At 64.5% G+C, this 222515-nt stretch carries 218 protein-coding genes, 3 tRNA genes and 3 pseudogenes (2 of these 224 running past the window's edge); 119 read left to right on the top strand and 105 right to left on the bottom strand.

What is annotated here, in order from left to right; genetic code table 11:
- The 5 genes from PU724_RS14585 to PU724_RS14565 form a co-directional block, all read left to right on the top strand.
- Positions 1-965: the 3' portion of an MFS transporter gene (locus tag PU724_RS14585; RefSeq protein WP_354421373.1), read on the top strand. 256 nt of this gene lie to the left of the window's left edge; only the last 965 of its 1221 coding nucleotides appear in the window; its start codon lies beyond the left edge, outside the window; the stop codon is at positions 963-965.
- A gap of 156 nt (positions 966-1121) precedes the next feature.
- A complete protein-coding gene (gene osmF, locus PU724_RS14580) occupies positions 1122-2033 on the top strand; it encodes a glycine betaine ABC transporter substrate-binding protein OsmF (RefSeq protein WP_354421375.1) in 912 nt (303 codons plus the stop codon).
- A gap of 250 nt (positions 2034-2283) precedes the next feature.
- Positions 2284-3450: an ABC transporter permease gene (locus tag PU724_RS14575; protein WP_320321327.1), complete on the top strand. Its 1167-nt coding sequence runs from the start codon at positions 2284-2286 to the stop codon at positions 3448-3450.
- Positions 3447-4385 carry an ABC transporter ATP-binding protein gene (locus PU724_RS14570; RefSeq protein ID WP_127284704.1) on the top strand — a complete coding sequence of 313 codons (939 nt, stop codon included), beginning with the start codon at positions 3447-3449 and terminating at the stop codon, positions 4383-4385. The genes PU724_RS14575 and PU724_RS14570 overlap by 4 nt, the downstream gene beginning before the upstream one ends.
- A complete protein-coding gene (locus tag PU724_RS14565; RefSeq protein ID WP_128274341.1) occupies positions 4382-5131 on the top strand; it encodes an ABC transporter permease in 750 nt (249 codons plus the stop codon). Before PU724_RS14570 ends, PU724_RS14565 begins: the two co-directional genes overlap by 4 nt.
- Before the next feature lie 90 nt (positions 5132-5221).
- Here the strand turns inward: PU724_RS14565 and PU724_RS14560 are convergent, their stop codons facing one another.
- Positions 5222-5452: a hypothetical protein gene (locus tag PU724_RS14560; protein ID WP_127393491.1), complete on the bottom strand. Its 231-nt coding sequence runs from the start codon at positions 5450-5452 to the stop codon at positions 5222-5224.
- Here PU724_RS14560 and PU724_RS14555 point away from each other — a divergent pair.
- Positions 5442-7583 carry a sodium-translocating pyrophosphatase gene (locus PU724_RS14555; RefSeq protein ID WP_127284707.1) on the top strand — a complete coding sequence of 714 codons (2142 nt, stop codon included), beginning with the start codon at positions 5442-5444 and terminating at the stop codon, positions 7581-7583. The two genes, PU724_RS14560 and PU724_RS14555, sit on opposite strands and share 11 nt — an antisense overlap.
- 59 nt (positions 7584-7642) lie before the next feature.
- Here PU724_RS14555 and PU724_RS14550 read toward each other — a convergent pair whose 3' ends face one another.
- From PU724_RS14550 to PU724_RS14540, 3 genes are all read right to left on the bottom strand, one after another.
- Positions 7643-11011, bottom strand: a complete 3369-nt coding sequence (locus tag PU724_RS14550; RefSeq protein WP_354421378.1) for a DUF4132 domain-containing protein — start codon at positions 11009-11011, stop codon at positions 7643-7645.
- 4 nt (positions 11012-11015) lie between these two features.
- Positions 11016-11387 carry a hypothetical protein gene (locus PU724_RS14545; protein WP_127311827.1) on the bottom strand — a complete coding sequence of 124 codons (372 nt, stop codon included), beginning with the start codon at positions 11385-11387 and terminating at the stop codon, positions 11016-11018.
- Between the two features lie 293 nt (positions 11388-11680).
- Positions 11681-12199 carry an outer membrane protein assembly factor BamE gene (locus PU724_RS14540; RefSeq protein WP_127284710.1) on the bottom strand — a complete coding sequence of 173 codons (519 nt, stop codon included), beginning with the start codon at positions 12197-12199 and terminating at the stop codon, positions 11681-11683.
- A 114-nt stretch (positions 12200-12313) separates the two neighbouring features.
- Here PU724_RS14540 and PU724_RS14535 point away from each other — a divergent pair, with 114 nt between their 5' ends.
- From PU724_RS14535 to PU724_RS14505, 7 genes are all read left to right on the top strand, one after another.
- Positions 12314-12850: a ubiquinol-cytochrome C chaperone family protein gene (locus PU724_RS14535; protein WP_127311828.1), complete on the top strand. Its 537-nt coding sequence runs from the start codon at positions 12314-12316 to the stop codon at positions 12848-12850.
- Positions 12851-12860: 10 nt separating this feature from the next.
- Positions 12861-13409, top strand: coding sequence for a YceD family protein (locus tag PU724_RS14530; RefSeq protein WP_354421381.1), 549 nt, complete (start codon positions 12861-12863; stop codon positions 13407-13409).
- 128 nt (positions 13410-13537) lie between these two features.
- Positions 13538-14608: a phosphate acyltransferase PlsX gene (gene plsX, locus PU724_RS14525; RefSeq protein WP_127284713.1), complete on the top strand. Its 1071-nt coding sequence runs from the start codon at positions 13538-13540 to the stop codon at positions 14606-14608.
- A gap of 9 nt (positions 14609-14617) precedes the next feature.
- Positions 14618-15589 (top strand): beta-ketoacyl-ACP synthase III, encoded by a 972-nt coding sequence (locus PU724_RS14520; protein ID WP_354421383.1) that lies wholly within the window; start codon positions 14618-14620, stop codon positions 15587-15589.
- A gap of 102 nt (positions 15590-15691) precedes the next feature.
- Positions 15692-16015, top strand: coding sequence for an integration host factor subunit alpha (locus PU724_RS14515; RefSeq protein WP_006201891.1), 324 nt, complete (start codon positions 15692-15694; stop codon positions 16013-16015).
- Positions 16016-16146: 131 nt separating this feature from the next.
- A complete protein-coding gene (locus PU724_RS14510) occupies positions 16147-16689 on the top strand; it encodes a MerR family transcriptional regulator (protein WP_126054931.1) in 543 nt (180 codons plus the stop codon).
- A gap of 86 nt (positions 16690-16775) precedes the next feature.
- On the top strand, positions 16776-17072 hold the full coding sequence (locus PU724_RS14505) for a hypothetical protein (protein WP_354421385.1): 297 nt from the start codon (positions 16776-16778) through the stop codon (positions 17070-17072).
- A 71-nt stretch (positions 17073-17143) separates the two neighbouring features.
- Here the strand turns inward: PU724_RS14505 and PU724_RS14500 are convergent, their stop codons facing one another.
- The 4 genes from PU724_RS14500 to PU724_RS14485 form a co-directional block, all read right to left on the bottom strand.
- On the bottom strand, positions 17144-17419 hold the full coding sequence (locus PU724_RS14500; protein WP_127282154.1) for a hypothetical protein: 276 nt from the start codon (positions 17417-17419) through the stop codon (positions 17144-17146).
- A 173-nt stretch (positions 17420-17592) separates the two neighbouring features.
- A complete protein-coding gene (locus PU724_RS14495; protein ID WP_426213264.1) occupies positions 17593-18285 on the bottom strand; it encodes an ATP-grasp fold amidoligase family protein in 693 nt (230 codons plus the stop codon).
- The gene (locus tag PU724_RS14490; protein WP_354421389.1) at positions 18282-18596 is read right to left on the bottom strand and encodes a hypothetical protein; all 315 of its coding nucleotides are present in this window, start codon (positions 18594-18596) and stop codon (positions 18282-18284) included. The genes PU724_RS14495 and PU724_RS14490 overlap by 4 nt, the downstream gene beginning before the upstream one ends.
- A 154-nt stretch (positions 18597-18750) precedes the next feature.
- Positions 18751-18954, bottom strand: coding sequence for a hypothetical protein (locus PU724_RS14485; RefSeq protein ID WP_127282152.1), 204 nt, complete (start codon positions 18952-18954; stop codon positions 18751-18753).
- Between the two features lie 367 nt (positions 18955-19321).
- Between PU724_RS14485 and PU724_RS14480 the strand changes: the two genes are divergently transcribed.
- Both PU724_RS14480 and PU724_RS14475 read left to right on the top strand, forming a co-directional pair.
- Positions 19322-19585 (top strand): helix-turn-helix domain-containing protein, encoded by a 264-nt coding sequence (locus PU724_RS14480; protein WP_354421391.1) that lies wholly within the window; start codon positions 19322-19324, stop codon positions 19583-19585.
- Between the two features lie 218 nt (positions 19586-19803).
- Positions 19804-20205, top strand: a complete 402-nt coding sequence (locus PU724_RS14475) for a hypothetical protein (RefSeq protein WP_292349707.1) — start codon at positions 19804-19806, stop codon at positions 20203-20205.
- 90 nt (positions 20206-20295) lie between these two features.
- Here the strand turns inward: PU724_RS14475 and PU724_RS14470 are convergent.
- Positions 20296-20372, bottom strand: a tRNA-Pro gene (locus PU724_RS14470).
- Positions 20373-20591: 219 nt separating this feature from the next.
- Between PU724_RS14470 and PU724_RS14465 the strand changes: the two genes are divergently transcribed.
- The gene (locus tag PU724_RS14465; RefSeq protein WP_354421393.1) at positions 20592-23924 is read left to right on the top strand and encodes an AAA family ATPase; all 3333 of its coding nucleotides are present in this window, start codon (positions 20592-20594) and stop codon (positions 23922-23924) included.
- Between the two features lie 107 nt (positions 23925-24031).
- On the opposite strand, the gene PU724_RS14460 is transcribed toward PU724_RS14465, so the two are convergent.
- The 4 genes from PU724_RS14460 to PU724_RS14445 all read right to left on the bottom strand — a co-directional run bounded on the left by PU724_RS14460 (position 24032) and on the right by PU724_RS14445 (position 28662).
- A complete protein-coding gene (locus tag PU724_RS14460; protein WP_354421394.1) occupies positions 24032-25276 on the bottom strand; it encodes an O-antigen ligase family protein in 1245 nt (414 codons plus the stop codon).
- Complete coding sequence (locus tag PU724_RS14455; RefSeq protein ID WP_354421395.1) at positions 25273-26808, bottom strand: undecaprenyl-phosphate glucose phosphotransferase; 1536 nt, start codon at positions 26806-26808, stop codon at positions 25273-25275. Before PU724_RS14455 ends, PU724_RS14460 begins: the two co-directional genes overlap by 4 nt.
- Before the next feature lie 151 nt (positions 26809-26959).
- The gene (locus PU724_RS14450) at positions 26960-28090 is read right to left on the bottom strand and encodes a glycosyltransferase family 4 protein (protein WP_354421397.1); all 1131 of its coding nucleotides are present in this window, start codon (positions 28088-28090) and stop codon (positions 26960-26962) included.
- Between the two features lie 8 nt (positions 28091-28098).
- Positions 28099-28662 (bottom strand): polysaccharide biosynthesis/export family protein, encoded by a 564-nt coding sequence (locus PU724_RS14445; RefSeq protein ID WP_127282146.1) that lies wholly within the window; start codon positions 28660-28662, stop codon positions 28099-28101.
- A 262-nt stretch (positions 28663-28924) separates the two neighbouring features.
- Here PU724_RS14445 and PU724_RS14440 point away from each other — a divergent pair, with 262 nt between their 5' ends.
- The gene (locus PU724_RS14440; RefSeq protein WP_354421399.1) at positions 28925-31099 is read left to right on the top strand and encodes a GumC family protein; all 2175 of its coding nucleotides are present in this window, start codon (positions 28925-28927) and stop codon (positions 31097-31099) included.
- A 63-nt stretch (positions 31100-31162) separates the two neighbouring features.
- On the opposite strand, the gene PU724_RS14435 is transcribed toward PU724_RS14440, so the two are convergent.
- Positions 31163-32389 (bottom strand): GNAT family N-acetyltransferase, encoded by a 1227-nt coding sequence (locus PU724_RS14435; protein ID WP_354421401.1) that lies wholly within the window; start codon positions 32387-32389, stop codon positions 31163-31165.
- A gap of 91 nt (positions 32390-32480) precedes the next feature.
- Between PU724_RS14435 and PU724_RS14430 the strand changes: the two genes are divergently transcribed.
- A complete protein-coding gene (locus PU724_RS14430; RefSeq protein WP_354421402.1) occupies positions 32481-33539 on the top strand; it encodes a polysaccharide deacetylase family protein in 1059 nt (352 codons plus the stop codon).
- Positions 33540-33704: 165 nt separating this feature from the next.
- On the opposite strand, the gene PU724_RS14425 is transcribed toward PU724_RS14430, so the two are convergent.
- From PU724_RS14425 to PU724_RS14395, 7 genes are all read right to left on the bottom strand, one after another.
- A complete protein-coding gene (locus PU724_RS14425; RefSeq protein ID WP_354421404.1) occupies positions 33705-34103 on the bottom strand; it encodes a DUF1801 domain-containing protein in 399 nt (132 codons plus the stop codon).
- Positions 34104-34156: 53 nt separating this feature from the next.
- Positions 34157-34603 carry a DUF1801 domain-containing protein gene (locus PU724_RS14420; protein WP_354421406.1) on the bottom strand — a complete coding sequence of 149 codons (447 nt, stop codon included), beginning with the start codon at positions 34601-34603 and terminating at the stop codon, positions 34157-34159.
- A gap of 6 nt (positions 34604-34609) precedes the next feature.
- Positions 34610-34831, bottom strand: a complete 222-nt coding sequence (locus PU724_RS14415) for a hypothetical protein (RefSeq protein ID WP_127392204.1) — start codon at positions 34829-34831, stop codon at positions 34610-34612.
- Positions 34832-34868: 37 nt separating this feature from the next.
- On the bottom strand, positions 34869-35261 hold the full coding sequence (locus PU724_RS14410) for a VOC family protein (protein WP_354421408.1): 393 nt from the start codon (positions 35259-35261) through the stop codon (positions 34869-34871).
- A 75-nt stretch (positions 35262-35336) separates the two neighbouring features.
- Complete coding sequence (locus tag PU724_RS14405) at positions 35337-35747, bottom strand: SRPBCC family protein (RefSeq protein WP_127392206.1); 411 nt, start codon at positions 35745-35747, stop codon at positions 35337-35339.
- The gene (locus tag PU724_RS14400; protein WP_127392207.1) at positions 35744-36067 is read right to left on the bottom strand and encodes an ArsR/SmtB family transcription factor; all 324 of its coding nucleotides are present in this window, start codon (positions 36065-36067) and stop codon (positions 35744-35746) included. The genes PU724_RS14405 and PU724_RS14400 overlap by 4 nt, the downstream gene beginning before the upstream one ends.
- 253 nt (positions 36068-36320) lie before the next feature.
- Positions 36321-36536, bottom strand: a complete 216-nt coding sequence (locus PU724_RS14395) for a DUF2842 domain-containing protein (protein WP_126054916.1) — start codon at positions 36534-36536, stop codon at positions 36321-36323.
- Positions 36537-36688: 152 nt separating this feature from the next.
- On the opposite strand from PU724_RS14395, the gene PU724_RS14390 reads away from it, so the two are divergent.
- Positions 36689-37861, top strand: coding sequence for a COX15/CtaA family protein (locus tag PU724_RS14390; RefSeq protein WP_354421411.1), 1173 nt, complete (start codon positions 36689-36691; stop codon positions 37859-37861).
- 80 nt (positions 37862-37941) lie between these two features.
- On the opposite strand, the gene argC is transcribed toward PU724_RS14390, so the two are convergent.
- Together argC and speB are read right to left on the bottom strand one after the other, a co-directional pair.
- Positions 37942-38874 carry an N-acetyl-gamma-glutamyl-phosphate reductase gene (argC, locus tag PU724_RS14385; protein ID WP_127311756.1) on the bottom strand — a complete coding sequence of 311 codons (933 nt, stop codon included), beginning with the start codon at positions 38872-38874 and terminating at the stop codon, positions 37942-37944.
- Positions 38875-38903: 29 nt separating this feature from the next.
- On the bottom strand, positions 38904-39905 hold the full coding sequence (gene speB, locus PU724_RS14380; RefSeq protein ID WP_127282135.1) for an agmatinase: 1002 nt from the start codon (positions 39903-39905) through the stop codon (positions 38904-38906).
- 124 nt (positions 39906-40029) lie between these two features.
- Here speB and PU724_RS14375 point away from each other — a divergent pair, with 124 nt between their 5' ends.
- Both PU724_RS14375 and PU724_RS14370 read left to right on the top strand, forming a co-directional pair.
- Positions 40030-41247, top strand: coding sequence for an acyltransferase family protein (locus tag PU724_RS14375; protein WP_354421414.1), 1218 nt, complete (start codon positions 40030-40032; stop codon positions 41245-41247).
- Between the two features lie 94 nt (positions 41248-41341).
- Entirely contained in the window at positions 41342-42400 is a 1059-nt protein-coding gene (locus PU724_RS14370) for a glycerophosphodiester phosphodiesterase family protein (protein WP_354421416.1), read from the top strand.
- 51 nt (positions 42401-42451) lie between these two features.
- On the opposite strand, the gene PU724_RS14365 is transcribed toward PU724_RS14370, so the two are convergent.
- Positions 42452-43321, bottom strand: coding sequence for an aldo/keto reductase family oxidoreductase (locus PU724_RS14365; RefSeq protein WP_354421418.1), 870 nt, complete (start codon positions 43319-43321; stop codon positions 42452-42454).
- A 94-nt stretch (positions 43322-43415) separates the two neighbouring features.
- Here PU724_RS14365 and PU724_RS14360 point away from each other — a divergent pair, with 94 nt between their 5' ends.
- Positions 43416-44327 carry a LysR family transcriptional regulator gene (locus PU724_RS14360; RefSeq protein WP_127422268.1) on the top strand — a complete coding sequence of 304 codons (912 nt, stop codon included), beginning with the start codon at positions 43416-43418 and terminating at the stop codon, positions 44325-44327.
- Between the two features lie 62 nt (positions 44328-44389).
- Here PU724_RS14360 and rpsI read toward each other — a convergent pair whose 3' ends face one another.
- The 3 genes from rpsI to PU724_RS14345 all read right to left on the bottom strand — a co-directional run bounded on the left by rpsI (position 44390) and on the right by PU724_RS14345 (position 46022).
- Complete coding sequence (gene rpsI / locus PU724_RS14355; protein WP_126054908.1) at positions 44390-44866, bottom strand: 30S ribosomal protein S9; 477 nt, start codon at positions 44864-44866, stop codon at positions 44390-44392.
- The gene (gene rplM / locus PU724_RS14350; RefSeq protein ID WP_126054907.1) at positions 44866-45330 is read right to left on the bottom strand and encodes a 50S ribosomal protein L13; all 465 of its coding nucleotides are present in this window, start codon (positions 45328-45330) and stop codon (positions 44866-44868) included. The genes rpsI and rplM overlap by 1 nt, the downstream gene beginning before the upstream one ends.
- 227 nt (positions 45331-45557) lie before the next feature.
- Complete coding sequence (locus PU724_RS14345; RefSeq protein ID WP_127282130.1) at positions 45558-46022, bottom strand: PaaI family thioesterase; 465 nt, start codon at positions 46020-46022, stop codon at positions 45558-45560.
- A gap of 185 nt (positions 46023-46207) precedes the next feature.
- On the opposite strand from PU724_RS14345, the gene PU724_RS14340 reads away from it, so the two are divergent.
- From PU724_RS14340 to PU724_RS14315, 6 genes are all read left to right on the top strand, one after another.
- Complete coding sequence (locus tag PU724_RS14340; protein ID WP_354421421.1) at positions 46208-47029, top strand: enoyl-CoA hydratase; 822 nt, start codon at positions 46208-46210, stop codon at positions 47027-47029.
- Between the two features lie 25 nt (positions 47030-47054).
- The gene (locus tag PU724_RS14335) at positions 47055-47477 is read left to right on the top strand and encodes a VOC family protein (RefSeq protein ID WP_354421423.1); all 423 of its coding nucleotides are present in this window, start codon (positions 47055-47057) and stop codon (positions 47475-47477) included.
- A gap of 8 nt (positions 47478-47485) precedes the next feature.
- A complete protein-coding gene (locus PU724_RS14330; protein WP_354421425.1) occupies positions 47486-48262 on the top strand; it encodes an AAA family ATPase in 777 nt (258 codons plus the stop codon).
- Positions 48259-48780 (top strand): CoA-binding protein, encoded by a 522-nt coding sequence (locus tag PU724_RS14325; RefSeq protein ID WP_127282126.1) that lies wholly within the window; start codon positions 48259-48261, stop codon positions 48778-48780. The genes PU724_RS14330 and PU724_RS14325 overlap by 4 nt, the downstream gene beginning before the upstream one ends.
- 159 nt (positions 48781-48939) lie before the next feature.
- Positions 48940-50220, top strand: a complete 1281-nt coding sequence (locus PU724_RS14320; RefSeq protein ID WP_354421427.1) for an O-acetylhomoserine aminocarboxypropyltransferase — start codon at positions 48940-48942, stop codon at positions 50218-50220.
- Positions 50220-50570 (top strand): cupin domain-containing protein, encoded by a 351-nt coding sequence (locus tag PU724_RS14315; RefSeq protein ID WP_354421429.1) that lies wholly within the window; start codon positions 50220-50222, stop codon positions 50568-50570. Before PU724_RS14320 ends, PU724_RS14315 begins: the two co-directional genes overlap by 1 nt.
- A gap of 16 nt (positions 50571-50586) precedes the next feature.
- On the opposite strand, the gene PU724_RS14310 is transcribed toward PU724_RS14315, so the two are convergent.
- Positions 50587-51294, bottom strand: coding sequence for a transporter substrate-binding domain-containing protein (locus PU724_RS14310; RefSeq protein ID WP_354421430.1), 708 nt, complete (start codon positions 51292-51294; stop codon positions 50587-50589).
- Between the two features lie 25 nt (positions 51295-51319).
- The gene (locus PU724_RS14305; RefSeq protein ID WP_354421432.1) at positions 51320-52573 is read right to left on the bottom strand and encodes a cytochrome P450; all 1254 of its coding nucleotides are present in this window, start codon (positions 52571-52573) and stop codon (positions 51320-51322) included.
- Positions 52574-52676: 103 nt separating this feature from the next.
- Between PU724_RS14305 and PU724_RS14300 the strand changes: the two genes are divergently transcribed.
- Positions 52677-53780: an NAD(P)/FAD-dependent oxidoreductase gene (locus PU724_RS14300; protein ID WP_292168123.1), complete on the top strand. Its 1104-nt coding sequence runs from the start codon at positions 52677-52679 to the stop codon at positions 53778-53780.
- Here the strand turns inward: PU724_RS14300 and PU724_RS14295 are convergent.
- Positions 53777-54370 (bottom strand): hypothetical protein, encoded by a 594-nt coding sequence (locus PU724_RS14295; protein ID WP_292168124.1) that lies wholly within the window; start codon positions 54368-54370, stop codon positions 53777-53779. The two genes, PU724_RS14300 and PU724_RS14295, sit on opposite strands and share 4 nt — an antisense overlap.
- Before the next feature lie 333 nt (positions 54371-54703).
- Between PU724_RS14295 and PU724_RS14290 the strand changes: the two genes are divergently transcribed.
- The 4 genes from PU724_RS14290 to PU724_RS14275 all read left to right on the top strand — a co-directional run bounded on the left by PU724_RS14290 (position 54704) and on the right by PU724_RS14275 (position 60057).
- A complete protein-coding gene (locus tag PU724_RS14290; protein ID WP_354421434.1) occupies positions 54704-55333 on the top strand; it encodes an ATP-dependent Clp protease proteolytic subunit in 630 nt (209 codons plus the stop codon).
- 293 nt (positions 55334-55626) lie between these two features.
- Positions 55627-56901: an ATP-dependent Clp protease ATP-binding subunit ClpX gene (gene clpX, locus PU724_RS14285; RefSeq protein ID WP_127282118.1), complete on the top strand. Its 1275-nt coding sequence runs from the start codon at positions 55627-55629 to the stop codon at positions 56899-56901.
- Positions 56902-57176: 275 nt separating this feature from the next.
- Positions 57177-59588 (top strand): endopeptidase La, encoded by a 2412-nt coding sequence (lon, locus tag PU724_RS14280; protein WP_127282117.1) that lies wholly within the window; start codon positions 57177-57179, stop codon positions 59586-59588.
- Between the two features lie 196 nt (positions 59589-59784).
- Positions 59785-60057, top strand: a complete 273-nt coding sequence (locus tag PU724_RS14275; protein WP_006201846.1) for an HU family DNA-binding protein — start codon at positions 59785-59787, stop codon at positions 60055-60057.
- Positions 60058-60129: 72 nt separating this feature from the next.
- On the opposite strand, the gene PU724_RS14270 is transcribed toward PU724_RS14275, so the two are convergent.
- A complete protein-coding gene (locus tag PU724_RS14270) occupies positions 60130-61152 on the bottom strand; it encodes an aldo/keto reductase (protein WP_127282116.1) in 1023 nt (340 codons plus the stop codon).
- Between the two features lie 188 nt (positions 61153-61340).
- Between PU724_RS14270 and hxlB the strand changes: the two genes are divergently transcribed.
- The 3 genes from hxlB to PU724_RS14255 all read left to right on the top strand — a co-directional run bounded on the left by hxlB (position 61341) and on the right by PU724_RS14255 (position 63252).
- Complete coding sequence (hxlB, locus tag PU724_RS14265; protein ID WP_127311285.1) at positions 61341-61907, top strand: 6-phospho-3-hexuloisomerase; 567 nt, start codon at positions 61341-61343, stop codon at positions 61905-61907.
- A 5-nt stretch (positions 61908-61912) separates the two neighbouring features.
- Positions 61913-62656, top strand: coding sequence for a creatininase family protein (locus tag PU724_RS14260; RefSeq protein ID WP_127311284.1), 744 nt, complete (start codon positions 61913-61915; stop codon positions 62654-62656).
- A gap of 104 nt (positions 62657-62760) precedes the next feature.
- Complete coding sequence (locus PU724_RS14255) at positions 62761-63252, top strand: hypothetical protein (RefSeq protein WP_127282114.1); 492 nt, start codon at positions 62761-62763, stop codon at positions 63250-63252.
- Positions 63253-63256: 4 nt separating this feature from the next.
- On the opposite strand, the gene PU724_RS14250 is transcribed toward PU724_RS14255, so the two are convergent.
- The 3 genes from PU724_RS14250 to PU724_RS14240 all read right to left on the bottom strand — a co-directional run bounded on the left by PU724_RS14250 (position 63257) and on the right by PU724_RS14240 (position 67073).
- Positions 63257-64174, bottom strand: coding sequence for a carbohydrate ABC transporter permease (locus tag PU724_RS14250; protein WP_126054889.1), 918 nt, complete (start codon positions 64172-64174; stop codon positions 63257-63259).
- A gap of 12 nt (positions 64175-64186) precedes the next feature.
- Positions 64187-65308: a carbohydrate ABC transporter permease gene (locus PU724_RS14245; RefSeq protein WP_127282113.1), complete on the bottom strand. Its 1122-nt coding sequence runs from the start codon at positions 65306-65308 to the stop codon at positions 64187-64189.
- 100 nt (positions 65309-65408) lie between these two features.
- The gene (locus tag PU724_RS14240) at positions 65409-67073 is read right to left on the bottom strand and encodes a type 2 periplasmic-binding domain-containing protein (protein WP_127282112.1); all 1665 of its coding nucleotides are present in this window, start codon (positions 67071-67073) and stop codon (positions 65409-65411) included.
- A gap of 277 nt (positions 67074-67350) precedes the next feature.
- Between PU724_RS14240 and PU724_RS14235 the strand changes: the two genes are divergently transcribed.
- The 3 genes from PU724_RS14235 to rbsK are packed head-to-tail and all read left to right on the top strand — an operon-like array spanning position 67351 to position 69825.
- The gene (locus tag PU724_RS14235) at positions 67351-68409 is read left to right on the top strand and encodes an ABC transporter ATP-binding protein (RefSeq protein WP_320255725.1); all 1059 of its coding nucleotides are present in this window, start codon (positions 67351-67353) and stop codon (positions 68407-68409) included.
- A gap of 29 nt (positions 68410-68438) precedes the next feature.
- Complete coding sequence (locus PU724_RS14230) at positions 68439-68891, top strand: RbsD/FucU family protein (RefSeq protein ID WP_126054886.1); 453 nt, start codon at positions 68439-68441, stop codon at positions 68889-68891.
- A gap of 4 nt (positions 68892-68895) precedes the next feature.
- Positions 68896-69825 carry a ribokinase gene (gene rbsK / locus PU724_RS14225; protein ID WP_354421440.1) on the top strand — a complete coding sequence of 310 codons (930 nt, stop codon included), beginning with the start codon at positions 68896-68898 and terminating at the stop codon, positions 69823-69825.
- Positions 69826-69848: 23 nt separating this feature from the next.
- Here rbsK and PU724_RS14220 read toward each other — a convergent pair whose 3' ends face one another.
- Positions 69849-70220, bottom strand: a complete 372-nt coding sequence (locus PU724_RS14220; protein WP_354421442.1) for a hypothetical protein — start codon at positions 70218-70220, stop codon at positions 69849-69851.
- A gap of 278 nt (positions 70221-70498) precedes the next feature.
- Between PU724_RS14220 and PU724_RS14215 the strand changes: the two genes are divergently transcribed.
- Positions 70499-70726 carry a hypothetical protein gene (locus PU724_RS14215; RefSeq protein WP_128276138.1) on the top strand — a complete coding sequence of 76 codons (228 nt, stop codon included), beginning with the start codon at positions 70499-70501 and terminating at the stop codon, positions 70724-70726.
- A gap of 95 nt (positions 70727-70821) precedes the next feature.
- Here the strand turns inward: PU724_RS14215 and PU724_RS14210 are convergent.
- Positions 70822-70898: transfer RNA gene (locus PU724_RS14210), tRNA-Asp, on the bottom strand.
- Between the two features lie 219 nt (positions 70899-71117).
- On the opposite strand from PU724_RS14210, the gene PU724_RS14205 reads away from it, so the two are divergent.
- Positions 71118-71193, top strand: a tRNA-Val gene (locus tag PU724_RS14205).
- 59 nt (positions 71194-71252) lie between these two features.
- On the opposite strand, the gene PU724_RS14200 is transcribed toward PU724_RS14205, so the two are convergent.
- From PU724_RS14200 to PU724_RS14150, 11 genes are all read right to left on the bottom strand, one after another.
- Positions 71253-72023, bottom strand: a complete 771-nt coding sequence (locus PU724_RS14200; RefSeq protein WP_354421444.1) for an SDR family oxidoreductase — start codon at positions 72021-72023, stop codon at positions 71253-71255.
- The gene (locus PU724_RS14195) at positions 72020-73015 is read right to left on the bottom strand and encodes an ABC transporter permease (protein ID WP_126054882.1); all 996 of its coding nucleotides are present in this window, start codon (positions 73013-73015) and stop codon (positions 72020-72022) included. Before PU724_RS14195 ends, PU724_RS14200 begins: the two co-directional genes overlap by 4 nt.
- A 113-nt stretch (positions 73016-73128) precedes the next feature.
- Positions 73129-74169, bottom strand: coding sequence for a sugar ABC transporter substrate-binding protein (locus PU724_RS14190; RefSeq protein ID WP_127286880.1), 1041 nt, complete (start codon positions 74167-74169; stop codon positions 73129-73131).
- Between the two features lie 39 nt (positions 74170-74208).
- The gene (locus PU724_RS14185; RefSeq protein WP_292170790.1) at positions 74209-74973 is read right to left on the bottom strand and encodes an ATP-binding cassette domain-containing protein; all 765 of its coding nucleotides are present in this window, start codon (positions 74971-74973) and stop codon (positions 74209-74211) included.
- Positions 74970-76133 (bottom strand): ROK family transcriptional regulator, encoded by a 1164-nt coding sequence (locus PU724_RS14180; RefSeq protein ID WP_128346713.1) that lies wholly within the window; start codon positions 76131-76133, stop codon positions 74970-74972. The genes PU724_RS14185 and PU724_RS14180 overlap by 4 nt, the downstream gene beginning before the upstream one ends.
- 153 nt (positions 76134-76286) lie before the next feature.
- Positions 76287-77042 (bottom strand): ABC transporter permease, encoded by a 756-nt coding sequence (locus PU724_RS14175; RefSeq protein ID WP_354421448.1) that lies wholly within the window; start codon positions 77040-77042, stop codon positions 76287-76289.
- Positions 77039-77812: an ABC transporter ATP-binding protein gene (locus PU724_RS14170; protein ID WP_354421450.1), complete on the bottom strand. Its 774-nt coding sequence runs from the start codon at positions 77810-77812 to the stop codon at positions 77039-77041. The genes PU724_RS14175 and PU724_RS14170 overlap by 4 nt, the downstream gene beginning before the upstream one ends.
- Positions 77812-78840, bottom strand: coding sequence for an ABC transporter substrate-binding protein (locus PU724_RS14165; RefSeq protein ID WP_354421881.1), 1029 nt, complete (start codon positions 78838-78840; stop codon positions 77812-77814). Before PU724_RS14165 ends, PU724_RS14170 begins: the two co-directional genes overlap by 1 nt.
- An 81-nt stretch (positions 78841-78921) precedes the next feature.
- Positions 78922-79359: a VOC family protein gene (locus PU724_RS14160; RefSeq protein ID WP_320255713.1), complete on the bottom strand. Its 438-nt coding sequence runs from the start codon at positions 79357-79359 to the stop codon at positions 78922-78924.
- 1 nt (position 79360) lies between these two features.
- Positions 79361-80104 carry a FadR/GntR family transcriptional regulator gene (locus tag PU724_RS14155; RefSeq protein ID WP_320255715.1) on the bottom strand — a complete coding sequence of 248 codons (744 nt, stop codon included), beginning with the start codon at positions 80102-80104 and terminating at the stop codon, positions 79361-79363.
- Entirely contained in the window at positions 80101-81537 is a 1437-nt protein-coding gene (locus PU724_RS14150; protein ID WP_354421451.1) for an FAD-binding oxidoreductase, read from the bottom strand. The genes PU724_RS14155 and PU724_RS14150 overlap by 4 nt, the downstream gene beginning before the upstream one ends.
- A 209-nt stretch (positions 81538-81746) precedes the next feature.
- On the opposite strand from PU724_RS14150, the gene PU724_RS14145 reads away from it, so the two are divergent.
- From PU724_RS14145 to PU724_RS14135, 3 genes are read left to right on the top strand one after another with little or no spacing between them, the layout of a single operon-like run.
- Positions 81747-82925, top strand: a complete 1179-nt coding sequence (locus PU724_RS14145; protein WP_426213260.1) for a M24 family metallopeptidase — start codon at positions 81747-81749, stop codon at positions 82923-82925.
- On the top strand, positions 82912-84141 hold the full coding sequence (locus tag PU724_RS14140; RefSeq protein WP_354421453.1) for a M20 metallopeptidase family protein: 1230 nt from the start codon (positions 82912-82914) through the stop codon (positions 84139-84141). The genes PU724_RS14145 and PU724_RS14140 overlap by 14 nt, the downstream gene beginning before the upstream one ends.
- A 26-nt stretch (positions 84142-84167) precedes the next feature.
- Positions 84168-84707 (top strand): SMI1/KNR4 family protein, encoded by a 540-nt coding sequence (locus PU724_RS14135; RefSeq protein ID WP_426213259.1) that lies wholly within the window; start codon positions 84168-84170, stop codon positions 84705-84707.
- Between the two features lie 94 nt (positions 84708-84801).
- Here the strand turns inward: PU724_RS14135 and PU724_RS14130 are convergent, their stop codons facing one another.
- Both PU724_RS14130 and PU724_RS14125 read right to left on the bottom strand, forming a co-directional pair.
- A complete protein-coding gene (locus PU724_RS14130) occupies positions 84802-86079 on the bottom strand; it encodes a M23 family metallopeptidase (protein ID WP_354421457.1) in 1278 nt (425 codons plus the stop codon).
- Between the two features lie 141 nt (positions 86080-86220).
- On the bottom strand, positions 86221-86688 hold the full coding sequence (locus PU724_RS14125) for a peroxiredoxin (protein WP_354421458.1): 468 nt from the start codon (positions 86686-86688) through the stop codon (positions 86221-86223).
- 96 nt (positions 86689-86784) lie between these two features.
- Here PU724_RS14125 and PU724_RS14120 point away from each other — a divergent pair, with 96 nt between their 5' ends.
- The gene (locus PU724_RS14120; RefSeq protein WP_354421460.1) at positions 86785-90159 is read left to right on the top strand and encodes a YhdP family protein; all 3375 of its coding nucleotides are present in this window, start codon (positions 86785-86787) and stop codon (positions 90157-90159) included.
- A gap of 9 nt (positions 90160-90168) precedes the next feature.
- On the opposite strand, the gene tyrS is transcribed toward PU724_RS14120, so the two are convergent.
- Entirely contained in the window at positions 90169-91422 is a 1254-nt protein-coding gene (gene tyrS, locus PU724_RS14115; protein WP_127311176.1) for a tyrosine--tRNA ligase, read from the bottom strand.
- Positions 91423-91979: 557 nt separating this feature from the next.
- Between tyrS and PU724_RS14110 the strand changes: the two genes are divergently transcribed.
- Both PU724_RS14110 and PU724_RS14105 read left to right on the top strand, forming a co-directional pair.
- A complete protein-coding gene (locus PU724_RS14110; RefSeq protein ID WP_292171874.1) occupies positions 91980-93623 on the top strand; it encodes an ArnT family glycosyltransferase in 1644 nt (547 codons plus the stop codon).
- A gap of 46 nt (positions 93624-93669) precedes the next feature.
- Positions 93670-94524 carry a phosphatase PAP2 family protein gene (locus PU724_RS14105; protein WP_354421462.1) on the top strand — a complete coding sequence of 285 codons (855 nt, stop codon included), beginning with the start codon at positions 93670-93672 and terminating at the stop codon, positions 94522-94524.
- Positions 94525-94530: 6 nt separating this feature from the next.
- On the opposite strand, the gene PU724_RS14100 is transcribed toward PU724_RS14105, so the two are convergent.
- Positions 94531-95205, bottom strand: a complete 675-nt coding sequence (locus tag PU724_RS14100) for an alpha/beta hydrolase (protein WP_126054872.1) — start codon at positions 95203-95205, stop codon at positions 94531-94533.
- A gap of 255 nt (positions 95206-95460) precedes the next feature.
- On the opposite strand from PU724_RS14100, the gene PU724_RS14095 reads away from it, so the two are divergent.
- From PU724_RS14095 to sufA, 8 genes are all read left to right on the top strand, one after another.
- On the top strand, positions 95461-96621 hold the full coding sequence (locus PU724_RS14095) for a cysteine desulfurase family protein (RefSeq protein ID WP_354421464.1): 1161 nt from the start codon (positions 95461-95463) through the stop codon (positions 96619-96621).
- Between the two features lie 188 nt (positions 96622-96809).
- Complete coding sequence (gene sufB / locus PU724_RS14090; RefSeq protein ID WP_127311204.1) at positions 96810-98327, top strand: Fe-S cluster assembly protein SufB; 1518 nt, start codon at positions 96810-96812, stop codon at positions 98325-98327.
- A complete protein-coding gene (locus PU724_RS14085) occupies positions 98324-98521 on the top strand; it encodes a hypothetical protein (protein ID WP_128275602.1) in 198 nt (65 codons plus the stop codon). The genes sufB and PU724_RS14085 overlap by 4 nt, the downstream gene beginning before the upstream one ends.
- 33 nt (positions 98522-98554) lie before the next feature.
- Positions 98555-99310, top strand: a complete 756-nt coding sequence (sufC, locus tag PU724_RS14080; protein ID WP_320320825.1) for a Fe-S cluster assembly ATPase SufC — start codon at positions 98555-98557, stop codon at positions 99308-99310.
- 25 nt (positions 99311-99335) lie between these two features.
- Positions 99336-100604 (top strand): Fe-S cluster assembly protein SufD, encoded by a 1269-nt coding sequence (gene sufD, locus PU724_RS14075; protein ID WP_354421467.1) that lies wholly within the window; start codon positions 99336-99338, stop codon positions 100602-100604.
- Positions 100605-100700: 96 nt separating this feature from the next.
- Positions 100701-101942, top strand: coding sequence for a cysteine desulfurase (locus PU724_RS14070; RefSeq protein WP_292104781.1), 1242 nt, complete (start codon positions 100701-100703; stop codon positions 101940-101942).
- A 5-nt stretch (positions 101943-101947) separates the two neighbouring features.
- Positions 101948-102340 carry an SUF system Fe-S cluster assembly protein gene (locus PU724_RS14065; RefSeq protein WP_292104783.1) on the top strand — a complete coding sequence of 131 codons (393 nt, stop codon included), beginning with the start codon at positions 101948-101950 and terminating at the stop codon, positions 102338-102340.
- Between the two features lie 165 nt (positions 102341-102505).
- A complete protein-coding gene (sufA, locus tag PU724_RS14060; protein WP_127282351.1) occupies positions 102506-102886 on the top strand; it encodes a Fe-S cluster assembly scaffold SufA in 381 nt (126 codons plus the stop codon).
- Between the two features lie 14 nt (positions 102887-102900).
- Here the strand turns inward: sufA and PU724_RS14055 are convergent, their stop codons facing one another.
- Both PU724_RS14055 and PU724_RS14050 read right to left on the bottom strand, forming a co-directional pair.
- Positions 102901-103359, bottom strand: a complete 459-nt coding sequence (locus PU724_RS14055) for a RidA family protein (protein WP_354421469.1) — start codon at positions 103357-103359, stop codon at positions 102901-102903.
- Positions 103360-103392: 33 nt separating this feature from the next.
- The gene (locus PU724_RS14050) at positions 103393-103890 is read right to left on the bottom strand and encodes a GFA family protein (protein WP_127282349.1); all 498 of its coding nucleotides are present in this window, start codon (positions 103888-103890) and stop codon (positions 103393-103395) included.
- A gap of 88 nt (positions 103891-103978) precedes the next feature.
- Between PU724_RS14050 and PU724_RS14045 the strand changes: the two genes are divergently transcribed.
- Positions 103979-104302, top strand: a complete 324-nt coding sequence (locus tag PU724_RS14045) for a TfoX/Sxy family protein (RefSeq protein WP_127282348.1) — start codon at positions 103979-103981, stop codon at positions 104300-104302.
- Between the two features lie 3 nt (positions 104303-104305).
- On the opposite strand, the gene PU724_RS14040 is transcribed toward PU724_RS14045, so the two are convergent.
- Genes PU724_RS14040 through PU724_RS14030 form a run of 3 tightly spaced genes read right to left on the bottom strand, consistent with a single transcriptional unit; the run spans position 104306 to position 106467 of the window.
- A complete protein-coding gene (locus PU724_RS14040) occupies positions 104306-105223 on the bottom strand; it encodes a pseudouridine-5'-phosphate glycosidase (protein ID WP_127282347.1) in 918 nt (305 codons plus the stop codon).
- A gap of 40 nt (positions 105224-105263) precedes the next feature.
- A complete protein-coding gene (locus PU724_RS14035) occupies positions 105264-106208 on the bottom strand; it encodes a carbohydrate kinase family protein (RefSeq protein WP_354421885.1) in 945 nt (314 codons plus the stop codon).
- Between the two features lie 40 nt (positions 106209-106248).
- On the bottom strand, positions 106249-106467 hold the full coding sequence (locus PU724_RS14030) for a hypothetical protein (protein WP_426213258.1): 219 nt from the start codon (positions 106465-106467) through the stop codon (positions 106249-106251).
- Between the two features lie 23 nt (positions 106468-106490).
- Between PU724_RS14030 and recA the strand changes: the two genes are divergently transcribed.
- The 3 genes from recA to PU724_RS14015 all read left to right on the top strand — a co-directional run bounded on the left by recA (position 106491) and on the right by PU724_RS14015 (position 111341).
- Positions 106491-107591 carry a recombinase RecA gene (gene recA / locus PU724_RS14025; RefSeq protein ID WP_126054856.1) on the top strand — a complete coding sequence of 367 codons (1101 nt, stop codon included), beginning with the start codon at positions 106491-106493 and terminating at the stop codon, positions 107589-107591.
- A 238-nt stretch (positions 107592-107829) separates the two neighbouring features.
- Positions 107830-110496, top strand: coding sequence for an alanine--tRNA ligase (gene alaS, locus PU724_RS14020; protein ID WP_354421472.1), 2667 nt, complete (start codon positions 107830-107832; stop codon positions 110494-110496).
- Positions 110497-110546: 50 nt separating this feature from the next.
- Positions 110547-111341: a PhzF family phenazine biosynthesis protein gene (locus tag PU724_RS14015; protein ID WP_354421474.1), complete on the top strand. Its 795-nt coding sequence runs from the start codon at positions 110547-110549 to the stop codon at positions 111339-111341.
- 64 nt (positions 111342-111405) lie between these two features.
- Here PU724_RS14015 and PU724_RS14010 read toward each other — a convergent pair whose 3' ends face one another.
- The 3 genes from PU724_RS14010 to PU724_RS14000 all read right to left on the bottom strand — a co-directional run bounded on the left by PU724_RS14010 (position 111406) and on the right by PU724_RS14000 (position 114113).
- On the bottom strand, positions 111406-112191 hold the full coding sequence (locus tag PU724_RS14010; protein WP_354421476.1) for a hypothetical protein: 786 nt from the start codon (positions 112189-112191) through the stop codon (positions 111406-111408).
- Complete coding sequence (locus PU724_RS14005; protein WP_292349802.1) at positions 112191-112817, bottom strand: glutathione S-transferase family protein; 627 nt, start codon at positions 112815-112817, stop codon at positions 112191-112193. The genes PU724_RS14010 and PU724_RS14005 overlap by 1 nt, the downstream gene beginning before the upstream one ends.
- A gap of 84 nt (positions 112818-112901) precedes the next feature.
- Entirely contained in the window at positions 112902-114113 is a 1212-nt protein-coding gene (locus PU724_RS14000) for an NADP-dependent isocitrate dehydrogenase (protein ID WP_127282343.1), read from the bottom strand.
- A 207-nt stretch (positions 114114-114320) separates the two neighbouring features.
- Here PU724_RS14000 and PU724_RS13995 point away from each other — a divergent pair, with 207 nt between their 5' ends.
- The 7 genes from PU724_RS13995 (at position 114321) to PU724_RS13965 (ending at position 119552) form a co-directional block, all read left to right on the top strand.
- Positions 114321-115238 carry an RNA methyltransferase gene (locus tag PU724_RS13995; protein WP_354421478.1) on the top strand — a complete coding sequence of 306 codons (918 nt, stop codon included), beginning with the start codon at positions 114321-114323 and terminating at the stop codon, positions 115236-115238.
- The gene (gene murI, locus PU724_RS13990) at positions 115231-116016 is read left to right on the top strand and encodes a glutamate racemase (protein ID WP_292169421.1); all 786 of its coding nucleotides are present in this window, start codon (positions 115231-115233) and stop codon (positions 116014-116016) included. The genes PU724_RS13995 and murI overlap by 8 nt, the downstream gene beginning before the upstream one ends.
- Positions 116017-116076: 60 nt before the next feature.
- Positions 116077-116265, top strand: coding sequence for a DUF3008 family protein (locus PU724_RS13985; RefSeq protein WP_126054849.1), 189 nt, complete (start codon positions 116077-116079; stop codon positions 116263-116265).
- A gap of 338 nt (positions 116266-116603) precedes the next feature.
- On the top strand, positions 116604-117221 hold the full coding sequence (gene rpsD / locus PU724_RS13980; RefSeq protein ID WP_126054848.1) for a 30S ribosomal protein S4: 618 nt from the start codon (positions 116604-116606) through the stop codon (positions 117219-117221).
- A 149-nt stretch (positions 117222-117370) separates the two neighbouring features.
- Positions 117371-118234, top strand: coding sequence for a tRNA 2-thiocytidine(32) synthetase TtcA (ttcA, locus tag PU724_RS13975; protein WP_426213255.1), 864 nt, complete (start codon positions 117371-117373; stop codon positions 118232-118234).
- 10 nt (positions 118235-118244) lie between these two features.
- Entirely contained in the window at positions 118245-119072 is an 828-nt protein-coding gene (locus PU724_RS13970) for an inositol monophosphatase family protein (RefSeq protein ID WP_354421481.1), read from the top strand.
- Between the two features lie 69 nt (positions 119073-119141).
- Positions 119142-119552, top strand: coding sequence for an energy transducer TonB (locus tag PU724_RS13965; RefSeq protein WP_127282338.1), 411 nt, complete (start codon positions 119142-119144; stop codon positions 119550-119552).
- 40 nt (positions 119553-119592) lie between these two features.
- On the opposite strand, the gene PU724_RS13960 is transcribed toward PU724_RS13965, so the two are convergent.
- Together PU724_RS13960 and grxD are read right to left on the bottom strand one after the other, a co-directional pair.
- A complete protein-coding gene (locus tag PU724_RS13960; RefSeq protein WP_127282337.1) occupies positions 119593-120837 on the bottom strand; it encodes a multidrug effflux MFS transporter in 1245 nt (414 codons plus the stop codon).
- 145 nt (positions 120838-120982) lie between these two features.
- Positions 120983-121318, bottom strand: a complete 336-nt coding sequence (gene grxD / locus PU724_RS13955) for a Grx4 family monothiol glutaredoxin (RefSeq protein ID WP_127282336.1) — start codon at positions 121316-121318, stop codon at positions 120983-120985.
- Between the two features lie 164 nt (positions 121319-121482).
- Between grxD and PU724_RS13950 the strand changes: the two genes are divergently transcribed.
- The 3 genes and pseudogenes from PU724_RS13950 (at position 121483) to PU724_RS13940 (ending at position 124724) form a co-directional block, all read left to right on the top strand.
- Positions 121483-122283: a phosphodiester glycosidase family protein gene (locus PU724_RS13950; protein WP_128275021.1), complete on the top strand. Its 801-nt coding sequence runs from the start codon at positions 121483-121485 to the stop codon at positions 122281-122283.
- Between the two features lie 113 nt (positions 122284-122396).
- Positions 122397-123528, top strand: a pseudogene (locus PU724_RS13945) (multicopper oxidase domain-containing protein).
- Positions 123525-124724 carry a ZIP family metal transporter gene (locus PU724_RS13940; protein ID WP_354421484.1) on the top strand — a complete coding sequence of 400 codons (1200 nt, stop codon included), beginning with the start codon at positions 123525-123527 and terminating at the stop codon, positions 124722-124724. The pseudogene PU724_RS13945 and the gene PU724_RS13940 overlap by 4 nt, the downstream one beginning before the upstream one ends.
- A gap of 6 nt (positions 124725-124730) precedes the next feature.
- Here the strand turns inward: PU724_RS13940 and PU724_RS13935 are convergent, their stop codons facing one another.
- From PU724_RS13935 to PU724_RS13925, 3 genes are all read right to left on the bottom strand, one after another.
- Positions 124731-124964 carry a BolA/IbaG family iron-sulfur metabolism protein gene (locus PU724_RS13935; RefSeq protein WP_023674714.1) on the bottom strand — a complete coding sequence of 78 codons (234 nt, stop codon included), beginning with the start codon at positions 124962-124964 and terminating at the stop codon, positions 124731-124733.
- Between the two features lie 98 nt (positions 124965-125062).
- Positions 125063-127303, bottom strand: a complete 2241-nt coding sequence (gene purL / locus PU724_RS13930) for a phosphoribosylformylglycinamidine synthase subunit PurL (protein WP_292169431.1) — start codon at positions 127301-127303, stop codon at positions 125063-125065.
- Between the two features lie 141 nt (positions 127304-127444).
- Positions 127445-128854: an aminotransferase-like domain-containing protein gene (locus PU724_RS13925; protein WP_354421489.1), complete on the bottom strand. Its 1410-nt coding sequence runs from the start codon at positions 128852-128854 to the stop codon at positions 127445-127447.
- Positions 128855-128945: 91 nt separating this feature from the next.
- On the opposite strand from PU724_RS13925, the gene PU724_RS13920 reads away from it, so the two are divergent.
- Positions 128946-129194: a DUF1127 domain-containing protein gene (locus PU724_RS13920; protein ID WP_126054839.1), complete on the top strand. Its 249-nt coding sequence runs from the start codon at positions 128946-128948 to the stop codon at positions 129192-129194.
- Positions 129195-129230: 36 nt separating this feature from the next.
- Here the strand turns inward: PU724_RS13920 and PU724_RS13915 are convergent.
- From PU724_RS13915 to purC, 5 genes and pseudogenes are all read right to left on the bottom strand, one after another.
- Positions 129231-129860 (bottom strand): annotated as a pseudogene (locus tag PU724_RS13915) (Pr6Pr family membrane protein).
- A 4-nt stretch (positions 129861-129864) separates the two neighbouring features.
- On the bottom strand, positions 129865-130275 hold the full coding sequence (locus PU724_RS13910; RefSeq protein ID WP_127282329.1) for a hypothetical protein: 411 nt from the start codon (positions 130273-130275) through the stop codon (positions 129865-129867).
- A gap of 45 nt (positions 130276-130320) precedes the next feature.
- The gene (gene purQ / locus PU724_RS13905) at positions 130321-130989 is read right to left on the bottom strand and encodes a phosphoribosylformylglycinamidine synthase subunit PurQ (RefSeq protein WP_127392923.1); all 669 of its coding nucleotides are present in this window, start codon (positions 130987-130989) and stop codon (positions 130321-130323) included.
- Positions 130990-130991: 2 nt separating this feature from the next.
- Positions 130992-131234 (bottom strand): phosphoribosylformylglycinamidine synthase subunit PurS, encoded by a 243-nt coding sequence (gene purS, locus PU724_RS13900; protein WP_354421491.1) that lies wholly within the window; start codon positions 131232-131234, stop codon positions 130992-130994.
- Between the two features lie 34 nt (positions 131235-131268).
- Positions 131269-132063, bottom strand: a complete 795-nt coding sequence (gene purC / locus PU724_RS13895; RefSeq protein WP_127311088.1) for a phosphoribosylaminoimidazolesuccinocarboxamide synthase — start codon at positions 132061-132063, stop codon at positions 131269-131271.
- 277 nt (positions 132064-132340) lie between these two features.
- Between purC and PU724_RS13890 the strand changes: the two genes are divergently transcribed.
- A complete protein-coding gene (locus tag PU724_RS13890; protein WP_127282326.1) occupies positions 132341-132661 on the top strand; it encodes a DUF1476 domain-containing protein in 321 nt (106 codons plus the stop codon).
- A gap of 162 nt (positions 132662-132823) precedes the next feature.
- Positions 132824-133597, top strand: a complete 774-nt coding sequence (locus PU724_RS13885) for an HpcH/HpaI aldolase family protein (protein WP_127282325.1) — start codon at positions 132824-132826, stop codon at positions 133595-133597.
- Between the two features lie 21 nt (positions 133598-133618).
- Here the strand turns inward: PU724_RS13885 and PU724_RS13880 are convergent, their stop codons facing one another.
- The gene (locus PU724_RS13880; protein WP_320320922.1) at positions 133619-134176 is read right to left on the bottom strand and encodes an RBBP9/YdeN family alpha/beta hydrolase; all 558 of its coding nucleotides are present in this window, start codon (positions 134174-134176) and stop codon (positions 133619-133621) included.
- 240 nt (positions 134177-134416) lie between these two features.
- Between PU724_RS13880 and PU724_RS13875 the strand changes: the two genes are divergently transcribed.
- Entirely contained in the window at positions 134417-135229 is an 813-nt protein-coding gene (locus PU724_RS13875) for a VOC family protein (RefSeq protein WP_354421494.1), read from the top strand.
- 203 nt (positions 135230-135432) lie between these two features.
- Here PU724_RS13875 and purB read toward each other — a convergent pair whose 3' ends face one another.
- Genes purB through PU724_RS13860 form a run of 3 tightly spaced genes read right to left on the bottom strand, consistent with a single transcriptional unit; the run spans position 135433 to position 138045 of the window.
- Positions 135433-136740: an adenylosuccinate lyase gene (purB, locus tag PU724_RS13870; RefSeq protein ID WP_292103286.1), complete on the bottom strand. Its 1308-nt coding sequence runs from the start codon at positions 136738-136740 to the stop codon at positions 135433-135435.
- Positions 136741-136798: 58 nt separating this feature from the next.
- The gene (locus PU724_RS13865) at positions 136799-137323 is read right to left on the bottom strand and encodes a hypothetical protein (protein ID WP_354421496.1); all 525 of its coding nucleotides are present in this window, start codon (positions 137321-137323) and stop codon (positions 136799-136801) included.
- The gene (locus PU724_RS13860; RefSeq protein WP_292169453.1) at positions 137320-138045 is read right to left on the bottom strand and encodes a DUF2259 domain-containing protein; all 726 of its coding nucleotides are present in this window, start codon (positions 138043-138045) and stop codon (positions 137320-137322) included. Before PU724_RS13860 ends, PU724_RS13865 begins: the two co-directional genes overlap by 4 nt.
- Positions 138046-138177: 132 nt before the next feature.
- Between PU724_RS13860 and PU724_RS13855 the strand changes: the two genes are divergently transcribed.
- Positions 138178-138432, top strand: coding sequence for a DUF2171 domain-containing protein (locus tag PU724_RS13855; RefSeq protein ID WP_354421498.1), 255 nt, complete (start codon positions 138178-138180; stop codon positions 138430-138432).
- A gap of 9 nt (positions 138433-138441) precedes the next feature.
- Here PU724_RS13855 and PU724_RS13850 read toward each other — a convergent pair whose 3' ends face one another.
- Entirely contained in the window at positions 138442-139461 is a 1020-nt protein-coding gene (locus tag PU724_RS13850; protein WP_292103294.1) for a P1 family peptidase, read from the bottom strand.
- Entirely contained in the window at positions 139461-140534 is a 1074-nt protein-coding gene (locus tag PU724_RS13845; protein WP_354421499.1) for a branched-chain amino acid ABC transporter substrate-binding protein, read from the bottom strand. Before PU724_RS13845 ends, PU724_RS13850 begins: the two co-directional genes overlap by 1 nt.
- A gap of 174 nt (positions 140535-140708) precedes the next feature.
- Here PU724_RS13845 and PU724_RS13840 point away from each other — a divergent pair, with 174 nt between their 5' ends.
- The 8 genes from PU724_RS13840 (at position 140709) to PU724_RS13805 (ending at position 147529) form a co-directional block, all read left to right on the top strand.
- Positions 140709-141203, top strand: a complete 495-nt coding sequence (locus PU724_RS13840; protein WP_127286659.1) for a flavin reductase — start codon at positions 140709-140711, stop codon at positions 141201-141203.
- 31 nt (positions 141204-141234) lie between these two features.
- Positions 141235-142164 (top strand): AAA family ATPase, encoded by a 930-nt coding sequence (locus tag PU724_RS13835; RefSeq protein WP_354421501.1) that lies wholly within the window; start codon positions 141235-141237, stop codon positions 142162-142164.
- A 4-nt stretch (positions 142165-142168) separates the two neighbouring features.
- Complete coding sequence (locus PU724_RS13830) at positions 142169-143419, top strand: vWA domain-containing protein (RefSeq protein WP_354421503.1); 1251 nt, start codon at positions 142169-142171, stop codon at positions 143417-143419.
- Between the two features lie 68 nt (positions 143420-143487).
- Positions 143488-143883 (top strand): RidA family protein, encoded by a 396-nt coding sequence (locus tag PU724_RS13825; RefSeq protein ID WP_127286656.1) that lies wholly within the window; start codon positions 143488-143490, stop codon positions 143881-143883.
- A 54-nt stretch (positions 143884-143937) separates the two neighbouring features.
- Complete coding sequence (locus tag PU724_RS13820; protein ID WP_040593291.1) at positions 143938-144276, top strand: XdhC family protein; 339 nt, start codon at positions 143938-143940, stop codon at positions 144274-144276.
- Positions 144277-144282: 6 nt separating this feature from the next.
- Positions 144283-144987: an XdhC family protein gene (locus PU724_RS13815; RefSeq protein WP_354421506.1), complete on the top strand. Its 705-nt coding sequence runs from the start codon at positions 144283-144285 to the stop codon at positions 144985-144987.
- Positions 144984-146600 (top strand): NTP transferase domain-containing protein, encoded by a 1617-nt coding sequence (locus PU724_RS13810; RefSeq protein WP_354421507.1) that lies wholly within the window; start codon positions 144984-144986, stop codon positions 146598-146600. The genes PU724_RS13815 and PU724_RS13810 overlap by 4 nt, the downstream gene beginning before the upstream one ends.
- A gap of 32 nt (positions 146601-146632) precedes the next feature.
- Positions 146633-147529 carry an alpha/beta fold hydrolase gene (locus PU724_RS13805; RefSeq protein ID WP_354421508.1) on the top strand — a complete coding sequence of 299 codons (897 nt, stop codon included), beginning with the start codon at positions 146633-146635 and terminating at the stop codon, positions 147527-147529.
- An 18-nt stretch (positions 147530-147547) separates the two neighbouring features.
- On the opposite strand, the gene PU724_RS13800 is transcribed toward PU724_RS13805, so the two are convergent.
- A complete protein-coding gene (locus tag PU724_RS13800) occupies positions 147548-148585 on the bottom strand; it encodes a DUF1176 domain-containing protein (RefSeq protein ID WP_354421510.1) in 1038 nt (345 codons plus the stop codon).
- A gap of 116 nt (positions 148586-148701) precedes the next feature.
- On the opposite strand from PU724_RS13800, the gene PU724_RS13795 reads away from it, so the two are divergent.
- Positions 148702-149205, top strand: a complete 504-nt coding sequence (locus PU724_RS13795) for a DUF1993 domain-containing protein (RefSeq protein WP_354421512.1) — start codon at positions 148702-148704, stop codon at positions 149203-149205.
- Between the two features lie 49 nt (positions 149206-149254).
- Here PU724_RS13795 and PU724_RS13790 read toward each other — a convergent pair whose 3' ends face one another.
- Positions 149255-149419: a hypothetical protein gene (locus PU724_RS13790; protein ID WP_126054817.1), complete on the bottom strand. Its 165-nt coding sequence runs from the start codon at positions 149417-149419 to the stop codon at positions 149255-149257.
- A 382-nt stretch (positions 149420-149801) separates the two neighbouring features.
- Between PU724_RS13790 and PU724_RS13785 the strand changes: the two genes are divergently transcribed.
- The 3 genes from PU724_RS13785 to PU724_RS13775 all read left to right on the top strand — a co-directional run bounded on the left by PU724_RS13785 (position 149802) and on the right by PU724_RS13775 (position 152762).
- Complete coding sequence (locus tag PU724_RS13785) at positions 149802-150269, top strand: hypothetical protein (protein WP_354421514.1); 468 nt, start codon at positions 149802-149804, stop codon at positions 150267-150269.
- A 120-nt stretch (positions 150270-150389) separates the two neighbouring features.
- On the top strand, positions 150390-151457 hold the full coding sequence (locus PU724_RS13780) for an aldo/keto reductase (RefSeq protein WP_354421516.1): 1068 nt from the start codon (positions 150390-150392) through the stop codon (positions 151455-151457).
- Between the two features lie 39 nt (positions 151458-151496).
- A complete protein-coding gene (locus PU724_RS13775; RefSeq protein WP_354421518.1) occupies positions 151497-152762 on the top strand; it encodes a cysteine desulfurase-like protein in 1266 nt (421 codons plus the stop codon).
- Positions 152763-152774: 12 nt separating this feature from the next.
- Here PU724_RS13775 and PU724_RS13770 read toward each other — a convergent pair whose 3' ends face one another.
- The 5 genes from PU724_RS13770 to PU724_RS13750 form a co-directional block, all read right to left on the bottom strand.
- A complete protein-coding gene (locus tag PU724_RS13770) occupies positions 152775-153851 on the bottom strand; it encodes a histone deacetylase family protein (protein WP_320255567.1) in 1077 nt (358 codons plus the stop codon).
- Positions 153848-154276, bottom strand: a complete 429-nt coding sequence (locus PU724_RS13765) for a GNAT family N-acetyltransferase (RefSeq protein ID WP_292103379.1) — start codon at positions 154274-154276, stop codon at positions 153848-153850. Before PU724_RS13765 ends, PU724_RS13770 begins: the two co-directional genes overlap by 4 nt.
- A 274-nt stretch (positions 154277-154550) precedes the next feature.
- Positions 154551-155480, bottom strand: coding sequence for a 3,5-dioxohexanoate:acetyl-CoA acetone transferase (kce, locus tag PU724_RS13760; protein ID WP_320255568.1), 930 nt, complete (start codon positions 155478-155480; stop codon positions 154551-154553).
- Between the two features lie 14 nt (positions 155481-155494).
- Positions 155495-156877 carry an aminotransferase family protein gene (locus PU724_RS13755; protein WP_354421522.1) on the bottom strand — a complete coding sequence of 461 codons (1383 nt, stop codon included), beginning with the start codon at positions 156875-156877 and terminating at the stop codon, positions 155495-155497.
- A gap of 1 nt (position 156878) precedes the next feature.
- Positions 156879-158519, bottom strand: a complete 1641-nt coding sequence (locus PU724_RS13750) for a N,N-dimethylformamidase beta subunit family domain-containing protein (protein WP_354421524.1) — start codon at positions 158517-158519, stop codon at positions 156879-156881.
- Positions 158520-158668: 149 nt separating this feature from the next.
- Between PU724_RS13750 and PU724_RS13745 the strand changes: the two genes are divergently transcribed.
- The 4 genes from PU724_RS13745 to PU724_RS13730 all read left to right on the top strand — a co-directional run bounded on the left by PU724_RS13745 (position 158669) and on the right by PU724_RS13730 (position 160876).
- Positions 158669-158917 carry a ParB N-terminal domain-containing protein gene (locus PU724_RS13745; protein ID WP_126054808.1) on the top strand — a complete coding sequence of 83 codons (249 nt, stop codon included), beginning with the start codon at positions 158669-158671 and terminating at the stop codon, positions 158915-158917.
- A gap of 90 nt (positions 158918-159007) precedes the next feature.
- A complete protein-coding gene (locus PU724_RS13740; protein ID WP_354421526.1) occupies positions 159008-159961 on the top strand; it encodes an alpha/beta fold hydrolase in 954 nt (317 codons plus the stop codon).
- Positions 159962-160139: 178 nt separating this feature from the next.
- Complete coding sequence (locus tag PU724_RS13735) at positions 160140-160535, top strand: GFA family protein (RefSeq protein ID WP_127287010.1); 396 nt, start codon at positions 160140-160142, stop codon at positions 160533-160535.
- Between the two features lie 128 nt (positions 160536-160663).
- Entirely contained in the window at positions 160664-160876 is a 213-nt protein-coding gene (locus tag PU724_RS13730) for a hypothetical protein (protein ID WP_127287011.1), read from the top strand.
- A gap of 27 nt (positions 160877-160903) precedes the next feature.
- On the opposite strand, the gene PU724_RS13725 is transcribed toward PU724_RS13730, so the two are convergent.
- The gene (locus PU724_RS13725) at positions 160904-161815 is read right to left on the bottom strand and encodes a hypothetical protein (protein WP_354421529.1); all 912 of its coding nucleotides are present in this window, start codon (positions 161813-161815) and stop codon (positions 160904-160906) included.
- Between the two features lie 245 nt (positions 161816-162060).
- Here PU724_RS13725 and PU724_RS13720 point away from each other — a divergent pair, with 245 nt between their 5' ends.
- Together PU724_RS13720 and PU724_RS13715 are read left to right on the top strand one after the other, a co-directional pair.
- Complete coding sequence (locus PU724_RS13720; protein WP_354421531.1) at positions 162061-163155, top strand: glycoside hydrolase family 25 protein; 1095 nt, start codon at positions 162061-162063, stop codon at positions 163153-163155.
- A gap of 192 nt (positions 163156-163347) precedes the next feature.
- On the top strand, positions 163348-163890 hold the full coding sequence (locus tag PU724_RS13715; protein ID WP_354421533.1) for a DUF2314 domain-containing protein: 543 nt from the start codon (positions 163348-163350) through the stop codon (positions 163888-163890).
- Positions 163891-163957: 67 nt separating this feature from the next.
- Here the strand turns inward: PU724_RS13715 and PU724_RS13710 are convergent, their stop codons facing one another.
- Entirely contained in the window at positions 163958-164872 is a 915-nt protein-coding gene (locus PU724_RS13710) for a LysR family transcriptional regulator (RefSeq protein WP_128276372.1), read from the bottom strand.
- A gap of 105 nt (positions 164873-164977) precedes the next feature.
- Between PU724_RS13710 and PU724_RS13705 the strand changes: the two genes are divergently transcribed.
- Positions 164978-165145, top strand: a complete 168-nt coding sequence (locus tag PU724_RS13705) for a hypothetical protein (RefSeq protein WP_189340348.1) — start codon at positions 164978-164980, stop codon at positions 165143-165145.
- Between the two features lie 39 nt (positions 165146-165184).
- A complete protein-coding gene (locus PU724_RS13700; RefSeq protein WP_354421535.1) occupies positions 165185-165793 on the top strand; it encodes a class I SAM-dependent DNA methyltransferase in 609 nt (202 codons plus the stop codon).
- A gap of 408 nt (positions 165794-166201) precedes the next feature.
- Here the strand turns inward: PU724_RS13700 and PU724_RS13695 are convergent.
- The 3 genes and pseudogenes from PU724_RS13695 to PU724_RS13685 all read right to left on the bottom strand — a co-directional run.
- Positions 166202-166351: pseudogene (locus tag PU724_RS13695) on the bottom strand (VOC family protein); the annotation flags it as partial.
- An 83-nt stretch (positions 166352-166434) separates the two neighbouring features.
- Entirely contained in the window at positions 166435-167469 is a 1035-nt protein-coding gene (locus PU724_RS13690) for a serine/threonine protein kinase (protein ID WP_354421537.1), read from the bottom strand.
- Between the two features lie 455 nt (positions 167470-167924).
- Positions 167925-171698 (bottom strand): vitamin B12-dependent ribonucleotide reductase, encoded by a 3774-nt coding sequence (locus PU724_RS13685; RefSeq protein WP_354421538.1) that lies wholly within the window; start codon positions 171696-171698, stop codon positions 167925-167927.
- A gap of 722 nt (positions 171699-172420) precedes the next feature.
- On the opposite strand from PU724_RS13685, the gene PU724_RS13680 reads away from it, so the two are divergent.
- Complete coding sequence (locus tag PU724_RS13680) at positions 172421-173794, top strand: glutamate--tRNA ligase (protein ID WP_354421540.1); 1374 nt, start codon at positions 172421-172423, stop codon at positions 173792-173794.
- On the opposite strand, the gene PU724_RS13675 is transcribed toward PU724_RS13680, so the two are convergent.
- The 3 genes from PU724_RS13675 to PU724_RS13665 all read right to left on the bottom strand — a co-directional run bounded on the left by PU724_RS13675 (position 173712) and on the right by PU724_RS13665 (position 178333).
- Complete coding sequence (locus tag PU724_RS13675; RefSeq protein ID WP_354421542.1) at positions 173712-174935, bottom strand: DUF2865 domain-containing protein; 1224 nt, start codon at positions 174933-174935, stop codon at positions 173712-173714. The genes PU724_RS13680 and PU724_RS13675 overlap by 83 nt on opposite strands.
- A 122-nt stretch (positions 174936-175057) precedes the next feature.
- A complete protein-coding gene (locus PU724_RS13670; protein ID WP_127285455.1) occupies positions 175058-177382 on the bottom strand; it encodes an NADP-dependent malic enzyme in 2325 nt (774 codons plus the stop codon).
- A gap of 171 nt (positions 177383-177553) precedes the next feature.
- On the bottom strand, positions 177554-178333 hold the full coding sequence (locus tag PU724_RS13665; protein ID WP_354421544.1) for an SDR family oxidoreductase: 780 nt from the start codon (positions 178331-178333) through the stop codon (positions 177554-177556).
- A gap of 153 nt (positions 178334-178486) precedes the next feature.
- Between PU724_RS13665 and PU724_RS13660 the strand changes: the two genes are divergently transcribed.
- A complete protein-coding gene (locus tag PU724_RS13660) occupies positions 178487-179275 on the top strand; it encodes a UDP-2,3-diacylglucosamine diphosphatase (RefSeq protein WP_189556631.1) in 789 nt (262 codons plus the stop codon).
- A 126-nt stretch (positions 179276-179401) separates the two neighbouring features.
- Positions 179402-180616, top strand: coding sequence for an MFS transporter (locus tag PU724_RS13655; protein WP_354421546.1), 1215 nt, complete (start codon positions 179402-179404; stop codon positions 180614-180616).
- On the opposite strand, the gene dgcA is transcribed toward PU724_RS13655, so the two are convergent.
- Entirely contained in the window at positions 180587-181570 is a 984-nt protein-coding gene (gene dgcA / locus PU724_RS13650) for an N-acetyl-D-Glu racemase DgcA (RefSeq protein ID WP_354421548.1), read from the bottom strand. The genes PU724_RS13655 and dgcA overlap by 30 nt on opposite strands.
- A gap of 76 nt (positions 181571-181646) precedes the next feature.
- Between dgcA and PU724_RS13645 the strand changes: the two genes are divergently transcribed.
- From PU724_RS13645 to PU724_RS13630, 4 genes are all read left to right on the top strand, one after another.
- Positions 181647-182834 (top strand): ABC transporter permease, encoded by a 1188-nt coding sequence (locus PU724_RS13645; RefSeq protein ID WP_127286685.1) that lies wholly within the window; start codon positions 181647-181649, stop codon positions 182832-182834.
- A 1-nt stretch (position 182835) separates the two neighbouring features.
- Positions 182836-183654 (top strand): ABC transporter ATP-binding protein, encoded by an 819-nt coding sequence (locus tag PU724_RS13640; RefSeq protein WP_127286684.1) that lies wholly within the window; start codon positions 182836-182838, stop codon positions 183652-183654.
- 14 nt (positions 183655-183668) lie between these two features.
- Positions 183669-185042: an MlaD family protein gene (locus tag PU724_RS13635; RefSeq protein WP_354421550.1), complete on the top strand. Its 1374-nt coding sequence runs from the start codon at positions 183669-183671 to the stop codon at positions 185040-185042.
- A 79-nt stretch (positions 185043-185121) separates the two neighbouring features.
- Positions 185122-185730 (top strand): ABC-type transport auxiliary lipoprotein family protein, encoded by a 609-nt coding sequence (locus tag PU724_RS13630; protein ID WP_407046038.1) that lies wholly within the window; start codon positions 185122-185124, stop codon positions 185728-185730.
- A 294-nt stretch (positions 185731-186024) separates the two neighbouring features.
- Here the strand turns inward: PU724_RS13630 and PU724_RS13625 are convergent, their stop codons facing one another.
- Complete coding sequence (locus PU724_RS13625; protein ID WP_354421554.1) at positions 186025-192078, bottom strand: apolipoprotein A-IV repeat region-like domain-containing protein; 6054 nt, start codon at positions 192076-192078, stop codon at positions 186025-186027.
- A gap of 289 nt (positions 192079-192367) precedes the next feature.
- Here PU724_RS13625 and PU724_RS13620 point away from each other — a divergent pair, with 289 nt between their 5' ends.
- The 3 genes from PU724_RS13620 to PU724_RS13610 all read left to right on the top strand — a co-directional run bounded on the left by PU724_RS13620 (position 192368) and on the right by PU724_RS13610 (position 194270).
- The gene (locus PU724_RS13620; RefSeq protein WP_127287063.1) at positions 192368-192736 is read left to right on the top strand and encodes an Hpt domain-containing protein; all 369 of its coding nucleotides are present in this window, start codon (positions 192368-192370) and stop codon (positions 192734-192736) included.
- 94 nt (positions 192737-192830) lie between these two features.
- Positions 192831-193151, top strand: a complete 321-nt coding sequence (locus tag PU724_RS13615) for a 2Fe-2S iron-sulfur cluster-binding protein (RefSeq protein ID WP_127287062.1) — start codon at positions 192831-192833, stop codon at positions 193149-193151.
- Between the two features lie 90 nt (positions 193152-193241).
- Positions 193242-194270 carry an NAD(P)/FAD-dependent oxidoreductase gene (locus PU724_RS13610; RefSeq protein ID WP_320255584.1) on the top strand — a complete coding sequence of 343 codons (1029 nt, stop codon included), beginning with the start codon at positions 193242-193244 and terminating at the stop codon, positions 194268-194270.
- 8 nt (positions 194271-194278) lie between these two features.
- On the opposite strand, the gene PU724_RS13605 is transcribed toward PU724_RS13610, so the two are convergent.
- Together PU724_RS13605 and PU724_RS13600 are read right to left on the bottom strand one after the other, a co-directional pair.
- Positions 194279-195760, bottom strand: coding sequence for an MDR family MFS transporter (locus PU724_RS13605; RefSeq protein ID WP_292172346.1), 1482 nt, complete (start codon positions 195758-195760; stop codon positions 194279-194281).
- Between the two features lie 233 nt (positions 195761-195993).
- Positions 195994-196614, bottom strand: coding sequence for a DUF922 domain-containing Zn-dependent protease (locus PU724_RS13600; RefSeq protein WP_127392998.1), 621 nt, complete (start codon positions 196612-196614; stop codon positions 195994-195996).
- 85 nt (positions 196615-196699) lie between these two features.
- Here PU724_RS13600 and folP point away from each other — a divergent pair, with 85 nt between their 5' ends.
- The 3 genes from folP to folK are packed head-to-tail and all read left to right on the top strand — an operon-like array spanning position 196700 to position 198410.
- Positions 196700-197551, top strand: coding sequence for a dihydropteroate synthase (folP, locus tag PU724_RS13595; RefSeq protein ID WP_354421556.1), 852 nt, complete (start codon positions 196700-196702; stop codon positions 197549-197551).
- A gap of 3 nt (positions 197552-197554) precedes the next feature.
- Positions 197555-197914: a dihydroneopterin aldolase gene (gene folB / locus PU724_RS13590; RefSeq protein ID WP_127286302.1), complete on the top strand. Its 360-nt coding sequence runs from the start codon at positions 197555-197557 to the stop codon at positions 197912-197914.
- Complete coding sequence (gene folK, locus PU724_RS13585) at positions 197898-198410, top strand: 2-amino-4-hydroxy-6-hydroxymethyldihydropteridine diphosphokinase (protein ID WP_127393000.1); 513 nt, start codon at positions 197898-197900, stop codon at positions 198408-198410. The genes folB and folK overlap by 17 nt, the downstream gene beginning before the upstream one ends.
- 34 nt (positions 198411-198444) lie before the next feature.
- Here the strand turns inward: folK and PU724_RS13580 are convergent, their stop codons facing one another.
- Entirely contained in the window at positions 198445-198993 is a 549-nt protein-coding gene (locus PU724_RS13580; protein ID WP_354421559.1) for a DUF924 family protein, read from the bottom strand.
- 3 nt (positions 198994-198996) lie between these two features.
- Positions 198997-200835 carry a monovalent cation:proton antiporter-2 (CPA2) family protein gene (locus tag PU724_RS13575; protein WP_354421561.1) on the bottom strand — a complete coding sequence of 613 codons (1839 nt, stop codon included), beginning with the start codon at positions 200833-200835 and terminating at the stop codon, positions 198997-198999.
- Positions 200836-200995: 160 nt separating this feature from the next.
- Between PU724_RS13575 and PU724_RS13570 the strand changes: the two genes are divergently transcribed.
- The 3 genes from PU724_RS13570 (at position 200996) to PU724_RS13560 (ending at position 203698) form a co-directional block, all read left to right on the top strand.
- Positions 200996-201985, top strand: coding sequence for an AraC family transcriptional regulator (locus PU724_RS13570; RefSeq protein WP_354421563.1), 990 nt, complete (start codon positions 200996-200998; stop codon positions 201983-201985).
- Between the two features lie 60 nt (positions 201986-202045).
- Positions 202046-203254, top strand: coding sequence for an MFS transporter (locus PU724_RS13565; protein ID WP_354421565.1), 1209 nt, complete (start codon positions 202046-202048; stop codon positions 203252-203254).
- A gap of 177 nt (positions 203255-203431) precedes the next feature.
- Positions 203432-203698, top strand: a complete 267-nt coding sequence (locus PU724_RS13560) for a hypothetical protein (protein WP_126054776.1) — start codon at positions 203432-203434, stop codon at positions 203696-203698.
- A gap of 65 nt (positions 203699-203763) precedes the next feature.
- Here PU724_RS13560 and PU724_RS13555 read toward each other — a convergent pair whose 3' ends face one another.
- From PU724_RS13555 to PU724_RS13540, 4 genes are all read right to left on the bottom strand, one after another.
- Positions 203764-204315, bottom strand: a complete 552-nt coding sequence (locus PU724_RS13555; RefSeq protein WP_127309905.1) for a hypothetical protein — start codon at positions 204313-204315, stop codon at positions 203764-203766.
- A gap of 89 nt (positions 204316-204404) precedes the next feature.
- Positions 204405-205490, bottom strand: a complete 1086-nt coding sequence (locus PU724_RS13550) for a YcjF family protein (RefSeq protein WP_127309904.1) — start codon at positions 205488-205490, stop codon at positions 204405-204407.
- A complete protein-coding gene (locus tag PU724_RS13545; RefSeq protein WP_127309903.1) occupies positions 205487-206959 on the bottom strand; it encodes a YcjX family GTP-binding protein in 1473 nt (490 codons plus the stop codon). Before PU724_RS13545 ends, PU724_RS13550 begins: the two co-directional genes overlap by 4 nt.
- A 79-nt stretch (positions 206960-207038) precedes the next feature.
- Positions 207039-207542: a SixA phosphatase family protein gene (locus PU724_RS13540; RefSeq protein ID WP_135908372.1), complete on the bottom strand. Its 504-nt coding sequence runs from the start codon at positions 207540-207542 to the stop codon at positions 207039-207041.
- A 246-nt stretch (positions 207543-207788) separates the two neighbouring features.
- Between PU724_RS13540 and dksA the strand changes: the two genes are divergently transcribed.
- Complete coding sequence (gene dksA / locus PU724_RS13535; protein WP_126054771.1) at positions 207789-208205, top strand: RNA polymerase-binding protein DksA; 417 nt, start codon at positions 207789-207791, stop codon at positions 208203-208205.
- Positions 208206-208426: 221 nt separating this feature from the next.
- Here the strand turns inward: dksA and PU724_RS13530 are convergent, their stop codons facing one another.
- Positions 208427-209149 (bottom strand): single stranded DNA-binding domain-containing protein, encoded by a 723-nt coding sequence (locus PU724_RS13530; RefSeq protein WP_189524279.1) that lies wholly within the window; start codon positions 209147-209149, stop codon positions 208427-208429.
- Positions 209150-209367: 218 nt separating this feature from the next.
- On the opposite strand from PU724_RS13530, the gene cckA reads away from it, so the two are divergent.
- Positions 209368-211941, top strand: coding sequence for a cell cycle histidine kinase CckA (gene cckA / locus PU724_RS13525; RefSeq protein ID WP_127310834.1), 2574 nt, complete (start codon positions 209368-209370; stop codon positions 211939-211941).
- Between the two features lie 210 nt (positions 211942-212151).
- On the top strand, positions 212152-212859 hold the full coding sequence (locus PU724_RS13520) for a purine-nucleoside phosphorylase (protein WP_127284533.1): 708 nt from the start codon (positions 212152-212154) through the stop codon (positions 212857-212859).
- A gap of 60 nt (positions 212860-212919) precedes the next feature.
- On the opposite strand, the gene PU724_RS13515 is transcribed toward PU724_RS13520, so the two are convergent.
- A complete protein-coding gene (locus tag PU724_RS13515) occupies positions 212920-213315 on the bottom strand; it encodes a hypothetical protein (RefSeq protein ID WP_354421570.1) in 396 nt (131 codons plus the stop codon).
- Positions 213316-213607: 292 nt separating this feature from the next.
- Here PU724_RS13515 and urtA point away from each other — a divergent pair, with 292 nt between their 5' ends.
- The 6 genes from urtA (at position 213608) to PU724_RS13485 (ending at position 220035) form a co-directional block, all read left to right on the top strand.
- Entirely contained in the window at positions 213608-214915 is a 1308-nt protein-coding gene (urtA, locus tag PU724_RS13510) for an urea ABC transporter substrate-binding protein (RefSeq protein WP_127284535.1), read from the top strand.
- A 166-nt stretch (positions 214916-215081) separates the two neighbouring features.
- Complete coding sequence (gene urtB / locus PU724_RS13505; RefSeq protein WP_354421572.1) at positions 215082-216698, top strand: urea ABC transporter permease subunit UrtB; 1617 nt, start codon at positions 215082-215084, stop codon at positions 216696-216698.
- Positions 216695-217918: an urea ABC transporter permease subunit UrtC gene (gene urtC / locus PU724_RS13500; RefSeq protein ID WP_354421574.1), complete on the top strand. Its 1224-nt coding sequence runs from the start codon at positions 216695-216697 to the stop codon at positions 217916-217918. Before urtB ends, urtC begins: the two co-directional genes overlap by 4 nt.
- A 6-nt stretch (positions 217919-217924) precedes the next feature.
- Complete coding sequence (urtD, locus tag PU724_RS13495) at positions 217925-218671, top strand: urea ABC transporter ATP-binding protein UrtD (RefSeq protein ID WP_127310829.1); 747 nt, start codon at positions 217925-217927, stop codon at positions 218669-218671.
- 70 nt (positions 218672-218741) lie between these two features.
- Positions 218742-219437, top strand: a complete 696-nt coding sequence (gene urtE, locus PU724_RS13490) for an urea ABC transporter ATP-binding subunit UrtE (RefSeq protein WP_128275646.1) — start codon at positions 218742-218744, stop codon at positions 219435-219437.
- A gap of 424 nt (positions 219438-219861) precedes the next feature.
- A complete protein-coding gene (locus PU724_RS13485) occupies positions 219862-220035 on the top strand; it encodes a hypothetical protein (protein WP_127284540.1) in 174 nt (57 codons plus the stop codon).
- 19 nt (positions 220036-220054) lie between these two features.
- Here PU724_RS13485 and PU724_RS13480 read toward each other — a convergent pair whose 3' ends face one another.
- The 3 genes from PU724_RS13480 to PU724_RS13470 all read right to left on the bottom strand — a co-directional run.
- Complete coding sequence (locus PU724_RS13480) at positions 220055-221206, bottom strand: GGDEF domain-containing protein (protein ID WP_354421577.1); 1152 nt, start codon at positions 221204-221206, stop codon at positions 220055-220057.
- 113 nt (positions 221207-221319) lie between these two features.
- Entirely contained in the window at positions 221320-222126 is an 807-nt protein-coding gene (locus PU724_RS13475) for a DUF72 domain-containing protein (RefSeq protein ID WP_354421579.1), read from the bottom strand.
- A 28-nt stretch (positions 222127-222154) separates the two neighbouring features.
- On the bottom strand, positions 222155-222515 hold the 3' portion of the coding sequence (locus PU724_RS13470; RefSeq protein ID WP_127284543.1) for a GNAT family N-acetyltransferase. It continues 104 nt past the right edge of the window; the window shows 361 of its 465 coding nt (coding positions 105-465); its start codon lies off the right edge, out of view; its stop codon occupies positions 222155-222157.

The raw sequence follows: 222515 nt of genomic DNA, 5'->3' as shown, positions 1-222515 counted from the left end.
TGACCGGCACCATCGTCACCGCGCTCGGCGGGCTTGTCGCGACGCTGGCTCTGTTCAACCCGAGCTTCTGGCTGTTCGCCTTCGGCCTGCTGGTGATCGGAGTGGGCGGCGCTTTCGTCCAGCAGTTCCGTTTCGCCGCCGCCGACAACGCGCCGCCCGAATTCAAGGCGCGCGCCATCTCCTTCGTGCTGGCGGGCGGCATCGTCACCGCCATTCTCGGGCCGCAGATCGTCATCTTCACCCGCGAATCCTTTGCACCGGTGATGTTCGCCGGCTCGTTCGCCTCCATCCTGGTGCTGTCGGCCGTCGGCGCCGTCATCCTGTCGTTTCTGCGCATCGCGCCCAAGGCGGTCGGCGGCGCCGCGGTCGAGGAGAGCGACGCCAGGCCGCTATCCGAGATCGTCACCCAGCCGCGTTTCGTCGCGGCGCTGTTCTGCGTCGTCGGCAGCTATGCGCTGATGAGCTTCGTCATGACCGGCGCGCCGCTCGCCATGGTCGGCTGCGGCCTGTCGACGGATGATGCCACGCTTGGCATTTCCTGGCATGTGATGGCGATGTTCGGGCCAAGCTTCTTCACCGGCTCGCTGATCCACCGCTTCGGCGCCGAGCGCATCGTCGCCGCCGGTCTCGTGCTGCTGATCGGCTGCGCCGCGGTCGCTTTGTCAGGCCTGGCGCTGTGGCAGTTCTGGACGGCGCTGATCCTGCTCGGGCTCGGCTGGAATTTCGGCTTCATCGGCGCAACCTCGATGGTCGCCGCCAGCTACCGCCCGTCGGAAAAGAGCAAGGTGCAGGGCTTCCATGATTTCGTCCTGTTCGGCTCCGTCGCCTTCGCCTCGCTGATGTCCGGCGCGGTCTACAACGCCTGGGGCTGGGCGATGCTCAACTGGCTGGTGTTCCCGGTCTGCGCGCTCTGCTTCGTTGCGCTCGGAGCGTTGAAGGTGACGAGCTTGCGCGTAGCCAACTGACATCACCCTGTCCTGGACCGGCGCTGCCACGTTGGGTCAGCCCGTATAAAATTATTGCGTGTATCCACCTTGTTATGAAACCGTGTGCCCCGACGGGGCGTTGAAGCCATGCTCATATGCGGCAACCGAATCCGGTTCACAGCAAGGGATTTCACCATGTTTTCAATCAAGCTTCTGGCTGGCGCCGCGCTTGCGCTCGGCATCACCGCTGCCTCGGCAAACGCTCAGGTCGTCGTGTCGTCGAAGATCGACACCGAGGGTGGCGTGCTGGGCAACATCATCCAGCTCGTGCTGAACGCCAACAACATCAAGACCACCGACCGTATCCAGCTCGGCGGCACGCCGGTGGTGCGCAAGGCGATCACCGCCGGCGAGATCGACATCTATCCGGAATATACCGGCAATGCCGCTTTCTTCTTCGAGAAGGCCGACGATCCGGTCTGGAAGGATGCCGCCAAGGCCTATGAGGCGGCCAAGAAGCTCGACTACGACGCCAACAAGATCGTCTGGCTGTCGCCGTCGTCGGCCAACAACACCTGGGCGATCGCGCTGCGCAAGGAGGTCGCCGACGAGAACAAGCTGGCGACGCTCACCGACTTCGGCAAGTACGTGGCTGGCGGCGGCAAGGTTGTGCTTGCGGCCTCGGCCGAATTCGTCAATTCGGCGGCCGCATTGCCGGCCTTCCAGACCACCTACGGCTTTGCGCTGAAGCCCGACCAGTTGATCACGCTCTCCGGCGGCGACACCGCGGCGACCATCGCGGCTGCCGCGAACCAGACCAACGGCGCCAATGCCGCCATGGTCTACGGCACCGACGGCGGCATCGCGCCTTCCGGCCTCGTCGTCCTCGACGACGACAAGGGTGTGCAGCCGGTCTACCAGCCGGCGCCGATCATCCGCGAGGCGGTGCTGAAGGAGCATCCCGAGATCGAGACGCTGCTGAAGCCGGTGTTCGCCAAGCTCGACCTCGTCACGCTGCAGGAACTCAACGGCCGCGTGCAGGTCGGCGGCGAGCCGGTCAAGGGCGTCGCCGAGGACTTTCTGAAGAAGAACGGGTTTTTGAAGTAGTCGCGATCGCGTCGAAGAAACGTACGCCGGTGCGAGGCGCCCCCCTCTGTCCTGCCGGACATCTCCCCCACAAGGGGGGAGATTGGCAGCTTCATCGCCGTCGCTCTTCTTGCCACGCTGGGGATTGGCGAAAGCCCGCGCGACATCTGATCTCCCCCCAAGTGCGGGAGATGTCCGGTAGGACAGAGGGGGGCGCGAAGGAACGAGGCTTTCCTATTTCTGCCTCTCCGAATTGCTGCGCGAGCAGCCGATGACCCTCCGTTTCGACAAGCTCGGCGTGGTCATCGCCGCGATCGCGGCCTATGCGGCGTTGCTTGCCCCCTTCGCCACCTTCCGTGCCAACCGCATCGTGCCCGGCCAGGCGCGCTCCATTCTGGAAGCGCTGCCGTTTGCCACCGGGCCGCTGCTGCTGGCGATCGTCATCGCCGGCGCGCTGATCGCGCTGCTGAAGACGCCGTTGCTGCTCCGGCTTGCCGCCGGCGTCGTGGCGCTTGCAGCGCTTGCCATCCTCATCGGCACGGCCGGCAGTTTCCTCACCCCGGCAGGCAACACCTTTGCCCGCGTCTCGCCGGCCTCCGGCTTCTGGCTGCTGATCTTTGCCTTCACGCTGCTGCTCGCCGATGTACTGACCAGGCTCGATCTGTCGCCCTGGGCGCGCGTCGCTGTGCTCATCGCCGCCGCGCTGGCGATCGGCCTGCTTCTGGTGTCGAGGCAATGGGATAGCCTGTCGATCCTGAAGGAATACGCCAACCGCGCCGACAGTTTCTGGGCCGAAGGCGCCAAGCACATCACGCTGGCGCTGGGCTCGCTGGCGGCGGCGGTGGTGGTCGGCCTGCCGCTCGGCATCCTGTGCCACCGCGTCGAGAGGCTGCGGGCCGGCGTGCTCAACGTGCTCAACATCATCCAGACCATTCCCTCGATCGCGCTGTTCGGGCTGCTGATCGCGCCGCTCGGCTGGGTCGCGACCCATGTGCCCGGCGCCGGCGCTTTGGGCATCCGCGGCATCGGCACCGCGCCAGCCTTCGTCGCGCTGTTCCTCTATTCGCTGCTGCCGGTGGTGGCCAACACCGTGGTCGGCCTCGCCGGCGTGCCGCGCGCCGCCAACGACGCCGCCCGCGGCATGGGCATGACCGACCGTCAGCGGCTGTTCGACGTCGAATTCCCGCTCGCCTTCCCGGTGATCCTGACCGGCATCCGCATCGTTCTGGTGCAGAACATCGGCCTTGCCACCATCGCCGCGCTGATCGGCGGCGGCGGCTTTGGCGTGTTCGTCTTCCAGGGCGTCGGACAGACCGCGATGGATCTGGTGCTGCTCGGCGCGGTGCCGACCGTGGCGCTGGCCTTCGCCGCCGCCATCATCCTCGACGCCATCATCGAAATGACCTCCATCAGACGACATGAGGCAAGCCCGGCATGATCGAGATCGAAGGCATCACCAAGCGCTATGGCGAAACCACAGTGGTCGACGATGTGTCGATGGCGATCGAGCCGCGCACTGTTTGCGTCATCGTCGGCACGTCCGGCTCCGGCAAGACGACATTGCTCAGGATGATCAACCGGCTGGTCGAGCCGACCGCGGGCGTCATCAAGCTCGACGGCGCCGACAACCGCTCGCTGCCGGGTTACGAGCTGCGCCGCAGCATCGGCTACGCCATCCAGGGCCATGGCCTGTTTCCGCATCGCACGGTGGCGCAAAACATCGCCACCGTGCCGCTGCTGCTCGGCTGGGACAGGGACCGCATCAAGCGCCGTGTCGACGAGCTGATGACGCTCTACCAGCTCGATCCGCAGGCCTATGGGCCGCGTTACCCGCACGAGCTCTCCGGCGGCCAGCAGCAGCGCGTCGGCGTTGCCCGCGCGCTGGCCGCCGAGCCGAACGTGCTTTTGATGGACGAGCCGTTCGGCGCGCTTGACCCGATCATCCGCAACAAGGCGCAAGAGGACCTGCTGGCGATCCAGAAGCGCTTCGGCACCACCATCATCCTCGTCACCCACGACATGGAGGAAGCCGTGCATCTGGGCGACAAGATCGCCGTCATGGATGCCGGCAAGCTGGTGCAGTACGCAAAACCCGCCGAGATCCTGGCGAAGCCGGCCAGCGCCTTCGTCGAGACGCTTGTCGGCGCCAGCGAGAAACCGTTCCGGCTGCTGTCGCTTGGCCGCGTCGGCGATGCCGTCGAGAAGGGGACCGCCGAGGGCGAAGCGATCCCGGCCGAGGCCAGCCAGCGCGATGCGCTGGCCGAGCTGCTTTGGTCGGGTCGCCCGGCGCTGCCGGTGAAGGATGGCGACGGCAAGCCGCTTGGCCGGGTCACCGTCGATGGGCTGGTCAGGCGCGCCGCGAGGCCGGCATGAAAGCCTGGCTGCCATCGCTGCTCCGGCTTCTCCTGGTGGTGCTGCTTGTCGCCTTCGTCACCAACCCAGGCTTGTTCGAGCCGCTGTTGAAGCCGCTGACCGAGAACGGCGCGCCGGCGATCTACAACCAGGGCAGCTTGCTGACGCTGACGCTGCTGCATCTGAGGACCGTGCTGATCGCCACGGTCGCCGCAACCATCGTTGCGGTCGCGCTTGCCATTCTGGTCACAAGGCCGGCTGGAGCGGAGTTCCTGCCGCTGTCGCGCAGCCTGGTCAACATCGGCCAGACCTTTCCGCCTGTCGCCGTGCTGGCACTTGCCGTGCCGGCCGTCGGCTTCGGCGAGAAGCCGACGCTGATTGCGCTCTTCCTCTATGGCCTGCTGCCGATCTTCGAGAACGCGCTGACGGCTCTCACCACCCTGCCGGGCAATGTCATGGAAGCGGCGCGCGGCGCCGGCATGACCGCCTGGCAGAGGCTGGTCAAGGTCGAGCTGCCGCTCAGCGCGCCGGTCATCCTCGGCGGCATCCGGCTTTCGGTGGTCATCAGCCTCGCCACCGCCACCATCGGTTCAACGGTTGCGGCCAAGACGCTTGGCGAGGTGATCATCGCCGGCCTGCTGTCGAACAATCTCGCCTTCGTGCTGCAGGGCGGCCTGATCGTCGCTGCACTTGCCGTGCTGATCTATGACGGCCTGTCGGCCATCGAGCGCTACACGGCGCGTCGGATGGGGCAGGGGGCGGTTTAGCGACAAATGTCGGGACGATCGGGCGGGACCGAGACTGAAGGGCCTGTCGAGAGGCGACGCCGGATCCGTGCGGCGACTGATTACCCAACGTCATTTCAATCGATCTAAAAGGACGGTCACGCCGGCAGGTTTGCGATCACCTTCGCCTTTTGGGCGAAAGCCGGGCAAAAACCGAACAATATCTTGACGTTCCCAGCCCTGTTTCGCATACAGCCCAGCCAAGGGGTGGATTCCGCCTGGCGGCGTGCATCCCCGTTCCAACGGCCCAGGGAGGGGTTCTTTTGGGCCATCAATCGAGGAAAATTCGGCAATGACCATCATTTACGCCGTCATCGCCTGCGGCCTGCTTTCAGTCCTTTACGCTATTTGGGCGACCCGTTCGGTCCTTGCGTCCGATCAGGGCAATCAGCGCATGCAGGAAATCTCCGCAGCCATCCGCGAGGGCGCCCAGGCCTACCTGGCGCGCCAGTACACCACCATCGCCGTCGTCGGCATCGTCGTGCTCCTGCTTGCCTGGTGGCTGCTGTCGATCACCTCGGCCATCGGCTTCCTGATCGGCGCCGTGCTCTCGGGCGCCGCCGGCTTCATCGGCATGCACGTTTCCGTGCGCGCCAATGTGCGCACCGCGCAGGCCGCCTCCAACAGCCTTGCCGCCGGCCTCGACATCGCCTTCAAGTCGGGCGCCATCACCGGCATGCTGGTGGCGGGTCTGGCACTGCTCGGCGTCTCGATCTACTACTTCATCCTGACCGGTCCGATGGGCCTCCAGCCGAATGACCGCATCGTCATCGACGCGCTGGTCTCGCTCGGCTTCGGCGCCTCGCTGATCTCGATCTTCGCCCGTCTCGGCGGCGGCATCTTCACCAAGGGCGCCGACGTCGGCGGCGATCTCGTCGGCAAGGTCGAAGCCGGCATTCCCGAGGACGATCCGCGCAACCCCGCCACCATCGCCGACAATGTCGGCGACAATGTCGGCGACTGCGCCGGCATGGCGGCTGACCTGTTCGAGACCTACGCCGTCACCGTCGTCGCCACCATGGTTCTCGCTGCTATCTTCTTCGGCGGCACTGCCATTTTGGCCGACACCATGCTCTATCCGCTGGCCATCTGCGGCGCCTGCATCCTGACCTCGATCGTCGGCACCTTCTTCGTCAAGCTCGGCTCCAACGGTTCGATCATGGGCGCGCTTTACAAGGGCCTGATCGTCACCGGCCTGCTGTCGATCGTCGGCCTTGGCGCCGCCACGTCGCTCACCATCGGCTGGGGTGATATCGGCACCGTCGCCGGCATCGCCATCACCGGCAAGAACCTGTTCATCTGCGGCCTGATCGGCTTGGCTGTGACCGGCCTGATCGTGGTGATCACCGAATACTACACCGGCACCAACAAGCGCCCTGTCAACTCCATTGCCCAGGCGTCGGTGACCGGCCACGGCACCAACGTCATCCAGGGCCTTGCTGTCTCGCTGGAATCGACGGCGCTGCCGGCGATCGTCATCGTCGGCGGCATCATCGCCACCTACCAGCTCGGCGGCCTGTTCGGCACGGCGATCGCGGTCACCACCATGCTCGGCCTTGCCGGCATGATCGTCGCGCTCGACGCCTTCGGCCCGGTCACCGACAATGCCGGCGGCATCGCCGAAATGGCCGGCCTGCCCAAGGAAGTGCGCCACTCGACCGACGCGCTCGACGCGGTCGGCAACACCACCAAGGCGGTGACCAAGGGCTATGCCATCGGTTCGGCCGGTCTCGGCGCGCTGGTGCTGTTCGCCGCCTATTCGAACGACCTGAAGTTCTTTGCCGCCAATGGCGACAAATTCCCCTACTTCCAGGGCATGGGCGACGTCTCCTTCGACCTCTCCAACCCCTACGTCGTCGCCGGCCTGATCTTCGGCGGCCTGATCCCGTATCTGTTCGGCGGCATCGCCATGACCGCCGTCGGCCGCGCGGCGGGCTCGATCGTCGAGGAAGTGCGCAAGCAGTTCCGCGAGGACAAGGGCATCATGGCCGGCACCTCGAAGCCCAACTACGCCCGCGCCGTCGACCTTCTGACCAGGGCGGCGATCCGCGAGATGATCATCCCGTCGCTGCTGCCGGTGCTGGCGCCGCTGGTGGTCTATTTCGGCGTGCTTCTGATCTCGGGCTCGAAGGCCTCGGCCTTTGCGGCACTTGGCGCCTCGCTGCTCGGCGTCATCGTCAACGGCCTGTTCGTCGCAATCTCGATGACCTCGGGCGGCGGCGCCTGGGACAACGCGAAGAAATCGTTCGAGGACGGCTTCACCGACAAGGACGGCGTCAAGCACCTGAAGGGCTCGGAGGCACACAAGGCCTCGGTCACCGGCGATACGGTCGGCGATCCCTATAAGGACACCGCCGGCCCGGCCGTCAATCCGGCGATCAAGATCACCAACATCGTCGCCCTGCTGCTCTTGGCCGTGCTCGCGCACGGCTGAGGCTCGAGGCCGCAAGTCAGAAAAACCCGCGGGAGCGATCCCGCGGGTTTCTTTTGTCGTCACCCGATCTGCGTGAGGATCGAGCCGTCGGTTATCTTGTCGTCATTTGCGAGCATCATTGCCTTGGACAGGATGATCGACAGGATGTCGTCGCCCTCGAACGGCACGTAGGCTGGCCTTGGCCCGGTCGCCTCGTTTGACGGCACGATGCAGAGATAGCGGTCGTTGGGCGCCATTCTGATGTGCCCGGACGCGAAGTTGATCTTGTAGGTCTTGCGCTTGCCGTCGACGATCAGGAACTCGTCCGTAACCGTGCACTGGTTGGCAATGGCGAGGCCGGGCAGGATGGTGGCGATGAAATCGCGGCGACCCTTTGCCAGGCCGCTGGCCTGTCCCGCCGAATAGCGCTCGCGGTAATCGAGGAATTCAGGCCGCTCCGACAGCGGGTGGCCGGCATTGCCGCCGCGATCCTGCCAGTGGCGGTCGTTGCCGATCGAGGTGCGGCCTATCACGCTGTCGATGTCGTACATCGCCTCGCAGAACGCGCGGGGAGGGACTGCATCGATGGACAGGGGCACCTCGTTCGGCAGCCCGGTCTTGGGATCGAGCGCGAAGAAGGCGACCCGGTCCGTGGCGATGAAGGCGTAGAGGGCGGCGCCGCGCTCGGCCGCCTCGATGTCCTGCACGCGCGTGCCGATGCCGGCGACCCAGAACTCGGCGGCGACGCCGTGATGCGGCAGGATGAGCCGAACGCGTTCATGCTCGGCATTGTTGCCGTGCATGCTGCGGTTGTACGCCGTCCAGCCGCGCTTCTTCAGAATGGCCATGACTGGAGCCTGCTCCAGTATGTGCGCGGCGAAGCGGTTCGAATAGCTCTGCGTGGCAAGTTCGGCGTCGGTGACGACATAGACCGGCCGCCAGGCCTGGATGAAGGGCTGCAGGATCGTCTGCCTGGCAAGGCTCTCGCGCCAGGCGGAGACGGTCGTGGCCGGGCTGTCCAGCGGATGCCAAAGGTGGACCGTCCAGTCCGGTCCTGGAACCGGGCAGCGAACGCCGGCGTGATCGACAAGCTCGCCTTCGCGCGGCATGGCGACGAACTCCTCGCCCTTGGGACCCACAAAACGCCAGATCAGGCGCTCGGAAAGCGTGCGCAGCAGGCCATTGCCGATCAGCCGATCCTGCCAGCCGTGGTAATTCCAGTGGCGGCCGTCGCGCCAGGCGCTCTCGATGCGGCGCCGCGCTTCCGGCAGGATCAGCGCGATGTCCTTCGCCGCATTTTCCAACTCGCCCGCCATTTCGCTACCGCCGGGTGCCGCCTTGAAATCCTTGGCGATGCCGCGGCTCGCCTTGCCCTTGGCGTCGATGCTGCGCAACTCGGCCTTGGCCGACGAGACAACACGCAACTCGACGCGAACGCCGCCCAGTTCCTCGACACGAAGCCCGCCATCGCCGATGCCGTACTCGGCCATGGCGATTTCCTGCATGTCGTCGCCCGACAGGCCGAGCTTGCTGCCCGCCGCTTCCAGCGCCTTGTCGATCGACTTGATCACCACTTTGTCGTCGATCCTGCGGCGAAGGCGGCCGAGCACATAGGCGGCGTCCGCGGTGCCCAACTGGCCGAGCGACCAGACGCAGGCCGCCCCTGTCTTTTGCGAACGCACGGTGCGTCCGTAATGCCCTGTCTTGATTAGCGTCGCGCCTGCCAGCGATTCCAGCAGCGGCAGCGCCTTGTCGGCCGGCAGGCGGGACAAGGCCAGGGCAATGCCGCGTGCGACCGCGACATTGTCGGGCGACAGTTCGCCGTGCAGTCGGCCGAGATCAAATTGCCAGGGTACATAGTCCCCGGCCGCACGCTGGAACAGCAGGCCCGGTATCGCGCAGATCGCCTTCAGCGCGGACTGCCGCACCGCCGCCGCATAACCCGCCGACTCCCGTTCCGGCAGCGGTGTCGGAAACACCGATGCATTCTGCGGGCTGAACACCAGGCTGTAGGCTTCCAGGCCGATATAGACGTCGCGGTCGATCTCCGGCAGCGCCGGTTCGCAGAGCGGTTTGAGCCACTGCCTGAAACCGTCGGCCACCGTATCGTGCCCAAGGGCTGCGATCTTGCGTTCGCAATCCTTCAGCCAGGTCGTTCCGGGCGCGCCATCGCCGGCGGCAACCAGATGGTTGAGCAGGCTTCCGTCAGGATCCCCGCGTCCGAATTCGAACGCCTCGACCTGCGTGCCGGCCCTCGTGAAGTCCTGCGGCCAACCCCGATCGAAGGTCGGCCCCACGGCGCGCAGCATCGCCATTTGCGCGGCGGTCGCGAGCTGTCGCCATTCGGGTTTTTCCTGGCTCAGCATGCGGCTGAGATGGTTGTTGTAGTCCTTGTGAAAACCTTCCTCGCCCTTGGTGTCGCGAGCCCACCAGCCGAACCTGAAGGCGGCACTGCCATCGCCGGAGCCAAAACGGGCGGCGAACGCCTGTCGGTCGCTCAGCCAGTTGTGCACCGTCCTGTCGCCGGCGTAGGCGCGGATGTCCTCGAACAGCGGTGCCAGTTCCGTCAGCACGTCGTCCCAAAATTCCGCCTTGTCGGACGGCGGCGGCGTGTAGCGCAGGTGCGGAAGTTTTCCCGGCGGATTGGCCCGCATGCGCGCAAAGAAACTGTCCTGCTGGCCGGCCCCGGCAAGCGCCTTCAGCGAGACGATCAGCGGCGGATCGGTCTTTTCCGGACCAGTGCGGTTTTTGTAGTACTGCGTATCGCAAACCAGCGCGATGAGCCTGGCGGCGTTGGCCCGGTCCTCGGGGCCAGGAACCAGTCCGTGTTTCACCGCGCGCTCGATCTCGCGAATGATGCCGAGCTTGGGCAACCCGCTCGACCAGCCGATCGTGCCCTTGAGGTGGAGGCCGGCCTGGTCGTTGGCGAGCAGCCTGAGCACGGTGGCGGTTCTCGGCCCGTTCGCCTGGAAGCCGCTGCGCAGAAGATCGCGGCTCAAGGTTTCGCAAAAGCGCGCGAATCTGGGCGGGATGCTGCCCTCGCGGCTGCGCACATAGATGGCTACCGCCGGGCCCCAGCCGAACCGCGCTCGCAGCATGTCGATAGTGTCGAACAACTCGCCGCGCTGTTCCGCCGACAAAGCGCGCAGGCGGCTGGTGATATCCTTGCGGGCTTCCTCCGAGTTCGCGGTGTCGTAGGCGCGGACGAGGGAGATGAGCTCCGCTGTCATCGGACGCGAGACGCCGGCGGATGAGGCCAGCTCGATATCCCGCGCCAGCGCCTCCGCCTGGCTCCGCTCCCTGTCGGCATGGGCGCGATGGAGGCGCTCGACCATCCTGTTTATGTCGGCGACCGGCGCCGGCTCAGTCGGACGCGCGGCGCCGCCTACGGCCTTGCCGAACGCCGCGGCCGCTGCCCTGAGACCCGAAAACAACCGTCCATTGCTCATCCGCTCAGCCTCCCTTGAGCCGCAAAAGCTTGATGAAGACGACGTCCGTGCGCGCTGAAATGACGGCCACGTCGTCCAGCGCCATCATTTGCTTGCCACCGACGACCACCATGAAGGCGTTGCGCGAAAAGGCCTCGATCGCTGCCGCCACAGCCTGGTCCGGGTTGGTCTTCTTGAGCGGTCCGGTGTTTGGCGCATAGAGCAGGGTCTCGATCGCCGCGTCGTTGCGCGAGGCGTGCAACCTGTCATGCTCCAGCAGCACGCGTTCGGTGATGATCTGCCGGAGCGTGCACGGGACGCCGTCCTTCCAGTCCAGGACGAAGCTCTGGACCGGCTTGCGGGCGCCGATCTGGTCGTACATGACGATGCGGCTCATCTGACCCTCCGATCCGGCTGATCTTGCGGATCAAAAATTATAGGCAGATGAAACCCAAGCGCCATTGCGTTTTGTGGTGGATAAACGGCTAACGCAGAAGTTGCGCCCGCCACATGATCAATAAAGGATCATCGGGACACTGGACGGCTTCGGTTTTGCTCTTCGAGCGAAGGTGGCCTCACTGAGCCGCAACGGCCGGTCAGTACCAAGCAAAGACCCGCCGGAGCGATCCGGCGGGTCCCTGGCTGCCTGATTCTGTGTTGCCCGCGTGCGAAAAGCGAGCCGGCCGTCGGTTACATGCCGTTGCCGCCGCCGGGCAGGCCGGGCGCCAGCTTGCTGGCGCCGTTGATGATCTGGCTGAGGAAGTTCTGGTCCTTGCCGCCGGTCGGCGTGGTGCGCGAGATGAAGTCGAAGACTTTGCCGTCCTTCAGCCCATAGTTGGCGATCTGGGTGACGCGGCCGTCGGCGCCGAAATAGACCGCAAGCACTTTCTGGTCGACCAGATGCGGCTTGTCGAAGGCGACATAGCGCTTGCGCGTCTGCGAGATGTAGTAGAAGGCCTCGTTGTCGAAGGTCGCCGTCGTCGACGGAGTGCCAAGCGCCAGCAGCACCTGTTCGCGGCTCGACCCCACCGGCACCGAGTCGATGGCCTGCTGGTCGATGACGTAGCCCTGGGTCAGCGTCTCGCCGGGGCTGAGATCGCCGATCATCTTGGACGAATTGCAGGCTGAAAGGGCGGCCGCCGCCACCAGCAGCGATGCCATGCCGGCCGGCCTGGCCAGGAAATGCAACTTGAAATTCAGCGCGCGCAACAACAACTCCATTAGCCGACCGCAACTTGCGCTGGGCGGCAAAACCGGTAAACCAGCTTGCCTGCCGATGCAACAAGGCCAATTCAACAAACGGTCCCCGGGAGACCACCCTCAATGTTCCAGCGCTTTTTTGGCCGCGAACGCCATGCCAACCGCGCTATCACCGAGGCGCTTTACGCACAAATCGTGGCGGCGGCGCGGCAAGCCGTTTTTTATTCCGACTGGAATGTGCCGGACACGCCGCTTGGTCGTTTCGAGATGCTGTCGCTGCACATGTTCCTGTTCCAGCACCGGCTGCGCGGCGAGAGCGGCGCCGCGACCGAGGTCGCCCAGGTGCTCATCGACGAGTTCTTCCTGGATGTCGAACATTCGCTGCGGGAGCTGGGCATCAGCGATGTCGGCGTGCCGAAGCGCATGAAGAAGCTGGCCAAGATGTTCTATGGCCGCACGGCCGCTTACGACGATGCGCTCGAGCGCGACGACAGGGAAGCGCTCGCCGCCGCGCTTACCCGCAATGTCGTGCCCGACGCGGGTGAGTGGCCGCAGGCGCCGCTGCTGGCCGCCTATGTCGCGGATGCCGCCCGGCATCTTGCGGCCCAGCCGGCCGAATCGATCGCATCCGGCACGCTGACGTTTCCGGCGGCCGGCTGAGGAGGCGAAGATGAAACATATCGACCCGCAAAGCCCAGTTTCCTTCGTCGCCAATGTCGCCCGCCTGCCGCAAAAAGGCCTGCCGGTGACGATCGAGGCCGACGAAGGGCAGCGCGCGGCGCTCGCCGTCGAGCACGAGCTGCTCTCGGTCGAACGCTATCGCGCCGAGCTTCTGGTGGCGCCGTGGAAGCGCAATGGCGTCAAGGTCAGCGGCCGCGTCGAGGCCGACATCACCCAGGCCTGCATCGTCACCCTGGATCCCGTGGAGGCGCATATAGACGAGCCGGTCGAGGCGCTGTTCCTGCCAGAGCAGTCGAAGCTTGGACGGCAGGGTTTCGAAGGCGGCGGCGAGATCGTGCTGGATGCCGACGGACCCGACAGCCCGGAGACCTTTTCCGGCGACACGATCGATGTCGGCGCGCTCGCCGAGCAGTTCTTCGGGCTGGCGATCGATCCCTATCCGCGCAAGGCCGGCGTGTCGCTGGAGGTCACCGGCGACGGCGAGGCCGAGGAAAGCGAATTCCAGCAAAAGCTGCGTTCGCTGCTTGGAAAATCCTGAAAGCGGACCTGATATTAGAAAAGCCGGTTGTGCGGCAGCCCAAAAACGCTATTTTCGCCGAACCTTCGCGAGCCCCCGAACCTGACCAGCTCAAGCCGCCGGCAGGCAAACCGTGAGATGAATACCGCGTGATCAGGATTTCCATCGATGCCATGGGCGGCGATCACGGACCAGGCGTGGTCATTCCGGCGCTCATGACGGTCGCCATCCGTCGTCCCGACATCCGCTTCATCATTTATGGCCGCGAGGATGCGGTGCGCCCCGAGCTGGCCAAATTCCCTAAGCTCGCCGAGGTGAGCGAGTTCGTGCATTGCGAGATCGCGGTCCGCATGGACGACAAGCCGAGCCAGGCGCTGCGCCATGGCCGCTGGAAATCGTCGATGTGGAAGGCGGTCGAGGCGGTGAAGTCCGGCACCGCCCAGGCCTGCATCTCGGCCGGCAACACCGGCGCGCTGATGGCGATGTCGAAATTCTGCCTGCGCACCATGGCGACCATCGACCGTCCGGCGATCGCGGCGATCTGGCCGACGACGCGCGGCGAAAGCGTGGTGCTGGATGTCGGCGCCACCATTGGTGCGGATGCGCACCAGCTCATCGATTTCGCCATTCTGGGCACCGGCATGGCGCGCTCGATCTTCGGCATCGACCGTCCAAGCGTCGGTCTGCTCAATGTCGGCGTCGAGGAGATCAAGGGCCAGGAAGAGGTCAAGGAGGCCGGGCGCATGCTGCGCGAGGCCAACATGGCATCGATGAACTATCGCGGCTTCGTCGAAGGCGACGATATCGGCAAGGGCACGGTCGACGTCGTCGTCACCGAAGGCTTCGCCGGCAACATCGCGCTCAAGACCGCGGAAGGGACCGCCAGGCAGATCGGCGGCTATCTGCGCGCCGCCATGAGCCGTACGCTGATGGCCAGGATCGGCTATGTCTTCGCCAAGGGCGCCTTCGACCGGCTGCGCGAGAAGATGGATGTCGGCCGCTCCAATGGCGGTGTCTTCCTCGGCCTCAACGGCATTGTCGTGAAGAGCCATGGCGGCGCCGATTCGGACGGCTTCGCGGCGGCAATCGAGCTTGGCTACGACATGGTGCGCAACAATCTACTTGACCGCATCGAGGCCGATCTCGATCTGTTCCATGCGCGCAATCCGCATGCCCAGGCAAACAGGAAATCCGACGTCGTCGTCGACGCAAAGGAATAGGAAAGAGCTTTGATCAGATCAGTCGTGCGCGGCTCCGGCGCCGCGCTGCCCCGCCGCATCATGAAGAATGCCGATTTCGAAGGCATGGTCGAGACCTCCGACGAGTGGATCGTCCAGCGCACCGGCATCCGCCAGCGCCATGTCGCGGCCGATGACGAGACCACCGCCTCGCTCGGCGAGGCGGCCGCGCGCGCGGCGCTCGACAGCGCGGGCCTGACGCCCGCCGACATCGACCTGATCGTGCTGGCGACCTCGACGCCCAACAACACCTTTCCGGCGACCGCGGTCGAGATCCAGAACCGGCTCGGCATGCATCACGGCTTTGCCTTCGACATGCAGGCGGTCTGCTCAGGCTTCGTCTATGCGGTGGCGACCGCCGACCTCTACATTCGCGGCGGCCTGGCCAAGCGGGTGCTCGTCATCGGCTCCGAGACCTTCTCGCGCATCCTCGACTGGAACGACCGCTCGACCTGCGTCCTGTTCGGCGACGGCGCCGGCGCGCTGGTGCTGGAAGCCGGCGAGGGGACCGACACCATCGCCGACCGCGGCGTGCTGGCGGCGAGCTTGCGCTCCGACGGCGTCCACAAGGAGAAGCTGTTCGTCGATGGCGGGCCTTCGACCACCGGCACCGTCGGCCATCTCAGGATGGAAGGCCGCGAGGTGTTCAAGCATGCGGTCGGCATGATCACCGACGTCATCGAGGCGACGTTCTCGCAGGCCGGCATCACCGCCGACGATCTCGACTGGTTCGTGCCGCATCAGGCCAATAAACGGATTATTGACGCTTCCGCCAAGAAGCTCGGGATCGCCGAGCAAAAAGTGGTGGTTACGGTCGATTTGCACGGTAACACGTCGGCTGCGTCCGTGCCGCTGGCGCTGTCAGTGGCCGTCGCCGACGGCCGCATCAAGAAGGGTGATCTGGTGCTGCTCGAGGCGATGGGCGGGGGCTTCACCTGGGGCGCGGTTTTGGTCCGCTGGTAAGTGCCGAACGGAAGGGTTCGGTCCTTGACCTTGACGGATCAATTACTTAGGCTCTGCCGTTGCTTGTACCGATTTATGTTTTTGAGCTGATGGGACGGTCGCATGGGGGGAAAGACACTTACGCGCGCCGACCTTGCCGAAGCCGTTTACCGCAAGGTTGGCTTGTCGAGAACTGAATCGGCCGAGCTCGTTGAAGCGGTGCTGGATGAGATTTGCGAAGCCATCGTGCGCGGCGAGACGGTCAAGCTCTCATCCTTCGCGACTTTCCATGTCCGCTCGAAGAACGAGCGCATCGGCCGCAATCCCAAGACCGGCGAGGAAGTGCCGATCCTGCCGCGACGGGTGATGACCTTCAAGTCGTCGAACGTGCTGAAGAGCCGCATCTTGCGCTCGCACCAGAACAGCAAGGCCAAGGGCGGCAAGTAGCCGCCGCAAATGCCCGGTTGATAATGTCCGCGCGTTTTGACGTCGGGCTTGAATATTGTTCCATAAACCGCTGAAATAAGGCCCGATTCGGCAGCAATTGGCCCGATCGCCGTCCAGCGGAGGATTCACCCATGGACAAGAGCCCCGATGCTTTCCGCACCATCAGCGAGGTCGCGGAGGATCTCGATCTGCCGCAGCACGTGCTGCGCTTCTGGGAAACCCGTTTCAACCAGATCAAGCCGATGAAGCGAGGTGGCGGCCGCCGCTATTACAGGCCGCAGGACGTCGAACTGATCAAGGGCATTCGCCATATGCTCTACGACCAGGGCTACACCATCAAGGGCGTGCAAAAGTTGTTGCGCGAGAACGGCAACCATTTCCTGGTTGCCATCGGCAATGGCGACATGGCGGCCGTCGAGGCGATCGCGCAGCGCCGGCAGGCAGAACAGGTGCCGCTGACGCCGGCTGCCCAGCCGCGCGGCGCCGACGACGAGATGCTGGTCGGCCAGCCCAGGGTGAAACCCAGCCGACGCTTCTTCGGCCTCGGCAAGAGCGACGATGAGGGACCAGTCCAGCCGGACTCCTCGAAACTGTCGCGCGACAACCGCGCCCTGTTGCAGGAAGCGCTGTTCGATCTGCTGGAGTGCAAGCGCCTGCTCGACCAGGTGCGTTAGGCGCCGCTCGCTGACAGTCGGTTGACCGGAACTGCTTGTGCGCCCATGCGTTACGCCTCCTTCTGCACAAGGAAGGAAAACGCATCATGGCAACGCTTTCGACCGTCTCCGATCTCGAAAAGCAGGTCGCAACCCTCTCCAGGGAACTGGCTGCTTTGAGGAAGGCCATCTCGAGGCAAGGTGGCGGCTACTATGAGGACGGTCGCGACGCCGCTTCGGATTACTATTCCCAGCTGGCCGGGCGCCTCGCCGAGGCGCTGCCGGCGATCGGCGGCAGGGGCAAAGCGATCGAAAGGACGGCACGCGAACATCCGGCGACAGCTGCCGCCGTCGGGCTGCTCGTGCTTGGACTTGTTGCCAGCCTGTTCCTCGCGCGGCGTTAGCGCGTCCCCGAAAGGTGAAAGGAAATGGCGGCCGTCGCGCGGACGGCCGCCATTTCCTTGATTGCAGGCGATCAGTTGGCGAGCTTGAGCCGCTTCGTCGGGTCGACCTTCATGACCTGGCTGCACTTGCCATAGACGGTGCCGTTCTTGTCGGTGGCGTCGGTATAGGTGCCCTTGCAGTCGATCTCCAGCACCAGACAGGAGCCCGCGCCCTTGCACACCGCGCCGCCGTCGCCGGTGGGGTGCGTGCCGGCGAAGGCCGAGCTCGGGACGGAAACCGAACCGAGGGCCGAGACAGCGATGGCCGCGGCGAGCGAGATGCGCTTGAAGTTGGTGAAGTTGGTCATTTGAGCATGTCCTTCTCTTTGATCGAGGATCGCCGTTGCGGCGTCCTTCTGGTTGGGGACCGCCTTCGTGGCGTCCATGCAGGCTTGGTGCGGCCCGGAGGGGAAAGGTTCACGCGTCGGTTCAAAATTTTTGCCAAGGCAGAGGCCAGGAGCGCGAGCTTGGTGCCGCTTGGTCAGGCCTGGCGAGGGCTCGTCGCCGGCCGACAATTGCGTGCGTCGGCCCGAGACCGGGCCTTGAGCGCGCGGGCATAGAGACCTGCAATGCCGCGATGCCGTCTGCGCAGATAGTCCGATCGGTCGAGCCGCCAGTTTCGCTCGATCGTCGCCATGATTTCCGGATTGGTCCACGTGCCGTAGCCGGCGGCGGAGTAGACGGTGAGCTCACCGGCATAGAGACACTGGCCGGTGACAAGGAAGTCGATCCTTGATGGGTCGAGATCGCCGGCGATGCGCGGCGCGATCGCCGCCGCCCGGCGCACATAGTCGACAAGACGGTCGCTGACCGGCAGCGCCTGGTCCTCGCGCGGATAGTCGGGGTCGCGCCCGGGCAGCGGCTTGCCATCGCAGTCGAACAGGTGCGAGAGGCGGGCCCGCTTGTCTTCCACCCAGACATGGCAGACGGTGCCGGCGCAGACATGGACTTTGATGTCGGTGGCGATCGCTCCGCCGCTTAGCTCGAGCCGCTCCTCGATAAAGACCGTCGGCACGATCGGCCAATACGCCCATTCGCCGTTTCGGCGCCCATAGCGTTTCTTGAGCCAGCGCCTTGCCGTGGCGATGACGGCGGCACGGTTCGGCCGGCCGCCGGAAACGAAGACGTTCATCGCGCAGCCATGGTTTGCCTTGACCACCGCATTGCCTGTCAACAGCCCGGGTGGATGTCGGCGGGGTCGCGCCCGGACCAGAGCGTTTTGGCTTGAGCCAATTCAGGGCAGATGCCGCGGACATAATCCTTCGCCGCGAGCTTATCCGTCAGCGTCACGAACAGCGGATTGCGATCGACGGTTTTCCGCCAGAGCATCAGCTCGTGATAGGTGCCGGGCGCGGCGGGATTGGGCAGATAGCCGAGCTTCGTGGCGAAGCGGACGATCAGGGCAGGATGGCGAAGCGTGAGCAGCAGCCGCGCGACAGCCAGGACCAGGCGGTGCATTACCGGCAACCTGGCATTGGCCAACATCAGGCACCCCTCGGGATGCAACCAGGTCTGAGCGCAGCGGCGCGAACTGCCTGTGCCGCGAACGCTGATGGCACGATGCCATCAGAGCAGGGCAGGAAGGCCGGTTACGGGCAACAACCAAAAACCGGCCTTCCTGTCGGATAAGCCGGTTTGCTTAGGCCTTCTTCGCCACCAGCTTCTTGTGGTGGTGATGATGGTGATGATGATGGTGATGCTTGCGATGGTGCTTGCGGTGATGATGGTGACGGTGATGCTTGTGATGCATCGGAGCAGCATCGGCGCTGGTCGCGCCGAGGATCGGCATCGAGACAGCCAGGGCCACAGCCAGCCCGAGAGCGGAGAGGAGGGACTTCTTCATGACATCGTTTCCTTTTGCGCGGGCCGTTTCTGGAGACATCGGACCATATCGATGGCTCGAGCGCCGCGATTGGGGACTATCCTCCTGGATTCTTTCGGCAATTTTTCCCGAGTGTAGAATTTTGTTTCTGGATTGTGTCTGAGGTCTTCCCCGCCCCGGTTCGGCCGGGCGCTGCTCCGGTGTGCCGAGGTGAAAGGCGGCGGCGCGCATTTGGCTGGTTCGATTCCGCGAGATCATTCCGGCGCAGTTTCACGATGGCGTGACGCCCGTTTTGACGCTTGGCAAATCGCCCGCGAGCGGTCATTGTCTCGCTCGTCTCAGGCAACCCCATGATTTGATCAGACGGTTTCAACCCAAGGAGTTGCCAATGCCCGCCACTGCCAGACGCGAAGTTCTGTCCGATTTGATTGCAGCACCCGGCTACAGCGCCCTCAAGGCCGCCCGTGAAACCAGGGGATACAGCCTCGAAGAGCTGTCCCTGACATGCGGCCTGTCCACCCACGAGATTGCCGATATTGAAAGCGGCAGGGATGCCGACCCCTCGAAGCTCCGGCGAATCGCCGTCGCGCTGCAGATGCCGGAAGGCGCTTTCATCGACATGCCAGCGTCTGAAAATCGGCCCATGCAATAGTCGATCTGGGTCGACCCAACGAGCCCGCCACGGTTTGCCCTGGCGGGCTTTTTAGTTCCGTGCAGGGTTCACCCATATCGCTCACGCCGAGCGGACTCGATTCGCTGGCGACTGAGGCGGCAAAGAATTCGGTGCATAACCCTGGCAAGGCCTATTATTAGTCCTTGCTGATGGATCTGTCCCGAAGCTAGCGTGTTGCGGGGCTTTCAGAAGGCGATATGCTAGAGCGGATCGTAACTGCCACCACAACCAGTTCGCGCCAATTCAACTTTCTTGTTCCTGACGACGTCATCGACGCCGTCCAGCGATGCATCGACTGCGCTGCTCCCGGACGCATCATTTCGACCTATTCGGTGGTTCAGGCGGTGCGGGACAAGGCCCCGGATTGCGAGCTATCCGATGAGCAGATTGAGCGCTACGCCGTTCTGTGCGCTGTGGACCAGGCGCTGGCGGTGCATTTCGACAGGCGAGGAAGCGCGCGGGATCCTTGTTCTCCGCTGAGCAGGACTCACTGGCGACTCGTGCCGAAGTGGAAGATCAAGGCGCGGCCGCGCCTGGCGCATGTCTTGTTCCACCGGCTTCCGCCCAGGCCCGACCAACGTCGGTCGGCAGCGCCCTGATCGCGACCGGGCGATTCCAGCGGCTTTCGCTCTGAATAGCGAAAAGGCGCCACAGGGCGCCTTCGACAAACCAGGGCTTTCAAGGAAAAATGGTCGGAGTGGCCGGATTCGAACCGACGACCCCTTGACCCCCAGTCAAGTGCGCTACCGGGCTGCGCTACACTCCGGACCGCGCAAAGCCCTATATTCTCAAGGGGTCTGGCGCAAGTGCCTTGTCCGAACAAAATCGAGGGAACTAGAACAAACAAGGTCCCGGTGTGCCTGTGGTGACCAAAAAGCACACCGAAAAGCACACCGGATGTTCTCTGTGTGTTCTCATGCATCTCTTCATTCCCCGGCATCTGAGTTAACATTGCTGAGGGACCCCATTCGTTGGGAGAGCTGGTGTGGACGTTGCCGTCTGGTTGCGAGGCCTCGGGCTCCAGCAATACGAGCAGGCATTTCGCGATAACGCCATCGACGCGGAAGTTCTGCCGGAGCTGACCGATGCCGACCTCGAGAAGCTCGGTATGCTGCTTGGTCATCGCAAGCGATTTCGTAAGGCGGTGGTGGGGCTGGGGATGGCATCAAGCCGTCCCGCCCCGAGCACCGATGACATCGTGGCTCAAAACCGCCAGGACCTAGGCGCGGAGCGTCGACAGGTGACCGTCATGTTCGTGGATCTCGTTGGATCGACGGCGCTCGCGTCGAGTCTGGATCCGGAGGACCTGCGCGAGATCATCGGAGCGTATCACCGCTGTGTCGCCAATACGGTCGCTCACTTTGGCGGCTTTGTCGCCAAGTATATGGGCGACGGGGTCTTGGTTTATTTCGGCTACCCGCAAGCGCACGAGAACGACGCGGAACAGTCTGTGCGCGCTGGTCTTGCTCTCGTCGATGCTGTTAGGCGACTCCAAGAGCCCGAGCCATTGCGGGTTCGTATCGGCGTCGGCACCGGGCAGGTCGTCGTTGGCGATCTGATCTCCGCCGGCGAAGGGCAGGAGCGCGGCGTGGTGGGCGAGACGCCGAACCTCGCTGCCCGCCTGCAGGCTCTTGCCGAACCCGACACGGTCGTGATCGGGCCGCAATCGCGGCAGCTGGTTGGCGATCTTTTCGAATATCACGATCTTGGCTCCGTCGAGGTGAAAGGCTTTCCGGAGCCGATCCACGCCTATCAAGTGACTCGTGAGAGCGCTGTCGAAAGCCGCTTCGAGGCGCTGCACGGGGCAACCCCCACGCCGCTGGTCGGACGTCAGGAGGAGGTCGACCTGCTGGAGCGCCACTGGCATCGCACCAAAAGTGGCGAAGGTCGCGTGGTGCTGCTCTCAGGTGAGCCGGGCATAGGAAAATCGCGCCTCACTGTCACCTTGCAGGAGCGGATCCAGAATGAGCCGCACACCTACTTGCGCTATTTCTGCTCAGCGCATCACCAAGACAGCGCGCTCCATCCGATCATTGCGCAACTCGGACGCGCAGCTGGGTTCGAGCGCGACGACATGTCTGAGGGGAAGCTGGATAAGCTTGCGGCCCTGCTTGCCCCGGCCTCGTCGGAGGACGTGGCGCTGCTGGCCGAGCTGCTGTCGTTGCCGACCGAAGATCGCTTTCCGCCTGTCCAACTGACACCCCAACGTAAGAAGGAAAGAACCTTCGAGGCGCTGCTTCGGCACCTCCAAGGCTTGGCGCGACAAGGTCCGCTGCTGATGCTCTTCGAGGATGTCCACTGGATCGACCCTAGCTCGCGCGAGCTGCTCGACTTGGTCATCGAGCGAGTGCCGCGCTTGCCAGTGCTGCTTCTCCTCACGTTTCGCCCCGAGTTTCAACCACCGTGGACCGGGCAGGCGCACGTCACGGTTCTTGTCCTCAATCGACTCGACCGTCGTGAAGGTGCTGCGCTGGTCCAGCGGGTCGTAGGCACCGGAGAGCTGCCGAGCGACCTTGTCGCAGAGATCATCGAGCGCACGGATGGGGTGCCGCTGTTCGTCGAGGAGCTGACCAAGGCAGTATTGGAGGGCGGGAACGCCAGGACAGTGCTCTCAAGAGCTGGTGCGACGGTGTTGAACGTTCCCGCCACGCTGCATGCCTCGTTGATGGCGCGGCTCGATCGCCTCGGCTCAGCCGTTAAGGAGGTCGCACAAATTGGCGCGGTTCTCGGTCGGGAGTTCTCCTACGAATTGCTGGCAGCGGTAGCACAGCGAAATGCCGCTGAGCTAAATGGCGCACTGGATCAACTCGTCGGCGCCGGTCTGGTATTCTGCCGCGGGACTCGTCCACTGGCCACTTACCTCTTCAAGCATGCGCTCGTTCAGGACGCAGCGTATGGCACGCTGCTGCGCGCCAAGCGCCAGGAACTACATAAGCGGGTCGCAGATGTGTTGGAGGAACAGTGGATCGAAATCACCGAAGCGCAACCCGAGCTCCTTGCGCACCACCTTCAGGAAGCGGGGGATTGGCCGAGCTCGGTCGATCACTGGCAAAAGGCGGGAGAGGCCGCTCTGGCCAGAGCGGCTACCCGGGAAGCCGTGTCGCACTTTGCCAGTGCTATTGATTGCAGCAGGAGACTTGGCGACGTCTCCGGCGGCGCCGAACGGGTGACGCGTCTCCACCTTGCGATGGCCAATGCCTTGATGCAGGCAGAAGGGTATCGTTCTGAGCGCCTTGGGAAGACGCTTGAAGACGCACGTCTTGCAGCCGCGAAGACTGCATCGGTCGAATTGCAATGTGACGTTGCGCTTTCACTCGCTCCATTTTTTTATGCCACTGGGCGCAATCGCGATTACCTGACCCTGGCCGAAGAGCAGCTCGCAAACTGTGCCGATCTCCTTCCAACGGCCCATCTGAGTGGTCTTTGGGCAACAAAGGGGATCGCTCATTCCAACCGGGGAGAAGAGCCGCTGGCAGCAGAGGCCTTGCGCAAGGCCTTAGATCTGATTGATCGCGTTGACCCAAGTCATCGTATTTCGTTCGCCGGTGCGGATCAACGTGTCTCTGCCCAAGCATATTTCAGCGAATCGCTGATCATGTTGGGTTTCTTTGATGCTGCAGTCGAAGAGAAAGAGCGCCTGATGCGCAATTTTGACCAGCTCGACAAGCCTTTCGACCTCGCGTGGCATCTTCTCGTGCAGTGCCAATTGTGCGCGCTACTTGGTCAATACGAGGAACTCCTTGAGAACGCTACGAAGATCGTCGAGATTTGCGAACTGCATGGCTACACGGCGCGTCGAGGCAGCGGCATTAGGTGGCGTGGTCATGCCCGCTCGCATTTAGGCGAACTGGATGCCGGCATCGATGACGTCCGGGAGAGTTTGGTTCTTTGGCGTGGGCACGGCGTCGTATTTCATACCCCTGAGAAAGCATGCGAACTTTGTGATCTTCTCCTGAGGGCCAGTCGCATCGAAGACGCATCGCAAATGCTTGATGATGTCGATACCCTCGTTTTCGACACGGACGAGACAAGCTACCTGGCAGAATGCCTCCGGCTTCGTGGCCAAATCGCCGCGAGCAAAGGTGACCTAGCTGGTGCCGCGCGCCTATTCGAAACAGCGATTGCTACTTCAAAGCGGCAGAAAGCGCGACTTTTTGAACTCCGCGCCATAACGCAACTTGCACCAATTCTCGCGCGACAAGGTCGTGTCCATGAGGCAGAAGTGCGGCTTCGATCTAAAATTGACGCGCTTGAATCCAGATATCCGGTCGTCGACCTCATCGAAGCGAAAAGGGCGCTGGACACGCTACGTCAATGAGCTCTCGTTCAGCCTTGGTTGAAAACTGCTTGGCCCATTGCGCGCACACGTCCGTCCGGGCTGGAGTGTGACGGATGGGTGAGATGACGTTCGCGCTTGTCTCCGGCCTAAGTCTTCTGATGCCGGTATTCGAGCGCGATCGCGCCCCAGATCAGGCCGAGCAGCAGGTAGACATGGCGCCAGTGGTCGATGTCGATGAAGGTGCCGAGCCCGATATTGCCGATGAAGGCGACATAGGCGCACAAGAGATAGGGCTGCCAGGGACGGTCGCGCAGAAGGATGCGGAAGCCGGCCACGATCGTCCACACTGTCAGCGTCAGGAAACAGATGAAGCCAAGCCAGCCGTAGTCCATCAGCATCTTCAGCCAGATGTCGTGCGTGTCCTCGCCAAAGATGGTGCCGAACACCAGCGGGCCGATGCCGAACGGATGCTCCATCGCCATCTGGAAGCCGATCGTGTAGCGGGCGAATCGGCCAAGGCGGGCGGTGTCGTAGCTTTGCTCGAGATGGGCGCGGCTGGAGAACATCTCGGCCACGCCCGGCAGTTGCAGGATGACGACCATGGCGATGACTAGCAGCGCCATGGCGGCGACCGTCATGATGACCACGCGCAGCCGGAACTTGCCGCTCTTGCTCTGCAGGAAGAGTGCGCCGGTCAGCAGCACGGCCGAAACCGCGAACATGCCCCAGGCGCCGCGCGAGAAGGAAAAGAAGATGCCGGCGGTGATGACCAGGAGCGGCGCGGCGATCAGCGGCATGCGCGCGACGGGACCGGTCAGGAGCAGATAAAGCAGGTAGACGCCGGGCAGCACCAGGAACGGCCCGAACACGTTCGGGTCCTGGAAGGCGCCGGCGGCGCGGTCGTATTTGGTGAAGACCTCCGCTCCCGGGAAGGCGTGGAAATAGCCGGCAATGCCGAGCAGCGCGGTCAGCACCGCCGACACCACATAGGCGGTGAAGATCAGCCGGTAGAGACGAGGCTGCACCGACGTCACCGCGGCAAAGAAAATCGCGGTGAAGGCGAGGAACATCGACACGGCAAGATAGAGCGGCGTGTTGGCGAGGTTCGCCATCTGCGTCATCGAGATCATGCCGCCGATGTTCATCACGATCAGCAGCACCAGAAGCGGCACCGCCGCCCGCGAGATACGCAGGCCGAACAGCGCCCACACCGCGATCAGGCAGACCATGAAGAGGTCGTAAGGCGCCGGCTCGTCGATGACGAAGCCGGAAAGCAGGACGCCGAAGAACACCGCGGCCGATGCAATCAGCGCCGCCAGCTTGGCGTTGACCGCCTGGGGCGGCAACTTGTTGACCGCGGCCGCCGGCAGCTCATGGGCCACCGCGCTCAATAGGCGTTTTCCGTGTTGAGCAGCCGCACCGGGGTCATGAACAGTATCCTGAGATCGAACAGCAGCGACCAGTTCTCGATGTAATAGAGGTCGTATTCGGTGCGCATGCGGATCTTCTCATTGGTGTCCATCTCGCCGCGCCAACCATTGATCTGCGCCCAGCCGGTGACGCCGGGCTTGACCTTGTGGCGGGCGAAATAGCCGTCGACCACCTCGTTGTAGAGAAGGTTGTGCGACTGGGCGGCAATCGCATGCGGACGCGGACCGATCAGCGACAGCGAGCCGAACAGCGAATTGAAGAACTGCGGCAGCTCGTCGATCGAGGTCTTGCGGATGAAGCGGCCGACGCGGGTGACGCGCGGATCATTCTTGGTCACCGTCTGCTTGGCGGTCGGGTCCGAGCGGTCGGTGTACATCGAGCGGAACTTGTAGACCTCGATGACCTCGTTGTTGAAGCCGTGCCGCTTCTGCTTGAACAGCACCGGCCCCTTGCTGTCGAGCTTGATGGCGATCGCCGTCGCCAGCATGACCGGCGAGAAGACGATGATGCCGATGATCGAGAACAGGATGTCGAAGGCGCGCTTGGCGACCGAATCCCAGTCGTTGATCGGCTTGTCGAATATGTCGAGCATCGGCACCGAGCCGATGTAGGAATAGGCGCGCGGGCGGAATTGCAGCGCGTTCGAATGCGCCGACAGCCGGATGTCGACTGGCAGCACCCACAGCTTCTTCAGCAGCTGCAGCACGCGCGATTCGGCGGTCAGCGGCAGCGACACGATCAGCATGTCGATGCGGGCGATGCGGGCGAAGTCGATCAGCTCGGAAATGTTGCCGAGCTTGGGATAGCCGGCGACGATCGGCGGCGAGCGCTTGTCGCCGCGATCGTCGAAGATGCCGCAGATGCGGATGTCGTTGTAGGGCTGCCTCTCGACCGAGCGGATCAGCATCTCGGCCGACTTACCGCCACCGACGATGACGGCGCGCCGCTCCATGCGCCCGTCGCGGGCCCAGCGCCGGATCAGGTTGGACATCACCAGCCTGAGGCCGAAGATAAGCACGAAGCCGACGACGAACCAGGTGCCGAACAGGAGGCGCGAGTAATCCTCCGAAATCTTCATGATGAAGGCCGTCAGCGCCATCAGCGCGTAAGTGCCGGCCCAGACCAGGAGCACGCGGCCAAAATTGGCGATCGGTCGCATCAGGGCCGAGACCTGGTAGCTGTCGGTGACGTCGAGCAGCACCACCGCCAGAAACGAGGCCGCGGCGATCGTCAGCGGGTACTGCCAGGCGAGATATTTGAAGAAGCCGACATAGTAGACATAGACACAGAGACCCGACAGGAACAGCAGCGCGAACTCGACCATGCGCAGCACGCCGCTGACCATGATCGGCGACATCGTATCGCGCCGGTATTGCGAGGCGACCTGGCGCGCCACATCGTTGAGGCTGCTCGATGCTTCGCTCGGGGCAGGGCCGTCGAATTTGCGTACCGCGTCCATGGAAAAGCGGTGTGCGGGGTCGATCTCGTTCATTGGATTGTCCGCGGGCTTCGCTCAGCTGAATAGCAAAAGAGAGCTAAGAAACCCTTGAGACAACCGATGGCTTTGAAGCGGTTGCCACCCAGCGTTGAGGAAAAGGGCGCTGGTCGGCGTGAAAAATACCTGAGACCAGGCCGACCACGCTCTAGCGCCGAAGCGCGGCAAAATAGGCCTTCTCGATCTCCGCCGCCATGACGTCGGCGCCGAAGCGTGCCTTGAGGTCGGGCGCCCCGGGCATCAGGCGCTGGTAGGCGCCGAGATCGGCTAGCGCGTCGCTCAGCCTGTCGCCGAGCTGGTTCGGGTCGGGCCGGATCAAGGCGCGGGAGGTTTCGCCGAAAATTTCCGGAATGCCGCCGACAGCGGTGGCAATCATCGGCTTGCCGGCGGCCAGCGTCTCCAGCACGATATAGGGCATGGCCTCGGCGCGCGATGGCACGACGATCAGCTCCGCCAACGTGAAGGCGTCCCTGGCCGGCATCGGCGGCAGGAAGCGGACATGGCCGTCGAGGCCGAGCCGTTTCACCTGTTCGTGGTATCGCGGCAGGTCGTCGCCATCGCCGACCATCACGGCGCTCAAGCGTCGGCCAAGCCTGTTGCCGGCCAGCGCCAGCGCATCGATGAAGATGTCGGGACCCTTGAGGTCGCGCATCATGCCGATATAGAGCAGGTCGGCCGCGTCGGGCACGCTCCCCACCGGTTCGAACTCGACCGCGCGCAGGCCATTGTAGACCAGCGTGTTGGGGATGGGTGGTTCGCCCACCTTCCTGCGCCAGGTGCGGCGCTCGTAGTCGGAGACGAACAGCAGGCAGTCGGTGAAGCGCGCCATGAAGCGCTCCAGCGCGAAGAACAGCTTTCCGGTGGCCGTGGTTTCGTCATAGTGGAGGGAGCCGCCATGCGGCGAATAAAGGCGGGCTACGCGAGACCTGGATACCCGCAACAATGAGCCGAACAGCCGGGCATAGGCGCCACCCTTGGCGCCGTGCCCGTGCAGCACGTCCGGCCGCAATTCCTTGATGATTCGGTAGGTGCGCCAGGCCGAGGCGAGGTCGCCCGGCCCGACATGGCGCTGCATCGGCGTGCGATGGATGCCGAGCGCCAGGCTGTCCGTCATGCTCTCGAACAGCCGTTCCTCGAATTCGCCGCCGGTGGTCGAATCGCAGACAATGCCGACTGAGTGACCCGAAGCGATCTGCGCCTCGGTCAGGTCGCGCACATGCCGGAATATCCCGCCGACGGGTGAGCGAAAGCAATGGACGATCCGCAATTGGTTCGCCACGTTGGTTGTCAAAACAGCCGTTCGCGGACGTAGACTGTATCGCCGGGCAGCAGCGGATCGGATGTGACCACCCGTCCGGTCATTACCTTGCCGTTGATGTCGCGGGTGATGTCGACGCTTTCCTGGTTGGCGCGCGGCGAGAAGCCGCCGGCGATCGCGATCGCCTTTTGCACCGTCAGGCCCGGCACATAGGAATACTGGCCGGCAGCGCCCACTTCACCCATGACGAAGATCGGCCGGTAGCGGTCGATCTCGACCGAGACATCGGGATCGCGCAGATAGCCTTGCCGCAATTTGTCGGCGATTTCCTTCTCGAGCTGCTGGGCGGTGTGGCCGCGCGCCGGCACGGCGCCGACCAGCGGCAAGGACATGTAGCCGGACTGGTCGACACTGTAGGTGTTGGTCAGGCCGTCCTGCTCGAAGACCGTGACGCGGACGCGGTCGCCGGCGCCGAGTCGGTAGGGCTGGTCGAGCACCTCATGAAAGGCCGCCGGCGTCGGCCGGTAGCTTGAGCAGCCGGCGAGCATCGACACGGCAAGCAGAGCACGAAAGAGGGAGGCAGTGCTTTTCATGGCCGGTCACGAACCTTCATCGCTGGCCGCCATATGTTGCGGCAAACCCCAGGGAACGGAATCCGTTATCGTCCTGTTAGGGTTAATGGCCGGTAAAGGTTTGCCGTCCGCGGCGGCGGCAGTCGTCAAAAAGCGTAGCTATTCTACTGTCTTTGCTGAATGTTCTTCAGTCGTCTCTAATAGGGGTTCGTACTGATCTTAACGGCTGAGTTACCATAGTTGTTTACGGTCCATCCTAGACTCAAAGTTCGGAGCAGGATGCATGTCCGTTCAGTCCGCGGCCGCAGACGTCGATGTCGATCTCAGGCAGCTCTTCGCCAGTCTGGCGAGGAACTGGCTGCGCATCCTGGTCGTTGCGCTCGCCGTCACCGGTCTGGCCTTCGCTTTCGCCTGGCTCGCCACGCCGCACTATAAGGCTGAGACGAAGCTGCTGATCGAAACCCGCGAATCGGTCTTCACCCGGCCTGACGGCACCAGCAACGACAGCGAGAAGCCTATACTTGATGAGCAGGGCGTCGCCAGCCAGGTCGAGGTCATCGCCTCGACGGACATCCTCAAGCAGGTGGCCGCCAAGCTCAACCTGTCGCGGCTGCCCGAATTCGACGAGGCGGCCAAGATGTCGGCGCTCAGCCGGCTGTTGGTCATCGTCGGGCTGAAAAGCGACCCCAACGAAATCCCGCCGGAAGAGCGCGTGCTGAAGAAGATGCGCGAGAAGCTCAACGTCTACAGCGTTGAAAAATCTCGCGTTATCGTCATCGAGTTTTCTTCTGAGGATCCCCGGCTCGCCGCCGATATTCCGAACGCCATCGCCGACACCTACATTTCCGTCCAGGGCAACGCCAAGCTGGAATCGAACGCCGCCGCCACCGACTGGCTGGCGCCTGAGATCGCCGACCTGTCGAAGCGGGTCAAGGATGCCGAGGCCAAGGTCGCCGACTTCCGCGCCCAGTCGGATCTGCTGATGGGCGGCAACAATGCGGTGCTGGCCACCCAGCAGCTTTCCGAACTGTCCACCGAACTGTCGCGAGTGCGCGCCAATCGCGCCGCCGCCGAGGCGACCGCCGACAGCGTGCGCAAGGCGCTGCAAAGCGGCGGTTCGCTGGACGCGGTGCCGGAAGTGCTGAATTCCGACCTGATCCAGCGCCTGCGCGAGCGGCAGGTCGAGCTCCGGGCCAACATCGCCGACCTCTCCACCACCTTGCTCGACAATCATCCCCGCATCCGCGCCCTGAAATCACAGCTTGCCGATCTCGACGGCCAGATTCGCAACGAGGCGCAGAAGATCATGAAGGGCCTGGCGACTCAGGCGCAGACGGCCCAGGCGCGCGAGAACCAGCTCCTCGGCGACGTCAACACGCTGAAGGCCGCATCGGCGCGCGCCGGCGAGCAGCAGGTCGAGCTCGACGCGCTGCAGCGCGACGCCAACGCCCAGCGCCAGCTGCTCGAATCCTACATGACCCGCTATCGCGAGGCGTCTTCGCGCAGCGACCGCAACTATCTGCCGGTCGATGCGCGCATCTTTTCGCGCGCCGTGACGCCGTCGGAGCCTTACTTTCCGAAGATCGTGCCGATCGTCGGCGCCGCCTTCGTCGCCTCGCTGCTTCTGATGGCGATCGCGACGCTTCTTGGGGAATTGTTCTCGGGCCGCGCCATGCGCCCGGCCGCCGGCGCCCGCTTCGGGCGAATCGAGCAGGTCGAGATGCCGGTTGCCCGCGCCGAGCCGGCACTTGTCGATGCCGGGCTGGCCAGGGATCGCCTGGCTGATCGAGAGATTGAGCCGGAGGCCGCCACCGCAGCGGACGCACTGGACGAAAGCGCCGCGCCGAAACCCTCGGCGTTGGGCGAGATCGACATCGAGAAGGCGGCGGAGAAGCTGATCGCCTCGGGTGCCGCGCGCGCCATATTCGTCTCCCCGGAAGGCGATGAGGCTGCCGCTTCGGCCGTGCTGGTGGCGCGCGAGGTCTCGGACGCCGGCCTGCGTGTGCTGCTGCTCGACCTCACCGCTTCGGGCGCCGCCTCGCGGCCGATGCTGGACAGCGCGCTTTTCCCGGGGATCACCGATCTACTTGCCTCCGAGGCGCAGTTCAGCGACGTCATCCACGCCGATCTCTACTCGGACTGCCACGTGATCCCGGTCGGCACCGCCGATCCTGCCCGCGCCATGCGCGCCGCCGACCGGCTGCCGATCATCATGCAGTCGCTGACCACCGCCTACGATCTCGTCGTGGTCGAATGCGGCCCGGCCGACGCGCAAGGCATCAGCCGGCTGGCGGGCGAGGCGACAGAGGTCTTCCTCTCTATGCTGGAGGCGGACGACGAGGTGACACAGGCCGCGGTCAAGCTGATCGAGAACGGCTATCCCGAGCTTACCCTGGTGACGCCGCTCGGCCACGAGTCGCCGGGAACGCCGGTCCCGGGACGGCGCACGGCGGCATAAGACAGGGATCTGCTCCGGCCGCCCGCCGGCGCAGAGCTCCACGATCCCACCGATTCTATATGGCTAGCTGTCGTCCTCGCTCGCAGGGGCCGCCTGTCCAGCGGCCTTGCGGCGCAGCATCTTGGTCAGCTTCCAGATGAGCGGGCTGTTCTTGATGAAGGCCTTTGTCCGCGCGCCCTGCCGCATCGCCAGCGCCAGCGCGCGGCCTTTCAGCGTCAACGGCGCCATCACCTCGAAATGCTGCGTCTCGACATCGCACCAGAGCCGCTTATAGGGCTCGTCGCCGACCGAGAAGTCATAGACGCCGAAGCCCGTTTCGCAGGCTTCCTGGATGTTGTCGAAGAACAGGAAGTCGCCGGGGCTGGTGAAGGCGAGATCGTCCTCGGCGATCGCCCCGAACTCGCAGATCAGGCGCTTGCCCGACAGGCTCGATCCGGTGACGGCGCGCAACTTGCCGGCGACCTCAAGCCCGTGCAGCACGAAGGATGGTTTTGTTTCCGTCAGCGCTTCGCTGAACAAGGCGCGAAAGAAGGCGCGAACTTCCGGCTCGCCGAAGACATTGGCGATGCCCATCTTGCGGAAGCGGACCTCCTTCATTTCGAGGAAGACATCGAGCAGCCTGTCCACATCCTCGCGGGTGCGCGCCTCGATGCGGCGGAAGGCACCGACTGCCTCGAATTTGCGCGTCTGCGAACGGTGCTTCTTGCGCTTGCGCTTGCCGCTGGCGCGCGCCAGCAACGCGTCGAAGCCGCCGCCGAGATCGACGCCGAGCGATAGATTCGGGCTCGGAAAGTGGGGCAGGGCGGCGAGCGGATTGGCGGCGCCGTCAAGGTCGGGCAGCAGCCGCTCCAGCGAGATCAGGTCGATGTCGGGCCGTGCCCTGGCGATGCCCGCCAGCATCGAACGGATCGCCGCGGCGTTGGCCCTTGGCAGCCAGCCCGGTGCGACAGCGGCGAAATTGCCGTTGGCATGGCGGCCGCCCATGAAGCGGGCGACGCGGAATGGTCCACGACGAACGACTTCAAGGGCCAGCGCAAGCACCGGCTCGTCTTCCATATGGAGTGCCGCGACGACAATGTCGGGATGAACCGCTCGCGCCCAGTTGCGGATCCAGCCGTCACTTTGCGCTGGCGCAAACAGCGCAGAACCGCAGAATCCCGCATAAGTTGCAAGCGCCGCGGCGTCGCCGACTGTAACCGACAGGCCGGCCTGACCGACCGGCGAGGTGCGTGGCGACGTCTCGCTCGCGGCCAGCCGATTGCCGTCAAATGACGCGCTAGCGTCAACCATACCTCAATCCTTAAGGCGTATTGGTCCCAGTCAGGGGGTACGCGTGGGCGCGTTCCGTGCATGGATGAGCCTAGGCGCAAAAGGTGAAGGAATGATCGACGGGGGCGAGGCAATCCGGAAACTGGCGCTGAACCTCGCCCGCTACACCGGCCTTGCGCCACTGGCGAAGCCGTTTGTCGGCGGCATCGGCGCCATTCTGATGCTGCACCGGGTCACCGCGACGCCGGAGAAGCCGAACGGCGTCAACCGTCACCTGAACATTGCGCCCGGCTTCCTCGATGCCCTCATCGCCGACATGAAGGCCGAAGGCTACGCCTTCGTCTCGCTGGACGAGGCGATCGAACGCATCGCGCGCGGCGGCAAGGGCGGCCAGTTCGCCACCATCACCGCCGACGACGCCTATCGCGACAACATGACCGAAGCGTTGCCGGTGCTGGAAAAGCACGGCGCGCCTATCACCATCTATGTCGCGCCCGGCCTGATCGACGGTGCCGCCGACCTCTGGTGGGACGTGATCGAGGATATCGTCAACGCGCGCGACCGGCTGACGCTGCCTACCCTAGACGGCGCGGTGACGATCGATTGCTCGACCCGCGGGAGGAAACTCCAGGCCAACGCTCGGCTGCATGGCTGGCTGACGGTGGAGGTGCGCGAGGAAGACCAGCGAGCGACGCTGCGCGAATTTGCGCGCGTGAACGGCATCGATCTGGCGACAAAGCGCCCGAGCACGCTGATGAGCTGGGACGAGATCCGGGCCATGTCCGGGCACGGGCTGGTGACGATCGGCGCTCACACCGTCAACCATCTCAACCTGAAACGGCTTTCGGAGGCCGACGCGCGGCATGAGATCGGCGATGTCCGGCGCATATTGCTGGAGAAGCTCGGTCAGGAGCCGCGCCATCTTGCCTATCCCTATGGCTATGTCAGCGCCGTCGGCTGCCGCGAAGTGGGCTTTGCCCGCGATGCCGGCTATGTCTCGGCGGTGACGACGCGCCACGGCGTGCTGCGCGCCGAGCATGCCGGCTTCCTGCATGCCTTGCCGCGCATCTCGGTCAACGGCCGCTACCAGAGCGTCGCCCATATCCGCACGATGCTGTCGGGTGTGACGACGCCGCTCGCCAATGCCGGCAAAATGGTGGTGACGATCTAGGTCTGTTGATATTCAGGTGAGGCCAGCGCATGCCCGCGCTTTCCTGCGCTTCCGGTGCTCACGTACTTTAAGTACGCTCCGCTCCGGTTCTCGGAAATCACTGTTTTCGACTCGGCCTGACCTGAATCTCAACAGACCTTGGCCGCCGCCGGTCGATCCCGCGGATTATTTCCTGGCCTTGGACTTGTTCAGGCTCACAGCCGCGCGAACCAGCGCCTTCAGAGCCTCCGCGTTTATCGCATCGCCCTCGTGGAAATCGATGGCGCGCCTGGTGTTGCCCTCCAGGCTGGAGTTGAAGAGACCGGAGGGATCCTCCAGGGAAGCCCCCTTGGCGAAGGTCAGCTTGACCACGGCCTTGTAGGTCTCGCCCGTGCAGATCATGCCGGCGTCCTCCCAAACGGGAACGCCTCTCCATTTCCACTCCTCGACGACGTCGGGATCGGCCTCCTTGATCAGGCCGCGGAGCTGGCTGAGCATCCAGCCCCTCCAGTCGCCCAACTCCTCGATCCTGACGTCTATCAGCTGCGAAGGAGACTTGCTTTCCGGCGATGCGCTATTGTTCATGGTTGGCTGTCACTCCCTTCGTGTTGTTGTTGCGCCACGTACCCATCGTCCGGTCACATCCGTTCGCCGGGCAATCGGCTGGCCTGCTTCACCCATTCGGCGAACTGGGCTTCATCGACCTGATCGTCCTCGCGAATGTCAAGGTAGCGCGTTTCCTTGGTCCTGGACTCGCCTGGAGGCAGCGGGTTGAGCGACGTGCCGCGGAAGAAGGCGACCTTGACGTATTTCGCGAAGCAATGAACGCCGAGGAACCAACCTTGGCCCTCGACCCCGTAAAGCGGCGAGTTCCATTTGACCGCCTTCTCGACGCCGGGGACGGCGCGCGCGATGAGCGCATCGAGACGGCGGCCGACATCGCGCTTCCACCCCGGCATGGCGGCAATATAGGCCTGCACCGGGGCGTCGCCATAGCCCTTGGCGATCTGCGGGTTGCCGCCTGAAAGCAGGACCGGCTCTGTGCCGGCCCGCTTGGCGTTCGATTGTCCACGCGTCTTCGCCATCCGTCCCTATCCGCCCACGCGCTGCTCGCTACGCGACTTGCCGGTGTAGGGCAGCACGAACATATAGAGGCCGGAAAACAGCAGCAGGAAGAGCGGCAAGAGCGGCGAGTATACCACCCAGGCGGGCGGCTCCCCCAATGCCATGGCGACGAAGTTGGCGATGACGGTCACCGTAAAGACGATCGACAGCCAACGGTGAATTTGCCGAATCCACTGGCTAAAGTTCAATACGACCTCCTCTGAGAAATGAGCGGAAAAGCCCGCGCTACCAGCGCGCCAGCTGGGTGATCTGGACCAGGTTGCCGCAGCTGTCGTTCACTTGCGCAATGGTCGAGCCGGTGACCGTGGTCGGCGCCATGGCGAAGGCGGCGCCTCGTGCCTTGAGGCGCTCGTGGTCGCCCTCGATGTCGTCGGTGAAGAACATGACGGCGGGCTGGCCCTGCTTGAACATGGCCTGCTGGTAGGACTTGGCCGCGGGATTGTCGTTCAGCGCCAGCTGCAGCTCGGTGCCCTCCGGCTCGTCGGACGAGGCGACGGTCAGCCAGCGAAACGGCCCGTTGCTGAAATCGGCCTTCTTGGTGAAGCCGAGAACGTCGGTGTAGAAGGCGAGGGCCTTTTCCTGGTCATCCACATACACTTTGGTCAGCTTGATCTTCATTCTGTTTCCTCCATTGGCATCGTGCGCGGCATAGCGCGTGGTGAACGTGGGCTTGACTTGAACTGCCGGTAGACTTCAGTCCATCCGCGCCAGCACCTGCTCCAGGGCTGCAAGGTACCTCGGCCAGCCGACGGTGGCGCCCCGGTAGTAGGGTTGCTGATCCGGCCGGAAGCCCGTCTGCTCCATGCGCAAATGGGTTCCCGTGCTCGTGGGGGTGAGCGTCCAGGTGACCACGCTCTCGAGATCCTTGGTGTCCCAGCTGTAGGACAGCGTCTTGTTGGGCTCGACTGTCTGGACCTGGCAGTCGACGCCGCCCCAGTCCGCGCTGACGCTGAAACGATGGTCCACGACCGGCTTGAAGTTGTTCTTCATCAGCCACTCCTCGATCAGATGCGGTTGCGTCAGCGCGCGCCAGATTTTTTCCGGCGGATAAGGTATCTCCCGCTCGACGACGACGGAGCGGGTTTCGGTTGCAGTATTGATCATTGGTCCATTCTTTTGAGCAGGTCCTCGAGGTCGTCGAACCGGCTCTCCCAGAAGCCGGCCATCTGGCGTGTCCAATCCATCAGGGGAGCAAGCGCGCCGAGCTGCGCGCTATAGTGGGTCTGCCGTCCCTCATGGCGGTCGCGCACCAGCCCTGCCTGCCTCAGGACGCCGAGATGCTTCGACACGGCTGGCTGCGAAACCCCGGACTGGGCAGTAAGGGCGCCCACGGTCTGCTCTCCCTTTTGGCACAGTCGTTCGAAGATGGCGCGCCGGGTCGGATCGGCAAGTGTCCTGAATAGTGCGTCGTGGGCATTCGTCATGGGATCGATAACCCGGTGGCTATTGATTGACGTATAACCATTGAGATATGTGTGCGTCAAGCGGGAAGGTGGAGCGGCGCGATGATCCTGGTCCTGGGAGTCGCAAGGAACGCTGGACTTCATGCGCCAGTGCCGGCGCCGCGGTCAACTTCATGTCGCCGTCGCGGATGGCCGGCCCGGAGCATCAACACTTGTGGAAAGTAGCGATATGTGTTCGGCGCGCGCCCGTTTGCGCCTTCGCAGGCGGCGGGCTTCAGCCCTTGGGCCGCGGCTCGATGATCAGCCACTTGATGATGCCCATCGCCGGCAGCACCCACAGCAGGCCGCTCAACAGGAAGAACAGCAGATGCACCAGCGGGCTCGATTCCGACAGTTGGGCAACCGCCACGATCGACGCCACCAGCGCGTAGATGACGACCAGCGCAACCAGCAGTACGGTTCCGATCAGCTTTTTGAGGCGAATGGGCATGTCGCGATCTCTTTGACGGCTATCGCTTAGGCCGATCGCAAGCTGCACGCAACCTGTCATTGGCGGCGCGACGGCGTGCCGCGCTGCCCGGCCTTGCCACCGGGGCTGCCTTGGTCCACCAATCCCGCGACCTCAATTGCCGGAACACAACCATGGCCGCCATCACTGCTGCCGCACCCTATGCCGCCCGCGATCGCGACCTGCGCAACCGGGCGCAGGTGCGCGGCTGGCTATATTTCGTGCTTCTCGTGCTGTTCGCCCTGGTGCTGGTCGGCGGCGCCACCAGGCTTACCGAATCCGGCTTGTCGATCACCGAATGGCAGCCGATCCACGGTGTCATCCCGCCGCTCAACGACGCCGAGTGGCAGGAGGAGTTCCAGCGCTACCAGCAGATCCCGCAATATGCCGAGCTCAACAAGGGCATGAGCATCGCGGCGTTCAAGTCGATCTTCTGGTGGGAGTGGGTGCACCGCATCCTGGCGCGCAGCGTCGGCGTGGTCTTTGCCCTGCCGCTGCTGTTCTTCTGGGCGACGCGGCGTATCGAGCGCGGTCTGGGGCTGAAGCTCGTCGGCATCCTGCTGCTCGGCGGCCTGCAGGGCGCCATCGGCTGGTGGATGGTCGCGTCCGGCCTGGTCGACCGCGTCTCGGTCAGCCAATACCGGTTAGCCACGCATCTCACGCTGGCGGCGCTGATCTTCACCGCGACTATGGTAGTGGCGCGGGGGCTGGCGCCGCATTCCGAGCCCGCCGCCGATCGCTCGACGCAGCGGCTTGCCGGCGTCATCGTGCTGCTGGCGCTGGTGCAGATCTATCTCGGCGGGCTGGTCGCCGGGCTCGATGCTGGTCTGAGCTACAACACCTGGCCGCTGATGGACGGCAGGGTGACCCCCGGCGATCTGCTCCTGCTCGAGCCCGCCTGGCGCAACTTCTTCGAGAACCCGAAGACGGTGCAGTTCGTCCACCGCATCGGCGCCTACACGGTCTTCGCGGTAGCGCTCTGGCACATGATCGCGACGCGCCGGCGCCTGCCGGGCACCACCCATGCGCGCCGCGCCACGCTGCTGTTTCTGATTGTCCTGGTGCAGGCCTCGATCGGCATCGGCACGCTGTTGATGCAGGTGCCGCTGCACATGGCGCTGACCCATCAGGGTTTCGCGCTGATCCTGCTCGGATTTGCCGCCGCGCACTGGCGCGGCACCAAGGGCGCCTATCCGCTACCGACGAGACCGCCGATGAAGCGCAGGTACGTGCTCCTTGTCGGTGTTGGCGTCTCGTTGGTTGCGGCTGGGATACGTCTATCCCTACCGCCGGTGTGGTTTCCGTAAGGGATGCGGCTGGAGAAGGTTTCGGCAATGAGTTCGGGCGCGCTGACTTTCCAGCGCTTCGGAAATTCCGGCATGTTCGCTTACGGGGTGAGGCCGAGCATCAGGTCCATGTTCTGCACGGCGGCGCCCGACGCGCCCTTGCCGAGATTGTCGTAGACGGCGAGAAGGAGCGCCTGCGCCCGCTCGTCATTGGCAAAGACGTAGACCTTCATCTTGTTGGTGCCGTTGTAGATTTCCGGATCGACGTCGGGGATACGCTCCAGATGCGTGTAGGGCGCGACCTCGACCACGCCGCCCTCGATCGAGGCGAAATGATCGGCCAGCGCTGCATGCATTTCGGCGCCAGTCGGCACGCGCTCGAGGCCGCCGAGTTGCAGTGGCACCACGGTGATCATGCCTTGCGCGAAATTGCCGACCGCCGGTTGCATGATCGGGTCATGCGAGAGCTTCGCATAGGTCCTGAGCTCAGGCACGTGCTTGTGCTGCAGGGTGAGCCCGTAGGGCAGGAATTCGGGCGCGTCCTCGCCCTTGCCGACATAGTCCTCGATCATCGGCCGGCCACCACCGGAATAGCCGGAAATGCCGTTGACGGTGATCGGGAAGTCGGCGGGCAACAGTCCGGCTGACACAAGCGGCCTGAGCGTCGCAATCGGACCTTGCGGCCAGCAGCCGGGGTTGGCGACGCGCTTCGCCGCGGCGATCCTCTTTGCCTGGTCCTTGTCCATTTCGGCGAAACCATATTCCCAGCCGGCGGCAACGCGATGCGCGGTCGACGCGTCGATCACCCGGGTGGTGTCGTTCTCGATCAGCGAGACGCTTTCCTTGGCGGCGGCGTCCGGCAGGCAGAGGATCGCGACATCGGCGGCATTGAGGAACTCTGCTCGCGCCGCAGTTTCCTTGCGGCGCTCGGTGGGGATCGAGATGATCTCCAGGTCGCCCCGCTCGGCCAGCAGCGCCCTGATCTGCAGGCCGGTGGTGCCGTGTTCGCCGTCGATGAAGATTTTCGGTTTCATTGCCTTGAAAAGTCCCTGCGATTTCAGCGCTATATGCCCTGAGCGTGATTGACTGCAACAGTATTGCCGTTGTTTAGGTCCTCGAGCCGGGCTTTCCGCTCGGCGACCAGGCCCAGATAGTGCATCGCCACCATGGAGCCCGCGATCGCCGTTATATCGGCATGATCGTAAGCGGGCGCAACCTCGACCACGTCGGCGCCGACAATGTCGATCTGGCCGAGTTGGCGCAGCGTCGACAGGATCTTCGCCGAGGACGGCCCGCCGGCGACCGGCGTGCCCGTGCCCGGTGCGAAGGCCGGGTCCAGGCAGTCGATGTCGAAGGTGAGATAGGTCTTCCTGCCGCCGGTACGGTCGACGATAGCATAAGCGATGTCGGACGCCCGCATCTCCTCGACCTCGTGACCGTAGAGGATCTTGATGCCGAACGTATCGGGGGCGTGCGTGCGGATGCCGATCTGGATCGAGCGATCGGGATCGATGATACCTTCTTTCACCGCGCGTCCGACGAAAGAGCCGTGGTCGATGCGTTTGCCGTCGTCCGGCCAGGTGTCCTGATGGGCGTCGAACTGCACCATCGCCAGCGGTCCGTGGATGGCGGCATGCGCCTTGAGCAGCGGCCAGGTGACGAAATGGTCGCCGCCGAGCGACAACAGGAAGGCGCCTGATTTCAGGATCTTGGCCGCCTCGCGCTCGATCGTGCCGGGTGTCTTCTGATGGTTGCCGCTGTCGAGCAGGCAGTCGCCGTAGTCGACAACAGCGAGGTGCTCGAACAGGTCGCGCGAGAACGGGTACTGCGGGTCGTTGTCGAGGATCGCCGAGGCGCGGCGGATCGCCTGCGGCCCGAAGCGTGCGCCCGGCCGGTTGGTAACGGCGGCATCGAAGGGAATGCCCCACACCACGGCGTCCGCGCCCCTCACGTCCTTCGTGTATCTGCGCCGCATGAACGACAGCGCGCCGGCATAGGTCGGCTCGAAGGACGCGCCCGTCTTGGAGCGGGCGGTGAAGGCATGGTCGATGTTCTGGTTCGCCATTACGGGTCCTCGGTTTTCAGCGGGTTGCCACAACTACAGAACCGGCACGCAACATGCCAGTCACAGAGTGGGGAAACGGGAATGGCGCTCGGCGAGTGCCACGACAACACAGGATTGTATCATCATGACGCAGACCGCCTTTCTCAACCCCGCTCATATGCCGGCGGCGACCCGGACCGGCACCGTGGCGGGCGAGCGTTTCCTGGTGCTCGATTCCTGGCGCGGCATCTGCGCGTTGCTGGTGGCGCTGTTCCATTTCCCGACCAACTCGACGATCTCGCAAAGCGCCTTTGTCGGCGGCTCCTACCTGTTCGTCGATTTCTTCTTCGTGTTGTCCGGCTTCGTCATCGCCAGCTCCTACGGCAACCGGCTCAGCGAGCCGGTCGAGCTTGCCCGTTTCGCACCTGTCCGCTTCGGCCGCATCTACCCGCTGCATCTCGTGATGCTCGCCGCCTTCGCCGCCTTCGAGGAATTGCGGCTCATGCTGCCGCAATTGCACGGCACGGGTGCCGAGCCCTTCACCGGCGGCTTCGACCTGAACAGCCTCGTCGCCAATCTCTTCCTGCTGCAAGGCATGGGCGTCGAGGATCATCTGAGCTGGAACGCGCCGAGCTGGAGCATCTCGGCCGAATTCTTCGCCTATCTGCTGTTTGCCGCCGTTGTCTTCACGGCAGGCCGGCGCAGCTGGATCTGGCTTGCGGCCGCTGCCGTCACCGCGCCGCTTTTCCTGCTTGCCTTCTCTCGCACGCATATGGACGTGTCCTTCGACTTCGGCTTCATCCGCTGCCTCTACGGCTTCTCGCTCGGCGCGCTGCTGGCATGGTTTCAGCACGATTCGATTGCAGAGGCGCGACAGGCGCTTGCCGGTGACGGCAGGGCGCGGCTCGCCTGGACGGCGGCCGAGATGGTGATGATCGCGGTGATCGGTGTTTTCGTAGCGCTGGCCGGAGACAACGATGCCGGCATCGCCGCTCCCCTGGTGTTTGCGCTGGCGCTCTACCTCTTTGCGCATGAGGGCGGCTGGATTAGCGCCTTCCTGCGCACCCGGCCGATGCTGATGCTGGGCGCGCTCTCCTATTCCATCTACATGGTCCACATCTTCGTGCAGGCGCGCATGATCAATGTCGGCGGGCTGGTGGAGCGCAAGTTCGGGCTTCACCTGCTCGGCGACATCGTGCTGCGCGGCGACCATGCGACCGGCTTCGGCGCCGATCTGCCATGGCTCGGCTTTGCCGCTATTCTCACCATGCTCGTCGCCACCATCGCTGTCTCCTGGTTCACCTGGCGCTTCGTCGAAATGCCGGCCCTGGCCTGGTTCCGGCGGCTCGCCAAGCGGATCTGAGAAGCCAATCCGTTCAAGCCCATAGCCGGCTTCGTTCACCGCCCTGTCATGCGCATCGCTTAACCGGACTGCGATCCGAACGGAGCGATTCTTGATGCGGGCAATCTTGCGAAGCCTTCTGCTTTCCGCGGCGCTTGCGGCCTCGATCGGCCATGCCTTGGCCGGCGAAACGCGCGCCAGGCAGATCCTCGACCGCTTCGAGCATGCCAACCAGTGGCGCGACCATGTCATGGTGGCGGCACACCGCGCCGGCGGCATGCAGGCCGGCAAGACGCTTTACCCCGAGAATTCGCTCGCCGCGGTCGAGGCCTCGATCGCGCTCGGCGCCGAGATCGTCGAGGTCGACATCAGGCGCTCCAAGGACGGCGAGTTCGTCGTCATGCATGACAGCTGGCTCGACCGCACCACCAACTGCAAGGGCGAGGTGGTCGACCATACTGTCGCCGAACTGAAGAGATGCAGGCTTGTCCTGGAAGGCACCGGCGCCATCACCAGCGAGCCGGTCTCGACGCTGCGCGAAATGCTGATGGCGACCAGGGACCGGATCCTGATCAACCTCGACAACAAGCTCGACGTTCATGCTCTGCCCGGCATGATCGCGGTTGCCCGCGATCTCGGCATGGCCGATCAGGTCATCGTCAAGGAGAACCTCTGGAACCAGCAGCGGATCGACACCGTCAAGGCGGCGATCGACGCTATCGGCGGCGGCTTCCAGTTCATGCCGATCATCGCCGACGATGCCGTGCGCGACGCCGCCTTCGCCGAGAAGGTTGGCCGCGTCTTTTCCCCGGGTGCGATCGAGCTGATCAACTGGCGGGCCGGCGCCGAGACGTTGACGGAGACGGGCGGACCGCTGTTCACCAACCGCATGCGGGCGTCTGCCGTGCGCGGCGGCTGGCACCTCTGGGCCGACACCTACGCCATCGTCAACAAGCCGGGCGGCTACCTGTCGGGCGGCCGCGGCGACGAGCTGGCGGTCGCCGCAAGCCTTCCCGCCGAGACCTGGGGCTTCTGGGCCGAACGCGGCGCCACCATCATCCAGACCGACGAGCCGAAGGCGGCGATCGGCTGGCTCGCCGCCAATGGTTTTCGCGTGCCTTATGCAGATGAGGCGCGGCCGGCCGAGCCGGCGCATACGGCGAGCATCAACTAGGCGTCGGCGCCGACGCAGCTGATATCCCCCACGAGGGAGGAGACTAGCCAATCACGCGGCTTTCGCCACGCCATCCAACTCGTCCAGCACCGCTGCCGAAAGCTCCAGCTCCGCCGCCGCAAGATTCTCCCGCAGATGCTCGACCGACGACGTGCCGGGGATCAGCAGAATGTTCGGCGAGCGTCGCAGCAGCCAGGCGAGCGCCACCTGCATCGGCGTCGCGCCGAGCCGTTCCGCCACCCTCGACAAAGTCGAAGACTGCAGCGGGCTGAAGCCGCCGAGCGGGAAGAATGGCACATAGGCGGTGCCTTCCCGCGCCAGTTGGTCGATCAGCGCGTCGTCGTCGCGGTGCGCCAGATTGTACTGGTTCTGCACGCAGACGATCTTGCAGATCCGGCGGCCCTCTTCGATCTGCGCGGGAGTGACGTTGCTCAGGCCGATATGGCGCACCAGTCCCTTGCGCTGCAACTCGGCAAGCGCTGTCAGCTGCGCTTCGATCGAGCCCTCAGTCGGCCCCATCCCGAACATTATGCGCAGATTGACGACGTCCAGCACCTCAAGTCCGAGATTCCTGAGGTTGTCATGCACGGCCTGCTCAAGTTCGGTAGGCGAATTGGCCGGCAGCCAGGACGCATCGCTGCCGCGCCGCGCGCCGATCTTGGTGACGAGGACGAGGTCCTTGGGGTAAGGCGACAGCGCCTCGCGAATAATCTGGTTGGTGACGTGCGGGCCGTAATAGTCGCATGTGTCGATATGGTCCACGCCCGATGACACCGCCTCGCGCAGCACCGCCAGTGCGGCATCGCGATCCCTGGGCGGACCAAACACATGCGGGCCGGCAAGCTGCATGGCGCCGTAGCCAAGGCGTTTCACGGTGTGGCTGCCGAGGGTGAATGTGCCGGACTTTTGGATGCTGGACATGCTGTGTCTCCTTGCTGTCGACGAGGCAGATAGGCGCTGTCGGCTGTTTCGATAATCGCTTATAATCTGGACAGGTTGTACGGGATGACGAACAATGGCGGCGGATCTCAACGATCTCCAGGCGTTTATGGCGGTGGCGCGCGCCGGTGGTTTTCGCGAAGGAGCCCGCGCAACGGCGGGCAGCGCCTCCGCGCTCAGCGAAGCCATCCGCCGTCTGGAAACCCAGCTCGGTGTGAGGCTCTTCAACCGCACCACGCGCAGCGTCGCTTTGACCGAGGCTGGTGCCAGCCTGCTGGCGCGGCTCGGCCCCGCATTGGGCGAGGTAGAAGCTGCGCTCGATGTGGTGAACGGCTTTCGCGACCGGCCCGCAGGAACGTTGCGTCTCAACGTGCCGATAAGCGCCTCGCGGCTGGTGCTGCCCAAAATCGTTCCGGGATTTCTCGCGGCCTATCCCGCCATTCGCCTGGAGGTGATCGCCGAGGAGAACTTCATCGATCTGCTGGTGGCCGGCTGCGACGCCGGAATCCGCTATGACGAGCGGCTGGAGCAGGACATGATCGCGGTGCCGATCGGACCCCGAGCGCAGCGCTTCACGACCTCCGCTGCGCCGTCCTACCTTGACCGGCACGGCCGGCCGCAGCACCCGCGCGACCTGCTTGGCCATGCCTGTGTGCGCGGCCGCTTCCCGAGCGGGGTCATGACGCCCTGGGAGTTCGAGCGGGACGGCGAGGTGGTGCGGGTCGATCCCACGGGGCCATTGGTCGTCAGCATCGGTGGAGGCGTCGATCTCGCTGTCGATGCGGCGATCGCTGGTGTCGGCATTCTCTGGCTGTTTGAGGACTGGGTGCGCCCGCATTTCGAGAGCGGCGCGCTGGAACCTGTGCTGGAGCCGTGGTGGCAGAGCTTCCCGGGACCGTTCCTCTATTATCCCGGCCGACGGCTGGTGCCCGCGCCGCTGCGCGCATTCATCGACTACATAAAGACGCCGGCCGGCCGCGGTCCCTGAGCATCCCAAAAACAAAAAGGCCGCCCGGAGGCGGCCTTTCGATTGTCCAAATTTCGTAGCGCTTAGCGCTTCGAGAACTGGAAGGAGCGGCGGGCCTTCGCCTTGCCGTACTTCTTGCGCTCGACGACGCGGCTGTCGCGGGTCAGGAAGCCGCCCTTCTTGAGCACGGCGCGCAGCGCCGGCTCGTAGTAGGTCAGCGCCTTGGAGATGCCGTGACGAACGGCGCCGGCCTGGCCGGACAGGCCGCCGCCGATGACGGTGGCGACGATGTCGTACTGGCCGGCCCGGTTGGCGGCGATGATCGGCTGGTTGAGGATCATCTGCAGCACCGGACGCGCGAAGTAGCTCGCGAATTCCTTGTCGTTGACGACGATCTTGCCGGAGCCCGGCTTCACCCAGACGCGCGCGATGGCGTTCTTGCGCTTGCCGGTGGCATAGGCGCGGCCCGACTTGTCGAGCTTCTGGACGTGGACGGGAGCGGCCGGCTGCGCGACGGCAGCGGCAGTCCCGAGTTCTGCGAGCGAGGAAAGCTCAGCCATTACGAAGCCCTCTTGTTCTTGGAGTTCAGCTTGGCCACGTCGAGCGTGACGGGCTGCTGGGCGACATGCGGATGTTCAGCGCCTGCATAGACGCGGAGATTCTTCATCTGGCGACGGCCAAGCGGGCCGCGCGGGATCATGCGCTCGACGGCCTTCTCGACGACGCGCTCGGGGAAACGGCCCTCGAGCAACTGGCGCGCGGTGCGCTCCTTGATGCCGCCAGGATGGCCGGTGTGCCAGTAGTAGACCTTGTCGGTGTACTTCTTGCCGGTGAACACCACCTTGTCGGCATTGATGACGATGACGTTGTCGCCGTCGTCGACATGCGGGGTGAAGGTGGGCTTATGCTTGCCGCGCAGATGGTTGGCGATGACAGTGGCGAGGCGGCCGACGACGAGACCTTCGGCGTCGATCAACACCCACTTCTTCACCACATCCGCAGGCTTCTGCGAAAAGGTAGCCATGGTTCTTGCTCTCGGTTGGACCTTCCCTACCCGCGAAGGACAGGGAAAGGCGTTTCTTGTTGCTTGAATTGGCTGGGGCGTCTGCCCGTCGCCAATAACAAAACGGCGGCCGTTGCGGGCCGCTGCTTCGCGAGGGCTTATAGGCGAGGGCGGTCAGCGCGTCAAGGCGACCGAAATCTCTCTTTGCGTGGAAAATATAGCAAAAACAATGAATTGAGTAAAAGGTATTATTTTACCACATCATTCGGGCGTTTCGGCGGGATCGAATAGGTGCCCGTGGCATGCGCTACCGTGTGTCCGTCCGGCCCGGCGACGATGTCGATGTCGAACACCATCAGGCTTTTTCCCAGCTTCAGGATGCGGCAATGGCCGTCGATCGGACCGGCCTCGGCCTTGCGCACGAAGTTGATGTTGAGGTTGGTGGTGACCGACAGCGCATCCGGCCCGGCATGCGAGAGCACGCAGACATAGCCGCCGATGTCGGCCAGCGTGAACAGGGACGGACCGGATACCGTGCCGCCCGGGCGCAGGTGCCGCTCGTCGGCATTGAGCCGCACGATGCAGCCGCCGGGAAACACCTCCAGCGCCTGATAGAAGGAAAACTGGTCGTTGAGCTGCGGATAGACGCTTTCCATCAACCGATTGACGTCAGCCGCGGTCAACACCGGCTTCAGATTGCTTTGAGCGGGCATCGGCGATTTCCTATGTGCGGGACGGGCAGGGCACCCAAGGCGAGGGCGCCTGGACCAAATGTTGCGGCCGAGAAAACACGGCTAGCGGCTTTTCTTCAATCGGCAGCGTGCTAGTTCTTTTGTTCCATGGTCTGTGAAGTGCGCCACAGCAGGCCGAGAAGGATTGGGCGGAGAGGTTTGAAAACATGGCTGAAGTCGTCGCCATCAAGCCGGCAATCGCCGAGGGGCCTGTTGTCGCCAGCCTGGACAAAGGCACTCTTCGCCTGACGCTCGCCAGCCCGCCGGCCAATGCCTTGTCGCTGGCGGTGATGGCGGCGCTGATGGCCGAACTCGATCGCGCGAAATCCGACAAATCCGTGCGCGTCATCATTCTCGCGGCGTCCGGTAAGGTGTTCTGCGCCGGCCACGATCTCAAGGAACTGAGCGCCCATCGCAGCGATGCCGATCGCGGCCGGGCCTTCTTCGAGAAGACCTTTGCCGCTTGCGCCGAGTTGATGCAGGCGATCGTGCGCCACCCCAGGCCGGTCATCGCCGAGGTCGACGGCCTCGCCACCGCCGCCGGGCTGCAATTGGTCGCGAGCTGCGATCTTGCGATTGCCTCGCACGAGGCGACCTTCTGCACACCGGGCGTCAACATCGGCCTGTTCTGCTCGACGCCGATGGTGGCGCTGTCGCGCAATGTCTCGCGCAAGCAGGCCATGGAAATGCTGCTGACTGGCGAGACGATCGACGCGGCCACCGCCAGGGAATTCGGCCTCATCAACCGCATCGTGCCGCGCGAATACCTGAATCAGGTTGTCAGCAAATACGCGCAAACCATTGCTTCGAAATCATCTTTGGTGGTCAAGACCGGCAAGGAGGCGTTCTACGCTCAGGCCGAGATGGGACTGGCCGACGCCTATGTGTACACCGGCCGGGTGATGGTCGAGAACATGTTGGCGCGCGACGCGGAGGAAGGCATCGGCGCTTTCGTCGGCAAGCGCAAGCCGGAATGGAAGGACGAGTAGGGCGCCCGGAAAGAGGAAGGTCCGAATGGAACCGCGTATCTCCATCATCACCGTCGCCACCGACGATCTCGATCGCGCGACGCGCTTCTACGAGGGCATGGGACTGACCCGCCATCCGGGGATCACCGAGGGCGTCGCCTTCTTCCAGATGGGTGGAGCCATTCTCGGCCTGTTCCCGCGCGAAAGCGCCGAGGAGGATTCCGGCGTCAGCTTTGCAAAGGCGCCGTCGGCCGTCTATCTCGCCTACAACACCCGCTCCGACGCCGAAGTCGACGAAGTCCTCGCCATGGCCGAGAAGGCCGGCGGCAAGATCGTCAAGCCGGCCGGCCGCGCCTTCTGGGGCGGCTGGTACGGTTATTTCGCGGATGCCGACGGCCATGTCTGGGAAGTCGCGCACAATCCGGCCTTTCCGATCGCGGAAGACGGCTCGATCTCGCTGCCGGGCTGACGCTGCCCGTGGCGCTTCGCAAGCAACTGACGCGGCTGAAGTCGCCCTACCTCAAGCGCATCCTGCTCGAGCCGGCGCGCGTCGAGGACTGGGAACAATATCCCTGGAACCTGCCGATCTTCGCCAGCCGCGCGTTCGTGTTCGAATTCACCACGCCGATCACTATCATCGTCGGAGAGAACGGCACCGGCAAATCAACGCTGCTCGAAGCCATTGGCGCCCTGGCCGGCTATGACGAGGCCGGCGGCGGCAAGGGTTACAGGCCGGTCGATCATTCGGCTGCCATCGACAAGAGCGGGACCGCACTGGCCAATGCCTTGCGCGGCCACTGGCTGCCGAAGGTCACGGCCGGCTGGTTTTTCCGGGCCGAATCCTTCTACTCCGTCGCTCGTTACCTCGATCAGGCGGCGCTGGACGCTGGCGGTGCGCCGCCCGATTTCCTCTCGTGGTCGCACGGCGAAGGTTTCATCCGCTTCTTCGAGGAGCGCTGTCGTCGGCAAGGCATCTACATCCTGGACGAGCCGGAAAGCGCGCTGTCGCCGACACGCCAGATCGAACTGCTCAAGCTGCTGAGGCGAATGGACCTGTCCGGCACCGCGCAGGTGATCATGGCGACGCACTCGCCGCTGCTGATGGCCTGTCCCGGCGCGCGCCTGTTCCGCATCAGCCGCTTCGGGCTCGACCTGGTCGATTTTCGCGACACCGACCACTTTCGCATGATGCGCGATTTCTGCGGCGATCCGGATGGTTTTCTCGCCGAAGCGCTGTATGAGGACGAGGCATGAACCACGACAGCTACGACAACACCTATATCGCCGGCATCCTCAATTCGGTGAAGACCGTCGCCATGGTCGGCGCGTCGCCCAACGACGTTCGGCCGAGCTTTTTCGTGCTGAAGTACCTGCTGGCCAAGGGGTTCTCGGTGTTTCCGATCAATCCTGGTCATGCCGGCAAGGAGATTCTCGGCCGTACCGTCTACGCAAGCCTCGCCGACGTGCCGCAGCCAGTCGACATGGTCGACATCTTTCGTGGCTCAGTCGCGGTGCCGGGTATCCTCGATCAGATTCTGCGGCTCGATCCCTTGCCGAAGGTCGTCTGGATGCAGCTTGGCGTGCGCAATGACGAGGCGGCCGCCCGCGCCGAGGCTGCCGGCATGAAGGTGGTGATGAACCGCTGCCCGAAGATCGAATACGGCAAGCTGTCGGGCGAGATCGGCTGGACCGGCGTCAATTCCGGCGTGCTGTCGTCGAAGAAGCCGCTGATGCGGCAGGGCTTCCAGAGCTTCGGCGTAAGGCAAAAATAGCCCGGCTGCCGCGGCGCAAAATTATTCCGGGAAGAGTAGGATTTTTTCGGGCGTTCGCCGCAGATCGCCGCCGAAAGGTATATTCTTCTTTGCATTCATGGCCGGCCTTCGCCAAGAATGCCCCGCGATTTCCTGCGCAGGTTCCTGAGGGAGTTTTCGATGACGCGTACGCCCGGTTTCAACACGCTTGCCATTCACGCCGGCGCCAAGCCCGATCCGGCGACGGGCGCCCGGGCGACCCCGATCTACCAGACCACCTCCTATGTTTTCGATGACGCCGACCATGCCGCCTCACTGTTCGGCCTGAAGGCCTTCGGCAACATCTACACCCGCATCATGAACCCCACCCAGGCGGTGCTCGAGGAGCGCGTCGCGGCGCTCGAGGGCGGCACCGCGGCGCTGGCGGTCGCGTCCGGCCACGCCGCGCAGATACTGGTGTTCCACAATCTGATGCAGCCGGGCGACAATTTCGTCGCCGCGACAAGGCTTTACGGCGGCTCGATCAACCAGTTCGGCCACGCCTTCAAGAATTATGGCTGGGAGGTTCGCTGGGCCGACACCAACGATATCTCAACCTTCGAAAACCAGATCGACGACAGGACCAAGGCGATCTTCATCGAGAGCCTTGCCAATCCGGGCGGCATCTTCGTCGACATCGAGAAGATCGGCGACATCGCCCGCAAGCACGGCCTGCCGCTGATCGTCGACAACACGCTGGCCTCGCCCTATCTGGTGCGGCCGATCGAGCACGGCGCCGACATCGTCGTCCATTCGCTGACCAAGTTCATTGGCGGCCACGGCAATTCGATCGGCGGCGCCATAGTCGACGGCGGCACCTTCGACTGGTCGAAGTCGGGCAAATACCCGATGCTGTCGGAACCGCGCCCCGAATATGGCGGCATTGTGCTTCACGAGACCTTCGGCAATTTCGCCTTTGCGATTGCCGCGCGCGTCCTCGGCCTGCGCGACATCGGCCCGGCGATCTCGCCCTTCAACGCCTTCCTGATCCTGACCGGACTGGAAACGCTGCCGCTCAGGATGCAGCGCCATTGCGACAACGCGGCGAGCGTCGCCGGCTGGCTATCGAACCATCCCAAGGTCGCGTGGGTGAGCTATCCCAGCCTGCCCGGCGACAAGAACAACGCCCTGCAGAAGAAATATTCGCCGCAGGGCGCTGGCGCGGTGTTCACCTTCGGTCTCAAGGGCGGCTACGCGGCGGGCGTCAAGTTCGTCGAGGCGCTGGAGCTTTTCTCGCATCTTGCCAATGTCGGCGATACCAAGTCGCTGGTCATCCATCCGGCCTCGACCACGCACCGCCAGCTTTCCGACGAGCAGAAGATCAAGGCCGGTGCCGGGCCGGACACGGTCCGCCTTTCGGTCGGCATCGAGGACGTCAACGACATCGTCGCCGACCTCGAACAGGCGCTGGACAAGGTGTGATGGCGGCGCCGAACTTTCTCTCCGTCGATGTCTCGAGCGCCGAGCCGGAGGCCGGCGCGCCGGATCCGGACCGGCTGATTTCGGGCGATCCGAAGTTTCGCACCTGGAATGTCGAGGAGCGGGACGGGGGCCTCTATGCCGGCATCTGGGAATCGACGCCCGGCAAGTGGCGCATCGTCTATGACGAGTGGGAGTTCTGCCACGTCCTGTCCGGCGTCTCAGTCATTTCCGAGGACGGCGGCGAGGCGCGCACCGTCAGGGCTGGCGACAGCTTCGTGCTGCGGCCGGGCTTCAAAGGCAGCTGGGAAGTGCTTGAAACGACGCGGAAGGAATATGTGATCAAGCTCTGACCGCCTGCCAGCCGGGTCAGAGCAGGCGGTCGATATCGCCCTCGGAAAATCCGTACTCGCGCATCATATGCCGGTGCCAGGAGCCGCCGAGCAACTCGTCGAGGCAGGTATCGATGCGCTGGCGCATGGACGCATTGCCTTTGGCGAGTGCGAAGGCGCCGGCCGCCGGCTGCTTTTCCTCGGCCGGAACATCAATGACGGCAAGCGGCGCGTCGGGACGTCCCGCCAGGTAGCCGCGATGCGCCATGGCGACGCTGGCATAGGCATGCACCACTCCGGCGGCGACGGCCTCGGCGGCTTCTGCCTGGATGCCGAAGGTCCTGATCCGCTCGGCCGGGATGCCGTTGCGCAGCGCCGTCGGGTGCTGGATCTGGCCTGATATGACACCGATCATGCCGGTCTGATCCATGGCGACCGAGCGATAGCCTGCGAAACCGCGCGGATTGCCCTTGGCGACCAAAAGGCCGTCCGGCAGCATCCAGATCGGCCGGGTGAAATCGACCAGCTTCTTGCGCTCGTCCGAGATGAACAGCCCCGTGGTCATGTCCCAACGGTTCGCGGCCAATCCGGGCAGCAATCCCGCGAACCCTGCCTCGATGGCCGAAAACCCGTCCAGCCCCAATGTCTCGCAAACCTTCTCGGCGAGCACGGCGTCGCAGCCGCGCAAGGCGCCCGATGCGTCGGTGAAGCAGAAGGGCGGTTCCTGCAGGAAGGCGAATCTCATTGTCCCGATATCCGTCCGTCGCCTGTCAGAAGGCCACCGCCAGCTGTTCCAGCCCGTGGAAATGATAGCTGTCGCGGAAGCGCGGCTCTTCGGCGAGATGGAGCTTTGGCTGCCGCTCGAACAGCGTCTTCAGCGAGACCTGCAGTTCGAGCCTGGCCAGCGGCGCGCCGATGCAGAAATGGATGCCGGCGCCGAAGGAGACGTTCTTCTGGTCGGCGCGGCCTGGATTGAAGGCTTGCGGTGCGGCGAAGGTGGAGGGATCGCGGTTGGCCATGCCGAGCAGCAGCGCGATCTTGTCGCCGGGTTTGAGCACGATGCCGGGTTGGACCTCGATTTCCTCATAGGCATAGCGCAGGAACATATGCAGCGGCGCGTCGAAGCGCAGGCATTCCTCGACCGTGGCCGCGGTCGCCTCCGGCGTGGTGAAGAAACGGCTGGGGTCGCCGCCCTGCGCCAGGATCGAGCGCACCGCATTGCCGGTCTGGTGCACGGTCGCTTCGTGGCCGGCATTGAGCAGCAGAATGGCTGATGACACCAGCTCGTCCTCGGACAGTCTCTGGCCATCTTCTTGCGCTGCGATCAGCAGCGACAGCAGGTCGTCGCCCGGCTGCTTGCGCCGCTCGGTGACGTAGCCGCGCAGGAAATCGGAAAAGTCGCGCGCGGCGCGGTTCGCGGTCTCCTCGGTCTCGCGCGTGCGGCCATGCATGTACATGGCGACGATCTGGTGCGACCAGTCGAGCAGCTGCGGCGCCATCGCCACCGGCACGCCGAGCATTTCGGCGATGATGGTGATCGGCAGCGGCGAGGCGAAGGCGGGCAAGAGGTCGACGCCGTTGGGCTCGAAGCGATCGATCAGCTCGTTGGCCAGCGCTTCGACCCGCGGCCGCAGCCGTTCGACCTGGCGCGAGACGAAGGCGCGGTTGACCAGCGTCCGCAGCCTGGTGTGCACCGGCGGCTCCAGCTCCAGCATCGAATTGGCCTCGATGCCGTCGAAGGCGGCGAGATGCGAACGGTCCTTGCCGACGCCGCGGCTGTCGGGAATGCCGGCCGGGTTCTGGCGGCCGAAGCGGCGGTCGCGCAGCAGCCGGTTGACGTCGTCGAAGCCGCCAAAGCACCAGAAGCCGTAGTCCTCCCAGAAGAAGGCGTTCGCGGCGCCGTGTAGGAACGCATAGGCCTGGTACGGATCCAAAAAGAAGGCCGGCTCGTGCGGGTCGAGCCGCAGGCGACGGCGGGCGGGATCGAAGGCAAGGTAGGCGGGTGGCGGCATCAAATCGGTCATGCTGGATCATTAGCGCGCCTTGCCAGCCCGCTGCCAGACCGTATCTTGGCGCCCGGCAACCCAATGAATGAGCCAGCAAGATGGCTGCGGAAGGATGGTTTCGATGAATGTGATCGTGGTCGGCGCCGGCATTGCCGGGCTTTCGACGGCGTGGTCGCTGGTCAAAGCCGGGCACAGCGTTTCGATCGTCGAGCAGGGGCCGATCCCCAATCCGCTGGCCGCGTCGGGCGACCATCACCGCATCATCCGTCGCGCCTACCGCGCCGGCACCGGCTATGGCAGGCTGATCACGGAGGCGTATGACGCCTGGGACGAGATGTGGGCCGATCTCGGCGAGAACCATCTCGATGCCAGGGGGTTCCTCTGCATCTCGCGCGAGCCCGGCGACGAGGCCGAGGAATACCGCGAAGGCCTGGAGGAGGGGAACTTTCCCTTCGAGTTGCTCGACCCGGCCGCCGCGGTCGAGCGCTGGCCGTTCCTGGTGCCGGGCTCATTCCGCTACGCCTATTTTTCGACCGAGGGTGGCGCTCTGCATTGCCGCAGGATCGCCTCCGGCCTCGCTGCATGGCTGCGCGCCAACGGCGCCAATGTCTACGAAAACAGCAAGGTGGTCGAGGTCGATGCCGAGGCCGGCCGGATCACGCTCGCCGGCGGCGAGACGATGCAGGCCGACCACATCGTGGTCACTGCCGGCGCGTGGGTGCTGAAGCTGTTCCCGGAGCTCGGCGGTGAATTGAAGACCTATCGCACCGCGCTTGCCTATGTCGAACCGCCAGCCGATCTTAGGGTGGCCTGGGAAACGGCGCCCGTCATCCTCGACGTCGGCGGCGTCACCGACGGCTACATGATCCCGCTGACGCGCGGCGCCGGCATGAAATTCGGTTCGGGCCTGCACAAGGTGCCGACCAGCGACGCCGATTGGAACCGGGCGCCGGTGCCGGGTGAGGGTGAGGTGATCCGCAACCTGTTCTCGCCGCCGATCGCCCGCATCGCTGAATACAGGGTGACCGAGGTCGTCACCTGCGCCTACACCTTCACTGCTGACGAGAAGTTCCTGGCGCACGAAAGGGGCAAATGCCTGGTCGTCTCGGCCTGCTCCGGTCATGGCTACAAGTTCGGCGCGGCTGTCGGCCGGCGTGTCGCCAAGGCCGTTGGCGACGGCGATGTCGGCGGCCTCAAGAAGTGGCTGCGGGCAGAGGTGGCCTAATCCCGGCAATGCCGCGCGATATGCACGCGCCGCCAGTGCGTGGAGCCTTCCCTGACCAGCACCCGACGCGCCACCTTCTGGTACGAAGGCGCAATCTCGGTAATGCGCCGCCGTTCCGGCCTCACCAGCACCTCCCGGGCGACACTTTCATATTCCGCGGGGAGCACCACGCGCCTGAGACGCTCGGGCTCGACCACCGCAGTTTCGGCGACCCGCGCATAACGGGCCTTGCGCCACACCTTGCACAGCACCTTGCGGCCGTGGATGACGCGCCATTCCCAGGCATAGCCGCCGTCGTCCACCTTGACCGTGCGGTAGACGGTGCGAGTGATGGCCGGCACCACCTCGTAAGTGACGCGGGCTGGCGCGATCTGCTCGACGCTCGCGCGCGTGCCGTAGATCGGCGCATCGTAGTCGATGAATTGGCCGCCGGGGCTGACCATCACGTCCTCGTAGACGGTATCGTAGAGCGCCGGCCTGCGGATCGGCTCGTAGCATTCGAGCGCGCGGCCGCCGGCCGCCGTTTCCGATATCGTGGCAAGGATGGCGAGGCCCGCCACGGCCAGGGATGCGGGGCTTTTGCGGATCATGACATTCCCCATTTGAAAAGAACGCCAGTTCAACGCGGAAGTTGTAGCGGAAGCTCCGTTCCCCGAAAGCGGTTTTGCAGCTTTTCGTTAAGGGGCGCGGTTAAGAAAGTGCTACCGTTTCAAAGCGCCCCGGGAGACACTTGGTCGAAAGACGCTTCGCAGCGCCTTTCGTCGGTGGTAGCGCTTGATTCGGCTTAACCAGATGGCTAGGAGGGGCGGCCTTGCGTTAGGGTGAGCCGGCATCCTATTTACATCCTAACGATCCAGAACCGATTCTGCCCGATTGCTCATACTCCCCGGCGCCGGAATCCCATCTTCAAAAAGGGATAGTCCATGAAGAACCTCGTCGAAACCTACATGAACCTCGTTCCGATGGTGGTCGAACAGACCAATCGCGGCGAGCGGGCCTACGACATTTTCTCGCGCCTGCTGAAAGAGCGCATCATCTTCATCACCGGTCCGGTCGAGGACGGCATGGCGACGCTGGTTTGTGCACAGCTTTTGTTCCTCGAGGCCGAGAACCCGAAGAAGGAAATCAACCTCTACATCAATTCGCCGGGCGGCGTCGTCACGTCGGGCATGGCGATCTACGACACCATGCAGTTCATCAAGCCGGCGGTGTCGACGCTCTGCATCGGCCAGGCCGCCTCGATGGGCTCGCTGCTGCTTTGCGCCGGCCACAAGGACATGCGCTTCGCCACGCCGAACGCCCGCATCATGGTCCACCAGCCGTCCGGCGGCTTCCAGGGTCAGGCCTCGGACATCGAACGTCATGCGCAGGACATCATCAAGCTGAAGCGCCGCCTCAACGAGGTCTATGTCAAGCACACCGGCAAGAGCTATGACGAGATCGAAAAGACGCTCGACCGCGACCATTTCATGACCGCCGACGAGGCCAAGGACTTTGGTCTGATCGACAAGGTCATTTCGTCTCGCGAGGCCGCCGAAGTCGTCGCCGCTTAGGCGCCGATTGGCAGCGGGTGGCGGGAAAACGCGCTTTTGGCGCGGCTTGCGGCATTTCGGCCACAATTGGCTGTTCCCTCGACGGGTGGGATTGCCTACGTTAAGGCTATGTTGATTTTCGACGGCTTAGCTTTGTGTGGGGTTGCTGCGAATCGTTGCCGCGTCTTCTGATTTGTGTTTCGTACGGAATACGCTGTGTGAGCTGGGACACTGGCGGTGGCGCATTCTCGCGATAGATTGATGAGACGCCCTTGGCCAGACCATCGGCGGGCGGGCGGTGAAAGGACAGGAAAATGAGCAAGGTCGGCAACAACGGCGGTGATTCAAAGAACACCCTCTACTGCTCGTTTTGCGGCAAAAGCCAGCACGAGGTGCGCAAGCTGATTGCCGGCCCGACGGTCTTCATCTGCGATGAATGCGTCGAGCTCTGCATGGACATCATCCGCGAGGAGAACAAGACCTCGATGGTGAAGTCGCGCGAGGGCGTGCCGACCCCGCAGGAGATCCTCAAGGTCCTCGACGACTATGTCATCGGCCAGCCCTACGCCAAGCGCGTGCTGTCGGTGGCCGTCCACAACCACTACAAGCGCCTCGCGCACGCCGGCAAGAACAACGACGTCGAACTGGCCAAGTCGAACATCCTCCTCATCGGCCCGACCGGTTGCGGCAAGACGCTGCTGGCGCAGACGCTGGCCCGCATCATCGACGTGCCCTTCACCATGGCCGACGCCACGACGTTGACCGAGGCCGGTTATGTCGGCGAGGACGTCGAGAACATCATCCTCAAGCTGTTGCAGTCGGCCGACTACAATGTCGAGCGCGCCCAGCGCGGCATTGTCTACATCGACGAGATCGACAAGATTTCGCGCAAGTCCGACAACCCCTCGATCACCCGCGACGTGTCGGGCGAGGGCGTGCAGCAGGCGCTCCTGAAGATCATGGAAGGCACGGTCGCCTCGGTGCCGCCGCAGGGCGGCAGGAAGCACCCGCAGCAGGAGTTCCTGCAGGTCGACACCGCCAACATCCTGTTCATCTGCGGCGGCGCCTTCGCCGGGCTGGACAAGATCATCTCGGATCGCGGCCGCAAGACCTCGATCGGCTTCGGCGCCACGGTCGCTTCGCCCGAGGATCGCCGCACCGGTGACATCTTCCGCCAGGTCGAGCCCGAGGATCTGCTGAAGTTCGGCCTGATCCCCGAATTCGTCGGCCGTCTGCCGGTGCTGGCGACGTTGGAAGACCTCGACGAGCCGGCGCTGATCCAGATCCTGACCGAGCCGAAGAACGCGCTGGTCAAGCAGTACCAGCGGCTGTTCGAGATGGAGAATGTCGATCTGACCTTCCACGAGAACGCGCTGTCAGCGATCGCCAAGCGCGCCATCGAGCGCAAGACCGGCGCGCGCGGCCTGCGTTCAATCATGGAAGCAATCCTGCTCGACACGATGTTCGAACTGCCGGCGCTGGAAGGCGTGCGCGAGGTGGTGATTTCGGAAGAGGTGGTCTCCGGCAACGCCCGGCCGCTCTACATCTATTCCGAGCAGAAGGAAAAGAAGGGCAACGTCAGCGCCTGACATGGCACCTGGCCCATAGTTTTTGTGGAACGGCGCCCGACGGGCGCCGTTTTGCTGTGAAACGGTGTGCCGCCTGACCGATGGAGTAGGATGAACGGACCGTGTTTGCCCTTGATCTTTGCCGCTTACACATCCAACTAACAGCAGAAGGCCGAGGTGCCGAATTCTGTGCTGTAAAACTCCCGTCACAAACGGTGGTAGGCGGAACGATCCTCGGTCGTTAATATGAGATTCGCGGTTGGCCGACTGGCGGCTGCGACATGAAAGGTTGGACAATGGCCAAAACATCCAGGGCTCCCGGCGACGGCGTCTTCGCGGTCCTCCCGCTGCGCGACATCGTTGTGTTTCCGCACATGATCGTTCCGCTCTTTGTCGGGCGCGAAAAGTCGATCAAGGCGCTGGAAGAGGTGATGGGTCAGGAAAAGCAGATCCTGCTTGCGACCCAGATGAACGCAGCCGACGACGATCCCGAGCCCGATGCGATCTTCGACATCGGCACGCTCGCCAACGTGCTGCAATTGCTGAAGCTTCCCGACGGCACCGTGAAGGTGCTGGTCGAAGGCGCCTCGCGCGCCAAGATCGTCTCGTTCACCGACCGTCCCGATTTCCACGAGGCCCGTGCTTCGGCGCTGGTCGAGCCAGAGGAGGAAGAGGTCGAGATCGAGGCTCTGGCCCGCTCGGTCGTCACCGACTTCGAGAACTACGTCAAGCTGAACAAGAAGATCTCGCCCGAAGTGGTGGGCGCCGCCAGCCAGATCGACGACTATTCCAAGCTCGCCGACACGGTTGCCTCGCACCTTGCCATCAAGATACCCGAGAAGCAGGAGATGCTGGCCACGCTTTCCGTGAAGGAACGGCTGGAAAAGGCGATGGGCTTCATGGAAGCCGAAATCTCCGTGCTCCAGGTGGAGAAGCGCATCCGCTCGCGCGTCAAGCGCCAGATGGAGAAGACGCAGCGCGAGTACTACCTCAACGAGCAGATGAAGGCGATCCAGAAGGAACTCGGCGAAGGCGAGGACGGCCGCGACGAGGCCGCCGAGATCGAGGCGCGCATCAAGAAGACCAAGCTCTCCAAGGAGGCCCGCGAGAAGGCGGAAGCCGAGTTGAAGAAGCTCAGGACGATGTCGCCGATGTCGGCTGAATCGACCGTCGTGCGCAACTATCTGGACTGGATCCTGTCGATCCCGTGGGGCAAGAACTCCAAGGTCAGGCACGACCTGGCCTTCGCCCAGAACGTGCTCGACACCGACCATTTCGGCCTCGACAAGGTCAAGGACCGCATCGTCGAGTATCTCGCCGTGCAGAGCCGCCAGAAGAAGATCAAGGGGCCGATCCTGTGCCTCGTCGGTCCTCCCGGCGTCGGCAAGACCTCGCTCGGCAAGTCGATCGCCAAGGCGACCGGCCGCGAGTTCATCCGCATGGCGCTTGGCGGCGTGCGCGACGAGGCCGAGATCCGCGGCCACCGGCGCACCTATATCGGCTCGATGCCCGGCAAGGTCATCCAGTCGATGAAGAAGGCCAAGAAGTCCAACCCGCTCTTCCTGCTCGACGAGATCGACAAGATGGGTCAGGACTTCCGCGGCGACCCGTCATCGGCCCTGCTCGAGGTGCTCGATCCGGAGCAGAACTCGACGTTCATGGACCATTACCTCGAGGTCGAATACGACCTGTCGAGCGTGATGTTCGTGACGACGGCGAACACGCTGAACATCCCTGCGCCGTTGATGGACCGCATGGAGATCATCCGTATCGCCGGCTACACCGAGGACGAGAAGATCGAGATCGCCAAGCGGCACCTGATGCCGAAGGTGATCCGCGACCACGCGCTGCAGCCGAAGGAGTTCTCCGTTGGCGAGGACGCGATCCGCGGCATCATCCAGACCTACACCCGCGAGGCGGGCGTGCGCAGCCTGGAGCGCGAGCTGATGAAGCTCGGGCGCAAGGCAGTGACCGAGATCCTGAAGACGAAGAAAAAGTCGGTCACCATCACCGCCGACAATCTCGCCGACTATCTCGGTGTGCCGCGCTACCGCTTCGGCCAGGTCGAGGCTGACGATCAGGTCGGTGTCGTCACCGGGCTTGCCTGGACGGAAGTCGGCGGCGAACTGCTGACGGTCGAAGGCGTCATGATGCCCGGCAAGGGCCGCATGACCGTGACCGGCAACCTGCGCGACGTGATGAAGGAATCGATCTCGGCGGCGGCCTCCTATGTCCGCTCGCGCGCTCTCGATTTCGGCATCGAGCCGCCGCTGTTCGACAAGCGTGACATCCACGTCCACGTGCCGGAGGGGGCAACCCCGAAGGACGGCCCGTCGGCCGGCGTGGCAATGGCGACCGCCATCATTTCGGTGCTGACCGGTATTCCGATCAAGGCCGATGTGGCGATGACCGGCGAGATCACGCTGCGCGGCAGGGTGCTGCCGATCGGCGGTCTCAAGGAGAAGCTGCTGGCCGCGCTGCGCGGCGGCATCAAGAAGGTGCTGATCCCGGAAGACAACGCCAAGGACCTGGCGGAGATCCCGGACAACGTGAAGAACGGCATGGAGATCATTCCGGTCTCGCGGGTCGGCGAGGTGCTGCGCCACGCGCTGGTGCGGATGCCGGAGGCGATCGAGTGGGTCGAGCCGGTCAACGCCCCGGCCGCGGCCGACAGCGGCGACGATGCCGGAAAGTCGCTTGCGCATTAGATTTGGCTAAAGTTGCAGCGCACAAAACGAAAGCCGGGCCTCGCGCCCGGCTTTTTAATGTGAAAAACCCCGGAATTCCGGGCTTTTTTCGGATTTTTTCCGCTTTTTCGACTTGGTTGCAGGAACGCTTCTTTCTAAAGTCCGTTTCCTGCCGGATGAGTCGAAAGTTCCGGTTTTCTCATGGAAGGGAATTTTGATGAACAAGAACGAACTGGTGTCCGCTGTCGCCGATGCCGCGAGCATTTCGAAGGGTGACGCGCAGTCAGCCGTCGATGCGGTGTTTTCCGTGATCACTGGCGAACTGAAGAAGGGCGGCGATGTCCGGCTTGTCGGCTTCGGAAATTTCACCGTGTCAAAACGCGCTGCTTCGACCGGCCGCAACCCGCAGACCGGCGCCGAGGTGAAGATTCCGGCGCGCACCGTGCCGAAATTCTCGGCCGGCAAGGGCCTCAAGGACGCGGTCAACTAAGACCTTTTTCTTTAAAGATCAGAAAAGCCGGGCTTGCCCGGCTTTTCTTTTGCCCATCGCCAGCAGGGCAGATCAGCCCGTCGGCGCGTCCGCGCGCAGCAGTCCTTCCTGCTTCAGATCGCTCCAGAGAGCTTCGGGCAGCTTGACGTCGAGCAGCGCGCGGTTGCTTTCGACCTCGCCCGGCCGCTGGCCGCCGGGGATCACCGACACGACAGACGGATGCTGCAGCGGGAACTGCAACGCCGCCTCGATGAGGCGCACGCCGTGGCGCTTGCAAACCGCCTCGATGCGCGCCACGCGATCGAGCACGTCCTTCGGCGCCTCGGAATAGTTGTAGAAGGCTCCCGGCTTCGGCCCCGTGGCCAGGATGCCGGAATTGTAGGGGCCGCCGAGCACGATGCCGATGCCGCGTTTCTGGCAGAGCGGCAGGAAGGACTGCAAAGCCTCCTGCTCCAGCAGCGTGTAGCGTCCTGCCAGCAGGAAAAGGTCGAAATCGCCGCGCTCGGCCAATGTCTGACACACCTGCCATTCATTGATGCCGCCGCCGAAGGCCCTGATCGCGCCCTGGTCGCGCAGCGAAAGCAGGCCGTAATAGCCGGAGGTCATGAACTCCTCGATGCGCCGGTCGGAGGCCTCCTTGCTGCCGTGGGTGAAGATGTCGACGTCGTGGACGAACAGGATGTCGATGCGGTCGACGCCGAGGCGCTCCAGCGAGGCCTCGAAGGAGCGCATGACGCCGTCATAGCTGTAGTCGTAGACCTCCCGGCGCGACGGCGTGTCGAAGAACTTGCCGATGCCGGTGCGCTCAGCCGGCGGACAGGCGCGCATCAGGCGCCCGACCTTGCTCGACAGCACATAGTCGTCGCGCTTCTTGCCGCGCAGGAACGGGTTGAGCCGGGTTTCCGAGAGGCCGAGACCGTAAAGCGGCGCTGTGTCGAAGTAGCGGCAGCCGATGTTCCAAGCCGCTTCCAGCGTGGCATGGGCGTCCTCGTCGGAGACGGCGCGATAGAGGTTGCCGAGCGGCGCCGTGCCGAAGCCGAGTTCGGTGAAGTCGATGCCGCCATTGCCGATGCGGTCGAAATGCCGTGTCTTCATGTCGTGGAGTTTTCCTGGAGCTGATTTGTCTGACATGACACTATCACGCCCGTGGCACAGCAAAAGCGCCGACGGCCGTTGGACAGGCATTTTCGCGGTGATAGCATGAACAAAAACAAGCCTTTCCCGGGAAGGCGTGACCAGAAGCTTCCACCTTTTCAACCCCTGGGCAGACTGGTGAAGCCATCATGACCAAGGCCGGTACGGATCTGTTCGCGATCGCGCTGGAGGAACTCGGCGGCGTGCTGGCCAAGGTGGACGGGGCCAGCATCGACGCCGCCTGCGAAGTGCTCGTCGGGGCCGGCAGGATCGCCGTCTATGGCTGCGGCCGCGAGGCGCTGCAGGTCAAGGGTTTCGCCATGCGGCTCTACCATCTCGGCCTGCCGGTGTCGGTGGTCGGCGACATGACCACGCCGCCGCTGGGCAAGGGCGACGTCTTCCTGGTAAGCTCCGGGCCGGGCGAGACCACGACGGTGCTGACCCTGATGCAGGTCGCGCGGGATGCGGGCGCAAAGGTGCTGCTCGTCACCGCTGAAAGCGGAAGCAGCGCGGCCAGGCTCGCCGATTTCTCCTTGCTGATCCCGGCGCAGACCATGGCCAGCGACCAGGGCGCGGCAAAGACCTCCGTCTTGCCGATGGGGTCGCTGTTCGAGGGCGCGCTGTTCCTGCTGTTCGAAGTGATGGTGCTGAAGCTCAAGGCCCTGACCGGCGCCTCGCCGGAGGCGATGCGCGCCCGCCACACCAATATGGAGTAGGGGCGATGCGTTACGAATTGATGCTGCCGCACCAGATCCGCAAGGCGATCGCCGAAAACTGGCCGGTCGTGCTGCCGCTCGGCGTGCTCGAATATCATGGCGAGCACATGGCCGTCGGGATGGACACGCTGGCCGTCGTCAAGACACTGGAATTGTTCGAGAAGGAGGCCGACATCGTCATCCTGCCGGCCTTCTACTATGGCGCCGCGAGCTACGCGGTGGCGCCGCCTGAAGGCAGCGGCTCGGTGCAGGTCGGCGGCAATCAGCTGGCGCCGTTCGCCGAGGAGCTGTTCTTCAGCCTGCTGCGCATCGGCTTTCGCAACATCCACGCCATCATCCACCACCAGACCGAGAATTTCACCGCCGGCATGCCGACCGACCTCGCTTTCAAGGCCGCCGGCCGGCAGGCGATCTTCCGCTTCCTGGAAAAGCAGCGCGGCGAGGGCTGGTGGGGTTCCGAGGCGATGGCCGACTACTATGCAGGCCATGCCAAGGGCGAGAACTTCTTCAATTGGGTTCAGGTGCATCCGCTGATGTCGGCCGCCATGAACGGCCAGTACCCGTTCGACCATGCCGGCATCGGCGAAACCTCGCTGATGCTGGCGCTGTGCCCCGAAGCGGTCGACGCCGGCCGCTTCGCCGACAATACAAGCTGGTACACGGCGAGCGCGCCGGAAGCTTCGGCAGAGCTGGGCAGGAAGGGCGTCGCCATGATCCTTGAGCATCTGCGCGCCCTCCTGTCGGCCTGACGCGGCGAGCAGCGCCTGGCCACGCCCGACAGAAACGCGACTTCTCAATCGTTACGCCTATTTTCACCATCCGCCGCCATGATCGCCGGGCTAAGGGGGCCGGAATGGACGAGATCGGTAGCGATGGACGGTTGCGGCACGACGTTCCGATGCACGTCGCCAAGCGCCTGTTCATCGGCCTTGCCGGCCTCTTCTGCATCATCGTCCCGACATGGGAGCTCTATCGCGGTGTCTGGCCACCGAACTTTGCCAGCCCCTTTTTCCTGTTCATCATCCTCGGCGCCTATGCGGTCGGCATCCCGCTTGCGCTCGCCGCGCTCTTCAGTCCGGCGGTGCGCTGGATCGTTGGCACGGGCCGCATCGATATCGTGACGCGCAATCCGTTCTTCCTGCGCCGCTATCGTCTCGGCCCGGGCGACATTGCCGATTTCCGTCTGCGCAGGATCGAATGGGACAGCGGCGGCCCGACCTTCTCGGTGGTCCTGACGACGCTGAAAGGCGAGCGTTTTGAGACGCGCGATTTCGGCACGGCGGCAACCGCCGAGATGTTTCGCGACCGGATAAGCTCCGTCTTCCTGGGGAAAGCGGCGAGCTGAAGCGCTACTTCACCGCGCCGGCCGTCATGCCCATGATCAGGTAGCGCTCCAGAAGGATGCCGATGACGGCAAGCGGCGTGATGGCGGCGGTGGCGAGTGCGGCCATCGACCACCAGTTGATGCCTTGCGATCCGGTCTGGCTCGCCACCATGACGGGAATGGTCTTGGCGTCGGTCGAGGTCAAAAGCGCGGCGAAGAAATACTCGTTCCAGCACAGCACCATCGCCAGGATGAAGGCGGCGACCATGCCGGGCAGCGCGATCGGCATGACGATGCGGAAGAAGGCTCCCCAGATCGACAGCCCGTCGACGAGCGCAGCTTCCTCGAGCTCGACCGGGATCGAGTTGAACTGGTCGCGCATGATCCAGATGACGATCGGCAGCACCATCAGCGTGTAGAGCAGGATCAGCCCGACGCGCGTGTCGAGCAGGCCGACCTCGCGGTAGAGCACCAGGAAGGGCAGCGCCAGCACCACCGGCGGCAGGATCAGCTGCGACAGGAAGAAGAAGGAGATGTCCTCGTTCTTGAACCAGGCGAAGTGGTAGCGGTAGCGGGTCAGGCCGTAGGCGGCGAGGCTGCCGATGATGATGGCGAGGCCGGATGCGCCGACCGAGGCGATGACCGAATTCATGAAGCGCTTGAAGAACTCGTCCCGCACAGTCGAGGTCTGCGTGATCGAGTCCGGCGACAGGCCGAGCGAGCGCCAGCCCTTCCAGTCAGGCTGGAAGTCGACGAACGGGATCAGATGGCCCTGGGTGACGTCGACCGCCGATTTGAATGACGTCGTGATCGTCCAGTAGATCGGGAAAAGGCAGATGAAGGACCAGAACACCAGCGCGCCATAGATGAAGACGCGGCTGGTCAGGAAGCTCGCCGGCGAGCTGATTTCGGAGACGGAATAGTCGGTGGTCTGGACGCTCATGTTGCCGGCCGCTCAGTTGACGTTGCGCACGAAACGGCTGGCGAATTTCAGCAGCCAGGTCACGAACACGATGATGATGACGAGATAGGCCATGGCCAGCATCGTGCCGTAGCCGACATTCGAGCGGTCGCGGTACTCGCGGTAGATGAAGCTCGACACCGAATCCGTGGCGCCGCCGGGGCCGCCTGACGTCACGGTGATGATGATGTCGGCCAGCTTCAGCTTGAAGATGATACGCAGGATCACCGCCGTCACCGACACCGGCAGCATCAGCGGGAAGGTGACCTGCCAGAACGTCTGCCAGGTGGTGGCGCCGTCGACGCGGGCCGCCTCCAGCACCTCGCGCGACATCGCCTGCAGGCCGGCCAGCAGCATGATCATCATGAACGGGATGAAGGTCCAGGCGTCCAGCACCATGATCGAGATGCGCGCGGTGATCGGGTTGGAGAAGAAGGCTGGATTGTCCCAGCCGAGATGTCGCGCCAGCGTCGCGGCCGGACCGAAGCGATACTCCATCAGCGACTTGCCGATCATCCATGACACCGCGACCGGCGACAGCATCAAGGGCATCAGGAAGACGACCCGGAAGAATTTGCGCGCGCGGATCTGCGCGTTGAGGAGCAGCGCCAGGCCGAAGGCGATGATGTATTCGACGAACACCGCGAGCACATAGAGCACCATGTTGAACAGCGCGTTGCGGTAGTATGGGTCGGCCAGCATCTGCCAGAAATTGTCGAGCCCGTTGAATTTGCGGCCGGAGAAGGAGCTGAGGTTCCAGTCCGTCAGCGCGATGTAGAAGCCGAACAACGTCGGGAACACCACCATGGCGATGGTGAACAATAGCGCGGGAAGCAGGAACAGCGCGCGCTGACCGTCCTCGCCGCGCGTCAGCACCTGACCGACGCCCAGCGCCACGCCCCACAGCACATAGGCATAGACGATCGGCCGCCAGGTATCGAAGCCGAGCGTGGTGACTTCCGTCTTGTAGAGGATCTGCAGCGCGATGACGGCGAGCAGGCCGAGCGTCGCCGCGGCCATCAAGGCGAAACCGAGCCGCTTGCGGCCGGGTGGGATCAGATCGGCTGGAACGCCGTTTGCCGGCCATGCATTGGTGGGCAAGGTCTGGTCAGCCACGCGTCCCGTCCGTCGATACAAAAGCTAGCGACCGGCTGGCCGGTCAAAACGAGGTCCGGCGGCTACGCGTCGCCGGACCCCGGTTCATCATACGATCAGGCTACACGCCGAGAGAGGCTTTGTAGAGCTTGATCTGGTTTTCGCGGCCGATCTGGTCGGTGAGCTTCTCCCAGGCGGCGGCGATGGCGTCGGCGCCTTCCTGCGCCTTCATCTTGCCGGCGAAGGTGTTGGCCAGGATGTCCTCGGCGGCGCTGTAGTACTGGAAGATGCCGGGGATGCGTGGCTCGATCGCCGCGTTCGGATGGTTGTAGCTGTCACCCTCGGACTTGAGGTAGGAACTGATGAACGCCTCGTCGTAGCCGGCAGCCACCCATTCCGGAATGTTGAAATGGCTGTTGCGGTAGGGCTGGAAGCCCGACGGATAAGCCGCGCACCAGAGCGACAGGTCCTTGCCGCCAAGATGGGCCGCCGCCGACCAGGCCGCCTTCTGCTTCTTTTCATCGCTGTCGACGCGGGCCATGACATAGACGCCCCAGCCGAGATAGGCGCAGTTCGGCGAATAGTTCGGCCCGCTGGCAAGCTTGTCCCACTGGCCGGTCTTCGAATTGTAGACGTCGTCCGAGCCGGGCAGGATCGAGAAGCCGGTGACGTCGCCGATGACCGACGAGTCGTTGGTCTTGACGTTGGAGCCGATGTCGCCCCACCACGGGATCATCGAGCCGGTGCCGGCCAGGAACTGCTGGAAGCCGGTGGTGTTCGGATCGGCGTTGATCTGGTCCGGCGGCTCCGAGGGCAGGGCGTCGATCACGTCCTGGATCGCCCGCACCCACGCCGGATTGTTGATGCGCGGCTTCATCGTGTCGGCATCGAACAGCCAGGCCTTGTCGTCGGGATGCTTGGCATAGGCGCTGGCGCGGCTGCCGAGGAAGTAGAAGCCGAAGCCGCCCCAGGGCTTGGGCGCGTCGAGATAGCCGTAGACGTCCTGGCCCTTGAACTGCTTGCCCTTGAGGAACTTGGTGACGGCCTGCACTTCCTGCCAGGTCTTCGGCACGCCCCATTCTGTCGTCGCGCCGCTTTCCTTCCACGCCTTGGCGAGATCGGCATCGGCGAACACGTCGGTGCGGTAGTTGAAGTTGTGCGCGTCGCCGTCGATGGTGACGCGGTACTGCTTGCCGTTCCAGGTGCCGACCGGCGGCTTCAGGTAGTTGACCAGGTCGTCGAAATCGATCTGCTTCTTGACCCAGTCGGGCATTTCGGAGGTCAGGCCCTTGCCGCAGACATCGCCTTCGAAGGGCGCGCCCATCTCGATGATGTCGAAGTCGACGGTGCCGGTGGCGATCGATTGCTGCAGGCGGGCGTTGTAGTCGGCCTGCGCCAGGTCGATCCAGCTGATCTTGGCACCCGTATAGGCCTCCCACGGCTTCAGGAAGCCGCGGAACAGAACATTGTGCAGGTTCTGGTTGTTGAGGCCCATGAAGGTGAGCTCGACGCCGGCGAACTCGCCTTCCTTGACGTTGGCCTTGGTCGCTTCGAGGCAGAGCTCGCCGACCTTCTGGAAATCGGCATCGGTCGGCTGACCCTTGCCGACGCCGGGGATCTGCAGGATCTTCGCGCGCAGATCGTCGGCCGCGGCGGCCGGCCGGGTCAGCGCGCCGAGGCCGGCGCCTGAAGCCGCGGCGATCGCGGCCATGCTGGCCGCGCCCTTGAGAATGTCACGCCGGGTGGCACCCGCGCGGACCAGTTTTTCGTAAAGACCGACTCTCATCTACATTCCTCCCAGAACAAAAGCCGTGAATTTGACGTGCCAACCTATCGGACGCCGAAACGTCTGCGTTTCTCCTATACCATATGGGGACGTGGGACCCCACCCTGCGTCGCGTGGAGATCCGATTTCCGGCAAAGCACCGATCATCGGATTTTGCGCTCGCCACTATTCGCGTAATCGATTACCTTGTCAACAGGAATGGCTTTTTATCTATAATATACTGACTTGCCCTTGCCGTTGGCAATGGCTAGCTTCACCGAAAACGATAGGGGAGATGATGGCTCAAGTCGCGATCACCAATGTGGCCAAGGCGTTCGGACCCGTCAAGGTCCTGCACGATGTCAGCGTCGATATCGCCGACGGCCAGTTCGTCGTGCTGGTCGGTCCTTCCGGCTGTGGCAAGTCCACGCTCTTGCGGATGGTGGCCGGGCTGGAAACGGTCTCCGGCGGCACGATCGCGATCGGCGAGCGCGTCGTCAACAATCTGCCGCCGGCGAAGCGCGACATCGCCATGGTGTTCCAGAACTACGCGCTCTACCCGCACAAGACGGTGGAGCAGAACATGGCCTTCGCGCTGAAGCTGCGCAAGACCGATCCGGCGATCGTCGCCGAGCGGGTCAAGCGCGCCGCCGACATCCTCGACCTCGCGCCCTATCTCAAGCGTTATCCGCGTCAGCTCTCGGGCGGCCAGCGCCAGCGCGTCGCCATGGGCCGCGCCATCGTGCGCAACCCGCAGGTGTTCCTGTTCGACGAGCCGCTGTCCAATCTCGACGCCAAGCTGCGCGTCCAGATGCGCACCGAGATCAAGGAACTGCATCAGCGGCTGAAGACAACGACCATCTACGTCACGCACGACCAGATCGAGGCCATGACCATGGCCGACAAGATCGTGGTGATGCGCGACGGCCGAATCGAGCAGGTCGGTGCGCCGCTGGAACTGTTCGACCGTCCGGCCAACCTCTTCGTCGCCGGCTTCATCGGCTCGCCGGCGATGAACCTTCTGAAGGGCGTCGTGCGCAAGGGCGACAAGCCGATCGTCGACATATCCGGCACGGTGTTTCCGCTTGCCCCCGGCAGCACCGCCAGGGATGGGCAGAACGTCGTCTACGGCGTACGGCCCGAACATCTCGAAATCCATCCCGACGGCGTTGCCGCCAGGATTTCCGTGGTCGAGCCCACCGGTTCCGAGACCCTGGTCTTCGTGCGCTTCGGCGAAAGCGAGATGGTGGCGCTGTTCCGCGAGCGCCACGACTTCAAACCGGGCGACACGCTGCATCTTCGGCCACGGCTCGACCAGCTTCACCTTTTCGACGCAGAGACCGGCAACCGGCTCTGATCTCCAACAGATTTTTCGCGAGGACTGCCATGCTCAAAGGGATCAATCCGCTGCTCAATGCCGACGTGCTCCAGGCACTGCGGGCGATGGGCCACGGCGACGACCTGATCATCTGCGACACCAATTTCCCGGCCGATTCGGTCGCTCGCCAGACGGAGCTCGGCTATCTGCTGCGCATCGACGCGCCGGCGGCGGAGGTGGTGAAGGCGGTGCTGTCGCTCTATCCGCTGGACAGCTTCGTCGACGACGCGGCCGCCCGCATGGAGATCGTCGGCAATCCTGACGAGATCCCGCCGGTGCAGAAGGAGGTGCAGAAAGAGATCGACAAGGCCGAGGGCAAGGCCTGGCCGATGATCTCGATCGAGCGCTACGCCTTCTACGAGCGCGCCAAGAAGGCCTATTGTGTCATCCAGACCGGCGAGCGCCGCTTCTATGGCTGCTTCGCCTTCCGCAAGGGCGTCATTCCGCCGGATGCGGAGTAGGGCGATGGCCGCCGGCAAGCCTGTCGTCATCCTGGGTGTCTTCGTCGCCGACACCGCCTACCGCGCAGACCGCCAGCCGCGCATGGGCGAGACCATCCTCGGCAACTCGTTCAAGCTGGGGCCGGGCGGCAAGGGCTCGAACCAGGCGGTCGCCGCCGGCAAGCTGGGCGCCGACACCACCTTCCTGACCCGGCTCGGCGTCGATGCCTTCGCCGACATGGCCAGGCACACCTGGCAAGCGGCCGGCGTGAAGGCGGCGGTCATCGACACGCCGGAGAGCTACACCGGCGCTGCCTATATTTTCGTCGAGGAGACGACCGGAAACAACGCCATCATCGTCAGTCCGGGCGCGGCGATGCTGATCTCGCCCGCCGACATCGATGCCCATGCCGGCCTCATCCGCTCGGCCGGCGTCTTCGTCACCCAGCTCGAGCAGCCGATCGAGGCCGCGCTGAGGGCGCTTGAGATCGCGCGCGGGGCAGGGGTGGCGACGATCCTCAACCCGGCCCCGGCCGCCAGGCTGCCCTACCGCATCTATACGCTTTGCGACTATGTCACGCCCAACGAGACGGAGGCCGAGGAACTGACCGGCATCAAGGTGTCGTCCATCGACGACGCCCGCCGCGCCGCCGACAGCCTGCTCGAGAAAGGTGTCGGCGCGGTCATCGTCACGCTCGGCGAGAAGGGCGCGCTGCTCCACACGAAGGATCGTTCCGACCATGTCGGCGCCGTCAATGCCGGGCCGGTGGTGGAAACGACGGGCGCCGGCGATGCCTTCAATGGCGGCCTCGCGGCGGCCCTGGCGAAAGGCGTCGAGCCGCTGCAGGCGGTAAAGTTCGCCTGCGCCGTCGCCGGCATTTCGGTGACTCGCCCCGGCACTGCGCCGTCGATGCCGACGCTGCAGGAGGTCGAGGCGCTGCTGACGCGGACTTGAGGTCGACAGCGGGCCTAGCTGCCTCACCAGTCGGGATTGTCGTCGAGCCAATACGCTTCAAGGCAACCGAATTGACGCGGGAGGCCGAGCCGGCGTTTGGCGTCAAATGCCATCTCCGAAAGGGGCCACTGTGAGTTGCGCCCTTCCGCGCCTGGCACGATGGTGTACCCATCGGCGATCAACTGCAGCTTCATCTCCTCGAAGTGCCTTTTGAAGCCGTTCTCGATTCGGCTTTGCGGATAGCGTCGTCTATACAGGCATTCATGGCTCAGAATGCCGGAATACATCTGGGCGCTGAGCGTTCTCAGGGCGGTTTCGGAAATCTGTTTGTCGGTGCCCTTGGACCAGCACCGACCTGCCGACGCCACCAGCATCGCGGCCAGCAAACCTGCCAAAACCCTCTCCACCTGGGTCCCTTCCGGCCAAGGTGACATATTAGCCACAGGTAATGTTTATCGGCAATCCGGTCTTGCGCCTTTGCCCCGAGTGTCCCGTAATGGGTCATCATTTCTGGCATCGCAATTGCACTGTCAGCAATGCCCGGGGTCGTTAATTACCCCGGCAGCCGGGGGGCAAATTCGGGGGGCCCCGCCGCTCCAGAAATGGAGCGGCGGGCTCTTTAACAACTGAGTTTGAAAGCCGCCTGAATCGCCAAGACCAGAGTGCTGCAGCCATGTATTTTCCTCAGTTTCTAGTAGGCATGCTCGCAACGTCGTTCATCACGGCAATCTGGGCCGAAATAGAAACCGGCTCGGTCTGGAAGGCGCTGGGCTGGGCCATTCTTGCGCTGGTCATTCTTCAGGTTGGATATATCGGTCTGGTTGTCGGCCTGATCTACAAACGTGGATCGAAAGGCACCGAGGCGGCCCGGATGTCGGCAAATTACACGCCGCCGGCCTGAATGGCGAAAACCGGCGTGCCGCCGCAGCGGCCACAAGCCGGTTCCTGAAAGTTGAAGCTTTTCTACAGAGTCAGGGCCTAGGCCCTTGAAAGAAATGGCGCGAGTGACGGGGCTCGAACCCGCGACCTCCGGCGTGACAGGCCGGCACTCTAACCGACTGAGCTACACCCGCGCACTTGACGACCACGTGTCAGCCGTGTTCGTCGTTGGGCCGCTGGATAAGGGGTTCGCCACCGGGTGTCAAGCGCGGCAAAGCACCTTATCGGCAAACTGGAGAAGGTTTTTTGACAACCGCCTCTTTACGCTGGAAAACCGCCACGCGGCCAACGCGGCGCCTGTTCATTTGGCCTTGCGAAGCCTGCCCTAACTGCTTAAAGGTCCGGCCCGGAGCGGGCGATTAGCTCAGTTGGTAGAGCGCTTCGTTTACACCGAAGATGTCGGCGGTTCGAGCCCGTCATCGCCCACCATCCCAGCCATCTTCAAGACCCTGAAGCGAATCTCGCTGTTCGCCCACGCCCGCCAACAATCATGGCGGCAGCAGCCGAAAATCCTTGCCCTCGGGCAGCAGCTGGCCGCCGTCGACGACGATGGTCGTGCCGGTGATGTAGCTGGCGTCGTCGGAGGCCAGGAACAGGAAGGCATTGGCGACGTCGCGCGGGCTGCCCAGCCGTCCGAGCGGGATGGAGTCCTGCATGTTCTGGATATAGGCCACGCCCCGATGCAGCTCGATCGCCTCGGTGAGGATGTTGCCGGGCTCGACGCCGTTGACAGTGATGCCGTAGCCGGCGAATTCGAGCGCGGCGGCACGGATTAGCCCGTTGATTCCGGCCTTGGTCGCCGAATAATGGCCGTGGCCGGGGCTGGTCACGTGCGGGCCTGTGATCGATGAGGTGAACAGCATCCGGCCATGCCGCTGCGCCTTCATCGGCACCAGTGCGGCGCGCGTTGCATTGAAGGAGCCGCGCAGGTTGACGGCCATCACCCTGTCCCAGTCCTCCGGGCTGGTGTTCTCGATCAGCTGCCAGGGATAGATGCCGGCATTCTGGACCAGGATGTCGAGTCGGCCATGCTGCTCGAGCGCCAGCGCCACGGCGGCCTCGGCCTCGGCCATTTGCGAGATATCGGTGCGGATGAAGGCGGCGCCGAACTCGCTTGCGGTGGCTTGTCCGGCCTCGGCCTCGGTGTCGGCCAGCACGAGCTTCGCGCCCTCTTCGGCGAAACGCTGCGCGATGCCCTTGCCGATGCCGCGCGCGCTGCCGACGATCAGCGCGACCCTGTCCTGCAGCCGGCCGGTCATGCCAGCCTCTGCCGGATGGTCTGCTTGAAGGCGTCGAGCAGCACCGCCGCCAGCACCAGCAGGCCGTGGATCACCTGGGTGAAATTGGCCGGCAGGCCCATCAGGTTGATCGCCGTGTTGATGGCCGAGAGCAAGAGCACGCCGGCATAGACCCCGGGCAGGGTGCCGACGCCGCCCTTCAGGCTGACGCCGCCGATAACGACGGCGGCGAAGGCGTTGAACAAAAGCCCGACGCCGAGATTGGCGGTGGCGCCGGAGGTGCGGATGGCCAGCAGCCAGCCGGCGAGACCGGCGATGGCGCCGGCAAGCACGAAGGCGATGATCAAATTGCGATTAACGCGGATGCCGGCGCGGAAGGTAGCCGTCTCGTTGCCGCCGATCATCACCAGATGCCGGCCGAACGGCGTCTTGGCCATGATCAGCGAGAAGACGACGAAACAGGCGATGGCGATCCAGGCGGTGAGCGGCAGGCCGATCAGCCGCTGGATGCCGAACCAGCGGATCGCCGGCGCCAGGTCCTGCGCCGAGCGGCCGCCGGAAACGACGAGCACCAGGCCGCGCACCCAGATGTAGGAGGCCAGCGTGATGATGAAGGCGCTCATCTTCAGCCTGACGATCAGGAAGCCGTTGAAGACGCCGATGATGCCGCCGACGAGGACGGCGAGCAGCAGCGAAACCGGGACCATCAGCCATTGCGGGTGCAGTTGCACGCCGAGGCCGATGCCCGACGAGCAGAACAGGATGCCGACCGCCATGGCGCTGAGCGCGGCGACCGATTCGACCGACAGGTCCATGTGGCCGGCGATGATGACCAGCGCCAGGCCGATCGACATCACGCCCAGCACGCTGGAGGCCTCGATGATGTTGGCGAAGATGCCGAGCTGGAAGTAGTTCGGAATGAGCAGGGAAAACACCACCAGCACGAAGACCAGCATGAACCAGACGAGATTGTCGAGAATGAGCTCGAGAGCATGGCGGGTGCGGGGGTTCATGAGCTGATCCGGTTGGCGCGCGTGTTTGACAAAGTTGCGGCTTCGCGCGTTTCGACGCGCGCGGCGCTTTTGAGGGGCGCTCCGGGCCGGGTAGCCCGGAGCGGTCCTCGTGGTTACTCGACCGGTTTTACGGTTTCGGTCGGCGGCTTCTGGTTGCCCCAGAAGGCCGGATTGTCGACGTTCTCTTTGGTGATGGCGGCGCCGGGGATCTTGATGTTCGGGCCCCAGGCTTCCTTGGTCACCGTCGACTTCAGGCCAAGCACGTCATATTCGCCTGGCTTGATCTCTTCCTTTTTGACGATCTTGTCCATGAACATGGCGACGGCCGCGGCCTGGGCGTAGAGCGGCTGTTCGACTTCGACGTTGAGCCAGCCCTTGCGGATCAGGTCGAGACCGACCGGTGCGCCGTTCGAGCTCATCATCATAACGTCGCCGGGCTTCTTGCCTGCGGCCTCGAGCGAGGCGACGCCGGCGACCGAGAGATGCGCGGCATGGCTGAAGATCAGGTCGATGTCGGGATTGGCGAGCATCTGGTCGGCGACGATGGTGCCGGCGTTGCTGGCTTCCCACTGCATGGCCGGAAGCGAGATGATCTTGACGTCCGGGAACGCCTTCATCTTCTCCTCGAACCCCTTCTGGATGTCGAGCGTGTAGGGATCGCCGGGATCGCCGAGCACCTGCAGGATCTTGCCCTTCACCGCCCCGTTCTTCGCTTTCAGGAGCTTCTCGGCCTGGTCGGCGGCGACGTAGCCGATCTCGACCGTGCCGGCGACCGAGGTGAAGTCGGACGGGGTGGAGGTGATCTGGCGGTCGAATTCTACCACCGGAATGCCGGCGGCGCGGGCCGCTTCGACGGACGGTTTCAGCGCGTTGAAATCGACCGCCGCAAGGACGATCGCGGCGGGCTTCAGCGCGATGACGTCGTTCATCTGCGATTGCTGGCCGTCGGTCTTGTTGTCGGCGTTCAGCGATTTGAAGTCGTAGCCGACCTGCTTCAGGAACAGTTCCAGCGCGGTCACCGAACCCGTCTGGAACTCATCGAGCAATGTCGGCACCAGATAATAGACGGTGCCCTTGGACTGGGCGAATGCCGGCGTGAGCGTGGCAATGGCCAGTGCCAGGAAACCGAAGACGGAAAGAAGTATTCTCTTCATGTCGTTCGCTCCTCTTGCGCCGGACCCCTCATTTGTCCCTCAGCTCGCCGGTCCGGCACCGGCCAGCGTCTCTCCGGTGATCATGTTGATTACCGCGTCGGGACTTGTCTTGCTGCGTGCGACATCGCCCGCCACGACGCCTTGCCGGATCACCACGATCCGGTCGGCGACCTGGAAGGCCTGTTGCATGATATGGGTGATGATAACGACGCCGATGCCCTGGTTCGCCACCTGGCGGATCATGTCGAGCCCGCGTCGGGTCTGCTCGACGCCGAGCGCCGCGAACGGCTCGTCGAGCAGCACCAGCTTGCCGCCCCAGTGTACGAAGCGGTTGAGTTCGATCGCTTGCCGCTGCCCGCCTGATAGGTGCTCGACATTGGTGCGCAACGACGGGATGCGGGTGCCGGCATTGGCGAGCGCCTTGGCGACCACGTCTTCCATGGCGCGCTCATCGAGCACGGGGACGCCGAGCACTTTGCGGGTGATCTCGCGGCCCATGAAGAAATTCGCCACCACGTCGACATTGGTGCACAGCGACAGGTCCTGGTAGACGGTCTCGATACCGGCCGCCTTGGCCTCGGCAGGCGATCTGGCGAGGAATTCCTTACCTTCGAACAGCATGCGGCCGGAGGTCGGCTCCAGCCCGCCGGCGATGATCTTGACCAGCGTCGACTTGCCGGCGCCGTTGTCGCCCAGCAGCGCCACGACCTCGCCGCGCCCGATCGAAAAGCTGATGCCCTTCAGCGCCTGGATGGCGCCGTAGTTCTTGGTGACGTTGTCGAGGACCAGCAGGGGTTCGCTCATGCCGCGATGTCTCCGCCTTTCAGGAGGTCGCCGCCGCGCTGCCGCTTGGCGGTGAAGATCTGGCCGAAGCGCGGCGACAGCACCCCGGAAACGGCAAGTGCCGCCGCGCCGCGCAGCACCGCATGCTGGCCGCCGCGGGCGACGACGATGCGCGGCGTGACGCGGTCCTTGCGGGCCGAGACCGAATTGGGCAGCTCGGCGGCTCCCGCTAGGCGTTCGAGCAGCGCCGGCGGCGCCAGCCCGCCGAGCACCACCGTCTCGGGGTCGAACAGGTTCTCGATGATGGTGATGGCGTTGCGGAAAACCGGGCCGACCTCGGCCACCCAGGCGTCGTCGCTGCCGTGCCAGCGTCCGCGCGCCTCGAGCGAGAGATAGCGCTCCAGGCAGCCGCGGTTGCCGCATGGGCAAGGTTCGCCGCCGAACACGACCGGGATGTGGCCGATCTCGCCGGCATTGCCCCAGGCGCCGCGCAGCACGCTGCCATCATGCACCATGGCGCCGCCGAGGCCGACACCGAAATAGAGGTAGTAGTAGTCGGAATATCCGGTGCCGAGGCCGTAGAGGCGCTCGCCCATGGCCGCGGCCGCCATGTCGGTCTCGAAGAAGGCCGGCAAACCCGTGGCCGTCGTCAGCCGCTCGCGCAGCGCCACGTCCTTCCAGCCGGTCATGGTCGTCGGGCCGATGAAGCTCATGGACTCGACGCCGAACGGGCCGGGCAGCGCCATGCCGACGCCAAGCACGCGTCCGCCCGCGCGCCGTCCGGCCAGGTCGCGGACCATGGCGCCGATCTGGTCGAACGCGTGGTCGGGCGTCACGTTGGGCGCTTCGCTGTGCATGCTTTCGATGACGTCGCCGCTGAGGTTGATCAGCGCCGCGTCGATGCCGAGCGGGGTGAGGTGGATGCCGACGGCATAGCCGCCTTCGGGATTGATCCTGAGCGTCGCCGGCGGCAGCCCGCGGCCTTTAGGCTCTTCACGCAGCGACAGGATGTAGCCTTGTTCCTCCAGTTCGCGCACGATGGTCGACACGGTCTGCACGGTGAGGCCGACGCCCCTGGCGATATCGCCGCGTGCGATCGGCCCGTTGAGGCGGATGGACTCCAGCACGATGCGCCGGTTGTAGGGCCGGCCGAACTCCTGATTTGTCCCCCGCAATGCCATGCCTTGCGCTCCCGAAGAGAGCAGAGCTTCGCACCGAAGATTTATTCAGTCAAATGGAATTCAAAAATATTTTAGTGTTGTGGACGGCTCCTGCCGGCGGAGACTGCGAGGGTCCGCGCCGGCGGCGTCGGCAGAGCGAAATGAAAAGCAATTTCAGTATTTTATGATGCGACGCTCAATCGCCACAACCAGGATGAACAGGGCGATCGACAACGACGACGACAGCACGATCGCCGCATAGAGCCGATCGGACTGGTAGTTGAAGCTCGCCTGGATGATCAGCGCGCCGAGCCCTTTGTCCGAGCCGATCCATTCGCCGACGATAGCGCCGATGACGGCGGTGGCGGAGGCAATCCTGAGCGAGGAGAACAGCATCGGCAGCGCGCGCGGCAGGCGCAGGCTCCAGAAAATCTCCGAGCGCGTCGCCGATAGAACCCTAAACAGCTCGTGCTCGCTGCTGCTGGCTGAATCGAGTCCGCGGATCATGTTGACCAGCGTCGGGAAGAAGCAGATCACCGCGGCAATGACGATCTTCGGCGTCATGCCGAGCCCGAAGATCAGGATGATGATCGGCGACAGCGCCAGGATCGGGATGGTGTTGAAGAACAGCACGATCGGGAAGTAAGCGGCCTGCAACACGCGGCTGTGCACGAACAGCACGGCGAGCATCACGGCGGCGAGGTTGCCGATGACGAAGCCGGCCAGCGCCTCGATCAGCGTCGGCCAGAGATTGCCGAGCAGCAATGCAAAGCTCTTCTGGAAGACGCCGAATATCGCCGTCGGCGTCGGCACGATATAGGCCGGCACGCCGAGCCACGGCAGCAGGAACTGCCAGGTGAACAGGATGGAGGCCGCGCCAAGGACGGGCAGCGCGATCGCCAGCGTCGGCGGCAAGGGTGCCTGTCTCATGACGCGCGCTCCAGCGCCGCGCGCAGTTCCGCCATGGCAGCGATGACAGCCGGATCTTCGCGCGAGCAGCGGTTGCCGTCCTGCTTGAACGGCCGCATATCGAGATCCTTGATCAGCCGCCCCGGATTGGCGGCAAGCACGATGACCCGCTGGCCGAGATAGGCGGCTTCGGCGATCGAATGAGTGACGAAAAGGATGGTCGTGCCGGTGCGCCGCCACAGCGCCAGCAATTCGTCGTTGAGGCGGTCGCGCGTGATCTCGTCCAGCGCGCCGAAGGGCTCGTCCATCAACAGCAGCCTGGGCTCGCCGAGCAGTGCGCGGGCGATCGCCACGCGCTGGCGCTGGCCACCCGATAATTGGTGCGGCAGGCGCTCGCCGAAGCCGGCAAGCCCCATCAGTTCCAGCAATTCCTCGCTGCGGTCCTCGATCTTGCGCGTCAGGCTGCCTTGCCCGACTGCAAGCGGCAAACGCACATTGTCGCGCACCGTGCGCCAGGGCAGCAGCGTCGAATCCTGGAAGACGAAGCCGACATCGCGGCGCGAGCGCACCGCATGCGGCGTGTCGCCAAGCACGTTGATCGTGCCGCCGAGCGGGTCGAGCAGGTCGGCGACCACGCGCAGCAGGGTCGACTTGCCGCATCCCGATGGTCCAAGGATCGACAGGAAGGAGCCGGCCGCGACCGTGAGGTCGAGGCCGGCGAGCACTTTCACCGCCGTCTGCCGGACGCCATAGCCGACATCCAGTCGGCTTGCCTCGATCGCGTTCGCCATCAGGCGGCGGGCGCGTCGAGCTTGGGCCGGTCGGCGGCCGACAGTTCGAGGATCTTGGTGGTGTAGACATCCGCGGCCGCCGGCCGGCCATTCGGGTACTGGCCGACCTTGTCGAGCAGCGCCAGCTGCTCCTCGATGGAGGCGGGGTCGAACGTGCCCCAGCCGTCCTTGGCGGTGGCGCCGTCGAAGGAAAGCTTGAGAACGAGGTTGATCGTCTTTTCCTCCCAGCCGAGATCCATCTCCGGATAGGCGGCGACCATCTTCTTCACCGCGTCCTGCGGGTTGGCATGCACCCAGCCCCAACCCTTGGCGACGGCGCCGATGAACTTCGCCAGCGTGTCTGCATTCTCCTCGATCGCCTTGTCGGTGGCGAAATAGACATCGGCGTAGGAACTAAGCCCGAGATCGCGCACGAGGAGGTCGATGCGGTCGTCGCCGACGACGCTCAGCGCCTGCGTGTTGGTGATCCAGCCGCCGATGGCGTCGACATCGCCGCGCACCAGCGGCGCCTTGTCGAAGCCGACATTGACGATGGTGACTTCCGACGGATCGATGCCGTTCTTGGCCAGGATCTCGTCGATGACGAACCGCGCCGTCGGCTGGATGCCGATCTTCTTGCCTTTGAGGTCGGCAACGCCGCGGATCGGTTTCGCCGGCTTCGAGGTGAAGGCATAGGGGCCGGTGCGGAAGCCGCAGGCGATGATCTTCACCGGGACACCGCTGGCGCGCGCCGCGTAGAGCTGCGGCGTTTCCGAGAACTGGCCGAGCTGGGCGGCGCCCGAGACCACCGGCGGCACGGTCGCTGCGTTCGGCCCGCCGGGGCTGAACTCGACCTCCAGTCCGGCGTCCTTGAAATAGCCGTTGGCGACGGCCGCGATATCGCCGATCTGGCCGTTGGACATCAGCCAGTCATACTGGATGACGACCTTGCCGGCCGCTTTGGCGCCGGGCGTCAGCACCAGCTGCATGCCGGCGGACGCGGCGGCAACGGCGGCGATGCCGGATTTCACGAAGCTGCGGCGGTTCATGTCGAAATGCCTGTTCCCACTCATTTTTCGCTCCTGTTGCAAGAGGTTTCTTCATTGCGCGCCGCTCCCACGGCGCGACGTCTACGGCTGTTCGTCGTGGTAGTCGCCGGGGCCGCCGTCGAGCCAGGCGTATAATTCCCAAAGCGTGTCGTCGGGATCGGTGAAGTAGGCGCAGCGCGCGTTCCAGACATAGTCTTGCGGCGGACCATAGAAGGGCACGCCCTTGGCGCTCAGCTCGCCATGCAGCCGGTCGATCTCGCCGGGGCTGTCGAGCCGCACCGCCACGCAGACCTTGTGCGCCTGGCGCGGCGATCTCAGCTTGGACACGCCGGTATGCCGGTTGATGTGGTCGATCTCCCAGGCGGCAAGCGTCACGCCCTCGCCATGGAAGTCGGCAAAACCCTCGGCGCGGCGGCGCAGCCGGAAGCCGAGCTTCTCGACATAGAACGCCACGGTGCGCTCGATGTCCTCGACGAGCAGGCAGACATCCGAAATCGCCTTTGTGTCCCCGATCGGCATTTTACTTTCCCTTGCCGGACTGTTTGTGCCGCGCTGCCGGCAGCTTGACGCCGACGCGCTCCGCCGCGCCGATGATGTGGGCGCGCATCGCTGCCTCGGCGGCGCTGGGATCGCCGGCGACCAGCGCCTCGTAAATGCGCACATGTTCGCCGACATTGACCTCGACCAGATCGTGCAGCGGGTTGGTCAGGCGGGCGTAGTGGATCGAGCGGCGGATCTGTTCGCAGACGAAGGAGATGAAGGTGTGGATGTAGCTGTTGCCAGTGGCGCGCGCGATCTCGCGGTGGAACAAGAGGTCCGCATCTATGCTGCCTTCCTCCCAGCGCTCCTCGCCGCTCATGCGGTCGAGCGCTGCCTTGATGGCGTCCAGGTGCTCCTGTCCGCGCCGCTCGGCGGCAAGTGCCGCGGATTCGGCCTCGAGGATGCAGCGCAGCTCGAACAGCCGCTCCATGTTCTCGCTGTCCTTCAGCGCCTCGCCGTCGATGCGGATCGAGGCGCGCTGCTCCGGCGCCAGCACGAAGGCGCCGACGCCTTGCCGGGCCTCGATCATGCCGTCGGCGCGAAGCTGGGCGATCGCCTCGCGCACCACGTTGCGGCTGACGCCGAATTTTTCCGAAAGCTCCTGTTCGGTCGGCAACCGCATGCCGGGGTTGAGCTCGCCCGATTCGATCTCGCGGCTGAGGAAGGCAGCGACCCGGTGCGGCAGCGTTTCCACCGTGCCGATGGCGGCCAGTCTTTGCTTCATGGAACGGTCTCCGTTGGCGGCAGCAGGCAGCCGGGGTTCATCAGGCCATCAGGGTCGAGCGCCTGTTTCAGCGCGGTGACGAGCCGGCGATGGGCGGGCGCCAGCCCGGCCCAAAAGGCGCGATGGCGGCTGCGGCCGATGCCGTGCTCGGCGCTGATCGAGCCGCCGAGCGAATTGGCGATGCGATAGAGGCCGGCGGTGATGTCGGCGCCCCGGCTGCGCGCCTCGCCTACGGCCAGGCCTTCCGGCGGCAGGACGTTGAAATGGATGTTGCCGTCGCCGGCATGGCCGTAGGCCTGCGGCAGCCAGCCCGGATGTTCCACGGCCACGAAGCGGCGCGCCTGGTCGACGAGGGCTGGGACGTCGGAGATCCGCACCGAAAGGTCGGTGCGCACATGGTAGCCGCGCTTTGCCTGGCCCTCGACCAGCCCCTCGCGGATCGCCCAGAATGCCTTGGCGTGGCCATCGCTGTCGGCAAGCAGGGCTTCTGCGACCAGGCCGCTCTCCATGGCGCCGGCGAGGAAATCGACCAGCAAGGCACGCAGGTCGACAGCGGCACTGGCGGAAAGCTCCATCAGCACATGAACCGGAGCCTCGACAGGCGACAAGAGATCGGCGTCGACCAGGCGCGCGAGATCGATGCATTCCTGGCCGATAATCTCGAAGGCCGAGATCAGGTCGGCGGTGGCCCGGCGCGCTTGCCGGAACAGCGCGACGGCCGCTTCGAAGGAGGCAAGGCCGAGATAGGCGGTCTCGATGCGGGCCGGCCTCGGAAACAGTTTCAGCTCGACGCCGGTGATGATGCCGAGCGTGCCCTCCGAGCCGATGAAAAGCTGCTTCAGGTCATAGCCGCGATTGTCCTTGCGCAGGCCGGAGAAGCCGTCCCACAGCTCGCCGTCGGGCAGCACCACTTCAAGGCCGAGGATGAGGTCACGCGCCATGCCGTAGCGCAAGACGTTGACGCCGCCGGCATTGCTCGCCGCATTGCCGCCGATCTGGCAGCTGCCCTGGGCGCCGAGCGCCAACGGAAACAGGCAGTCATGCGCCTCGCTGGCGTCCTTGATCGCCTGCAGGACGCAGCCGGCATCGGCCTGCAGCACGAAGTTGTCGGCGTCGACGAGGCGGATGCGGTTCAGCCGCTCCAGGCTGATCACCACAGCGCCACGCGCCTCGATGTCGATCGCGCCTGCCACCAGCCCGGTGTTGCCGCCTTGCGGGATGATGCCGAGGCCAAGCGCGCCGCACAACCGAACCACGGCCTGGACCTCGGCGGCCGATGCCGGCTTCAGCACGGCAAGTGCTCCGCCGCGATGATCGCCCGACCAGTCGCCGAGATATTTAGCCATGTCGGAGCCTGAGATGGCGACACCGCTCGGTCCGACAGCGCCTTCCATGGCGCTGAGGATTTCCGGCGAGAGGCGGTGAACGGTCATGAGCGGTAATGTCTGGATATCGGGTGATACATATCATCCTACAACTTAACCCGAGTCAACGACCTTCCGGGCGCGGCCGGAAATTACCGGGCATATCGGTCCAGGCCCTGTCCACGCGCCGGCTTGGCCGATTGCCGCTAGGTCAGAACCATTTCAAGGGTAGGCTGCGGCACGCCCGCGACTGTTGATCGAGCAAGGCATGGGGAAAGATGATCGAACTGCCATTCAAGCGCGACGAATACCAGCAGCGGCTTCGCAAGATCCGCGCCGAGATGGCAAGGCGCGGCGTGGAGCTCCTGATCGTCAACGACGTTGCCAACCAGCACTACATCACCGGCTATGACGGCTGGTCGTTCTACACGCCGCAAATGGTGCTGGTTCCGATCGAGGAGATCGAGCCGGTCTGGATCGGCCGCGCCATGGATGCCGCCGGCGGCCTACTCACCGCCTGGATGAAGCCCGAGAACGTTGTCGGCTTCCCGGAGGATCATGTCCAGCGCGCCGATCGGCATCCAATGGACTGGATAGCAGGCTGGATCGTCGCCAAGGGCTGGGGCAATCGTCACATCGGCATCGAGCTCGAAGCCTATTACTTTTCGCCGAAAGCGCATGCCCGGCTCGTCGCCGGACTGCCCAATGCCAGATGGCACGAAGCCGATCTTCTGGTGAACTGGATCCGCGCCGTCAAATCGGCGCCCGAAATCGAGTACCTGCGCAAGGCATCGAGACTGGCCGAGGCGGCTGTCGCGCGGGCCTACGAGGTCATCGCGCCAGGCGTTCGCGAATGCGACGCGATCGCCGCCATCCAGGCGGCGCAGATCGCCGGCAGTCCGGACTTCGCCGGCGACATCACCGCTCTTCCTCCGACCATCCTGGGCGGCGAGAATGCCTCCGCTCCGCACATCATGTGGAGCGACAGGCGGTTCGGAGAAAACGAGACGATCGCGCTCGAACTCGCCGGGGTCTGCCGTCGCTATGCCGCCGGGCTCGCAAGAACCCTGCAGCTCGGCAAGACGCCGACAAATGTCGCGGACACGGCAAAGGCGGTGATCGAGGGCATGGACGCGGTGCTCGAGGCGGCGAGGCCCGGAACCACCGCCGAAGCGGTGGAAGCCGCCTGGCGCAAGGTCATTCAACGCTACGGGCTGAAGAAGGAATCGCGCATCGGCTATTCCATCGGCGTCGCCTATCCGCCGGATTGGGGCGAACACACGATCAGCCTGAGGCCCGGCGACAGGACGGTGCTTCAACCCGGCAACGTCGTTCATTCTATTCTCGGCATGTGGATGGATGGCTGGGGCATCGAGATCAGCGAGACCATCCTGATAACCGAAACCGGCAACGAGACCCTGACCAGGTTCCCGCGAGAAATCCATGTCAAACCCTGAGGATAGCGCGATTGCCGCCCCGATCAGCATCGATGGCGCAATTCTCGACCGGATGATCGAGGTTCGCCGGCATTTGCATCGCCATCCGGAGCTTTCGAACCGCGAAGCGGCAACGCAAAGTTATTTGCGGGAGATGCTCGCCGGGCAGGGGATCGAGAATATCCGCGATGTCGCCGGCTATGGTCTTGCCGTCGATATTGTCGGTACCGGCCGGCCGTCGAACCGCAAAATCGCCATTCGTGCCGATATCGATGCCTTGCCGATCGAGGAGGAGTCCGGCGTCGACTTCGCGTCGCTCAATCCCGGCGTAATGCATGCCTGCGGTCACGATGCCCATGCCGCGATGGGGTTTGCGGTGGCCGCCCATCTGCATCGAACGCGCGACAGTTTCGGCGGCACCGTCCGCCTGATCTTCCAGCCGGCCGAGGAGGACGAGCCGTCGGGCGGCAAACGAGTGGTGGCGGAAGGGCATCTCGACGACATCGATGCCGCGCTCTGCGTCCACGTCGATCCTTATACGCCGTCGGGCAAGGTCGCCGTCGGTTCTGGTCCCTACACGCTGGCCTGCGACACGTTCGATGTCCTGGTTACCGGATCGGCCGCGCATGCGGCAAAACCCTATGAAGGCATCGATGCGTTGACTGTCGCCTGCTCCATGGTGGGCGAACTGCAGAAGATCGTCTCGCGCGAGACCAATCCTTTCGATCCGCTGGTCATTTCGGTGACCGCCATCAATGGCGGCAATGCCTACAATGTCACGGCCGGCAGAGTCGCTTTGAAGGGCACCATCCGCAGCGGCAATGACGCTACTCGCGAGCGCGCCTGGCGCCGGGTTCGCGAAGTGCTGGAGGGCGCCGCGGCCAGCCACGGCGCAAAGGTGAAGGTCGACATCCACAGGGGCGAGCCCGGCGTCGTCAACGATGCCGAGATGGCCGAACTGATCCTTGCCGGCGCCAAGGCCAGCATCGGCGCGGAGAATGCGCTCAACATGCCTGGGTGGAGCATTGCCGACGATTTTGCCTATTACAGCGAGAGAATTCCGTCGGTCTATTTCCGGCTCGGCATCCGCAACGAGGACGTCGGATCGGTCTTTCCGCTCCACCATGCCAAGTTCCGCGTTGACGAGGCAGCCTTGAAAAACGGCGCTCTCACCTTGGTTTCGGCAGCGACGGTGTTTCTGTCGGGGCAGCGGGAAAGTCCCGGCGCAAACCGCTAGCTGAATTCATAACTGGGCTCACCGAAATGGTTTGGGAAGCGGGCGTTGCCATGCGTCCCCAAGCTGCTAAGTCTACTTCGCGTTGGAAAATAGCGAGCATGTCACTTTCGCGATTTGTTGAGAAGTGGACTACCCCTAGCTATCCCCCTGCGTCAGTCTTAGAGGGGGATTTGAGTGCCGCTGAGCAGCAGATAGGCGTCCGCTTTCCCGAAGACTATCGACAAGCGGTACTCGACGTGGGATTGCCTCGGCCGACAATCGCGCTTTTGAACGCGATCGTCGTGCGTGGGCTGGATCTGCATGATCTCAGCAACTTCTATTCTCCGAAGGAGATAGTAGAGGAAACGCTTGGCTGGCGCGAGATCGGGATGCCTGATCGGCTTATCGCTATCGCCAGCGACGGGTCCGGAAACAAGTTCTGCTTCAATGCGGACCAGCTTGGCGGTGACAGCGCCGACAGGCGGGGAATTTGGTTCTTCGATCACGATTTTGGAACCGTCGATCAGGTTGCGCCAAGTTTCCATGCCTGGATTGACGCCTTTTGCGACGTCGAGCCATGCCACTAGAAAGCGAGCTGAGATCCCAACCGGTCTGTTGCCATGGTCCAACTCGCGTCAATGTGGCTGTGGCTGCGCGCCTATGAGTCTACGGCCTAGCTAGCTAAAGGTACTGCGCGACCTTCTTGCCGACGGTCAGGAAGCGCAGCGGGTCGACCGCTTCGCCATTGTGGCGTACTTCGTAGTGGAGATGCGGGCCGGTCGAACGGCCGCTGCTGCCGGTCTTGCCGATCATATCGCCGGCTGCGAGCTTCTGGCCGACCGTGACGTCGATCTCGCTCAAGTGCCCGTAGCGCGTGGCGAAGCCATTGCCATGGTCGACCTCGACCATGCGGCCATAGCCGCCGTTCCAGCCGGCCTTGGTGACGACGCCGGCCGCTGTGACCTTGGCGGGCATGCCCATCGGCGCCCTGAAATCCATGCCCGAATGCAAGGCCGCGGTGCCGAGGATCGGATCGGTGCGCACGCCGAACGGGCTGGTGACGGAGTGACCGGGGGCGGGGTTTGCAAGCGGCAGCCGCCGCGCTTCCTTCTTCAAATGGTCGAGCGCATCCAGCGCCTCGTCCAGTTCCTTGACCTTGCTGTCGAACATCGTCGACGCGTTGAGCGGGATCAGCGGACCGCCGACATCGCTATCCTTGCCGAAGACGCTGTCGACTGGCAGGCCGGCGGCCGCGAGCGCCTGGGTGATGGCGTCGGCATTCTTGTAGGCATTGTCGGCGAGCGTGGTGACGCGGCTGAGTTGCTCGCTCTCGATCGCCTTGAGCGACTGGTTGATCGACACGAACAGCCTGTCGGCGCGGTCGGCGGCCGAATCGCTGGGCAGCGGATCGGAGCGTGTCGACCACAATGAGAACGGTCTTGTGTCGCCGGCACCGAGGCTGGCGATCGAATAGGTTGACTGGGCGCTGATCACCTCGGCGCGCTCATCCGGCTTGGCCGCCGCGGCGCCATCGGCGGCGGACGCGGCACCGACTTCGCTTTCAGCGCGCTCCAGGATCGGGCCAAGGCGGCCGTGACGCTGGCTGAGCTGGGTCTGGCGCTCCAGAAGCTCGCTCACCTTGGTTTCCATCAGCTGCTGGTCGAGGAGCTGGCGGCTGGTGATGCGGTCGACCTGGGCGCGAAGCGCCGATATGCGGTCCTCGTAGGCCTGTTGCATGCGCGCCTGCCGGGCCGTCGTGGCCCCGATCAGGTCGTCACGCAGCACCAGGTAGGAGGTGGCAAGCAGGTAGCCGATGACGATAGCCGCCAGCGCCGAGCCGAGAAAGGCAGCAAGCCAGGGGCGGATGGTGAAATGCCTGATTTCATTGCCCCGGGCGATGATGACCGTATGGGGCTCCTTGCGTTTACCGAAGACCGCAGACTGACCGGTTGGGTTCACGGGACCAAGCTTTCGTTGTGACGCCACGAAGAGCCTGATTACACATTATTAGGGTTAATAAAGCTTTGCCGGGCCGAATGCGGCGATAACCAATGCTCGCAGAGCGGGCATCAGGTTGCGGCGAAGACCTTCGAGCAGGCCTCAGAGCGCGCGCACGGCCTCCAGCACCGCTTCGGCATGGCCCTTGACGCGGACCTGCCGCCAGATCCTGGCGATGCGCCCGTCCTTGCCGATCAGAAACGTCGCCCGCTCGACGCCCATATATTTGCGGCCATACATCGTCTTCTCGACCCACAGATGGTAGGCCTCGATCACCCTGCGCTCCTCGTCGGCGACCAGATCGACGGTAAGGTCATATTTCTGCTTGAATTTGTCGTGCTTTTTGATGCTGTCGGGGGACAGCCCTATGACCACGGCGCCGGCCTTCTCGAAGTCCGGCTTTAATTGCGAAAAGCTGATCGCCTCATTGGTGCAGCTCGTGGTGTCGTCCTGCGGATAGAAATAAAGTACAACAGGCTTTCCCAGCAATGCGGCGAGGCTGAGCGACCCGCCACCGTCGCGTGGAAGATCGAATTGCGGCGCAAGATCGCCTACGTCGAGATCGGCCATGTCGCTGCCCTTGTTTGAGGTTACGCGCGAAGCCGCATCGATATAGTGTCAGACGGGGATTCGTCCACGATCGAGTTCGCTACAACGGAAGATTGCGTGGATCAGGAAGAACCGCAGCACGAGAAGATCAGGTTCAGGCGTGACGAGATCACCGACCTGGGGACTTTCCCCTCTGCTTGCACCGTGCCGCCGCTCGGCCGCGCCAGGATAGGCCGAGGCTTCCGCATCCTTGCCCGCGTGGTCGCCGGGTTCAGCGCTCTGGTGCTGCTGGCCGCTGCCGCGGTCTATGTGCTCGGCGCGTCCGGCATCGGCACCGAGCGGCTTCGCGCCGCGGCGGAAGCCGCCATCGAGAAACTGGCCGGCTTCGATGTCGATGTCGCCGTCGGCCCGGCGCGGCTGACGCTCGACGGGTCGAGCTTCATTGCCTTGCAGGTGAGTGACGTCAGCCTGAAGACCGCCGGCGGCAAGCCGATCGCCGATGCCGGCCGTGTCCGCTTCGGCATCCGGCTGATCCCGCTGCTCTCGGGCGAGGTGCGCCTGACCAGCGCCCGGATTTCCGACGCGCATTTCATGCCGGCGGCGATGCCATCCACTGGCGGCGACTGGACGGCGTCGCTTCGCAACGCGGATGGCCTGGTTGATCCGGACAAGGTGGTTGCCGCGGTCTTCGCCAATGTCAACCACGCCCTCGATGCCGTGCGCGAGGATTCGATTCGCCAGGTCGATCTGCGCAATGTCGAGTTCGTTCTGTCGGACACCAGTCCGGTCAAGCGGGTCACCGTGGCCAATGCCACTGTCCTGCAGACCGGCCCAGGCAGCATGCAGGCCTCCTACGACGCCGATGTCGATGGTCGCGCGCTCACCATCGCCGCCTCCGCCGCCCGCGATACTGCAACCGGGCGGGTCACGGCGCTGGACGCCAACGTCAGTCTCGCCGCCGACGCCGGAGCAGGGACCGGTGGCAAATTGGGCGCCGTCACCTTGAAATTGACAGGTGTGGAAGGAGCAGCGGAGACGAAGTCGCGTCTGACGGCCTCGCTGTCGCTGGCAGGCTCCGTGCTCGATCTCGGCTCGCGCGGGCAGCTGCCCGCCGACGTCGACGCCAATGCCACCCTTGTCGCCGGCGCCAACAAGATCGATGTCACCCGCCTTCTGCTCAAGACCGGCCGCTCGACCTTCGACTTCGCCGGCTCGATCGGACCAAAGCCGGCAACCGCTGGCGAGGAACCCGCCTATCGCTACGACCTGACCAGCGACGGCTCGAAGCTCTCTCCGTCGGAGTCGCCCGAGCCGGCACTCGATTTCGTGGCTCGCATCGCCGGGGTCTATCAGCCGAAGAGCAACAAGCTCATCGCCGAGAAGATCGGCGTCCGCTCGGGATCTTCCAGCGAGGTGCTGGGCACGGCCTCGGTCACCTTCATCGACAATGGCCCGCCGGGCATATCTCTCTCTCTCAACATCCACGACATGCCGGTCTCGCATGTCAAGCAATTGTGGCCCTGGTTCTCCGCCCGCAACGCCCGCCTGTGGGTGCTGAGCAATCTGTTCGGCGGTCGCGTAGTCGACGCCACCCTGCAGTTCCAGGTCGTGCCGGGGCGGCTCGGCAACGGCGTCCCGCTGTCCGCCGACGAGGTGTTCGGCCGCTTTCAGGTCGAGGGTTCGCGCTTCGACACGGCCGGCCGCATCCCGCCGATCCGTGACGCGGTGGGCGTCGTTTCCTTCCGCGGCAACGATGTCGACATCGCGCTGTCGTCGGGCAGCGTCTACATGGCCAGCGGCCGCACCGTGGCGGCCAGCAACGGCACGCTGACGGTCAAGCAGGCCAACCACTCGCCGGTGATCGGCGCGCTCGACATCGACGTCGCCGGCGAGGCGCCGGCGATCGCCGAGCTCGCCTCCTACGAGCCGATCAACGCCATGCGCCATGTCGGCCTGTCGCCGGAGGATCTCACCGGCACGGTCACCGGCCACGTCAAGGCCGATATTCCGCTGACGTCTGGCGTCGACACTTCGAAGCTCAACTGGCTGGTAACGCTGGACTACAAGGACCTGTCGCTCGCCAAGCCGTTCGAGGACCAGACCGTGACGGAGGCCGACGGCTCGATCACCGTCGAGCCGAAACAGGCGGTGATCTCGGCCAAGGCGCGGCTGAACGGCATTCCGGCCGAGCTCGACATCGTCGAGCCGCTTGCCGATGACGGGCCACCGCCCAGTCGCAAGGTCGAGCTCGTGCTCGACGACAAGACGCGCGCCACCGCCATGCCCGGCCTGTCGCCGCTGCTTTCGGGGACCATCAAGGTGGCGATCGACAAGAGCGACGGCGACGAACAGAACGTCTCGGCTGATCTCACCAGCGCCAGGCTCGATATCCCCTGGGCTGGCTGGAGCAAGGGCGCCGGCGTCCCCGCCAAGGTCACATTTGCAATGACCAAGTCCGGCGGCACCACGACGCTCTCCGATTTCGACCTCGACGGAAAGAGTTTCTCCATCGACGGCGACGTCACGCTGGTCAATGGCGCCTTGTCTTCGGCCCGCTTCAGCAAGGTCGCCCTGAACAGGGGCGACGACGTCGCGGTGACGGTGAAGCGGTCGGGCAAGGGCTATGCCGTCGATGTCAGCGGCGAGGCGCTCGATGCACGCTCGCTGATCAAGCAGTTCACCTCCGATGTCGACACCGCCACCAAGACCACCGGCACCGACGCGATTTCCGTCGACGCCGATGTCGGTTCGCTGACCGGTTTCCATGACGAGGTGCTGTCCAACCTCAAGCTGAACTACAGCGCCGCGGGTTCCCGGGTGAACGGCCTCGAGGTCAGCGCGACGGCGAGCTCCGGCGCGGCCATTACCATCCGCAACACGACCGCCGACAGCAGGCGGGCGCTCAGCATGAAGTCGGCCGACGCCGGCGCCATACTGCGCTTCCTCAATGTCTACGAGCATATGGAGGGTGGCTCGATCACGCTGTCGATGGCGGGCACCAGCGACGGGCCGATGAAGGGTCAGGTCGATGCCACCAACTTCTTCGTCGTCAACGAGCCGAAGCTCGCCTCGATCGTGTCGACCACGCCGGCCGGCGACACGCGCAGCCTGAACCAGGCGGTCAAGGCCGATATTGATACGTCCAGGGTCAAGTTCGAGCGCGGCTACGCCGAGATCGACAAGGGCGCCGGCTATCTGAAGCTGGCGAACGGGGTGCTGCGCGGCGAGCGCATCGGCACCACCTTCCAAGGTACGCTCTACGACCAGAACAACAACATGGACATGACCGGCACCTTCATGCCGGTCTATGGGCTGAACCGCATCTTCGGCGAACTGCCGCTGTTCGGCCCGCTGCTCGGAAACGGCCGGGATCGCGGCCTGATCGGCGTCACTTTCCGGCTGAGAGGCAATGCCAACAAGCCGAGCCTCGACATCAACCCGCTTTCGGTAATCGCTCCCGGAATATTCAGGTCGATCTTCGAATACCGCTGAGGCGGCGCGTCACACCGGCCGCGCCAGGACGTGTTTTTTCTTGCCAACTGAAAGCTTTACGACGTTTTCCGGACTCAAATCCTGAAGCGTCACAGTCCGGCGGTCGTCCGCGACCGGCTGGTCGTTGAGGCGCACGGCGCCGCCCTGGACATGACGCCGCGCCTCGCCATTGGAGGCGGCGAGCCCGGCGGTGACCAGCAGCGACAGGATGCCGATGCCGGCTTCGAGCGCGGCCTTGCCGACTTCGACGCTGGGCAGTGTGTCGGCAAGCGCGCCTTCCTCGAAGGTCTTGCGCGCGGTTTCGCTTGCCGTTTCCGCCGCCTCGCGGCCATGCAGCATGGCGGTGATCTCGGTGGCGAGGATCTTCTTCGCCTCGTTGATCTCCGCGCCGCCGAGCTTTTCGAGCCGCGCGACCTCGTCGAGCGGCAGCGTCGTATAGAGTTTCAGGAAGCGGCCGACATCTGCGTCCTCGGTGTTGCGCCAGTACTGCCAGAACTCGTAGGGCGACAGCATGTCGCCGTCGAGCCAGACCGCGCCCGACGCAGACTTGCCCATCTTGGCGCCCGACGAGGTGGTGAGCAGCGGCGTGGTCAGCGCGTAAAGCTGCGCGTTCTCCATGCGATGGCCGAGGTCGATGCCGTTGACGATATTGCCCCACTGGTCGGAGCCGCCCATCTGCAGGCGGCAGCCGAGACGCTTGTAGAGTTCGACGAAGTCGTAGGCCTGCAGGATCATGTAGTTGAATTCGAGGAACGACAGCGACTGCTCGCGGTCGAGGCGCAGCTTCACGGAATCGAAAGCGAGCATGCGATTGACCGAGAAATGCCGGCCGACGTCGCGCAGGAAGTTGACGTAGTTGATCTCCATCAGCCAGTCGGCATTGTTGATCATGACGGCGTCGCCGGCGCCGCTTCCGAATTTGAGGTAGGGCGCGAAGTTGCGGCGGATGCCGGCCAGATTGTCCTCGATGTCCTGCGGCGTCAAAAGCTTGCGCGCCTCGTCCTTGAACGAGGGATCGCCAATCATCGAGGTGCCGCCGCCCATCAGCGCGATCGGCCGGTGGCCGGTCTGCTGCAGCCAGTGCAGCATCATGATCTGGATCAGCGATCCGGCATGCAGGCTCTTCGCCGTCGCGTCGAAGCCGATATAGGCGCTCACCGTCTCCCTGGCGAAAAGCTGGTCGAGGCCGGCATCATCCGAGGTCTGGTGGATGAAGCCGCGCTCGCTCATCGTGCGCAGGAAGTCGGACTTGAAGGCGGACATTTTTGCTTTCCCGGAGATCGCCCGGCCGCCAGGCCGAGCGTGACATGAAGGCGCGCGTTTAGCATCAGTGGGCGATCAGCAAAAGTGGTTTCCGGTTTTGCGACTGTTAGCCTCCCACTCCCGCGCCGCGTGCGAGAGATTGGCAGGGCAGGTCGAATTTGCCTCCATCGCCCGTCCACCGAGCGCTGGCGCCGCCCCTCACCTGCCTGCCGGCATCCTCTCCCCGTATAGTGACGGGGAGAGGGGGCTGTCATCACTGGTTTCGCGACTCGCCAGCGGTGGGAGAAGGGCGCCAACATTGCGGCCAGCCCCTTCTCCCCGTCACTATACGGGGAGAAGTGCCCGGCAGGGCGATGAGGGGCGGCGCCGACTTCGACAGTTGGTGTTCTCAGCCACAAAGTCGGAAACCATCACTGGATTGAAGCTATTGCCCTGGAGAGAGGGCCACTTCTTGCCTCGGGGTTGCGGCTGGCGTAATGAGGCGCCCGCGCAAAGGGCCAAGCCCAGGCGCCGCGACGGGGCACCATCCCGCAAATCGAGATCCGGAAGCTCCCGCGATGAACAGAAACTACATCATCCTCTTTCTGTTCAGCCTGGTGATGACCGTCAGCGGCCTCGCCAGCCTTCCCCCGATCGACCGCGACGAGTCCCGTTTCGTCCAGGCGACCAAGCAGATGGTCGAGACCGGCGACTATGTCGATATCCGTCTGCAGGACGTCACGCGCTATAAGAAGCCGATCGGCATCTACTGGCTGCAGTCAGCTGCCGTGGCGCTGAGCGGCGAGGGGGCAGCCGCGCCGATCTGGGTCTATCGCCTGGTCTCCATGCTCGGTATCGCGCTTGCCGTCGTCGGCATCGGCTGGACGGGCACGAAACTGTTCGGTGCCAATGCCGGTCTCGCCGCCGGCTTGATGATGGCGGCGATCTTCGCCACCGCCTTCGAGGGCCGCGACGCCAAGACCGACGCCATGCTGCTTGCCTGCTGCGTGGCGGCGCAGGGCGCGCTGGCGCAGGTCTATCTCGCCGCGCGCCGCAACGAGCCGGTCGCCGGCCATCTGCCGTGGATCTTCTGGATCGCGCAGGGACTTGGCCTCCTCATCAAGGGCCCGGTGGCGCCGCTGTTGTCGCTGCTGACGGCCGCCGCGCTGTTCGCCTTCGATCGCGACTGGCGCTGGCTCCTCAAGCTGAAGATCGCCCGCGGCGTCGCCATCGTGCTCGCTATCGTGCTGCCGTGGATACTTCTGATCAGCTGGAAAAGCGGCGGCGCCTTTTTCCAGGAGGCGGTCGGCAAGGACATGCTGACCAAGGTAGCGCAGGGCGAGGAATCGCATGGCCTGCCGCCCGGCTTCTACATGCTGACCTATTCGCTGTTCATGTGGCCGTTCGGCCTGATCGCGGTCGGCGCCGGGCTGCAGGCGATCAACCGCTTCTGGGATGACCCGCGCCTGCGCTTCTGCCTCGCCTGGTACATCCCGTTCTGGCTGGTCTTCGAGGCGATCCCGACCAAGCTGCCGCACTATGTCATGCCGGCCTATCCCGGCATGGCGCTGCTGATCGGCTGGCTGCTGACATTGAAGCCTGAGGAGGCCAACGCACCGTTGAAGCGCTGGCAAAGCTGGCTGTGGTGGGCGACCGCTTTCGGCCTTGCTGTGGTCAGCATAGGCCTTGCCGTCGTCTGCATCGGCGCGCCGATCTATCTCGCCAGGACGTTTTCGTGGTGGAGCATTCCCGCCGCACTCGCCGCGCTGGCAGCCGGTTACCTGGCCTTCCCGCGCAAGCTGCAGGTGCCGCTCGGCCGCATCGGTGCCATCGCCATCTGCGCCGGCATCACCTTTTCGCTGCTGTTCGGCGTCATCGCGCCATCGCTGAAGCCGATCTGGCTAAGCCCGGCGATCAAGGTCGCGGTCGACGCCAACCGGCCATGCGACACCACCGTGCTCGCCTCCGCCCAGTACCATGAGCCGAGCCTCGTCTTCCTGGTCGGAACCAGGACCGTGCTCACCGATGTCGACGGCGTCGCGAAGCACCTGCTGGCCGATCCCGCCTGCGCGATGGGACTGGCATCGGTCAAGGACGAGCAGAAGCTGAACGAATTGCTGGCGGCCCAGGGCAAATCGGCAAACCGTCTCGCCGAGATTGACGGCCTCAACTATTCGTCGGGTGACAAGCTGGCGCTCGGCCTCTACCGGGTGGCCAAGTGAGGAATGGCGTCGGCCCTCGAATGCCCCTATAAGCTCGCGCCCAGCCATGCTCCCTAGCCCGCCCAAGCTTTACCGTCGCTCGCTCGGCAACTTCCTCGACACGTTCCGCATCGTGAGGAGGCGCTTTGCCGTGCGTGCGGCACGCTATCCCGAGATTCCATGGCTGGTCTGGGTGTTTGCCTGGCTGCTGCTCGCGGCGGCGGTCTTCTTCAGCCTGGACAGCGCCGCCGGCAGGATGCGCGGGGTGTGGACGCCGGGCTTCGTCCATTTCACCGACTTCTTCACCGATTTCGGCCTCGGCGGCTGGTACCTCATTCCCGCAGCGCTCTGCCTCGTCGCCGCCAATCTGACGGATTGGCGAAGCCTGTCCATGCGAACGCGGCTTTTCGTCTACAACTGGACCTGCTTCGCCTTCCTGGTGCTTTGCGCCGTCGGCCTGTCCGGCCTGGCCGTCAATCTCTTGAAATACGGCATCGGCCGGGCGCGGCCGCTTTATTTCACCGATTTCGGGGTGCTGTCGCTGCACCCCTTCGCCATGGATGCGCGCTTCGCCGGCTTTCCCTCCGGCCATGCCACGACGATGGGCGCGGTGTTCGGCGTTCTGTTGCTGCTTTTCCCGAGGCGCTGGTACATCGCGCTGGCGGCCACCGCCTGCATTGCCTCGACACGCGTATTCGTCGGCGCCCATTATCCGAGCGACACGGTTGCCGGCTTTGGGCTGGGGCTGGCTTTCGCGATCGCCACGGGGCTGGTCTTCGCCCGGCTGGGTTTCATCTTCCGCCGGCCGTCGTCGCAACGGCCGGAGCGCAAGAGGACATTCCGGCTGGGATGGCCCAACGCAGCCCGGCGCCGCGAATTGATGGCGAAGCAGAGCGGACGGCTCAGCGCCGACCACCCATAAGGCGCTTTATCTCAGCCGCTTCGGCCTCGGATCGGCCAGCTCGCCCGCCAGCCTGCGGTCGAGATAGTCGGCGCATTCCTGCAGCAGAAGGTCGGCGTCATTGGCGAAGAAATGGTTTGCGCCCGGCAAGGTCTTCTGCGTGATGGTGATGCCCTTTTGGGTATGCAGCTTGTCGACCAGCGCCTGTACGTCCTTGGGCGGCGCCACCTTGTCGGCGTCGCCGTGGATGATGAGGCCCGACGACGGGCAGGGCGCCAGGAACGAGAAGTCGTAGGTGTTGGGCTGCGGCGCGATCGAGATGAAGCCCTCGATCTCCGGCCGGCGCATCAGCAACTGCATGCCGATCCACGACCCGAACGAATAGCCGGCGACCCAGCAGCTCTTGGAATCCGGATGCAGCGACTGCACCCAGTCCAGCGCCGCCGCCGCGTCCGACAATTCGCCGGTGCCGTGGTCGAACTCGCCCTGACTGCGGCCGATGCCGCGGAAATTGAAGCGAAGCGTGGTAAAATCGCGCTTCTGGAACATGTAGAAGAGGTCGTAGACGATCTTGTTGTTCATCGTGCCGCCGAACTGCGGGTGCGGGTGCAGCACGATGGCGATCGGCGCGCTCTTTTCCTTGGAAGGCTGGTAGCGACCTTCCAGGCGACCGGCCGGACCGGCAAAAATGACCTCAGGCATAAAATACTCCACGTGGCAAACGAACGCGCTCAGCCCGGAACAACTCTTCCGCTGGCCCCAGCTTCTGTGGCCTTGACGCCGGGCAAGCGTCTTCTTAGAAGCTAGTTTAGAATTGTTCAAAACTGGGTGGCCGAAACCCGCTGGCTCGACCGCCCTTTCCGCAAGCCGCGTAAATAGGACGGCTTGCCTTGCGATTTCAAGGAAATAACGCGCTACCCTTGGCGAATGGCTTTCGACGGGACCAATTGAAGGAAAATGGCCGCAACTCGCGCCTATCTCGACTACAACGCCAGCGCGCCGCTGCTTGAAGAGGCGCGCTCGGCGATGATTGCCGCGCTGGGTGCCGCCAATCCGTCCTCGGTCCACACGGAGGGCCGCGCCGCGCGCCGCCTCATCGAGGACGCAAGGCGCGACGTCGCTGCATTGGTGAATGCCAAGGCCGCGCATGTCGTGTTCACGTCGGGCGCGACCGAAGCCGCTGCGACCCTGCTGACGCCGGACTGGCAGATGGGACGCGGCACCGTCCGCATGAGCCGACTCTATGTCTCTGAGGCAGACCACCCTTGCGTTCTTAATGGTGGACGCTTCCCAGCGGCGCAGGTGACCCGCATCGGCGTCGATCGGAATGGAATCGCCGTTCTCGATGAACTGGCTGCGGTTCTCGCCGCGCACGACAAGAGCGACGGCTTGCCGCTGGTCGCGATCCATGCCGCCAACAATGAGACCGGCGTTATCCAGCCTGTCGAGCGCATCGCCGAAATCGTCAGGGCGGCGGGTGGCGTGCTGGTGATCGACGCCGTGCAGGCGGCCGGGCGGATTCCGATCGATATGTCGGCCGGTTACGCCGATTATCTTATCCTGTCGTCGCACAAGATCGGCGGCCCCAAGGGCGTCGGCGCCATCGTCGCGGCGGCCGATCTGATGATGCCGAAGCCATTGATCAACGGCGGCGGCCAGGAAAAGGGCCATCGCGCCGGCACCGAAAACCTCCCCGCCGTCGCTGGTTTCGGCGCGGCGGCGCGCCAGGCGCTGGCCGGTCTGCGCGACATCGATTTGGTGGCGCGTCGCCGCGACGAGATCGAGGTCCTGGTAAAATCCCTGGCGCCGGACGCGGAAATCTTCGGAAATGGCGCGCAAAGGCTTGCCAACACGACATTCTTCGCTATTCCCGGCGTCAAGGCCGAGACGGCGCAGATTGCCTTCGATCTCGCCGGCGTGGCGCTGTCGGCGGGGTCGGCCTGTTCGTCGGGCAAGGTCGGGCCGAGCCATGTGCTCAAGGCCATGGGATTTGGCGACAGCCTGGGTGCCTTGCGCGTGTCCATCGGCCACGCGACGGCGGTCGAGGATATCGAGCTGTTCCGCGCAGCACTCGCCGGCATTGCCGGGCGTCGTGCCGGCGGCGAAAAGGCCGCCTGAGCGCGACGAAAGGGAATTCGGGCCTCCGGGCCTGGTAGAGCCGTGCGTTTCAATTGGCCGGGTGAATTCCCGGTCGGGACGCACTATATGGAACTTACGCCGCCCCGGCCCGCCCATGCGTGGCCAACTGGTGGTGCCATAGTTTGAAAACTGTCGGGCCTTGACCCCGGCGTGGATGGAGAACGCTTATGCCTGCTGTGCAGGAGACGATCGATCGGGTTCGAAAGATCGACGTCGACCAGTATAAATACGGATTCCAGACAGAGATCGCGATGGACAAGGCCCCCAAGGGCCTGAGCGAAGACATCATTCGCTTCATCTCTGAAAAGAAGGGCGAGCCGGACTGGATGCTGGAATGGCGTCTGGAGGCCTATCGCCGCTGGCTGACTCTGGAAGAGCCGACCTGGGCGCGCGTCGACTATCCCAAGATCGACTTCCAGGACATTTATTACTACGCGGCGCCGAAGAGCACCCCTGGTCCGACCTCGCTCAGCGAAGTCGATCCCGAGATCCTGAAGGTTTACGAGAAGCTCGGCATCCCGCTGAAGGAGCAGGAGATTCTCGCCGGCGTGCAGAAGACGGATGCCTCGGAGCTCGAGGAAGCCAACGACAATGTCTACAAGTCGGGCCGGGTGGCAGTCGACGCCGTGTTCGATTCCGTCTCCGTCGTCACCACCTTCAAGAAGGAACTGGCCGAGGCCGGCGTCATCTTCTGCTCGATCTCGGAAGCGATCCGCGAGCATCCGGAACTGGTGAAGAAGTATCTCGGCTCGGTCGTGCCGACCTCGGATAATTTCTACGCCACGCTGAATTCGGCGGTGTTTACCGACGGGTCCTTCGTCTTCGTGCCCAAGGGCGTGCGCTGCCCGATGGAACTGTCGACCTATTTCCGCATCAACGAGAAGAACACCGGCCAGTTCGAGCGCACGCTGATCATCGCCGAGGAGGGGGCTTATGTCTCCTATCTCGAAGGCTGCACGGCGCCGCAGCGCGACGAGAACCAGCTGCATGCCGCGGTGGTCGAGCTGGTCGCGCTCGACGATGCCGAGATCAAATATTCGACGGTGCAGAACTGGTACCCCGGCGACGCCGAGGGCAAGGGCGGCATCTACAATTTCGTCACCAAGCGCGGCGACTGCCGCGGCGACCGCTCGAAGATCTCGTGGACGCAGGTCGAGACCGGTTCGGCCATCACCTGGAAATATCCGAGCTGCATCCTGCGCGGCGACGATTCCAGCGGCGAGTTCTATTCGATCGCGGTCTCGAACGGCTACCAGCAGGTCGATAGCGGCACCAAGATGATTCATCTCGGCAAGAACACGTCGAGCCGCATCATCTCCAAAGGCATCGCCGCCGGCTTCTCGCAGAACACCTATCGCGGCCAGGTCTCGGCGCACCGCAAGGCGACCAACGCCCGCAACTTCACCAACTGCGACTCGCTTCTGATCGGCGACCAGTGCGGCGCGCACACCGTGCCGTACATGGAAGCCAAGAACTCGACGGCCCAGTTCGAGCACGAGGCGACGACGTCGAAGATCTCCGAGGACCAGAAGTTCTACGTCATGCAGCGTGGCATCCCCGAGGAAGAGGCGATCGCGCTGATCGTCAACGGCTTCGTCAAGGACGTCATCCAGCAGCTGCCGATGGAATTCGCCGTCGAGGCGCAGAAGCTGATCGGCATCAGCCTCGAGGGAAGTGTGGGGTGACAAAGGCGCCCAAACGCGAATCCGCAGAAAAGCATGTCTATCTGCGGGATCGAATGGACAGCTGGGAAACGAGGCTGCAACTGGCGTTGTGTTTGGGCGCCGCGGGTGTTGCGTTGCTTGTCGCGGCCTATTCGCCGGCTGGCTTTTGGCAGGGGCTCTTGGAAGCCTTGAAGCAGTTGATAAATCGGATTTAGCCGGGCAGGCGGCTACGGATAGGACGAACAAGAATGCTTGAAATCAGAAACCTCCATGCCCGCATCGTCGATGACGGCACCGAGATCATCCGCGGCCTGAATCTCACGGTCAAAGCCGGCGAGGTCGCCGCCATCATGGGCCCGAACGGCTCGGGCAAGTCGACGCTCTCCTATATCCTCGCCGGGCGCGAGGACTATGAGGTCACCGAGGGCGACATCCTCTACAACGGCCAGTCGATCCTCGAAATGGACCCGGCCGAGCGCGCCACCGCCGGCATCTTCCTCGCTTTCCAGTATCCGATGGAGATACCGGGCGTCGCGACCATGGAATTTCTGAAGGTGGCGATGAACGAGCAGCGCAAGGCGCGCGGCGAGGAGCCGCTGAAGATCCCGGAATTCTTGAAGCGCGTGAAGGACGCCGCCGCCTCGCTCAACATGGACATGGCGATGCTGAAGCGGCCGCTCAATGTCGGCTTCTCCGGCGGCGAGAAGAAGCGGGCCGAGATCCTGCAGATGAAGCTGCTCGAGCCAAAGCTCTGCGTGCTCGACGAGACCGATTCCGGCCTCGACATCGACGCGCTGAAGATTGTCTCCGACGGCGTCAACGCGCTGCGTTCGCCGGAGCGCGCCATCGTCGTCATCACCCACTACCAGCGCCTGCTGGAGCACATCGTGCCGGACTCGGTGCACGTGCTCTACAAGGGCCAGGTGATCAAGTCTGGCGACAAGTCGCTGGCGCTCGACCTCGAGGCCAACGGCTATGCCGGCGTGATCGGCGAAGCCGCGTGAGATGCGAGCAGGCGAGGCGAGAGCGATGAACATGCACGCACAGCCCCAGCGGACCCTGGCCGAAACGGCGCTGATCGATGCCTTCGGCGAGCGGCTTTCGCTGCTGCCGGGCGACGGCGCAGTGATGACCAAGCGAGACGACGCGATCGAGGCGATCAAGCATGGCCTGCCGACGCGGCGCGTCGAATCCTGGCACTATACCGACCTGCGCCGCCTGCTGACTTCGGTGCCGGCCTTCGAGGCCGAAGGTGCGGTGAAGGCGCTTGAGCCGGTCTTCGAGGGTTCGGCCGTGCTGCTGGTGCTGAACGGCGTCTCGAATGCGAAACTTCCCGAGATCGATGGCGTCACGGTACAGCGCCTGTTGGAGAAGCTGACCGATGGCAGCGTGGCGCCCGGGCTCGACCCCTATGGCGCCGATGACGCGATCGGCGCGCTGAACACCGCCTTTGTCGCCGATGGCTATTTCGTCGACATTGCCGACGGCGCCGAACTGGCAAAGCCGATCGAACTGCAGAACCTGCAGTCCGGCGGCCAGGCGCATGTACGGCTTCTGACGCGCGTCGGCGCCGGCGCCAGGGCGACCATCGTCGAACGCCAGTCTGGCGAGGGCGCTGGCCTCGCCAGCTCCGTCAGCCAGCTCGTGCTCGGCGACGGCGCCGAAGTGACCTGGTTGATCGTCCAGGAGCAATCCGATGCCGCCACGCATCTTGCCCAGTTCAAGGCGCATATCGGCAAGGACGCGAAACTGACGCTGTTCGTTATGAATGCCGGCGGCAGGCTGGTGCGCCAGGAGGTCGTGGTGCGCACGACCGGCGAGGGCGCCGATTTCAAATTGCGCGGCATCAACCTTCTGGCCGGCGACACCCATACCGACACCACCATGGTGCTCGACCATGCCGTGCCGCACACCACCTCGACCGAAGTGATCCGCAACGTGGTGACCGGCAAGGCGCGCGGCGTCTTCCAGGGCCGTATCAACGTGCATCAATACGCGCAGAAGACCAACGCCAAGATGGCCTGCAACACGCTGCTGCTGTCGGATGACGGCGAGTTCTCGACCAAGCCGGAACTGGAAATCTTCGCCGACGACGTCGTTTGCGGCCATGGCGCGACCGTCACCGAGATCGACCACGACCATCTGTTCTACCTGATGGCGCGCGGCATCGACGAGAAGAGCGCGCGCGGCCTGCTGGTGAAGGCCTTCGTCGCCGAAGTGATCGAGGAACTGGAAGACGAGGCGCTCGTCGAGGCGCTGGAAGCGCGGCTCGACGAGTGGTTTTTGACGCACGGGTAAGCGCCTGTCTTCTCCCCTTGCCGGAGAAGGTGGATCGGCGCGCAGCGCCGAGCGGGGTGCTGGACGGAGTGAGGCGGTGCCTCGGAAGAGCTTGTGATGGACCAGAAAGTCGAATCCACCCCCTACGACGTCGAGGCCATCCGCCGCGATTTCCCGATCCTGTCGCGCGAAGTCTACGGCAAGCCGCTGGTTTATCTCGACAATGGCGCCTCGGCGCAGAAGCCCAAAGCCGTGCTCGACGCCATCCAGCACGCCTATAGCCAGGAATACGCCAACGTCCATCGCGGCCTGCATTTCCTGTCGAATGCCGCGACCGACGCCTATGAGAGCGCGCGGAAGTCAGTGCAGAGGTTTCTGAACGCACCGAGCACCGACAACATCGTCTTCACCTCCAACACCACCGCGGCGATCAACACGGTCGCCTATGGCTATGGCATGCCCAACATCGGCGAGGGCGACGAGATCGTGCTGTCGATCATGGAGCACCACTCCAACATCGTGCCGTGGCATTTCATCCGCGAGAGGCAGGGTGCCAAGCTGGTCTGGGTGCCGGTCGACGATCTCGGCGCGTTCCACATCGAGGAATTCGAGAAGCGGCTGACTTCGCGCACGAAGCTCGTCGCCATCACGCAGATGTCCAATGCGCTGGGCACGGTGACTCCGATCAAGGAGATCGTGCGCATCGCGCATGCGCGGGGCATTCCCGTGCTCGTGGACGGCAGCCAGAGCGCGGTCCATATGCCGATCGACGTGCAGGACCTCGACTGCGATTTCTTCGTCTTCACCGGCCACAAGGTCTACGGCCCGTCCGGCATCGGCGTGCTTTACGGCAAGAAGGACATTCTTGCCGGCATGCGCCCGTTCATGGGCGGCGGCGAGATGATCGAGGAAGTGACCGAGGACATCGTCACCTACAACGAGCCGCCGCATCGTTTCGAGGCCGGCACGCCGCCGATCGTGCAGGCGATCGGGCTGGGTGCCGCGCTCGAATACATGGAAAAGGTCGGCCGCGAGCGCATCGCCGCGCACGAGGCGGATCTCAAGGACTATGCCCATGAGCGGCTGCGCGCCATCAATTCGCTGCGCATCTTCGGCGACGCGCCGGGCAAGGGCGCCATCATCTCGTTCGAATTGCAGGGCATACATGCCCATGACGTGTCGATGGTGATCGACCGGCAGGGCGTGGCAGTGCGTGCCGGCACCCATTGCGCCCAGCCGCTGTTGAAACGCTTCGGCGTGACCTCCACATGCAGGGCATCGTTCGGCATGTATAATACCAGGGCCGAAGTCGATGCTTTGGCCGATGCGCTGGAAAAGGCGCGAAAGTTCTTCGGGTGACGACCATGGAAGATGCCAGCACCACCGCAGAGACAGCTCCGGAAACGGCCGCGAACGGCGTGGTTTCGGCTTCGACGATTCCCGCCGATGAGTTGGCGCGGCTGACCGACGACATCGTCTCGGCGCTGAAGACGGTCTACGACCCGGAAATCCCCGCCGACATCTACGAGCTCGGCCTCGTCTACAAGATCGACATCGAGGACGACCGCTCGGTCAAGATCGACATGACCCTGACCGCGCCGGGCTGCCCGGTGGCAGGCGAGATGCCGGGCTGGGTCGAGAACGCCGTCGGCGCCGTGGAAGGTGTCTCCGGCGTCGAGGTAAGCATGGTCTTCGATCCGCCATGGACGCCCGACCGCATGTCGGAAGAGGCGCAGGTCGCGGTCGGCTGGTACTAGATGTGTTGACGCAATTCCGGACGGAAAACCGCTACGCACTTTTCCTGGAATTGCTCTGGCATCGGCTTGAAAAGATTGGATGACTTGCAGCGAAGGCGAAAGTTCACCATCTTAAGGGCAGACTCATTCCGCGGGCCTTGAACCCGCGCGAACGTGGAGAATGACATGGGACGCTTCGCCGTCATCACGATGACCGAAAAGGCCGCCGACCGGGTGCGCGAGATCGTCGCCACGCGCGAGAATGCGCACGGCATCCGCCTCGGCATCAAGAAGGGCGGCTGCGCCGGCATGGAATACACGGTCGACCTGGTGACCGAGCCGAACACCAAGGACGATCATATCGAGCGCGACGGCGCCCATGTCTATGTCGCGCCGGAAGCAGCGCTCTTCCTGTTCGGCACCGAAATGGATTTCGAGCAGACGACGCTGCGCACCGGCTTCACCTTCAAGAACCCGAACCAGAGCTCTGCCTGCGGCTGCGGCGAATCGGTCGAATTGAAGCCGGCCGATCTGAAGGCGCTGGCCGACGCGCGCGCTTCCGCCTGATCGGCCTGCCGTGCTCAGTCCGGCAGCGCGGCGACGACAACAAGCTCGATGACCAGGTCAGGTTGCGCCAGCGCGACAACGCCGATCACCTCCGATGGCGGCGGGTTGTTGTAGCTGCAGTGCTTAGGGCAATGTTCGGCGAAAAATTCGTCCATCACGTCCATGCGGAAATTGGGTGAGCTGAGGACGCCGCCCGTCGGAAACGGCCCCTTGACGTAAAACGTCACCTTGACCAGATGATCGAGCGAACTGCCCAGTTCCTCCAGATCGGACTTGATGTTGGCAAGGATTGCGCGCCATTGCGCGGCAGGGTCGCCAATGGCGCCTCCCTGGTGTTTCGACGGATCGTAGTCGTCGACCGTGGCCGTGTTGCCGCACAGAAAAACATAGCCTTTGGGGTCGGTGACGACGGTGCCCTTGCCCCATGGCATCAGCCGGTCGCCTTTGAATTTCTTGTGCGTAGTCAGGTTCATTGTTGCCTCCTGTCGGATAGGCAATGCCTCTTCCTAGTCCACCCACATGCCCGTGCGCTTGTGCCAGTCGGCGATCGATTCTTCGGGATAGACGTCGAACACCTTGTCTTTCCTGCCGACCACTGGCTCGACCCAGCTCGCCTTGTATTTCAGCATCAGATGCACCTTTTCCGGCGGCATCGGCAGCTCGCTGTCGATCGCCGAGGCGAAGGGATGCACCAGGTCCGGCCAGGTCGGGTCGTAGAGCCAGAGCGCCGAACCGCATTTGCGGCAGAAATTGCGCTCGCCGGTCGAAACCTCGCAATGCGGATGCTCGTCATCCTCGATCTCGGCCCGGTAGACGCCGAGGCTGCGCTTGCCCCTGATGTTCAGCGTCTCGTAGTCGGCGCCGAGATTGATGGCAAAACCGCCGCCGCCCTGCTGCTTGCGGCAGATCGAGCAGTAGCAGAGCATGAACGGCACCGGCGTGTGGCTTTCCACTTCGAAGCGGACGGCATTGCACCGGCAGGATCCTTTCAGCAGCAGCGGCATGGCAAACTCCCGTGGCTGGTCCTCAACTTGTCAGCATGGTTTTGGTTGCGGCGATGACAGGATCAGGCCGCGATGCCATGATCGCAGCATGGACAATGAACGCATAGAGGAGTTGTTCGAGAGCCTCGGCCCGATCAGCATCAGAAAACTGTTCGGCGGCAAGGGCATCTATTGCGACGGCGTCATCGTCGCCATCGTGCTGCGCGGCGAGCTGAAGCTGAAGGCCGACGAGCAAAGCGTGGCCGATTTCGAGGCAGCCGGCTGCCAGCAGTGGACCTACACCGGCTCCAGGCATGGCAAGCTGGTTGCGATGCCCTATTGGAGTGTTCCCGACAGCGCCTTCGACGACCCCGACGAGATGGCGGTCTGGGCGCGCCGCGCCTATGAGGCGGGGCTGCGGGCGGGCAAGTAGACGCTACAGCGCCTTGGCGATCCTGGCCGCCAGCCGCGCATTGTTCTCGACCAGAGCGATGTTGGTCTTGAGGCTGCGGCCGCCGGTCAGTTCGAGGATTTTCGACAGCAGGAACGGCGTCACCGCCTTGCCGGTGACGCTGAGCGCCTCCGCCGCCTTCTGCGCCGCCTGGATGTAGCCGTCCATCTCCTTGGCCGGGATCTCCGCGTTCTCCGGCACCGGGTTGGCGATCAGTATGCCGCCGCCGAGGCCCAGCGCCTGCCGCGTCCGGTAGAAATGCGCAATGTCCTCCGGCGCATGCAAGGTGAGCGGGGCGCGGAACGGCGAATGCCTGGACCAGAACGCAGGCATCGTCTCGCAGCCATGGCCGACGACCGGCACGCCGCGCGTCTCCAGCACTTCCAGCGTCTTTTCGATGTCGAGGATTGCCTTGGCGCCGGCCGACACCACGATGACTGGCGTGCGCGCCAGCTCGTCGAGGTCGGCCGAGATGTCGAAGCTCTTTTCAGCGCCCTTGTGCACGCCGCCGATGCCGCCGGTGGCGAACACCTTTATCCCCGCCATATGCGCGGCGATCATCGTCGCGGCGACGGTGGTGCCCCCGGTGCGCGCCTGCGCGACGGCAAAGCCGAGATCGGCGCGCGACAGTTTCATGGCGTCGCCGGTCATCGCCAGCGATTCGCGCTCGCCGTCGGAGAGGCCGATCTTGATGCGGCCGGCGACCACCGCGATCGTTGCCGGTACCGCGCCATTGTCCAGGATGATCTTCTCGACATTGGCGGCCATGGCGCCGTTGTCCGGATAGGGCATGCCGTGGGTGATGATGGTGCTTTCCAGCGCCACCACCGGCCGTCCGGCGGCGAGCGCCTCCGCCACCGGCGGATGGATGTCGATGAAGGGGCGGGCGGTTTCGGGCGTCATGATGGTCTCCAGTCCGGGGCGCGCGGCGCTCCGGCCGCCCTCATGCCACTTCCAGCGCCCCCGGCACAAGGGCCAGCATTTGCGCGAAGTTGGCGGCGCTGAAGGCGGGCACCGCCTCGGTGCTTTCGATGGCCAGGATGGAGGCGGCGATGCCTTCGCGCAGTGCCGCGCGCAGCGGCAGGCCATTGAGCAGAGCGGCGACCGTCGCGCCGGTCAGCGCATCGCCGGCGCCGGTGACGTCGGCGATCCTACGCGGAGCGGGCGGGGCGATGGAGAACAGGCCCTCGCCGTCGAAGCCCAGCACCGGCTCGCCGCCCGCCGTCACCACGCCGCTCGTGAGCCCGGCGCGCCGCAGCCCGCCGACCAGATCGTGGCCATTCGCATCGTCGCCCAGGCCGGCGAGGGCGCCGGCCTCGCGCCGGTTCATGAACAGCACGGCAAGGCTGCCCAGCACCGGCGCCAGCCGCACCACCTTGGCTGGCGAGATGGCGATGGCGAAGACCGGCTTGCCGGCGGCTTGCGCCACCAGCCGTTCCAGCGCCGCGGACGGCAGGTTCGCGTCGCATAGGAGGGCATCGGCGGAAGCGATCGCCTCGCGCACCTTGGCGCGGCGGATCTGCTTGGGGAAGGCGAGGTCGTAGAGCGCCATGTCGGCAAAGCCGACGATCAGCTCGCCGTCGCGGTCGATCAGCGCCGTGTAGCTCGGCGTCGTGCGGTCGAGGAACACCGCCGACAGGTCGACGATGCCGGCGCTCGCGATCGCCGTCGACACAGTCTCGGCCGCGGCATCGCCGCCGCGCATCGATAATAGCGAAGCCGAGACGCCGCGCCTGACCACGCTGCGCAACGCGTTGAAGACGCCGCCGCCGACATCCTCGCGCATGGTGCCGGGGTTCGAGGCAGCCGGCACGTAAGGGCCTGACACCTGGCCCCGCCGGTCGATATGGGCGCCGCCCACGGCAAGGATGTTGGGGGACTTCACCATCGTGGCGTCGATACCTTTGTTGATTGTCCGGCCGCGCACACTAGGTTTCTCCGCGCCGCCCCGCAATCAACGCCGCGATTCGGGCCGGCCGGACAATGGAATCCCGCATGGCCGATTGGAAGACGCCGCCGCTGTGTGTTGTGGGACATAAATAGAACAGATCAAGATATTGATTGTTTTTCAGCAGCTTGATGCCTCTTGCCAAACGAGAACAAAAAAGGTACAAAATGGCAGGGATCACGGATTGTCCGGCCTTCATTGACGACCAAGGGGTGATGTATCATGGCTCAGAATACTTTGCGGCTTGTAGAGGATAAGGCAGTGGACAAATCAAAGGCTCTGGACGCGGCGCTGTCGCAAATCGAGCGCGCCTTCGGCAAGGGCTCGATCATGCGCCTCGGCGCCAATGAGCAGGTGGTCGAGATCGAAACCGTGCCGACCGGCTCGCTCGGCCTCGACATCGCGCTCGGCGTCGGCGGCCTGCCGCGCGGCCGCATCATCGAGATCTACGGGCCGGAAAGCTCGGGCAAGACGACGCTGGCGCTGCACACCGTGGCGGAAGCCCAGAAGAAGGGCGGCATCTGCGCCTTCGTCGATGCCGAGCACGCGCTCGATCCGGTCTATGCCCGCAAGCTCGGTGTCGACCTCGAAAACCTGCTGATCTCGCAGCCCGACACCGGCGAGCAGGCGCTGGAGATCTGCGACACGCTGGTGCGCTCCGGCGCCATCGATGTGCTGGTGGTCGATTCGGTCGCCGCGCTGACGCCGCGCGCCGAAATCGAAGGTGAGATGGGCGATGCGCTGCCCGGCCTACAGGCCCGCCTGATGAGCCAGGCGCTGCGCAAGCTGACCGCCTCGATCTCGCGCTCCAACACCATGGTCATCTTCATCAACCAGATCCGCATGAAGATCGGCGTCATGTTCGGCTCGCCCGAGACGACGACCGGCGGCAACGCGCTGAAGTTCTACGCCTCGGTCCGCCTCGACATCCGCCGCATCGGCTCGGTCAAGGACCGCGACGAGGTCGTCGGCAACCAGACCCGCGTCAAGGTCGTCAAGAACAAGCTGGCGCCGCCTTTCAAGGTGGTCGAGTTCGACATCATGTACGGCGAGGGCGTGTCGAAGACCGGCGAGCTGGTCGACCTCGGCGTCAAGGCCGGCGTGGTCGAGAAATCCGGCGCCTGGTTCTCCTACAATTCGCAGCGTCTCGGCCAGGGCCGCGAGAACGCAAAACTGTTCCTGCGCGACAATCCCGACACAGCGCGCGAGATCGAAATGGCGCTCAGGCAGAATGCCGGGCTGATCGCCGAGAAATTCCTCGAGAATGGCGGCTCCGAGGGCGGCGGTGACGACGGTTTCGAGGACGAAGCCGGCGCCATGTAGGTGACACAATCTCGGTTTATTACTATCTGCTTATGTAATTGAGTTCTTTAGTACTGCGTCCCGAACCGCCGGCCTTGTGCCGGCGGTTTGCGTTTCGGGCGATGCCCAGCCAGAGCCGGCAACAACCGGACTTTCCTCCAGTTCCGTGTTTCTGGACAGGCTGCGGCGTGATCGCTAAAAGGCCATGTCCATTTTGCCGTCGGCACCCCCGGCGGTTCTCTCGAAAAGGCAAGCATCCATGAGTGGCGTGAACGAGATCCGGTCGACATTCCTCGACTATTTCCGCAAGGAGGGTCACGAGGTCGTCGCGTCGAGCCCGCTGGTGCCGCGCAACGATCCGACGCTGATGTTCACCAATGCCGGCATGGTGCAGTTCAAGAACGTCTTCACCGGCCTGGAGAAGCGGTCCTATTCGCGCGCCACCACCGCCCAGAAGAGCGTGCGCGCCGGCGGCAAGCACAATGACCTCGACAATGTCGGCTACACCGCGCGTCACCTGACCTTCTTCGAGATGCTCGGCAATTTCTCCTTCGGCGACTATTTCAAGGAGCGCGCCATCGAGCTTGCCTGGAACCTGATCACCAGGGAGTTCGGGCTGAAGAAGGACAAGCTGCTGGTCACCGTCTATCACACCGACGACGAGGCGGCCGGCTACTGGAAGAAGATCGCCGGCTTCACCGACGACCGCATCATCCGCATCCCGACCTCGGACAATTTCTGGGCGATGGGCGACACCGGACCCTGCGGGCCGTGCTCGGAAATCTTCATCGACCGCGGCGAACACATCTGGGGCGGCCCTCCCGGCAGCCCGGAAGAGGATGGCGACCGGTTCCTGGAATTCTGGAACCTGGTGTTCATGCAGTATGAACAGGTGACGAAGGAAGAGCGCATCGACCTGCCGCGCCCGTCGATCGACACCGGCATGGGCCTCGAGCGCATGGCGTCCATCCTGCAAGGGGTGGAAAGCGTCTTCGAGACCGACCTGTTCCGCCATCTGATCGATGCCACGTCATCGGCGCTCGGGCGCGGTCCGGATGCGGACACCGTCGCATCGTTCCGCGTGATCGCCGACCATCTGCGGTCGTCCTGCTTCCTGGTGGCCGACGGCGTGCTGCCGTCGAATGAGGGCCGCGGCTATGTGCTGCGCCGTATCATGCGCCGCGCCATGCGCCATGCGCAGCTGCTCGGCGCCAGCGAGCCGCTGATGTGGAAATTGGTGCCGGCGCTGGTGCGCGAGATGGCTCAGGCCTATCCGGAGCTGGGGCGCGGCGAGGCGCTGATCACCGAAACGCTGAAGCTGGAAGAGACCCGCTTCCGCAAGACGCTGGCGCGCGGCCTCGGCCTGCTCTCGGAGGCGACCGAAAAGCTCGGCACCGGCGACATGCTGGATGGCGAGACGGCCTTCAAGCTCTACGACACATACGGCTTCCCGCTCGACCTGACGCAGGATGCGCTGCGCCAGCGCAGCATCTCGGTCGATCTGGCCGGGTTCACCGATGCGATGGAGCGGCAGCGGGCCGAGGCGCGCAAGAGCTGGGCTGGTTCTGGCGACGCGGCCACCGAGACGGTGTGGTTCTCGGTGCGCGAGAACACCGGCGCCACCGATTTCCTCGGCTACGAGACCGAACAGGCGGAGGGCCTGGTCTTGGCGCTGGTCAAGGACGGCAAGACCGTCGACAGCGCCGCGCAGGGCGACACGGTTGCCGTGGTCGTCAACCAGACGCCTTTCTATGGCGAGTCCGGCGGCCAGATGGGCGACACCGGCGTGATCTCGGGGGAGGGCTTCTCGATCGAGATCACCGACACGCAGAAGAAGGCCGACGGGCTGTTCGTGCATCTCGGCCGGGTGGCGAGCGGCACGGTCAAGACCGGCGCCGCGGTCGAGCTCAAGGTCGATCATGCGCGCCGCTCCAGGCTGCGCGCCAACCATTCGGCGACGCACCTCATCCACGAGGCGCTGCGCGAGGTGCTGGGCACCCATGTCGCGCAGAAGGGCTCGCTGGTCGCGCCCGAGCGCCTGCGCTTCGACATCTCGCACAACAAGCCGATCTCGGCCGATGAGCTTGAGGAGGTCGAGCGCATGGCGAACGAGATCGTCGTGCAGAACAGCCCGGTGTCGACACGCCTGATGTCGGTCGATGACGCCATTGCCGAGGGCGCCATGGCGCTGTTCGGCGAGAAATACGGCGACGAGGTGCGCGTCGTGTCGATGGGCACCGGCCTGCATGGCGCCAAGGCGAACCGGCCCTATTCGGTCGAGCTCTGCGGCGGCACCCATGTCCGGGCAACCGGCGATATCGGCCTGGTGCGCATCGTGTCGGACAGCGCGGTCGCGGCCGGCGTGCGCCGCATCGAGGCGCTGACCGGCGAGGCGGCGCGCAAGCATCTCGACGAGCAGGACAAGCGGCTGAAGGCGATCGCTTCGACGCTGAAGATCTCGCCGGCCGATGTGGCGGCGCGGGTCGAGACGCTGCTCGACGAGCGCAAGAAGCTCGAAAAGGAGCTTAGCGAAGCGCGCAAGAAGCTGGCGCTGGGCGACCGTTCGCCAGCCGGCGTGCCGGCCGAGAACGAGACCATCGCCGGCGTCGGCTTCCTCGGCAAGGCGGTCTCCGGCGTGTCGCCGAAGGATCTGAAGCCGCTTGCCGATGCCGGCAAGAAGACGCTCGGCTCCGGTGTCGTCGTCTTCGTAGGCGCCGGCGAGGACAACAAGGCAAGTGTCGTCGTCGGCGTCACCGACGACCTGACCACCCGCTTCAGCGCCGTCGACCTGGTGCGTGTGGCGTCCGCCGCGCTTGGCGGGCAAGGTGGTGGCGGCCGGCCGGACATGGCCCAGGCCGGCGGTCCCGACGCCTCGAAGGCCGAGGACGCGATCGCGGCGGTGAAGGCGGCGCTGGAAGCGGCGTGACCTCGCTTGCGGTCCCAGTGCAGTCAAGCTAGCCATCCCGGGAGCGCGAAGTGACGACACTGACCATGTACCAGGTCGACGCCTTCGCCGACCGGGCCTTCCACGGCAATCCGGCCGCCGTCCTCATCCTCGAGGACTGGCTGCCGGATCATGTCATGCAGGCCATCGCCAACGAAAACAACCTTGCCGAGACCGCGTTCGCGCGGCCGAACGGCAAGGGCTGGGATTTGCGCTGGTTCACCCCGGTCCATGAAGCCGACTTCTGCGGCCACGCCACGCTGGCCACCGCCCATGTGCTGGCCCAGGAACACGATGTCGCCGGCAACATGGCCTTCGCCACACGGGTGGGCGAGCTCGGGGTTTCCAGGCGCGACGGCGCCTACCAGCTCGATCTGCCGTGCTTTCCGCCGCAGCCCGTGGACGCCGAGCTGGCGTCCGCGCTTCAGGACATCGTTTCGGCGCGCCCGGTTGCGAGCTTCCGCAACTTCGAGAACCTGTTCGTCGAACTGGCCGACGAGACCGCCGTGCGCTCCTTCGTTCCGGACCTGTCCGGGATTGCGACCTTCCACCCGCTCGGCGTGGTCGTCACCGCGCGCGGCGAGACCCATGATTTCGTGTCTCGCTACTTCGCACCCGGCGCGGGCATTCCCGAGGATCCGGTGACCGGCTCCATCCACGCGACGCTGATACCCTATTGGTCCGAAAAGCTCGGCAAGACGGAGCTGTCGGCCTTCCAGTGCTCGCAGCGCGGCGGCCACCTGCTGTGCGAACTGGCCGGAGACCGCGTGCGGATCACGGGCCGCGCGAAGACCTTCATGAAAGCCGAAATCTATCTGCCTGACTGAACGGCACTCGGCTCATGGTGCAGAAGCTTGAGAGCCGCCAGGCCCTCGCGAGAGACCGGCATGATCAAAGGAAGCCTTGGCCGCCCGTGTATTTCTGGCGAAGGCGCCTGTAAAGCCACCTGAAATAGGGGAGGTTTCGCCTGCGGTGCACAAACACCGTTTGGCCGAACGGCGTCTCGCTCGCGGGCGCCGATGGATCGTGCCACTCCTGCGACGGGCTGCGAAAAATGGCGGCGCCCTGCTGCCTGGCAAGGGTCGTCAGCACCGATTGATCGTGCCGATGCTCGACAAAGCCGGGCAGGTTGGGAAGGCCGTGGATGTTCGGCATGTCGGTCAGCCGAACCTCGCTCGCCATGGCTGTCGTGAGCAGCTTGAGGAAAGCCCTCGCTTCCGGCCCGGCGCGGTAGAGCTGCATGCCGGCCCATAGCTGCGGCAGCGACCAGAACTCCTCCCGGTCGGCATCCATTTCGACGAAGCAGTCGCGCTTGGTCCAGGCGCCCTGCAGCATCCGCCCGCCCATCTTGAACAGGCATACCGGGTGCTGGCTGGAAAGCGCGATCAGAGGCGCGGGGTCGGCGATGAAAGTCAGCGCGGCGTCGCTGTAGAGGACCGGCGTGCCGTCGGGCACGCGGTTCATCATGTCCAGCGTGATGAAGGGCTTCCACAGCCAGTAGCCGGCGCCGCGCGGCGCGGCCATGATCGATGGGTATTTTCGCGCCAGGTCGACCAGCACCGGGTGGTCCGGCGTATAGAGATGACTGTCGAGGCCGAAGCGGCGCGCGCTCTTCAGCAGCAGCTTGCCGGCCTGCGACAGGTTCGGCGTCGCATAGCTGACATGGACGGCGCGCATCAGCCCGCCTGTTCTGTCCTGGCGAAGCTCGCGCGATCGGCGAAGCGCGCATACCAGTCGCTAATGTCGGCAAATCGGGCAAGCAATTCACGCCCTTCTGCGACCTTGACGAAATAGCCGATGATTGGGGCTGCATGCAGGTCGGCAAGGGTCAGTTGCGAATCCAGCAGCCACGGCCCGTCGGCCTTCAGCGCCGACAGTGTCCGCAGCACAGCCTCCGCTTGCGACAGGCCCTTGGTGATCAGGGCCTCGTCGGGCGGGTTTTGCTCCAGCCGCTCGACGGCGACATCCCAGACCATGGCGCGGTAGCCATAGGCGTCGAGCAGGCCGATGATCTGGTTCATCCTTGCCCGGCTACGCGCCTCTTTTGGCTGCAGCGCCGGGCCGTCGAAGGCCTCGTCGGCATAGCGGGCGATCGCGCTCGCCTCGAACAGGCGAAAGCCGTCATGCTCGAAAGCCGGGATGCGGCCGAACGGATGATGTTCGAGATACCAGGCCGGAACGCCTTCCGGGGCAAAGACATCGACCGGCACGAGGTCGTAGCCGATGCCTTTCTCTTCCAGCGCCAGCCGCGCGATGCGCACATAAACGCTGTAGTCGGCGCCGTAGAGGATTGGCTTGCCCATCGTCAGCCCCTTGCTTCCGCTCGCGTTGCTGCCCAAAAAACGAAGGCTCCTTTCGGAGCCTTCGGCATGTCGAAATTTGGGTTCTTACCCCATGGCCTTCTGCAGGTTCTCGTCGATCTTGTCGAGGAAACCGGTGGTCGACAGCCAGGGCTGGTCGGGACCGATCAGCAGCGACAGGTCCTTGGTCATGAAGCCGGACTCCACCGTCTGGATGCAGACCTTTTCCAAGGTCTCGGCGAAGCGCTTCAGCTCGGCATTGTCGTCGAGCTTGGCGCGGTGGGCGAGACCGCGCGTCCAGGCGAAGATCGAGGCGATCGAGTTAGTCGAGGTCTCCTCGCCCTTCTGGTGCTGGCGATAGTGGCGGGTGACGGTGCCGTGCGCGGCTTCCGCTTCCACGGTCTTGCCGTCTGGCGTCATCAGCACCGAGGTCATCAGGCCGAGCGAGCCGAAGCCTTGCGCCACCGTGTCCGACTGCACGTCGCCGTCGTAGTTCTTGCAGGCCCAGACATAGCCGCCCGACCATTTCAGGCTGGAGGCCACCATGTCGTCGATCAGCCGGTGCTCGTACCAGAGTTTCTTCGCCTTGAACTCGGCCTCGAATTCCTTCTCGTAGACTTCCTGGAAGATGTCCTTGAAGCGGCCGTCATAGGCCTTGAGGATGGTGTTCTTGGTCGAGAGGTAGACCGGATAGTTGCGCAGCAGGCCGTAGTTCAGCGAGGCGCGGGCAAACTCGCGGATCGATTCGTCGAGATTGTACATGGCCATGGCGACGCCGGCGGCCGGCGCGTCGAACACGTCGTGCTCGATCACGGTGCCGTCCTCGCCGACGAACTTGATCGTCAGCTTGCCCTTGCCGGGATAGCGGAAGTCGGTGGCGCGGTACTGGTCCCCGAAGGCGTGGCGGCCGACGATGATCGGCTTGGTCCAGCCGGGCACCAGGCGCGGCACGTTCTTCATGATGATCGGCTCGCGGAAGATGGTGCCGCCGAGAATATTGCGGATCGTGCCGTTCGGCGACTTCCACATCTTCTTCAGCTTGAATTCCTCGACGCGCTGCTCGTCGGGGGTGATCGTCGCGCACTTCACGCCGACGCCGTATTTCTTGATGGCGTTGGCCGAGTCGATCGTCACCTGGTCGTTGGTGGCGTCGCGGTGCTCGATGCCGAGATCGTAGTAGTCGAGCTTGATGTCGAGATAGGGGTGGATCAGCTTGTCCTTGATGAACTGCCAGATGATGCGGGTCATCTCGTCGCCGTCGAGCTCGACGACCGGGTTCGCCACCTTGATCTTCGCCATGGAAAGAATGCCTCGTTGCTGGGGATCGGAACGGCCTTGCCCGCATGGCGTTCGGCCGGGGATGCCGAGCGTATATCAAAGGCTTTTTGAGCGCGCAAACGGCGATCGGCGGTGCCGCTCGATGCCATTCTTTGCGAAAGCTTCATTTTCGCCGCCGAATATGGCAGGGGTCGCCGAAATGCCGCAAACAGCAGTTCATTGACGTCCATGCCAGCCGACGAACAATCCCGAGACATCCCCATCGCAGCCGACCCGGCGATCATCCTGGTCGAGCCGCAGCTTGGCGAGAACATCGGCATGGTCGCGCGCGCCATGGCCAATTTCGGCCTTGCCGAGCTCAGGCTGGTCAATCCGCGCGACGGCTGGCCGAGCGAGAAGGCGCGCGCCGCGGCAAGCCGCGCCGACCATGTCATCGATGCGGTGCGGGTTTTCGACGATCTTGCCTCCGCGGTCGCCGATCTCAATTTCGTCTTCGCCACCACGGCGCGCGAGCGCGACGGCTTCAAGGCCGTGCGCGGACCGGTCGAGGCGGGCAGGGCGCTGAGGACGCGGCAGCGTGCCGGGCTGCGCACCGGCATCCTGTTCGGCCGCGAGCGCTTCGGCCTCTACAATGAGGAAGTCGGGCTCGCCGACGAGATCGTCACCTTTCCGGTCGATCCTGGCTTCTCGTCGCTCAACATCGCCCAGGCCGTGCTTCTGATGTCCTATGAATGGATGAAGTCGGGACTGGAGGACGAAACCCAGACCAACTTCTCCGGACCGGAACTCGTGCCGGCGACCAAGGAGCAGTTGCACAGCCTGTTCACCTATCTCGAAGGCGCGCTGGAGGCGCGCGGCTATTTCCGCCCGGAAGGGAAGAAACCGAAGATGGTCGACAATCTGCGTGCCGTGCTGACGCGCGCCGGTTTCGCCGAGCCGGAACTGAAGGTGCTAAGGGGCATCATCTCGTCGCTGGACAGATTTTCGCCGGCGATGCCGCGCGGCGATGGCTCCCCCGGCGACGATCCGAGACGGCTGCCCGCCGCTGCCGCGCGCGCCCGCAAGGCGGAAGCGGGCCAGGCCCAAAGCGCCAATGGCGACGACAATGACGCGCCGCTGGGCGGCAAGGGCACAGACAATGACTGACCGGCCGATCCTGATGTTCGATTCCGGCGTCGGCGGCCTGACCGTGCTGCGCGAGGCGCGCGTGCTGATGCCCGACCGGCGCTTCGTCTATGTCGCCGACGACGCGGCCTTTCCCTTCGGCGCCTGGGAGGAGCCGGCGCTGCGCACGCACATACTCGATCTCTTCGCCAGGCTGCTCGACCGGTTTTCGCCGGCGATCTCCGTCATCGCCTGCAACACCGCCTCGACGCTGGTGATCGATGCGCTTCGCGAAAGATTTCCCGGCCATCCCTTCGTCGGCACGGTCCCGGCGGTCAAGCCGGCGGCGGAACGCACCCGCTCCGGCCTGGTCTCGGTGCTGGCGACGCCGGGCACGGTGAAGCGGCAGTACACGCGCGACCTGATCAGCAAATGGGCGCAGAAATGCCATGTCCGCCTGGTCGGCAGCAACAATCTGGCCGGGCTGGCCGAGGCCTACATGCGCGAAGGCTTTGTCGACGAGGACGCCGTGCGCGCCGAGATCGCGCCCTGCTTCATCGAACGCGACGGGCAGCATACCGACATCGTCGTGCTTGCCTGCACCCACTATCCATTCCTGGTCAACCGCATGCGCAAGACCGCGCCCTGGCCGGTGGACTGGATCGATCCGGCCGAAGCGATAGCCCGCCGCGCCATGTCGTTGCTCGCGCCGGTCAACGGATCCTCGCAAGGCGAGCCCGACATTGCCGTCTTCACCTCCGGCAAGGCGGATTTCGCGGTCAGCCGGCTGATGCAGGGTTTTGGTCTGACGATCCCTTGACGGCAGGAACATCGGCTGGGCGGCTGCGTTCCCTCCCATAGTCAATTGGGAGAAACGACCATGCCTGCCACATCGAAAGCTCAGCAAAAGGCCGCCGGCGCGGCGCTGTCGGCAAAGCGCGGTGACACCAAGAAGAGCGAGCTCAAGGGCGCCTCGAAGGGAATGTACGAATCGATGAGCGAAAAGCAGCTCGAGGAATTCGCGGAGACAAGGCGCAAGGGCTTGCCCGAGAAGAAATCGAAGAGCTGATCTCGCTGCGCTTGGGAAGAAAAGCAAGAACCCGCCTGCGGGGCCGCGGGCTCTCGGTGATTGGTCCGCAGTGCCACGCACTAGCTTGACACCGCCTAAATCTCCGTTTAATCAGCGCGCCAACACCGGGCCGCAATGCCCGGTGGTTTTCTTTATGCGCAAGGCAGACGGAAATTCGATTGTTTCTTCCTAGGCCTTGTTAACTGACGTGTCCCGTGGGTTTTCCGTCGCGTTGCGTGGAAAACCCTGTCAGGTCTCGAAAACGGAGGCCAGAGGAGGGCGCGTTTCCTTCACTCGGAGCATGAGGTTCCGGGTGTATTGTTTTGAAAGGGAATGCGATGAGCAAGCGCGAATCCGCGAAATACAAAATCGACCGCCGTCTCGGCGAGAACATCTGGGGCCGCCCGAAGTCCCCGGTCAACAAGCGTGAATACGGCCCCGGCCAGCACGGCCAGCGCCGCAAGGGCAAGCTTTCCGACTTCGGCCTGCAGCTGCGCGCCAAGCAGAAGCTGAAGGGCCACTATGGCGACGTTTCGGAAAAGCAGTTCCGCAAGGTCTATGAAGAGGCGGACCGCCGCAAGGGCGACACGTCGGAGAACCTGATCGGCCTGCTCGAGTCGCGTCTCGACGCGGTCGTCTACCGCGCCAAGTTCGTGCCGACCATTTTCGCCGCCCGCCAGTTCGTCAACCACGGCCACGTCAACGTCAACGGCAAGCGCGTCAACATCGGCTCGTATCGCTGCAAGCCGGGCGACGTCGTCGAGGTGCGCGAGAAATCGAAGCAGCTCGTCATCGTGCTGGAATCGGTCGCTCTCGCCGAGCGCGATGTGCCTGACTATATCGAAGCCGACCACAACAAGATGACCGCCACCTTCGCGCGCATCCCCGGCCTGTCGGATGTTCCGTTCGCCGTGCAGATGGAACCGAACCTGGTCGTCGAATTCTATTCGCGCTGATCGGTTGCTTCAGCAATCCATCGAAAGGCCGCCCATTGGGCGGCCTTTTTGTTTGCCGAGCCGCCATGCCGCCGCCGCAGAAATCGATTTCGATTTCCGGGCCGATGCGCTAATCCGGGCGCGACACTTGTCCCTGGGGCCGATGCGCCATGAATATGCTGCCAGACGTCAAATCCCTCGAACCGGTCGGTGACGACGCTGAGGGCGGCTTCCATCCCCTGTTCGCCGAGGTGCCGTCCTCCGTCGAGTTCAACAAGCTGCGCAAGCGGCTCCTGAGATTGACGCGCCAGGCGATCGAGGATTTCGCCATGGTGAAGCCCGGCGAGCGCTGGCTGGTGGCGCTGTCCGGCGGCAAGGATTCCTACGGTCTGCTCGCTCTGCTGCTCGACCTCAAATGGCGCGGCCTGCTGCCGATCGAGTTGCTCGCCTGCAATCTCGACCAGGGCCAGCCGAACTTCCCGAAACACATCCTGCCGGACTACCTCAACGCCAACGGCATTGCGCATCGCATCGAATATCAGGACACCTATTCGGTGGTCACCGACAAGCTGCCCGAAGGCAGCACCTATTGTTCGCTCTGCTCGCGGCTCCGGCGCGGCCATCTTTACCGCATCGCGCGCGAGGAGGGCTGCGCCGCTCTCGTGCTGGGTCACCACCGCGAGGACATCCTCGAAACTTTCTTCATGAACCTGTTCCATGGCGGCCGCCTTGCCGCAATGCCGCCGAAACTCCTCAACGATGAAGGCGACATCATGGTGCTGCGGCCGCTCGCCTATAACGCTGAGGCCGATCTCGAGAAATTCGCCGACGCGATGAAGTTCCCGATCATCCCCTGCGATCTCTGCGGCAGCCAGGAAGGCCTGCAGCGCAATGCCATGAAGGCGATGCTGGACGACATCGAAAAGCGCATGCCCGGCCGCAAGGACACGATGATCCGCGCCATGACGAATGTGCGGCCCTCGCATCTGCTCGACAGGAAGCTGTTCGACTTCGCCGCCCTCAACGACAGGTAAGACGATCCCCATGACAATTGACGATAGCGCCATCGACTGGCTTGCCGGTCTCCTCTCCGACGCGGCCACTGCCGAGATCATGCCGCGCTTTCGCCGGCTGGGCGAAGGCGACATCCGCCAGAAGACATCGGCCGCCGATCTGGTGACCGAGGCCGACGTCAATGCCGAGCGGGTGATCACGGCAAGGCTGCGCGAGCGCTATCCCTCGGCCATGATCGTCGGCGAGGAAGCCTGCTCCGACAATCCGGCGCTGCTCGGCGGTCTCGGCGATGCCGAGCTCGCCTTCGTCATCGATCCGGTCGACGGCACCTTCAACTTCGCCTCAGGCGTGCCGCTGTTCGGCGTCATGCTGGGCGTTGTCGTCAAGGGCGAGACCGTCGCCGGCATCATCCACGATCCCGTCGGCAAGGACTGGCTGATCGGCGCCAGGGGCGCGGGCAGCCACATCCGCCACGCTCATGGCGCGCTGGAGAAGGTGCGCGTCGCGGCGGCCGTGCCGATCTCACAAATGACGGGCGCCGTCTCCTGGCAATACCTGCCGGAACCCGAGCGCTCTCGGCTCGCCCGCAACCAGACCAAGGCGCTGTCGCAATTCGGCTATCGTTGCGCGGCGCACGAATACCGGCTGCTCGCCAGCGGCCACGCCCATTTCGTCGTCTACAACAAGCTGATGCCGTGGGATCACTTGGCCGGCGTGCTGATCCATCAGGAAGCCGGCGGCTACGCGGCGCGGATCGACGGCAGCGCCTATCTGCCCTCGCATGTCGACGGCGGCATCCTGGTCGCCCCCGACAAGGACAGCTGGCAGGAACTGCGCCGCGAGCTTTGGGCGGAGTAGGGGCAGGAGCCGCGGCCCGATCCAAGCCGGCGGGCAGCCGGAGGCTTCGCGTAGGCCGGAGAACCGCTGATGAGACCTTGGTCGGCAATCCTCGCAGCAGCCCTGGTCATCGCCGTGGTTGCGGCCCCCTGCGAAGCCGGGGCGCAGCAGCGCCGCCCTTGTCACAGTTCCGATCCCATCGACACCCTGGTGGAGATGTCGGACGCCATCTATGCCTGCTGGAAGCCACCGGCTGGAACTGCCGGCATGTCCCTGACACTGCGGTTCTCGCTTCGCCGGAACGGCACGCTCATCGGCAAGCCACGCGCCACCTATTCCGATCTGGGAACCGACCAAGCGCTGAACCGTGCTTTCGTGACGTCCATCCTCAAGGCGCTCGACGAGGCTCTGCCGCTGCCGTTTTCAGACAGCATGGGCGGAGCCGTCGCGGGGCGGATGCTTGCCCCTCGTTTCACCGCAACTGTCGAAGGTGCAAGCTAGTCTAGGGGCGGGCGCAATTCGGAAGCTTCGGTGACACGCATCAGACCGGCGGATTGTGCGGCTGGAACAACCTGCCGCGCTCTGCCAGCAGGATCATCAGCAAGGCAGCCACCGAGACGCTGCAGAAGCCGGCGGCGAGCGGTGTCACCGTGCCGTTGTAGGCCTGCCCGATCAGCGTCCCGAGAATGCCGCCGAGGAAGGTCTGCATGAAGCCGAGTATCGACGAGGCTGTGCCGGCCAGTTGCCCGAGCGGCTCCATGGCGAGTGCGTTGAAGTTCGCGCCGAGCCCGCCAAACGGAAGCATTGCGAGGGCGAAGAAGCCGACGAACAGCCAGAGCGGCATTTGCATTTCGAGCGAGACGACGAGCCAGGCCAGGCTGATGGTCAGGAAGAGCAGCAGCGCGCCCTGCGACAGCCGGCGCATGCCGACGCGGCCGACCAGACGCGAGTTGAGATAGTTCGAGAAGGCGAGCACGCCGGCGACGCCGGCGAAGATCAGCGGGAACAGTTCGCCGACGTGGAAGACGTCGAGATAGATCTGCTGCGCCGAATTGATGAAGCCGAACATGGCGCCGAAGATGAAGGTGCTGGCAAAGGCATAGCAGAGCGCGATGCGGTTGGTGAGCACGATGCGGAACCCGCCGACGATGGCGTGCACCGTCAGCGGCCGGCGGTATTCCGGATGCAGGGTTTCGGGCAGACGCAGCAGCGCCCAGGCCGATACGATCAGCGCGCCCGCCGCCATGGTGATGAAGATGACGTGCCAGGTCGCGAACAGCATGATGAACTGGCCGATGCCGGGCGCCACCACGGGAATGGCCATGAACACCATGAAGATCAGCGACATCACCTCTGCCATGCGCCGGCCCTCGAAGGTGTCGCGCACGATCGAGACGGCGATGACGCGCGTGGCAGCCGCACCGATGCCTTGCACCACCCGGCAGGCGAGCAGCGTAGCGAAGGACGGGGCGATGGCTGCGGCACCCGCCGCCAGGACATAGATCACCAGCCCGACAACCAGCGGCGCGCGCCGTCCGAAGCGGTCGGAGACCGGGCCGAACAGGAGCTGGCCACCGCCAAAACCCAGAATGTAGGCGGTGATGACATATTGCCGGTGGTTTTCATTTTCGACGCCGAGCGAGGCGCCGATCTGTTGCAGCGCCGGCAGCATGATGTCGATCGCCAAAGAATTGAGCGCCATCAGCGCCGCGCAGAGCGCGATGAATTCCCAGCGCGGAATGGGCAAACTGGTTGCCGATTGCTGCGCTACTGCCTGCTTGTCCACCGCAAGATCCGATCTTCCAAACGAACCTGCGCCGGTTGACCGGCGCATCGATCCGTCTCGTTCCCGGTATCGGGAAACAAAGTGCCGAGGTGGGGGCGGCCCCGGAAGCCAGCGCCGGCGCTCAGGCGCCGGCAGGCGCGTTCAGTCAGGCAGCGCCTTTGACGCTGACGCCCTTTTCGACGAGGAACGTCTGCAGTTCGCCCGCCTGGAACATCTCGCGCACGATATCGCAACCGCCGACGAACTCGCCCTTGACGTAGAGCTGCGGGATGGTCGGCCAGTTGGAATATTCCTTGATGCCCTGGCGCAGCTCGGCCGAAGTCAGCACGTTCACGCCTTTGTAGTCGGCCCCGATATAGTCGAGGATCTGAACCACCTGGCCGGAGAAGCCGCACTGCGGGAAGCCGGGCGTGCCCTTCATGAAGAGCACCACGTCGTTGCTCTTCACTTCGCTGTCGATGTAGTCGTTGATACCGCTCATGGAGAATCCTTTCACGCCTGTGGGAGTCAGGCTCGAAACATAACCATCAAATAAACCCATAGGTTGACCGAAACAAGGTATTTGCCTTGCTGGCGCCGAAATGGCGCAAAAGATGGCCTGACGCTGCACCAAGTCCCCTAGGCTGCCAATCCTCCCGGAGCGTAATGAAAAAGCGCCATCTCGCGACGATCCTGATCGGCGTCCTGCTCGTCGCCCTGGCCGCGGCCCTTTGGCTGAGGCCGCGGGAACGCCCGCCGCTCGTCGTCGGCGGACTGCCCGCACCGTGCCGGGATTTGAGCTTCGAGGCGGTCCCCTATGTCGTCTGCGAGATCGATCTCAACTCCTATGACGTCGGCCTCTTCCATGCCGGCGCTGACGGCAAACCCTACGGCTCGCTGGAGGTGTTCGACAAGGCGATGAAGGGGCTGGGGCGGCCGGTCCTGCTTGCCATGAATGGCGGCATGTACCACGAGGACCTGACGCCGGTCGGCCTGCTTGTCGAGGATGGCAGCGAAAGAGCGTCGCTCAACCTTGCCGACGCCGAGGGCAATTTCTTCCTGAAGCCGAACGGCGTGTTCCTGATCGGCAGGGACGGCAAGGCCGCGGTGATGGAAAGCAACGCCTATGCCGGCGCCAAACCCGATTCCGTCTTCGCCACGCAGTCGGGCCCGATGCTGGTGGTCGACGGCGCGCTGCATCCTCGCTTCGACCAGAACGGCACCTCGCGCTATGTCCGCAACGGGGTTGGCGTGCGCGATGGCGGTACCGTCGTGCTGGCGATCTCGCGCTCGGAAGTCAGCCTCGGCAGCTTCGCGCGGCTCTTCCGCGACGGGCTTTCCTGTCGCAACGCGCTGTTCCTCGACGGCGTGGTCTCGGCGCTGTCGGACGGCGACAGGATGATCGTCGGCGGAAAATACCCTGCTGGCCCGATCATCGCGGTGTCGGCCAGGAAGACGGCGCAGTAACCCCCAAGAGGCCTTGAGCTTGTCTCCGCCGCCAAAGCCGCGGCCATAACAATATAGCGATAGCTAAATCTTGAAGCATCCGCTATGCTTACCGCGATCTGGAGGATGCTGGCATGACCGAGACGAGATCCCTGCTGGAGCGCAAGTTCGATCGAAGGTTGCTTCTGGCCGGTGGCCTCGCGGCTGCAGGCGGCACGGCGGTGGTGGCGAGCGCGGCGCGCGGGCAGACAAGCCATGCCGGTCACGAGATGCCGGCGGCAGCTGCTGCCGAAGGCCAGCCGGCGCATCTGTCCGCTCATGGAGCGATGATCACGGTCGGCGAGGTCGACGACGCCCGAAACGGCTTCGACCCGGTGAAGCTGGTCAGCGATTGGGAGACCGGGACGGTATCGACGCTGCCGGACGGGCGCACGCTTCGCACGTTCGAAGTCACGGCGGAAGACAAGGAGATCGAGATCGCGCCGGGCATCATGTTTCCAGCCTGGACCTATAATGGCCGGGTGCCGGGGCCTTCGCTGCGCGCGACCGAAGGCGACCGGCTGCGGATCGTCTTCCGCAACCAGGGCTCGCATCCGCATTCGATGCATTTCCACGGCATCCATGCCGCGCGCATGGACGGTGTCCCGGGCGCCGGCCTGATCGGGCCGGGTGAGGAGTTCGTCTACGAGTTCGATGCCAGGCCCGTTCGGCTGTCACCTCTATCACTGCCACGCGCTGCCGCTGAAGCGGCATATCCAGAAGGGCATGTACGGCGCTTTCGTCATCGATCCCGACCCGGCCCGTCATCCGGAACACGACGCGGTCGCCCGCTCGCGCCTGCTCGGCACGCCTGAGAATGCCGGCTGGCAGGAGTTCGTGATGGTCATGAACGCCTTCGACACCAATTTCGACAACGAGAACGAGGTCTACGCCGTCAACACGGTCGCCCACGCCTACGCGAAGAAGCCGATCAGGGTGCTGAAGGACAAGCCTGTCCGCATCTATCTCATCAACGTCGTCGAGTTCGACCCGATCAACTCCTTCCACCTGCACGCCAATTTCTTCGACTACTACAATCAGGGCACGACGCTCAACCCGACGCTGAAGACCGTCGATCTGATCACCCAGTGCCAGGCCGAGCGCGGCATCCTCGAGTTCCACTTCCGCGAGCACGAGCCGGGCCTCTATATGTTCCACCCCCACCAGTCGGAATTCACCGAGCTCGGCTGGTCAGGCATGTTCGACGTCGTGGAGGCTCTGTCGTGACCGATACGAGCCAGTCTTCCGCCGATAGGTGTGCAGCGCGACCAGCCTGGGCCCATCTGCTCTGGATCGTGTTGCCGCTCGCCGTGCTCGGGCTGGCCATCGCATGGCTGGTCTCTTCGGATCCGCTGTCGAGCTTCCGCAACGGCGCGCCGCCGGTCGAGAACATCACCTTCGAGCGGACGATCCTTGGAAACGACGGCATTCGCATCCTCGTCCGCGCCGGCGGATCGGAACCGATGACCATCGCTCAGGTCCAGGTCGACGATGCCTATTGGCAGTTCACGCAGGATCCGCCGGGCCCCATCGCGCGCGGCTCGACGGCATGGATCGCCCTGCCATATCCCTGGGTGCTGGGGGAGGCGCATGCGGTCAACGTCGTGACCAGCACCGGCACCACATTCACCCATGAGATCGCTGTGGCCGTCCCGACCCCAACGCGCGATTCGCTCAGCCTGGTCGCGCAGGCGGTGCTCGGCGCTTTTGTCGGCATCCTGCCCGTGGCGATCGGCTTGATGTTCTACCCCGCGCTGCGCGGCGTCGGACGCAGCGGCATGGACTTCCTCCTGTCGCTGACCGTCGGCCTGCTCGCGTTCCTGTTTGTCGATGCGCTGGAGGACGCCTTTGAGCTGGCCGGTGAAGCCGCTGCCCTGTTCCAGGGACCGACCATGATCGTGCTTGCCGCCGCCGCCAGCTTCCTGCTGCTGATGGCGGCGGGCCGGCGAAGCGGGGCGCCGACCGGTCTGGCGCTCGCCACCTTCATCGCGCTCGGCATCGGCTTGCACAATCTCGGCGAAGGGCTGGCGATCGGCGCCGCCTTCGCGTCGGGCGCGGCGGGGCTTGGCACCTTCCTTGTGCTGGGCTTCACCCTGCACAACATCACCGAGGGTATCGGCATCGCCGCGCCGATCCTGAAGCAGCGTCCGCCGCTCAGGACCTTTGCCGCGCTGACGCTGCTGGCCGGCGGCCCCGCCGTCATCGGCCTGTGGATCGGCAGCCTCGCCTATGCGCCGCAATGGTCGGCGTTGGCGCTGGCGGTCGGCGCCGGAGCGATCCTGCAGGTGATCGTCGAGCTCGTGTCGATGCAGCTTCGCCAGCGCCCCGACGGCACACGCGCACTGCTTGCGCCGGGCGCAATGGCCGGACTGGCCGCCGGCATCGGCTTCATGTACGTGACGGCGATGCTGGTGAAGATCTGAGGGGACTCAGTCCGGAACGCTGGTCTGCAGGGCGAGCGCGTGCAGCACGCCGCCCATATTGCCCTTCAGCGCGTCATAGACCATCTGGTGCTGCTGGACGCGGCTTTTGCCGCGAAAACTCTCGGCCACCACTTCAGCGGCGTAGTGATCGCCGTCGCCGGCCAGGTCGCGGATCGTCACCTTGGCGTCCGGAATGCCTTCCTTGATCAGCCGTTCGATGTCGTGCGCGTCCATTGCCATGCGGGTTTTCCCTATCAGGTACTGAGGGCTCATAGATATGGCCGGGACGGCGGATGCACCACTCCAAAGGCGACCAGAACGCCGTCCCGAGCACAATATTACGGGTCCACGACCTCGTTTGCCATGAAGCGAGGAAACCAGGATTCGTGGGCGGCGGTCAATTCGCTCACGGGGATCGCCCGGGCTTCGCCGAGTTTCAGGTCGCGGCCGCCGGTCGAGCCGATCCAGGGCGCGAAGATGCCCAGCTTGCCCTGGTCCTCGCGGATGGCGTCCCATTCCTTGCTTTGCGGATCGATCGACAGCGTCAGCAGATAGCGGCCCTGGTCCTCGCCGAAGAACACCGGGATCGGATCGGTGCCGACGAGGCCGGGGATGGTGGCGCCGATGCCCGACGCCATCGCCATTTCGGCCAGCGCCACGGCAAGGCCGCCATCGGAAAGGTCGTGCGCGGCGGTGACAACGCCGGAGGCGATCAGCGCGCGGACATGGTCGCCGACGCGCTTTTCATGTTCGAGGTCGACAGGCGGCGGCGGGCCGTCGCTGCGGCCGTGGATGTCGCGCATATAGACGGACTGGCCGAGATGGCTGCCCCAGGTCGCCGGCGCGCCGACCAGCACGATCATCTGGCCTTCGCCGGCAAAGCCGATGCGCGCCATCTTCGACCAGTCGGCGATCAGCCCGACACCGCCGATGGTCGGCGTCGGCAGGATGCCGCGGCCATTGGTTTCGTTGTAGAGCGAGACATTGCCGGAGACGATCGGGAAGCCGAGCGCGCGGCAGGCATCGCCAATGCCTTTCACCGCCCCAACCAACTGGCCCATGATCTCCGGCCGTTCCGGATTGCCGAAATTGAGGTTGTCGGTGGCCGCGAGCGGCAAGGCGCCGGTGGCGGTCAGATTGCGCCAGCATTCGGCCACCGCCTGCTTGCCGCCCTCGTAGGGATCGGCCTCGCAATAGCGCGGCGTCACGTCCGATGAGAAGGCGAGCGCCTTGGTTGCGTGGCCCTCGACGCGCACCACGCCGGCGTCGCCGCCGGGAAGCTGTAGCGAATTGCCCTGGATCAGCGTGTCGTATTGCTCCCATACCCAGCGGCGCGAGGAGAGGTCGGGCCCGCCAAGCATCTCCAGCAAGGCGTCCGCGACATCCGCCTTGGGCGCATCGTTTGCGGCGAGCGGCGCCGGCTTCTTGGGTTCGACCCAGGGCCGGTCATATTCCGGCGCCTGGTCGCCGAGATCCTTGATCGGCAGATTGGCGACCTCGTCGCCCTGGTGGATGACGCGAAAGCGCAGATCGTCCGTGGTCTTGCCGACGATGGCGAAGTCGAGACCCCATTTGTGGAAGATCGCCTCGGCCTCTTTCTCTTTCTCGGGGCGCAGCACCATCAGCATGCGCTCCTGGCTTTCCGACAGCATCATCTCATAGGCGCTCATGCGCTCCTCGCGCACCGGCACCCTGTCGAGATCGAGCTCGATGCCGAGATCGCCCTTGGCGCCCATCTCGACGGCCGAGCAGGTCAGGCCGGCGGCACCCATGTCCTGGATGGCGATGACCGCGCCGGACGCCATCAGCTCCAGGCAGGCTTCCAGCAGGCATTTTTCGGTGAAGGGGTCGCCGACCTGCACGGTCGGCCGTTTCTCCTCGATCTTGTCGTCGAATTCGGCCGACGCCATGGTGGCGCCGCCGACGCCGTCGCGCCCGGTCTTGGCGCCGAGATAGACGACCGGCAGGCCGACGCCCTTGGCCTCGGACAGGAAGATGGCATCCGTCTTGGCAAGCCCGGCTGCGAAGGCATTGACCAGGATGTTGCCATTGTAGCGAGGATCGAAATTGACTTCGCCGCCGACCGTCGGCACGCCGAACGAATTGCCATAGCCGCCCACGCCGGAAACGACGCCGGCCACCAGGTGCCGGGTCTTCGGATGGTCCGGCGCGCCGAAGCGCAGCGCGTTCATCGCCGCCACCGGCCTTGCGCCCATGGTGAAGACGTCGCGCAATATGCCGCCGACGCCGGTCGCAGCGCCCTGATACGGCTCGATATAGGAAGGATGGTTGTGGCTCTCCATCTTGAAGACGACGCAGTCGCCGTCGCCGATGTCGACCACGCCGGCATTTTCGCCCGGTCCCTGGATCACCTGCGGTCCGGTCGTCGGCAGGGTACGCAGCCACTTCTTCGAGGATTTATACGAGCAATGCTCGTTCCACATCGCCGAGAAGATGCCGAGTTCGGTGAAGCTCGGCTCGCGCCCGACCAGATCGAGGATGCGCTGATATTCGTCGGGCTTCAGCCCGTGCGCGGCAATGAGTTCCGGGGTGATCGGCACGGAATTGGAGATGGTCATGGGCGGCGATTTTTATCCGTGGGAGAGGGGAATTCGAGTCCCCTCTTATCGCAAGCTTGAGGCCGATACACCCCATAGATTGACGAAAAACGGCGGAAAGCCACAAGGTGGCGGAGGCTGCGGGATCAGGCGTGGCCGAGCTCAGGAAAAACTGTCGTAGCCGGCGCGGCCTTCATCGAGCAGGCGCCGGATCACCGCGACGCCACCGGCGACATCCTTGTCCTGCCGCGGTTGTGAGACGCCGAAGCGCACGCCATGGAAGACCTGTTCGGAGCGGCCTGCCTTGAATTCGTCCTCATCGTCGATGAGCACGCCCTGCGCCAGGCAGGCATTCTTGAACGTGCCGGAGAGCCACGGGTCCGGCAAGGTCAGCCAGACGAAGGGGACATTGTCTCTCGCCTCGAAGTCGAAGCCTTCAAGCGTCTCGCGCACGATGGCGATGCGCGCCTGGATCTCGGCGATGCAGCGCTTGCGGATATCGCCAGCCTGGCCGGACATCACCAGCCTGGTGCCGACCTCGGCCAGCAGGAAGGGCAGGCCGCCGGTCATCATCTTGTGCGCGACGCGGATGCGATGGCGATAGGCTGGCGGGCAGGAAAGCCAGCCGCCGCGTACGCCGGCGGCAACCGATTTCGACAGGCCTCCGGCGACAATCGTGCGCTCGGGGGCATATTCGGCCAGCAAAGGCGTTGGATCGTCGGTCAGATCGCCATAAAGATCGTCCTCGACTAGCGCCACATTGTATTCGCGCGCGATCTGCGCGATCGCCTGCCGCCGCTCCGCTGGCATCGTCACCAAGGTCGGGTTCTTCGCGGTGGGCATCAGGAACATCACCTTGGGATGCTTCTGCGCGCAGACGCGTTCGAAATCCTCGGGGTCGACGCCTTCGTTGTCGGTCGCAACCAGTGCCGTTCGGCGCCCGATCAGGCCGGCGCTGCGCGAAATCTGCGAATAGGTGAGATGCTCAAAGACGACGTAGTCGCCAGGCATGGTGAGCGCCGCGATCGCCGCCATCACCGCCGCATGAGTGCCAAGCGTCGGCACGATTGAATCGGGCGAAGGGTGGAAGGAATTGCGCGACAGCCAGCGGCTTCCCGCCTCGTACCAGCGCCCGGGAAAATCCCTCGTGTAGCTCGAAATGTCGTGGGGATGGTCCTCTGCCGTGCGGGCCAGAATTTCGGCAATGATTGCGCCTTGACCGACATCGGGCGCGGCGGTGCTGTCGAAGCGCAGCTTGCCGCTCGGTGCATCGAAGGGGCGCGTTCCTTGCGCGGCAGGTTCCAGCTCGACCTTCGGGTTCTCGGCGCGCTGCGCAAGCACATAGGTTCCGCGTCCGACCTCGCCGCTGACCAGGCCGCGTTCGCGCAGCAACTGGTAGGCGCGGCCGACCGTACCGACGGTGGCGCCGATGTCATAAGCGAGGTCACGCTGCGGCGGCAGTTTTGCACCGGCATCGATGACGCCCTTGTCGATATCTGATTCAATGCTGTCGGCAAGACGCTGATACAGCGGGCCTGAGCCGGAAGAGAGGTCTGGAAGCCAATTTGTCATGGTGACAATTTTCTATATTGTGCCGCCCGATGAGTCAATCCATATGAAGCCTGCGATTGATAGGATACAATCGAGACAGGGTAGAACGAAGATGGATACAACCGACACAATTCATTACATCGGCACCGGATTGGATGGGCGCACGAAGTCACGGGCTCGCAATGGCTTCGTGGATCGCCTCGTATTTGTGCTCGGCTCCGTCATGAGGCAGATTGACCGGATGCTGGATCGCCGCCGCGGCCGCCTGGCCTTGCTGGAGATGACGGACGAGCAGCTCAAGGATATCGGCGTCTCGCGCTGCGATGCGCATCGCGAAGGCCTCCGGCCGTTCTGGGATTGAGTTCACGCCCTCGAAGGATAGGGACGGCGCCGAACACTATTTCCGCAGCCGGGCAACCCAATGATCGGCGAGGACGGCGATGACGCACAAGAGCAGCAACAGTCCGGTTGTGGCCAGCGCTGAAACGGCGACGCTGGCCGCGCCGTTCTTCTCCACGTTGAGAAACGGCTAGGGGACTTCGCCGGCGATTGGCGCCCGCAGCAGCACATAGGCCAGGTAGGCGAGCGGGTAGACCATCCACCAGGAGATGTCGCGCCAGCGTGTGGTGCCATCGGCGCCGGCGATGAGCCACCACAGCACGAACAGCGCCGGCGTCACATAGTGCAGCAGCATATCGCAGAGCAGGAACAGTCCTTGCGGCTGCCACAGCCGCGCCAGCACCGTCGCATAGACGATGAAGACGAGGCTGATCGCCACCGCCACGCCCGCCCGCAGCCGCGATCCGGCAAAGGCCGGGAACCACGCATAGCCTGACGGCGACAGCAGCGACGTGTGCACCAGCACCGCCCCGATATTGGTCAGGATGGTGAAGAAGCTGAACAGGAAGACGACCGAGCCGAGGAAGCCGCGGCCGGCTTCCATCGACGCCGGGATGGTGATGCTAGCCTGCAGGACGAGCCCGATCAGGCCGACGGCCAGTCCCGCCTTCTGCAGGAATCGGCCCATCGCCTCAGGCGGCGGCCGCGCAGGACGGGTTGCCCGCCTGCCAGCGGGCGATATCGGAGCCGATGCGCGCGCCGAGCGGGTCAGCCATCAGCGGGCCGAACACATCGATGCGGCTGGAATTGCCTTGCGCCTGCACAACCAGCAGCGGCTTGCCGCCATAATGCTTGGCCGGCACCAGCAGGAAGCGCGGCGTGCCGCTGAACGAATTCAGCTCATTGGCCATCTGGTAGGGCTTGAAGGCCGGATCCTTGCTGGCGATCCAGCATTTATGCGCCGATATCGCCACCTGCTCCATGGCGAGCAGCGAGGCACTCTTGCCCGAGGGCGCCGGCGTGCTCTTCGGGCTCGACTGGCAGGAGGCGAGCGCAAGCCCGGCGGCAGCCAGGAGAGCAAGGCGAACAATCGTCAGTCTCATGGTCAGGCCGCCCCCGCGTTCCGAAAGGAATGTCCTAGAAGATAATCAAGCGGCGATGCCGAGGGCGCCCTCAAACAGCGCGCGGCCGTCGCTGCCGCCATGCGCCGCCTCGATCAGGTTCTCCGGGTGCGGCATCAAGCCGAGCACATTGCCCTTCTCGCTGATGATGCCGGCAATGTCGTTGATCGAGCCGTTGGGATTAGTGCCTTCGGCATAGCGGAACACCACCTGTCCCTCGCCCTCGAGGCGGGCGAGCGTCTCGGCGTCGGCGAAATAGTTGCCGTCGTGATGTGCCACCGGCGAGCGGATGATCTGCCCCGGCTGATAGCGGCGGGTGAACATGGTGTTGGCGTTGGCGATCTCGAGCTTCACCTGCCGGCAGACGAATTTCAGCGAGGCATTGCGCATCAGCGCACCGGGCAGCAGGCCGGCCTCGACCAGGATCTGGAAGCCGTTGCAGACGCCGATCACCATCACGCCCTTGGCCGCTTTTTCTGCCACCGCCCGCATCACCGGCATGCGCGCCGCGATCGCCCCGCAGCGCAGATAGTCGCCGAAGGAGAAGCCGCCGGGGATGGCGATCAGGTCGACGTCGGGGATTTCGGTGTCGGTCTGCCAAACGGTTGCCGGCGCCTGTCCGGAAATCTTGGTCAGCGCCGCGATCATGTCGCGGTCGCGGTTGAGGCCAGGCAGAAGGACGACGGCTGATTTCATTGTCAGGCGATCTCCACCGCGTAGTTCTCAATCACCGTGTTCGCCAGCAACTTGTCGCACATGGCCTTGAGGTCGGCTTCGGCCTTGGCCTTGTCGGTCCCGGCCAGCTCGACGTCGAACACCTTGCCCTGGCGCACCGATCCGACGCCATCAAAGCCCAGTCCCGAAAGCGCATGCTCGATCGCCTTGCCTTGCGGGTCGAGAACGCCGTTTTTGAGGGTTACGGTGACGCGGGCCTTGATCACGCTGGACATGCTCCTGATTGGATGGCGGCAAAAATTAGTGCTTCATGCCCTTGGGCGGCTCGGAGGAGGCTACGAGCACCGGCCCGGTCGGACGCGCCGGCTCGTTCTCGTTCATGATACCGAGGCGGCGGGCGACTTCCTGGTAGGCTTCGACCAGGCCGCCCATGTCGCGGCGGAAGCGGTCCTTGTCGAGCTTGTCCTGGGTGGCCACGTCCCACAGCCGGCAGGAGTCGGGCGAGATCTCGTCGGCGACGACGATGCGCATCATGTCGCCCTCGAACAGGCGGCCGCACTCGATCTTGAAGTCGACGAGCTGGATGCCGACGCCCATGAACAGGCCGGAGAGGAAGTCGTTGACGCGGATGGCCAGCGCCATCACGTCGTCGATCTCCTGCGGGCTCGCCCAGCCGAAGGCGGTGATGTGCTCTTCCGACACCATCGGGTCGTCGAGCGCGTCGGCCTTATAGTAGAATTCGATGATCGAGCGCGGCAGCACCGTGCCTTCCTCGATGCCGAGGCGCTTCGACAGCGAGCCGGCGGCGACGTTGCGCACCACCACTTCGAGCGGAATGATCTCGACTTCCTTGATCAGCTGCTCGCGCATGTTGAGCCGGCGGATGAAATGGGTCGGAATGCCCATGCGATTCAAATGGTTGAAGATGTGCTCGGAAATGCGGTTGTTGAGCACGCCCTTGCCATCGACCACTTCATGCTTTTTCTTGTTGAAGGCGGTCGCATCGTCCTTGAAAAACTGGATCAGCGTCCCCGGCTCGGGTCCCTCATAGAGGATCTTGGCCTTGCCTTCATAAATGCGGCGGCGATTTTTCATCTGATTTTTTCTCTGGATTTCCGGGCAGGCGGCAAACGACCAGTTCCTGTCCGTCTGCCTAAATTAGTATGGCAACGGCGGTGTTCAATGCCGGTGTCTATCCCAATCGCATTGTTTGCTCAATCGGCAAATCCTTCGAATCAACCGCTTTCGGGAATGAAATGCCGCAGCGCAGCAAGTGATGTAGCATATTGACCGGCCCGCGGCCTTTTGGTTTGTGCTTCGGGAACACACATGATTTACGCCTAAGCGAATCGGATTTGACCGGAGGGATGCCATGAGCAGCATGAAAGACCGCGAAGAGGGCTTCGAGCGCAAATTCGTCTTCGACGAGGAGCTTCGCTTCAAGGCCTCTGCCCGCCGCAACAAGGCGCTCGGCCTGTGGGCCGCCGAGAAGCTCGGCAAATCCGGCGACGATGCCGAGGCCTATGCCAAGCAGGTGGTCGTCGCCGACATCGAGGAAGCCGGCGACCACGACGTTTTCCGCAAGATCCGCAAGGATTTCGACGACGCTGGCGTTGCCCAGTCCGACCATCAGATCCGCCGCACCATGGACGAACTGATGGCCGAGGCGATCGAGCAGATCAAGAACACCTGATCTTTCATGAGCATGATGTCGTCTGAGACCCGCTTCACGCTTTTCGGCATCATGCTCTAGCTGGACCAATCGACCGCCCGCCTCAGTCGGGCGGTTTTTCTTTGCCTTGTCGCGGCTTCCAGCCGAAACTGCGATTGTTAACGAGGTAACGAGGAAGAGCCGATGTCCCTGAAGTCACGCCTGGCGGCGGATGAAACGCTGTTCACCGCATGGTCCGGAGTGCCGGATGCGCTGACGGTCGAGATCATCGCCAAGCAGGGTTTTGACGCCGTCACCCTCGATATGCAGCATGGCGGCCATCACGAGGACAGCGTGCTGCGCGGCCTGGTGCCGGTGCTGGCCGCCAACAAGCCGGCGCTGGTGCGCATTCCGGTCGGCCGCTTCGACATGGCGAGCCGGGCGCTCGATTTCGGCGCCGAGGCGGTGATCGCGCCGATGGTGAACTCTGTGGCCGACGCCAGGCTGTTCGCCGCCGCCATGAAATATCCACCGGTCGGCGAGCGGTCCTGGGGGCCGACCTATGCCTTTCCGCGTCACGGCAAGGGCGATCATGCCGAATGGCTGCGCGACACCAACCAGCGCACCATGGCGTTTGCGATGGTTGAGACGCGGGCGGCGTTCGAGGCGCTGGACGGCATCATTGAGACACCCGGCATTGACGGCATTTTCGTCGGCCCGTCGGATTTCTCGATTGCCTGGTCGAACGGCACCACCGTCAATTCGACGCTGGAAAGCATGATGGAGACGGTCGCCTCGATCGCCGAGCGCACGCGCAAGGCCGGCAAGCACGCCGCCATCTACGTCATCGAGCCGGCGGTTGCCGGTCGCGTCGTCGCGATGGGCTACCGGCTGCTCGCCATGGGCTCGGACCACACGCTGATTTCGTTGGGCGCCAAGACCCTGCTGAAGAGCATGCGCGATTCCATCGGTTCCTGAGCGCCACCGAGCGGCTACAGCTCAGGGTTCCCTTAATTCCGTCAGGAACTTGGCGAAGGTCATCGAGCCTTCAGGCCAGGGGCCGAAGCCGGAATCCGCGTTGAGGTGGCCGGCATCCCCGGCATCGATGAACAGCGAGCCCCAGGCGCCGGCAATATCCTCGGCGACATCGAAGGCGCAGAACGGGTCGTTGCGGCTGGCGATCACGATCGACGGAAAGGGCAGCGGCTCGCGCGAATAGGGGCCGAAGGTCATCAGGTGCCGCGGCCTGATGTCCGGATTGGCGACGTCGGGCGGCGCCACGAAGAAGGCGCCGGCCACCGGCCTTTGGAACTGCGGGATGGCCTGTACCGCCGCCGCCACGCCAAGCGAATGCGCCACGAGCACCACCGGCCGCTCGGCCTCGTTGACTGCCCTGGCTACATTCGCAGTCCAGTCCTCGCGTACCGGCTTTGACCACTCCGCCTGCTCGACCCGGCGCGCCGTCGACAGTTTCGATTGCCAGCGGGTCTGCCAGTGTTCGGGGCCGGAATTGGTGTAGCCCGGCACGATGAGGATATCTGCGTCCTTGACCTTCATGGCGCGCATGTAGCGAGCGCCGCCCTTCCGCGCAACCGTGCCGAACGACGGTCACGATCAAATTAGTGAACACCATGTTCGCTCCTTGCTCTCTTGTGTGAACGATCGAGATCGACGATCTGTGGCCAGGACAAGATAGCCGTGAAGGACCGGATTTCGGGGCTGACACGGCGTAGGATGATCGGCGGCGCGGGGCTCCTGGCTTTGGGAGTTTCGGCGGGCGCCCGAACGGAGACGATGATGAGTGAATTGCCTTTCGCCGCGACCACGCCGGTCAGCGTGTCGCGCGTCGGCCTTAAGGCGCGCGATGCCGAAGGGCTCGCCGCCTATTACCGCGCCGTTGTCGGCCTGCAGGAATTGAGCCGCGCGGATGGCGTGATCACGCTCGGCGCCGCCAACCGGCCGCTGCTGGTGCTCGAGCCCGATGCCGCGGCAAAGCCCGACGATCCGCGCAGCGCCGGCCTGTTCCACACCGCCTTCCTGCTGCCCAGCCGTGCCGATCTCGGCCGCTGGATCAACCACGCCGCGGCCAACCGGATCGCCATCGAGGGCGCGTCGGACCATCTGGTCAGCGAGGCGCTCTATATGACCGATCCGGAGGGCAACGGCATCGAGATCTATTCGGATCGCCGTCCGCAGGACTGGAAGTGGAACGGCGACAAGATCGCCATGGCGACCGAACGGCTGAACCTCCCCGCCGTCGTCGCCAGCGTGCCGGCAGGCGATGCCGGCTGGCAGGGCGCTCCGGAAAACACCATCGTCGGCCATGTGCATCTGCGCGTCGGCCGCCCGGAAGATGCGGAAGCCTTCTGGCATGACGAGTTCGGCTTCGACACGGTGGCCAGGTATGGCGGCCAGGCGGTGTTCCTGTCGTCGGGCGGCTACCACCACCACATCGGCGCCAATGCCTGGCGCAGCGCCGGCGCCGGCCGCCGCGATCCGGCCCGTTCGGGTCTCGCCTGGGTCGAGATGCGCTCGGACAATGTGGCCGGTGAGACGTCCCGCGAGGATCCGTGGGGCACGGTGATCAGGACGATTCCCGGCAAGGCGTGATGAGGCGTTAGCGACAGCCCCTTTCTCCCCGTCACTATACGGGGAGAAATGCCCGGCAGGGCAATGAGGGGCAGCGCAAAGCTTGCGAGATTATCGTTTCTGATACAAGGCGACGGCTAGCTTGTCGCCGAAGTCGGCGCCGCCCCCTCATCCGCCTGCCGGCACCTTCTCCCCGTATAGTGACGGGGAGAAGGACGCTTGCCTCACGCCTCGCCGAACACTCGCTTGAAGATCGTGTCGACATGCTTGGTGTGATAGCCGAGGTCGAATTTCTCGCGGATATCGGCTTCGGGGAGCGCTGCGGTCACTTCCTTATCCGCCAGCAATTCCTCAAGGAAATCAGCACCATGTTCCCACACTTTCATGGCGTTGCGCTGCACCAGGCGGTAAGCGTCCTCGCGTGACACGCCGGCCTGGGTGAGCGCCAGCAGCACGCGCTGCGAGTGCACCAGGCCGCGGAACTTGTTCATGTTCTTCAGCATGTTGTCGGGATAGACGAGCAGCTTGTCGACGACGCCGGTGAGCCGCGACAGCGCGAAATCGAGCGTCACGGTGGCGTCCGGTCCGATCATGCGCTCGACCGAGGAGTGCGAGATATCGCGCTCGTGCCAGAGCGCCACATTCTCCATTGCCGGCATGGCGAAGGAACGCACCATGCGGGCAAGGCCGGTGAGGTTTTCGGTCAGCACCGGATTGCGCTTGTGCGGCATTGCCGACGAGCCCTTCTGCCCCGGAGAGAAATACTCCTCCGCTTCCAGCACCTCGGTGCGCTGTAGGTGGCGGATCTCGATCGCCAGCCGCTCCACCGACGAGGCGATGACGCCGAGCGTGGCGAAGAACATGGCGTGGCGATCGCGCGGGATCACCTGCGTCGACACCGGCTCCGGCTTCAGCCCGAGCTTCTGCGCCACGTGCTCTTCGACATAGGGTTCGATGTTGGCGAAGGTGCCGACCGCGCCGGAGATGGCGCAGGTCGCAATGTCCTCTCGCGCATGCACCAGCCGCTCGCGGCAGCGCGAGAACTCGGCATAGGCCTGCGCCAGCTTGACGCCGAACGTGGTCGGCTCGGCATGGATGCCGTGGCTGCGGCCGATGGTGACGGTGTCCTTGTGCTCGAAGGCGCGGCGCTTCAAAGCCGCCAGCAGTGCATCGATGTCGGCAAGCAGGATGTCGCTGGCGCGGGTGAGCTGCACCGCAAGGCAGGTGTCGAGCACGTCCGATGAGGTCATGCCCTGATGGATGAACCGGGCATCCGGCCCGACGAACTCGCCGAGGTGAGTGAGGAAGGCGATCACGTCATGCTTGGTGACGCGCTCGATCTCGTCGATCTTGTCGACGTCGAATTTCGCCGCGCCGCCCCTTTCCCAGATCGTCCTGGCCGCTTCCTTCGGGATGACGCCGAGTTCGGCCAGCGCGTCGCAGGCATGCGCCTCGATCTCGAACCAGATGCGGAAACGGGTCTCTGGCGACCAGATGGCGACCATTTCCGGCCGGGAATAGCGAGGGATCATCAATCGGTCCTGACTTGGGGGCTTGTCGCCCGCCTCCTAACAGAGGCCGACGAAATGCTCAACGCTGCTGCCGCGCAAACCAGATGCCGGCGGCCACCAGTGCAATGAATCCCAGCGGAAAATAGAGCCGGATCCCGAGCACGACGAACTGGTAGAGCGCCGTCAGCATGGTGAACACCAACTCGAACGCCCACCGGATGGTGAAGGCCGGCGCGTGCCATTCGGCATAGTAGGAGCGGTATTGCAGCGCGAACAATCCACCGGTGAAGGCGAGCGTAGCGACCAGCAGCGCGACGAACGCGGCGGCGAAGGCAACCTCCCAGTGCCGGCCGCGTGAGACGAGCCGCGCCAGGAACAGGCCGACCGGGAAGGCGAGCGCGCCGCCGGCGGCATAGATGAGCGTGACGAAGCGGATCTTCGCCGGCGTCTCCCAGTCGTAGAGCAGGAGATTGACGAGCGCGCTGGCGCCCATCGTCGGGCCCCAGACCAGCGCGCCGGCAAACGCGGTGCGGGCCGAGGGCAGGGCGGTCCGGAAATGCTCGCCGATGCGACTGCGCGCCGTGGGTTGCGAGAGCGGTGTCACAGCCGGCCTGTCACCGCGATCCAGCGAAAGTCGGGACCTTCGAAGCCGTATTGCCGAACTGCGATCAGCACGGCATAGGCGCTCAAGCCCTGCATCGAGAACGTCTGCACCGCGCCAATGCGGTAGCCGTTCGGGCAACCGCGGCTTTTCGGGATGGACTTGTCTTCGTGCACCAGTTCGGTCTTGCCGCCATCCTTTGCCTCGATGCGCAGCAGGCGAAAGCCGTTGATCTCGCCCTGGCTCTGGCAGCCCTCGGTGTCGTTCAAGGGGATTTCGTCCAGCCGGAACTCGAGCGGCTCGTCGACCGGAGAGAATATCGGGCGCGGATTGACCGCCATGCGGTAGGGATCGGCGGAAAGCTCGGTTATGGCGTTGAAGCCGGCGGTGATGCCGCGATTGGCCGCGAGTTCCGCCTGGCCGACAATGGCTTCACCTTTCTGCCGCGCCTGCAGGCGTGCCTGGTCGAGCGTCGCGGCCTCGTCGTCGAGGCGCACCCTGATCGGCGTTCCCTTGAGAAAGCTGTCGCTGCTCGTGTCGATGTAGTAGCGGTTGGCATAGGGAAAGCCCGATCCATCCTGCACGCCAAATTCCTCGAAGGCGAAGACGCCGCCATCCTGGCTGAAGCCGAGGATTTCCAGCTCCGCGACGTCGCCGGCGCCGGCCGTGGCGACGGTGGCGAGCTGCGCGAACAGCCATGTGCAAATCAGAACGGGAATTCGCATGGACTTGTCGCTCCAGCCGGCAGGATTGGATCATGCCTATCACGTCATGGTGAACAGGACGTGCCCTCCGGCGGCAATGCATCCAATCCGGCCGTCGATTGTTGTTGTCGGCAGCTTCAATGGAGAACCACAATGACCGACACCAGCAAGATTCGCGAGCATATGGAAGTGATCGGCGCCGACGGCGTTCACATCGGCACTGTCGACAAGTTCGACGGCCAGCGGATCAAGCTGACCAAGGCCGACAGCGGCATGGGCTCGCACAAGGGTCACCACCACTACATTCCCCTGAGCCTCGTCGCCGAGGTCGACGGTAAGAAGGTCTGGCTGTCTGCCAATTCGGATGTCGCGGTGAGCTTCGAGGAAGAAAAGTCCGATCCCACCTGATCCGCCGGTTCAGCGCGACGACCACACCGGAAACAGATCGCCCTCGGCCGCTGTTGCGGCATGCACGCCGCGGCTGATGGCGCGCGCCATGGTGGCGCCGGCGGCGGCGTAGAGATCGATGGCCGCGTCGGCGCTAAGCTCGACGCCGCTCTTGCCGGTCGCCAGCGCGAAAACCAGATCGCCGTCTGCCGGCGTGTGCGCCGGCCAGATGGCTCGCGCGAAGCCGTCATGCGCCGAAATCGCCAGCCGTTTGGCGGCGGCCTTGGTCAGAACGGCGTCGGTGGCAATGACGGCAATGGTGGTGTTGCCGCCGGCATCCGCTTGCCCGCCGAACTGCTTGTCGCGGTATTTAAGCAGGATCCGCCTGGCGTCGGCGGGCATCGGCGAAGGGTAACCGAGGCCGCCGAACTCGTCGCCGATCTCGAAAGGCGCCGCCCAGAAGTGGCGGGTCCTGCCGACCGTCACCGAGCCGGTCGGGTTGACGGCGGCGAGCGCGCCGATGGTGACGCCGGTTTCAAGCACGGTCGAGGCCGAACCCAGCCCACCCTTGAGGCCCGACGTCAGCGCGCCCATGCCGGCGCCTGCCGTGCCCAATGCAAAGTCGGCCTCCGCCGCTTGTGCCGCCTGGTAGCCGAGCTCGCGATAGGGCGGGTAGCGGCCCCAACCTTTGTCGCCGCCATTGCGCAGGTCGAACAGGATCGCAGCCGGCACGATCGGCACGCGGAAGCCCCCGACTTCGACACCGATATTCCTTTCGCGCAACGCAGCCTGCACGCCCGACGCGGCGTCGAGGCCGAAGGCCGAGCCGCCCGACAGCACCACGGCATGGATCTCGTGAACCGAATTCTGCGGCTCCAGCAGGTCGGTCTCGCGCGTGCCTGGCGCGCCGCCCAGCACCTGCACGGCTGCCACCGCCGGATCGTCGCAAAGCAATGCCGTCACGCCCGACTTCAGCCTGGCGTCGGCGGCGTTGCCGACTTTGAGGCCGGCGACATCGGTGATCAGGTTGCGCGGGCCGCTGTGGAACATCAGTTGGCCTCCAGCGGCACGAAGCGTGTTCCGTCGAAGCGGAAGGCACGCAACGGAGACTGGCTGAGATCGCCCTTGTCGTCGAACCGGACTGGCCCGATCGCCGTCGTGAACTCATGCCCGGTGAGCGCTTCGGCAAGCGGCTTGCCCGAGCTTGCCGCCTCCGCCGTTGCGGCCCTGGCGATCTCGACCGCGGCATAGGCAGGCAGCGTGTAGCCTTCCGGCACGATGTTCTTGTCCGTGAAGGCCTGCACCACCTTGGGGTCGGCGGCCTCGGCCCATTCGGGTGGCGCGATCATCAACGTGCCCATGGCATAGGGCACGTCGCCGGCCGGCGTGCGCAGATTTTCACCGCCGGCAAAGGTGATGTCGGCGTCGAGCTGGGCAGCATCGCGCCCCATGATGGCGATGTCGTCGCCGTCGCCGCCGGCGAATACTTTGGTCGCGCCGGCCTTCTTCAGCCGGCCGATCAGTCCGATCTGGTTGTCGAGCTGCGGCCGGAACGTGTCGACGAACGCCGGCTTCAGCGCCGCCTGCTCGGCCGCGGCTCGCAAAGTCTCCGCGATTTCACGGCCATAGATCGTACCGTCGTCGATGATGGCGAACAGCTCTTTCTGCCACAGACGCGTGAGTATCCTGGCGACGGCGTAGCGCTCGTCGTCGCCGCGCGGGCCCAGCCGGTAGACTGGCCAACCGGTCTTGGCGCGCCGGTCGGTCAGGCTTTCGGTGCGCACGCCGACGGTGATGACGGGAATGCCGGCCTCCTTCAGGATCGGCAGCGCCGCCTCGATCGCCTCGGTGCAGAGGAAACCGACCACCACATTGACTTTGGTGGCGGCGAAGTCGCGCGCCGCGGCGGCTCCTCCTTCGGCGGTGCAGGCATCGTCGACCGTCTTGATCGTCGCGCCGTTCGTGTCGGCCGCCAACACGGCGCCGGCTTCGACCTGCTTGCCGAGGATCGCTGACGGGCCGGAGAGCGGCGCCGCGACGCCGACGACGAGGTCTTCGGCGCCCGCATTGCCGGCGAAAGCAATCGAGGCCAGCACCGCCAATGTCGTCATCAGGGGTCGCATGTGAGCGAAGCATTCCTCCCGTGCCGGCGGTAGGGTTGCCGGCATCCGCTTCGCCAAGACCTAAAGGCTGGCCGGCCCCGGTGCAACGCGAATTTCCGGATATGGGTCAAGCACTTCGCTTGTGGCATGCAATATGCCGCCATATATAACGATGGGTTCTGAGGAAAATCATCTGTGCTGAAGAAGAACGACATCGGGCCGCAGGCCTATCGCGACGCGATGGCCCATTTTGCCGGCCAGGTCCATGTGGTGACCACCGACGGTCCGGCCGGCAGACGAGGCGCGACCGTTATCGCCGCTTGCTCGGTGTCCGACACGCCGCCGACCGTGCTCGTCTGCCTCAACCGAGAAAATCCCAAGAACGAGCCTTTCGTTGCGAATGGCAGGTTCGCGCTCAACACGCTGGCCTCGCATCAGGAGCCGCTCTCGGTCGGCTTTTCCGGCATGACCGGCCTGCCGGTCGAGGAACGGTTTGCGCTTGGCGAATGGGACGTGATCTCGACCGGTGCGCCGACCCTGAAAGGCGCGCTTGCCGTGTTCGATTGCGAGCTGATCGACACCAAGGATCTTGCCACCCACCGTGTGCTTTTTGGCAAGGTGACAGGCCTGCGCATCGGCGATAATTTGCGCCCGCTGATCTATCATGATCGCGGCTATCGCGCCTTGTAGGTTCCTTGATGGCTGACTCCACGGAGATGGAATGACCGGCTTGAAACCGCGCCCGGCGCCGGGGACGATCGACGAGACGCTCGATCTCCTGACCGGCGCGGACTATGTGGCGGACCGCTCGCTGGCGACCGTTCTTTTCCTGTCATTGCGCATGAAGCGGCCGCTCTTCCTCGAGGGCGAGGCCGGCGTTGGCAAGACCGAGATCGCCAAGGTGCTGGCCGCTGCGCTCGGCCGCCGGCTGATCCGCCTGCAATGCTATGAGGGGCTCGACGTCTCCTCCGCGGTCTACGAGTGGAACTACGCCGCGCAGATGATCGAGATCCGCATGGAGGAGGCGGCTGGCAAGGTTGTGCGCTCCGACATGGAGCGCAACGTCTTCTCCGAAAAGTACCTGATCCGCCGCCCGGTGCTCGATGCGCTGACCGGCAAGGCGGGCGCTGCTCCGATATTCCTGATCGACGAGCTCGACCGCACCGACGAGGCCTTCGAGGCCTTCCTGCTCGAAATCCTGTCGGACTTTCAGGTGACGGTGCCGGAGCTCGGCACGATCAAGGCGGAAGAGCCGCCGATCGTCATCATCACCACCAATCGCACGCGCGAGATCCATGACGCGCTGAAGCGGCGCTGCCTCTACCACTGGGTCGACTATCCCAATGCCGAGCGCGAGCTGGAGATCGTCCGTCGTAAGGTGCCGCGGGCCAACAGCCGGCTTTCGGCCGAGGTTGTGTCGTTCATTCAGAAGCTGCGCCAGGTCGAGCTGTTCAAGGCGCCGGGCGTCGCCGAGACCATCGACTGGGCTGGTGCGCTGATCGAGCTCGACAAGGTCGCGCTCGATCCGGAAACGGTCTCCGACACGATCGGCGTGCTTTTGAAGTACCAGGACGACATCGCCCGCATCGGCGCGGGCGAGGGCCGGCGCATCCTCGACGAGGTCAAGGCCGAGCTCGCTGCTGCGGAATAGGCCGATGAAGTCGCCGCGCCCCGATCCCGCTGAGGCCACGCAGGACGGGCGCCTCGCCGACAACATCGTCTATTTCGCCCGTACCTTGCGCAAGGCCGGCATGCGGGTCGGACCGGCTTCGGTCAAGGATGCGATCGAGGCGGTGCTTGCCGCCGGCATCGGATCGCGCGACGATTTCTACTGGACGCTGCATGCAGTGCTGGTCTCCCGGCATGAGGACCATCCGGTCTTCGACGAAGCTTTCCGGCTGTTCTGGAAATCGCGCGAGCTGATCGAAAAGATGCTGGCGATGTTCTCGCCTGTCGCCCTCGATACCAGCGAGAAGCAGAAACCGCGCGCGGCCGAGACCCGCGTCAGCCAGGCGATGTTCGAGGGCCATCAGAAAAACCAGCCGGCCAAGGAAATCCCGGAGATCGAGGTCGATGCCCGCTTCACCTTTTCCGGCAACGAGGTGTTGCGCGGCAAGGACTTTGCCCAGATGAACGCCGCCGAGCTGGCCGAGGCCAAGCAGGCGATCGCCGCCTTGCGACTGCCCTTCGACATGGTCCGCACACGCCGCTTCAGGGCGGACGCGCAGGGCAGGCGCATCGATCCGCGTGCCATGATGCGTTCGGCCGCCCGCACCGGCGGCGCGCTGATCCTGCCGAAATTCCGCTCTGCCCGCGAGGTGCACCCGCCGCTGGTGGTGCTTGCCGACATTTCCGGCTCGATGAGCCAGTACACGCGCATTTTTTTGCATTTCCTGCACGCGCTGACGGAAAAGCGCCGGCGCGTGCATGCCTTCGTCTTCGGCACCCGGCTGACCAATTTGACGCGGCAGATGCGCCCTCGCGATGCCGACGCCGCGCTCGCCGACTCTTCGGCGACGGTCAAGGACTGGTCCGGCGGCACCCGCATCGGCGACACGCTGGCCGAGTTCAACCGCCTGTGGTCGCGACGCGTTCTGGGGCAGGGGGCCGTGGTGCTGCTGATCACCGACGGGCTGGAGCGCGACGAGGTCGCCGGCCTGTCGGAGGAAATGGAGCGGCTGCACAAATCCTGCCGGCGGCTGATCTGGCTGAACCCGCTGCTGCGCTTCGACGGCTTCGAGGCGCGCGCCCGCGGGGTCAAGGCGATGCTGCCGCATGTCGACGAGTTCCGCCCGGTGCACAATCTCGAGGCGTTGGCCGATCTCTGCGCCTCGCTCGACCAGCGGCCGGCCGCTTCGGTCGATCCGCGTCGATGGCTGCGGGCTGGCGACAGGCACGCCGCATAGCCATATGTTTATCCATCGGAAGAACAGACTCCCAGAAAATTGAGACCACCATACAGGAGACCCGATGAATGCCGCTCCAATGCATCAACCCGAAGGATCTGCCAGTTCCGCAGACGTACAGCCAGGTTGTCGTTGCGACCGGCAGCAAGTTGGTATTCATCTCGGGCCAGGAGCCAGAAGACCTGGATGGCAAGCTTGTCGGCCGTGGCGATCTTGCGACTCAGGCGCGCCAGGTGTTTGCCAATCTCGGCCGAGCACTCGCCGCCGCCGGTGCGGCGCCTGCGCAGGTCAGCAGGATCACGATCTATGTCGTCAACTACAATCGCGACGAATGTCTGCCGATCATCGAAAAGGCTCGGGTAGAGCTGTTCGGAGATCACAAACCAGCCGACGTGGTGCTTGGCGTGGCGAGCCTGTCCCCCGACTATCTGATCGAGGTTGACGCGTTCGCAGTGATTGATTGAGCATAGATTTGCGCGAACTGCCCAGATCATAAACAGACTCCAAGAGAAGCAGTCATGGAAAACAGCATCTATCTCGATGAGGCCCGCGATCCCCTGATCATCGCGGAGGGCTGGATGAAGGACGGCAAGGATGTCGCCATCGCGACCGTGGTCGAGACCTGGGGTTCGGCGCCGCGCCCGGTCGGCAGCCATCTGGTCATCGACGCCGACGGCAATTTCCACGGTTCCGTCTCGGGCGGCTGCGTCGAGGGCGCGGTGGTGACCGAGGCGATCGATGTCATCGGCTCGGGCAAGGCCAGGATGCTGGAGTTCGGCGTCGCCGACGAGACCGCCTGGCAGGTGGGTCTCTCCTGTGGCGGCCGCATCAAGGTCTATGTCGAGCGGCTTGGTTAGGGCGCCATGGACCCGTATGTGCTGAAAGCATTGAATGCCGAACGCCGCGCCCGCCGCGCGGCGATCCTGGTCACCGACCTCGGCGACGGCCGCGACCGCATCGTGCGCGAGGGCGATCCGGTCGCCGGCGAATTGGGAGCGGCGATCGCCAGGGCGTTTCGCACCGGTAATTCCGGCTCTGTCGAGGCGGAAGGGCGCACCTTCTTCCTCAACGCGCATCTGCCGCAGCCCCGCCTCGTGGTGATCGGCGCCGTCCATATCAGCCAGGCGCTGGCGCCGATGGCCAGGATCGCCGGCTACCCCGTCGAGATCATCGACCCGCGCACCGCTTTCGCCACGCCGGAGCGTTTTCCCGATGTCGTGCTGCATGCCGAATGGCCGCAGGATGTGCTGGCGCGCCAGCCCCTCGACAGCTACACGGCGCTTGCCGCCGTCACCCACGACCCCAAGATCGACGATTTTGCATTGAAGGCAGCGCTCGATGCCAGGTGCTTCTATGTCGGCGCGCTCGGCAGCAGGAAGACGCACGCCAAGCGCGTGGAACGCCTGCTGGCGCTCGGCGCCAGCGCCGACCAGATCGCCCGCATCCATGCGCCGATCGGCCTCGATATCGGCGCGGCAAGCCCGGCCGAGATCGCCGTAGCGGTGCTGGCGCAGACCATCCACGCCTTCCGCTCGCGCGGCCTCGAAGCAAAAGGCGCCGTGGCGTGAAATTCGGTCCGGTTCCGATCGATGAGGCGGAAGGCGCGGTGCTGGCACACGCCACAGAGGCCGGAGAGCGGCGCTTTCGCAAGGCGCACAGGCTGAGCGCCGATGACCTGTCGGTGCTGAAAGCGGCCGGCATTTCAGAGGTGGTCGCGGCCGTGCTGGCGCCCGACGACCTCGGCGAGGACGCGGCGGCGGAACGGATCGCCGCCGGCATGAGCCATCGCAACGTGGAGGCCAGGCCCGCCGCGACCGGCCGGGTCAATCTGCACGCCGAGGCGGCCGGCGTCTTCACCGTCGACCGCGCGATGATCGACGCCATCAATGCCGTCGATCCGACCATCACCATCGCCACGCTGGCGCAGCATGCGCCGGTCGAGAAAGGCCAGATGGTGGCGACGGTGAAGATCATTCCCTTCGCCGTCGCCGGCAGCCTGGTCGATCGGGTGGCAAGGATCTGCGCCGATGGCGAGATCTTTGCCGTCAACGCCTATCGGCCGATGCGGATCGGCGTCATCCAGACAATGCTGCCCGGGGTCAAATCGAGCGTGCTCGACAAGACGCTGCGCATCACCGAAGCGCGCATGACGCGCTCGGGCAGCCAACTGACCGCCGAGCGCCGCACGCCGCACGCGGTCGCGCCCGTCGCGGAAGCGGCTGCTGCGCTCGTCCGTGACAACGATATGGTGGTGATCTTCGGCGCCTCGGCGATGAGCGATTTCGCCGACGTCGTCCCGGCGGCGATCGAATACGCAGGGGGCAGCGTGGTCCGCGCGGGCATGCCGGTCGATCCCGGCAATCTGCTGGTGCTGGGCACGCTTGCCGGCAAGCGCGTCATCGGCGCGCCTGGCTGCGCCCGCAGCCCCAAGGAGAACGGCTTCGACTGGGTGCTCGACCGGCTGATCGCCGGTCTCGACGTGACGGCCGGCGACATCGCCGGCATGGGCGTCGGCGGGCTGTTGATGGAGATACCGACCCGGCCGCAGCCGCGCGAGCCGTCGCCAAAGCGCGAGGGAGTCGGGCCGAAGGTCGAGATCGTGCTTCTGGCAGCCGGCCGCTCCAGCCGCATGGGCGGGCCGAACAAGCTGCTGGCACTGTTCGACGGCAAGCCGTTGGTCCGCCGCGCCGCCGAGAGAGCACTGGGCTCCAGGGCATCCAGCACCATTGTCGTCACTGGCCATCAGCGCGAGCGGGTGCTCGTGGCCTTGAGCGGTCTCGATGTCATCCTGGCCGATAATCCCGATTTCGCCGACGGCCTTTCCTCGTCTCTCAAGGCGGGCATCGCCAAGGTTTCGGCCGATGCCGCCGGCGCCATGATCGTCCTTGGCGACATGCCCGGCGTGTCCTCCGCCGATCTCGACCGGCTTATCGAAGCCTTCCGCAGATCCGGCGGCCGCTCGGTGGTGCGCGCGGCGCACGATGGCCGGCGCGGCAATCCGGTGCTGCTGCCTCGTTCGCTGTTCGGGGCCATCGCCCATCTCGAAGGCGACACCGGCGCGCGCCACCTGGTCGAGGCCGGGGGCCTTGATGTCGTCGATGTCGAGATCGGCAACGCCGCCTCCGTCGATGTCGACACGCGCGAGGCGCTGGAAGGCGCCGGCGGCGTGCTGCAGGATTGACAAGGCGAAGCCGAAGCACGCATGCCTGCGGCATGGCCAGTCGCTTTCAAGTCTCCCGCACCCTGTTAACCGCGATCGCTCTTTCGCTGTCCGCCGTTGATGCCGGCGCGCTCGAGCTAAAACCCTACAAGGACGATCTGTTCGCCTATCCGGCGACGCTGTCGTCCGGCGACAATGGCGCCTACACCGTCATCGACTATCGCGAGATGCGCGACATCAACCAGCGCGACGAGGTGCCGGAAAAGCGCGTCCATGGCGAATATACCGACACCGGCGTGCGCAAGCTGCAGCAGGACCTGATGCTGAAGACCGACGCCGGCGATGTCAGGCATGTCGCCGTCGGCAAGACCGAGGGCGCCGGCATCATCGTGCTCTACCTGCACGGGCAGGGTGGCAGCCGCAAGCAAGGTGTCGACGACTTTACCTTCGGTGGCAATTTCAACCGCCTCAAGAATCTGATGGCCGCCAATGGCGGCCTCTATCTGTCGCCGGACTTCCCCGATTTCGGCGACAAGGGCGCCGCCCAGGTTGCGGCGCTGATCGATCACTACGCCGAGAAGTCCCCGGGCGCGAAGATTTTCGTCGCCTGCGGCTCGATGGGCGGATCGCTGTGCTGGAAGCTTGCCGCGCGCAACGACACCGGCCGACGCATCGACGGGCTGCTGCTGCTCGGTTCGCTGTGGGACGAAAGCTTTCTCGCCAGTCCCGCCTTCAGGCGCCATGTGCCCGTCTTCTTCGGTCAGGGCAGCAAGGACCCGGTATTTCCCGTGGAAAAGCAGGAAGCCTTCTTCCGCTCCATCATCGCCAGATCGAAGGCCTATCCGTATCCGACCCGCTTCGTCCGCTTCGAGACCGGCACCCATGGCACGCCGATCCGCATGACCGACTGGCGCGGCACGCTCAACTGGATGCTGTCCAAGGCGCCGTGACGTGATACCGGGATTGCCTCAGGGCGCGGTGTTGTAGTCGACCACGGCCTGGGGGTTCTGCTCGCCGTCGTAGGATGCATCGACGTCGTACTGGACGAGGGAAAAATCACCGTTGCGGAACAGGTAGGTTCCCGACGACGAGGCATCGCCGACGCCGCGCCATTTGTTGAAGGTGGTGATCGTCTTGGTGGCGTCGTCGTAAGCGGAATTGACGGCCCAGCCTGTCGCCTGGAAGCCGACGACGTGCATGCTCTCCACCTTGCCGTCGCTGTCGTTGTTCGCGTAGCGGATGTCCATTTCGGGCTCGGCGAACTGCAACTGCCTGACGCCCGAGACGTCGTCGTAGATGTAGTAGATGGAGCTTTCATTGTAGGCGGCGGCCGAGCAGGCGAAATGGAAGAGCCGCGTTTCCCGCTCGGGGTCGCCTTCGGCCGCGCTCTTGTCCTTGTATTTGATCGAAAACAACTCGGGCTCCTGCTCGAACAGCTCCTTATCGCACTGGCCGGCATAGGTGGCAGCGAACGCCTTCTTCGCCTGCTCCAGCGCCTCGTCCTTCTTCGGCGGCGGCGGGCCGTCGCCGCAGCTTGCCGGCACGGCCTCTTCGAAATCGGCGGTCGATGGCTTCAGCGCGCCTTTGTCGATGAAGATCGGCTGGAACGGCGGTTCCTGGATCTGGCCGTTGACCTGGCGCAGCGTATAGCAGCCGACAAAGACCTTGGCCTCGCCCTTCTTGTCGGTCGCCTGGATGGCGACCGGGACACTGTAGTAGATGCTGCCGGCCGCACCCTCGTCGGATACCGCGCCCGTCTTCACCTCGACCGTATCGGTGCCGTCATAGCCTTTGACGAACGCGTCGAAATCCTTTGCCGGCTTGGCATCGCCGTAATAGCCCCAGGCGCGGGCGAATTCATGCCGGTTGATGGCGCTGTAGAGCGAGCGGATGACAGCGGCAGCGTCCGAGCGATCGTCGATATAGGGTGGGTCGGCGGCGAGCGCCTGCTGGCCCGTTACGGCGATGGAGAAGAAAGCGGTCGCTGCAAGAAAGGCGCATCTCATCGGGATCCTCCACTCCAGATGGAAACACCTAGCATGGTGATTGCGGCGGCGCGGTGACGCTTGAAGAATCGCTTGTGGAAGCGCTAGCTCCCGTCGCTCGACTGGGAGAAAGCAAGATGACGATTTCGATGTATGACGCCTCGGTGCCGGTGTTTTCGGCCAGGCTGAAGTCACTCTCCAATGTGCTGTCGCTGGCCGAACAGAACGCGGCCGATCGCAAGATCGACCCGCAGGTCATTCTGACCGCGCGGCTGGCCCCCGACATGTTCGCGCTGACCAGGCAGGTGCAGATCGCCACCGATCACGCCAAGGGCGCGCCGTCGCGGCTCGCCGGCCGCGAAGTGCCGAAATACGAGGACAATGAAGCGAGTTTCGCCGACCTGCAGGTCCGCATCGCCAAGACGGTCGATCATCTGGCGACGTTTTCGGCAGCCGACCTGAATAACTCGGAAGAGCGCACGATCGAACTCAGGCTCGGCGGGCGGGAAGTCTCGATGCCGGGCTTGCAATACCTGCTCCACGCCGCCATGCCCAACTTCTATTTCCACGTGACCACCGCCTACGACATCCTGCGGCACAACGGCGTGCCGCTCGGCAAGGCGGTTTTTCTGGGACGTTGAAAGTCTTGAGGTTTCCCGGTGCTGCCGGGAAACCTCTTGCTGGACAGACTCAGCGCGTGGACATTTCGCGCGCGATGCGCGGGAAATCGGCTGGCTTGATGCCGATGTCGGCGCGGTCGGCATTGCTCATTGAATGCAGCAGCGCCAAGGCTGCGCGGTAGCGCTGATGGTCCTGCGGCCGCGGCCGCGCGAACATTTCGGTGAAGAACCCCATGATCCATGGCCCCTAGTTGGTCCTCCCGACTCAAACATATAGGGCGAATGTTAAAATTGTGCAGTGCAGCAATTGCATGGCAGCCATGCCCGGACGATTTTTTTCGTCACAATCGATTTTTTTTGAAACTTTTACGGTCTGTCGAACGTAGGCGTGGTGCCGGCCCATGGCCGGCTTTTTCCTCGCCACTCCTGGCGACCTTGCCGGGCTGCATGAAATGCAGTCCGGCTTTTTTGCTATGGCGCTGGCGAACGGCTAAACTGGTTAACGTCGAAGGCATTCATTTTTAACGAGCAAGCTCTATGGTGCGACCGTCTCACATATTTGCTTGACGAGACGGGAGGCTGACATCGGCACCGGAGCCAAGCGGGATTTCGCGTCCTTGCTCGACGATCTCTTCGTTGCCTCCGACAAGCCCGAGGCAGGTGATGAGGCGGCGGCGCGGCCGACAATTCCGTTCGACTATCTCTCGGTGGCGGACGAGCTTCATTCCGGCCGCATCAAGGTTGCCGGCGAGACGTTCGCGGCCGAATACCGGGAGGCAGGCGCCGATCTCGCCGCCGAATTCGCCGCGCTGCTCGATCAGGCCAAGCTGGCGTTGGCCGGCGAGCAGGCAAGGCCGGAGGAAAAACTGCCGCCGATCGACCCCGACGCGATCGCCGCCGAGCTTGGCCTCGATCATCCGGTGAAGAGCGCCGACCTCGGCCCCATGCGGCGCAGCTTCGCTTTCGCCAACCACCCGGACCGCGTTGCCCCGCATCTGCGCCAGCGCGCCATGATCCGCATGCAGGTGGCCAACATGCTGATCGATGAAGCCAAACGGCGCGCCGTGGCCGGAGCCCGGCGCTAGCCCTCTACAAGTTCACGCAAAAGTCGTCCGGGCCGGGCTTGGAGAACACCCGCCCTTTGCTTTATGGTCGGATTTCCTCCTGCGCTTCGCGCAAAAAAGTTCCCCGCCGGAGAAATTCCCATGCATAAACGCCGTCTCGGTCGGACCGATCTTCTTGTGTCTCAAATCTGCCTGGGCTCGATGACCTGGGGCCAGCAGAACACCGAGGCCGAAGGCCATGCGCAGATGGACCTGGCCTTTGAGCGCGGCGTCAATTTCATCGACACGGCCGAGCTGTACCCGATCCCGCCCAAGGCGGAGACGCAGGGGCGGACCGAGAAGATCATCGGCAGCTGGATGAAGGCCAACGGCAATCGCGACAAGGTGATCATCGCCTCGAAGGTGGTCGGTCGCACCGGCAACATTTGGTTTCGCGGCGACCGCCCGTCGAAGCTGGCGCGCGCCGACATTTTCGACGCCGTCGAGAAGTCGCTGACCAAGCTCGGCACCGACTATATCGATCTCTACCAGATCCATTGGCCGGAACGGGACATTCCCTGGGGCGCCAACCCGACGCGTGTCGGCGCCGTGGCGCGTCGTGCCGACACCGAAGGCGCGCCGGCAGGCGAGACGCCGATCGCCGAGACGCTTGGCGTCTTCGACGAACTGGTGAAGGCCGGGAAGATCCGCCATTTCGGCCTGTCGAACGAAAGCTCCTGGGGCGTCATGCGCTTCCTTGGCGAGGCCGACAAGGGCGTTGGGCCGCGGCCCGTCTCGCTGCAGAACGCCTACAGCCTCGTCAATCGCACCTTCGAGGTGAACCTCGCCGAGGTCTGCGAGCGCGAGCAGATCGCCTTCCTGCCTTATTCGCCGCTGGCGCAGGGCTATCTGACCGGCAAATACGACAATGGCGCGCGCCCGCAAGGCTCGCGCTCGCAGCTCTTCAACCGTGGCCAGCGCTACGAGACGCCGAATGCGGCGCAAGTCCTGCTCGAATACAACGAGCTGGCGCGCTCCTTCGGCATGGAGCCGGCGCTGTTTGCCAATGCCTATGTCTCGAGCAGACCCTTCGTCACCTCGAACATCATCGGCGCGACGGCGATCTGGCAGCTGGAAACGGCGTTGTCCTCGGCCGAGGTCAGATGGACCGAGGAGATGCAGAAGGCGGTCGATGCGGTTCATCAGCGCGTCGGCAATCCGTGTCCTTGACCAGAATTGTTCAACGATAACAAAAGGGAGGGGACGGCAATGAATTTTCCAATCGAAACCGTGCGGGGAAGATTTCCGGCGCTGTCGCTGACCGACAAGGACCGCCGCCGCATCTATCTCGATAACCCGGCCGGCACGCAGGTGCCGCAAGCGGTGGCCGACGCCCTGTCGCGCTGCCTGCTTACCACCAACGCCAATCTCGGCGGCTTCTTCGAAACGACGCTGGCGGCGCAGGAAGTGGTCGACGGCGCGCATGCGGCAATGGCCGATTTCCTCGGTGCCGCGAGCGCCGAGGAGATCATCATCGGCGCTAACATGACGACGCTGACCTACCATATGTCGCGCACGCTCGGCCGCGCGATGAAGCCAGGCGACGAGATCATCGTCACCCGCATGGACCATGAGGGCAATGTCTCGCCTTGGCTGCAGCTTGCCGAGGACCTTGGCCTCGTCGTGCGCTTCCTGCCCTTTGACGAGAAAAGCTGGCAGGTCGAGGAAGCGGCGTTGAGTGCGCTGCTCTCGGAAAAGACGCGGCTCGTGGCGCTGAATTATGCCTCGAACCTCACCGGCTCGATCAACCGGGTGAAGGCGCTGACGGCCGTAGCCAAGCAGGCAGGCGCGCTGGTCTATGTCGATGCCGTGCAGTTCGCGCCGCATGGCCTGGTCGACGTGCAGGCGCTCGGCTGCGATTTCCTCGTCTGCTCGGCCTACAAATTCTTCGGCCCGCACATGGGCATCCTGTGGGGGCGCCGCGACCTCATTGATGCGCTGAAACCCTACAAATGCCGCTGCTCGTCCAACGGCCTGCCGGAACGCTTCGAGCTCGGCACGCCGCAGATCGAGCTGATGGCCGGTCTCGGCGCGGCGGTCGATTATTTCGCCGATCTCGGCGCGGCGGCGGGCGAGGGCGGCTCGCGGCGGCAGCGGATCACCAGGGCGTTCGAAGTGTCGATCGCCTACGAGAACACGCTGGCGCAAAAGCTGATCGACGGCCTGTCTGGCATTGCCGGCCTGACCATCCACGGCATCACCGATCCGGCGCGGATCGGCGAGCGCGTGCCGACCGTGTCCTTTACCGTCGAGGGCATCGCGCCGGAGACGATCGTGCGGCAGATGAACGCCGAAAACATCTTCCTCTGGTCAGGCCACAACTATGCCTGGGAGATCGTCCACCAGCTCGGCATTCCGGCCGGCGAGGGCGTCGTGCGCATCGGCATCGCGCATTACAACACGGCGGACGAGATCGACGAGACGCTGGAAAGCGTGCGCCGGGTCGTGGCCATGCTGAGGCAGCAGCGAGCCTGAGCCACGTTGCTTTCACGCAATTCCGGACGGAAAACCGCTACGCACTTTTCCTGGAATTGCTGATCGCTGCTTGCCGCCAAAGCCGGTCAGGAAAGCAGTGAGGTTGTCGCTGAGCGCGTCGCACAGATAGCCGCCCTCCTGGACGATCACCGTCGGCAGGCCGAGCCCGGCGATGGCCTCGCCGATGCGCGAGAAGCCGGGCGTCGTGACGGAAAGGCCACCAAACGGGTCGCCCTCGAAAGCATCGAGCCCGAGCGCCACGACAAGCGCCTCCGGCGCAAAGGCGCGGATGCGTCGGAAGGCGGTCGCCAGCGCCTCGAGAAACGCAGCGTCGCCGGATTTGCGCGGCAGCGGCAGGTTGAGATTGTAGCCGAGGCCGGCGCCTTCGCCGCGCTCATCCGCATAACCCCAGAAGAACGGATAGAAGCGCACCGGATCGGCATGCAGCGACACCGTGAGCACGTCCGGCCTTGCATAGAAGATACCTTGCGTGCCGTTGCCGTGATGCAGGTCGACATCGAGGATCGCCACCCGTGCCGCGCTCCTTCGCAGCACCTGCGCCGCGACCGCCGAATTGTTGATGAAGCAAAATCCCCCGGCGACATCGACGAAGGCATGATGGCCGGGCGGACGGCAGAGCGCGTAGGCCGAAGGCGCGCCAGCCATCACCGCTTCGGCCGCCTCAACGGCGCTCCAGGCGCTCCACAGCGAACTGTTCCAGGTTTCGGCCGAGATCGGGCAGGCTGTGTCCGCCATGTGGTAGCCGGCCTGGCCAACGGCGGACGCAGGATAGGAGCCGGCACGGGCGATCGGATGGATGTTCGGGATCACTTCCGCCGAGGCGCCTTCGATACGCTGCCAGCGCTCGAAAATATGCTCGAGGAAGTCGAGATATTCGGGCGTGTGCACCGCTGCGACCGGACCCAGCCCATGGTTCCGCGGCCGTTCGATCGCCGAGCCGGCGGCTTTCGCGCCGGCCAGCAATCTTTCGATGCGCTCCGGCTTTTCCGGATTGGGCTGCTGGGCGCCGCTGGAGAGGAAAGCCTTGGGATCGTGGCGCTTCTGTTCCTCGGCATAATAGGTTTTCATGCGCTGTCCTCTGGTGCATCCGCAAAGGCGAAGAAGGCGTCGCCGACGATCTTCTGGGTCTGTTCGTAGCTCGACCAGCCAATGCCCAGCCTTTCATAGAAGGCCCTGGCGGTTTCGTTGTCGGTGTCGACGGAGAGCCTGAGATAGACGCCGCCTGCAGCACGGCATTCCTTCGCCACGCGCCGCAACAGTTTTTCGCCGATCCGGCGGCCGCGAAAGCGGTCCTCGACATAGAGATCCTGCACATAGACGCCGGGACGTCCCATCCAGGTCGAGAAGATCGGGAAGTGCAGGCAGAGACCAGCGAACTCGCCATCGACCTCGGCGATCAGGGACGAGAAGGCGGGCTTGCCGCCGAAGCCATAGCGGCGAAGATCCTCGACGGTCGAGGTCATCTCCTGATGCGCGCCGGTGTGGGTGCTCATCCGCAGCAGCGCGGCGTGGATGGTCTCGACGTCGTCGATACGGCCGAGCCTGATGTTGACTGTACTCACGACAGGCAAGGCGCCCAGGCACCCCTCTCTGTCCTGCCGGACATCTCCCCTGCAAGGGGGGAGATTGACGGCTTCAGCGTTGCCGCCCCTCTTGCAATGCTGGCGATTGGCGAAACCCGAGACGACATCCGATCTCCCCCCTTGCGGGGGAGATGGTCGGCAGACCAGAGGGGGGTGGGAAGGATCACAAACATCTCAGGATGTCTCAAAACGCCACCCGGTCGCCGCCCTTCAGCGCCAGCATTGCGCGCGCTTCCGCGGGCGTCGCGACCTCCAGCGACAGGCCATCCAGCACCGAGCGGATGCGCCGCACCTGGTCGGCATTCGACTTCGCCAGTTGCCGCCCGTCGTAGAGGCTGTCCTCCAGCCCGACGCGGACATTGCCGCCCATGGCGGCGGCGATCGAGATCAGCGGCATCTGGTGGCGGCCGGCGGCGAGAACCGAGAATTGGTAGCTGTCGCCGAACAGTTTGTCGGCGATGCGCTTCATGTGGATGAGATTGTCGGGATCGGCGCCAATGCCGCCCAAAATGCCGAGCACGAATTGGAGGAACAGCGGCCCAGACGCCAGGCCACGATCGCGCAAATGCGCCAGCGAATAGAGGTGGCCGACGTCGTAGCATTCGAACTCGAAGCGCGTGCCGCAGCCTTTACCGAGCTTTTCCAGCACCGTCTCCATGTCGGCGAACGTGTTCTTGAAGATCGTGTCGCGCGTGGCCTCGAGCAGCTTCGGCTCCCACTCGTGCTGCCACTCCCGCGGCTTGTCGAGCATCGGGAACAGGGCGAAATTCATCGAGCCCATGTTGAGCGAGCACATTTCCGGCTCGGCCCGGAGCGGTGCGGCGAGCCGCTGGTCGAGCGTCATCAATGAGGAGCCGCCGGTGGTGATGTTGATCACCGCATCCGTCGCCTGCTTGATGCGCGGCAGAAATTGCATGAACACATCCGGGTCGGCCGTCGGCCGTCCATCCCTCGGATCGCGGGCGTGCAGATGCAGGATCGAGGCGCCGGCTTCGGCGGCGGCGATTGCGTCTGCGGCAATCTGGTCTGGTGTGACGGGCAGATAGGGCGACATGGACGGCGTATGCACCGAGCCGGTGACCGCGCAGGTGATGATGACTTTTCTCGTCGCCATCTTGTTCTACCCCTTCAGGTTTCGACCGGCAGGTCGAGTTCGGCGGCGAGCGCTGCCAGCGAGTCGCCGATGATGGCGATCATCTCGCCGATCTGCTCGCGCGTGATGATCATCGGCGGCGCGACCATGAAATTGTCGCCGTCGACGCCGCCCTTGACCTTGCGGCCGTAGATGATGAGGCCGCGTTCATAAGCGAGGTCGAGCAGGCGCTGCGTCGCCTTCTTGCCCGGCGCGATCGGCGTCAGCGTCTCCGGATCGGCAACCATCTCGGCGCCGAGCAGCAGACCCTTGCCGCGCACGTCGGCGATGAAGGGAAAGCGCTTTTGCAACGCCCTCAGTTCGCCGATCAGCACGTCGCCCATCGCGGCGGCGTTCGCGATAAGGTCGAGACGATCCATCTCGCCGAGCACTGCGAGCCCAGCGGCGCAGGCGAGCGGATTGCCGGCATAGGTGTGGCCGTGCTGGAAGCCGCCGGCGGCAAGCAGCGGCTCGACCAGCCGCATCGGTGCTGCCAGCGCGCCGAGCGGCGCGTAGCCCGAGCCCAGCCCCTTCGACAGCGCGACCAGGTCCGGCTTGCAGTTCCAGTGGTCGCCGCCGAGGAATTTGCCGGTTCGGCCGGCGCCGCTCATCACCTCGTCATGGATCAGAAGGATGCCGTAGCGGTCGCAGATTTCGCGGATGCGCGGATAGTAGCTGTCGGGCGCGACAAGAGCGGCCGTTGCCGCCCCGCCGACCGGTTCCATGATGAAGGCGAGCACGCTCTCCGGCCCTTCGGCCTGGATCTTTTCCTCCAGCATGTCGGCATAGCGGATGCCGCGCTGTTCCAGCGAGAGGTTGTCGCGGTCGCGCCAAGCCGTCGGCGCCGGCACGGTCGGCATCGCCCGCATCATCGGAAGGAAAGTCTCGGCCAGCGCATCGTCGCCGGTGACCGCGAGCGAGCCGAGCGTGCCGCCATGATAGGAAGGGAAGCGGCCGATCACCTTCCAGCGCTTGGGCTGGCCGGTGGCAACCGCCCATTGCCGGGCAAGCTTGATGCAGGATTCCGTTGCCTCCGAGCCGCCGGAGACGAAGAAGATGCGGTCCATGCCGGCGGGCAGCTTGCCGGCCAGCTCCCGCGCCAGCTCTTCCGCGGGCTCGTTCTCGAAATGCAGCCGATAGGCGAAGGTGGTCTTGTCCATCTGCCGCTTCATGGCGTCGAGCACATTGCGGTTGGAATGGCCGATATTGGCGACCATCGGTCCGCTCGATCCGTCGATGAAGCGGCGGCCGTCCTTGGTCCAGAAATAGATGCCCTCGGCACGCTCGACGAGCGGCCGGCGCAGGCTGGACAGATAGAACAGATGCGACGGCGGCCGCGCTTCGGCGTCAGTTGCATTCTGGACTTGCGGTTTCGGCATGTCAGGACTTTCCGAGATAGCGGTCGAGGACATTTTGCGTCACGCGCTCGACCATCGCGTCCTGCCTTAGCAGGCCGGCGACCCATTCGCAGCTTCCGGCATGGAACACTTCGCCCTTGCCGCGCGGGAAATTGACGATCATGCCGTTGCCGCGCTTGACCTTGTCGAGATTGGCGTCGCTGGCCTCGCCGAACAGCGTCTCGGCGGTGAAGCGACCATCCTCGTCGGTGAGGAACTGGTCCTCGATCGGGATGTCCGCGCTTTCCTCGACCTGGCTCGCCATGCCGACCGCCAGCACCTGCAGGCCGTCCGGCGCGCCGCTCTGCTCGGTCGGGTAGGGCAGGCCGCCGCGGATCTCGAAATCCAGTCCGTCGACCTCATAGCCGTAGACATGGCTGTCGGCGCCGAGCAGGTCGCCATAATAGATGCCGGTGCCGGCGAAGGCCCAGTGTTCGGGGCGATAGACCGGGAAGCCGCGCACGCCGCGCGGCGCGCAGCCGCCCCAGCCGGCATAGACGCCCCTGGTCGCATTGAGGCCGAAGGTTGCCGAACCCGGCCGGCCGATCTCGGGCGCTTCCCAGGAGTTGGTTGCGCGGGTCACGTCGCCGTCGCGATAGGCCGGGTCCTCGGCGCGCGCCCGGTATTTGTAGCAGACCTGCCGCCGCCCCTCGTCTTCCAGCCTGGTCTGCCACATGAAATTGCCGGCAAAGCGTGCCGCGTGGCCGCCACGCTCCACATAGGCGTCGACCGCGTCGCGCATCTCCCAGGTCCAGTATTCGTCATGGCCGACGAAGACGACGCAGTCATAGCCGTCGAGGATATCGGGCGCAAAGTGCAAGTCGTGCTGGCTGGCGAGATCGATCGCGTAGCCGGCGCGCTCGGTGAAGCGGAAGAAATGGCTGTCATAGCTCGCCCAGCCGGACGAGGCGTATTTCTTCGAATGACCGGTGGCGAAGGCCCATTCCATGTGCGGATATCGCGGCACGGTCTTCGGCGGCACCGCGATCTCCAGCGGTACGCGCGGGGCCTCCTTCGGCAGCACGACGAAGCCGCGGCACCAGGGACGCTGCGTCGACACCATCGTGGCGTATTGGTCCCGGTTCGGGCCGGTGATGCCCTGATAGTGGTTGGAGCCGCCCCAGGTGTTGTAAGCGAGCCAGGTTCCCGTCGCCGCGACCTGCAGCAAGCGGCCGGGTTTCTTGCCGGGCAGGGGCGTGACGATGAAGAGGTGATGGCTCTGGATCGGCGTGCCGTCACGGCCCTCGGCCGTGAGCGTGACGCGGTAGGCGCCGGACGGCCAGGCATCGCCGATGCGGAACTCGAAGGAAGTGTCCCAGCCGCAGCCTTCGACCGAACATTGGACGGGCGTCTCCTGCCAGCGCGCCGCGATGCCGGTTTTTTCGAACACCCTTGTTTCGGCGCCGCCGTCGCGAACAATCGTGATGCCGAATTGCGGCGCCGTCGCGCTGACATGCAACGCCATCGTTTCGCCGGGGCGGTACGAAAAACGGTCGCTGTAGCACCAGATCTCGCCACGCGCGCCGTCCATGCCGGGCCGTTCGTAGTAATGGCCGCGCACCGCCTCGCGGCGCTGCTCGGGCGTCAGCCCGAAATCGGGGAATTCGGTCGGCAGTCGCGTCAATGAACACCTGAAACCAACAGGCCGCCATTGAGACCATTGGCCGGCCAAGCGTCAAATGGAAACGATCGGGCCAGCATCCACTTGCCCTTGGCCATATCCGGCAAACAGACTATCTCAGTCAGGGCGAAGTTTCAGCGCCGGGAGCCGACATGCTGCGCGTGCAAAAGGTCAAGGTCGACGACATCTATGTGCCCGCCGCGCGCCGCAAGACGCTCCACCCGGAAACCGTCCGCCATCTGGCCGAGGACATTCTCGAAAACGGTATGAAAATGCCGATCCAGGTCCGCCATGACGGCAAGCGCCACATTCTGGTTGAAGGCCTGCACCGGCTGGAAGCCGCCAAATGGCTCGGCGAGACCGAGATCGACGCCTATCTGGTGCAGGCCAAGCGCCACTAACCAATTTCGCATCTGCTGCAAAATTTCTCGCGGCCATGTCGGCTTGCGCTCTGCCGTCGCGTCCTTTGGGCACAACTGGAGGAGAACCAAATGCCCAAGACCCTGTTTTTCGCCATGCTCGCTTCGGCCGTGGCGCTGATTGCCGCGCCAGATGCACAATCCGAGGAGACAAAGCCTGCCATGACCGCTGCCACCAAAGCCCCTGTGAAGCCGGAGAAATCCGGCCTGCTGCCGATCGACGGCCTGAATTACTACTACGCCATCTACGGCAAGGGCGAGCCGCTGCTGCTGCTGCATGGCGGCCTCGGTTCCACCGACATGTTCGCGCCGGTCCTGCCGCAATTCGCCGCGCATCGCACCGTAATCGCCGTGGATCTGCAGGGCCATGGCCGCACCGCGCTTGGCGAGCGGCCGTTCAGCGTCGAAGCGATGGGCAACGACATGGCGGCGATCGTCAAGGCGCTTGGCTACGACCAGGTCGACGTCATGGGCTATTCGCTGGGCGGCGGCGTCGCCTTCCGCATGGCTGTCCAGCACCCGGAGGCGGTGCGCCGGCTGGTGATGGTGTCGACGGGATATGCCACCAACGGCTTCTACGACGAGATGCGCCCGCAGCAGGCGCAGGTGAGCGCGGCGGCGGCCCCGTTCATGAAGGATACGCCGATGTACAAATCCTACGTCGCCGTGGCGCCGCATCCGGACGATTTCCCGAGGCTGCTCGACACGCTCGGCAACTTCATGCGCAACGAGCGCGACTTCTCGGCCGATGTGCCGAAGCTGAAGATGCCGGTCATGCTCGTCTACGGCGACAGCGACATGTACAAGCCCGAGCACGAGATCAAGTTCTTCCAGATGCTCGGCGGCGGCCAGAAGGATGCCGGCTGGATGCGCGAGAACCTGTCGCAGAACCGGCTGGCAATCATCCCCAACCGCACCCACTACGACATCTTTTTCGCGCCGGAACTGCCCGCCACCGCACTGCCCTTCCTCGACGGTGTGACCAAGGTGAAGAGCTGGGACGAGATGCTCGGCGCAACCGAATAGCGGGTCGGCAATCTCATGCGGCCGTCTCCCTGGAGGCGGCCGCGTGCTTTTGGACGCGCTGCCATCTGCGCCGGTCGCATCATCGCAAACGATGGCATTCCATAAAAGCTTTTGAATTGACGCAGCGACCCGCCCGGCTACGGTTCCGGCGTTCTTCCCAAGCGAACGGATACCGGCGATGACGAAATATCAGGGCGGCTGCCTGTGCGGAGCGGTGCGCTACCGCGCCGAGGTGGCGCCGATCAACGAACGCGTCTGCCATTGCCGGATCTGCCAGAAGGCGATCGGCGCGGCGTTCAACGCGCGGCTGCTGTTTCGCATCGACGACGTGACCGTCGAGGGCGAAGTGGCGACGGTCAACTCCTCGCCGGACCTCAAGCGCGGCTTTTGCGCGGCCTGCGGTGCGACGCTGTTTTCCAGGCGCGATTCCAGAGGTATTCTTGGCATCACCTCCGGCTCGCTCGACGATCCTTCCCTGTTCAAGCCCGACATGCATTTCTGGACGGCCTCGAAGCAGCCCTGGGTACGGTTGGACGACGGCCTGCCGCAATATGAGGGCCTGCCACCGGCCTGACTCATTTCGACGCAGTCCTGCACAAAAATTTCATCTTCGATTCACGACATAGCCGGCAAAGCGTCATTGGCGGGCCATCATTGGCTGCCTATCTATCGTGCGCGGGCCGGCATTCGAGGAGGCGACGGATGAGCGAGAGCATCAACACCCTGGACGAGCTTTTGAACGACCCGATGGTCCGGCTCGTGATGGAGCGCGACCGCGTGCAGCCGGCCGAGCTTCGCACCCTGCTCGAGAGGGCTCGCGGCGGCGCGGCTGACGACATGCGCGCCGGCCAGCCGATGGTGCCGCCGGCCCACATGGTCGCCAAGAACTGCTTCCGGCAATGGCTGCGGGTCTAAAGCAATTCCAAGAACAAGCTGGATCCTTTAGTTGGAAGTAGCCGGCAAATAGCTGTAATGGCTGCGGAAATAGGCGATCCTGAAGCCAAGGCGCGCATAGTTGCGATAGGCAGGGCCGTCGCGCTCCTCATGCGGCGCCTCGATGTCGGCGACGAACAGTTTCGCGCCGGCCGCCAGGCCGTCGCGGACCAGCGCTTCGCCAAGCACCGCGTCGAGATCGAAGCTCGGCGCCATGATGCCGGGCACCGGTGCGTCGATGCCGCTCCAGGCCGCGCCGTCGGCGCCGATGAACAGCGAGCGCACCGCCACCACCGCGCCGTCCCGCTTCAGCATGTAATGATGCCAGCCCTTGCGACCGACCAGCGCCAGCAGCCAGGGTGAGGTCGGCAGCCGGTACTGACGGTCGATGAAGCCGGCCCATTCCGCCGCCGTTGATTTCGTGACGCGCTCGACAGCAACCCCGTCGGCCGCGAAGAGCGGCTCGGATGGCAGTGGCTCCGCTTCGCGATAGATACGCTCCCAGCCGCCCTGGCGCTGCAGGCCGCGCGCTTCGAGCCAGCATCTGAGCCGGGAAGGTTCGGTGTGCGGATTGACGTAGAACCAGGGCCGCGAAATGCCGGCAGCGCGGTAATGCGCCAGCAGCGTGTCGAGCTGGCTTTCGGTAGCCGGGCTGTCGACGCCGAGATTCTTCACGCAGTTGAAATGGATGAACGGGATCGTCGTGCAGGTCGTCCAGGCGAGGTCGCCGTCTGCCGCCATCGAAAGCCCTTGCTGCGCGGCGAAATCGGCCGGCGCCGCGGCGTAGAGGTCGAGCCAGGCACTGACCTCGGCGCGCTCGATGGCGCGGCTGAAATCGCCTGACACATCCTCGATCGCGATGGCCGGCGGATGCGGCACCGGCACTATGACGGGTTCCAGTTCCGACAGGGCGGACGACATGGCTTCTCCTCCCGAAATCGCCTAACCTTACGATGTAAGATTAGTGGAGGATAATATCATGGCGAGGCTTGTCAAGCAGGATGTGGGAAACACCGTTGCCCCGAGGACATTCCGATGATGCCGCCGGCGAGCCGCCATTTATCCCTAACAAGTTGATTCAAACTTTATTGGTAATTTCTCGTTAGGAATCGGATCTGCCGGTGGCAATCCGCCCTCGGCCTGTTTTGTTTTGTGTACAGGTCCAGATGCGGTTCTCAGGCGTCGTCAGTTTTGTGCTTGCATCGCTGTGCCTTGCCGGCTGCTCGTCCACATCGGGCATGGACGCCTTGCAGGTGCCGTCCAACGAAACCACCAGTTCCGTCGTCAGGCCGCGCGCGCCCGTCGCGGCGGCCGGGGCCACGGCCGAAACGGAAACGACGGTCGAGACCACATCGATGGCTGGCGACGCGCGCATGCGGCCACCGGAGCCGGTGGCCGACGACAATGCGCCTCCGTTCAGCCTTGCCGAGGAAGAGACGGTCGCGTTCCCCGCGCCGAACCTGCCCGACAGCGTCGAGCCGCCGGTCCAACCGGCAGCGCTTATGGCGCCGCCGAAGCGCCTGTCGCGGGCGGCGCCCGCGATGCTGGCCGGTCCCGTCACCCGCTATGGCTTCCGCGATGCCAAGCCAATCAATTTCGGCCGCGCCTCGCCCCGGCACCTTGCCGTGCACGGCGTCGACGTTTCGCGCTGGCAGGGCAACGTCAACTGGGAAAAGCTGCGCGCCCAGGGCGCCAACTTCGCCTACATCAAGGCGACCGACGGCGGCGACCATCTCGACCCGATGTTCAGGACCAACTGGCGCAATGCCGATGCTGCCGGGCTGAAGCGCGGCGCCTATCATTTCTTCTACTGGTGCCGCACCGCCGGCGAGCAGGCCGACTGGTTCATCCGCAACGTGCCGCGGGTCGAGGGCGCGCTTCCGCCGGTGATCGACGTCGAATGGAACGGCGAGTCGTCCTGCAAGCGGCGGCCGTCGCGCGACACGGTGCTGGAGAAGATGCAGGTGTTCATGGACAAGCTTGAACGCTATTACGGCCAGCGTCCGATCATCTACACCAGCCCCGACTTCTATCGCGACAATCTGCGCGGCGCCTTCCCCGACTATCCGTTCTGGCTGCGCGCCGTGGCGCGCCATCCGTCAAAGGTCTATCCCGGCCGCAAATGGGTGTTCTGGCAGTATTCCGGCTCCGGCCTGTCGCACGGGGTGAGGGGCCGCATCGACCTCAACGTCTTCCATGGCGACGAGCGCGCCTGGCGAGCATGGGCCGGCGGACAGACGACCGTCGCCGACGCGGACTGAGCGTTCTCGGCTGGCGCGAATACCGGCAGGCCGCCGTCGTCCCATCCCCCGGCGGCATTTTCAGTGATTTGCTAAGGATCCACTCACCTTTTTCCTTAGTGGTCCTGCAATGCCCGGCTGGTAACATCCGCGTGATCATGCATGCCGCGCGCAACACCGCGCGGCCCAGCATGAATGGGCATGGAGGGGTCGATGCGCAATCCGGTTCTGGCAATCGTCTTCGTGGCCGCTGTCGGCTACGGTTTTTTCAATGCGCTCGGGCATGGGCGGAGCGACAAGCCGATGGCCATTCCGGCCGCGGCGCCGGGCGCCTCGCAGACGGCGCCTCGCGCGATGACGGAGAACGTCGTCGCCTATTCCACCGAAGACAAGGCGATGCAGGCCGCCAAGAACAAGGGACACTCGACGCTGCCGCGCTTCCACGAGCTGATGGCCACCGGCACGCCCGGCACCTACACGGTGAAGTTCCCGCTGACCCAGAACGGCGCCACCGAGCACATCTGGATGCAGCTCACCGGCCTGGGCGACGGCACCTTCATCGGCCTTCTCGCCGACGAGCCGGTCAATGGCACCAAGTACAAGATGGGCGACCGCATGACGGTGGCGGAAGCCGACGTCGAGGACTGGATGGTCAAGAACGGCGGCGAGGTTTACGGCGGCTATACCGTGCGCCAGGCCTTTGCCGACATGCCGAAGGAACAGGCCGCGAAATACGGCATCACCTTCAAGGATTGATCCGACTCCCCCGAGAGGAGGAGAGTCGCACCCCGCGCGGTCGTCATCCTCGAGCTTGACCCTAGCCTTACCTTGCCTCGCGTCTTTCGCGCTCGCGTATCTCAGCCGTCTGGGCCAGCACCCAGTCGCGGAACACCTTGATCTTGGGCGCATTGCGGCGGCTTTCCAGGTGCACCAGCCAATAGCCGTCGCCATCGGATCCCAGCACTTCAAAAGGCTGGATCAGCTGTCCCTTGGCCAGCAGGGCGCTATAGATGTTGCGGGTGAGGATCGCGGCGCCCTGGTCGGTCAGCGCCGCCATTGCATCGTAAGCCTGCGACCCCAGCGTCGGACCCGCGACGACGCGATCGGGTTCGAACGGCACGCCGGCCGCCTCGAACCAGATTTTCCACCAGGGATCGTCGGCGCAGCATAGCGCCACCTTGTAGAGATCCTCGGGACGGTGGATGCCGCCCACGCTCTCGGCCAGTCTCGGGCTGAGCATCGGCGTATAGTCCGCCTTGAACAGATAGTGAGCCGTCAGGCCGGGCCATTTTCCAGTGCCGGTGCGGATCCCGACGTCCATGTCCTCGCGCGTGAAATCGACCAGACGAGGCGATGTGTTCACCTTCACGGCGAGATCGGGATGCATCAGCTGGAATGTTCCAAGCCATACGGCCAGCCAGTTCGTTGCGAAGGTCTCCATGGTCGTCACCGACAGCACGCCGGTCGCGCCGCCCTTGGTCGCGACCCACGCATCGGCCAGGGCCGAGAACGCGCCTGATGCGTGCGGCGCCAACTGCTGTCCGGCCTCGGTCAGGGCGATCTGTCTTGTTTTCCTTATGAAAAGCGGCGTTCCCGCGCGTTCTTCCAGCACCTTGATCTGATAGCTGGCCGCCGACTGGGTCATGCCGAGTTCTTCGGCCGCCTTGGTGAAACTGCCCAGCCGCGCCGCGGCCTCAAACACGCGGATGGCGCCTAGCGGCGGCAGTTCCCAACTCATGACGCATCAATCCTCCTGATGCATGCTACGCGAGGTTCGATTGGAATCCAAGGCCGGAAAACGGCATGCTCTGGTCATCGAACTCGAACCCGAAAGGACACGGCAATGACCACCACCCTTTACAACACGCTTCGTCGTCCGGTTCTCGACCTCTTCATCGCGCCGTTCAGGCCACGCACGCGCGGCCTGCTTGACCGCCGTTCGCTGTCGGACCATTTCCTGCGCGACATCGGCATGCTCGACGGACGCGTGCCTCCCGGCACCCTTCGCTGAGGCAAATCCGGCGCCTTGACCGACGCGAGGGAGGGAAAGATGGATGCATTATCGCAGGCTCTGGCGAAGAGCCGTCAAACGATCAGCGCGTATGAGGACTATGCGGAACGCTACGATGCCATCGTGCGGCATGTTCCCAACGAGAGAGAACAGGCATCCCTGAAGCGGCTTGTGGCGATCGCCGGCACCGCCGGCCAGATTCTCGAAGTCGGGTCCGGAGCGGGATACGACGCCGACTTTCTGGAGGCCTTGGGCGTCAAGGTTCGCCGCACCGACGCGACAAAGCGGTTTCTCGAGTTGCAGGCCGCGCGCGGCAAGCACGGCGAGCTTCTCGATCTCCTCACCGACGATCTCGGCGGCCCCTACGATGCAGTGCTGGCGCTCGCCGTCCTGATCCATGTGCCCCGCGACCAGATCGATCAGGTGCTCGCCAGGATAGCCGGATCGCTGCGGCCAGGCGGCGCCTTCCTGGTGTCGATGCGCAATGGCGACGGCGAGACGGATGGCAACTATCACACCGTCCTGTGGCGCCGGGACGACTTCGCGGCCCGTATCGAAAGCGCCGGGCTGGTCCTGATCAGGGACGATTTCAACGTCGGCCGGAATAGCGAAGAATGGAACACGTTCCTGGCTGTCAGGCCGGCGTAATGCGGCGCCCCTTTCCCTTCTCCCCTTGTGGGAGAAGGTGGCCGCGAAGCGGCCGGATGAGGGGTGCTCCAGCTTGACGCGAACCTATGCCAAACCTTGTACGCCGCGGCAGGGCCAGCCAGCGTCTCACTCCGCTGGAACACCCCTCAACCGTCTCGGCGCTGCGCGCCGATCCACCTTCTCCCACAAGGGGAGAAGGGAAGGCGCTCACGCTTCGCCTCGCGCCTTCGTCATCCTCGGGCTTGACCCGAGGATCCATTCCGTGACCTCGGCGAAGAGTGCAAACGGAGCAGAATTCTGCGTCGCCGCAACGCTTCAAAGTCACGGCATGGATTCCAGGGTCTGCGCGCGTCGCTTCGCTCCTTGCTTCGCCCCGGAATGACGAAGTGGACGGGGCGCCGCCACACTGGGCGGCTTCTCGCCCGTGCTCTGGATCTCGAACAGGCAGCCATTGCCGACATCGAAGGCCCAGAAGATGCCGGATAGGCGATAGCCCAAGGGCGCAAAGACCTGTTCGTAGAAGAGCTCGCTCACTTTGATCGTGATGTGGTCGATCATCGAAGACACCATCAAGCCCTCGGCAAAGCGTTCAAGAACCGCGCAGATAGCCCTCATCGATGCTAGGACATTTGCAATGCGGGTCAGGCAACAGTGTTCTCATAGAGATATCTGACAACAAACTCGTCCGCCTCCCGTCGCGTCGCAAAGCGAATGTCGGGCTGTAAACGTCGATTGTTTCGCTTGACTGACACGCAATAGCCGCCTCGGACGTCGGTTGTGTCTATGCTGTAAGAAATTCCGTCGACGAAGGAACTCCATTCGTTTGGTCCGGACGGAGTCCAGAGGCGGATGAAACGAAGTCGATCCAAAGCCCGACGAAATTCAGCGCAGGAACCATACCTATCTGCGGGATCGACGGCGCAGGCTCGGTTCACAATCATTCTGAGTTTGCGAGGAACCTCCGGTCGATACCCAATTCGTTTGAGAAGCTGGCCGCTGTCTCGCAACTGTTCCCAATCTCGCACCCCTGTCACCAGACCATGCCAATCCGCAATCTGGTTTATCGCTCGAAACAGCGTTATTCCGCACGAGTAAACATCTGTTCCCTCATCAATTTCGTTCGTTCGGGAGAATTCCGGAGCTTGATGGGTCCGGTATATTTCATCCCGCGCTCTCGGAGCTCCAGCCAACGCGGCGTTTCGCGACAATCCGAAGTCCACCAATTTCGCTTGTTGATCGACGATGACAATATTGTTCGGCTTTATGTCGCCATGAGTTATTCCGTTTCCCTGCAAATACTCCATTGCATGAAGTGTATCAGAGATATACCTTGCTGATGATCCGATAGGAAGGTAACGGATCTCAACTAACCCTTGGATTGTGATGCCGTCTAGGAATTCTTGTTCCATCAAAACAAATGTCGTTAACCCGTTAGGCCCATTTAGATCTATCAGCTCGGCGGCATAAATACGACCAACGTTCGGGTGGTTGCAATTCTGGGAATATGCTTCAATCAATTCACGAAAATTGCGAGGATTGTCGCATTCAACAAGTTTCAGAAATGATCGTCTGTTGATTGCGTAGTTCTGGGCGAGAAAGACGGTACCAAATTGCCCTGGAGTCAATTGCCTTTGAATTAGAAATTTTCCAGCGACATTGTCGCCCACATTAAACATCTAAGCTTGCCCAGCACGCCAGCGTAGCATTCCTAATGCGCTTCCAATTGGGAGCGTGTTCCCCAATCAGGCGGTCGCAAGCATCTTCCTTACTCTCCGATTTGTCTATGCTAAAAAGCTTATGCGTGAACGAGCGTGTATAAAACTCAGTCGAAGGGATCTTTGCTTCTCGGCAAATAGAAATCAAGGTGGCGACCGGAAAATGCAGGTACGCAATCTGATCCGAGCTTGTCGCGTCTAAGGAGAGCCTATAGGCGACTTTCGTAGGCTTGATGCGATTTATAAGTCCCAGGAATATCGCACCACTCTTGACGATTAAGTCCTCACGATAGTCGACTACACGATAGTTTTCGACGCCGTGAGCCACGTAAACAGGTGCGCCCCTAGTTCCACCAAGAGCGCACCAAAATATGTTATCTTTGCCTAGGTCAAACCCTAGATTTGCCATCGATTCCTCAGCTGCACCCGCTCGTGCTTCCACACGTATCGCACTTCTCGCAGGTGCCGTTCCGCACCATGGTGAAGTTGTGGCACTCCGAGCATTCGTTGCCGGTGTAGCCCTGCAGCAGCGACTGCTGGCGCCGTGTCGCGGCGAGCTTCTTGGCGTCGGCGGCTTCCTGCGCGGCGGCGTCGGTGAACAGCGCCTCCGTGCTGGAAGCCTCGGCCTCCTCTTCGACGATGTCCTCGGCCAGTTCCCTGGCGCGCTCCTCATAGTCGCGCTTGTAGGCGATGGCCTCGTCGCTCGCCGGCTTCAGCGTCAAGACGTTGGAGCCGGAGAAGGCGGTGGGCGCTGCGCGGGCAGGGGCCGTCGTCGGCGCCGAGCCGCCAAAGCCCTTGGGATCGCCGCCGGCGCCCGAGACCAGCTTGACCGGCGAAACGCCGCGAGTCAGGCCCTTCGAAAACGGCGTCGCCTTGCCTTCGGTGATGCCGCGGCCGAGCGCCGTCTTGTCGAAGTCCGACTGGTCGACATGGGCGAGGTCGTGGCGGGCGAGATAGGAGACGGCGAGCTCGCGGAACACGTAGTCGAGGATCGACGTCGCGTTCTTGATGGCGTCGTTGCCCTGCACCATGCCGGCCGGCTCGAACTTGGTGAAGGTGAAGGCCTCGACATATTCATCGAGCGGCACGCCGTATTGCAGGCCGAGCGAGATGGCGATGGCGAAGTTGTTCATCATCGCGCGGAAGGCGGCACCTTCCTTGTGCATGTCGATGAAGATTTCGCCCAGGCGACCGTCGTCGAACTCGCCGGTGCGGAGATACACCTTGTGGCCGCCGACCACTGCCTTCTGCGTGTAGCCCTTGCGGCGGTTCGGCAGCTTCTCGCGGTCGCGGTAGAGCCGCTCCACCACGCGCTCGACGATCTTCTCCGTCACCTGCACGGCGCGCTGCGCGGCGGGCGCCGCGATCAGCTGCTCGACCACCTCGTCCTCATCCTCCTCGCCGTCGGCGAGCAGCGAGGCATTGAGCGGCTGCGACAGCTTCGAGCCGTCGCGATAGAGCGCGTTCGCCTTCAGCGCCAGCTTCCACGACAGCATGTAGGCGTTCTTGGCGTCCTCCACCGTCGCTTCGTTCGGCATGTTGATGGTCTTGGAGATGGCGCCGGAGATGAAGGGCTGCGCCGCCGCCATCATCAGGATGTGGCTGTTGATCGACAGCGAGCGCTTGCCGATCTTGCCGCACGGGCTGGCGCAGTCGAACACGGCGAGGTGCTCGGCCTTCAGGAACGGCGCGCCTTCCAGCGTCATCGCACCGCAGACATGGATGTTGGCGGCCTCGATGTCCTTCTTCGAGAAGCCGAGCGCCGGCAGCATCTCGAACGAGAAATCGCCGAGCTGCTCGTCGGTGAAGCCGAGCGTCTCCTTCACCCAGTCGGCGCCCAGCGTCCACTGGTTGAAGACGAACTTGATGTCGAAGGCCGACTTCAGCGCCGCATTCAGCGCCGCGATCTTGTCGTCGGAAAAACCCTTGGCCTTCAGCGAGCCGGGATTGATGCCGGGCGCCTGGTTGAGGTTGCCGTGGCCGACCGCATAGGCCTCGATCTCGGCGATCTGGCTTTCGGAATAGCCCAGCGTGCGCAGCGCTTCCGGCACGGCGCGGTTGATGATCTTGAAGTAGCCGCCGCCAGCGAGCTTCTTGAACTTCACCAGCGCGAAGTCGGGCTCGATGCCGGTGGTGTCGCAATCCATGACCAGGCCGATCGTGCCGGTCGGCGCGATCACGGTTGCCTGCGCATTGCGGTAGCCGTGCTCCTCGCCGAGCTCGATGGCGCGGTCCCAGGCCGCCTTGGCGTGCTCAGCGAGCGCCTGCTGCTTCAGATCGGACGCGACCAGCGGCACCGGATTGACGGCGAGCTTCTCGTAGCCGTCCTTGTCGCCATAGGCGGCGCGGCGGTGGTTGCGCATGACGCGTAGCATGTTCTGGGCGTTGCGATCATAGTCCGGGAAGGCACCGAGCTCGGCCGCCATCTCGGCCGAGGTGGCGTAGGCCGTGCCGGTCATGATCGCGGTGAGCGCGGCGCAGATGGCGCGACCCTCGTCGGAATCGTAGGGGATGCCCGAGGTCATCAGTAGGCCGCCGATATTGGCGTAGCCGAGGCCGAGCGTGCGGTATTCGTAAGAGAGCTTGGCGATCTCCTTCGACGGGAACTGTGCCATCATCACCGAGATCTCGAGCACGATGGTCCACAGCCGCACCGTGTGCTCGTAAGTGGCGATGTCGATCGTGCCGTCGGCATTGCGGTAGGGCAGCAGGTTGATCGAGGCGAGGTTGCAGGCCGTGTCGTCGAGGAACATGTATTCCGAGCACGGATTGGAAGCCCGGATCGCACCGGCCGAGGCGCAGGTGTGCCAGTCGTTCATCGTCGTGTTGAAGTGCAGGCCGGGATCGGCCGACGCCCAGGCGGCGTAGCCGATCTTTTCCCACAGGTCGCGCGCCTTCAGCGTCTTCAGCGCCTTGCCGTCCTTGCGGGCGGTGAGCTGCCAGTCGCCATCGGCCTCGACAGCGCGCAGGAAATTGTCCTTCAGCGACACCGAATTGTTGGAGTTCTGGCCGGAGACGGTCAGGTAGGCATCCGAATCCCAGTCGGTGTCGTAGGTCTTGAACGACATCGAGGTATAGCCCTGGCGGGCGAACTGGATGACCCGGTAGATGTAGTTCTCCGGCACCGCGTCCTTCTTGGCCGCCTTGATCTCGCGCTTCAGCGCCGTGTTGATCGCCGGGTCGAAGCAGTCGTCGTCATGGCCTTCGCAATTGACGCAGGCCTTCATAATCGCTTCGAGGTGCTTCTTGACGATCTTCGAGCCGGTCACCAGCGAGGCGACCTTCTGCTCTTCATTGACCTTCCAGTCGATGAACTCCTCGATATCGGGATGGTCGACGTCGACGATGACCATCTTGGCGGCGCGGCGCGTCGTGCCGCCCGACTTGATGGCGCCCGCCGCGCGATCGCCGATCTTGAGGAAGCTCATCAGGCCGGAGGAGCGACCGCCGCCGGACAGCTTTTCGCCTTCGCCGCGCAGCAGCGAGAAGTTGGAGCCGGTGCCGGAGCCATATTTGAACAGGCGCGCCTCGCGCACCCACAGATCCATGATGCCGCCTTCGTTGACGAGGTCGTCCTGCACGCCCTGGATGAAGCAGGCATGCGGCTGCGGATGCTCGTAGGAGGACTTCGACTTGGTCAGCTTGCCGGTGAAGGGATCGACATAGAAGTGGCCCTGGCTCGGGCCGTCGATGCCATAGGCCCAGTGCAGGCCGGTGTTGAACCATTGCGGCGAGTTCGGCGCGACGCGCTGCGTGGCCAGCATATAGGCAAGCTCGTCGCGGAAGGCGCGCGCGTCTTCCTCGGACTTGAAGTAGCCGCCCTTCCAGCCCCAGTAAGTCCATGTGCCGGCGAGGCGGTCGAAGACCTGGCGGGCATCGATCTCGGAGCCATAGCGCTCGGCCTCGGGGAGCTTGGCGAGTTCGGCCTCGTCGGGGACAGAGCGCCACAGAAAGGAGGGGACGTCGTTCTCCTCGACCTTCTTCAGGCGCGCGGGGACGCCGGCCTTGCGGAAATACTTCTGCGCCAGGATGTCGGCGGCTACTTGGCTGAACTGCGCCGGCACGTCGATATTGTCCAGGCGGAACACCACCGAGCCATCCGGATTCTTGATCTCGGAAAGCGCCTTGCGGAATTCGATCTCCGCGTAGGCGGATTGTCCTGGCTTGGTGAAACGACGCTCGATGCGCATTGGTCCGGTCCTTTGTGTCTATATATAGCGCTTTTCCCCAGGGATTCATGCCCCGAAAGCGAAACGCGCGGTCCGCCGTTTGCCGGCATCTTGACGACGCCGGCATCTCCTTCGCAGTCGTCGCGCGGCGCGCTGGCCAACTTCTTGCGAAGTGCCTCTCCAACTCGCCGACGAACCCCCTGCGGGTCCCTCAAAACTTTGAAACTTTTTCGCGATTCCCCCGATCGAGGGTTTCACACTATCTAGGGTCGAACCTGCCTGCAAACACTAAATATAGTGTTAACAGATCATTTTTTCCAGTCCGACAATTCTCCCTTTTCGCCACCCAGGCCCCACCCAATCCCAACGCTTCCGCCGGCCTCGTGAACGGGCGGAAATGTGGGCAAAACGCACAAAATCCGGGAAAAAAGACCGGCCTCTGAACTCTCCGGTCGCGCTCTCAACAGGAACGCATGGCCTATAAAAGGCGACTCGTTTTGCGCCGTCAAGGATTCGTTTACGTAGCTTTTGTGACCCCAATATCTTGTGTGTCACAGATGTGGATAACGGGGACAGAAAGGGCCTTCGCAACTCCCGGTTCTGCCGGCCGTCGGCAACGACTCGAAGCCGGCGGGGACCATGCCGGCCGACCGGCTTTTCATTTTAGCTGGCTTGCACTATGTCTTGCCCTTCGCGCGGGGGCGCGTCTTGTCAACCGGAAAAGCATCCGCTACGCCCCGCTCATGACAGTTACCGTCCGTTTCGCCCCGTCGCCGACCGGCCGCATCCATATCGGCAATGCGCGCACCGCTCTGTTCAACTGGCTGTTCGCCGCGAACAACAAGGGCCGCTTCATCCAGCGCTTCGACGACACCGATATCGCCCGTTCCAAGCAGGAATTCGCCGATTCCATCCTCTACGACCTGCACTGGCTTGGCATCTTCCCGGACGCCACCGAATACCAGTCGCGGCGCGTCGAGATCTATGACGCCGCCGTCGAGCGGCTGAAGGAGGCGCGCGTCCTCTACGCCTGCTACGAGACGCCGGAAGAACTCGATTTGCGCCGCAAGGTGCGCCGCACGCGCGGCCTGCCGCCGGTCTATGGCCGCGAGGCGCTGACGCTGACGCCGGAGCAGGTCGCCGAATACCAGTCGGACGGCCGCCGCCCGCACTGGCGTTTCCTGCTGCCGAACTTCACCAGCGATCCGTTGCAGCCGGAGCGCACCGAGATCCACTGGAACGACCTGGTGCGCGGCGAGGAGACCGTCGATCTCGCCTCGCTGTCCGATCCCGTGCTGGTGCGCGAGGACGGCACCTATCTCTACACGCTGCCGTCGGTGGTCGACGACATCGAGATGGGCGTCAGCCACGTCATCCGCGGCGACGACCATGTCACCAACACCGGCGTGCAGATTGCGCTGTTCGAGGCGCTCGGCGCCGCGCCGCCGATCTTCGGCCACCATAATCTCTTGACCACGGTCTCGGGCGAGGGCCTGTCGAAGCGCACCGGCGCGCTGTCGATCGAAAGCCTGCGCGAGAACGGTATCGAGCCGATGGCGGTCGCCTCGCTGGCGGTGCTCGTCGGCACGTCGGAGAACGTCGCGGCGGCGCACGATCTTGCCGACCTCGCCGGCCATTTCGATCCGGCCGCGACTTCGAAATCGGCGGCCAAGTTCGATCCGGACGAGCTGTTCGTGCTCAACCGCACCCTGATGCACCACATGCCGTTTGCCGAGGCGCGCGACCGGCTGATCGTGCTGGGTGTTTCAGGCGACAAGGCGGAGCCGTTCTGGATGGCCGTGCGCGGCAACCTCGACAGGCTGGCCGACGCGGTTGCCTGGTGGCGTATCGTCGATCAGGGACCGCAGGAGCCGGCGGAGTTTTCCGGCGAGGATCGCGACTTCCTGCACCAGGCGTTCGACCTGTTGCCGGATGAGCCGTGGAACGGCACCGTCTGGAAGGATTGGACCGGCAAGATCCGCGAAGCAACCGGGCGCAAGGGCAAGGCGCTGTTCATGCCGCTCAGGCTGGCGCTTACTGGACAGCCTTCCGGGCCGGAGCTTGCAGATCTATTGCCCCTGCTGGGTCGGGAAGGAACGATGGCCCGACGACCCTGACCTTGCGCTGCTCCGGCGGCAGCGCCGACACCGGCGATGTCGCCGGCTTCTCGGCCAGGCGTTTGATGGCGTCGCGGTCGAGCCCGCCTTCGGCATTGGCCAGCGTCTCCGGATCGGCGCCCGGATCCGGCTTGGTACCGGGCATGGGAACGAAGGGCGCCGTGGCTGCCTCGGGGTCGGACTGCCCGGGGTTCGGCGGATTGCCGGCGATGATCTCGAAATTCTGCGCTTGCGCGTTGCAGCCGCAGGCCGGCGGCCGCGCCATGTTGCTCTGCTTGTAGAGATAGGCGCTCGGCAGTTCGCTGTACGGCCTGCCAGTCACCGACGAGGTCATCGCGCCAGCATCGTCGTCCATGCCGCGCGTGTAGAACACCTGCATCTCGGTGCCCGGGCAGCTCGATTCGCAGTTCTTCTGGTCGCGCTCGAAATCGCCATAGGAAGCGGAGTTCGACATCGGGAAGAAATAGCCGTCGCAGGTGCGCACGCACACGGTGCGGAATTCGCCGTTCAGCCGCGGCAGATCCATGCCGTCTGGCTGGTTGATCACGCGGCGGATGTTGCGCTCGCTCGGATCGTCCGGCGGCACGTCAGGCGCATCGGGCGTGTCGAGCGCTTCGAGCTCGCGGTTGCCGCCGCCGAAGAGCTGCTCGAACAGATTGCCGCCGCCGCCATTGTCGCGCGCGGTCTCCTCGATCGGAGCGCGCCTCGGCGCGATCTCGTCGTCGCGGCAGCCATTGGCATCGAGCGCCGCCAGGATACGGCTTCGATCGCGGCGGGTGCCGCCGCCTGAAAGACGCTCGCGCTTCGCCAGCAAGGCGTCGAGATTGGCGTTCATGCGATCGATGTTCGCGTTGATCGCGGCGCATTTGTTGACGTTGCGCGAAAACAGCGAAAAGCCGCAGCCGGCATCGCTCGCCCGGTTGCGCGCCTTCGCCATCTGTTCGCGCTGGCGCGCGATGGCGTCGTCATATTTGCGGATTATCGCCGGTCCGCCACCGCCGCCGCGACTGGCATCCAGCTCCGCCTCAAGCTGGCGGCACATGCGCGAGGCGGCCTGCGGCTCGGTCACGGCGACAGCCGACGTCGCCAGCGCCGCGAGCAGCGCCGCAAGGTGGGTCAGCTTCAACCCCGCGCCCTTCATTCGCCTGAAACCCCGATTGCCAGCCTGTCGCATAGACTAGCGTGTCCGCGGTTAAACCTGTCTTTACTTTGCAGCCGAAAGCACTTGAGTCTGCAACCCGCAGTCTACCGCAATATCCGGCCTCAGCCCAGATTGACGACCGCCTGCGCCTTGTGCGCCGCCTCCACCACCGCCAGTGCCGTCATGTTGACGACGCCGCGCGAGGTTACCGAGGGCGTCAGGATGTGCGCAGGCTTGTCGGTGCCGAGCAGGATCGGCCCGACATGCAGGGCATCCATCATGGCGCGCAGCGCCGTCAGCGTGATGTTGGCCGAATCGAGGTTCGGGAACACCAGAAGATTGGCTTCGCCCTTCAGCCGCGAATGCGGATAGACGCGCTGGCGCAGGTGCTCCGACAGCGCCGAGTCGGCATGCATTTCGCCGTCGCACTGCAATTCGGGCGCGATGCGCGCAAGGATCGCCGCCGCCTGGCGCATCTTCAGCGCGCTGGGGGAATCGCGCGAGCCGAAGTCGGAATGCGACAGCAGCGCTGCCTTCGGCTCGATACCGAAACGCTGGATCTCCTCCGCCGCCAGCACCGTCATCTCGGCGATCTCCTCGGCCGTCGGATCGACCGAGACATGGGTGTCGGTGAGGAAGATGATGCCGCGCTGCGAGATCAGCATGGAGAGGGTCGAGAGATCGCGGTCCTTGATGCCGGCACGTGGGCCGATGATCAGCGTGACGTTGCGCAAATGCCGCTCGAAACGGCCCTCGAGGCCGCAGACCATGGCGTCGGCATCGCCGCGCTTCAGCGCCAGTGCGGCGATCACAGTGTTGTCGGTGCGCACCATGGTGCGCGCCGCTTCCGTCGTCACGCCGCGCCGGCCGGCAAGCTCGATCAGCAGGTCGACATAGTGGCGGTAGCGCGGATCCTCCTCCGGGTTGATCAGGCCGAAATCGACGCCCGGCTTGATGCGCAGCCCATAGCGCTTCAGCCTGACCTCGATGACATGCGGGCGGCCGATCAGGATCGGCTCGGCGATGCCTTCCTCCAGCACCACTTGCGCGGCGCGCAGCACGCGCTCGTCCTCACCGTCGGCATAGATGACGCGCTTGGCGCTCGACGCCTTGGCCGTGGAGAACACCGGCTTCATCACCAGGCCGGAGCGGAAGACGAAGCGGTTCAGCTTGTCGATATAAGCGGCGAAGTCGGCGATCGGCCTGGTCGCCACGCCGGTGTCGCAGGCTGCCTTGGCGACGGCCGGCGCGATGCGCAGGATGAGGCGCGGGTCAAAGGGCGAGGGGATCAGGAAATCGGGCCCGAAGATCGGCGTCTCGCCGGAATAGGCGCGCGCAGCGACATCCGAAGGCTCTTCGCGGGCAAGCGCGGCGATCGCCCTGACCGCCGCCATCTTCATCTCCTCATTGATGGCGCTGGCGCCGCAGTCCAGCGCGCCGCGGAAGATGTAAGGAAAGCACAGTACGTTGTTGACCTGATTGGGGAAATCGGAACGGCCGGTGCAGATCATCGCATCGGGACGGGCCGCGCGCGCCGCCTCCGGCATGATCTCCGGATTGGGGTTGGCCAGCGCCAGGATCAGCGGCTTCGGCGCCATGTGCTGCAGCAGTTCCGGCTTCAGAACGCCGGCGGCGGACAGGCCGAGGAAGACGTCGGCGCCGGGAATGACGTCGGCCAGCGTGCGCGCGTCGGTGTCCTTCACATAAGGGTCTTTCCAGCGGTCCATCTCGTCCGTGCGGCCCTTGTAGGCGACGCCGAACCTGTCTGTGACCCAGATGTTCTCGACCTTGGCGCCGAGCGAGACCAGCAAATTGAGGCAGGCAAGCGCCGCCGCGCCCGCGCCCGAGGTGACGATCTTGATGTCGGAAATCGTCTTGCCGGCGAACTCCAGCCCGTTGAGCACTGCGGCCGCGACGATGATCGCCGTGCCGTGCTGGTCGTCATGGAACACCGGAATGCCCATGCGGGCCTTCAACTGCTCCTCGACCTCGAAGCATTCCGGCGCCTTGATGTCCTCGAGGTTGATGCCGCCGAAAGTCGGCTCCAGCGCCGCGACCGTCTCGACCATGCGCTCGATCTCCGGCGCGTCGATCTCGATATCGAAGACGTCGATGCCGGCGAACTTCTTGAACAGTACCGCCTTGCCTTCCATGACCGGCTTCGAGGCCAGCGGGCCGATATTGCCGAGGCCGAGCACCGCCGAGCCGTTGGAGACGACGCCGACCAGGTTGGCGCGCGCCGTATAATCGGCGGCGGTTGCCGGATCGTCGCGGATTTCGAGGCAAGGGGCGGCGACCCCCGGCGAATAGGCGAGCGCCAGGTCGCGCTGGTTGCCGAGCGGCTTGGTCGCCTGGATTTCGAGCTTTCCGGGAATGGGATGCTTGTGGAAGTAGAGCGCGGCCTCGTCGAGGTCCGACCGGGCCGGTTTCTTGTTCTCGCTGTCCATGCCGGCCTCCTTGCGCTCCTGCTTTGCAGCCTTTTAGCATGCGGCGCGAGCTTTTCGCGACGGCAAATGACGCAATTGGCATTCACACCGGCGAAGCGGGAATAACCAAGTCATTTCAGCCTCTTGCGCCGAGACTCTGCGATACCGCGGGTGGCCGGCGCCGGCAGCCGGTCAGAACGCGCTGACGTAGAGGCCGCCATCGACCGGAATGTTCTGGCCGGTGAGATAGCCGGCATGCACCGAGCACAGGAAGGCGCAGATCTGGCCGAATTCCTCGGGCGTGCCGAGGCGCTTGGCCGGAACGTCGGCGCTGATGCGGGCTTTTCGCTCGGCCGCGGCGGCGGGATCCTCGGTCGTGCCGGCCTCATGCGGACCACGCAGCCGGTCGGTGTCGAGCTTGCCTGGCAGCAGGCTGTTGATGGTGACGTTGCGGTCGACCACCGTGCGCGCCACGCCGGCGAGAAACGAGGTCAGGCCGGCACGCGCTCCGGACGAGAGATCGAGGCCGGGGATCGGCACATAGACCGACAGCGAGGTGATGTTGACGATGCGGCCGAAGCCGCGCTTCGCCATGCCGTCGATCACCGCCTGGATCAGCTCGATCGGCGTCACCATGTTCTGCGTGACCCCCTCGAGAATCTTCTCGCGGTCGAGCGTGCGGAAATCGCGCAGCGGCGGCCCGCCATTGTTGTTGACCAGGATGTCCGGGTCCGGGCAGGCGGCAAGCAGCGCCTTCTGCACCTCGGGCTTCGACACGTCGCCGGCGATCTCGATCACATTGACGCCGAATTTTTCGCGGATTTCGGCGGCGGTCTTCGCCAGGAGCTCCGCGTTGCGGCCGTTGACGACGAGATCGCAGCCGGCCTCGGCCAGCGCGATGGCGCAGCCACGCCCGAGCCCCTTGCTGGATGCGCAGACAATGGCCTTCTTTCCGCGAATGCCGAGATCCATGACGGTCTTCTCCTGTTATCGAGCGCGGCAAGCTAGCGCTTGGGCTGGACCAATCGCAACCGTCATACGGTTGTTGCATGAATCGGGGCATAGGCTCTGCGAAAGCAACGGTGACAAGCGATGTCCGGCCCAGAGCCCCGCACTTTCCGATCGATGTTCATCTCCGACATCCATTTGGGGTCGAAGGCGGCCAAGGCCGACTTCCTGATCGATTTCCTCCGGCATCACGACGCCGATATCATCTATCTGGTCGGCGACATCGTCGATGGCTGGCGGCTCAGGCGCAACTGGCACTGGCCGCAAAGCCACAACGACGTCGTGCAGAAATTGCTGCGCAAGGCGCGCAAGGGCGCCTCGATCACCTATATCGCCGGCAACCACGACGAGTTCGCCCGCCAGTTCCAGGGCGTGCATTTCGGCGGCATCGTCGTCGCCGACCGCGCCATCCACGAGACCGCCGATGGCCGGCGCCTGCTGGTCATCCATGGCGACCAGTTCGATACGGTGGTGCACAACCAGCGCTGGCTCGCCTATCTCGGCGACTACGCCTATGACGCGGCGATGCAGGTCAACCGGATCATCACGCGGCTGCGTCAATTGCTCGGCCTCCCTTACTGGTCGTTCTCATCCTGGGCCAAGGTCAAGGTCAAGAAGGCGGTCAACTTTATCGGCTCGTTCCAGACCGTGCTGAGCGACGAGGCGCGCCGCTCGCATGTCGATGGCGTCATCTGCGGCCACATCCATCACGCCGCGATCGAGAATTACGGCGATGTGCAATACATCAACACCGGTGACTGGGTGGAAAGCTGCACGGCGGTGGTCGAGCATTTCGACGGGCGCATGGAAATCCTGACCTGGGCGCATGTCCTGCCCGAGGCTCCGGCCGGCAAGGACGTGCTCGTTCCCGTCAACATCAAGGGCAGGGCGGTGCAGGCGGCCTGACGCCAGGCCCCTGCGGGCGCAAACGCGCGTTAATCGATTAGTCCAGCCGGTTTCGTCGGGTTCTTCCCCATGTTAGGGATCGCCATACGTTGCGGCCGGTAGAACGCGGCGTAATTGGATCGATTCATGTCCTTGCCGCCGCTCACCCCTGAACAGCTCGTCAAGCCGCGCCATTTCGAGCTGCGCATGAGCCTGATCTTCGCCACGCTGTTCGTGTCGCTCGGCACGCATCTGCCCTACTTCCCGCTCTGGCTGCAGGCCAAGGGTTTCCATGCCGAGCAGATCGCCGTCATCCTCGCGGCGCCCATGTTCCTGCGCGTGGTGACGACGCCGCTGCTGACGGCGCTTGCCGACCGGGCGCGGGACCGCGCCAATGTTTATATCGCGCTTGTGGCCGCATCGATGCTGCTCGCCGCCGGCTATTTCCTGCCACCCACCTACGCCATCGTGCTCGTCGTCTCGCTGGCGCTGACCGTCGTCTGGACACCGCATTCGCCGATCGCCGATTCGCTGGCGCTATCCGGCGTGCGCCGCTTCGGCTCCAATTACACCAGCATGCGCAAATGGGGCTCGATCTCCTACCTCTGCGCCAATGTCGTCGGCGGCTTCATCCTGGCGCGCACGGGCGCCGAGGCGGTGCCGGCGATCATCTTCGTCGCGCTGGCTGCGGCCCTCGCCGCCGGCCTGCTTGCGCCAAGACTTGGCCGTCCGCGCCGCGCCTCGCCGCTTTCGGCGGCTGACATCCAGCATTCGGCGCCGACGCTCCTCAACGCCTATTTCCTCTATTTCACCCTCGGCGTCGGCATCATCACCGCCAGCCATGCCTTTCTCTACGGCTTCGTCTCGATCTACTGGAAGTCGATCGGCATCAGCGACACCGTCGTCGGCCTGCTGTGGGCCTGGGGCGTGGTCGCCGAGGTGTGCATGTTTGTGATGTTCACGCGCATCTTCGGGTCCGTTTCCGTTGCCGCGGTGATGCTGATCGCCGGCATCGGCGCGATCGTGCGCTGGATCGCCTTTCCGCTGATCTGGCCGCTCGGCCTCGGCATTGCCGGCTTCTTCGGCGTCCAGACGCTGCACGCCGTATCGGTCGCTATGGTATTGATCGGCCTGCAGAAAATGATCGGTGAAACCGTCTCGGAGGAGCGCACCGGCGCCGCGCAAGGCATTGCCTACTTCTTCAACGGCTTCTTCATGGCCGTGGTGACGCTGGCGTCGGGCCCGCTCTACGATCGCTTCGGCGTCGACGGCTTTCTGGCGATGATCCCGATCGCGCTCATCGGGCTGGCGCTGATTGCCCTCGCCGCGCGCTCAGCCCCACAGCGTTCGGTCGGGGGGTGACACCAGCGACCCCTGGTACACAAGGCCGGGCGTGCGGTCCCTGGCGAGCAGCAACGGACCGTCGAGATCGACGAAGTCGGCGCCCTGGGCCAAAAGCACGGCCGGCGCCATCGCCAGCGAGGTGCCGACCATGCAGCCGACCATGATGTCGAAGCCGAGTTCGCGGGCGCGGTCGCGCAGCACCAGCGCTTCGGTCAGGCCACCCGTCTTGTCGAGCTTGATGTTGACGGCGTCATAGAGGCCGACCAGCGCGTCGAGGTTCTTCGCCTCGTGCACGCTTTCGTCGGCGCAGATCGGCACCGGATGCGCGATCTCGCGCAGGATTTCGTCGCGGCCGGCGGGTAGCGGCTGCTCGATCAGCGCGATCCCTTGCTCGGCGGCGAAGGCGAGGTTTTCGACGATATTGTGCTCCGTCCAGCCCTCATTGGCATCGAGGATGATGCGGCTGCCGGGCGCCGCCTCGGTGACGGCACGGATGCGGGCTTTGTCGTTGTCGCCGCCGATCTTGACCTTGAGCAGCGGCCGCGCGGCATTGGCGCGAGCCTGCGCCGCCATCGCTTCGGGCTCGCCAAGCGACAGCGTGAAGGCTGTTTCCAGCGCTCTCAAGGGCACAGCGCGGATTGCATGCGCCACCGGCGCGCCGCTCAGCTTCGCTTCCAGGTCCCACAAGGCGCAATCGATGGCGTTGCGCGCGGCGCCGGCGGGCATGGCGTGGATCAGGGCAGCCCGGTCGATTCCGTCGGCGATCCGCCCGCGCATCGCCTCGATCGCTGCCTGCACGCCGTCCGTGGTCTCGCCATAGCGCTTGTAGGGAACGCACTCGCCGCGCCCGCCATGGCCGTTTTCACGGATCGTCACCGTGATGACTTCCGCCTCGGTCTTCGATCCGCGTGAGATCGTGAAGGCTCCGGCGATGGGAAAACGCTCGGACTCGACCGAAATGACACGCGCCATATTTTTCTTCTCCGGCTGTGCGACAACGGGTCGCCGGCAAATGACAGCCCGGTTCCGGCAGGCTAAACAGGACGCCATGTTGACCATCCGCAAACGCGACGCAAGCGGCACCGCCGCCAAGGAGCCGAACGGCCAGCCGCGCGTCGCGGTCGGCCAGGAGGGCGGCGTTCTCGGTTGCGCCTTCTCGGGGAACTGGACGACGCGCACCGTGGCGCTGGTCGACGCCGAGATGCGCAAGATCGAAAAGCGCAGCGGCGTCAAATCCTTGGCGCTCGATCTTTCGCATATCGACAAGATGGATACCGCCGGCGCCTGGCTGATCGACCGCCTGGTCAGCGCCTTCGAGAAGAAGGGCATCGAAGTCACCATGCAGGGGCAGAGCGAGATCGCCTCCATCCTGCTTTCCGCCGTCGGCGACGCCGTCCGGCGCGAGCCCGAATCGGGGCCGGCCGGTCCGCCCAACATCATCCTGCGTGCGCTCGAGGCGGTCGGCCGGCGCGTCTATGAGATGCGCGACGATTTCCTGGCCTCGATGAACATCCTCGGCGCCACCATCCGCGGCGCCCAGATGAAGCTCGGCCGCGGCCATGCCGTCAATCCGGCCGCGATCTTCAACCAGATCGACCGCATGGGCGTCGGCGCCATCCCGGTGGTGGTGCTGATGTCGGCCATTGTCGGCGCCATCGTTGCCCAGCAGGGCGCCTATCAGCTCAGCTATTTCGGCGCCGACATCTTCGTCGTCGACCTCGTCGGCGTGCTGATCCTGCGCGAGCTTGGCGTGCTGATGACGGCCATCATGATCGCCGGCCGTTCCGGCAGCGCCATCACCGCCGAGATCGGCTCGATGAAGATGCGCGAGGAGGTCGACGCGCTGAAGGTCATCGGCCTCAATCCGATCGGCGTGCTTGTGTTCCCGCGGCTGGTCGCGCTGGTGATCGCGCTGCCTTGCCTCACCATCGTCGCCAATTTTGCAGCACTTGGCGGCGGCATCGTCGCTGCCTGGCTCTATTCCGACATTCCGCCGGCCGCCTTCCTCGACAGGCTGCGCATCGCCATCGATCTCAGCACCATCTTTGCCGGACTGATCAAGGCGCCGTTCATGGCCATGATCATCGGCATCATAGCGTCGGTCGAAGGCATGAAGGTCGGTGGCAGCGCCGAATCGCTCGGCCAGCACGTGACCGCCTCGGTGGTGAAGTCGATCTTCGTCGTCATCATCCTCGACGGGCTTTTCGCCATGTTCTACGCAGCGATCGAGTTTTGAGATGGCGAACGCGAACGGCAACGGGGTCAAGACGGCTGAGGACGCTGACGAAAGCGAGATCGTGCTTTCGGTGCGCGACGTCACCGTCGCCATTGAGGACAAGCTGATCCTCGACAAGCTGTCGCTCGACATCAAGCGTGGTGAGATTCTTGGTTTCGTCGGCGCTTCGGGGGCCGGCAAGTCCGTCCTTTTGCGAACCATCCTCGGGCTGATGCCCAAGCAATCGGGAACGATCAAGCTGTTCGGCGTCGACGTCGACAAGGCAAGCGATATCGAGCGCCTGCGCGTCGACATGCGGCTGGGCGTCCTGTTCCAGCACGGCGCGCTGTTCTCAGCCTTGACGGTGCAGGAGAACGTGCAGGTGCCGATGCGGGAATATCTCGACCTGCCGAGGAAGCTGATGGACGAGCTGGCGCTGCTGAAGATCGAGCTGGTCGGCCTGCCGCCGGACGCGGCGCAGAAATTCCCCTCCGAGCTTTCCGGCGGCATGATCAAGCGCGCGGCGCTGGCGCGCGCGCTGGCGCTGGACCCGGACATCGTCTTTCTCGACGAGCCGACCTCGGGGCTTGATCCGATCAGCGCGGCGGAGTTCGACGAACTCGTCGTCAAGCTGCGCGACACCATGGATCTCACCGTCTACATGGTCACGCACGACCTCGACACGCTGTTCACCGCCTGCGATCACGTTGCGGTGCTCGGCAAGAAGAAAGTGCTGGTCGAAGGTACGATCGACGACATGCTGAAGAGCGAGGAGCCGTGGGTCAAATCCTATTTCCGCGGAAAACGTGCCCGGCAACTTGATCTTGCGGCGCGCGCATAGTCATAAGTGAGGCAATGGAAACAAGAGCCAACTACGTCATTGTCGGCATCTTCACTCTGGCCGCGATTGTTGCGGCCTTCGCCTTTGTCTATTGGACCGCCGCCATCGGCGACAGGGGCGAGACGGCCGTGCTGCTGGTGCGCATTCCAGGTTCGGCTTCGGGCCTCGGCCCCGGCAGCCTGGTGCTGTTCAACGGCGTCAAGGTCGGCGTGGTCAAGCGCGTCTATATCGCGCCCAACGATCCGGCCGCCGCGATCGCCAGCACCGAAATCGGCCGGACGACGCCGCTTACCAAGTCGACGCAGGCCGATATCGGCATTGCCGGCCTCAGTGGCCAGGCCAATATCGAGCTCAAGGGCGCCAACCTGAATGAGGAAAACCTTCTCGACCTGGCCGAGAAGGAAGGCAAGGACGCCGAGATCGTCGCCAATCCATCCGCGGTCACCAACCTTCTGCAGACCGCGCAGACCATCTTTACCCGTGCCGACAAGGTGCTTTCCGATCTCGAAGGGTTCACCCATGACGTGCGCGGGCCGCTGACCGATACGGTCAAGAACGTGCAGACCTTTTCCGACGCGCTGGCCAAGAATTCCGACGGCATCGACAAGTTCCTGTCCAGCGTGAGTGCGTTGTCGGACGAGTTGAAGGGTGTCTCGGGCAAGCTCGACGGCACGCTGAAGGCCGCCGAAGGCCTGCTCAACGCCGTCGACAAGGACCAGATCAAGAGCATCGTCGCCAATGTCGACACGGTCACCGGCAACCTGAAGGAAACCTCCAAGCAGTTCGATACCGTCATCAACAACGTCAACACGGCGGTCGGCTCGATCAACGACTTCGCCCAGAAGACGCAAGGCACGCTGGACAAGGTCAACGGCGTGCTCGACGGCATCGATCCGGTCGAGGTGCGCACGGCGCTGGCCAACATCCAGAAGGCCAGCGACAACGCCAATCAGGCCGCCGCCGACATTGCCAAGGTCACGAACAAGTTTGCCAACCGCGCCGACGATATCGACGACACTATCAAGGACGCCAAACAGCTGGCGCAGCGGCTCAACGATGCCTCGGTGCGCGTCGACGGCATCCTGGCCAAGGTCGACAACTTGCTCGGCTCGGGCGAGGCGAACGGCGTCATGGCGGATGCCCGTGAGACGCTGAAATCGTTCAAGCAGGTCGCCGACACACTGAATGCGCGGCTCGGTACCATCACCGACAATCTCGCCCGTTTCTCCGGCCAGGGCCTGCAGAATGTCGAGGCGCTGGTCCAGGACAGCCGGCGTTCGATCAACCGCATCGAGGAAGCGGTGACCGATCTCAGCCGCAACCCGGGGCGTATCCTGTCGGGCGGCGAGGGCGAGGTCCGGCAATATGACGGCAGGGTGCGGCGTTGACTTCGGCTTGCGCCCACCGCAAGAACATGAGCCGCAATTGCGGGTTGATCTTACGATCTGGGGACAACGGGGATCGCGTGTGACGTCGGTTTGGGTGAAGTCGGTTGGATTGACATCGGCTGCGGCGCTGCTTGCGCTTTCGCTCGCCGGCTGCGCGGCGCTCGGTGCCAAGCCGGCGCCGCTCGACACGTTCGAGTTGTCGGCACCGTCGGTGGACGCTCATGGCCGCAGCCGTCGCCAGATCCTGATCGCCCAGCCCTCCGCGCTCAAGGCGCTGGACAGCCAGAACATCGTCATCAAGCCGGGCGACGGCTCGATCCAGTACCTGAAGGGCGCGCAATGGGCCGACCGGCTGCCGCTCATCGTGCAGGCGAGGCTGGCCGAGACCTTCCAGCGCTCCGGAAGCTTCGCCGGCGTCGGCAAGCCGGGCGAGGGGCTGGCGATCGACTACCAGATCATCGCCGAGGTCCGTTCCTTCGAAGTCCGGGTCAATGGCGGCGAGCACGCCGAGGTCGAACTGTTCGTGCGCATCCTCAACGACCGCAACGGCGAGGTGCGCGCCGCCAAGAGCTTCACCGCGAGCGCGCCGGTTTCGGGCGGCGGCAACGCCGCCTACGTCAACGCGCTGGACAACGCCTTCGGCCAGGCGGCGAAGGACATTGTGCTCTGGACGGATTCGCTGATCTGATATCGCCGGCTGGGGCACGTCGCCCGAACCACGGCGATCTCGGTTCTCCCCGTACAGTGACGGGGAGAAAGACGCTGCCATCGACGATTTCGCCAATCACAAGCGTTGCAGGAAAGCGGGCCGGTGGAACGATTAGCCACCTTCTCCCCGTCACTATACGGGGAGAAGGTGCCGGCAGGCGGATGAGAGGCGGCGCCGACAGACGATATTTATCGCAGCTCAGGTTAGGAGCATGCCGTTCAAACAAAAAGGCGGGAGCTTGTCCCGCCTTTTTTGTTACTCGCTAACAGCCGCTTACTGCAGGCGGCCGCTGGCATGGGCCAGCATGGTGTAGACCTTGCCGGTGTCCGAAGTCAGGTAGGTTTGGCCCATGATGTTGTCGCGGTCGTTGCGCGACACATCCTTGAGCAGCTTCTCGAAATCGTCGCAGTAGCGGTCGACGGCGGCGCGGAACTCGGCCTCGGTCTGGTACTTGCGGCGGATCTCGTCGAAGGTCTGTTGGCCTTTCAGCGTGTAGAGGCGCCGCGTGAACACGTCACGCTCGCCGCGCCGGTAGCGGTTCCACAGCTCGATCGAGGCGTCGTGGTCGATGGCGCGGGCGATATCGACCGACAGCGAGTTGAGCGATTCCACGACATGCAGCGGCGAGCGCTGCGCCGGAGCCGGGCGCGGCGCTTCCGCCGGAGCGGCCGGCCGGAGCTCTTCCTCGCGCGATGCGCCGGTCAGGAGATCGCGCACCCAGCCGCCTTGCGCCGTGCGGCCATTGGGATCGCGGCGCGGGGCCGTCTCGGCGGCGCGATCGAGGTCGAGCGTGCCGCGCAAGGTCGTCTCGGCCAGCGGCGCCTGAGGCGCCCGGCGCTCGGGTTGCGGCTGTGGCTGCTGTGACTGCTGCGGCGCCGGCGGGCGACGCAGCGGCTCGGCAGGACGGGCCGGCGCCTGCGGTGCGGGGCGCAGACCGCGCGGCTCGCCGGATTCGCTGCTGCCGCTGCGACCGGATTTCGCAACGATGTCAGACAGCTCCTTGAGCGCGTTGATCTGCTCGGAGACGGCGCGGCGGATGGCCGAGGTCGATTCCTTGGCCTCTTCCGGCATCTCGATGACGCCCTTCTTGAGTTCGGCGCGCGTCAGATCGAGCTCGCTCTTGATCGAACCGGCAGTGCGTCGCATCTCCTCGGTGGCGTCGGCAAAGCGGCGCGTCGCCGAATCGACGACCTCGGCGATGGCGGTGCGGATCTTCTCCGCCGATTCCATGGTCCGCCCCTCGGCGTTCTGCATCGTCTGGCCAACCAGGCTTTCGAACGAACGCATCACCTTTTCGAGGTCTTCCGACTTCTTGACCAGGCCGACGGCGAGGTCTTCCAGCGACGACTGCCGCTCCAGCGTGTGCTCGAGGTTGCTCTGCGCCGAGCTGAGCAGCGCCGAGGCGCTGGAGAGCAGGCGGCTGTGCTCGTCGAACTTGGTGGCGATCGAGGCGACCTCGCGCAGCGTGGCCGACGACAGGTCGGTGAGCCGGGTCGTGTTCGAATCGACCAGGCGCGCCGAGCTGGCGAAGGTCTGCGCGGCCTTTTCCGTCGTTGTCGCGAAGCTCTGCGTGCTGCCGGACAGGCGTTCCTCGACATGACCGAGGTTGGCCGCAGCCTGGTCGATCAGCTGACCGAGCTGGGCGCTGGAGGTGCTCATGCGGCCGATGAGATCGGCAACGCTTTCGGCGAGCGTCGAGCGCGCGCCGTCCACCGCCGACAAGGTCTCGGCGGTACGGCTGGCGAGCGCGTTGACGAGCGCGGCGTTTTCGCTGCGCAGCTTCTCGGTCGCCCGCTCGGTGACCTCTTCCATGCTCCGCTGCAGCTCCGAGCCGCCCTGGGCGAAACGCTCGACCAGCGGCTTGGCGGTTTCGTCGAGGATCTTCGACATCTCGGCCGAGCGCGCTGCAAGCATCGTGTTGAGCTCGCGGGTGTTGGCGCCGATGGTCTTGGCCGCGTCGTTGGTGCTCTGGCCGATATGCTGGCCGACCGCGGTGAAGGTCTCGGCGATGACGTTGGCGCGCGAAATCAGTTGCGCCTCCGCGCCCGAGACCTGCTCGTTGAGCTTCTGGCCGATCGTTTCCGTGGTGGAGGCGAGGCGGTTCTCGACGCCGGCGATCTGCTCCTCGATCCGGGCCGCTGCTGCCGCCGCATTCGACGCCAGGCGCTCGTCGGCGCCGGCCAGCGCCTGCTCGATCTCGCGGGCGTGGACGGCCAGTTCCTGACCGGTCTGACGCGCGCGGTCGGCGACCCGCTGCTCGGTGCTGGCGAAGGCCCCGACGATGGTCTCGGCATGGCCGCCGATGGTCGTGGTGCTGTCGGCGATGCGCGCGACCAGGCGCTGGTCCGCATCGTCGAAGATGCGAGCGATCTCGGACGCGCGTGACGAAAGCGCCTCCGACCCCTCGGCGATGCGCGAGATCAGATGCTGGTCGGCTGCATCGAAGATGCGGCCGAGGTCCGAGGCGCGGGCCGCGAGCGCTTCGGCCGATTCGCCGATGCGCATGCTCAGCCGTTCGTCGGCGCCTTCGAAATTGCGCAGGATGTCGCCGGCACGCGCCGCCAGCGACTGCGCCGTTTCGACCGCGCGGGCAACCAGCTTCTGGTCCGCAGCGTCGAAGGTACCGGCGATCTCGCTGGCGCGGGCGGCCAGCTGGTCGGCGGTGTCCTCGGCGCGTGCGATCAGCGCATTCGACGTGTCCTCGGCGCGCGCATGCAGGCGGCGGTCGGCGTCCTCGAAGGCGCGGGCGATGTCTTCTGCCCTGGCGAGCAGCGCGGCCGAGGTCTGTTCGGCGCGGTCGGCGATCTTGCGGTCGGCGTCGCTGAAGGCAAGGCCAGCCTGCTCGTGCAGGGCGCTGGTGACCTCCATGACCTTCTCGCGCAAGGCGCCGGCGACGAAGACCGCGCTCTTCTCCAGCACGTTGCGGATGTTGTCGACGCCGGTCGACAGCGCCCGTTCCATGGTTCCGGCGCGCTCCTCGATGATGCCGGTCTGCCGGTTGAACGCCTGCTCGATCTTCTCGACGTCGGCGGCGATCGTTGCCGAAATGTCGCTGCTCCTGGCGGCCAGTTGGTCGATATGGCCGGACAGGGAGCGGTCGACATCCTTGCGGGTGTCGACGAGCTTCGCCAGATCGTCTTCCAGCGCGCGGCTCAGCATGTCGCGGCCTTCGGCCAGCTTGCCGACATGGCCGGCGATAATGTCGTCGACCTCGCTGCGGCTGGCGACGAGCTTCTGCAGGTCCGCTTCCAGCGCGCGCCTGAGGATATCGCGGCCCTCGGCGAGTTTCTCGACCTGGCCGGCGACCAGCCCGTCGATGCTGGAGCGGCTTTCGGCCAGCTTGGCGAGGTCGTCCTCAAGTGCCTTCGAAAGCGCCGAGCGATCCTGGGCAAGCCTGTCGCTATGGCCCTGGAGAAGGCTGTTGACGTTCTCCAGGTCGCCTTCCAGCACCCGCGCGAACTCGGCGCGGTTGTCGGTCAGCTTCTGCGACTGGTCGGCAATGGCGTTCCTGATCGTGCTGAGATCGGCATCCAGCGCGCGCTTGAGGATATCGCGGCCTTCCGCAAGCTTCTCGACCTGGCCGGCGACCAGCCCGTCGATGCTGGAGCGGCTCTCCGCCAGCTTGGCGAGATCGTCCTCCAGCGCCTTAGCCAGCGTCGAGCGGTCCTGGACCAGCCTGTTCTGGTGATCGGCCATGATGCCGTTCACATTCTGCAGATCGTCCTGGAGGGCTTGCGACAGCGTCGAGCGATCCTGGACGAGCCGGTTCGTGTGGTCGGAGATCAGGCTGTTCACATTCTGAAGATCGGCTTCCAGCGCCTTCGAAAGCTGGCTGCGCTCTTCCGCCACCCGCTCGGAATGGCCGGCGATGGCGCCCTTGATCGTGTTGATATCGGCTTCGAGCGCGCGCTTGAGGATGTCGCGGCCCTCGGCGAGCTTTTCGACCTGGCCGGCGACCAGACCGTCGATGCTGGCGCGGCCCTCCGCCAGCTTGGCGAGGTCGGCCTCGAGCGTCTGCGCCAGCAGGCTGCGGTCGTCGGCGAGCCTGACGGAATGACCCTCGACCAGGTTCCTGATGCCGGACAGGTCGCTCTCCAGCGAACGGCTGAGTTCGCCGCGGTCTTCGGCAAGCTTGGCGGAATGGGTCTCGATCAGGCTCCTGATGCCGATAATATCGGTCTCCAGCGCCTTGGCGAGCACCGAGCGGCCCTCGGCGATCTTCTCGACCTGGCCGGCGACCAGCCCGTCGATGCTGGCGCGGCTGTCGGCCAGCTTGCCGAGATCGGCTTCCAGGGCGCGCGATAGGATGTTGCGGCCCTCGGCGAGCTTCCCGACGTGGCCGGCAACCATTTCGTCAATGATCGTACGGGCTTGCACGAGCTTTCCGGAGTCGTCATTCAGGGCTTGGGCAAGCCGGTTGCGGCCTTCTTCGAGCTGCTCCAGGTGGCTGCCCAGCGATGCGTCGATCGCGGCGCGCGACTCGTTGACCTTGCGCAGGTCGTCTTCCAGCGCGCGCGCGATGAGGTTGCGGCCTTCCGCCAGCTTCTGCACCTGGTCGGTCACGGCGGCGTCGATGCCGGCGCGGCTTTCGGCGAACGTCGCCAGGTCGGCCTGCATGGCGGCGGCCATGCGATCGCGGCTTTCCGAAAGCTTGCGGCTGTGGCTTTCCACCGCCTCCTCGATGCCGACGCGGGCATCGGCGAGCCGCTGGATGTCGCTGTCGAAGGAACGCGAGACGACGTGGCGGGCGGCTTCCATGCGGCCGGCGAAGTCGCTGGCGCGGGCCTCGAGCATGGAGGAGGTCGACGAGACGATGTCGGCCATGTCGGCGCCGATCTGCGTCTTGCCCTGATCGATCATCGCCGAGAGCTGGTCCTTGCTCTCTGCAAAGGTATTGGCGATTTCGCGAGCGCGCTCGACCAGCGTCTCATTGATCTGGCGGGCGCGGGCTTCGAGCGCGGCATTGAGCTTCTGCGTGCCGGTGTCGAGCGCCTCGGCGCGGGTCTGGAATTCGCTGATCAGCGCCTGGCCGCGTTCGGCCAGCGTCCGCTCGATGCCGCTGAGGCTGTTCTCGAACTCGGAGCTCAGCGTGCGCGCGGCGCCGCCCAGCAGCGAAACCATGCCGCTGGTGCGGTCGTCGAGCAGGTCGGTCAGCGAGCGAGTGAGGCCGTCGGTGGTGTCGGTCAGTTTGGCGATGCGGGTGTCGAGCAGGCTGGCGAAGGCTTCGCCCGAGGTCGACAGCCGGTCGGTGATCGAATCGAGTCGGCCCTCGACCGAATCGAAGATCGACATCGAGCTTTCGTTGATGCGGTCGATCAGCGTGTCGCCGGAATTGTTGATCGTCATCGACAGCTTGGTCGACGCATTGAGGATGGAGTCGCGGATGATGTCGCTGGCGGAGCCGATTTCGTCGCGCAGCGTCTCATGCGCGCTGGCGATCGAGGCGCGCACGCGCTCGGCATGGCTGACGACCGCTTCGCGCTCGCTGCCGAGGCCATCGACCAGCGAGCGGATGCGGGCCTCGTTCTCCGAATAGGAGCGCTCGATCTGGTTGACTTCGCTGTGGACCAGCGTTTCCAGCTCGACCGCGCGCGCCAGCGTGCGCTCGATGCCTTCGCCCATCGCCGCGACTTCGCGGCGCACGGCCTGGCCGATCATCATGACGCGGTCCTGGGCAAGGTTTTCCGGCTCGGCCAGGCGGAAGGCCACTTCCGTCATCGACTGCGCGGCAATGCGCATTTCCTGCGCGCGGCGCACCATGGCCGCGAAGGCCCAGAACAGGATCACGGGAATGATTGCCGCGACTGCCAGGCCGATCAGCTCAGGGCGGGCGAAAAACTGGTCGAAGGTGCGGATTTTCCAGATGCCCGAACCGAACAGAAGATTGGCCAGGCCGCCGGCGCCGGCGATCCATGCCAGCGAAATGAACGCCACAACCCAGTAGATCGTGCTCGACGCGCGGCGGTTGAGGCCATGCAGCAGGGTGCGGTAGTCCTTCTGGCGGTCGTCATTGGCCGGGGTGAAGCCGGCCGGCTGCGCGCCGTTGCGCGTTTCAACCGGACGCAACTCGGCGGGCTTCGCCGCCGGCTGCGTGTTCTGTATTGGCCTGGCGTTCTGGCTCTGAACAACCACCGGTTCTTCCTTGTGGCCACGCCCTTCGCGCGCCAGTTCGTCAGCCGCCGCCGAAATCTGCGCTTCCAGATCTTCCATCGACGCCGCCATATCGAGGCCGCCGTCGCCATCTACGCTCAAATCAAGGTCGAGTGCCTTTTCGAGCTCCTTGGCCACGTCGCTGTCGAGAGTTCGTGTCGTTGGTTTCTTCGCCATGCCTTCGCTACCCTGTACTAGCTGCCGGGGACTTATGATTTTGAGCCGTGATTCTGGCTTGTCTTATCCCACGCAGGAGGCTGAAAATGGACCCTCGTATCGTAATGACACACAGGGGTAAAGAAAACCTGCATTCTGGGCGATACGTAAAACTTTAAATATAGGGTTAACGGAGACGTGATTTCGCGACCTCCCTGTCAACATTTTTTCAGGTCAATCATTAACCCGTTTGCTACGGGATTCGCCTAGTTTTCCAGGCAAGTCTGAACACCAGGGAGCTGCAAATTTCATGCGCGGCGAAAGCGGCATTGCCTTTTCCATGCCCGGCGGCGACGTCTCGGGAACGGCCAGGTCACGTCCTGTGGATCTCGCCCATCTTTCGCGCCAGACGATGGGCGATCGCGCCCTCGAGCAGGAGGTGCTGGCGCTGTTCGTGCAGCAGGCGCTCGGCGTGCGCGACAAGATCCTCGAAGCCGACGTCAAGGAGCGCCTGCTGCTGGCGCATGGCCTCAAAGGCTCGGCGCGCGGGGTGGGAGCGTTTGCAATCGCCGATTGTGCCGCGGCCATCGAAGGCCAGCCCGAAGACGCCAAGACCCTGAACCGGCTCGGCGTCCTGATCGAGGAAGTGCGCGAGTTCATCGCCGCCATCGGCCGCTAGTTCCAAAAAAACGTCACGGCGCGGCGTTTTCGCGCCGCAGTTGACTTGTCCGCCGGAGTGATTATCTCGGCTGGAACTCCCCTTCAGGTGACAAATGACCAAGCTGACCTTCATTGCCAATGACGGCACACAGTTCGACATGGATGCCGAAAACGGCTCGACCGTCATGGAGAACGCCATCCGCAACGCCGTGCCCGGAATAGAGGCCGAATGCGGCGGCGCCTGCGCCTGCGCGACCTGCCACGTCTATGTCGACGAAGCCTGGACGGCCGAGGTCGGCGAGCCGGAGGCGATGGAGGAGGACATGCTGGACTTCGCCTACGACGTCCAGCCGAATTCGCGCCTGTCCTGCCAGATCAAGGTGCGCGACGCCCTCGACGGGCTGGTCGTGCGCGTACCCGCCCGCCAGGGCTGAGTTCGCCGCTTCGGCTATTTTTGCCGCCGCCGCTTGGCAGCGGGCCATTGCTCATGCAGTCTCGCGCCGTTTGGCAGCGAGGCGCATTGCATGAGCGACACGATCAGGACGGACGTACTCATCGTCGGGGCAGGGCCGGTCGGCCTGTTCGCGGTGTTCGAGCTTGGCCTCTTCGACATGAAGTGCCATCTGATCGACATCCTCGACCGGCCCGGCGGCCAATGCGCCGAACTCTATCCGGAAAAGCCGATCTACGACATTCCCGGCTGGCCGTTGATCACCGCCCAGGGCCTGGTTGACAAGCTGCTCGAGCAGATCCACCCGTTCAAGCCGGAATTCACCTACAACCGCATGGTCTCCAGCCTGGAGAAGCTGGAGGACGGCAACTTCCGCGTCACCACCGACGAGAACGAGGTGTTCGAGGCCAAGGTGGTGGTGATCGCCGCCGGCGGCGGCTCGTTCCAGCCCAAGCGGCCGCCCATTCCGGGCATCGAAGCCTATGAAGGCAACAGCGTCTTCTATTCGGTGCGCCGCATGGAGGATTTCCGCGGCCACGACCTCGTCATCGTCGGCGGCGGCGATTCGGCGCTCGACTGGACGCTGAACCTGCAGCCGGTGGCAAAGAGCGTGACGCTGGTCCATCGCCGTCCGGAGTTCCGCGCGGCACCCGACAGCGTCAACAAGATGTACGCCATGCAGGAGATGAAGCAGCTGGATTTCCAGGTCGGCCAGGTGAGCGGCCTGAGCGGCGCCGACGGCCGGCTTTCATCCGCGACCATCAAGGGGCCGGACGGCGACATCGAGGTGCCATGCACCCGCATGCTCCCCTTCTTCGGCCTGACCATGAAGCTCGGTCCGATCGCCGAATGGGGGCTCAACCTGCATGAGAACCTGATCCCGGTCGACACCGAGAAATTCCAGACCTCGGTTCCCGGCATCTTCGCCGTTGGCGACATCAACTGGTATCCCGGCAAGCTGAAGCTGATCCTGTCGGGTTTCCATGAGGTCGCGTTGATGGCGCAGGCCGCCAAGCGCATCGTCAGCCCCGGCGAGCGCATCGTCTTCCAGTACACCACCTCGTCGACCAGCCTGCAGAAGAAGCTCGGCGTCCACGATTGAGGCGCGTGCTACTCGGCCAGCACCGGAGCCGCGGTCTCGGGATGGCCGCGAAGCGCCTTCTCCGGCATCAGTCCGAGCGCGGCAAGCGCCATCAGCAGGATTGCCGCAGCGACGAGGAAGATCATCGTGAACGCTTCGGCAGAGGCTGCGGCGCCAGCTGAATGCGCGCCTTCGCCGGCCAAAGGCAGGCCATAGCCCAGCGCGACCGCGCCCAGGATCGCCACGCCCAGTGCGCTGCCCAATGAGCGAAGGAAGGTGAGCACGCCGGTGGCGACGCCGAGATGTGCCTGATCGACGGCATTCTGGACCGAGACGGTGGCCACCGGAAACGTCGTCCCGCTGCCGAGGCCCACACAGGTCGTCAGGATTTCAACGACCAGCAGGGAGGCATGCCCGGCGACGACGCTGAGCGCGCCGAGGCAGACTATGGCGAAGCTCACGCCGATCATGGCGATCCGCTTGTAGTGGACGAAGCGCGGTATCGTGCGCCCGCTGAACGTAGCGCCGGCGACGGTGCCGAGCATCAGCCCGAGCAGCGCAATGCCCGATTCGCTGGCCGAAAGCCCGACGATCGACTGCAGGTAGACCGGCAGATAGACCGCCAGGCCGATATTGGCGGCCTGCAGCAGGAACAAGGACAGGGTGCCGGCCAGCACGATCGGGTTGCTGAGCACCTCGAGCGAGATCAGCGGCTCGTCGGCGCGCATGAGCCGCAGCGCAAAAGCGCCCCAGATCACCGCCGAACTGGCGAGCAGCCCGAGGATTTCGCGCGACAGCCAAGGATAGGCGCTGCCGCCCCAGTTCAGCGCCAGCAGCAGCAGGGCAGTGGCCGCGATCAGCAGCGCCGCGCCGAGAGCGTCGATACGATGATGCTTTGCCGCGATCGGCAGCTTCTTCAGCGGCTTGTTGATGATCGCCATGGCCAGCAGGCCGAGCGGCAGGTTGATCCAGAAGATCAGCGACCAGTGCAGATGCTCGGCGAAGGTACCGCCGAGCAGCGGGCCGGTGATGCTGGCAACGGCCCAGGTGCCCGCGATCCAGGCCGCATAGCGCGCCCGCTCGCGCGGCGGCACGAGGTCACCGATCACCGTCTGGGCCAGTGCGAACAAGCCGCCGCCGCCGGCTCCCTGGATGGCGCGTCCGACGATAAGCACCAGCATGTTGGGCGCGATTGCGCTGACCAGCGATCCGGCGAGAAAGATCAGGATAGCCGCGTAGAGGGTTGGCCGGCGGCCATAGACATCGGAGATCTTGCCATAGAGCGGCGCCATCGCCGTTGCGGTGAGCAGATAGGCGGTGACGATCCACGGCAGGTATTCGGCATGGCCGAGCAGACGCGCCATCGTCGGCATGGCCGGGGCGACGATGGTTTGGTCGAGCGCCGCCAGCAGCATCGACAACAGCACGCCGCCGATGATGGCGTTCTTCTCGCTCTCCGTCAGCGGCGACGTTGCTGCAATTGTCGCCGGCTTGTCGACAGCCTGATCCATGGTCTCGTTCTCTCGTGGGCTTGCGCGCGCCTCTGAGGGAGGCGGCCGGCTCGGCCGGTGCGACGCAGCCGCCGCGTCGATTGGTTGTCGTGCCTTTCAGGTTCCGCCTTGGCGAACCTGAGATATGTCGTTCCATATAGGCCGATTTCGACGGGGGCTCGAAAGTTTTTGCCGCCTGGCACTACGCTTCGGCGAATTTGGCTTGCGCCATGGGCGCCCTGGTACCGGCGAAATCAGGCGGGCGGCAGCTGGCCGGTCTCGATGCGCTCGAGCCGGTAGCGCAGCAGCCGCAGGATGCGGCTTTCGAAGTTGACGCTCTCGACGCGGTCGAACCGCACCTGGTCCTGGTCGTGCCTGGCGAGCTCGGCCGCGGTGATCTGCGCGGCTCTCGCCTTGACTTCGGCGCAGGTCTTTTGCGGATAGCTCGCCTTCAGCGCGTCCTCCAGCTGCCTGGCGTGGTTCTTGGCGATCTCGACATGGCGTTCCTCGTGCCGCTTGATGTCGGCCGACAGCGTGTTCCAGAACAGCTTCACGTCGGCATCGGCCTTGCGCGAACTGCGCCATTCCGGAAGGATCACCTTGACCTTGACGGTCACGATGGCGTCGGCGACCCGGCAGGAACCAGGGCTTTCCGCATAGCTGACGCGGGTGGTGAACGCCATCTGCGTCGCGCCCGGGTGCCGCGAGCCGGTGCTCTTCACCTGGGGGCCGTGCTTGGAAAGCTGGGTCTCGATGTCGTCCAGCGTGCGGCCGCCAATGGCGAAGTAGCTGTAGGTCTTGACCAGATTGGCCGCGCCGGCGGGCAGGGCGGTCAACGCGAGAACCAGGGCGCAGGTAAGCGAACGTTTCATCATGTTGCCTCTTCCGCCACCTTGCTTTACGGCCGCTCTCGGCGCAACGGATTTGATTTCCAGCGGATCACAAGATGGTTGACGGACAATGACGACGAGGCGATGGCAGCTGGCGCATGGACGCCATCTCGACCTTGGCGGCAAGGCCGTCGTGGTCGGCATCCTCAACGTCACGCCGGACAGTTTTTCCGATGGCGGGCTGTTCGCCGCGCGCGACACCGCGCTCGCCCAGGCGCGCCGCATGGTGGAGGAGGGCGCAGCCGTCATCGATGTCGGTGGCGAATCGACCAGGCCAGGCGCGTCCGCCGTGACCGGCGAGGAAGAGCAGGCGCGTGTCCTGCCGGTCATCGAGGCGCTCGCCGGTTCCGGCGAGGCGCTGATCTCGGTCGACACCTATCGCGAGGACACCGCGCGCCTGGCCGTCGCCGCCGGCGCGCATATCGTCAACGATGTCTGGGGCCTGCAGCGCGAGCCGGGCATTGCACGCGTCGCCGCCGAAACCGGCGCCGGCCTCGTCATCATGCACACGGGACGTGGCAGGCAGAAGCTGCCTGACGTCATCGACGACCAGCTTTTCTTTCTCCGCAAGTCGCTGGAGATCGCGCGGGCCAGCGGCGTCGCCGATGATCAGATCGTGCTCGACCCCGGCTTCGGCTTCGCCAAGGAAACGGCCGAGGAGAACCTCGACCTGATGGCGCGGTTTACCGAGCTTCAGGCGCTGGGCCACCCATTGATGGCCGGAACTTCGCGAAAGCGCTTCATCGGCGCCGTGACCGGTCGGGACGCCGCCGAGCGCGGCGCCGGAACGGCGGCCACCAGTGTCATTTTGAGATTGAAAGGCGCGCATCTATTTCGCGTCCACGATGTCGCAATCAACGTGGATGCGCTGACGCTGGCCGATGCTATGCTGGCGCGTGAAACCGACCCGTCCGGACGCTGAGCCATGTATGTCATCCGCATGAAGAACTGCGCCTTCTTTGCCCGGCACGGCGTGCTGGACGAGGAGGAGACGCTCGGCCAGCGTTTTTATGTCGACGCGGCGCTGACCGTCGAGCCGGGCCGGGCGCTCGTCGAGGATTCGATCGAGGACACCGTCAACTATGGCGTCGCCTTCACGGTGATCGAGAAGATCGTCACCGGGCACCGGCGTTTCCTGATCGAGGCGCTTGCGCTGGAAGTGGCCAAGGCGCTGACGGCGCGGTTTCCGCAGATCAAGAGGGCCGAGATCACCGTGCGCAAGCCCAACGCGCCGGTGCCCGGCGTGCTCGACCATGTCGAGGTGACCGTTGTCTGGCCCGAATAACACGGTCTACCTCAGCCTTGGCGGCAATCTCGGCGATCCCGCCAAGTCGATGGCGGCCGCGCTGCGCCTTCTGGATGGCGACGACAAGACCAGCGTCGTCGCGGTCTCCTCGCTCTACCGCACGCCGCCCTGGGGCAAGCTCGACCAGCCCGATTTCCTCAATGCCGCCGCCACGATCGCGACCGGGCTTGCGCCGCGCGAACTGCTCGATCTTTGCCTCGATGCGGAGCGTCGGCTGAAGCGGGTGCGCGAGGAGCGCTGGGGGCCGCGGCTGATCGACATCGACATACTGGTGTTCGGCGACCGCATCATCCACGAGACCGGTCTGGAAGTGCCGCATCCGCGCATGCTGGAGCGTGCCTTCGTGCTGGCGCCCCTGGCCGAGATCGCGCCGGAGCTTGCCATTGGCGGCAAGAGCGTGTCGGAACGCCTCGGCGCGGTCGATGCGTCCGGTATCGAGCGCTTGCCGTCGGGTCGGGATTGGTGGCTGGCTTAGGAACTGCCGACCGACGCCTGCAATCCGGCTGAAATCAGCCGGAAAATCCGCCGCCGTCGAGGAACGCCTGTTCCTCCGGCGTCGTCTCGCGGCCGAGCATGCGGTTGCGGTGCGGGAAGCGGCCGAAGCGCTGGATGATGTCGCGGTGCTCGACCGCATATTTCAGGTAGGCCTGGGCGCTGGTGGAAGTGAGCTCCACCGACCGCGCCTGGTCGACGAGCAGCTCCGAATGCTCGAACGGCAGATAGAGGAAGAAGCGAATGTCTTCTTCCAGAGCCAGGTCATGGCCGCCGGCGATCGCCTTGCCGGCGAAATGGCGCGCCAGCGGGTCGGTTGCATACATATGGCCGGTGCCGCGAAAGCAGTTGCGCGGAAACTGATCGAGCAGGACCATCAGCGCCAGCGAACCTTCGGCGTGTTCGCACCAGTCGTCGCATTCGCGCCGCGCGGCGGCGTAGTGCAGGTCGAGGAAACGGGATCGGAAATCCGCGTCGAAGGCGTCGTTCTTCTCGAACCAGGCGTCCTCGCCGGCATTGCGCCAGAACGCAGTGACGGCGAGCGCCCGTTTGTCCAGTTCAGTCATCTCTTATTCCTCCGCAGGCTCGGATTTGCTCAGCACGCCGGCGGTCTCCTCGTTGAGCGCCTGGCCGGTGCGGCGCGGCGGCGTCAGCGGCGTCGGGATCGGCGTACCGATATTGCCCTTCAGGAAGCGCTGGCCGGCGCGCACGCCTTCGGCCAGTTGCATCTCGAAGCGAGCGGTGTCGCGGCGGCGGACATCCTCGATCACCTCGGCGACGTCTTCCGGGTCGACGCCCAGCGCTTCGAGCGCCGAGCCGCCGAAGACCAATGCCGATTCGAAGGTCTCGCGCAGCTGGTAGTCGACGCCGGCGCGTATGAGCTGCAAGGCAGTGCCGCGGTCGAAGGCGCGCGCCAGGATCGTCACCAGCGGGAATTCGGCCTTGATCAACTGCGCGATGCGCACCGCGGCTTCCGGTTTGTCGACGCAGATCAGGACTGCACGCGCCCGCCCGGCGCCGGCTGCGTGCAGGATATCCAGCCGCGTGCCGTCGCCGTAATAGACCTTGAAGCCGAAATCGGCCGCCGCCTGGATCATCTCGACCTCGTTGTCGATGATCGACACATCGATGCCGCGCAGCAGCAGCGGCTGGGAGGCGATCTGGCCGAAGCGGCCGAAGCCGATAATGAGCACGCTGCCGGAAAGGCCTTCGGCGACGTCGACGCCGTCGAGCGATTGCTCGTCGCGCGGCGTCACATAGCGCAGCGCGATGATGGCGAGCGGCGTCAGCACCATGGAGATGATGACGATCGCCGTCAGCGTCGCGTTGGCCTGGCCGTCGATGATGCCGACCGCCGCCGCCGCCGAATAGAGCACGAAAGCGAATTCGCCGCCTTGCGCCATGAACACGGCGCGTTCCAACGCCTCGCGATGACCGGTCTTCAGCATGCGGGCGACGACGTAGATGCCGAGCGCCTTCATCACCATGTAGGCGACGACATAGATGGCGACCAGCCGCCAGTTCGCGGCCACGACGTGCAGGTCGAGCGACATGCCGACGGCGAGGAAGAATAGGCCGAGCAGGATGCCGCGGAACGGTTCGATGTCGGCCTCGAGCTGATGGCGGAAGGTCGATTCGGAAAGCAGCACGCCGGCGAGGAACGCGCCCATCGCCATCGACAGGCCCGAAAGCTGCATGGCGAGCGCCGATCCCAGCACCACCAGCAGCGCCGCTGCCGTCATCACCTCGCGGGCGCGGGCCTCGGCCAGGATGCGGAAGAACGGATTGAGCAGATAACGCCCCGCCACCACCAGGCCAACGATCGCGGCAAGGCCGATGCCGACCTCGGTCAGTCGCTGCGACAGGCTGGTCTCGGCGCCGCCCGGCGCCAGGAAGGCTATCAGCGCCAGCAACGGCACGATCGCCAGGTCCTCCAGCAGCAGGATCGAGACGATTCGCTGGCCCTTGGGCGTGGCGATCTCGCCGCGCTCCTCCAGCAATTGCATGACGATCGCCGTCGAGGTCAGGACGAAGCCGGCGCCGGCGACGAAGGACTGCGCGATCGGAAAGCCGCCGGCGAGCCCGACGCTGGTGAGCAGCGCCGCGCAGACGCCGACCTGCAGCGCGCCGAGGCCGAAGATTTCGCGGCGCAGGCCCCAGAGTCGCGACGGCTGCATCTCCAGCCCGATGATGAACAGGAACATGACGACGCCGAGTTCGGCGACGTGGAGGATGGCTTCCGATTCGGAGAAGATTCCGAGGCCGAACGGGCCGATGACGACGCCGGCGGCGAGATAGCCGAGGATGGAGCCGAGCCCCATGCGCTTGAAGATCGGGACCGCGACCACGCCGGCCGCGAGCAGCGCCACCACCTGGATAAGATCGCTGCCCGATGCTTCTGCCGCCATGCCTCTTGTCCCTGTGTTCAGCAGCACTCCTTGCATGCAGTTGGAGCCAGAGGCAAGGGTGGGAAACCTACCAGGACGGGCAGGTGCCGTTGACGCGATTCCTCTGGTGGAACAATGGTCTCCGCTTGCCTGTCGGACGATCGGCATCTATATCTGGTAAATGCTTGACCATTCGTCCCGCCCGTCTTCGCCGACACATATTCCGATGGATGCGCTCAGCGAAGTTCTGCAGGACTTTCGCTTGAGTGGCGTCAACTACGGCCGTTGCGAGCTCCGGCATCCGTGGAGCATAGACTTTCCGAAACAACAGCTGCTGCGGTTTCATTTTGTCGGCCAGGGTCCATGCTGGATTCACACCGAAGCGCAGGGCTGGCAGGAGTTGCGCAATGGCGATCTGGTCCTGCTGCCGCAAGGCATCGCCCACCGGCTGGCGAGCGCGCCGGACGTTGAAGGCGGCTCGCTCGAAGGTTGCCAGGTAATCAAGCTGGGCGGCAATGTCTGCGAAGTGGTTCGGCAGGGAACGGGCGCGACGAGCACTCTTTTCTGCGGCTCCATGGCCTTGGGCTCCTGTGCGCTCAACCCATTGATTACGTTGATGCCGCCTGTCATCAAGGGTTGCGACGTGGCTGGGAATGACCCTGTCGTCGGTCCTCTGCTGGCGGCCATGACGGTGGAGGCCGCGCAACCGCAGATGGGCAGCGCCACGATCCTGTCGCGTATGGCGGACTTGCTAACGGCCCGGCTCATCCGCTGCTGGGTCAATTGCAACGGCGCGTCGACCACCGGTTGGCTCGCAGCCATCCGCGACCCGCATATCGGCCGCGCTCTGGCAGCCATGCACCGCGAGCCCGGCCATAACTGGACGCTGGGAAGCTTGGCGAGCGTGGCAGGCCAATCGCGCTCGATTTTCGCCGAGCGCTTCAGCGCTGTCCTGGGGGAAGGCGCCGCACACTATCTCGCCCGCATGCGTATGCAGCTTGCCCGCGAATTGCTGGGCCAGAACGGCTTGTCGGTTGCCGAAGTCGCTACCCGTTTGGGCTACGATTCCGAGGCATCCTTCGCTCGCGCGTTCAAACGCATCACCAATGTTTCGCCGGGCGTTGTGCGTCGCACAAATCCCGGACGAATAGATATGAATTTCGGATTCTAAGGTACATATCATCCGGGCGGACTTGCCTATCTAAGATCTCCAATTTTTGGAGATTCTTCCGTGACTGACACAACATTACAGCTTGAAGACGCAGCGATCGGCCTTGATGCCGATGCGCCAACCGCGTGGGGCGCAGCCACCTGGTTCGCGGTCATTTCACTGGCGGCCACCAGCTTTGCCCTGGTGTCCGCCGAATTCCTGCCGGCCGGTCTATTGACGCCGATGGCGCGCGATCTCGGCATCAGCGAGGGAACGGCCGGACAGGTCGTCACCGCCACCGCTTCGGTCGGCGCCGTGACGGCCATGCTGAGCAATGTTCTCATCGGCCGATTGAACCGCAAGACGGTGCTGATTGGCCTCATGGCCCTGGCGGTCGCTTCCAATATTCTTGCGGCGCTGGCGCCCAATTTCTGGCTGCTGTTGCTTGGCAGAGCCGGGCTCGGCATCGCGCTCAGCGCGTTCTGGGCGCTTTCGGTTGCCGTCGTGGCAAGGCTGGTTGGCGCCAACGCGACAGGTCGAGGCATGGCCATCGTCACTCTTGGCGTCTCGCTCGCCACCATTGCCGCACCCTCGATGGGAGCGCTGATCAGCGACTGGCTGGGATGGCGCAGCGCCATGGCGATGACAGCGGGGCTGGCGCTGGTTGCCATGCTGCTGCAGTTTCTCAGCCTGCCGACCTTGCCTGCAAGTGCAAGCAATAGCCTTGCCGACGTATTTCGGCTGACACGGCGGCGTGGCATTCAACTCGGCATGCTTGCCATTGTCTTGCTCATGACCGGGCATTTCGCCGGCTCAGTCTATGTGCGCCCCTTCCTCGAACACGTGACGCTGCTTGCGACCGGGCCGATAGCGCTCGCGCTGCTTGGATTTGGCATCGCCGCAGTGGTCGGAAACATTGCCGGCGGCCGCTTGGCCGATGCCAATATCCGCACGGCGCTCGTGATCACCGCTGCGTTGATGGCGTTTGCGGCGCTAGCATTGGTGCTTTGGGGTGTGCACATCGGCGCTGCCTTCGGCTTCGTTACGCTTTGGGGCTTGGCGTTCGGCATGGGGCCGGTGGTGCTGCCGACTAATCTGTCGCGTGCGGCACCTGACGCGCTGGAAGCGGCGGGCAGCCTGATGGTCGTCTCTTTCCAGGTCGCCATCACCATTGGCGCGGTTGTCGGTGGCTATGTCGTGGACAATTACGGCGCTACGGCGCCCCTGACGCTTACTGCCATCCTTGCCGTATCGACGGCTCTGCTGGCGCTGCTACAGCCTCGCAGCTGAACCCTGCGTCGACCATCGCGGCGGCCAGGCTCCGGGCCGCCGCGATGTTGCAGCCGCGTTACACAAGTTTACGTGATGCACGCGTTGCGTGTTGCCACAATCGACGGCTAAGGGACGCTCGGCTTCGGCCATTGGGAAGGAGCGACCACCGCTGCCTTTTTTGAGGAGATGACTGACATGAAGAAGTTTTTGCTCGTCGCCGTGGGTGTTGCGGCGCTTGCCGGTTCGGCCTGTTCGAAGGCGCCTGAGTGCACCGCCGAAATGGCGACCAAGAAGGCGCAGGACATGACTGCCGCGCTGCAGGAAGCGATCACCAAGGATCCGTCCAAGGCAGCCGACCTGTCGGCCAAGGTCCAGGCTGTGACGGACAAGTACAAGGACGCCTCGACTTTGGCCGAGGCCTGCAAGGCCTATGACGAAGTGACGGCCGCCATCAAGGGCTGAGCGTCCGAAAACGAACAAGGCGGTGGCTTGAGGCCGCCGCCTTTTTTTGTTGCAGGTTGTGGATCTCAGTTCGGCGCGATCGAGCCGACTTCGACGGTGTCTACCCGCTTCAGGCTCATGCCGATCACTGGCACCAGCTGTTTGTTGACGCGCACGGCGACCGTCACCGTCATCGAATTGTCGTCGGGGATGCGCGCCTGCATGACGCCGTTCAATTGATTGCGGTTGATGGTGAAGACGACCTTCTGGGCGTCGACGACATTGCCGCCGATGATATCGAGCCCGTTGCCGGACGATCCACCCATGAAGTTGCCCTTGTAGTCGCGACCCTTGCGTTCGACGGTGGCGGACATCTTCTGCGTGAACACGCCGACGCGGCAATCGCCGTCGAGCGTCATGCCGGTCTTGCCGTCGGGCGTCGTGCCATTGAAATTGCAGGTGAATTTCGTGCCCTTGTACTTGCCGGCAACGATTTCGCCCGGGCCGACCCACTTGCCCTCGACCGACCGGAAGAACTGCTTGTCGGGTTCGGCTCCAAGCGCTTTTCCGGCAAGGGCCAAAGGTGCCACAACCGCGACCGCAAGAGGCAGGACGCTGTACAGATTTACTCTTTTCATAGACGACACCCGGCAGCAAGAACGCTGTTTGCTAGACGTGTCAGACCATGAACAAGATTGGTTAATGCTTCGTCACTTGGCGGCGCCGATTACTTGCCGGGGGCCGAAGTTTCGCCATCTTTCCTGGCCGCGAACGATGTCAGCGCGGAGAGGAAATCGCTCAGTCCAGGCCGCCTCGCGGCGATGAAGGGCAGGGGCCGCGCCGTTTCCATCGCCGCTATGCCGATTCGTGCCGTCATCATGCCGTTGACGACCCCCTCGCCAAGTTTCGCCGAAAGCCTCGCGGCAAGCCCGTGGCCGACGATCTGCTGCACGAAACTGTCGCCGACGGCGATCGAGCCGGTCACCGCCAGGTGCGCAAGGACGTTGCGCGCCAGCCGGAAGAAGCCAAGCGTGCCCGGCCGGCCGCCATAGAGCTCCGACAGGCGGCGGATGAGTCGCCCGGCCTCGAACACGACGTAGGCGACATCGACGAGGGCGCGCGGGCTGACCGCGGTCACCAGCGAAACGCGCTTTGCCGCTTCGAGGATCATCGCCCTGGCGCGGACATCGAGCGGGCCGAGGATCTCGGTCTCGGCGAGCCGCACCAGATTGCCGCCGTCGATGATCTCGCCGCGCAGTTTGGCGAGCGCGCGCCTGCCGGCCGCGGTCTCCGGCTTGGCGGCGACGAAGGCTGAAAGCTCGTCGACGACGGACCGCGCCGCCTTCGGGTCGTCGCGGGCGACCGCGTCAAGCGCCCGCCGCTGCAGTTTTTCGACCTCGGCCAGGCGGGCAATCGCCAGGAATTCGCGCACCAGGATGACTACCAGCGCCAGCACCGCGATCGCCGCCATGCCGGCGGCCAGCCAGCCCAGCCATTCGGCGCGTTCGAACAGGTCGCGGATGAGCTGGTCCGTCCAAAGGCCGACCGCCAGCGAAACCAGCACGCCCACGGCGCCGAAGAACAGGCGGGCGAGCAGGGAACGCTTGCGCGGCGCGGTGGCCGGCGGCGGCTCGGCGGCAACGATGTCGGGCTCGTCGAAGACGTCGATCTCGGATGGAATGACGACTGCCACGTCGGCCTTTGCCGCGCGTGGCCGGCGCGCCGGCTCAGCCTCGACGGGCCGCGGCTTCGGCGCCTCCCGGCTCGGCTCCGGCTCGATGCGGAATGCAGCGGGTTTGCGGGGCGCGCTCATGCCAGGTGGTCTCCAATCAGGAACTGCAGCGCCCGGTCGAGACGGATATGCGGCAGCGACAGCGTAACACCTTCGGCCGTGCGTTCGAGCTTTGGCGGGCGGAATCGCACGAAGCGGATCGCCGGGTCGCCGCCATACGGCGATGCTACGGAGGGATTGAAAACCGTGTCAACTTTCTCAGGCAAGTCACCAGGAAATATGGCTGTTTCGGTCTTGCCGTCGAACGTGTCGCCATTGATCCGCTCGCCCTTCAGCGGCGTGCCGATGATGACGGGCAGGGTTTCGCGGCCCTGTTTGACCGTGCCTTCGCGGGTGGCGCGCACGGCCGCCATGGCGACCACGTCGACATCGGCTCCGGTGAAGTTCGCCCGCGCCACCGCGCGGTCGGCAAGCCGGCGCACGATCGCCTGCAGCCGGTCATGGCTTTCATGATGCAGGTGATCGGCCTTGGTCGCCGCCACCAGGATGCGGTCGATGCGCCGTGAAAACAGGTCGGTGAGGAAATTGCCGCGGCCGGGGCGGAAACAGGCGAGGATTTCGGTGACGGCACGCTCCAGGTCGGCCATGGCGGCCGGGCCCGCGTTCAGCGCCTGCATGGCGTCGATCAGCACGATCTGGCGGTCGAGACGCGTGATGTGCTCGCGGAAGAACGGTTTCACCACATGCGTCTTGTAGGCCTCGTAGCGCCGCTCCATCATCGCCTGCAGCGAACCGGGGCGGGGCCGCCGCTCGGCCAGTGCCGGCAACGGCGCGAAGGTCAGCGCGGGCGAGCCGTCGAGGTCGCCGGGCATCAGGAAACGGCCGGGCGGCAAGGTCGACAGCGCCCGCTCGTCGAGCTTGCACGCCTTGAGATAGGCCGAAAAGCCCTCGGCAAGCCGGCGCGCCGTCATCTCGTCGGCATCGGCATTGGGATCGATCGTGGCAGCGAGCGTCCGCCAGCCCTCGGAAAGATCGGCGCGCACGGGGAGTGCCGCCATCTCCATCGCCTCGCGCGAGAAATCGGCGAAGGATTTGCCGAGCAGCGGCAGGTCAAGCAGCCATTCGCCCGGGTAGTCGACGATGTCGAGCGACAATTTTCCAGCCGAAAACATACGGTTCCAGCCGGAAGCTGATTCGTATTCGATGGTCAGCCGCAGCTCGGAAATGGCGCGCGTCGAGTCCGGCCAGACACGGTCGTTGACCAGCGCCGCGACATGATCCTCGTACTGGAAGCGGGGAACGGCGTCGTCGGGCTGCTCCTCGAGGAAGGCGCGCGCGATGCGTCCCGATTTCTGTGCCTCGAACAGCGGCAGGCGGCCGCCATGGATCAGGTTGTGGACAAGCGCGGAGATGAACACTGTCTTGCCGGCGCGGGAAAGCCCGGTGACGCCCAACCTGAGCGACGGCGAAAAGAGCCCGGCAGCGCGCCCTGAAAGCGTGTCGAGAGCGATCTTCGCCTCGTCGGTGAAAGTGGTCAGCGATGATGCCAAAACATGCTCTCTGAGGGCCCGTCGGTTCCCGATATAGGCACTCAGGCTGCGGTTTGGAATGGCGCCGCCAATTTGGGTCTCAGAGATCGGCCGGTGTCAGAAAGGCCTCGAGATAGCCGCTGCCCTGATCGGCATGGGCAAGACTGCCGGGGAAGCGGACGACTGCGAGGCCAGATGTCGGGAAACCATAGTTCATTATGCCACGCGCGGCCTCCTCGCCGTCGCCCGAGACCGCCATGGCGAGATCCTCCGTCATCGGATTGTGGCCGATGACCAGCAGCGAGCCCACCCCGCCATTGTCGCGGATGATGCCGAGATAGCCGGCGGCGTCCTCGCTGTAGAGTGTGTCGAAGAACAGCACCCGGCCGGTATCTGTCTGGCCGGCCAGTCCCTCCAGGGTCTGGCGGGCCCGTTTTGCGTTGGAGCAAAGGGTCAGGTCGGGCACGTAGTTGCGGCTGCGCATGGCTGCCCCGATCGCCTCGGCATCGGCGATGCCGGAGGCATCGAGCGGACGATCGAAGTCACGGACTCCGGGCAGAGCCCATCCGGCCTTGGCATGTCTCAACAGGTAGAGTTTGCTCACCGCTCCCCCAAAATGCCTGGTTGGCACAATGGGATTAGCCACGAGAAAGCCATGGCGCACAATGGCCAATAGCCTTCAACCACAACGAATCATGGATGAATTCGATTTCCGCTCGCAAGCATAACGATATCATGGACAGCTGTGGGTCCGATATTACATTTGCGTGAAACGGTCGCCGATTGCGCTTGTGCACGCTTCTCTGCGCGAATATATAGGCGCCAAATTTGGGGTTGTTGGGTGAGTCGAATGAACGACATCGTTACCGCCGATTACGTACCCTCTGAAGACGAGCCGTTCATGAACGAACGGCAGAAATCTTACTTTCGAATGAAGCTCGTCGCCTGGAAGAACGACATTTTGCGCGAAGCGCGCGAAACCCTCGAAATCCTGCAGCAAGAAAACGCCAACCATCCCGACCTCGCCGACCGCGCCTCCTCGGAAACCGACCGAGCAATTGAACTCCGCGCCCGCGATCGTCAGCGCAAGCTCATCTCGAAAATCGATTCCGCGCTCCAGCGCATCGACGAAGGCACTTACGGCTATTGCGAGGAGACTGGCGAGCCGATTGCGCTGAAGCGGCTCGATGCGCGTCCGATCGCGACACTGTCGATCGAGGCGCAGGAGCGCCACGAGCGCCGGGAGAAGGTCTATCGCGACGACTGACGCGCTGGGATAATCACCCAGGGGTTTAGAAAATGGCCGGGCGACCGGCCATTTTTGTGCCCGCGTGACGCGGCTCCCTCGGTTGCCCAAGCGATGTCGCCGGATTTCGGCCTTGCTGGGGCAGGTAAATCCAGGAACAGGCGTGAAACGGCTTTCCGTCCGAAATCGTGTCGAAACAAGCAGATGGCGCGTTCTGCGTCTTCGCGAAACGACGCGCCGTTCTAGCGCTTCTGGCTGGCGAGTTCGCCGAGCAGCTTCGTCATTTCATCGTCGAGCGACGGCGGCGCCTTGGCGGCCGGTTTGCTCGCATGCGATTCATCGAGCGAAACCTCGAGCTCCTGAATCAGCGTATCGTCGATGGAGGTTGGCTTCGCCGGCGGTGGGGCATGCCGGACGGCATTGGTGTTCGCCGATCCATAGGCTGGCAGCGGCGTGATGTTGCTCGCCTGGTAGCTCGGAGCGGCTGGCTTCGGCGCCGGTGACGGCGCGGCTTGGCGCGGGCGGGCGGGCGGCGGCGTGGCGCTTACCGGCTGCGGCGCGGGCGGCGCCTGCCTCACAGGCACGGGGCCCGGCTGGGCGGGGCGCGGCCGCGGCGCCTGGGCCTGCTGCTGGCCGCCGTCTCCGGTCAGCGCCGGGCGGCGCGGCGCCGCCAGCCTGATATCGCGCTCGACGACGACGTCGGTCGGCCCGCCGATCAGGATGAGATGTTCGATGTCGTCGCGGCGCACCAGCACCAGCCGGCGGTGGCTGTCGACGGCGGTGGCATCCATGACGGCCAGCCTGGTCTTGCGGTTGCGGCCGCCGGCGACGAATGTCCCGAAGGTCAGGCTGCGCACCAGCTTGATGATGAGGAGAACGACCACCAGCAGGACGAGCGCGGCAAACGTCCACAGGATTGCGGCGACATAACCAGGACCCGCCACGCTATCCAGCCACTGCAGCATCGGTGCACCGCCCTTTTTTGAGGTGACGCGACACTAGACCGTGCGGACCGGCCGCCGCAAGTTGGCATCACGCTTCGTGAACAGTTTGAAACACGAATCCACGGCCTGGCGCCATTTTTATCTGACATTTGCCACCGGGGCCTTTTCCGCTACAGGAGAATGTGATTCAACCGGCCGTCCGCGGGGTGTCGGGCACCGGAATCACGAGCAGGGGGCACATGGCCAAGGAAACGCGCGGCGATTTCTATCCGGTACCGATCGTCGACCAGAATACGCGTCCGGGTGCCGTGACCCGGCTTATCATATTCATCGTTGTCCTGACCGGTGCGGCGATCGTTTTCGGGCTTTTCCGCGAGCGCCTTGGCGATCCCTTCCTGCTCGGCATGCTCGGCGTGCTGGCGATGATCGGCGTCGGGTTCCTGTTTGCTACTGCGATCGGCTTCGTTCAGGTCGCGCCGCGTTCGACCAGCGACGAACTTTCGAAAGCCTTCGTCGATTCGATGTCGCAAGGCCTGCTGGTCACCGACACCAAGGGCCGCATCGTCTACGCCAACCGGGCCTACGCCGACATGACGGGCGCTTCGTCGGCGGCCGACCTCAAGACGGTCGAGGGGCTGCTGTCGGACGTTCCCGAAGCCTCGATGACCATCTACCGGCTGGCGTCCGGCCTGCGCGACGGCCAGGCGGGCGACGGCGAGTTCAGGCTTGCGCAGTCCATCCGCCCCGGCGCGGAGCCCGGCGCGCACTGGTACCGCACCCGCGCTCGTGCCTTCAATGTGCCCGGCCAGCGGCTGCCGATGCTTGCCTGGCAGCTTGCCGACATCTCGCAGGAACGGGCCGAGCAGGAGCGTTTCTTCCTCGACCTGCAAAAGGCGATCGACCATCTCGACCATGCGCCGGCCGGTTTCTTTTCCGCCGACCAGGAAGGCCGCGTCACCTACATCAACGCCACGCTCGCCGAATGGCTCGGCATCGATCTGGCAAGCTTCACGCCGGGCGCCGTCTCGCTGCCCGAGATCGTTGCCGGCGACGGCATGGCGCTGGTCCGCTCGGTCAAGGCCGACCCCGGCACCACGCGCAACGCCGTCATCGACCTCGACCTGACGACGATGACCGGCGAGGCGCTGCCGGTACGCTTCATGCACCGCGTCTCGGCGAGCCGCGAGGGCGTCGGCGGTCCGACCCGCACCATCGTGCTCAACCGCACCCAGGGCGAGGATGCCTCGGCCGATCTCCGCGCCTCGGAAGTCCGCTTCACCCGCTTCTTCAATTCGACGCCGATGGCGATCGCCGGCGTCGACGCCAGCGGCCGCATCCTGCGCACCAACGCGCCGTTCCTGTCGCTGTTTTCCTCGGTCGTCGATCGCGACGCTGTCGACCGCCGCGTGCGGCTCGACACCGTCGTCCACGAGCGCGACCGGGCGGCGTTCGCCGAGGCCTTCGAGAAGGCTAGGCAACGGCAGGCCGACATCGAGCCGATCGACACGCTGTTGCCCGGCAACGAGGAGCGGCATATCCGCTTTTACGTCAATGCGGTCGCCGAGGGCACCGGCGGCGAGGGCGCCGAGGAATCGGCCATCGTCTATGCCGTCGACACCACCGAGCAGAAGGCGCTCGAGGGCCAGATGGCGCAGAGCCAGAAGATGCAGGCGGTCGGCCAGCTCGCCGGCGGCATCGCGCACGACTTCAACAATGTGCTGACCGCCATCATCATGGCGTCGGACCTGCTGTTGACCAACCACCGTCCGTCGGATCCGTCCTTCCCCGACATCATGAACATCAAGCAGAACGCCAACCGGGCGGCTTCGCTGGTAAGGCAGCTTCTCGCCTTCTCGCGCAAGCAGACCCTGCGGCCGGAAGTGCTGAACCTCACCGATGTCCTGGCCGATCTCAGGATGCTGCTCGCCCGTCTGGTCGGCAACGACATCAAGCTGAAGATCGACCACGGCCGCGATCTCTGGCCAGTCAAGGTCGATATCGGGCAGTTCGAGCAGGTGGTGGTGAACCTCGCCGTCAACGCGCGCGACGCGATGCCGGCGGGCGGCGACCTCGCGGTGCGCACCCGCAACGTCACGGCCGAGGAATGCAAGAGCTTCTCCTACCGCGAACTCACCCCGGCCGACTACGTCGTGGTCGAGATCGAGGACACCGGCACCGGCATCGCGCCTGACGTGCTGAAGAAGATATTCGAGCCCTTCTTCACCACCAAGGAGGTCGGCAAGGGCACCGGGCTCGGCCTGTCGATGGTCTATGGCATCATCAAGCAGACGGGCGGCTTCATCTTCTGCGATTCGGAAGTCGGCAAGGGTTCGGTGTTCCGCATCTTCCTGCCGCGCCACATCGCGGAGGCGAGGCCGGCAAGCGAGCCGGGCGAGGCGCCGGCGGCGCCGGTGAAGCCGGCGGAGGCCGCCAAGGACCTGTCCGGCTCGGCCACCGTGCTGCTCGTCGAGGACGAGGATGCCGTGCGCATGGGCGGCGTGCGGGCGCTGACCTCGCGCGGCTATACCGTCCACGAGGCGTCCTCCGGCGTCGAGGCGCTGGAAGTGTTCGAGGCGCTCGGCGGCAAGGTCGACATCGTCGTCTCCGACGTCGTGATGCCGGAGATGGACGGGCCGACGCTGCTCGGCGAACTGCGCAAGCGACAGCCGGATATCAAGTTCGTCTTCGTTTCGGGCTACGCAGAGGACGCCTTTGCCAGGAATCTGCCGGCTGAGGCCCATTTCGGCTTCCTGCCGAAGCCGTTTTCGCTCAAGCAGTTGGCGACCATCGTCAAGGACGTGTTGGAATCCTGAACGACGACGCGCATCAAAACGGCGGACTGAATGTGATCGAGCGCACAGACGCCCGCGCCATGCCGTTTACAGGTGGCGGCGCCGGAGAGCGATCCGTCCGCTCATAACCAGTGAGTCCGGCCACTGGAGCTTTGCAATCGCGGCTTGCGCATCGGCGCGAGATCGCCATGATTGCGGTGACAAACGCGGCGGGGAATTGGGGTAGATGCCGTGACGCCGCACAACGAAGCGGAAAAGGGTGATTTTGCCGAAACGGTGCTGCTGCCGGGCGACCCGGAGCGCGCCGAATGGATGGCTGAGACTTTTCTCGAGGCGCCGCGCTGCGTCAATCGCCGCAGGGGCGCGCTGGGCTTCACCGGCCGGTACCGGGGCAAGCCGGTCAGCATCCAGTCGACCGGCATCGGCGTCTCGTCCTTCCTGATTTACGCCCATGAGCTTCTCGACTTCCACGGCGTCAAGACGCTGATCCGAACCGGCACTTGTGGCGGCCTGAGCGCCGAGGTGCCGCTGCGCGGCCTGGTGGTCTCGCAATCGGTCCGCGCCGAGAATGCCGACAGCGGCCAGGTCTTCGGACTCTACGCCGCTGCCGGTCCCGATCCGGCGCTGCTTGCCCGGGCATTGCAGCGGGCCGAGACGCTTGGCATCGAGCACCGGGCGGGGCTGACCATCTGCAGCGATATTTTCTATCATCCAAAGGGCCGCGCCCGCTATGCCGAAGCCATGGCCTTGGGAGCGCTCGCCGTCGATATGGAGACCAGCGCCCTCTACCGCATTTCGGCCCATTTTGGCGCGCGGGCGCTATCGCTGCTGAACGTGGTCGATCATGTCACCAATGGCGAGCAGACCGACTATTCCGAGCGCCAGGAACTGTTCACCGACATGACGCGGCTGGCGCTCGAAGTCGCCGCGGAAAGCTGAAGGCCTGCCGCCTCACGTCTCGCGAACGGCTGCCCGTACCCTCCTCGGCGGACAGGCAGGTTATCCCCTGGTGCAGGTCGAGGCGGTGAAGGCTCCGTCGGGCTGCTTCATGATGATGTCGAAGGACGGACCTTCCGGGCCCTCCAGCGTCGCCTGTGTCATCGAAACGGAGTTGCCGCCGCTCGTATAGCCGCCCAGCGGACCGAGCCAGCTGATCTCGCCATTGGCATTCATCTGATAGTTGTAGCCTTGCGGTGCGGCGCCGAAGGTCACCGGACCGCTGTAAACATTGCCCTTGATGGTGATGTCGCCGAGGTTGAGGAAGGCGCCGAGCAGGTAGACCTCGCAATGGTATATCCCGTCGGGCATCTTGCCCTCGGTGAAGTCGGCGCGGGCTGCCCCCGTCACGGCAAACAGAAGCACGACGCTGAAAATGCTGGAGATACGGGAAATCATGGCATGGCTCGGTTCAAGCGGACCTTGCCCTATTTTGGCGCCGCGCCGCAACTTGCCGTATGTCGCAAGGCCCAATTTTTGAGCACCAGACCAATATGGGCAAAAGATAGGCAGCATTGCGCAATTTTGCCGCATTCGGGTCTTTGGCAACCCATTACATGTTTGACGACTAATATCGTAACAAGCTGATAAGATTGGTATATTTCGACATTTCCAGTGCCGCTTCGCTGTTTGGCATGGTGGTTGCATAGCTATGTTGCGATGCAAAACAACCAGCTTGGGAGTGTGCAATATGAGGGGTAATTTCTCGACAATAACAAAAATGTTTTCGGCCGGCGTTCTCGCCGCCGGCCTGCTGACGGCGCCTGCCAAGGCGGCCGACGACACGATCAAGGTCGGCATCCTCCATTCGCTGTCGGGGACCATGGCGATTTCGGAGACGACGCTGAAGGACGTCATGCTGATGCTGATCGAGGAGCAGAACGCCAAGGGCGGCCTGCTCGGCAAGAAGCTCGAGGCCGTCGTCGTCGATCCGGCCTCCAACTGGCCGCTGTTCGCCGAAAAGGCGCGCGAACTGATCTCCAAGGACAAGGTCGCGGCCGTGTTCGGCTGCTGGACCTCGGTGTCGCGCAAGTCCGTGCTGCCGGTGTTTTCGGAACTCGACAACATCCTGTTCTATCCCGTCCAGTATGAGGGCGAGGAGAGCGAGCGCAACGTCTTCTACACCGGTGCCGCGCCGAACCAGCAGGCCATTCCGGCCGTCGACTACCTGATGAGCGAGGACGGCGGCTCGGTGAAGCGCTGGGTGCTCGAAGGCACCGACTACGTTTATCCGCGCACCACCAACAAGATCCTCGAAGCCTATCTGAAGGCGAAGGGCGTGCCGGCCGAGGACATCATGGTCAACTACACGCCATTCGGCTTCTCCGACTGGCAGACCGAGGTCTCGGCGATCAAGAAATTCGGCTCGGCCGGCAAGAAGACCGCCGTCGTCTCGACCGTCAACGGCGACGCCAACGTGCCGTTCTACAAGGAACTCGGCAACCAGGGCATCAAGGCCGAGGACATCCCGGTCATGGCCTTCTCGGTCGGCGAGGAGGAACTGGCCGGTCTCGACACCGGTCCGCTGGTGGGCCATCTCGCCGCGTGGAACTATTTCGAGAGCATCGACACGCCCGAGAACAAGAAGTTCATCGACGACTGGCACAAGTTCATCAAGAACGACAAGCGCACCACCAACGACCCGATGGAAGCCCACTATATCGGCTTCAACATGTGGGTGAAGGCGGTCGAGAAGGCCGGCACCACCGATCCGGACAAGGTCATCGACGCCATGGTCGGCGTCTCGGTGCCGAACCTGACCGGCGGCTATTCGACCATGATGCCGAACCATCACATCACCAAGCCGGTGCTGATCGGCGAGATCCAGGCCGATGGCCAGTTCGAGACCGTCTCGCAGACGCCCGGCCTCGTGATGGGCGACGAATGGTCGGACTACCTACCTGACTCCAAGGACCTGATCTCAGATTGGCGCGCGCCTCTGGCCTGCGGCAACTTCAACGTTGCCACCGGCAAGTGCGGCGGCAAGGGGACCAACTGATCCAGGTCTGGGCCGCCAGGCCCATGGCCAGGTCCGGACCTTGGCCCGTAACCTCCCGGGTCTGATTGGTTGCGGGCCTCTCCGCGACCAGGACCGCAGCCGGGCGGGCTCGACCTCCAGCCCGCCCGGACACCAAGCTCAATCCCTCTGGGAGCCACCTGAACCGATGATCCTGATCCGCGCGATTGGCCTGACGCTGCTGCTGGTTATGGCAAGCCTGTTGCCGTCCAGCGCGGCCGAAGCCGATCTTCGCGCCATCATCGCCAAATTCGCCGCCGCCACGAATTTCTCCGCCACCGAAGCCGTGGTGCGCGAGCTTGCAGCCACCGGCGATCCCGCGGTCGAGCCGCCGCTTTCAGCGCTCGCCGACGGCAATCTCTATATCCGCAAGGCCGACTCCCAGGTCTACGTCGGCAAGGACGCCGGCGACGGCATCGACCTGCTCGATCCGCTGAGCGGCGAGAAAGCAGCCTCGGCGGCCAAGACCGACCTCACCAAGATCAAGGTCAACAACGGCTTGCGACGCGTCATCCGCGATGCGCTCGGCACGCTGACGCTGCGCGCCACGAACCCGGCCGTGCGCATCGCTGCCGCCGCCACCATGTTCAAGACGCCCGACGCGGCGAACATCGAGCCGCTCGATGCGGCCATCGCTGCTGAAACGGATGCAAGCGTCAAAGCGCTGTTCGAGCAGGCCCGCGCGGCGTCGCTCCTGGTTTCCGACAGGCCCGAGGCCGACAAGCTCTCAGCGATCGCCCTGATTGCCGCGCGCGGCGACCGCGACGCGGTTTCGCTGCTCACCTCGGTCGAGGCGAGCTCCCAGGGCGCGGTCAAGGACGCGGCATCGTCCGCGATCGCCACCATCAATTCGACGCTGGCGCTGTGGGATGCCGGCCAGAACATCTGGTACGGAATTTCGCTGGGTTCGGTGTTGCTGCTCGCGGCCATCGGCCTTGCCATCACCTTCGGCGTCATGGGCGTCATCAACATGGCGCATGGCGAGATGGTGATGCTCGGCGCCTACACCACCTTCGTCGTCCAGCAGGTGATCCGCACGTCGTTCCCCGGCCTGTTCGACTGGTCGCTGGTCATCGCGCTGCCGCTTGCCTTCCTGGTTGCCGCACTCGTCGGCCTCGCCATCGAGCGCGGCGTCATCCGCTTCCTCTATGGCCGACCGCTGGAGACGCTGCTTGCGACCTGGGGAGTCTCGCTGATCCTGCAGCAGGCGGTGCGGACCATTTTCGGGCCGACCAACCAGGAGGTCGGCAATCCGTCCTGGATGTCGGGCTCGTTCGACATCGGCCAGCTGGCCATCACCTGGAACCGGCTGTGGATCCTGATCTTCGCACTCCTGGTGTTCGGCGTGCTGCTCTACGTCATGAAGCGCACGCCCTGGGGCCTGCGCATGCGCGCAGTCACCGCCAACCGCCGCATGGCAGCTTCCATGGGCATCAGGACGCCCTGGGTCGACGCGCTGACCTTCGCGCTCGGCTCGGGCATCGCCGGCATCGCCGGCGTCGCGCTCAGCCAGATCGACAACGTCTCGCCCAATCTCGGCCGCGGCTACATCATCGACAGTTTCATGGTCGTCGTCTTCGGCGGCGTCGGCAATCTGTGGGGCACGCTGGTCGGCGCCTTCTCGCTCGGCATCGTCAACAAGTTCCTCGAGCCCTATGCCGGCGCCGTGCTCGGCAAGATCGTCGTGCTGGTGCTGATCATCCTGTTCATCCAGAAGCGCCCGCGCGGCCTGTTCGCGCTCAAGGGCCGGGCGGTGGAAGCATGATCGCGCAACGCCTCTTCGGCGGCGACCGCCGCATCGCCATCACGGTTCTCATCCTGCTCGCGGCGGCGGTCCTCGTGCCGTTGCTCAACCTCGCCGTTTCGCCGGCAAGCGCCTTCTACGTGCCGTCCTATATCGTCGCGCTGGTCGGCAAATATCTCTGCTACGCGCTGCTTGCCTTGGCGCTCGATCTCGTCTGGGGCTATTGCGGCATCCTCTCGCTCGGCCATGGCGCCTTCTTCGCGCTCGGCGGCTATGCGATGGGCATGTACCTGATGCGCCAGATCGGCTCGCGCGGCGTCTACGGCAACCCCATCCTGCCGGACTTCATGGTGTTCCTGAACTACAAGGAACTGCCCTGGTTCTGGTACGGCTTCGACCATTTCTGGTTCGCAGCGCTGATGGTGCTTGCCGTGCCCGGCCTGCTCGCCTTCGTCTTCGGCTGGTTCGCCTTCCGCAGCCGCGTCACCGGCGTCTACCTCTCGATCATCACCCAGGCTATGACCTATGCGCTGCTGCTCGCCTTCTTTCGCAACGACATGGGTTTCGGCGGCAACAACGGCCTGACCGACTTCAAGGACATCCTCGGCTTCAACGTGCAGGCCGATGCGACGCGCTCGGCCCTGTTCGCGGCCAGCGCCATGACGCTTGCACTCGCCGTTCTGCTGACCTCGGCGATCGTGCGTTCAAAGTACGGCAAGCTCCTGATGGCGGTACGCGATGCCGAAAGCCGCACCCGCTTCCTTGGCTGGCGGGCCGAGAACGTCAAGCTGTTCGCCTTTACCGTGTCGGCGATCATGGCCGGCATCGCCGGCGCGCTGTATGTGCCGCAGGTCGGCATCATCAATCCCGGCGAGTTCGAGCCGTCCAACTCGATCGAGGTGGTGATCTGGGCGGCCGTCGGCGGGCGCGGCACCATTGTCGGCCCGATCGTCGGCGCCCTGCTCGTCAATGCCGGCAAGTCCTGGTTCACCGGCGTGCTGCCCGAATTCTGGCTGTTCGCGCTGGGCGGACTGTTCGTCGCCGTCACACTGTTGTTGCCCAAGGGCATCGTCGGCATGTGGGACAGCTGGCGCGGCAAGGCCAGAGCACTGCGCGCGGCCTCGCTCGCCGCGGAAGTCGGCAGTGATCCGCAGGAGCCGCAGCCGAAGATCGTACGCAGCGCCGCAAGGTCGCCGGGCTCATGGTCGGCCTCCGGCCCCGAACCGCAGCCGGCGGAGTGACCGATCATGAGCAAGTCGCACACCATCCTCTATCTCGACGGCGTCTCGGTCTCCTTCGACGGCTTCCGCGCCATCAACAATCTGTCGCTGGTGCTCGACAAGGGCGAGATGCGGGCGATCATCGGCCCCAACGGCGCCGGCAAGACGACGATGATGGATATCGTCACCGGCAAGACGCGGCCGGATGAGGGCGAGGTCTTTTTCGACGGCCAGGTCGATCTCACCCGGCATGACGAGGCCGAGATCGCCATGATGGGCATCGGCCGAAAATTCCAGAAGCCGACCGTCTTCGAGAGCCACACTATCGAAGAGAATCTGATGCTGGCGCTGAAGGGGCCGCGTTCGATCTTCCCGGCGCTGTTCCATCGCCGCTCGACGGCGGACGTGCGGCGCATCGACGACATCCTCGGCATCATCCGTCTGGGCGACAAGCGCGACGAGCTCGCCGCCAATCTCAGCCACGGCCAGAAGCAATGGCTGGAGATCGGCATGCTGCTGGCGCAGGACCCGAAACTGCTGCTGGTCGACGAGCCGGTCGCCGGCATGACCGATGCCGAAACCGTGGAGACGGCGCGCCTGCTCAAGGATATCGCCCGCGACCATTCGGTGATCGTCGTCGAGCACGACATGCATTTCGTGCGCGAGCTCGGCGTCAAGGTCACCTGCCTGCACGAGGGCTCGGTTCTGTCGGAAGGCACGCTCGATTTCGTCTCGGCCGACGAGCGTGTCGTCGAAGTCTATCTGGGGCGCTGAGCATGGTCTGGCGGGTTCCCTTCCATCGTTTCGACCTTGCCTTCCTCAAGCGTTGGAGGAGACGCTGACCATGCTCGAAGTCTCCAATGCCACGCTGCACTACGGCGCCGCCCAGGCGCTGCGCGGCGTTTCGCTGAAGGCCGGCGCCGGCAAGATCACTTGCGTGCTCGGCCGCAACGGCGTCGGCAAGACCAGTTTGATGAGATCGATCGTCGGCCACCACCGGCTGACGAGCGGAAGCGTTGCCTTCGAGGGGAAGGCGCTCGACCGGAGCGCGGCGTATGACCGCGCCCGGTCGGGCATCGCATTCGTGCCGCAGGGCAGGGAGGTCTTCCCGCTGCTCACGGTACGCGAGAACCTGGAGACCGGCTTCGCGCCGCTGAAACGCGCCGACCGCAACATTCCAGCGCACGTCTTCGAGCTGTTTCCGGTGTTGAAGCAGATGCTCGGCCGGCGCGGCGGCGATCTCTCCGGTGGCCAGCAGCAGCAGCTCGCCATCGGCCGGGCGCTGGTGATGCGGCCGAAGCTGCTGGTGCTCGACGAGCCGACCGAAGGCATCCAGCCCTCGATCATCAAGGACATCGGCCGCGCCATCCGTTACCTGCGCGACCAGGCCGGCATTGCCGTGCTGCTCGTCGAGCAATATCTCGACTTCTGCCGCGAGCTCGCCGACGAGGTCAACATCATGGACCGCGGCCAGATCGTCCACACCGGCCCGGCCGAAGATCTCGACCGCGCGGATGTTCGGAAGTTCCTGACGGTGTAGCTGCCTTTTCGTCATCCTTGGGCGGAGCAAGGAGCGAAGCGACGCGGCGCAGACCCCAGGGTCCATGCCGTTACCTCTGCCGAATGGTGCAGCGGTACAGAATAGAATGATTGCTCAGCGCCCCAACCATTCCCAATTCTGCGCCGTTAGTGGCGCTTCCAAGTAACGGCATGGATCCTAGCGTCTTCGCTCCGCTTCGCGTCGCTGCGCCCAAGGATGACGAAGTGTTCGGCAGCTCTGGCGCGTTTAATGCCGCATGCTAGTCTTTTCTTGGCCTTGGTGAGTCGGCCGCTTTCCGTACCAGTCGCGAATGAGGGGGAAGGCGCGGGCCCAGCCGGCAAGTTCCACGCAAGCAAGCAGGCCTAGCTTCCCCGCAGTGATTGTCGGTCAATGCGTCCAAAAGACTCTTGCCAGGGGAAAGGCGATGGATCGTTTTGTGGAGGACTACCAGAAGCGACGCCTCACCGAGCGCGTCGACATCATCACCGCCATCAACATCCTGAGGTCGCAGGGCTACGATCCGGACGAGCTGATTGGTGAAATGACCAAGGTTTTCTACGTCGACCTCGATGCCTACAACGAGGTGATGGCGCACTGAAGCGAAGGCAGGCCGGGCGCTAGCTCGCGCGCCGCAGCGTCGCGGCAAGCACGCGGTTGCGGCCGCTCCGCTTAGCGGCATAAAGCGCCTTGTCGGCGGCGCTCAGCACCTTGTCGAAGCTGGTGCCGTCCTGGCTGCCGAAGGCGTAGCCGGCGCTGACGGTGCAGGACAGCGGGGGCGTCTCGGTTTCGATGCGGCGCGCCGCGAACGATGCGCGGATGCGTTCGGCGGCGAACTCCACCTTTTCCGGCAAGGTGCGCTTGAGCACCAGCGCGAATTCCTCGCCGCCAAGGCGCGCGGCGGCATCGGTCGGCTGAAGATTGGCGGCGAGTTCCTCGGCGAATACTTTCAGCACCGCGTCGCCGGCGGCATGGCCGAATTCGTCGTTGATCGCCTTGAAGCCGTCGAGGTCGAACACCACCACCGCCATGAAAGCGCCGACCGGCGCCTCGCCATGCAGGTCGAACAGCGCGCGCCGGTTGAGCAGGCCGGTCAGCGGATCGGTGAGCGCATTGCGCCGGTGATGCTGCGCCAGCCGCCCCTGGTTCAGCGCCAGCGACAGCCCGCCGATGCCGGTCATCGAGGCGATGACGATGATGAGGCTGAGATCCTCGGCCCAATTGCTCGGCGCGTGGCCGAGCACCAGTCTGCCGTCCCAGGTCAGCACCGCGGCGCACAGCACGAACGAAGCTGCGGTCAGCGAATAGAGCAGGGCGACACCCTGCAGCGGCGCAGGCGCTTCCTCCCGCCCGCGCCAGTATTCATGCGCCGTCGCGAACAGCAGCAGGCCGGCAAGGAAATTCTCCAGCATGAAGCCAAGCCCGTCATAGCCGAGCGCCATGGGCGGCAGCGCCAAAGCGAGCGAAATGCCGGCGCCAACCAGGACGCGGGGCAATGGCGAGCGCCCTGTCCTGAACTGGTGGGCGGCACCCAGCATCACCGAAAAGCCGAGCAGCAGAAGTGCCAGCGTCAGAACGCCGAGGACAGGCCCAGGGGCTTTGATATAGGCGTCATAGACAAACACCTCGCCGACGATCAGCAGCACGCTGATGGCCCAGGTCAGAAGGAACCTGTCGGAGCGGGCGGTCAGCCATGTGCCGAACAACGTCATGCTGAGGCAGGCGGCGGAAAAGCCGACCGCCAGCAGCATTGAATTGTAGTCGAGCAGCATGCCCTGTCCTTGCCGGCGGCGGCGCCAGAGTCTGCTCTGGCGTCGGCTATTAGTGCCGCAAGGAAGTGTCGATACCGTTACGATATCCGCGAAGATACCGAGATTTTGCCGCGTCAGCCCGTCACGCGCTTCATCAGCGCCATGGCGCCGAACGGTGCGCGCACCTTGCCCTCGGTGATGAAATAGGCGAACACGTCGCGCGGCTTGATCGGCGCGTCGATTTTGGGATCGACGCGCGGCAGGTCGGCCGGCTGCTTGCCTTCCGCCCAGGTCTTTACCCGCGTCGCCCACTCATCCAACCCTTTCGGCGTGTAGCAGTCGGGATTCTCGTCGCTGCCGGTCTGCAGGCGCGCATAGACGAAATCGCCGGTGACGTCGGCGATGGCCGGATATTTGGCATGGTCGGCATAGACGATCGCCGCCTTGTACTTGCGCGCAAGCGCCGCGAATTCCGGCACGATGAAGCTGTCGTGGCGGACTTCCAGCGCGTGGCGCAGCGCGACGCCGTCCTGCTTCTCGGGGAGCAGCTTCAAGAAGGCTTCGAAATCGTCCGCGTCGAACTTCTTCGTCGGCGCGAACTGCCACAGGATCGGGCCGAGCTTGTCGCCGAGCGCGGCGACGCCGGAGCCGAGGAAACGCATCATCGACTCGCCGGCCTCGCCCAGCACGCGCCGGTTGGTGACGAAGCGGTTGCCTTTCAGCGAATAGACGAAACCGTCCGGCGCCTCGTTTGCCCATTTCACGAAGGTCGGCTCCTTGAAGCTGGAATAGAAGGTGCCGTTGACCTCGATGCTCGGCACCTGCCGGCTGGCGTATTGGAGCTGCTTGGCCTTGGACAGCTTGTCCGGATAGAAGGACGTGTCCCACGGCTCGAACGTCCAGCCGCCCATGCCCGAGCGGATCGTTCCTTGGCTGGCCATTGTCATCCTCCCAGTTTCAAAAGAGCTATCAGGCGGCTTGGCCGACCGGCTTGGCCATGTCGACCACAATCCATCCTGGCCGGTAGGGGTGTGCCCGGCGACCCGTTTCCCGGAAACCATAGGCCGTATAGAGCGCGATGTTTCGCTCCATCCGCGAATTGGTGTAGAGCCGCACCTCCGGCAGACCCCATGTCTGTGTCTGCTCGTCAGCGAAGTCGAGCAGCGCGATGCCCAACTTCTTGCCTTGAAACGCAGGCGACACGGCCACGCTGAAGATCATGACATGGTCGGCATGACGCTCGAGCACGATCAGCCCGGCAAGCTCAGCACCGCTCTCCAGCAGCCAGACCTCGCCGCGCTCGATGCGCGGCGCATAGTCTTCGGTCACC

This window comes from Mesorhizobium abyssinicae (genome assembly GCF_049887195.1).
Classification (GTDB): Bacteria; Pseudomonadota; Alphaproteobacteria; order Rhizobiales; family Rhizobiaceae; genus Mesorhizobium; species Mesorhizobium abyssinicae.
The sequence above is the reverse complement of the archived record's forward strand: the minus strand, read 5'-3'. Positions and strand labels throughout refer to the sequence as shown.

What these genes read in the sequence shown, in the direction of transcription:
- osmF (WP_354421375.1), top strand. Translation starts at nt 1,122, where the DNA reads ATGTTTTCAATCAAGCTTCTGGCTGGCGCCGCGCTTGCGCTCGGCATC.
- PU724_RS14575 (WP_320321327.1), top strand. Translation starts at nt 2,284, where the DNA reads ATGACCCTCCGTTTCGACAAGCTCGGCGTGGTCATCGCCGCGATCGCG.
- PU724_RS14570 (WP_127284704.1), top strand. Translation starts at nt 3,447, where the DNA reads ATGATCGAGATCGAAGGCATCACCAAGCGCTATGGCGAAACCACAGTG.
- PU724_RS14565 (WP_128274341.1), top strand. Translation starts at nt 4,382, where the DNA reads ATGAAAGCCTGGCTGCCATCGCTGCTCCGGCTTCTCCTGGTGGTGCTG.
- PU724_RS14555 (WP_127284707.1), top strand. Translation starts at nt 5,442, where the DNA reads ATGACCATCATTTACGCCGTCATCGCCTGCGGCCTGCTTTCAGTCCTT.
- PU724_RS14560 (WP_127393491.1), bottom strand. Translation starts at nt 5,452, where the DNA reads ATGATGGTCATTGCCGAATTTTCCTCGATTGATGGCCCAAAAGAACCC.
- PU724_RS14550 (WP_354421378.1), bottom strand. Translation starts at nt 11,011, where the DNA reads ATGAGCAATGGACGGTTGTTTTCGGGTCTCAGGGCAGCGGCCGCGGCG.
- PU724_RS14545 (WP_127311827.1), bottom strand. Translation starts at nt 11,387, where the DNA reads ATGAGCCGCATCGTCATGTACGACCAGATCGGCGCCCGCAAGCCGGTC.
- PU724_RS14535 (WP_127311828.1), top strand. Translation starts at nt 12,314, where the DNA reads ATGTTCCAGCGCTTTTTTGGCCGCGAACGCCATGCCAACCGCGCTATC.
- PU724_RS14530 (WP_354421381.1), top strand. Translation starts at nt 12,861, where the DNA reads ATGAAACATATCGACCCGCAAAGCCCAGTTTCCTTCGTCGCCAATGTC.
- PU724_RS14515 (WP_006201891.1), top strand. Translation starts at nt 15,692, where the DNA reads ATGGGGGGAAAGACACTTACGCGCGCCGACCTTGCCGAAGCCGTTTAC.
- PU724_RS14510 (WP_126054931.1), top strand. Translation starts at nt 16,147, where the DNA reads ATGGACAAGAGCCCCGATGCTTTCCGCACCATCAGCGAGGTCGCGGAG.
- PU724_RS14505 (WP_354421385.1), top strand. Translation starts at nt 16,776, where the DNA reads ATGGCAACGCTTTCGACCGTCTCCGATCTCGAAAAGCAGGTCGCAACC.
- PU724_RS14500 (WP_127282154.1), bottom strand. Translation starts at nt 17,419, where the DNA reads ATGACCAACTTCACCAACTTCAAGCGCATCTCGCTCGCCGCGGCCATC.
- PU724_RS14490 (WP_354421389.1), bottom strand. Translation starts at nt 18,596, where the DNA reads ATGTTGGCCAATGCCAGGTTGCCGGTAATGCACCGCCTGGTCCTGGCT.
- PU724_RS14485 (WP_127282152.1), bottom strand. Translation starts at nt 18,954, where the DNA reads ATGAAGAAGTCCCTCCTCTCCGCTCTCGGGCTGGCTGTGGCCCTGGCT.
- PU724_RS14480 (WP_354421391.1), top strand. Translation starts at nt 19,322, where the DNA reads ATGCCCGCCACTGCCAGACGCGAAGTTCTGTCCGATTTGATTGCAGCA.
- PU724_RS14475 (WP_292349707.1), top strand. Translation starts at nt 19,804, where the DNA reads ATGCTAGAGCGGATCGTAACTGCCACCACAACCAGTTCGCGCCAATTC.
- PU724_RS14455 (WP_354421395.1), bottom strand. Translation starts at nt 26,808, where the DNA reads ATGAACGAGATCGACCCCGCACACCGCTTTTCCATGGACGCGGTACGC.
- PU724_RS14445 (WP_127282146.1), bottom strand. Translation starts at nt 28,662, where the DNA reads ATGAAAAGCACTGCCTCCCTCTTTCGTGCTCTGCTTGCCGTGTCGATG.
- PU724_RS14440 (WP_354421399.1), top strand. Translation starts at nt 28,925, where the DNA reads ATGTCCGTTCAGTCCGCGGCCGCAGACGTCGATGTCGATCTCAGGCAG.
- PU724_RS14435 (WP_354421401.1), bottom strand. Translation starts at nt 32,389, where the DNA reads ATGGTTGACGCTAGCGCGTCATTTGACGGCAATCGGCTGGCCGCGAGC.
- PU724_RS14430 (WP_354421402.1), top strand. Translation starts at nt 32,481, where the DNA reads ATGATCGACGGGGGCGAGGCAATCCGGAAACTGGCGCTGAACCTCGCC.
- PU724_RS14425 (WP_354421404.1), bottom strand. Translation starts at nt 34,103, where the DNA reads ATGAACAATAGCGCATCGCCGGAAAGCAAGTCTCCTTCGCAGCTGATA.
- PU724_RS14420 (WP_354421406.1), bottom strand. Translation starts at nt 34,603, where the DNA reads ATGGCGAAGACGCGTGGACAATCGAACGCCAAGCGGGCCGGCACAGAG.
- PU724_RS14410 (WP_354421408.1), bottom strand. Translation starts at nt 35,261, where the DNA reads ATGAAGATCAAGCTGACCAAAGTGTATGTGGATGACCAGGAAAAGGCC.
- PU724_RS14405 (WP_127392206.1), bottom strand. Translation starts at nt 35,747, where the DNA reads ATGATCAATACTGCAACCGAAACCCGCTCCGTCGTCGTCGAGCGGGAG.
- PU724_RS14400 (WP_127392207.1), bottom strand. Translation starts at nt 36,067, where the DNA reads ATGACGAATGCCCACGACGCACTATTCAGGACACTTGCCGATCCGACC.
- PU724_RS14395 (WP_126054916.1), bottom strand. Translation starts at nt 36,536, where the DNA reads ATGCCCATTCGCCTCAAAAAGCTGATCGGAACCGTACTGCTGGTTGCG.
- PU724_RS14390 (WP_354421411.1), top strand. Translation starts at nt 36,689, where the DNA reads ATGGCCGCCATCACTGCTGCCGCACCCTATGCCGCCCGCGATCGCGAC.
- argC (WP_127311756.1), bottom strand. Translation starts at nt 38,874, where the DNA reads ATGAAACCGAAAATCTTCATCGACGGCGAACACGGCACCACCGGCCTG.
- speB (WP_127282135.1), bottom strand. Translation starts at nt 39,905, where the DNA reads ATGGCGAACCAGAACATCGACCATGCCTTCACCGCCCGCTCCAAGACG.
- PU724_RS14375 (WP_354421414.1), top strand. Translation starts at nt 40,030, where the DNA reads ATGACGCAGACCGCCTTTCTCAACCCCGCTCATATGCCGGCGGCGACC.
- PU724_RS14370 (WP_354421416.1), top strand. Translation starts at nt 41,342, where the DNA reads ATGCGGGCAATCTTGCGAAGCCTTCTGCTTTCCGCGGCGCTTGCGGCC.
- PU724_RS14365 (WP_354421418.1), bottom strand. Translation starts at nt 43,321, where the DNA reads ATGTCCAGCATCCAAAAGTCCGGCACATTCACCCTCGGCAGCCACACC.
- PU724_RS14360 (WP_127422268.1), top strand. Translation starts at nt 43,416, where the DNA reads ATGGCGGCGGATCTCAACGATCTCCAGGCGTTTATGGCGGTGGCGCGC.
- rpsI (WP_126054908.1), bottom strand. Translation starts at nt 44,866, where the DNA reads ATGGCTGAGCTTTCCTCGCTCGCAGAACTCGGGACTGCCGCTGCCGTC.
- rplM (WP_126054907.1), bottom strand. Translation starts at nt 45,330, where the DNA reads ATGGCTACCTTTTCGCAGAAGCCTGCGGATGTGGTGAAGAAGTGGGTG.
- PU724_RS14345 (WP_127282130.1), bottom strand. Translation starts at nt 46,022, where the DNA reads ATGCCCGCTCAAAGCAATCTGAAGCCGGTGTTGACCGCGGCTGACGTC.
- PU724_RS14340 (WP_354421421.1), top strand. Translation starts at nt 46,208, where the DNA reads ATGGCTGAAGTCGTCGCCATCAAGCCGGCAATCGCCGAGGGGCCTGTT.
- PU724_RS14335 (WP_354421423.1), top strand. Translation starts at nt 47,055, where the DNA reads ATGGAACCGCGTATCTCCATCATCACCGTCGCCACCGACGATCTCGAT.
- PU724_RS14325 (WP_127282126.1), top strand. Translation starts at nt 48,259, where the DNA reads ATGAACCACGACAGCTACGACAACACCTATATCGCCGGCATCCTCAAT.
- PU724_RS14320 (WP_354421427.1), top strand. Translation starts at nt 48,940, where the DNA reads ATGACGCGTACGCCCGGTTTCAACACGCTTGCCATTCACGCCGGCGCC.
- PU724_RS14315 (WP_354421429.1), top strand. Translation starts at nt 50,220, where the DNA reads ATGGCGGCGCCGAACTTTCTCTCCGTCGATGTCTCGAGCGCCGAGCCG.
- PU724_RS14310 (WP_354421430.1), bottom strand. Translation starts at nt 51,294, where the DNA reads ATGAGATTCGCCTTCCTGCAGGAACCGCCCTTCTGCTTCACCGACGCA.
- PU724_RS14305 (WP_354421432.1), bottom strand. Translation starts at nt 52,573, where the DNA reads ATGACCGATTTGATGCCGCCACCCGCCTACCTTGCCTTCGATCCCGCC.
- PU724_RS14300 (WP_292168123.1), top strand. Translation starts at nt 52,677, where the DNA reads ATGAATGTGATCGTGGTCGGCGCCGGCATTGCCGGGCTTTCGACGGCG.
- PU724_RS14295 (WP_292168124.1), bottom strand. Translation starts at nt 54,370, where the DNA reads ATGATCCGCAAAAGCCCCGCATCCCTGGCCGTGGCGGGCCTCGCCATC.
- PU724_RS14290 (WP_354421434.1), top strand. Translation starts at nt 54,704, where the DNA reads ATGAAGAACCTCGTCGAAACCTACATGAACCTCGTTCCGATGGTGGTC.
- clpX (WP_127282118.1), top strand. Translation starts at nt 55,627, where the DNA reads ATGAGCAAGGTCGGCAACAACGGCGGTGATTCAAAGAACACCCTCTAC.
- lon (WP_127282117.1), top strand. Translation starts at nt 57,177, where the DNA reads ATGGCCAAAACATCCAGGGCTCCCGGCGACGGCGTCTTCGCGGTCCTC.
- PU724_RS14275 (WP_006201846.1), top strand. Translation starts at nt 59,785, where the DNA reads ATGAACAAGAACGAACTGGTGTCCGCTGTCGCCGATGCCGCGAGCATT.
- PU724_RS14270 (WP_127282116.1), bottom strand. Translation starts at nt 61,152, where the DNA reads ATGAAGACACGGCATTTCGACCGCATCGGCAATGGCGGCATCGACTTC.
- hxlB (WP_127311285.1), top strand. Translation starts at nt 61,341, where the DNA reads ATGACCAAGGCCGGTACGGATCTGTTCGCGATCGCGCTGGAGGAACTC.
- PU724_RS14260 (WP_127311284.1), top strand. Translation starts at nt 61,913, where the DNA reads ATGCGTTACGAATTGATGCTGCCGCACCAGATCCGCAAGGCGATCGCC.
- PU724_RS14255 (WP_127282114.1), top strand. Translation starts at nt 62,761, where the DNA reads ATGGACGAGATCGGTAGCGATGGACGGTTGCGGCACGACGTTCCGATG.
- PU724_RS14250 (WP_126054889.1), bottom strand. Translation starts at nt 64,174, where the DNA reads ATGAGCGTCCAGACCACCGACTATTCCGTCTCCGAAATCAGCTCGCCG.
- PU724_RS14240 (WP_127282112.1), bottom strand. Translation starts at nt 67,073, where the DNA reads ATGAGAGTCGGTCTTTACGAAAAACTGGTCCGCGCGGGTGCCACCCGG.
- PU724_RS14235 (WP_320255725.1), top strand. Translation starts at nt 67,351, where the DNA reads ATGGCTCAAGTCGCGATCACCAATGTGGCCAAGGCGTTCGGACCCGTC.
- PU724_RS14230 (WP_126054886.1), top strand. Translation starts at nt 68,439, where the DNA reads ATGCTCAAAGGGATCAATCCGCTGCTCAATGCCGACGTGCTCCAGGCA.
- rbsK (WP_354421440.1), top strand. Translation starts at nt 68,896, where the DNA reads ATGGCCGCCGGCAAGCCTGTCGTCATCCTGGGTGTCTTCGTCGCCGAC.
- PU724_RS14215 (WP_128276138.1), top strand. Translation starts at nt 70,499, where the DNA reads ATGTATTTTCCTCAGTTTCTAGTAGGCATGCTCGCAACGTCGTTCATC.
- PU724_RS14200 (WP_354421444.1), bottom strand. Translation starts at nt 72,023, where the DNA reads ATGACCGGCCGGCTGCAGGACAGGGTCGCGCTGATCGTCGGCAGCGCG.
- PU724_RS14195 (WP_126054882.1), bottom strand. Translation starts at nt 73,015, where the DNA reads ATGAACCCCCGCACCCGCCATGCTCTCGAGCTCATTCTCGACAATCTC.
- PU724_RS14190 (WP_127286880.1), bottom strand. Translation starts at nt 74,169, where the DNA reads ATGAAGAGAATACTTCTTTCCGTCTTCGGTTTCCTGGCACTGGCCATT.
- PU724_RS14185 (WP_292170790.1), bottom strand. Translation starts at nt 74,973, where the DNA reads ATGAGCGAACCCCTGCTGGTCCTCGACAACGTCACCAAGAACTACGGC.
- PU724_RS14180 (WP_128346713.1), bottom strand. Translation starts at nt 76,133, where the DNA reads ATGGCATTGCGGGGGACAAATCAGGAGTTCGGCCGGCCCTACAACCGG.
- PU724_RS14175 (WP_354421448.1), bottom strand. Translation starts at nt 77,042, where the DNA reads ATGAGACAGGCACCCTTGCCGCCGACGCTGGCGATCGCGCTGCCCGTC.
- PU724_RS14170 (WP_354421450.1), bottom strand. Translation starts at nt 77,812, where the DNA reads ATGGCGAACGCGATCGAGGCAAGCCGACTGGATGTCGGCTATGGCGTC.
- PU724_RS14165 (WP_354421881.1), bottom strand. Translation starts at nt 78,840, where the DNA reads ATGAACCGCCGCAGCTTCGTGAAATCCGGCATCGCCGCCGTTGCCGCC.
- PU724_RS14160 (WP_320255713.1), bottom strand. Translation starts at nt 79,359, where the DNA reads ATGCCGATCGGGGACACAAAGGCGATTTCGGATGTCTGCCTGCTCGTC.
- PU724_RS14155 (WP_320255715.1), bottom strand. Translation starts at nt 80,104, where the DNA reads ATGAAGCAAAGACTGGCCGCCATCGGCACGGTGGAAACGCTGCCGCAC.
- PU724_RS14150 (WP_354421451.1), bottom strand. Translation starts at nt 81,537, where the DNA reads ATGACCGTTCACCGCCTCTCGCCGGAAATCCTCAGCGCCATGGAAGGC.
- PU724_RS14145 (WP_426213260.1), top strand. Translation starts at nt 81,747, where the DNA reads ATGATCGAACTGCCATTCAAGCGCGACGAATACCAGCAGCGGCTTCGC.
- PU724_RS14140 (WP_354421453.1), top strand. Translation starts at nt 82,912, where the DNA reads ATGTCAAACCCTGAGGATAGCGCGATTGCCGCCCCGATCAGCATCGAT.
- PU724_RS14135 (WP_426213259.1), top strand. Translation starts at nt 84,168, where the DNA reads ATGGTTTGGGAAGCGGGCGTTGCCATGCGTCCCCAAGCTGCTAAGTCT.
- PU724_RS14125 (WP_354421458.1), bottom strand. Translation starts at nt 86,688, where the DNA reads ATGGCCGATCTCGACGTAGGCGATCTTGCGCCGCAATTCGATCTTCCA.
- tyrS (WP_127311176.1), bottom strand. Translation starts at nt 91,422, where the DNA reads ATGTCCGCCTTCAAGTCCGACTTCCTGCGCACGATGAGCGAGCGCGGC.
- PU724_RS14110 (WP_292171874.1), top strand. Translation starts at nt 91,980, where the DNA reads ATGAACAGAAACTACATCATCCTCTTTCTGTTCAGCCTGGTGATGACC.
- PU724_RS14105 (WP_354421462.1), top strand. Translation starts at nt 93,670, where the DNA reads ATGCTCCCTAGCCCGCCCAAGCTTTACCGTCGCTCGCTCGGCAACTTC.
- PU724_RS14100 (WP_126054872.1), bottom strand. Translation starts at nt 95,205, where the DNA reads ATGCCTGAGGTCATTTTTGCCGGTCCGGCCGGTCGCCTGGAAGGTCGC.
- PU724_RS14095 (WP_354421464.1), top strand. Translation starts at nt 95,461, where the DNA reads ATGGCCGCAACTCGCGCCTATCTCGACTACAACGCCAGCGCGCCGCTG.
- sufB (WP_127311204.1), top strand. Translation starts at nt 96,810, where the DNA reads ATGCCTGCTGTGCAGGAGACGATCGATCGGGTTCGAAAGATCGACGTC.
- sufC (WP_320320825.1), top strand. Translation starts at nt 98,555, where the DNA reads ATGCTTGAAATCAGAAACCTCCATGCCCGCATCGTCGATGACGGCACC.
- sufD (WP_354421467.1), top strand. Translation starts at nt 99,336, where the DNA reads ATGAACATGCACGCACAGCCCCAGCGGACCCTGGCCGAAACGGCGCTG.
- PU724_RS14070 (WP_292104781.1), top strand. Translation starts at nt 100,701, where the DNA reads ATGGACCAGAAAGTCGAATCCACCCCCTACGACGTCGAGGCCATCCGC.
- PU724_RS14065 (WP_292104783.1), top strand. Translation starts at nt 101,948, where the DNA reads ATGGAAGATGCCAGCACCACCGCAGAGACAGCTCCGGAAACGGCCGCG.
- sufA (WP_127282351.1), top strand. Translation starts at nt 102,506, where the DNA reads ATGGGACGCTTCGCCGTCATCACGATGACCGAAAAGGCCGCCGACCGG.
- PU724_RS14055 (WP_354421469.1), bottom strand. Translation starts at nt 103,359, where the DNA reads ATGAACCTGACTACGCACAAGAAATTCAAAGGCGACCGGCTGATGCCA.
- PU724_RS14050 (WP_127282349.1), bottom strand. Translation starts at nt 103,890, where the DNA reads ATGCCGCTGCTGCTGAAAGGATCCTGCCGGTGCAATGCCGTCCGCTTC.
- PU724_RS14045 (WP_127282348.1), top strand. Translation starts at nt 103,979, where the DNA reads ATGGACAATGAACGCATAGAGGAGTTGTTCGAGAGCCTCGGCCCGATC.
- PU724_RS14040 (WP_127282347.1), bottom strand. Translation starts at nt 105,223, where the DNA reads ATGACGCCCGAAACCGCCCGCCCCTTCATCGACATCCATCCGCCGGTG.
- PU724_RS14035 (WP_354421885.1), bottom strand. Translation starts at nt 106,208, where the DNA reads ATGGTGAAGTCCCCCAACATCCTTGCCGTGGGCGGCGCCCATATCGAC.
- PU724_RS14030 (WP_426213258.1), bottom strand. Translation starts at nt 106,467, where the DNA reads ATGAAGGCCGGACAATCCGTGATCCCTGCCATTTTGTACCTTTTTTGT.
- recA (WP_126054856.1), top strand. Translation starts at nt 106,491, where the DNA reads ATGGCTCAGAATACTTTGCGGCTTGTAGAGGATAAGGCAGTGGACAAA.
- alaS (WP_354421472.1), top strand. Translation starts at nt 107,830, where the DNA reads ATGAGTGGCGTGAACGAGATCCGGTCGACATTCCTCGACTATTTCCGC.
- PU724_RS14010 (WP_354421476.1), bottom strand. Translation starts at nt 112,191, where the DNA reads ATGCGCGCCGTCCATGTCAGCTATGCGACGCCGAACCTGTCGCAGGCC.
- PU724_RS14005 (WP_292349802.1), bottom strand. Translation starts at nt 112,817, where the DNA reads ATGGGCAAGCCAATCCTCTACGGCGCCGACTACAGCGTTTATGTGCGC.
- PU724_RS14000 (WP_127282343.1), bottom strand. Translation starts at nt 114,113, where the DNA reads ATGGCGAAGATCAAGGTGGCGAACCCGGTCGTCGAGCTCGACGGCGAC.
- PU724_RS13995 (WP_354421478.1), top strand. Translation starts at nt 114,321, where the DNA reads ATGCCAGCCGACGAACAATCCCGAGACATCCCCATCGCAGCCGACCCG.
- murI (WP_292169421.1), top strand. Translation starts at nt 115,231, where the DNA reads ATGACTGACCGGCCGATCCTGATGTTCGATTCCGGCGTCGGCGGCCTG.
- PU724_RS13985 (WP_126054849.1), top strand. Translation starts at nt 116,077, where the DNA reads ATGCCTGCCACATCGAAAGCTCAGCAAAAGGCCGCCGGCGCGGCGCTG.
- rpsD (WP_126054848.1), top strand. Translation starts at nt 116,604, where the DNA reads ATGAGCAAGCGCGAATCCGCGAAATACAAAATCGACCGCCGTCTCGGC.
- ttcA (WP_426213255.1), top strand. Translation starts at nt 117,371, where the DNA reads ATGAATATGCTGCCAGACGTCAAATCCCTCGAACCGGTCGGTGACGAC.
- PU724_RS13970 (WP_354421481.1), top strand. Translation starts at nt 118,245, where the DNA reads ATGACAATTGACGATAGCGCCATCGACTGGCTTGCCGGTCTCCTCTCC.
- PU724_RS13965 (WP_127282338.1), top strand. Translation starts at nt 119,142, where the DNA reads ATGAGACCTTGGTCGGCAATCCTCGCAGCAGCCCTGGTCATCGCCGTG.
- grxD (WP_127282336.1), bottom strand. Translation starts at nt 121,318, where the DNA reads ATGAGCGGTATCAACGACTACATCGACAGCGAAGTGAAGAGCAACGAC.
- PU724_RS13950 (WP_128275021.1), top strand. Translation starts at nt 121,483, where the DNA reads ATGAAAAAGCGCCATCTCGCGACGATCCTGATCGGCGTCCTGCTCGTC.
- PU724_RS13935 (WP_023674714.1), bottom strand. Translation starts at nt 124,964, where the DNA reads ATGGCAATGGACGCGCACGACATCGAACGGCTGATCAAGGAAGGCATT.
- purL (WP_292169431.1), bottom strand. Translation starts at nt 127,303, where the DNA reads ATGACCATCTCCAATTCCGTGCCGATCACCCCGGAACTCATTGCCGCG.
- PU724_RS13925 (WP_354421489.1), bottom strand. Translation starts at nt 128,854, where the DNA reads ATGACAAATTGGCTTCCAGACCTCTCTTCCGGCTCAGGCCCGCTGTAT.
- PU724_RS13920 (WP_126054839.1), top strand. Translation starts at nt 128,946, where the DNA reads ATGGATACAACCGACACAATTCATTACATCGGCACCGGATTGGATGGG.
- PU724_RS13910 (WP_127282329.1), bottom strand. Translation starts at nt 130,275, where the DNA reads ATGAGACTGACGATTGTTCGCCTTGCTCTCCTGGCTGCCGCCGGGCTT.
- purQ (WP_127392923.1), bottom strand. Translation starts at nt 130,989, where the DNA reads ATGAAATCAGCCGTCGTCCTTCTGCCTGGCCTCAACCGCGACCGCGAC.
- purC (WP_127311088.1), bottom strand. Translation starts at nt 132,063, where the DNA reads ATGAAAAATCGCCGCCGCATTTATGAAGGCAAGGCCAAGATCCTCTAT.
- PU724_RS13890 (WP_127282326.1), top strand. Translation starts at nt 132,341, where the DNA reads ATGAGCAGCATGAAAGACCGCGAAGAGGGCTTCGAGCGCAAATTCGTC.
- PU724_RS13885 (WP_127282325.1), top strand. Translation starts at nt 132,824, where the DNA reads ATGTCCCTGAAGTCACGCCTGGCGGCGGATGAAACGCTGTTCACCGCA.
- PU724_RS13880 (WP_320320922.1), bottom strand. Translation starts at nt 134,176, where the DNA reads ATGAAGGTCAAGGACGCAGATATCCTCATCGTGCCGGGCTACACCAAT.
- PU724_RS13875 (WP_354421494.1), top strand. Translation starts at nt 134,417, where the DNA reads ATGAGTGAATTGCCTTTCGCCGCGACCACGCCGGTCAGCGTGTCGCGC.
- purB (WP_292103286.1), bottom strand. Translation starts at nt 136,740, where the DNA reads ATGATCCCTCGCTATTCCCGGCCGGAAATGGTCGCCATCTGGTCGCCA.
- PU724_RS13860 (WP_292169453.1), bottom strand. Translation starts at nt 138,045, where the DNA reads ATGCGAATTCCCGTTCTGATTTGCACATGGCTGTTCGCGCAGCTCGCC.
- PU724_RS13855 (WP_354421498.1), top strand. Translation starts at nt 138,178, where the DNA reads ATGACCGACACCAGCAAGATTCGCGAGCATATGGAAGTGATCGGCGCC.
- PU724_RS13850 (WP_292103294.1), bottom strand. Translation starts at nt 139,461, where the DNA reads ATGTTCCACAGCGGCCCGCGCAACCTGATCACCGATGTCGCCGGCCTC.
- PU724_RS13845 (WP_354421499.1), bottom strand. Translation starts at nt 140,534, where the DNA reads ATGCGACCCCTGATGACGACATTGGCGGTGCTGGCCTCGATTGCTTTC.
- PU724_RS13835 (WP_354421501.1), top strand. Translation starts at nt 141,235, where the DNA reads ATGACCGGCTTGAAACCGCGCCCGGCGCCGGGGACGATCGACGAGACG.
- PU724_RS13830 (WP_354421503.1), top strand. Translation starts at nt 142,169, where the DNA reads ATGAAGTCGCCGCGCCCCGATCCCGCTGAGGCCACGCAGGACGGGCGC.
- PU724_RS13825 (WP_127286656.1), top strand. Translation starts at nt 143,488, where the DNA reads ATGCCGCTCCAATGCATCAACCCGAAGGATCTGCCAGTTCCGCAGACG.
- PU724_RS13820 (WP_040593291.1), top strand. Translation starts at nt 143,938, where the DNA reads ATGGAAAACAGCATCTATCTCGATGAGGCCCGCGATCCCCTGATCATC.
- PU724_RS13815 (WP_354421506.1), top strand. Translation starts at nt 144,283, where the DNA reads ATGGACCCGTATGTGCTGAAAGCATTGAATGCCGAACGCCGCGCCCGC.
- PU724_RS13805 (WP_354421508.1), top strand. Translation starts at nt 146,633, where the DNA reads ATGGCCAGTCGCTTTCAAGTCTCCCGCACCCTGTTAACCGCGATCGCT.
- PU724_RS13800 (WP_354421510.1), bottom strand. Translation starts at nt 148,585, where the DNA reads ATGAGATGCGCCTTTCTTGCAGCGACCGCTTTCTTCTCCATCGCCGTA.
- PU724_RS13795 (WP_354421512.1), top strand. Translation starts at nt 148,702, where the DNA reads ATGACGATTTCGATGTATGACGCCTCGGTGCCGGTGTTTTCGGCCAGG.
- PU724_RS13790 (WP_126054817.1), bottom strand. Translation starts at nt 149,419, where the DNA reads ATGGGGTTCTTCACCGAAATGTTCGCGCGGCCGCGGCCGCAGGACCAT.
- PU724_RS13780 (WP_354421516.1), top strand. Translation starts at nt 150,390, where the DNA reads ATGCATAAACGCCGTCTCGGTCGGACCGATCTTCTTGTGTCTCAAATC.
- PU724_RS13775 (WP_354421518.1), top strand. Translation starts at nt 151,497, where the DNA reads ATGAATTTTCCAATCGAAACCGTGCGGGGAAGATTTCCGGCGCTGTCG.
- PU724_RS13770 (WP_320255567.1), bottom strand. Translation starts at nt 153,851, where the DNA reads ATGAAAACCTATTATGCCGAGGAACAGAAGCGCCACGATCCCAAGGCT.
- PU724_RS13765 (WP_292103379.1), bottom strand. Translation starts at nt 154,276, where the DNA reads ATGAGCACCCACACCGGCGCGCATCAGGAGATGACCTCGACCGTCGAG.
- kce (WP_320255568.1), bottom strand. Translation starts at nt 155,480, where the DNA reads ATGGCGACGAGAAAAGTCATCATCACCTGCGCGGTCACCGGCTCGGTG.
- PU724_RS13755 (WP_354421522.1), bottom strand. Translation starts at nt 156,877, where the DNA reads ATGCCGAAACCGCAAGTCCAGAATGCAACTGACGCCGAAGCGCGGCCG.
- PU724_RS13745 (WP_126054808.1), top strand. Translation starts at nt 158,669, where the DNA reads ATGCTGCGCGTGCAAAAGGTCAAGGTCGACGACATCTATGTGCCCGCC.
- PU724_RS13740 (WP_354421526.1), top strand. Translation starts at nt 159,008, where the DNA reads ATGCCCAAGACCCTGTTTTTCGCCATGCTCGCTTCGGCCGTGGCGCTG.
- PU724_RS13735 (WP_127287010.1), top strand. Translation starts at nt 160,140, where the DNA reads ATGACGAAATATCAGGGCGGCTGCCTGTGCGGAGCGGTGCGCTACCGC.
- PU724_RS13730 (WP_127287011.1), top strand. Translation starts at nt 160,664, where the DNA reads ATGAGCGAGAGCATCAACACCCTGGACGAGCTTTTGAACGACCCGATG.
- PU724_RS13725 (WP_354421529.1), bottom strand. Translation starts at nt 161,815, where the DNA reads ATGTCGTCCGCCCTGTCGGAACTGGAACCCGTCATAGTGCCGGTGCCG.
- PU724_RS13720 (WP_354421531.1), top strand. Translation starts at nt 162,061, where the DNA reads ATGCGGTTCTCAGGCGTCGTCAGTTTTGTGCTTGCATCGCTGTGCCTT.
- PU724_RS13715 (WP_354421533.1), top strand. Translation starts at nt 163,348, where the DNA reads ATGCGCAATCCGGTTCTGGCAATCGTCTTCGTGGCCGCTGTCGGCTAC.
- PU724_RS13710 (WP_128276372.1), bottom strand. Translation starts at nt 164,872, where the DNA reads ATGAGTTGGGAACTGCCGCCGCTAGGCGCCATCCGCGTGTTTGAGGCC.
- PU724_RS13705 (WP_189340348.1), top strand. Translation starts at nt 164,978, where the DNA reads ATGACCACCACCCTTTACAACACGCTTCGTCGTCCGGTTCTCGACCTC.
- PU724_RS13700 (WP_354421535.1), top strand. Translation starts at nt 165,185, where the DNA reads ATGGATGCATTATCGCAGGCTCTGGCGAAGAGCCGTCAAACGATCAGC.
- PU724_RS13690 (WP_354421537.1), bottom strand. Translation starts at nt 167,469, where the DNA reads ATGTTTAATGTGGGCGACAATGTCGCTGGAAAATTTCTAATTCAAAGG.
- PU724_RS13685 (WP_354421538.1), bottom strand. Translation starts at nt 171,698, where the DNA reads ATGCGCATCGAGCGTCGTTTCACCAAGCCAGGACAATCCGCCTACGCG.
- PU724_RS13680 (WP_354421540.1), top strand. Translation starts at nt 172,421, where the DNA reads ATGACAGTTACCGTCCGTTTCGCCCCGTCGCCGACCGGCCGCATCCAT.
- PU724_RS13675 (WP_354421542.1), bottom strand. Translation starts at nt 174,935, where the DNA reads ATGAAGGGCGCGGGGTTGAAGCTGACCCACCTTGCGGCGCTGCTCGCG.
- PU724_RS13670 (WP_127285455.1), bottom strand. Translation starts at nt 177,382, where the DNA reads ATGGACAGCGAGAACAAGAAACCGGCCCGGTCGGACCTCGACGAGGCC.
- PU724_RS13665 (WP_354421544.1), bottom strand. Translation starts at nt 178,333, where the DNA reads ATGGATCTCGGCATTCGCGGAAAGAAGGCCATTGTCTGCGCATCCAGC.
- PU724_RS13660 (WP_189556631.1), top strand. Translation starts at nt 178,487, where the DNA reads ATGTTCATCTCCGACATCCATTTGGGGTCGAAGGCGGCCAAGGCCGAC.
- PU724_RS13655 (WP_354421546.1), top strand. Translation starts at nt 179,402, where the DNA reads ATGTCCTTGCCGCCGCTCACCCCTGAACAGCTCGTCAAGCCGCGCCAT.
- dgcA (WP_354421548.1), bottom strand. Translation starts at nt 181,570, where the DNA reads ATGGCGCGTGTCATTTCGGTCGAGTCCGAGCGTTTTCCCATCGCCGGA.
- PU724_RS13645 (WP_127286685.1), top strand. Translation starts at nt 181,647, where the DNA reads ATGTTGACCATCCGCAAACGCGACGCAAGCGGCACCGCCGCCAAGGAG.
- PU724_RS13640 (WP_127286684.1), top strand. Translation starts at nt 182,836, where the DNA reads ATGGCGAACGCGAACGGCAACGGGGTCAAGACGGCTGAGGACGCTGAC.
- PU724_RS13635 (WP_354421550.1), top strand. Translation starts at nt 183,669, where the DNA reads ATGGAAACAAGAGCCAACTACGTCATTGTCGGCATCTTCACTCTGGCC.
- PU724_RS13625 (WP_354421554.1), bottom strand. Translation starts at nt 192,078, where the DNA reads ATGGCGAAGAAACCAACGACACGAACTCTCGACAGCGACGTGGCCAAG.
- PU724_RS13620 (WP_127287063.1), top strand. Translation starts at nt 192,368, where the DNA reads ATGCGCGGCGAAAGCGGCATTGCCTTTTCCATGCCCGGCGGCGACGTC.
- PU724_RS13615 (WP_127287062.1), top strand. Translation starts at nt 192,831, where the DNA reads ATGACCAAGCTGACCTTCATTGCCAATGACGGCACACAGTTCGACATG.
- PU724_RS13610 (WP_320255584.1), top strand. Translation starts at nt 193,242, where the DNA reads ATGAGCGACACGATCAGGACGGACGTACTCATCGTCGGGGCAGGGCCG.
- PU724_RS13605 (WP_292172346.1), bottom strand. Translation starts at nt 195,760, where the DNA reads ATGGATCAGGCTGTCGACAAGCCGGCGACAATTGCAGCAACGTCGCCG.
- PU724_RS13600 (WP_127392998.1), bottom strand. Translation starts at nt 196,614, where the DNA reads ATGATGAAACGTTCGCTTACCTGCGCCCTGGTTCTCGCGTTGACCGCC.
- folP (WP_354421556.1), top strand. Translation starts at nt 196,700, where the DNA reads ATGACGACGAGGCGATGGCAGCTGGCGCATGGACGCCATCTCGACCTT.
- folB (WP_127286302.1), top strand. Translation starts at nt 197,555, where the DNA reads ATGTATGTCATCCGCATGAAGAACTGCGCCTTCTTTGCCCGGCACGGC.
- PU724_RS13580 (WP_354421559.1), bottom strand. Translation starts at nt 198,993, where the DNA reads ATGACTGAACTGGACAAACGGGCGCTCGCCGTCACTGCGTTCTGGCGC.
- PU724_RS13575 (WP_354421561.1), bottom strand. Translation starts at nt 200,835, where the DNA reads ATGGCGGCAGAAGCATCGGGCAGCGATCTTATCCAGGTGGTGGCGCTG.
- PU724_RS13570 (WP_354421563.1), top strand. Translation starts at nt 200,996, where the DNA reads ATGCTTGACCATTCGTCCCGCCCGTCTTCGCCGACACATATTCCGATG.
- PU724_RS13560 (WP_126054776.1), top strand. Translation starts at nt 203,432, where the DNA reads ATGAAGAAGTTTTTGCTCGTCGCCGTGGGTGTTGCGGCGCTTGCCGGT.
- PU724_RS13555 (WP_127309905.1), bottom strand. Translation starts at nt 204,315, where the DNA reads ATGAAAAGAGTAAATCTGTACAGCGTCCTGCCTCTTGCGGTCGCGGTT.
- PU724_RS13550 (WP_127309904.1), bottom strand. Translation starts at nt 205,490, where the DNA reads ATGAGCGCGCCCCGCAAACCCGCTGCATTCCGCATCGAGCCGGAGCCG.
- dksA (WP_126054771.1), top strand. Translation starts at nt 207,789, where the DNA reads ATGAACGACATCGTTACCGCCGATTACGTACCCTCTGAAGACGAGCCG.
- PU724_RS13530 (WP_189524279.1), bottom strand. Translation starts at nt 209,149, where the DNA reads ATGCTGCAGTGGCTGGATAGCGTGGCGGGTCCTGGTTATGTCGCCGCA.
- cckA (WP_127310834.1), top strand. Translation starts at nt 209,368, where the DNA reads ATGGCCAAGGAAACGCGCGGCGATTTCTATCCGGTACCGATCGTCGAC.
- PU724_RS13515 (WP_354421570.1), bottom strand. Translation starts at nt 213,315, where the DNA reads ATGATTTCCCGTATCTCCAGCATTTTCAGCGTCGTGCTTCTGTTTGCC.
- urtA (WP_127284535.1), top strand. Translation starts at nt 213,608, where the DNA reads ATGAGGGGTAATTTCTCGACAATAACAAAAATGTTTTCGGCCGGCGTT.
- urtB (WP_354421572.1), top strand. Translation starts at nt 215,082, where the DNA reads ATGATCCTGATCCGCGCGATTGGCCTGACGCTGCTGCTGGTTATGGCA.
- urtC (WP_354421574.1), top strand. Translation starts at nt 216,695, where the DNA reads ATGATCGCGCAACGCCTCTTCGGCGGCGACCGCCGCATCGCCATCACG.
- urtD (WP_127310829.1), top strand. Translation starts at nt 217,925, where the DNA reads ATGAGCAAGTCGCACACCATCCTCTATCTCGACGGCGTCTCGGTCTCC.
- urtE (WP_128275646.1), top strand. Translation starts at nt 218,742, where the DNA reads ATGCTCGAAGTCTCCAATGCCACGCTGCACTACGGCGCCGCCCAGGCG.
- PU724_RS13485 (WP_127284540.1), top strand. Translation starts at nt 219,862, where the DNA reads ATGGATCGTTTTGTGGAGGACTACCAGAAGCGACGCCTCACCGAGCGC.
- PU724_RS13480 (WP_354421577.1), bottom strand. Translation starts at nt 221,206, where the DNA reads ATGCTGCTCGACTACAATTCAATGCTGCTGGCGGTCGGCTTTTCCGCC.
- PU724_RS13475 (WP_354421579.1), bottom strand. Translation starts at nt 222,126, where the DNA reads ATGGCCAGCCAAGGAACGATCCGCTCGGGCATGGGCGGCTGGACGTTC.